This window comes from Comamonas sp. UBA7840 (genome assembly GCF_002501455.1).
Classification (GTDB): Bacteria; Pseudomonadota; Gammaproteobacteria; order Burkholderiales; family Burkholderiaceae_C; genus Comamonas; species Comamonas jiangduensis.
Genome location: NZ_DLTI01000027.1, coordinates 1 through 219,431 on the forward strand (window position 1 = coordinate 1; position 219,431 = coordinate 219,431).

Consider the following 219,431-nt stretch of genomic DNA (forward strand, 5'->3'; position numbering starts at 1 on the left):
GGTTTTACGGGGGGATTACCGGGGGATGCTGTCTTCATCCTTGGCGTCCTCGGGCTGGAGGGTGCTGCCCGCCACCTTGTTCGCCAGCTGCAAAATTTGCCGGGTGTTGCGGTAGTTGATTTTGAGGATGGTGGTGCGCCCGCTGGCTTGTATGCCCACGCTTTTGAGGCTAAAGCCCATCTTGCCGCTGCGCCGGTAAATGCTTTGCGCATCGTCATACAGCAGGAGCAGGCTGTTGGTGTGCGGGTCGACCATCTGGGTGATGAGCTTGAGCCATTCGGGGGCAAAGTCGTGCCCCTCGTCGATCAGGATGGCGTGGTACTGGCCGGCGGGGATGTGGCCTTTGTCCACCCCGCTGATGACACAGCGCACGTATTCCTCCATTTTTTTGCCCACAGGCCAGCGCTCGGCGTAGTCGGGCAACTGGTGGTAGGCGACGAGCTGGCCGCGCACCCATTTGTGGAAGTGGCGCACGTGTACGCGCTCGCTCAGGCCTTTGGTGTCGAGCTGGGCGGCCAGTTTGACGGCCAGCGGCTCGTTGTAGCAGAGCACCAGAATGGGTTTGCTACCGGGGCCTTGGGTCTGTGCCAGGTGTTCGGCGCGGTAGCCCAAAATCATGGTTTTGCCCGAGCCTGCCACGCCGTGGATGACGCGGTGGCCGTCGCCCAGGCTGCGCGCCAGCTGTTCTTGCTGCAAGTCCATCACGCGCATGATGTCGGGCAGGCGCTCTTCGGCAGCGTTTTCTGCGGCGGCTTCGGCGCTGGCATCTTCAAACAGGCTTTGCTGCTGGGGCACGCGCACCTGGGGGAAGAGAATCCAGCGCACACGTTCGAGCTGCGGCACGGTGATTCCCCGCTTGCCAAAGCTGTGCGGAAACATGGCCCACAGGCGCTCTTGGAAGGCCTCGGGCTCGACGTTTTCAAACATTTCGTCTTGGCAGATGACCAAGCGCTCGGGAATGGCGCTGCCCAGTTCCGCCGCTTCAAACTGCGCGCGGGTGATGCGGGTGAACACCACGCCGTAACCCCATGGAAAGATGAGCTGGCCCTTGTGCGGGCCGTCGGGCTGCTGCAGTTGCGGGTCGCGCTGCAGGGCGTTGATGACCTGAATGGCGCAGTGGCGCGCTTGCGCCAGCGGGTTCATCACCACTTTGGGCTGGCCGGTGCTGCTGTCCAGAATTTCAAACCGCTCGCGCGTAGCACTGCGGATGGTGCTGAGGTGCCAGTCTTTGGTTTCCAAAATCAGCGCGCCCCGGTGCGGGTGCAGCACCACAAAGTCGGGGTGGGTTTGCTTGGGGCCAATCGGCACGTCGTACCAAAGCAGGTAGTCGTCTTCCAGTTTCTTTTCCAGCCGCTCGGCCAGGCGTTTTTCGCCCGCAGTCATGCGGTGCAGGCAGGTGCCCAGTGCAGGTATCAGGGTGGCCATGTCTCTGTGTGGTGCGCGGCCCCTCCCCGGCAGGCTGCACCAGTATTTGTAGGTATGGAGGTGGTTATAGGGGCAAAGCGCTGTGGGTGTGCCACATAGTCGACTGCGGTGTGTGCCCGTGTGCGCAGGCTTTTTGAAGGTGTTTTAGGTCTTTTGCGTAGATGCATAAAGCGCGGGCAGCTATGTTTTTGGTGGCGCTGCGTTCAACCTTGTTTGCGATGTGGCGGGCTTGTAGGGCACACCGCCGTGCGCGGCCCACCACCTGGCCGGTGTGCGGCATGCGCTGGCTTGCCTTGATCTTTGGGGCGCTGCCATGCACCATCGTTGGTGAAAGTGGCGCTGGCAGTGGCGTTACGCTTGGGCTTTGCTGGGTTTACTGCGTTTTACAAAAAGGAATAGCCATGTCTGACACCTCCAAACACCTGTCTTTGCCTGTTGCGCATGTGCTGGACCCGCGCCTGTCGCAGGTGCTGGAGTACTGGCTGGGCGCAGAGTTGCCCACCAACGAGAGCGCGCTGGCGCGCAAGACGCTGTGGTTTACCAAGTCGGAGGAGGTGGATGAAGAGATTCGCCACCTGTTTGGCGCGGTGCTGCAAGAGGCGCTGGCTGGCAAGCTGGATGGCGAGGCGCTGGAGTCACCGCTGGGCATGCTGGCGCTGCTGATTGTGCTGGATCAGTTCACGCGCAACGCCTACCGCTGCACGCCCAAGAGTTTTGCGGGCGATGCCAAGGCGCGGCAGCTGGCGCTGAAGGCGATTGACTTGGGCTGGGATATGGATGCCAGCATTCCCGCCATTGCGCGCATCTTTATTTACCTGCCGCTGGAGCATGCCGAAGACATGCTGATGCAAGAGCACAGTGTGGTGGCGTTTGAGCAGCTGTACCAGGAAGCGGAGCCCGCGCTGCGCGAGTTTTTTGAAGGCACGCTGGATTACGCGAACAAGCACCGGGAGGTGATCAAGGAGTTTGGGCGCTTTCCGCACCGCAACCCCATCCTGGGCCGCGAGAGTACGGCGGCAGAGAAGGTGTACCTCAGCAAGCCGGGGGCGGGGTTTTAAGGCCCGCTCACACGAGGCCAGATAACTTGGTTGCTGGGCGTTGCTGGACTGAGCGCGCGGGTACGGCCTGCTTGGCTTTGCGCGCTGTTTCAATCGCCCATCACCAATCACCAATCACCAATCGCCAATCGCCAATCGCTAACTGCCAGCCGCCAACCGCTGGTTGGCTGGGTGGGGGGAGCGGCTGTGTAGCTGGGTAGAGGTGATGTACCCATCTGCCCGATAACGGGCGCATAAAAAAAGCTGCTGAGGCCCATGCCCCGCAGCTTTTTTTATGGTGTTTTTGGCCTCTGGCGCTTGTGGAGCAAGCGCTAGCAGCTATGCATTTTTAGTTCTTGGTGGGGCGGCGGCCCGTGAGCGACCAGCCTGCGTGCATGTTCTTTTTGTCGTTTTCATATTCCCAGTTGGTGCCGCAGCGCTCGCAGACATAACGGGTGATGGTGACGGTGCCGGTTTCACGCTCGCGCTTGTAGTTGTCGCCCTGGGCCAGCTCGACGTGGCCGGGGGCTTTGCGCCAGTTGCGCTGGATACCGGCGCAGGCATCGCACATTTCGATTTTTTTGAGTTCAGAGGCGCGGTCGTTATCTTGGGTCATGGTGTTCTGGGGCGTTCAAGGCGGCGTGCGCGCAAGGCGCGTATGGGGCATGACTGTACCTAAATCAGCCAACAAACGCTGGCACAGGGGTGCTTTGCGGGGCGCGCTCAGCGCTGCAAAACCCACGGCCAGCGGGCGGCATAGCGCACTGGTGTGCGCCACGCGGGGCAACACCTGTTCCAATTGAGGGTTTGCACCATGGTGAGGGCGCCGGTGCACGGGGCGGCGGAGCGTGCCCTCGTTCGGATTCCTTGTGTCGGTGGTATGCGGCAGTGGGGGTGCCCGCGCTGTGGCAGCGCTGGTGAGCGGGGTGGTGACACCGCAGCCATTTACAAGATTGAGGAGGATACGAATGACCGCTAACACCCCAACGCTGGTGATGTTTGCCATCTATCTGTTTGGCATGCTGCTGATCGGATGGCTGGGCTACCGCGCAACCCAGAATTTGTCGGACTACATTTTGGGCGGTCGCAGCCTGGGCAGTGTGGTGACGGCGCTGTCGGCGGGCGCATCGGACATGAGTGGCTGGCTGCTGATGGGCCTGCCCGGCGCGGTGTTTCTCACAGGTTTGTCGGAGGCATGGATTGCCGTGGGCCTGTGCGTGGGTGCCTGGCTGAACTGGCGCTTTGTGGCGGCACGCCTGCGGGTGTACACCGAGAAGGTGGGCAACGCGCTGACGCTGCCCGACTATTTCACCAACCGTTTTGAAGACCAAAGCAGCTTGCTGCGCATCGTCACGGCGGTGGTGATTTTGGTGTTCTTCACCATTTACTGCGCCTCGGGCGTGGTGGCGGGCGCGCGGTTGTTTGAGTCGATGTTTGGCATGGATTACCAGACCGCCCTGTGGGTGGGCGCGGTGGCCACCATGGCCTATGTGTTCATCGGCGGCTTTTTGGCCGTGAGTTGGACGGACACCATTCAGGCGGCCCTGATGATTACGGCGCTGATCCTGGCGCCCTTGATGGTGATTTACGCCGATGGCGGCGTGGCCGCATCGGCTGCGGTGATTGCAACCGCACGCCCCGGCGCGTTTGACATGGTGGCCAATCTGGATGTGATTGCCATCGTCTCGCTGCTGGCCTGGGGCCTGGGCTACTTTGGCCAGCCGCACATCTTGGTGCGCTTCATGGCGGCAGAGTCGGTCAAAACCATTCCCAAGGCCCGCCGCATTGGCATGACCTGGATGGCGCTGTGCCTGGGTGGTGCAGTGGCCGTGGGCTTTTTTGGCATTGCCTTCTTTGGCGCACGCCCCGAGATTGCCGCAGGCGTGAACGCCAACGCGGAAACGGTGTTCCTGGAAGTGACCAAGTTGCTGTTCAACCCCTGGCTGGCGGGCGTGCTGCTGGCAGCGGTGCTGGCGGCGGTGATGTCCACCTTGTCGTGCCAGTTGCTGGTGTGCTCCAGCGCGCTGACGCAAGACATCTACAAAACCTTCTTGAACAAAACCGCCAGCGACCAGCAACTGGTGTGGTTTGGCCGTGCCATGGTGTTTGCGATTGCCGTGGTGGCCATCGTGATTGCGCAAGACCCCAACTCCAAGGTGCTGGGCATGGTGAGCTACGCGTGGGCTGGCTTTGGCGCCGCGTTTGGGCCGATTGTGCTGTTCTCGGTGCTGTGGAAACGCATGACACGCAACGGCGCGCTGGCGGGCATGGTGGTGGGCGCTGTCACCGTGCTGCTGTGGAAGAGCTATGGCGTGCCCATGAAGGACGTTGTTGGCATCTTCCGCCTGTATGAAATCGTGCCCGGTTTTGTGCTGTCGTCGATAGCGATTGTGGTGGTCAGCCTGATGGGCAAAGCACCTTCGGCGCAGATGCAAAAAATTCACGCCGAGGTCGACCAAGAAGTGGCTGCACACGGCCAGTAATGGCGCTGCACCCCCGTTGCGGCCTTGGGGCCTGCGGGTGCAGGGGCCGTAACAGCGGCAGGGTGTTTGAGGGATAAAAATGGCTGCCAGCGCTGATGTAGATTGCGCTGGCAGCTATTTTTTATGCTTTTATGCAGCACATAGCGCTGCCATATCAAGCAAGCGATGCAGCAGTCTTAGAAGCTTATGCGAGCGCCCAGCTTCCAAGTGCGCTCAAAGTTGATGGGGTAGATGGCGTCATCGCGCACCCACATGCCGTTGGAGCGATCAAAAAGATTGCTCACACCCGCATACATTTCCAAGTGTTTGGCCACTTGGTGGCGGTAGCTGACATCGGTGCTTTGGTAAGCACGCTGTTTTTGTTTGTTGTTGTTGTCAAAGTCGCCTGCTGCCCATGTACTGCTGCGCCATGTGTGCGTCAGGTTGAGGTTGCCATGCTCAGTGACGCGCACGTTAAGACCCAGCACCACGCTGTGGCGTGGAACGCCAGGTATTTCTTTGCCGTTGAATGCGCCGGCACCGTCGTTTTCGCGGTCAATGAGCGCGCGTGTCCACGCGTAATTGATCAAGCCGCTGATGCGTGGAGTGATCTGGATGCGGTCTTGTACTTCGATCCCGTATTTGTGCGATTTGTCGATGTTGGTGTTTTTGTAGCCAAACGGCTCTAGGTAGATTTCGTTCTTGAGCTTGGCATAGAAGGCAGAGACTTTGAGGCGGTTGCTTTCTGTCTGGTGGTTGGCTCCGATCGTCAAGGTTTTGGCCTTGGCGGGTTGAATAAAACCATTGAACGATGTGATGCCCGTTGACCAATCGGTCGTAAAGAAACGATCAATGTCTGGAGTGACAAAAGCGTCGCTGTAGTTCGCGAACACGGACAGTTGCTGAGAGACCTTGTGGTTAGCGCCCAATTCCCAAGAATTCAGGTCTTTATCCGACGCAAGCGATTCGCCAGATACCGCGTGGTAGCGGTATTTGACTTGCTCTGTGCGCGCTCCCGCAGAAAGCGTCCAAGCGTCCCACATGTATTGGCCGTGCAGGAAAAAGCCACGATTTTGCTTGCGGGTGCGGCTGGCGGTTTGCGAGACCTTGCCATCAAAGTCTTGCATGCCTGCATTGACGATGAATGCATCGTGCGTGTATTGCAGCGCCAGTTCGTTGGAGATGTAGTCGTAGTCGGTACCTGACGTTGCAGGGCGATAGACCGAAGACTTCTGTTCATTGTGGCGGCGCGCCGTGGCTTTCCACTGTTGGTTGATTTGGTAGTCAGCCCCCACGCTCCAGTGCTCAGTCTCTAATTTCTGGTGCGTGTACTTGCTGCCTTTATTCATGCCGGGGTTGGCATCGAATTGGGTCTGCGTCAGGGAGCCGGGGTAGCGGGTATCAATATTGGATGCGCCTGCTTCCACGTCCAGGCGCAGCCCATTCAGGGGTTGGACGCCTGCGGCAAGGCGCCATGTATTGGCCTCCGAGCTGTCGGTATGGCCTGACGGGTCTTGGTCGCTCAAACCATTGGTCTTGCCGTGGTCCAGCGTTGCAGATAGGTCAAATTTTTCACGCACCACGCCCACAGACGCAATCGCTCCGCGCTGGCCGTAATTGCCTGCGTAAGTCTCCAGCGAAGCACCGTCGCGGGGTTGGGTATAGATCTGAATAGTGCCTGCAGTTGCGCCATCGCCAAACAGCACAGAGCCGCTGCCTTTGGTGATTTCAATGCGCTCAATATCACTCAATGAAATGGAGCCAATGAGCTGGGGCATCATGTCTACATTGTTGAGTCGGCGGCCGTTGACTGTGAGCACAACGTTCTGGTTGCCGTCGTTGCCATAGCCGCGCATACTGATTTGTGGGGTATAGCGATTGCCGTAACTGGGCAATATTTGCAATGAAGTTTGCTGCGCCAGATAGTCGTAGAGCGAAGTGGCTCCCGAGCGATTAATGTCTTGGCGGGTATGAATCTCAGAGGCGTAAGGCGCGTCTTGATCTTGCATGTCAATGCGTGTTGCAGACACGAGAACTGGCGCATTGAGTTTGTCTTGTGCCTGGGTGCTGAAGGTGGCCGCAGACAAAAGCGTACACATGGCAAGTGTGCATGGAGAGAGCTGGAATGGCATGAAATGAGTCCATCAAACCGTTTTGCGTCCCCGCAAATACGGTGTTTGCATATGAATTCGCTGTGCAAATGGGGGCTATTTCAAATTCAAAGTGCTGCAAAGCGCTCGTCGCCGCCACCCCGCAGCAAATCCGCCTGAATACGTTCTGGCCGGTCTCCGGGCTTGTGCGTTGTTGGGTAACAGCTGCATCCCCTTCCCAGAACAGATGTTCCAGTGGTTGCATGATGCAGTTAGTCGCACTTACCGTTGCGGGGGCAGCACAGGTTTTGCCAGTTCCGAAGGACAGGGCGCACCTGTTTCCCGTTTAACCCAAGGCTAGAAAAAGCGCTGGGCACCATAACGAAAAAACTGCTCCTGTATGGAGCAGCGGCGAGATGATAGCTTAGTCGCCTGAATGGGTGTTGCGAAAAAACTCAGCGCGTATGCACCACGCTGGCATCGACTTCCCCGTAGACCGTGATGCCGCTGGGGGTGTTGGCGGTCGTATCAGAAGCGGGGTAGTAATCGCGGTGCGCGCAGCCACCCAGCGTGAGTGCGATGGCGATCCCAAGAAAGTGAAGGTGTTTCATAGCTTGCCCTTTGGGGTCAAGACTAACGGAAACACCCGGGCTGTGGCGTAAGCAGGCGTATCCAGGCGCGTGCCTTGGCATACGCATGTGTATGTGTATGTAGTCGGTGGGGGCATACCTTGCACGCTCTGCAAACCTGGGTGCCCTCGGTTTGCTTGGTTGGGGTGCAGGGGTTTGGCCGGGCGTCTGCGTTACGCGCGCTGTGGGATACAGGCCAAGGCCGCTTGCACCACGTTCATGGTGGCCAGAGGGTCGTCACACGCAATCGGGTGGCGCTGGGGCATGCTGCGCAGCCAGGTGATTTGGCGCTTGGCCAGTTGGCGCGTAGCAGCAATGCCTTTTTCGCGCACCAGGTGCGTATTGATGTCGGGCGTGCCTTTGCGCGCTTGCCAGTCCAGCTCTTCCCAGACTTGGCGGTAGCCCACACAGCGCATGCTGGGCAGGTCAGGGTTCAGGTCGCCGCGGGCGCGCAGGGCTTTCACCTCGTCGATAAAACCTGCTTGCAGCATGGCGTCGTAGCGCTGTGCAATGCGCGCGTGCAGCCAGGCACGGTCATTGGGTTCTAAGGAAAAAAGCGTGCAATCGAAAGCAGGCTCTGCGTCAGCAGCTCTCTTTTTTGTATTGTGAAAACTCGACAGTGGCTGGCCGGACACCTGCCACACTTCTAGCGCACGCTGAATGCGCTGGCTGTCCGCGGGGGCCAGGCGGGCGGCGGTTTCCGGGTCTACCTGGGCCAGCTCGGCGTGCATAGCAGGCCAGCCACGCTCGGCAGCTTGCGCATCAATTTGGGCGCGAACGGTAGGGTCTGCGGCGGGCATTTCGTCAATGCCATCCAGCAGCGCTTTGAAGTACAGCATGGTGCCGCCCACCAGCAGCGGGATGGCGCCGCGCGCGCGGATTTCACCGACCAGACGCTGGGTGTCTTGCACAAATTCTGCGGCGCTGTAGGACTGCAGGGGATCGAGGATGTCGATCAGGTGGTGCGGCACTGCCGCCCGCTCTTGGGCCGTGGGCTTGGCCGTGCCAATGTCCATGCCGCGATAGACCAGGGCCGAGTCCACACTGATGATTTCACAGGCTTGGCCGCGCTGGGACAGCACGGCGGCCAGCGCCAGGGCGGCATTGGTTTTGCCGGATGCGGTGGGGCCGGCGATGGCAATGCAGGGCAGGGGAGAAGTGGAAGCAGTCAAAATGGAAAACGGGGCGAAGTGGCAAACGGTTCAGACCAAGCAGCGCCAGCAAAGCCGGGCTTTAAGGGGCGCTGGGTACGCCGTGGCGGCGCACCAGCGTGCATGATGCCAAGGCTGCTGCCAAACACCAGAATCCCAGCCCGAAAACCAAGGGGTACACAGTGCCATTGAAGCTGCGGCCCAGCAGCTGGCCCGTGGCAAACGCGAACAGCATCATGATGAAGCCGTTGAGTGCCGAAGCCATGCCCGCCGCTTTGGGAAAGGCGCTGACGGCCCCGCTTTGGCCGCACGGTTGCTGGATGCCGTGGGCAATCGGAAACAGTAGGCAAGCGCAGGCGTAGGCCCAAGGGTTGCGTACCTCCAGCAGTGCCAAGCCCAGCAGCAAGGCTGCACACAGCACGGCCAGCCCACCGGCGATGGCCACAGTATTGCGCACGCCCCAGCGTGGCAGCAGGCGGCCGCACAGCATGGTGCCGCCAATATAGATCACCCCATTGGCTGCCAGCAGCCAGCCGACGTGGCTGGCGCTCCAGCCCAGGGCTTGGGTAAAGACAAAGGGGGCGGCGGTTAAAAAGACCACCAGGCCACCATATGAGCTTGTGGTGGTGGCCGAATAGGCCAAAAAGGTAGGGTGGCGCAGAATTTCGCGCCAGCTGCCCAGCAAACGCCGGGGCTGCAAGGCGTGCGGGTTGAAGTGCTGCACGCTTTCCTGAAAACGCAGCCACACCAGCAGCCAGGACGCTACCCCCACCACAGACAGCGCCACCATGGTGGAGCGCCAGCCCATGTACTGCGCCAGCCAGCTACCCATCAAGGGGCTGCAGCAGGCCAGCACGCCCAAGCCGGACAGCGCTTTGGACATGACGTGGGTGCCTTCTACGGGGTTGTACAAATCACGCACGATGGCGCGGGCCGCCATCACCACAGCGCCCAGCGCTGCGCCTTGCACGGTGCGCCAGGCGATCAAGGCATCCATGTGCGGTGCCAGCGCGCAGCCCACGGCGGCCAGCACATACAAGCCAATGCCTGCCAGCAAGATGGGGCGACGGCCCCAGCGGTCGGACGCGGGCCCCCAGGCCAGTTGTGAGCAGCCAAACGCCAGGATCAGGGCGTAAAACGTGCTTTGGGTCTGGGCGACAGAGGCATCGAGCTGCTGCGCCAGCAACGGCATGGCGGGCAGGTACAGATCGGTCGTTAGCGGCTGAAAGCCCAGCAGCAGCGCGAGCAAGCCAATGACAAAAACGGGCGACATGGCCGCAGGCGATGCCACGGCAGAAGAGGAAGAAGCAGACACAAAAACCAATACCAGAGAGCCAATAAAGTGCCACCGATCAGCGGCGTGTGCAGGCTAGCAGAAGCAATTTGGCGTGGTGTCGCTTAGTTCGCACACTTGCCAAAAAAGGCATTGATGCAGATGGGAAAAGCGCTGGCAGCTATGAATTTTTACAGCCCTGCAGGCGCAGTGCAGCTTTCTGGCGTGGGCGGCAGGCTGGGTGCACACGCTGCACCGGGTGACAGCGGCCGTCATTTTTGGGGCCGGTATTTGGGTCTATGCTCTGTGCGCGCGTCAATCACGAACTCACGAACGCGCTGTTGTGAAGGAATATGTGACCATGCTGTTAGGCCTTGCTGCGAACCGTCTCCACCACCAAACCGAAGATGCCGCGCTGTTTGCGCTGCTGCGCGCCTGTGAATCCGGCATGCGCGAGTTGAACCTGGGCCTGCACGCTGTGGGCCGCACCTACGATGCGATTGCCGCCGCCAACATGATGCACCGCTACAGCAACCTGGTGCGCTACCCCTATGGCCGCGAAGGCGGGCTGATGAAGCTGGTGGCTGAGGTGGTGGGCATGGGCGAGGGGCGCACGCTGGATGGCTCCATTTATCTGACCGACCCGGTCGATCCATCCTCCATCTTCCCGGAAGCACTGGCTTTGAAGCGCCAGTGCGTGATCCACGGCAAGCCCTTTATCTCTACCGTGGCCACGGCGCGCGACTGGGTGGAGATGGAGCGCATACACGCAGGTTTGGCGCGCGACCGTAATGCCGATCGCTTTCATGACTTTGAAAACCAGACCGTGGCGCTGATTGCGCACGATGCCATGAAGCCCGCCATGCTGGATTTTGTGGCGCAGAACTTTGACCTGCTCTCGCGCTTTAAGCGCCGGGTGGGCACGGGCACCACAGGTCAAAAACTCAATGAGCTGGCCTGGAGCAAAGGCTGGCCTGCGGACAAAGCCTGGGTGGACCGCTACCACAGCGGCCCCTTGGGGGGCGATGCACAGATTGCCGACCTGGTGCTGGAGCGCCGCTGCCAGCGCGCCATCTTCTTTGAAGACCCGCATGTGGCGCGCCAGCACGAAGCCGACATTCAGCTGCTGGAGCGTGCGGTGACCACCGTCACGCACGAGGCCGTGTGCATCACCACGCCCAAGGTGGCGCAGCGCTGGTGTGATGCGGCAGTGCTGCGCACCCAGCGCTAGCAGCGCCACCGCCTGCGGCGGCGCAGGCAGGTGCAGGCCGCTGCGCGGTGAACCCCGCGTTGCTTGATACGAATCAAGTGTGCGGCGAATGCCGCCCCGCAGCCCTTGAAGGAGTTGCAGCGTCTTGGCATTATGGAAAACCCTAATAACAACTACCAGGTGCTTCCATGACTCCACGTTCTGTCTCTTCCCCCAAGAAATTCCTCATCGGCGCTGGCCTGTTCAACCAGGTGGGTGAATACATTGCTGAGCATGGTGACCATGTGTTCATCATTGCGGATCGCTTCTTCCTGCCCCGCATTCAAACCGACACCGTGGCACAGCTGACCCAGCAGGGCATCCGCAGCCACGTAGAGCAGTTTGGTGGTGAGTGCACCACCGATGAAATTGCCCGTTTGGAAGCAGCCGTCAAAGCCGCTGGCTGCAATGTGGTGCTGGGTGTGGGCGGCGGCAAGGCACTGGATGTGACCAAGGCCGTGGCGCACCACTGCAAGCTGCCGCAGATTTTGGTGCCCACCATTGCTTCCACCGATGCACCCTGCACCGCCTTGGCCGTGATCTACAAGCCCAATGGCGAGTTTGACCACTACCTGTTCATGCCGCACAACCCCGATACTGTGCTGGCAGACACCTCCATCATTGCCCAAGCCCCCGCGCGCTTTTTTGCCGCAGGTGTGGGCGATGCGCTGGCCACCTACTTTGAAGCGCGGGCCTCATGGCGCTGCAATGGCACCAACCTGATCCTCAAGCGCCCCTCGCGCACCGGCTTGGGCTTGGGTGAGATGTGCTATGAAATTCTGCGCAAAAACATCGACGCCGCGATGGATGCCGTGCGCAACAAGGCCGTGACGCCTGCGCTGGAAGAAACCATTGAAGCCACCATCTACCTGAGCGGCGTGGGCGCCGAAGCGGCAGGCGTGGCCGCTGCCCATGCGGTGAACAACGGCATGGCCGTGGTGCCCGCATTGCACAACGCCCAGCACGGCGAGAAGGTGGCCTTTGGCCTGCTGACCCAGCTGGTGCTGGAGAACGCGCCGCTGAACGAGGTGGAAGAGGTGATTCGCATCATCAAGGCGGCGGGCCTGCCCCTTTCGTTGCGCGACTTTGGTGTGACCGAGTGGGTAGAGGCCGAATGGCGCCAAGTGGCCAAGCTGGCCTGTGACAAGAACGACACCATGGGCAATATGGGCCGCCCCATCAGCGAAGAAGAGGTGTATGACGCGATGCTGGCCGCCAACAGCCTGGCAGAGCGCTACCACGATTAAGGCTGAAAACTGCCTCCGGCGCTTATTCCATAAGCGCTAGCAGCTATAAAAAAAGCGATCCATCGGGATCGCTTTTTTGGTGGCAAGCCTGAGAGGGCTTAGAAGTTGTGGCGGATACCCACGGACACCGACTTGCGGTCTTCGTTGGGGCTCAGATCGCCAAAGGCTGCACCGTCCTTGTTTTGCAGCTGGCTGTAGAACGCGTACACCTTGGTGCGCTTGCTCAGGTGGTGGTTGTAGCCCACGGTCCACTGGTTGGCAGCGGCCTGGCCTTCGGCGTTGGCATGGCCAAAGTTGGCGTGCAGTTCACCGGCGCCAATGGCGTAGGCCACGGCAGCGCGGGTCACGTTGGTCTTTTCCTTGATGCCAGCCACCACATCTTCGCTGCGCTGGTGGTAGCCGGACAGCGTCCAGGCACCGGCAGTCCAGGAGGCGCGCAAGGCGTACTGCTTGGCATCGGCCCACTCACCGTAGCCTGCGCCGAACGACCAGTTGCCACGGTCATAGTTGGCGGCCAGGTCGTAGGCGTTCTTGTCCTTGCTGTCAGCGGCGCGCTCGTGGAAGCTCACCGAAGACTCCACGCTCAGGCCGTGGAAGACGGGCGACTTGTAAGCCAGGCGGTTGTTGGCGTTCTCGACACCCACGTACAGCGCGTCTGCAGTGATGCCGTAGTCTTCGTTGTGCAGGCTGGCGCGGTCAGCGATGGCGTAGTACGAAGGGTTGAAGAAACGGCCCATGCGCACGGTACCGAAGTTGCCCGACAGGTTCACTTCGCTGCGGTTGCTAAAAAAGCTGTCCGCTTCGGTGATGCTGCCGTTGTCCGAGTTGATGGCGCTTTCCAGCTGGAAGCCCAGCTTCAGGCCATTGCCCAGGTCTTCCTGGCCTTGGAAGCCAAAGTAAGAGCCGCTGTTGTTCACACCGTTGACGCGGGCGTTGCCGGTCTTCACGGATTCGACGGCGGTGTCGATACGGCCATACACGTTGACGCTGGAGTCAGCGGCAGCAGCGGTGGCGGAAACAGCGATCAGGCCAGCAGCGGCCACAATTTTGTTCAGAGAGAAAGTCACGATCAAAGCGCTTGTACAGCGCATGCAAAAAAGGAAAACAATGCCTGCACAACGGCAGGCTTTACCAGAGGGCGCAGCAAAGTGCGCGCTCGCTGTGGCCTGCGCAATGCAGGCCGGGCGCATTTATAGCGGCCCGGCGAACACCTTTGCTGGTGCTAGGACATTGGGAGCGCTTGGCGCTTGCTGCGCAAGCGCTAGGGGCTGTTTTTAGTATTGCTGTGCGGCAGCTGCTGCGGCCACAAAAAAAGGAACCCGAAGGTTCCTTTTTTCTGTACTTTGGAAGGAAGCGCTGGCGTCGCTTAGATCACGCCTTGTGCCTGCATGGCTTCTGCCACCTTCACAAAGCCGGCCACGTTGGCGCCGTCGATGTAGCTCACGGTGCCGTCGGCGCGCTTGCCGTACTTCAGGCAGGCGGCGTGGATGCCTTGCATGATTTGCAGCAGGCGGGCGTCCACTTCTTCGGCGGTCCAGCTCAGGCGGCCTGCGTTTTGCGACATTTCCAAGCCGGAGGTGGCCACGCCACCCGCATTCGAGGCCTTGCCGGGGGCATACAGCACGCCCGCCGCTTCAAACGCCTTGGCCGCTTCAATGGTGGAGGGCATGTTAGCACCTTCTGCCACGCACAGCACGCCGTTGGCAATCAGGGTCTGTGCATCGGCCAGATCCAGCTCGTTCTGGGTGGCGCAAGGCAGGGCCACGTCGACCTGGATGCCCCATGGGCGCACGCCAGCCAGGAATTCCACGCCGGGCACTTGTGCAGCGTAGTCGTTAACGCGGCCGTACTTGTTGTTCTTGATGTCCATCAGGATGGCCAGCTTCTCGGCGGTGAAACCGTCCTTGTCGTACACGGTGCCGGAAGAGTCGGACACGGTCACCACCTTGGCGCCCAGCTGCATGGCTTTTTCCACGGCGTATTGCGCCACGTTGCCCGAGCCGGACACGGACACGGTCTTGCCGGCCATCGACTGGCCGCGTGTGGCCAGCATTTCTTGGGCGAAGTACACCGTGCCGTAGCCGGTGGCTTCAGGGCGAATCAGCGAGCCGCCGAAAGTCAGTCCCTTGCCGGTGAACACGCAAGCGGCGCTGTTGGACAGCTTTTTGTACATGCCGGCCATAAAGCCCACTTCGCGACCACCCACGCCGATGTCGCCTGCAGGCACGTCGGTGTCAGGGCCCACGTGGCGGTACAGCTCGGTCACAAAGGCTTGGCAAAAGCGCATCACTTCCGCCGAGCTCTTGCCCTTGGGGTCGAAGTCCGAGCCGCCCTTGCCGCCGCCCATGGGCAGTGTGGTCAGCGCATTTTTGAAGGTTTGCTCAAACGCCAGGAACTTCAGCACCGACTGGTTCACCGAGGGGTGGAAGCGAATGCCGCCCTTGAAGGGGCCAATCGCCATGCTGTGTTGAATGCGGAAGCCGCGGTTGACTTGCACCTGGCCCTTGTCGTCCATCCAGCTGACGCGGAACTGGATGATGCGCTCAGGCTCGACCAGGCGCTCCAGCAGGGCGTTGTCGGCGTACTTGGGATTCTTTTCAATGAAGGGCCACAGCGACTCCATCACTTCCGTGACGGCTTGCAGGAATTCAGGTTGACCGGGGTTGCGGGCAGCAACGTCTTGCAGGAATTGGTCGAGGTTGGCGTACTTCATGAGGGTCAGTCTTTCAAGGGCACAAAACAAAAGCGCCGCAGCGCACGTTGAAAATTATGCCAAAAATGTATGCCTATATGCACCATATCGAGCATGACTTGTATAAGTTTGGTGCATAACTGTCTGAATTTGGTGCTTGCCTGCACCAAGTTGAAGAATGTGAAAAGTGTCTTGCTCGTTGATTTATATGAATTTTTTGTGACGACGTGCCTGATGGGGTACAGCCGTCGCGGGGCGGCATCGCGGAATTCGATGCTGGCAGTTTTTTTTGACGATGTGGCGTGGTGTGCGCAGTTGCTCTGTTAATGGAAGCTGCTAGCGCACGTGAATGCTTGGCTTCTAAGAGAAATACATCGCAAAGCACCATTCCATAAGCGCTGGTAGCTATGAATTCATGGTTGCCCGTTCATGCCAAGGCGCAAACCCTGCAGGGGAGGTGGCGTGCCGTGTCTGCAGAAAGGCAGGCGGTATCCAGCGTTGCGCAGGCCTGCTGGGGCGGCGCTGGCTGTGCGTAGTCACACCAAGGAAAAAAGCCTGTTTTCGTAAAAAACAGGCTTGCAGGGGAGACGGGAGCGGGCGCGGCTTAAATCAGCTCGAACGGAATAGCGCCCCACTGGATGGTGTGTGCCGCCAAGCCGTAGGCCAGCGCCTGGGCAGCGCTGGTGTCGCAGAGGTGGCGTACCTCCGCCGCATGGGGAGTGGTGTGGCAGCGCAGCAGCCAGTCTGAGGGCGGTGCGTGGCTGGCGGTGTCGGTAATACAGATCAGCTTGGCGCCCAGCTTGCGCGCGCGCTCGCCCAACTCGGCCATGTCGGCGCGGATGCCGCCCAGCGCAAACAGCACCACCATGTCGCGCGGTGCAATGCGGGCCAGCACGTCTTCAATGGTTTCACCGGCGGCGGGCGCGCCGTAGATGGGTTTGTCCAAACCGCTCATCAGATGCCCGCGCAGCGAACGCGCCAGCATGTGGTTGTGCTGCAGGCCCACGCAGAAGATGGCAGGTGCCTGGTGCAGGGCCGAGGCCATGGCGTCCATGGTGCTGGCCGGGATCTGCGCCAGCGTGGCGGTCAGGTTGTCTTGCAACTGTTGCCACAAGAGTGCGCAGTTGGGTGCGCTGGGAGAGATGTTGACGTCCGCCATAGGCAGCTGCAGGCCGTTGGTGGAGGCCTCCAGACGTGCGGTGCGGCGCGCTTCTTCGTAGCTGTCGTAGCCCAGGCGGCGGATAAAGCGCGTGACGGTAGCATTGGAGACGCCGGTCAGCTGGGCCAGCTCGCTGGCGCTGTAGCCCGCCAAGTTGATGGGGTAGTCCAGCACCACCTGCGCGAGCTTGCGTTCGGTGGGCGAGAAACTATCGAGCGCAGCGCGCACGCGGGCAAAAAAGGGTACGGACATGGGGGCGGTGTGGGGGGCGCAGGCCTTCAAGGCAAAAAGTAAAGCATGCTCAGTGTAGCCGCCGCTCAGCGCCCGCGCAGGAATAGCGCGTCCAGCTCTTTCAGGGTGAGCTGGCGCCAGGTGGGGCGGCCGTGGTTGCACTGGTCGGAGCGCTCGGTGGTTTCCATCTGGCGCAGCAAGGCGTTCATCTCGTCCAGCGTCAACCGGCGGTTGGCCCGCACTGCGCCGTGGCAGGCCATGGTGGCAAGGATTTCATTGCGCGCACGCTGAATCACACCGCTGGCATCTTGCTGCTCCAGCTCCGCCAGCACGCTGCGTGCCAACTCCACCGCATCGCCTTGCGCCAAGGTAGAGGGCACGGCGCGCACGGCCAGGGTTTTGGGCGAGAACGGCGCAATCTCCAGCCCCAGCACGTGCAAGGTGTCCACATGGGCTTCGGCTGTGGCCACTTCCTGCGGCGTGGCGGCAAAGGTGGCGGGAATGAGCAGCGGCTGGCTGGCAATGGGCTGGTGGTTGCCCAGTTGCTCCTTCAAACGCTCATACACAATGCGCTCGTGCGCGGCGTGCATGTCCACAATCACCATGCCCTGGGCGTTCTCAGCCAGGATGTACACGCCATGCACCTGCGCAATCGCACGGCCTAGGGGCCAGGCGGAGGGGTCGTGGGTAGCTGGGGCAGGGCTGGCAGCAGACAAATCAATTTCTGTAGCTGCTTGCGTAGGATTGGCAATCGTTTGTGCGGTATTTGGCGCGAATGTTGATGCGGCGGCAGAAACTGTGAGGGCGGCCTCGCGCATGGGGGCCCACAGGGCCTGCATGTCGTTGACCTTGTGGCCCGCCGTTTCCTGCAGCGGCATGGGGTACTGCAGCTGTGGCTTCATGGCAGGGCGCGGCGCGCTGACGCTGGGTTGCCAAGCCACCGTGCTGGCCGCGGTGGGGCCAGTGCCCGATGCCTCGGGCGCCAGCGCTGCGTGTGTGGAGGCTTCGGCGTGCGCCGCCAGCAAAGCCGCGCGCGGGGCAGCCAGCGCATCTTCCACAGCATGCTTGATGGCTTGGTGCACTTCGCGGCTGTCGCGAAAGCGCACTTCGATCTTGGTGGGGTGTACGTTCACATCCACGCGCGCGGGGTCGATCTCCATGTACAGCGCGTAAATGGGTTGCTTGTGGCCGTGCAGCACGTCTTCGTAGGCGCTTTTGGCGGCATGGGTCAGCACCTTGTCGCGCACAAAACGCTGGTTGACGTAGCAGTATTGCTGGTCGGGGCGGCTGCGCGCGGCATCGGGCAGGCCAGCGCGGCCGTAGACGGTGATGCCGCTGGAGGCCGAAGTGCGCTGTACAGGGATGGAGTTGGCCACAAAGTCATCCCCCAGCACATCGGCCAAGCGGCGTGCCAATGCGTCGTTTTTGTCGACCGAGCCATCCATGGGCACGGCACGCCATTGCTCCACCAGCTTGCCGTCGTGCCAGATGGCAAAGCCCACATCGGGGCGGGCCAAGGCGTGGCGGCGCACGGATTCAATGCAGTGCGCCAGCTCGGTGGCATCGGTCTTTAAAAACTTGCGCCGTGCGGGGGTGCTGAAAAACAGCTCTTTAACTTCCAGCGTGGTGCCGCGGTTGCGGGCGGCGGGGCGCAATTCTCCGCTGCGCGCTTCCAGAAGCCAGGCTTTGTCTTCACCTTCCAGGCGCGAGAGGATGGCGGTTTCCGACACCGAGGCAATGGCGGCCAGCGCTTCGCCGCGAAACCCCATGGTGCCCACATGCTCCAGCTCATTCAAATCGCGGATTTTGCTGGTGGCATGGCGGCGCAGGGCCACGGGCAGCTCTTCACGAGGAATGCCGCAGCCATCGTCTTCCACGCTGATCAGGCGCACGCCACCGGCCAGCAGGCGCACGGTGATTTGGCTGGCACCGGCATCCAAGGCGTTGTCCACCAGTTCGCGCACCACAGAAGCAGGGCGCTCTACCACCTCGCCAGCGGCAATCTGGCTGATGAGTTCATCCGGAAGGTCTTGAATGGCGCGGCGCTGCAGTGCGGGAGCAGAAGAAGTCATCAGCCCATTGTATGCAGCCTCATTGGGGGTGTTAGCGGCTGCTACAGAAAACCAATTCAGCGGTGGCGATGATGGCGGTGACCGCGCGAGCCCCCATAGCCATCACTGTTTTGGCCCATCTGGTTACCAATCAGCGCACCTGCAGCGGCGCCACCCACGGTGCCTAAGGTGCTGCCAAAGACGGCATCGCCAAGCAAGCCACCGGCCACGGCGCCTACGCCGGCGCCAATTTGGGCATTGTTAGGGCGGTGGGCGCAACCACCCAATGTGAAAGCGGCCACAACAGCGGCGATCAAAAATGTGCTGCGAGCTTTAATCATGTGCACCTCCTTGCATGTAGTAATTCAAAAATCAGGCGTCACTGTGCCTGTGGCAGAGACTGGTTTTGATGAACTTGGTGCAAAGTTCTGGCCCGTATTGCAAGTATTTGTAGCTCTGGTTTGCAGGCTGTTGCAGCGGATGTCGGAGTGTGTGCAAAACAGCGCGGCGACAGCCCCTGTTTGGCCTGCATGCCCTGCGCATGGGACTACATTAACGCTTTGTTTGGCTGCCGACCTGCCCCAGGCGCGGGCTGGCATTTGAGGGTGTGGTTGTGGAAATCGTTTCGTTTTTGATCGACTTCATTGTGCATATCGACAAGCACTTGGAGACATTGGTCGTGGCTTATGGCGCATGGGTTTACGCGCTGCTGTTTCTGATTATTTTTGTCGAAACCGGCTTGGTGGTAATGCCGTTTCTGCCGGGCGATTCGCTGCTGTTTATTGTGGGCGCGATGGCTGGCGTGGGCATGCTCAACTTTCCGCTGGCATGCGGCATTTTGCTGGTGGCCGCCATTTTGGGGGACCAGTGCAATTACACGTTAGGGCGGATGGCAGGACCCAAAGTCTTTCAGTGGGAAAACTCGCGCTGGTTCAACCGCGCAGCGTTCGACAAAGCCAATAGTTTTTATGAGCGCTATGGCGGTGTGACGGTTATCTTGGCGCGCTTCATGCCCTTTATTCGCACCTTTGTGCCCTTCGTGGCGGGTGTGGCCCATATGTCGCGCGGCAAGTTCAGCATGTTCAATGTGTCTGGCGCCATTGTGTGGGTGTTGGGCATTGTGTCGGCAGGCTACTTCTTTGGGAACTTGCCGTGGGTGCGGGAGCACCTGGAAACCCTCATCTGGGCGTTGATTCTGATTCCGGGCGTGGTGGCGCTGTATGGCGGCTGGAAGACCGGACGACAGCAGCCACAGGGCTAAGTCTCGGATGAGTGGGCGCAGTCATAAAAAATGCCGACTCAGGTCGGCATTTTTTATGACTCAAAGCGACGGGCCATGAGTCACCGAGGCACGGTTATTTTTTGTCTTGGTTTTTGCCAATCTGGTTGCCGATCACGGCCCCGGCGGCCGCGCCGCCCAAGGTACCCAAGGTACCTCCTATCACCGCATCACCCACAACACCGCCTGCCACGGCACCTACGCCGGTGCCCAACTGCTGGTTGTTGGCACAACCGCTGAGCAAAGCGGTAGTGGCAACCAGGGCAAAAGCGATAGAAGTCAGGGGCTTTTTCATCACACACTCCTTGGAATAAAAACACATTCAGAGTGTGGGGCCAGGAGGCTAAAACATGGCGTCGGGGAGGTGAGCGCAGGGCTGTAGGTCAAAAGACCTCATCCCTGCATGTAGGTGCCAACTAGAGTGCAAGACGGCGCTTATACCGAGCGCGAGCGCGCCAGTGGCGGGTTTTTGGTGAAGTACTGGCGGATGCCGGTCATCATGGCGTCCGCCAGCTTGTTTTGGTAGGCGCTGCTGCGCAGTTTTTGCTCTTCCTCAGGGTTGCTGATGAAGGCAGTTTCAATCAGCACGCTGGGAATGTCAGGGGCTTTGAGCACGGCAAAACCCGCCTGCTCCACGCGTGGCTTGTGCAGCTTGGCAAAGCTGCCAATGTGGGTCAGCAGTGAGGTACCCAGTTTCAGGCTGTCATTGATTTGCGCGGTGGTGCTCATGTCCAGCAGCATCTGCTGCACGGTCTTGTCCTGGCTGCGTACGTTGATGCCGCCCACCAAATCGGCCTGATTTTCTTTGTCAGCCAGCCAGCGTGCGGCCGTGCTGGTGGCGCCTTTTTGGCTGAGTGCAAACACGCTGGCACCGGCGGCCGAGGGGCGGGTGAAGGCATCGGCGTGGATGCTGATGAACAAGTCCGCCTGCACGCGGCGCGCTTTTTGCACGCGCACGCCCAAAGGCACGAAATAGTCACCATCGCGCGTTAAGTAGGCACGCATGGGGCTGCCGTTGATGGTGCTGCCATTGATGCGGTCGCGCAGCAGTTTGGCAATCTTGAGCACCACATCTTTTTCGTAAGTGCCACTGGGGCCGATGGCGCCGGGGTCTTCACCGCCGTGACCGGGGTCGAGTGCCACGATGATGATGCGGTCAGTTTTGCGCGACGTAGGCGCTGGGCTGGCTGTGACTGTGGTTTCGGGCGCTTTGGCGGCAGGCGGGGCTGGCGGCGGGGCAAGGGCGACTTTTTTGTCGCCCGCAGCGGGGGTGGATGGCGTAGATGCACCGGGCGTGGCGCCCGCCCCGCTGTGCTTGGCAATCAAATCCCCCAACGGGTCGTGGGACGCGACATGCTCCGCAGGCGGCGACAAAGCCGGTGGCAAGTTGGAGCTGGAGCCGGCATCGCGCAAGCGCTCTTGAATCAGCGCTTCCAGCGGATCAACGGGTTTGGACGGGTAGAGGTCAAACACCAGCCGGTGCTGGTAGGCGGCCACAGGCTTGAGGGTAAAAACCTGCGGCACGGCCTCTTGCTTGAGGTCGATGACCAGACGCACCACATTCGGTGAGTTTTGCCCCACGCGAATGGCGGCAATATTGGGGTCATCGGTTCGCACTTTGGCGACGAGTTCTTTGAGCGCGCTGTTGAGCTGCAGCCCCTCAATATCAACGGCCAGGCGTGGCGGTGAAGTGATCAGCGTTTGCTTGGCCACCAGTGGCACGTCGGACTCTAGGGTGACGCGCGAGTAATCTTCCGCAGGCCAGACGCGCACCGCCATGATGCTGGCGCCGAAGGCGATTTGGTGTTTGCCCGCCAGCAGCAGTGCCAAGCTACCTGCCTGAAGCAAGGTGCGGCGGTTAGGGCGGTAGGCGGTAAAGATAGAGTGCGCGGCGTCGTCGCTCATTGTGGCCAGTGCTGCAGCAAGCGCCGTCCACACGCTGTGCTGGTGCGCAGTGTGACGCGGCGTTGGGTTTCGTCGATTGCTTCAATATAAATAGCTAAGTCCGCTCGCGGTGTCAGCGAAGCAGCCTTTTCTGGCCATTCTGCCAGTTTCAACCCTTCGCTGGCAAAAATGTCACGAAAACCTGCATCTTCCCATTCACGCGGGTCGTCAAAGCGGTAGAAGTCAAAGTGCCAGATGTGCAGCGCAGGCACTTCGTGTGGCTCAACCACGGCATAGGTAGGGCTTTTGATGCGGCCTTGCACGCCCAAGCTGCGCAGCAAATGGCGCACGAAGGTGGTTTTGCCTGCGCCCAAATCGCCATGCAGGGTGATGAAGGCGTTGCGCACCTCGGGCAAAGCGGCCAGTTGGGCTGCAAAAGCCGCAGTGTCCGCCTCGTCTTGCCAAGTCAGTACGCGCACATCGGCGCTGGCGCTTTCTACAATCGCAGGGTTATGGTTTGCAGCAGTCAATTGGTTCCTTTGATGCAGGACTGGGCCCGCGAATTGGGATTTTCCCAAATTGGCGTGTCCGGCGTGGATTTGTCGTCTTGTGAGGACGGGCTGCTGCAATGGTTGCAAGCAGGCTTTCACGGCAGCATGGACTATATGGCGGCGCACGGCCTCAAGCGCGCACGCCCGGCCGAGCTGGTGCCCGGTACGGTGAGCGTGATTACCGCACGCATGGATTATTTGCCGGCAGCCACCCCTGAAGACTGGCAGGCCGTGGAGTGCGCGCGCCTGGAGCGCCCGCAAGAGGCCATCATTTCAGTCTACGCCCGTGGGCGCGACTATCACAAGGTGCTGCGCAGCCGCCTGCAAAAGCTGGCAGAGCGCATTGCGCAGGAGGTGGGGCCGCTGGGTCACCGCGCCTTCACCGATTCGGCCCCGGTGATGGAGGCCGAGCTGGCCCGTCGCAGCGGCCAGGGCTGGCGGGGCAAGCACACGTTGGTGCTCAACCGTGATGCGGGTTCGACCTTTTTCCTGGGCGAGATTTATCTGGACATGGCGCTGCCAGAGACAGCGCCAGTGACTGCGCATTGCGGCAGTTGCAGCAGCTGCATTGACGCCTGCCCCACGGGCGCCATCGTGGCACCCTACCGCGTGGATGCGCGCCGTTGCATCTCTTACCTGACCATTGAGCACGATGGGCCGATCCCGCTGGAGTTGCGCCCCCTGATGGCCAACCGCATTTATGGCTGTGACGACTGCCAGCTGGCCTGCCCGTGGAACAAGTTTGCCCAGCGCAGCCCGCTGCCAGATTTTGATGTGCGCGGTGCCATGGTGGGCAGCACGCTGGTGCAACTGTTCAGTTGGGACGAGGCCACGTTTTTGCGCTGCACCGAAGGCAGTCCAATCCGTCGGATTGGCCATGTGCGCTGGTTGCGCAATATTGCGGTGGCGCTGGGCAATGCGCTGCATGCTGCAGGGTTGGGTGCGGACGAGCAACACGCCATACGCAGCGCGCTGCAAGCCCGCGCGGCGCATGGCAGCAGCGTGGTGCGCGAGCATGTGCAGTGGGCGTTGGCCCAAGGGAATACTTAAAAAGAGAGCTGCTAGCGCTTAATTTACTGCCACTTCAAGGTGTTATCTATTTGAAGTGCTTGAATAGCCTGCGCCGCTAGCTATTTAATTTGATTTGGCAATCATCCGAGCAGCCGCACCTCAAGGCAGCAAAGACAGTGCAAATGGCAGGCTGAATACGCCCAGCATGGTAGACAGCGTCACCAGCCCCGCAACATACGGGCCGTTATAGCCCATGCGCGTCGCCAGCACATAGCAGGTGGAGGCGGTGGGCAAGGCGGAAAACAGCAGCAGGATCAAGGCTTGGTCACCCTGCAAACCAAACAGGTGAATGGCCCCCAGTGCAACCAAGGGCTGGATGGCATGGCGAATGCCCAGCACCCCCACACTCAGGCGCTTGGCATGGGTCAGCAGGCCCAGCTGCATGCCTGCGCCGGCCGACATCAGGCCCAAGGCAATTGACGCGACGCCGATGCGCGCCACCGGTGGCTCCAGCCACGTGGGCATGCGAAAGCCCAGCAAGTTGGCCGCCAATCCGCACACCGTGGCCACGATCAGCGGATTGCGCACTAGCTGGCCCCAAAAACTGTGCTGGCCCTCACGCGTCATGGGCCACACCGCCGCAATGTTGAACATGGGCACGCAAAAACCAATCAGCACCGAAATAAAGAACAGGCCCTGCGCGCCCGCCAGTCGGTCCGCCAGTGCCAAGCCGATGAAGGAGTTAAAGCGAAACGCCACTTGCGCGGCGCTGGCGTGGTCGCGGGCGCTGATGTGCCTGCGCACCCCGGGCCACCAGGGCAGGCTGTAGGCCAGTGCGATACCGATCAGGCCTGAGGTGAGGCCGGCGGCAATCAGGCTGGAGGTGGCTGCCCAGTCCAGCGGGCTTTTGACAATCGAGTGAAACAGCAGCACCGGGAACAGCAGGTAGTACACCAGTGCTTCGACGCTTTGCCAGACCGGGCGGTTCAGCGGGCTGAAACGGCAAAGCAAGTAGCCCAACACAATCAGGGCAAAGTCTGGAAAAAGGAGCTGGGCGTAGTTCACGGACGCAGAGATTACCCGCTTCTGGGAGGGCGGAGCCCTTGGAGCTTGGTCAATTTGGCGCCGAAGTGACAGCGCCTGCACTACTTGGGTGCTAAGGGAATTTACGGAGAAAAAATCGCTTTGGCGCAGCCCTGTATCAGCAGTCCCTCAACTAGCATTGTTTTCCAAACACAAACTTACAAACACGCAAGGAGATCAGTCACTATGCATCGTCGTACCTGTATTGGGTTGGCACTGGCTTTGGTGGGTACCGCTGCCATGGCGCAGGCTTACCCCACCAAGCCCATCAAGCTGTTGGTGCCTTTTGCGCCAGGTGGCACGACCGACATCATTGCGCGGGTCATAGCAGACCCTTTGAGCCGTGAGCTGGGCCAGCCCGTGATCGTGGAAAACAAGGGCGGCGGCGGCGGTGTGATTGGTGCGCTGGAGACTTCGCGTGCAGCGCCAGATGGCTACAACCTGGGGATTGCCACTGTGTCTTCCACGGCCACCAATCCCGCCATCAACCCCAAAATTCCCTACAACACATTGACGGACTTCACGCCCATCATCAATGTGGCGGCCACGCCGAATGTGCTGGCCATCAACCCCAAATTCAGCAAGCCTGACTACGCCTCCTTTTTGGCCACTTTGAAGGCGGGGCAAGGCAAGTACGCCTATGCCTCATCAGGCACCGGCGGTATTCAGCACATGCTGATGGAGTTGTACAAAAACCTGACGGGCACGTTCATCACCCACATTCCGTACCGTGGCGCGGGCCCCGCGCTGAATGACACGGTGGCAGGGCAAGTGCCCATCATTTTGGACAACTTGCCTTCAGCGCTGCCCTTCATCAAAGACAAACGCTTGGTGGCGATCGCCGTGGCAGCACCCGAGCGTCTGGAGGTGCTGCCGGATGTACCCACTTTCAAGGAAGTTGGGCTGGAGCCTGTGAATCGCATGGCCTTCTACGGCATTTTGGGCCCCAAGGGCATGCAAAAAGACGTGGTGGACAAGATCAATGCAGCCGTGAAAAAGGTGTTACAAGATCCCGCCGTGCGCAAGCGCATTGCGGATACGGGGTCTTTGGTGATTGGGAACTCGCCCGAAGAGTTTGCCCAGCAAATCAAGATAGAGTACGAGATTTACCGCAAAGTGGTGGTGGAGCAAAAGCTCACGCTGGAATAAAGCGGTGTGGTAAATAGCCCAAGGCGCTGCCCCGGAAGGTGCAGCGCTTTTTTTCGCCACAATGCAGCCATGAATGATGCAGCGCTTCAAGCCAGTGTGACGGCGATTGATGACTTTATCGAGGCCTTGTTTTTGGAAGATGGCTTGTCTGCCAATACCTTGCAAGCGTATCGGCGCGATGTGATGGCCTGTGCGCAGTTTTTGGCGCAGTCCCCGGCGGCGTGTTCTTTGCTGCAGGCGCAAGAGCAGGATTTGCAGGCATTTCTTCAGCAGCGCCATGCGCTGGGTGTGAAGGCGGTCTCCAGCAATCGGGGGCTGAGCGTGCTGCGGCGCTTTTTCCATTGGGCTTTGCGTGAAAGTCGGCGCCAGGACGACCCCACCGTACGCTTGCTAGCGGCCAAACGCCCTTTGCGGGTGCCACATACCTTGACCCAGGAGCAGGTAGAGGCGCTGTTGCATGCGCCCGATGACGCCACGCCTTTGGGGCTGCGCGACCGGACAATGCTGGAGCTGATGTATGCCAGTGGTCTGCGCGTGAGTGAGCTGGTGGGGTTGCAGGTGCATCACGTGGACCTGAATGCCGCTGTATTGCAAACGGAAGGCAAGGGGCGCAAAGAGCGGTTGGTGCCGTTTGGGCAGGAGGCGCAGTGGTGGCTGCAACGTTTTTTGCAGCAAGCCCGGCAAGAAATTCTGGGCAGGCGAACCTCGAGTGACTTATTCGTCACTCAGCGTGGCGGTGCCATGACGCGGGTGATGTTTTGGATGCTGGTGAAAAAGTATGCGCAGCTTGCGGGTATCACCGCGCCTTTATCGCCTCATACCTTACGCCATGCTTTTGCAACGCATCTGCTCAATCATGGTGCCGACTTGCGCGTGGTGCAGATGTTGCTGGGGCATGCAGATATTTCCACCACCACCATCTATACCCATGTAGCCAGAGAGCGGCTGCAGCGGCTGCATGCGCAGCACCATCCTCGTGGATAAGAAGTACTGATGCCTATTAAGTGAAATTAATTCTGAGGCAAAATATCTTTTTATTTGTCAACCCGGATTAACGATGATGAATGCCGTGCGGCGAGGTTTGGTGGCTGCTGCGTTGTTATCAACAACAGCGCCTTTGGTTTCTTGGGCAGATACGGCACAGTGGCCGAACAAGCCCATTCGCATAGTGGTGTCCTACCCGGGTGGGGGTGTGAGTGACGTGGTGGCCCGGGCTTTGGGTGAAAAACTCGCGGTGCAACTGGCGACCCCTATCGTGGTGGAAAACAAAGCGGGTGCAGGCGGTGCAATCGGTTTGGATACGGTGGCTAAATCGGCCCCCGATGGCTACACGATCGGTTTTTCGGCCATCAGTCCCGTAGCTTTGAATCCGCATCTGGGTGCAGTGCCTTTTGATCCGCAAAAGGACTTGGTTCCTGTGGTGAGCGTGATGTACTCGCCGGTATTGGTTTTGGCGACCACTGCCGAGCGATCACCAAACTTCAAGGAATTGCTCTCGCAAGCCAAGCGTAGCCCTGGGACTGTGCGCTGGGCGACAGCAGGGTTGGCCTCTTTGGGGCATATCGTTTTGGAGCAAGTGAAGTACACCGCCAAGGTGGATATCACGCACATTCCTTACAAGGGCGGCGGACAGCAGCTTAACGATGCCTTGGGCGCGCAGTATGAGGTGCTCTCCACCAATGCGGGCCCTACGGTCATGCAGCATATTCAGGCTGGCAAGCTCAAGCCGCTTGCTGTGGGAGCGCCTCAACGCTTGGAGTCATTGCCCGAAGTGCCTACGCTGGCAGAGCTGGGCTTCCCAGAAGCGAACTTGACCTCCTTGTTCGGTATTTTTGCGCCAGCGAATGTGCCTGCTGCAGTGCTTCAGCGCTTGAATCAAGAGTTCAACAAGGCGTTGGCCAGCCCCGATATCCAGGCCAAGCTCAAGACTTCGGACAATGTGCCAACGGGCGGCGATGCGAAGTCTTTTGCGCGCCAAATTGCCCAAGAATCAGCAAACAATGCCCGGATTGTGAAGGCTGCGAACTTGCACACCAAGTAAAGCTGGGGTGCATGAGTTCAAAGAAAGCCCCACCAAGGGCTTTCTTTGAACTGGGCGTAGCGCTCTCTAATCGCTGAGGGTGTCTGCCCAAGCCAGAGCTTGCAAGTGTGCCCAGTTCACTTGGTGGTTGGACAGGTGCAAGGCATCCGAGTTGCGCGCAAAAGCTTCTTCGTCCCCGCTTTCGCAGGCAAGCACCAGATCGAGGAAGGGCGCATACACGCCGGTTCTGTGGAGCAGCGCGTCGACCACAGGCTGGGGTAAGGCGATGGAATTGAGGGCTTGGTCCATAGGGATGCCCAAAATGGTGTCCAGCAAAGAAAACACCCCGACAACGAAAGCGTTGTCTGCTTCTTCGGCAGGCAGCAGCTCAGAGGCCAGCAGTTCCATGAGCCTGCCTCGGACCACCGCAGTTTGGCCCACGGCGGGTGCACTGCCGCCTGTGCGCGATGTGGTCATGAGCAAGGCCGCCCAGCGGAACAGCTTCTTGAGGCCAAGGATCATCACCGCATGGCGGAACGAGGTGATTTCGCAGGACAGGCCAAACCCCGAGGAATTGATGAAGCGCAGCAAATTAAAGGACAGGGTGGGGTCCTTTTTCAGTAGATCTTCAATCTCTGCCGTGCTGCTTTGGTTGCGCACCAGATTGATCAACTGCAAGATGATGGCTTGCGATGGGCGCACCGTGCGCGTGTGTACCAAATCTGGTGTGGCGAACCAAAAGCCTTGAAAAAGCTTGACTCCCAGTTCGTGCATATGTTCGAACTGGGCTTGCGTTTCGACTTTTTCTGCCACGATTTGCGCCGTGGTGTGTGTGCGCGCAAATTTGACGAGAGCTTGTGCGTTTTCCAGCGGGAAAGCCAGCATGTCGAGCTTGATAAAGCTCGCCATGGGGAGCCAGTTGACATAAGCGCGACGCAGCAAATTCTGGTCAAAGGCCAAGCGAAAGCCCCGCTGGCGCAGACCTTCAAACAACGGAATGGCGGCGGCGATTTCTGCGGCGCTGGCCTCTTCATCCAGTGTGGGGATTTCTAAAATCACCTTGTCTGGGTGAATTAACTCCAGGTGACCACCGCGCAGGCTTTCGTGGGTGCAGTTGATGAACACCAGTTTGCGCCCGACCAAGGCTTCGTTGCCCGCGTAGGAAAGCGCATTGAACAGCATGGCTGCATCGCTGGCGGCAGTATGGGCATCGACGGCGGTGGAGCGGTCAAACAACTCATAGCCAAAAACTTCACGGCGTTCGTTCACGATGGCTTGGCGGCCAATCATGGACACAGAATCGTCAGTGATGCCAGCGGGCAAGCTGGGCGTTAAGGCAGGTGTGTTGTTCACAGAATTCATAGGGCGTTACACGATACAGGGCAGCTTAGCCTGTAAATGTAGCTCTTTGCATATGAAGCAAGCAAATGTGTTTGCTGACGGACACAGTTAACTGCATGCTGGCAGTGTGCGCATCTGCTGCGCGTACTACTGTGTGATTTGTTCACACCACGCCAGCGCTTGCAGGTGTGCCCAATTGATTTGCTGGCTGGTCAGCTTCAATGCAGAGGCGGCTTGGTCAAACGCTTCGTCATTGCTGCTTTCGCAGGCTTCCGCTAAACGGAGTAATTCACCAAAAACACCTTCATGCGAGAGCAGGGCTTGGCGCACCGCATCCGGCACATTGATCAGATGCAGCGCATCTTGCAGGGGTATGCTGAGCATGACGTCCAGCAAAGAGAAAATGCCCACCACGAAGGCCTGTTCAGCGTCCTCCTCGCTCATGAATTCCAGGGCCAGCAACTCCATCAACCGGCCTCGAATCACCGCTGTGTGGCCAACGATCGGGCTGGTGTTGCCGTATTTGGAGGCGGTAAGCAGCAGCGCTGCCCAGCGGAAGAGCTTTTTCAAGCCCATGATCATCACAGCTTGCCGGAATGAAGTGATCTCTCGTGCATTGCCAAAGCCTGCGGAGTTGATCAGACGCATCAAATTGAAGGCCAAGCCTGCGTCTTTTTTAAGCACTTCTTCAATGGCGTCGGTACTGGCTTGGCGACGCAGCAGGTTGATGAGCTGAATGATGCTCACCTGGTTGGGGGCCAATAACTTGGCTTCCACCACCGCTGGACGAGAGAACCAGTAACCCTGGAACAGCGAAACGCCAATGCTTTTGAGTAAATCAAACTGCTCTTGCGTCTCTACCTTGGTGGCAATCAGCTGTGCTTTGCTCTGGCGTGCCGCGTAGCTAACCAGTACGACCAATTGCTCGGGGCGCAGTACGTTCAAGTCCAGCTTGATGTAGTCGGCCAAGGGCAACCACGCGTTGTAGGCCGATTCGAGAACGGTGTGGTTGAAAGAGAGCTTAAAACCACGCTCGCGCAGGGCGCGCAGGATGGGCAGCCGCGCTACGGTTTCAGACGCCGCCACATGGCCCAGGGGCTCAACCTCGAGGACCACCTTTTCTGGGTTGAGCAATTCCAGGTGCCCACCTGCCAAGCTTTCATGGGTGCTGTTCACAAATAGCAGCTTGGTGCCCACCAGGTCTTCACTGCCTGCGTGCGACAGTGCGGTAAACAGCAAGAGCACGTCGGTCGCAGCGGTGTGTTCGTCCGGTGCGCGAGAGCGGTTGAACAGTTCGTATCCGATGACTGTCTTGTCAATGTCCACGATCGCCTGCCGTGCAATCATGGAAGAGCCACGAGGGGCTGCGACCGGCGGAGTGGTAGGCGAAGAGGCAGAAATAACGGACATGTCTTCAGGAAAAGCGTCAGGGAAATGTGTGCAGCGGATGGCGGCGGTTCAATGTTGTTCTAACCAAGCAATTTCAGCTTCAGTGAATCCGGCAGCTTGACGAGCTTGGGTGTTGAAGGGAGGGCGAGGGCGAGGCGCCTCATACTGTTGCGTAAGCGCAGTGTAGTGCGAATGCGGTTCCAGATTATTGCGCTGGCATAAGAAACGATACCAATGGTTTCCGATTGCGACGTGACCCACTTCCTCGCGCAAGATAATGTCCAGCACATCCACAGCAGCCAAAGCATCGCTGGTGCCTACCTGGCGAAGCTTGGCTTGAATTTGCGGGGTGGCATCCAGTCCACGCGCTTCCATGGTGCGGGGCACCAAAGCCATGCGCGCTGTCACATCTTGTGCGGTTTTCTCACACATGGTCCACAGACCCTGGTGGGCAGGAAAGTCACCATAGTCATGGCCCTGTGCTTGCAGCCAGTTACGAATGAGCAGGAAATGTTTGCCCTCTTCGCCTGCCACTTGCAGCCAGTCCAGGTAGTACGGTGGTGGCATGTCGTCAAAACGCCAGATCGCATCCAGCGCCAGGTTGATGGCGTTGAACTCAATGTGTGCAATTGCATGCATCAAGATGATCCGGCCTTCATGCGTGGCAGGCGAGCGGCGCGCCACTGCGGTGTGGTGCAGCAAGGGGGGGCGCTGTGGGTGGCCGGGTAACACGGTACCAGCGGGCAGCAGCGGTGCGTGGGGCGCAATGCGCCACTGCGCAGCTTGCGCATGCATCTGCATGACGGCGTCGGCTTTTTCAAAAGGGTCGCAAAGGCACAAAACCTCAAGGGCGCGTTGTCGTAGCTCCATACCTACAATTGTATTTTCCTGACAGCACTATAAAGAGGAGACAAGATGGCTGTGTACGCATTGGATGGTGTGGAACCTCAAATCGCCGAAAGCGCCTGGGTGGCGGACAGCGCCCAGGTGATGGGTGAGGTGCATATGGGCGCTGATGCCAGTGTCTGGTTTGGCACCGTGGTGCGTGGCGATACATCGAGCATTACGATTGGTGAGGGCACCAATGTGCAAGATGCCAGTGTGCTGCACGCCGACTTGGGCATGCCTTTGGTTATTGGCCGACACGTGACAGTCGGACATCAAGTCATGCTGCATGGGTGCACGATTGGCGATGAGAGTCTGATTGGCATTGGTGCCATCGTGCTGAACGGGGCGAAAATTGGAAAAAACTGCTTGGTGGGGGCTGGTGCATTGGTGACCGAAGGCAAAGAGTTTCCGGATGGATCCATGATCATCGGAAGCCCTGCCCGGGTTGTCAAACAGCTCACCGCTGAGCAAATGCAGGGTCTGCGCCAAAGCGCGCAGCACTATATTGATAACGCGCGCCGCTTTAGGGTGGGGCTGCGCAAACTGGGCTGATGCCCGGGTTTTAGCAATCACTGATTGGGATACACACAGCGTGTCTGAACTCCATAAATTTCTCTTCGATGGCCTGCCTGTGCGCGGCATGATCGTGCGCCTGACCGATGCCTGGAAAGACATCCTCCAGCGCCGTGCCAGCAATACCGACACAGGGGCTTACCCCGCAGCGGTGCGTGAGCTGCTGGGCGAGATGACGGCGGCCAGCGTGCTGATGCAGTCCAACATCAAGTTCAATGGCGCGCTGGTGTTTCAGATTTTTGGTGAAGGCCCGGTCAAGGTGGTGGTGGCTGAGGTGCAGTCCGACCTGGGTCTGCGCGCCACGGCGTCTGTCCATGGCGATGTGTCTGCTGGCGCCTCGCTGGCAGATCTGGTGAATGTCAATGGCGCAGGCCGCTGTGCCATCACGCTCGACCCCAAAGACCGTCTGCCCGGTCAACAGGCTTACCAAGGCGTGGTACCGCTGAACAATGCAGAGGGCGAGCCCCTGGAGAAGATTTCGCAGGTGCTGCAGCATTACATGCGCCAGTCGGAACAGCTGGACACCTGCATCGTGCTGGCAGCCAATGACGAGGTGGCGGCGGGCCTGATGATTCAGCGCATGCCATTGAAGGGCCAAGACAACCTGGCGGGCGCCACGGAAAGCGCGCAAGACGAGAACGACCGCATGGGCGAGAGCGAGGCGTACAACCGCATTGCTACGCTTGCGTCCAGCCTCAAGCGCGATGAGCTGTTGTCACTGGATGTGGACACCATCTTGCGTCGCCTGTTTTGGGAAGAAAAGCTGCTGCGCTTTGTGCCCCAAGACGGTGACAACGGGCCGCACTTTGCTTGCACCTGCAGCCGTGAGCGTGTGGAAGGCATGCTGCGCAATCTGGGCCAGCAAGAGGTGGAGCAGGTGGTGGCCGAGCAAGGCTGTGTGGAAGTGGGCTGCGATTACTGCGGCGTCCAGTACCGCTTTGATGCGGTGGATGCGGGCCAATTGTTTGCTGATATGCCGAGCCAAGCGCCAGGTTCTTCCTCGGTGCAATAAAGCTGCGCAGGGCCGTGCACCCAGCACGAGCCATTCATATTTGTATTGAAAAAGAGAGCTGTTAGCGCTTGTGCTTGCTAGCATTCAAAGTCTTTAGGCTTTGAATGCCTTGCATAGCCTGCGCTGGAAGCTCTCTTTTTATTGGTTGTGTTGAGGGTTTGGGGGGCGCGGCGCAGCAAATGCTGAAACAGCGTTTGTTCACTGGATGCATCCAGACACTCCCGGCAATCTGCGTGTGAGCTGCTGGCGCCTGCAGCGTCGGCTGGCCGGGGCTCTGTCCAAGGGGCCAATTGCCCGGCCTGCTGCGCCGCGCTGCCGTACAGCATGTGGATGGTCAAGCTGTGGCCGCCTTGCACCATCAGCGCGCGCCAATGCTGCTCGATCGCGGCGGCTTGTTCGGCTTGCGGATGATCGGCGGGAGTGAGGGCCCAGAGCAGCAGTTGGCCGTGGGCATGGCTGCTGGGCCATTGCGTGCTGGGGTGCAGGCCGTGCAGTTGCTCACCGGCCGCAGCGGCGGCATGCAATACCTGTGCGCAGTGGGCAGCACTGGCGCACAAGAGCACACGAGAAGGGGGGGCGGTTGTGGGGCGCATGGCGCATCATGGGCCGCGAAGGGCAGCGAAAACCTTTTATTGAGCGCCTGGATCTGCCATCACGGTGCCACTCTCGCCGTGTTGGGCTGTGGCCACGTGGGCGGCGCGATTGCACATCCGCGGTGCCGTGCGCATGGAAAGCATCAGGGGCGCAAAATTTGCACGTAAATTTCGTTGGGCTTGACCATGCCCAGCTCGCTGCGTGCTTTTTCCTGCACGGTTTCTTTGCCTTCGCGCAGGTCGTTGACCTCGGACGTCAGGCGCTCGTTTTCTTTTCGGGCGGCGTCGTTGGAGGCTTGCAGCTCATTGATCTGTGTACGCAGCTCGGCCACGCGGTCCATGCTGCCCGCACCCCACCACAACTGGGCGTGCGTGATGGCCAGCAGGCAAAGCAAAACAACAGTGACGATGCGAGAAACCATGACAGAAATTTAAAAAAACCGGGGCGGTGTGGCCCCGGTTTTTGTTCAAGGCAGCAGCCTAAAGATTAACGCAGGTTATAGAACGCGTCACGGCCAGGGTACACCGCCACTTCGCCCAGGTCTTCCTCGATGCGCAGCAGCTGGTTGTACTTGGCAATGCGGTCCGAGCGGCTCATGGAGCCGGTCTTGATTTGACCCGCATTCAGGCCCACCGCAATGTCAGCAATGGTACTGTCTTCGGTTTCGCCCGAGCGGTGCGAGATCACGGCGGTGTAACCGGCGCGCTTGGCCATTTCGATGGCGGCAAACGTTTCGGTCAGCGTGCCGATCTGGTTGATCTTGATCAGGATGGAATTGGCAATGCGCTTGTCGATGCCTTCCTTCAGGATCTTGGTGTTGGTTACGAACAGGTCGTCACCCACCAGTTGCACCTTGGCGCCCAGGCGCTCGGTCAGAATCTTCCAGCCGTCCCAGTCGCCTTCGTGCATGCCGTCTTCGATGGAGATGATGGGATACTTGTCGCACCAGCCAGCCAGCATGTCGGTCCACTGGGTGGCGTTCAAGGTCATATTGCCTTCGCCCTTCAGGACATACATGCCTTCTTCATAGAACTCGGAGGCTGCGCAGTCCAGGCCCAGAGCAATCTGCTCGCCCGCCTTGTAGCCCGCAGCTTCAATAGCTTCGAGGATCAGCTGGATGGCCGCTTCGTGGTTTTCCACGGAAGGCGCAAAACCGCCTTCGTCGCCCACGGCGGTGGACATGCCACGGTCGTTGATGATCTTCTTCAGGGCGTGGAACACTTCAGCGCCCCAGCGCACGGCTTCGCGGAAGGTGGGAGCGCCGACGGGGATGATCATGAACTCTTGCAGGTCCAGCGAGTTGTTCGCGTGGGCACCGCCGTTGATCACGTTCATCATGGGCACGGGCAGTTGCACGCCGCCCATGCCGCCAAAGTAGCGGTACAGGGGCAGGCCTGCTTCTTCGGCTGCTGCGCGGGCCACGGCCATCGATACGGCCAGCATGGCGTTGGCACCCAGGCGGCTCTTGTTCTCGGTGCCGTCCAGGTCAATCATGGTCTTGTCCAGGAACGCTTGCTCTGCAGCGTCCAGACCAATCACGGCTTGGGCGATTTCACCGTTGATGTTGTCCACGGCCTTGAGCACGCCCTTGCCCAGGTAGCGGCTCTTGTCGCCGTCACGCAGCTCGATGGCTTCGCGCGAGCCGGTGGACGCACCCGATGGCACGGCCGCTCGGCCCATCACGCCAGATTCCAGCAGTACGTCGCACTCCACAGTGGGGTTGCCGCGGCTGTCCAGGACTTCACGTCCAACGATGTCAACGATTGCACTCATGGTGTTTTCCTTGAAGGTTTTTTAAAACAGGGTGCCGCTCAGACGTTGCATGGTGTTGTGCTTGTTAGGGTGCAATGTCTGGCATGCGAAAAATCGGAGCCTTGCGCTTGCAGATCCAGCCAGATGTGAAAAAAGCACACCCCTGGCGGGAGCGTGCTTTGTCGCTGTCTAAGCTGGTGTAGCAGGCGCGGTGCGCATCTTACGCAAACTTCAGGCAGAAAAGTGGTTTTCCAGGAAACCGTGGCGTTTGGTCACATCGTCCAGCGCCACCAAAGTCTCCAGCAAAGCCTTCATGTGCTTGAGCGGCACGGCATTGGGGCCGTCGCTCAGGGCGTTGCAGGGATCTGGGTGGGTTTCCATGAACAGGCCCGCCACGCCCACGGCCACGGCCGCGCGCGACAGCACGGGCACCATCTCGCGCATGCCGCCGCTGCTGGTGCCGTTGCCGCCGGGCAGCTGCACGCTGTGCGTGGCGTCGAACACCACGGGGGCGCCGGTTTCGCGCATGATGGCCAGCGAGCGCATGTCGCTGACCAGGTTGTTGTAGCCAAAGCTGGCGCCGCGTTCGCAGGCGGTGAACATGTCGGGGTCCTGGCCCACTTCGATGGCGGCGGCGCGCGCCTTGTCGATGACATTCTTCATGTCATGCGGTGCCAGGAACTGGCCTTTCTTGATGTTGACCGGCTTGCCGCACTGGGCCACGGCGCGGATGAAGTCCGTTTGGCGGCACAGGAAGGCAGGGGTTTGCAGCATGTCGACCACGGAGGCGACGTGGGGGATTTCCTCCACGGTGTGCACGTCGGTCAGCACGGGCACGCCGATCTCCTTGCGCACCTTGGCCAGGATCTCCAGGCCCTTTTCCATGCCGGGGCCACGGAAGCTGGTGCCCGAGGAACGGTTGGCCTTGTCGAAGCTGCTCTTGAACAGGAAGTTGATGCCCAGCGCGGAGGTGATTTCCTTGAGCTGGCCTGCCACGTCCATCTGCAGTTGCTCGGACTCGACCACGCAGGGGCCGGCAATCAGGAAAAAGCGCTGGTCCAGACCAATGTCGAAGCCGCAGAGTTTCATGGTGTTTCCTTTGTGCATGCCCAGCATGCTTCAAAAATGAAAGCTGCTAGCGCTGGTTTTTCAATGACCTTAGAGGCATTTGATGCCAAAGTCTTTGTATTGCAAGCGCTGGCAGCTCCTTTTTTTGCTATTTTCCAGTTGGTGGAAATTTAAGCCTTCTTGCCCGACTTCGCCTGGCCGTCCATGGCCGCCTTGATGAAGGCGTTGAACAGCGGGTGGCCATTCCATGGGGTGGACTTGAACTCGGGGTGGAATTGCACGCCGATGTACCAGGGGTGCACTTCCTTGGGCAGTTCCACGATTTCGGTCAGCTGCTCGCGCTGAGTCAGCGCAGAGATCACCAGGCCGGCTGCGCGCAGCTGGTCCAGATATTGCACATTGGCTTCGTAGCGGTGGCGGTGGCGCTCGGTCACCACGTCGCCGTAGATGCTGTGGGCCAGGGTGCCGGGTTGCACGTCGGACGACTGTGCGCCCAGGCGCATGGTGCCGCCCAGATCGGAGTTCTCGTCACGGGTCTTGATCGTGCCGTCCTCGTCCTTCCACTCGTTGATCAAGGCGATCACGGGGTTGGGCGTGTGGGGATCGAACTCGGTGGAGTTTGCGCCTTCCAGGCCGGCCATGTGGCGGGCGTACTCGATGGTCGCTACCTGCATGCCCAGGCAGATGCCCAGGTAAGGCACCTTGTTTTCACGGGCAAACTTGGCGGTCGAGATTTTGCCTTCCACACCGCGCGAGCCAAAGCCGCCGGGCACCAAAATGGCGTCGTACTTGGACAGCTCTTGCTTGGCGTTGTCGTCGGTGATGGTTTCCGAGTCGATGTGGGTGATCTTCACGCGGGTGTGGTTGCGCAGGCCGGCGTGCTTGAGCGCTTCGTTGACCGACTTGTAGGCGTCGGACAGTTCCACGTACTTGCCCACCATGGCCACTTGTACTTCGCCCTGGGGGTGCTCGGTTTCGTAGACCAGATCGTCCCAGCGCTTGAGGTTGGCAGGCGCGGTGTTCAGGCGCAGCTTGTCGCAGATCAGGCCGTCCAGGCCTTGCTCGTGCAGCATGCGGGGCACCTTGTAGATGGTGTCCACATCCCACATGGAGATCACGCCCCACTCTTGCACGTTGGTGAACAGCGAAATCTTCTCGCGTTCTTCGTCGGGCACGGCGTACTGCGCACGGCACAGCAGCGCATCGGGCTGGATGCCGATTTCGCGCAGCTTTTGCACGGTGTGCTGGGTGGGCTTGGTCTTGAGTTCGCCCGCCGCTGCAATGTAGGGCAGGTAGCTCAGGTGCACGAAAGCCGCGTTGTTCTGGCCCAGCTTCAAAGCCAACTGACGAATGGCTTCGAGGAACGGCAGTGATTCAATATCGCCGACGGTACCGCCCACTTCACAAATCGCCACGTCCACCGCGTCATCGGTGCCGATGCCGGCGCCGCGCTTGACGTATTCCTGGATTTCGTTGGTGATGTGGGGGATGACCTGTACGGTCTTGCCCAGGTAGTCGCCGCGACGCTCCTTCTCCAGCACGGTCTGATAGATACGACCGGTGGTGAAGTTGTTGGACTGCTTCATGCGCGTTTCAATGAAACGCTCATAGTGGCCCAGATCCAAGTCGGTTTCGGCGCCGTCGTCCGTCACAAACACTTCGCCGTGCTGGAAGGGGGACATCGTGCCGGGGTCCACGTTGATGTACGGGTCCAGCTTGATGAGGGTGACTTTGAGGCCGCGCGACTCGAGCAGCGCAGCAAGGGAGGCTGAGGCGATTCCCTTGCCCAGGGAAGACACCACACCGCCTGTGACGAAGACGAATTTGGTCATGTCTTGTTCGTTTTTATGGTGGTGGTAAAGCGAGATTATAGGTGCCAGCCAGCAATCGCCGCTTGCCCGACGGGGCAATTGACCTTGCTGCTCTGCTACATTCGCGCCATGCAAGAACTCGTTGGCAAACACATTGTTTTGGGCCTCTCAGGGGGCGTTGCTTGTTACAAGACGGCACATTTATGCCGTCTGCTGACCAAGGCAGGGGCCACCGTGCAGGTGGTGATGACCGAGGCCGCCGAGCAGTTCATCACCCCGGTGACCATGCAGGCGCTGTCGGGCCGCACGGTCTATACCTCGCAGTGGGATGCCCGCGAGGGCAACAACATGCCCCACATTAACTTAAGCCGTGAGGCCGATGCCATCGTTATCGCGCCGTGCAGTGCCGACTTTGTGGGCAAGCTGGCCCAGGGGCGGGCCGATGAGTTGCTCAGCCTGCTGTGCATTGCGCGCCCCATCGAGCGGGTGCCGCTGCTGCTGGCCCCGGCCATGAACCGAGAGATGTGGGCCCACCCCGCCACGCAACGCAACTTTGCCCAAGCTGCCGCGGACGGCGCGCAGGTGCTGGGCGTGGGCGTGGGCGACCAGGCCTGCGGCGAAACCGGCGATGGCCGCATGCTGGAGCCCGAAGAACTGATCGAAGACATTGCCGCCTTTTTTGCCCCCAAGGTGCTGGCCGGGCACCAGTTGCTCATCACCGCTGGCCCTACGTTTGAGGCGATTGATCCGGTGCGCGGCATCACCAATCTGTCCAGCGGCAAGATGGGTTTTGCGATTGCCGCTGCGGCGAAGGCGGCGGGGGCTGAGGTCACGCTGGTCGCTGGGCCAGTGCATTTGCCCACGCCCCGGGGCGTGCAGCGCATCAATGTGCAGTCGGCCCGGCAGATGCTGGATGCCGTGCAAAGCCACGTCGCTCAAGCAAGTATTTTTATAGCGACTGCCGCAGTTGCAGACTGGCGTCCGGCCAGTTTTAACGATCAAAAAATCAAAAAGGATGGCTCAGGCGAAGTGCCTGCGCTGGCCTTTGTGGAGAACCCCGACATCCTCGCCACCGTGGCCCAGTCCGAGCGCGCACAGCGTGGCGATCTTTACTGCGTGGGGTTTGCGGCAGAAAGCCATGATTTGCTGGCGCACGCCACCGCCAAACGTGCGCGCAAGGGCGTGCCGCTGCTGGTGGGCAATATCGGCCCGGCCACCTTCGGGCAAGACGACAACGCCTTGCTGCTTGTGGACGCCCACGGCCACCGTGAGCTGCCACGTGCCAGCAAGGCTGCACTGGGCGTGCAACTGGTGCAGGAGCTGGCGCGGCGCCTGCCGCCGGCACCTCGCCCCTGATGCGTGCTCCACGCCAGTGACTGACCGATACCTGCGAGGCTGAACTCCATGTCAATTTCCAATTACGAAGGCCCCCGCGGTGGTGACTATGCGCGCTATGTCGATGAACTGCTGCGCGCCAGTCCGTTGCACCAGCGTTTGGGGCAGGTGCTGGAAGAAGCCAGTCGCAGCGATTTTTCTGGGGCGGTGCTGTCGCCCGGGGCTCAGTCAGGCTCAGTGCTGACGCGGCTGCGCGAGCGGGCTCAGGCCGCCGTGGCGCAGGCCCAGCAGCAAGCCCAGCAGCAGGCGCAGGCTGCCAGCCCAGGTAAAGCGGGCAAGACGCCCGCCAAGGCGGCAGAGCGCAAGCCCGGTGCCACGCGGCAGACCCTGCCGAAGACAGCTGCGCCCGCCGCAGGCCAGCGCAACTTATGGTTTCGGCTCACGCCGGGGCGCGTGGTGGGCTTGCTGATCCTGGCTGCCCTTAGCGTGGCCTTGCCGGGCTTGGGGGTGCTGGTGCTGCTGTTTGCCATCATCAATGCGGTGCGCCGCGGCATTCGCTCGGCCAGCGAATCGGCCTGACATGCCCGTGCGGGCTGCGCTGGCGCCCTGGGCCCGGCACAATACGCGCCTTCTTAGTTTTGGCCGGGCAGCACGTTGCCGTGGTTGCCGGCACCGAATACGCTTGCTATGAACGTTGACCTGAAGATTCTTGACGCGCGACTGCGCGAAAACATGCCCGCTTACGCCACGCCCGGCAGCGCTGGCCTTGATTTGCGCGCCTGCATTGACGCGCCCGTCACCTTGGAGCCCGGCCAGTGGCAGCTGATTCCGACGGGCATGGCCATCTACCTCAAGGACCCGGGCTACGCCGCGATGATCCTGCCGCGCTCGGGGCTGGGCCACAAGCACGGCATCGTGCTAGGCAATCTGGTGGGACTGATTGATTCGGACTACCAGGGTCAGCTGATGGTCAGCGCCTGGAACCGCTCGCCTACCGCTTTCACCCTGCAGCCTATGGACCGCCTGGCCCAGCTGGTGGTCGTGCCCGTGGTGCAGCCCACGTTCAACCTGGTGGACGAGTTTGAAGCGGTGTCTGAGCGCGGCGAGGGCGGCTACGGTTCGACCGGCAAGCAATAAGCGCTTTGCGTTGTGTGGGGTGGCTGAAGCTGCCCCAGCCTCAACGCCAGCCTGCCTCCTTGTAAGGATGCAGGCTTTTATTTTGATAGCTGTTGGCGCTGGTATTACAAAGCTTTCCGATGCTTTGTGTGTTGAAGTGCTTGCAGATCAAGCGCTATCAGCTCTTGTTTTTGAATGCAGCGTGGTTGCTCAGCAACCCTATTGCAGCGCCGCAGGCAGACACAGCCGCATGCGCAGGCCGCCCAAGGGCGAGGCATCGGCGGCCACGGTGCCGCCGTAGGTGTGGGCCAGCTCACGCACAATGTCCAGCCCCAAACCTGCGCCGGGGCGTTGCTCGTCCAGCCGCTGGCCACGCTCAAAAATTTGCTGGCGCTGGGCCGCCGGAATGCCGGGGCCGTCGTCATCTACCGTAAAGCACAGCAGCGCGCCTTCGCGCGTGACCTGCAGCCGCACATGGTGGCGCGCCCATTTGCCTGCGTTGTCCAGCAAATTGCCCAGCATCTCGAACAGGTCCTGCGCTTCACCGCGAAAAGCCAGGGTATCGGCACTGCCGATTTGTTCAAATTGCACATCGCGTGCCGCATGCAGCCGCTGCATGGTGCGCAGCAGTGCTTGCACGGGGGCTTGCACCGGCGTGCGCAGGCCGGTGGCGCGCACAGCGGCTGCGGCGCGTGCGCGGGCCAAGTGGTAGTCCACCTGGCGCTGGGCGGTGGCGACTTGCTCTTGCACCAGTTGTGCCAGCGGGCTGTTTTCCTGCACAGCCGCATTGCCCAGAATGCTCAGCGGCGTATGCACGGCGTGGGCCAGATTGCCCGCTTGGGTGCGCGCGCGCTGCACGATGTCGGCATTGGCGCTGAGCACGTGGTTGAACTCGTTGATCAGCGGCTGTAGCTCATTGGGGAAATCGCCTTGCAGCTGGGTGGATTGGCCGGTGCGCACGGCACTCAGGCGCTGGCGCAGCCTATCGAGCGGGCGCAAGGCCAGTTGCAGCTGTACGGCCACGGCCAGCGCCAAGCCCGCCGCCAAGGCGCCCAGTGCGGTCAGCAGCATGGTGGTAAAGCGCTGTACAGGCTCTGCAACCAGTGCCTGATCGGCCGCCACGGTCAGGCGCAGCAGCGGGGCGTTGGCGTCGGGCAGCTGCAAGGGGCGGCTGACGGCCAGCAGTTCGTGGCCTTGGGCGTCTTGCAAGGACACCACGGCGTAGCCGTGCGGCGTGGTGCCGGGGAACGCCGTGTCTGCGGGCAAAGGCAGTTGCTGGTCCCACAGCGAGCGTGAGCGCACCACGCCCACATCGGCCGCACCGGTGGGGGGTAAGACATCGACTTGCCAGTACAGGCCCGAGAGCGGCGTGGAAAAGCGGGTGTCGCCTGCAAGGGGCAGGACTTCCACGCTGCTGTCAGCACTCCAATTGACGGAAGCGCTGAGCTGGTTGAGCTGGCGCACCAGCTGGTCTTGCAGTTGCTGGCTGACGTGCTCGTGAAATAAACCTCGCAAGCCCCAGCCGGCTGCAGCAATGGCCAGGGCGATCCAGATCAAGGTGCCCAGCAGCAGGCGCATGCGCAAAGAACCATGGCGCAGTGAGAGCGAGGCGGGCAACTTCATGGTGCAGGGTCAGCGGGGTGCAGGCGATAGCCCAGACCGCGCACGGTTTCAATGCTGCCGGGCGGCAATTTTTTGCGCAGGCGGCCCACAAACACTTCGATGGTGTTGGAGTCGCGCTCGCTGTCTTGAGGGTAGAGGTGCTCGGAGAGTTCGGTGCGTGACAGCACCTCGCCCATGCGTTGCATCAGCAGCGAGAGAATTTTGAATTCATGGCTGGTCAGAATCAGTGGCTGGCCATCGACGGAAACCGTGGCTTGCCGCGTATCAAGGCGAATGCTGCCGCACTGCCATTCGGCGCTGCTGTGGGGTGACAGACGTCGCAGCAAGGCGCGCAGCCGTGCTAGCAACTCTTCCATGTGAAAAGGTTTGGAGAGGTAGTCATCCGCGCCGGCGTCCATGCCGGTGACTTTTTCGTGCCAGGCGCTGCGTGCAGTGAGGATGAGCACCGGCATATGCCGCCCCTGTGCACGCCAGTGGCGCAGCACACTGAGGCCATCGACCACGGGCAGCCCCAGGTCCAGCACCACGGCATCAAAGTTTTCTTCTTCACCCAGATACCGCGCGGTGGCGCCATCGGCGGCCGTTTCTACAGTGTGCCCTGCCGCCGTGATGGCGTGCGCCAGTTGAGCCAGGAGTGTGGGTTCGTCTTCAACGACCAAAATGCGCATCAGTCTTGCCCCTTGCGCCGTACGCTGAGCACGCGCCCATCCACGGCATCCACTTTGAGTTTGGTGATTTGGCCGTTGGCTTGCAACAGGCGCATTTCGTAAATGAAGCGGCCTTCGTCGTGCTCGAACTCTACTTTCAAGACCTGGCCCTGGAACTGGTGCTCGACCTGGTCGAGCACCGTGCGCAGCGGCAGCACCTTGCCGGCTTGCAGTGCTTGGCGTGCGAGTTCGTGGTCGCTTTCATTGGAATGGGCCTGTGGCCAGCCTTGCAAAGCGCCAGTCCACAAAGCCGTGCCCAGCGCCAAGCTGCCCAGCAGGGCCAGCAGATGGCTGCGTCGCAGTGAAGAGGTGTAAAGCATGAAGGGTGGGGGAGTTTTTTGCAGTGCAAACGCTTGGGTTATAGCGGGTGGCGGATGAATGGCAGATGAATCGCCGCTTCAGATTGTGTTCACGGTGGGTTTTGAAAAATAACCACCAGCCAGCGCTTTGCTGGGCATTGTTTACACAACCGGAGGTTTTCACCATGCACGCACATCAGATTTTGTCGTTGTCTACCGCACGCCGTTGGGCAGCAGCCAGCTTGTTGGCCGGGCTTTCGATGGGCGCCATCGCGCAGAGCGCGCCCACAGCCCCCGCAGCCGCCACTGCTGCGACCGCAGCGACCGCAGCAACCGCACCCCAAGCTGCTTCAAAGGTGCAGCAGCCCTCGCTCAATATTCGCCAAATCTATGACCGTTTGGATGCGGCGGGCTACCGCGAGCTGCAAGAGATCGAGTGGTCAGATGGCCGCTATGAAGTCAAAGGCATGAACGCCCAGGGCGAGCGTGTGAAGCTGGAGGTGGATGGCAACACCGGCGAAGTGCTGCGCAGCCGCACCAAACGCTGATAGCCAGCCGGGCTGGGTCGTGGCAGGCCGCTCGCCCGGCAAAAATAGATATAACAAAACAGTAAAAAAAGATTGGGGGGTGTATGCGAGTACCCGTTGCATTCGGAGCTTGGTTGCTGCTGTTGACGGCTGCATGGCTAACCGCAGCCTTGCCTTGGGAGGCACTGGGCAGCGCACAAGGCGCTTCGCTGTGGTGGCAACTGCGCCAGCATGCGCTGTACCTGAGTGGCGTGTGGAGCATTGGCATGATGTCACTGGTCATGCTGCTGTCGCTGCGCCAGCGCTGGATGGAGTGGCCGCTGGGCGGCATGGATCAGGTATACCGCCTGCACAAATGGGTAGGCATTGCTGCCGCCGTGGCCGCTGTGCTGCACTGGGCGGCCGATGAGTCGAGCGATTTCATCAAAGACATCTGGGGCAAAGCCGGTCGCCCTGCGCGCGAAGTCGTGTGGAGCTGGGCAGTGGATTGGCGGGGCAGCGCCAAAGATGTGGGTGAATTTGCGTTTTATGCGCTGCTGGTGATGGTGGTGCTGACGCTGTGGCAGCGCTTGCTGCCGTACCGGCCCTGGCGCTACATCCACCGCGTGATGCCGGTGCTGTACCTGTTGCTGGCGTTTCACACGCTGGCGCTGTTGCCGCTGACTTTCTGGCAAGCGCCGATAGGCCTGCTCATGGCAGCACTGCTGGTGCTGGGCAGTGGTGCGGCACTGTGGTCACTAGCAGGGCGCATTGGCCGGGGTCGCAACAGTTATGCCGCCCAGGTGCAGGCCGTGCAGCTACTGGGCGCAGATGCGGGCACCGACCCTGTGGAAGTGGTGTGCGCCATGCCCACCCGCTGGAAGGGGCACCATCCCGGGCAGTTTGTGTTTGCCAGCTTTGAAGGGCTGGAGGGGCCACACCCCTTCACCATTGCCAGCGCTCCCGATGGCTATGCGCGCACGGACGATGGCCGGCAGCTGCTGCGCCTGGTGATCAAGCCGCTGGGCGACTACACCCAGACCTTGCATGCCCGCTTGCAGCCAGGGCAGACCGTGCGCATTGAAGGCCCTTATGGCCACTTTGATGGCCAAGGTGCAGCCCGCCGGGTGCAGGTCTGGATTGCCGGTGGGGTTGGCATCACCCCGTTCTTGGCCCTGTTGCAAGCGCGCCAGCCGGGTGCGGCCAACGCGGCGGATCTGCACCCCGCGCATATGCACTACTGCACGCGCGATGCCGAGCGTGATGTGCTGCTGCCGCAGTTGCGGGCTTTGTGCGCCCAGGCCCAGCCCCGCGTGACGCTACAGGTGCACGATGCTGCCCAGGGCGACTATCTGACACCCGAGCATTTGGCGCAGTACGGCGCACGGCTGGATATCTGGCTGTGTGGCCCCGCTGGTTTGGGCAAGGCCATGCGCCAAGCTGCCCGCCAACGCTGGGGCTGGCGCATGCACCAGGAAGCGTTCCAGATGCGCTGACCCATAAGAAAAGCCTGCTTGCGCCATGCAAGCAGGCTTTCTTTTTAGGAGCTGTTGGCGCTGGTATTTACTTTCTTTCCAATCTATAAGTATTGCAAAGCAAGTTAATTCAAGCGCAAGCAGCTATCTTTTTTAGTGAATGGTGGTGTTGCCGGGTACGGGGGGCGGAGCGATGCGGAAAAAGCCCGTACCTGCACTGCCGCGGCCAATTTCTTCTTCCGTGGCTTCGCGCACGGCTTCCACCTTGATCTCAATGCGCAGAGCGATGCCAGCCAAGGGGTGGTTGCCGTCCAGCACCACGTGCTCGGGGTAAATATCGGTCACGGTGTACAGCGCGTCTTTGGGTGCGGCGGCATTGCAGCCTTGGGGCAAGGCACTGCCTTCAAAAGTCATGCCTTCTTCCAGCTCCTTGGGGAACAGGGTGCGCTGCTCCAAGAAGATCAGCGTGTCCACATAGTCGCCAAAAGCATCTTCAGGCTCCAGATGCAGTTGCAGCGTGTCGCCCACCGTGTGGCCTTGCAGCGCTTCTTCAATGCGCTTGAGCAAGTCGTCACCGCCGACGAGAAACTCCACGGGTGCGTCCAGCACATCCAGCTCATCGCCCAAAGTGTCTTTGAGGGTCCAGGTCAGTGCGACCACGCATTGGGGGGTGATTTCCATATCCATACCTTTTGATGTGGGGCCAGCCAGCAGTGGCGCTGGTTGCCAAAGAGCGAGAAATTGTACCGGGGCAGCCTTGGCGTGCCGGGGCGCAGGGGTACGCCATTCGGCCCGGCGTACACACAGGCATTGCGGCGGCGCAAATCGCAGCCAGCGGCTTTCAGAGGAAAATACCTGCCATCGTGCACGGGGACGGACTGTCCCAGCGGCTGCATCTCCCCCTCTAACCAAAGAACACGCATATGGACACCAAAGCCCCTTTGACGCTGCTGGGCGGCATTTCGCCCGAGAAATTCATGCGCACGTACTGGCACAAAAAGCCTTTGCTGATTCGCCAGGCCATTCCCGGCTTCAAGCCCATCTTGAACCGTGCGCAACTGCTGGCTTTGGCGGGCGAAGAGGGCGTGGAGGCGCGTTTGATCGAGCAACTGGGCGGTGGCGAATGGAAACTCTCGCACGGGCCTTTCCCGCGTCGCAAGCTGCCTGCGCTGACCAAGCCTGGCTGGACGGCCTTGGTGCAAGGCGTGGACTTGCACAATGAAGACGCCCATGCACTGCTGCAGCAGTTTCGCTTTGTGCCCGATGCGCGCATGGACGATCTGATGATCAGCTTTGCCACCGACCAAGGCGGCGTGGGCCCGCACTTTGACAACTACGACGTGTTCTTGCTGCAAGCCCACGGCAAGCGCCGCTGGCGCATTGGTCGCCAAAAAGACTTCACGCTGCAAGAAGGCGTACCGCTCAAAATCTTGACCAACTTCGAGCCCGAAGAAGAATTTGTGCTGGAGCCTGGTGACATGCTCTACCTGCCCCCCAAGTGGGCGCACGACGGTATCGCTGAAGGCGAGTGCATGACGTACTCCATCGGCTTTCGCTCGCCCAAGCAAGACGAGATGGCGCGTGAAATCTTCCTGCGCATGTCCGATGCGCCCGATGAGTGCCCCAAAGACGTGGTCTACAAGGACCCCAAGCAAGTCGCCGTAGAAAACCCGGGCCTGATTCCGGCAGATATGTACGAGTTTGCCCGCGAAGCCTTGAAGAGGGCGTTGGCCGAACCCCTGGCGCTGGAGCGCGCCTTGGGGGAGTACATGACCGACCCCAAGCCCAATGTCTGGTTTGAGCCCGCCGAGGGCTTTGCCATGATTGAAGGTGTGCGCCTGAACCGCCGCACCCGCATGATGTATGACGCCAAGCACATCTTTATCAACGGCGAGAGCTATCTGGCGGGCGGCAAAGACGCCAAGCTGATGCAGAAACTGGCCGATACCCGCGCTTTGAGCGAGCGCGAGGTGCAGCAGTTCAGCGACGATGCGCTGGAGCTGCTGTCGGAGTGGGTGGATGCCGGGTGGGCCGATAGCGTGAATGCTTGAGATACACAAAGTTACAAACTGCTGTCACTCGCCTTGTAAACCAAACATGTAACGCGGGCGTTGATGAGGGAAAGCTAGCGTGCATACGATGTCCATTTCGGGCACAGCGCTGGCGGCAGATCGGCCGTGCATGGGTACGGCGCTGCACCCTTTCTCAACCCTTAGAGGTATAGATATGAAGAACGCTTTCATCTTGGCAACCGTTATCGCTTCTGCTGCTCTGGTCGCTTGCGGCAAGAAGGAAGAAGCTCCTGTGGCACCTGCAGCTCCTGCTGTGGAAGCACCCGCTCCTGAAGCTGCAGCTCCTGCTGTGGAAGCTCCTGTAGCCGCTCCTGAAGCTGCTGCACCTGCTGCTGAAGCCGTTGCTCCTGCTGCTGAGCAAGCTGTTGACGCCGCCAAGGCTGAAGCTGACAAGGCTGCTGAAGCTGCCAAGTCCGCTATCGAATCCGCTAAGTAATTCAGCGTTGCTCCTGCTTCGGCAGGAGTAAGCCAAGAAAAACCCGCTGTGTGCATACACAGCGGGTTTTTCTTTGTCTTTTGATCTGTCGGTGTGTGTTGCTGCTGGCATGTACGCGCAGCCACATATGCAATGAAGCCGTTGCTGCCTCTGCAGCTTGTGCAATGCAGAGGCATAAAAAAACCGCTTGCATGCGGCAAGCGGTTTTTGGAGCGGTGGCGCTGAAGCCTGTAATTACTTCAGATCATCTGCAATTACGCGCACGATGCGCTGTGCAGCTTGTTTTTCGGGCTGTCCCTTGGAGTCCAGTACGGTCACCTGGGTTTGCTCACCTTCGCTGCGCACCGCAATTTGGTACTGACCTGGCTTGTTTTCGGGCTTGGAGCTGAACCAGCCGCTGAACCAGCCCTTTTTCTTTTCTTGCGTATCTGGGTTGGGTGCTACGTAACGCACGAAGTACACGCCCTTGGAGCGGTCACGGTCTTCCACGGTAAAGCCCGTGCGATCCAAGGCCACACCCACACGGCGCCATGCACGGTCAAAAGGCTCAGCCAGTTGCACGGTGGGTTGGCCGTTGATGGTGCTGACTTTGGCCGAAGGTGCGGCTTGCACGGTGGTTGCCTTGTCGGCGGCGACCAACGCACGCGACTGCTCTTCGGTGGTGCCCAGCTTGATCATCAGGCGGCGCAGGAATTCGGTTTCCAGCTCTGGATCTGAGGGGCGGGGTTGCCAGATGGTGGAGTCCTTGTTGCTGTTGCTGTAGACCTCCTCCATGCCACGGTGGGTGATGTATATCTCGGTCTTGCCGTCCGCACGGCGCTCTAGGCGCGTGCGGAAGCGGTCACGCTCGCTGGTGGAGTACAGCGAGTCAAACACCTTGCCCAGCGTGGAGCGAATGATGTCTTGCGGCAACTTGGCACGGTTTTCGGCCCATTCGGTTTCAATGATGCCCAGATCGGCTTTTTCCTGCGACAGGTTAAAGCCGTGATCCAGCCAGAACTCGCGGGTGGGTTCCCACAGTTGGTCGACGGGGCGGCTTACCACCAGCCAGCGCTTGTCGCCATCGCGCTTGATTTCGACATCACCCACTTGCAGGGGCGCTGCGCGCTCCACCGTGGGCACCTGGGCTTGGCCTGCTTGCAAAGCCACCGCAGAGACGGAGCGGTCAGGCGCTGCGCTGTAGCGGGTGTCTTTGGTCAGCTGTGTCAGGTCTGGAGGGACTTCCAGCGTGCTGGCCTTCTTGGCGCTCTTGTAGTCGATCTTGCTCTCTTCGATGACGGAGCATGCAGACAGTGCGACGGCCAAGCCGATCAGGCTTAAGCGGGCGGTAGTTTGGGTCACTTTCACGCGGAAATTCCTCGGGTGATGCAAAGACGGTTAAAGCAATGCGAATTAAATCAAACCTGCATTGCGCAGCGCGGTTTCTACCACAGGCTGGTACGCGGCCGACAACTCGGTCATGGGCAGGCGCAGTGTGCCGCCACAGTGGCCCATGCGTGCCACGGCCCATTTGACGGGGATGGGGTTGGCTTCGATGAACAAGTGCTTGTGCAAAGGCATGAGCTTGAACTGGATTTCCATGGCGCGCTGGATGTTGCCAGCCAGCGCTGCGGCGCACAGCTCGCTCATCAGGCGCGGCGCGACGTTGGCCGTCACCGAGACGTTGCCGTGGCCGCCGCACAGCATCAGGGCCACGGCGGTCGGGTCGTCACCGGAGTACACGCCAAAGCCCTGGGGCACATCGCGGATCAGCCACTGGGCGCGTTCGATGTTGCCGGTGGCTTCTTTGATGCCGAAGATGGAGTCGATTTGCGCCAAGCGCAGCACGGTGTCGTGCTGCATATCGGCCACGGAGCGGCCGGGCACGTTGTAGAGCATCATGGGCAGGTCGCCCACGGCTTCTGCAATGGCCTTGAAGTGCTGATACTGGCCTTCTTGCGTAGGCTTGTTGTAGTAGGGCACCACTTGCAGCTGGCTGTCGGCACCCACACTCTTGGCAAATTTGGCCAGCTCAATCGCTTCATGCGTGCTGTTGGCACCGCAGCCAGCCATCACGGGCACGCGGCCTGCGGCTTGCTCCACGGACACGCGAATGATTTCGCAGTGTTCCTCCACGTTCACGGTAGGGGATTCACCTGTGGTGCCCACGACGCCGATGCAGTTGGTGCCTTCGGCAACATGCCAGTCAATCAATTTGCGCAGGCTGGGGTAGTCGACGCTACCGTCCTCGTGCATAGGGGTGACAAGGGCGACGATGCTGCCTTTCAAGGCGACTGTAGATGTGGTCATGACCGCAAGAGAAAACGGAAAAAGGGCATTCTAACGACTGCGCAAACGGACATCGCAAGCAATGTATGCGCGTTGACCCTAGGCAACATTCGTGGGTCACGCTAGTCCAAGCAGATGCTTTGAAAAAAGTAGCTGTTAGCGCAAGTTATACAGCGTTTTCAAGGATGAATCTATCGCAAAAGTTGATTCTTCCTGCGCTGGCAGCTCCTGTTTTAGATGTGCGCTGGCCAGGGCGACGCCATCAGCGGTAAAGGGGGCGGTGCGGCATGCCGGGCATGGATGGCCACCATGCGTTGCACCACGCGCTCGGGTGCTGTGCGAAGGCCGTGTTCGTAAGCAACGATGTGCCAGCCTGCGCACACTTGCAGCAATTCGCCGGGGGCGAGCAAGAAATCGGGGCGCGAGGGTCTGCCGTAGGCTTCGTTGCCCTGGGCAAACGTTTCATAAAGCAGTGCGCCACCTTCGCGCACGCTGGCCAGCAGCTGCGGCCACAGGGGGCGCCACAGGTAGTTGGTCACCACCACAGCATCAAACTGCTGGCCCGGCAGCGGCCAAGCAGCATTTTCGATATCGGCTTGCACCGCCTGGATGCCTGCGGGCAGTTGGGCCAGTGCGTCGGGGTTGCGGTCAATCCCTGTCACGCGATGGCCTAAACCTTGCAGATAGGCCGCATGCCTGCCAGTGCCGCAAGCCACGTCCAAAACGTGGGCCTGTGAAGGCAGCAAGTGGGCAAAGCGTTGAATCCATTCAGAGGGCGCAGCCACGCTGGTCGTGGCGGGGGGCGAAGGGAGCAAAGAACTCGGCATAGTGCTGCCAACTATAGGCCAGCGCCGCACAAAGCCTGGGCAAACCACCGTCGCAGTAGCCGCATCCGTGCAGGGTAAGGCTGCTTAACGTGAGAGCGCGTGGCTCAACTCAAAAGCAGGCCCACACCTGGTCGGCCAGCGTGAGCATGAATTCTGGGCGTGTGTACAGCGCAAACACAGCCAGCAAGGCAGTCAGCACGACGGCCCAAATCAGCGCCCGCAGCCACGTGGGCAGCGGTGCAGCGTGGGGAGGGGTGTGGGGTGCGGGCGTCATGCCAGTCATATTAAGCGGCGATGGCGGTTTTGCGCTGTAGGGGGGCTTCACGCACAGGCAGATTCACCAGTGCGGCAAACACGCCCAGGGCAATCGACAAGTACCACACCATGTGGTAGTTGCCATTCACGTCGTACAGGTAGCCGCCCAGCCATACCCCCATAAAGCTGCCGATCTGGTGGCTGAAGAAGACAAAGCCGCCCAGCATGGACAGGTGCTGCACCCCAAAAATTTGGGCAATCGTGGCATTGGTCAGCGGCACGGTCGACAGCCACAGAAAGCCCATGGCCGCAGTAAAGAGGTAGACCGACCAAGGCGTCAGCGGCAGCAGCAAGAACAGGATGGTGACCACGGAGCGCATGCCGTAAATGCCCGACAGCACGTAGCGCTTGTGCATGGGGTATTTTTGGCCCAGATGGCCCGCCAGGTAGGTGCCAAAAATATTGAACAGTCCCACCAGCGCCAGGCCAATACTGGCCACGTGCGGGGGCAGGCCAAAGTCTTTCAGGTAGCTGGGCATGTGCACGCCGATGAACATCACCTGAAAGCCGCAGACAAAGTAACCGCAGAGCAACAACACAAAGCTGGGGTTGGTCCAGGCTTCTTTGAGCGCCTGTCCCACGGTCTGCTCACGCTGTGGCGCAGCGCCTGCGCCAAAGCCGGGCTCGCGCAGGCCAAAGGCCAGCACGGCAATGATGAGGACCATCGCCGCCAAAATCAGCAAGGCATTGCTCCAGCCAAATTGGGCAATCAGCGTGCCTTCGACGGGCACCATAAAAAATTGGCCGAACGAGCCCGCCGCTGCGGTTACCCCCATGGCCCAGCTGCGGCGCTGGGGCGGAATCTGGCGCCCCAGTACGCCGTAGATCACGGCATAGGTGGTACCGGCCTGTGCCGCGCCAATCACCACGCCGGTGGTCAAGGCAAACAACAAGGTATTGGGCGACAAGGCCATGCCCACCAGCCCCAGTGCATACAGCACCGCGCCACACAGCAGCACCTTGAAGGCGCCGATGCGGTCGGCAATCATGCCGACAAAAATGCCAAACACTCCCCACGACAGGTTCTGGATGGCAATTGCCAGCGAAAAGCTCTCGCGCGTCCAGCCCATGTCTTGCGTGATGGGCAGCAGCCACAGGCCAAAGCCGTGGCGTATGCCCATGGCCAGCGTGACGACCATGCCCCCGCACAGCAGGACTTGCAGCATGGGCAAACGCTGCGTGGATGATGGTGGTGTGTTGTGTTGCATATGCCGCAATGTAGCGAAACACGCTGCGCAAAGCTGCAACATACGGGATACGGATTGCGCAAAGCAGCCATCGAATGGCACGATGGTTGTTTTGCGCAAGCCGGAGTTCCCGATTGGTTACTGTGAATTTATCCAGCACCGAGCTGTGGCCGGAACTACAATCCGCCCCCATGGCAGCTAAACCCTCTACTTCTGCATCCGCTTATTCGGAAGGCTCAATCCGCGTCCTCAAGGGCTTGGAGCCCGTCAAGCAGCGCCCCGGTATGTACACCCGCACCGACAACCCCCTGCACATCCTGCAAGAGGTGATCGACAACGCGGCCGACGAAGCCCTGGCCGGATACGGCAAAAAAATCAAAGTCACGTTGCACACTGACGGCTCGGTCAGTGTGGAAGACGATGGCCGTGGCATTCCCTTTGGCCTGCACCCGGAAGAAGGTGCACCGGTGGTGGAGCTGGTCTTCACCCGTCTGCATGCGGGCGGCAAGTTTGACAAAGGCAATGGCGGTGCATACAGCTTCTCGGGCGGTCTGCACGGCGTGGGCGTGTCGGTGACGAATGCGCTGTCCACACGCTTGGAAGTCACGGTGTTCCGTGATGGCCAAGTGGCCAGCTTGACCTTCTCGGGCGGTGATGTGGTGGAGCCCCTCACCACCCGCCCCATCGCCAGCGGTGACCGCAAGCAAGGCACCACGGTGCGCGTGTGGCCCGACGCTAAATACTTTGATAGCGCCAACCTGCCCATGGGCGAGCTGGTACACCTGCTGCGCTCCAAGGCTGTACTCATGCCCGGCGTCAGCGTCACGCTGACCAATGAGAAGAACAAAGACGTTCAGCAGTGGCAGTACAAGGGTGGCCTCAAAGACTATCTGGAGCAATCCCTCACCGCCGACGCCGTCATCCCGCTGTTGGAAGGCGAGGGCTATGCCGACAAGCACAGCGAAGCTTTTAGCGAAGGCGAAGGTGCCGCTTGGTGCTTGGCCTTTACCGAGCTGGGCGCGCCCATGCGCGAGAGCTATGTCAACCTGATTCCCACCACCGCCGGCGGCACGCACGAAAGCGGCCTGCGCGATGGCCTGTTCCAGGCCGTCAAAAGCTTTATCGAGTTGCATGCCCTGCTGCCCAAGGGCGTCAAGCTCATGCCCGACGACGTGTTCGCGCGTGCCAGCTTTGTGCTCTCTGCTAAGGTGCTCGATCCTCAGTTCCAGGGCCAGGTCAAAGAAAAGCTCAACAGCCGCGATGCCGTGCGCCTGGTCTCGGGCTTTGTGAAGCCCGCCATGGAGCTGTGGCTCAACGCCCATGTGGAGCACGGCAAAAAGCTGGCCGAGTTGGCCATCAAGGCCGCGCAAACCCGCCAAAAAGCGGGCCAGAAGGTGGAAAAGCGCAAGGGAAGCGGTGTGGCCGTGCTGCCCGGCAAGCTCACCGATTGCGAAAGCCGGGATATTGCCGACAACGAGGTGTTCCTGGTGGAGGGCGACTCCGCCGGTGGCTCCGCCAAAATGGGCCGCAACAAAGAGACGCAAGCCGTGCTGCCCCTGCGCGGCAAGGTGCTCAACACCTGGGAAGTGGACCGTGACCGCCTGTTTGCCAACAACGAGGTGCATGACATTTCGGTAGCGATTGGTGTCGATCCCCACGGCCCTAATGATGAACCCGACTTGAACGGCCTGCGCTACGGCAAGATTTGCATCTTGAGCGATGCGGACGTGGACGGCTCCCACATCCAGGTGCTGCTGCTCACGCTGTTCTTCAAACACTTCCCCAAGCTGATTGAAACTGGCCATGTGTACATCGCCCTGCCGCCGCTGTTCCGGGTCGATGTACCTGCCCGCGGCAAAAAGCCTGCTGCCAAGGTGTACGCCCTGGATGAGGGCGAGCTCAATGCCATCCTCGACAAAGCCGCCAAGGAAGGCGTGGCGCGTGAGAAGTGCCAGATCAGCCGCTTCAAAGGCTTGGGCGAGATGAATGCCGAGCAACTGTGGGAAACCACGCTCAACCCCGACACACGCCGCTTGCTGCCCGTGCAAGTCAGCGGCTTGGACGCCGCCGCCTCTGCCGAAATTTTTGACCAACTCATGGGCAAGGGCGAAGCCGCCGCGCGCCGCGAGTTGATGGAAGTGCACGGCGACGAAGTGGTGGTGGACATCTAAAGTGCCCGAGCTGCCGTGCCCCCACAGCAGCTGCGCACTTGTCTGACGCCATCTTCAGCATTCGGGTGGAATGGGCCAAATCCCTGCGCGCGTTGAGGGTGTAGGGCTTGGGCAAATCGCCCACCGGGTGCTTAAATGTGAGCAATGACTAACAACAATCCTACCTCCATAGCCATTCGCAATCTTTGCCGCCGTGCCTCGGCGCGGCTGCGTGGTGGGTTGGCGCGCGCCGTGTGCGTGGCGCTGGGGTTGGGTGCGGTGTCGCTCGCCCAGGCGCAGACTTGGTTTTTTGTAGACCCCAGCGGCGTGCTGCATTACGCCAATGAGCGGGTGGACGAGCGTTACCAGCGCTTTTCCATGAGTACGCTGGAGCCGGGCGACGGCCCCCTGTTTGTCGATATCCGCAACGCGGCAGCGCAGTTGGCGGTGGCTTCGGAGAAAGACCGCAACGCCGCCACGCGTTACTTTGCCAGCAGCGTGGGCTACAAGCTGCATGCCAAGCACATCCGTGCTGCAGCCTCCAAAGTGGGGGTGGACGAGCAACTGCTCAAAGCCATCGCCACGGCAGAGTCGGGCTTTAACGCCTCGGCAGTGTCTCCCGCAGGGGCGATTGGGCTGATGCAAGTCATCCCCGATACGGCAGCACGCTTTGGCGTGGCGGGCGATCAAAAACGCTCGATTGCGCAAAAGCTCAAAGACCCGGCCATCAATGTGCCCGTCAGCGCGCGCTATGTGCGCTATCTGCAAAGCTTGTTCCCCGGGCGCACTGACTTGGTCGTGGCCGCCTACAACGCCGGTGAAGGCGCAGTGCAGCGCTATGGCAACAAAATTCCACCGTACAAAGAAACCCAAAACTACGTCAAAACCGTGATGACTCTGTACGCTAGCCTGCAATCCACCCTGGCCACTGACAGCAGCATCAGCCTGTATGGTGGTACTGCACAGCTCACGCGCAGCCCCACGGATGACAGCCGCTTTCGCATGACCTTACCAGCAGGCTCCGCAGTGCAAAACTGACGGGGCCTGCCGCACCCCATGAGCAGGGATGGGCGTTGGAGGAGACGCCCGCCACTGCTGCCAATAACGAAGAAACCATGAGCGATCAACCCGAAGTCGAAGCTATCTCCACTCCCGCCAAGCCCCAGTTGCTGGACTTGGCCACCCAGGCCGCAGGCGACGCGCTAGAGCTGGGCCAGTACGCCCAGCGTGCGTATCTGGAATACGCGCTGAGCGTGGTCAAGGGCCGCGCCCTGCCCGATGTGGCCGACGGCATGAAGCCCGTACAGCGCCGCATTCTGTACGCCATGGACCGTATGGGCCTGAGCTACTCCGGCACCAACAACAACACGGCGGCCAAGCCCGTCAAATCCGCCCGCGTGGTAGGTGATGTGCTGGGCCGCTTTCACCCGCACGGTGACCAGTCCGCGTACGACGCCCTCGTGCGCATGGCGCAAGACTTCAACCAGCGCTACCCGCTGATCGACGGCCAGGGCAACTTTGGCAGCCGTGACGGCGACGGCGCTGCCGCCATGCGCTACACCGAAGCGCGCCTGTCCAAAATCACCACGCTGCTGCTGGATGAAATCGACGAAGGCACGGTCAACTTTGTGCCCAATTACGACGGCAGCACGCAGGAACCCAGCCAGTTGCCTGCACGCCTGCCGTTTTCGCTGCTCAACGGTGCCAGCGGCATTGCGGTGGGCATGGCCACTGAAATCCCCAGCCACAACCTGCGCGAAGTGGCCGATGCCTGCGTGGCATTGGTCAAAAAACCCGCGCTGACCGACGACGAGCTGTACGCCCTGATCCCCGGCCCCGACTACCCCGGTGGCGGCCAGATCATCAGCAGCGCGCAAGACATTCGCCACGCCTACGCCACCGGCCGTGGCAGCCTCAAAGTGCGCGCGCGCTGGACGATTGAGGAAATGGCCCGCGGGCAGTGGCAAATGGTGGTCAATGAGCTGCCGCCCGGCGTATCCGCCCAAAAAATCTTGGAAGAGATCGAAGAACTCTCCAACCCCAAGGTCAAGACCGGTAAAAAGGCGCTGACGCAAGACCAGCAGCAACTCAAAGCCACCATATTGAGCGTGCTGGACGGGGTGCGCGACGAGTCCAGCAAAGACGCGCCCGTGCGTCTGGTGATTGAGCCCAAAACCGGCAAAACGCCCCAGCAAGACCTCATCACCACCTTACTGGCGTATACCAGCCTGGAGAGCAATGCCAGCATCAACCTGACCCTGATCGGGCTGGACGGCAAGCCCGTGCAAAAGTCGCTGCGCCGCATGCTCGAAGAGTGGGTGCAGTTCCGCCAGACCACCATCACCCGCCGCTCGCAGCACCGCCTGGAGAAAGTGCAGGCCCGCATCCACATTCTGGAAGGCCGCCAGATCGTGCTGCTCAACATCGACGAGGTGATTGCCATCATCCGCGAGAGCGACGAGCCCAAGCAGGCGCTGATTGACCGTTTTCAGCTCTCCGACCGCCAGGCCGAAGACATTCTGGAAATCCGCCTGCGCCAACTGGCACGGCTGGAAGCCATCAAGATCGAAAAGGAATTGAACGAGCTGCGCGAAGAAGAAGGCAAGCTGCAAGACATTCTGGCCAACCCCAAGAGCCTGCAGCGCCTGATGATTAAAGAGATTGAGGCCGACGCCAAAACCTTTGCCGACGCGCGCCGCACCCTCATTCAGGAAGAGAAAAAAGTCACCGCCGAGATCAAGGTGCCGGACGAGCCCGTCACCGTCATCATTTCCGACAAAGGCTGGGTGCGTACCCACAAGGGCCACGGCCACGAGGCGGGCAACTTCAGCTTCAAGGCGGGTGACCAGCTGTGGGGCACGTTTGAGTGCCGCACCGTCGATCAGCTCATCGTCTTTGGCAACAACGGCCGTGTCTACAGCGTGGCCGTGGCCACCCTGCCGGGCGGGCGCGGGGATGGCCAGCCCATCAACACCCTGATCGATTTGGAAGCCGGCACCACCATCACCAGCTACTTTGCCGGGCCGGTGACCGCTACCTTGCTCATGAGCGGCAGCGGCGGCTATGGCTTTATCGCCAAGGTCGAATCCATGTGCGCCCGCAACAAGGGCGGCAAGGGCTTTGTCACCATTCAGGAGGGCGAAACCCTGTGCCAGCCCTCCGTCATTGGCGGCACCAACGGCAGCGTGGCCCTGCCCGAAGCCACGCACGTGGCCTGCGTAAGCACCGCCTGCACGGTGCTGACTTATGCGCTGTCGGAACTCAAGGTTGCCAATGGTGGCCGTGGTTTGCAGCTGATGAAGCTGGACGATGGCGAATCGCTGGCCGGTGCTGCCGCCTACACCCGCTCCATCCGCGTGACGGGCGTAGCCAACCGTGGCGGTAAAGAGAAGGAGGAGCAGTTGGAGATTCGTTCGCTGAATGCAGCGGCGGGCAAGCGGGCTTCCAAGGGCAAGACCACGGGGTGGACGTTCAAGCCGTCCGGCGTATTCCGTGTGGAGTGATGCTTTGAATTTTTGATAGCAGGTGGCGCTTGCTGTGTAAGCGCTGGAGGCTGAAAAAGGCTGTTAACTCTTTGTTGAGTTAGCAGCCTTTTGTTTATGTGCTGTGCTTCTTGTTTGTGCTGTACTTGTCGCTTTTCTTGCAGAGGCCGGTTTTTCGCACCGGCGGGCGAGTAACTTTCTTGTCCGCGACAAGAAAGTCACCAAAGAAGCGCGTCTGCCGACGGCTGTCCGGCGGAACTCACTGCGCTCCTTCGTCGCTTCGTTCAAACAGCCGCCGGAAATATGAAGTACTTCCACATGACACGCCAGTTGTAAGCTGGTGTGTTGAGAAAATATTAAATTTTATATTTATCGTATTCTTCTTTGTAAATTTGATTGATTTGATCATTAAACTCATTTCTTCTGTTAAAGAAGGAATTCAGTTTTGTATAAATATTTTTATATATTATATTGTGAGCTTGGTTTTTTAAGCTTTTTTCTTCGAGTGATTCCATTTGACATTCATTTTCATTAATAATTTTATTTATTAGGAATAGCAAATCATCTTTGCCAATCTGATCTAACTCTTTATATGAGTTATCTGAAGATAAATAAAATCCTTTGTCATTTTCAATTTTTAATAAGGTCATAATCTTTATTTCTTTTGTCATATGCAACTAAACCAGCTTCCAATGAATTCAAAATAGATGAGTGACTCTCTATGAATGATCCATCCAATGCATGAAGTTTTTTATCTCCAATATAGCCAGAATAAACTTTGTATATTACGTTGGAAGAGTTTTTCTCCTTGGATGTGTGCAGGATATAGTTTGCTCCTATTGAGGCACCAATAGTACTGTTGTGTGTAACAATAATAACGGGCATTGTCTGAGCAATGCTTTTTATTAGTTGATTTACTTCTGAATTAAGAAAAATATTGTCAAAAGAAGACTCGGGTTCGTCTATTAAAAGTATGTCGTAGTTTTGAGCATCTTTTATTTCTTGTAGTAATCTGAATTCAGATCTCTCTCCGCCAGAGACTGGATAGCCATCTTTGTTAAGAATCTCGTAATTTATTTTTACAAATAACTTGTAAAAATCAGAGCTGGAAATGGAATCAAGCTCTTTGAGAGCATTCAAGTATTCATAAGGGGACTTATACTTGGAGTATGCAGAAGAGAATTGACTTCTTCTTCTAAGCGTATGACCTAACTCTGTAGCATTCTTAAACTCTTCTTTGCTGGCAATTATATTAAATCCTTGTACGCTCTCTGTATGAATGACTGATGTTTTTTGAAGATTTTTTATTATCTCATTAAATTTTTCTATTTTCTTTGATTCAATTGTTAGTTCGTATAAATCGATTTCTAAAATAGATGTGGCAGATGTTTGGAGATTAAGCCCATCTTTGATATCTTTAATAATTTCATTTGTGTAATTTTTCTTTTTTGTTTCTAGATTCTCTAGCCTTGATGTCTCAATTAACTCAATTAATAAGCTCTTTAAATTTTTAATTGAGATATGTTTGCTTATTATTTCAGAATATTCAGTATTTTCAATTATTGTTTTTATGGATTCAATTAGATTTGCAATATTTTTATTTGAACTTATGGCGTAAAGTTCTTCGTCAAAAAGTTTGCATTTAGAGAAAATATCTTGATTTTGAAAATCAATTGCGGACTGTTTAAGTGATTCTAGGTATTCATTAATTGATCTGTTGTTGCTATCTAAGTTAATCTTTGAAACTTCATCAAGCATTTTTTTTATACCTGAAAGGTATTCGTCTACGACGATGCCGCGTTTACTCTCTATTTCAGTCCTAAAAGACTCGTCATCGTCCTTTCCTTGCACCAGCGAGAATTGCGGTATGTACTTTGTACGCTTTATTGTTTTTTTTACATCTTCCAAAAAATGTGTTTTACCACTTGACCTCTGGCCAATAACAATATTTAAGCTTGTTGATATTTTTTGACCATTTTCAAGTATTTGCCAAAGACTGTTTCCATTATCTTTAGATAAAAATACTTTGGTTTTATCTCCTAAACATAACTTAATCGAATCCAAGCTCAAATCGCCACAGTCAACATAAGTTTGCCTAGGTGCAAATGAGCCCATTTCTTTTCTTATTCTAGTGTCACTAAAAAGAACAGGAGTTAGTTTTAAATTATCTTTAATATTTCTTATGAATTTCTTGGCGCTATCAACTTCTCCAGATGATATGAATGGCTTTAATTTTTCGAGTGTACTTCCATATATCTGTGGTTTTTTGTCATAATGTGGAATTATTAGATATTTTTTTAAATCGCCAAAAATTTGTTCTAGTTCCTCAAAGGTTATGCTGTCGGTCGCTTTAATTATTTTTGATCTGACTATATTACTTTTTATTTGAAAGTCATCAACATCATATTCATCGGTAATTATTAGTATATGACCGTACTCAAGATTTATTTCTATACCTGGGAAAACCTTTATCCCAAGTTTTTCTTTAATATCGAGGTACTGTTCTTTGTTAAAAAGATCATGATTTGTTATGGCGACGGCATCTAGTTTGCATGTATCAACATATCTTTTGAAACTATCAATGCAGAATTCAAAAGATTTATCACTAACTGTCGGAATAGTATGTATATGGAAGTCAATTTTTTTCATGAAAAATAAATTCAAAAAATAAAATCCTCAGGCCACAAAAAATAAGGCCCAAACTTGGACTTCGCCACAAACTCAATCCCTGCCTGTTTGGCCGCAGGTGTGAGGTAATGGCGTCCGTTGTCTGCAGTCAGTAATTGCACCGCCACGGCCTTGGCAAGCCATTCGCCGGTTTTCATGCCGTGCTTTTGGGCGATGCGGGAGGTGGAGAGTTTTTGGAGGCCGTTGCCGTTGGGGCGGGCCTCGTCGTCGGTGGCGTCGGCGCTGTCGCTGGCAGCGGTGGCTTCGTCCACGGTGCTGACACGTTCCATGCTGATGCGCACTTCATCGCTGATGCGGATGATGCGTTGCGCTTCTTCGTAGGTGTCTTTGTAGAGTTCGGCGTCGTCCTCACGGCGAATCAGGATGCCCATTTCGTTGTTATTAATTTGGCTGAACTCATACAGGTTCAGGCTGGTGACTATGGCGTCGGACTCGTTCAGGTAGCACTTGGCATGCAGGTTTTTGCAGAAGCTGGTGCGGATATAGCTTTGCGCTTTGAGCCATTCAATTTCCTGCGGCTGCAACTCGCTTTTGCCGTAGACGATGCGAACGTCGATCTTCAGGCGGTTCTTGTCCTCCAGCAGCTCTTTCATGCGGTCATTGAGCTTGAGGAAGGGGCTGATCAGCACCAGCCTGTCCTTGGCGCCTTTGATAAGTTCTTCCAGGAAGTAATTGGTGGCGGAGGTGTTGAGAAACTTTGCCATAGTGCTTTGCAGGATTTTTCTGACAAGGCAGTCTAGAAAGACAAACGGCACTTGCAAAGCAGGGCGTTGTTTTTAAAGGGAAAGCAGCACACCATGCTTGCATTGCCTGGCGAAATCAGCACCTGCGCAAATGCTTGTGCATGAAATTGGCCTCTAGCGCTGATGCAGCAAGCGCTAGCAGCTATTAAAACAATGTGAATCAGTGCCACTTATCGCTGCGAATACCAGCCCGGTGCGGGTGACGGCGCGGTATTTCCTCCGCCAACGTCTAACTGCGCGAAGGCGCACAGGGCGTTGCAGGCCAGCGCTGCTGGCTGGCGGCAGTTGTTGGAGCGAAGCGCTTGCAAAGCGCGCAGTGAGTGCTGCCGCCCGGTGCCAAGGCCGAACACTGCAGGTTGCCACAAGCGCAGCGCAGGGGCGATGGCAGAGTGCTCTCCTTCTTTGGCTTCGTTTGCTTGGGGAAAGCAAGAAAATGAAATCGCCCCGGCGCGATAAGGCGGATGGGAAAGAGAGCGTGCAACGGGCTGGTGCGATAAGAAAATTCCATAGCTGCCAGCGCTTACGCCATAAGCGCTAGAGCCCTAAAAAAATCAAATGCTATCCATAAGCTGAAACCCACCCCATACCCGCCGGCACGCACTGCCAAGCTCAGCGCCGCAGCGGGTTGGATGCGCAATCACTCCAAGCCTAAAAATGGCTGTTAAGGCAGATGGCAACTGTGTAATCAGCTATGCATGGTGGGGGTGGTTCAGCCAGCCGTCATAGGCCAGCGAAGCAGCGGCCAAGTCTTCCAGCGCGCTTCCCACGGATTTGAAGAGGGTGATTTCCTCGGCGCTGCGGCGGCCGGGGTGTTGGCTGCGGCACAGTTGTTCCAAGGTGGCGGCCAGTTGGTCTTTGGCCCAGGCGCCTTCTTCGATGGCGCCCAGCAGGTCGCCCGCTTTCATCAGGGCTTCGGTGGTGTCGGTGAACACGGTGGCGCGGCGCAGGCATTCGCCGTCGCTTTCGCGCATGGCGGGGGTGAAGCTGCCAATCAAATCCAGGTGGGTGCCGGGCTGCAGCCATTCACCCCGAATGAGCGGCGCGGTAGAAAGGGTGGCGCAGCTGACGATGTCGGCACGGCGCACGGCGGCCTCCAGGTCGGGCGCGTGTTGGGCGTTCATGCCTTGGGCGCGCAGGCGCTCGACCAGGGCGTGGGCGCTGGCGGGGTTGCGGTTCCAGACGTCGATGCTTTGAATGTCGCGCACGCAGTGGTAGGCCTCGGGCAGCAGGCTGGCCACGCGGCCGGTGCCCACCACCAGTAGCTTTTGGGCGTCGGGTCGGCTGAGCCAGCGCGCCACCAGCGCTGATGCGGCGGCCGTGCGGCGTGAGGTGATGGCGTCGCCATCCAGCACGGCCAAGGGCTGGCCGGTGGCGGCGTTGTAGAGGATGTAGACCGAGTGCAGCCCGGGCAGGCAGCGCTGGTGGTTGCCGGGGAAGATGGAGACGGTTTTGACGCCCAGATACTGGCTGGGCCGCCACGCCGGCATGATGAGCAAGATGCCGCTGTCATCCGCGTTGGGGCTGGTGATGGCGTGGTTATGGCGCAGCGGCACTTCGCAGCCTTCGATGAACCATTGCTCCAGCGCAGTCAGCAAAGCGGGCAAAGGCAGGTGTTGTTCGGTCTGGGGCGGGGTCAGTATTTGCATGCAAGAAGGTCTGGCAAAGGGGTGCAGCGCCCCGCCTGTGTGCAAGGTGCTGGCAAGACGGGTGCGTTTGGGGGAGGGGGGCGGTGGTGCCCAAGCCGCCATGGTAGGAAAGCGCGCGTGCGCTGGCTATGGGCAGCGTCCCGGTGTAAGTGGACCCACCACGGGCATGCATAGCCATAAAAAATTAGTAAAAATGGCGCTAGTTCTTGTCTGGTAAGCGCTAGTTGCTATCAAAATAAAAAATTACACGCAGCCCACATGCGCCAGCGGGCGGGATTGGCGATGCAGGTGGGCGTGGAGTTAGTGCGCCTGGGCGTAGCGCGCAGCCACGGGGGTGATGGCTGCGTCTGCCGCATTCCATTGCAGCAGCTGCATGACGGATTGCCAGGTGGTGATGTAGTTTTCAATGTACTTGCGCGATTGCGCATGGCTCCAGCGCAAAGGCTGGTGGTGCGCAGCTTCAATGGCCTGCAGCACTGCGGGGGCGGTGGCGGTTTTTTCCAGTGCCTCAATGGCTTTTGCCTGAACGGCTGGCGCCGTGCTTTTGGGCACAAAGGCGGCGAACCAGCTCGGGGCCAGGGGGGGCAGCCTCAGGTCGGTGAAGGTCGGGGTGGGGGGCTGGTCGCTGCGGGTGGGGGCCTGTGCGGTGGCCAGCAACCGCACTTGCTGGCCCAGCGTGGTGGATTGCCAGCAGGGCGCCAGGGCCATGTCTGCGTCATCGCGCCAAACCTGCGCTTGGTTGTGCGCCCCGCGGTATTCCACGGGGACGATGTTGTGCGGGCTTTGCCCATTGCTGTGCGTGGCCTGCGAGAGCACGTACAGCCAGAACATGGATTGCCCGCCGCGTGCGCTGATGCCAATGCGCACGGGGCGTTGCAGGCGTTGCTGGGTCATCCAGTCTTTCACGTTCGATTGCTGTAGCAGCGGCGAGTTGTCTTGCACATACAGGCACCAGGGCATCTCAAAAAACACCTGCAGCGGGGTGAGGTTGTCGAGGTGTTGCAGGCTGTTGGGCGCCTTGCCGACGGCAAAGCTGTTGAATTCACTCAGCAGCACGATCAAAGGCTGGGAGGCAACGCCTTGCAGCGGCTGGGGTGGCTGCGCATTGTCAAAGTACATATCAACAGGCTGGTGCAGGCTTTGTTGCAGCTGTTGCTGAATAGCGGTGTGCAAGGTGCGCGCTTCGGGCACGGGGCTGACCACCAGGCGCCAGCGCTCTACCGTATTTTGGCTGTGGGCCAGCACAGGCGCCGCCAGCAAGGCCGTAGCCAAGGCCGTGCGCCGGATGATGCCTTGGAGGCGCTGCACCGAGGGCGGCAGGTATTCCGCAGATTTTTTATACATAACGATCACACGGCGATTTGGGCGAGATAGAGCGTGGTGAAGATAAAAAAACTGCAATGCTCTATGTGTCAGCGTATTAGATAAAGAATGAATCCACAGTGTCCAGCACAAAAAGGGCAAGCGGTCATGCATGGCAGCGGCTGCGGATGCAGGCGCTCACAACCTCGGCACCCGTGGCACGAAAAAAAGGCCTGCATGGCAGGCCTGAAGGGGGAAACCCCCCGCTGGGGAAAGCGTGGGCGGTGGGGCATTAAGCCGGGGTGCGGCGGTGCACGCTCAAGCCACCAAAGCTTTGCTGCACGGGCATGATTTCAATGCTGTTGACGTTCATGTGCTTGGGCGCCTGGGCCACCCACAGCACGGTGTTGGCAATGTCTTCGGGGGTGATGAAATCCACGCCTTCATACACCTTGGCGGCCTTGTCGGCATCGCCAAAGCGCACGTTGGAGAACTCGGTGCCGCCGCACAGGCCGGGCTCGATGTTGGTCACGCGAAGGGGCGTGCCAAACAAGTCGGTGCGCAGGTTGCGGCTAAATTGCTTCACAAAAGCTTTGCTGGCGCCGTAGACATTGCCGCCGGCATACGGCCAGTTGCCCGCGGTAGAGCCCAGATTGATGACGTGGCCGCGCTGGCGCTCGAGCATGCCCGGCAAGAAGGCGCGGGTGACATGCACCAGGCCCTTGCAGTTGGTGTCGATCATGGTGTCCCATTGGGCCAGGTCTGCCGTTTGCGCAGGGCCCAGGCCCAGTGCCAAGCCTGCGTTGTTGACCAGTACATCGACGGCGGCCCATGCCGCAGGCAGTTGTGCGGGCAAGGCGGCTACGGCGGCGGCATCGGTCACGTCCAGCTCAATGGGCAGGAGCTTGTCGCCCAGCTCTTGGGCCAGGGCATTGAGCTTGTCTTTGCGCCGTGCGGTGGCAATCACGCTGTGGCCCGCTTGTACAAAGCTGCGCGCCATGGCGGCGCCAAAACCTGCAGATGCGCCGGTGATAAGAACGATCATGGAAAAAACCTCTAGAAATGGGAAGGGGACAACAGTGCTGCCCGCATTGTGGCGATAGACGGCATGTGGGGGCAAGCACTTGGGTGTCTTGTGACGGCACCATCGCCCCATCACCCGGTTTCTCCTGTGGCCTTGGTGCCGGGGGATGGAATGTGCAGGGCCTTAGCATGGCCTGGCAAGGCACGGCGTTGGTTGTGCAGCGCAGCGTTGCGAAGTGCTGAAGTGCTGCGCTTATTGCGGCTGCGCCACAAAGATTTCTACGCGGCGGTTTTTGCTGCGGCCCCAGTTGCTGTCATTGGAGGCCACGGGTTCGCGCGCGCCCCGGCCTTCGGTCTGGATGCGGGGGCCACGCACCCCTTGGTTGAAGATGTAGTCGCGCGTGGCATTGGCGCGGTTGAGGGACAGCGGGTCATTGATGTGGGCACCCCCCGTGCTGTCGGTGTGGCCAATGATGATGACGTGCGTGTTGGGGTTGCGCTTCAAGCTGGTGACGAAGCTGTTGAGCACAGGGCGGAACTGGCTCTTGATGTAGGCGCTGTTGCTGTCAAACGAAATATCGGAAGGAATGGCCAGCTTGAGCTGGTTGTCGCTGGTGCGGCTGACCGTCACGCCCGTGCCGCGGGTGGCCGCTTCCAGTTCTTGGCGCTGGCGTTCCATCGTGGCCGACCAGATATAAGTACCCACCCCGCCGACGGCCGCGCCAATCAGTGCGCCTTTGCCGGCTTTGCCACCGGTGGCTTTGGCAACACCTGCACCGGCCAAGGCCCCCACGCCCACGCCAATCGCGGTATTGCGCTGGGTTTCGGTCATGGTCTCGCAGCCTGTCAGGCTCAGTACAGCCGCCAAGGCGACGATGGCACCTGTTTTTATTTGCATGTTTTCTCCCTGTAACAAACATGAAAAATGTATAGCTATTTGTGTAGGCGGGAGAACACTTGCAGTGGTTTTTGGCGGTGCATTGACAGTGCCTGTGTATCAGTTGCTAACAATGGGCGACTGTTTACTTGCACAAGCCTTTGCTAGATTGCACAGCCATAAGAAGAGGGAGGTATCGCATGACAGATGTCCTAGATGCATCGCAACCGTCGTCTGCCGCGCTGATGGCGTGGGCAGATTTGTGGCCCAGCGGCACTGCCGGGTGCACCCATGGGTGGACAGAGCAATTGCCCCCCGGTGTGCATGCGCTGCTGGATGAGACGGGCGACGACGCCGCACGCTGGCTGTCGGTGCTCACCGGGTATGCCGCGCCCAGCCAAGGGCAGGTGGTATGTGCAGGGCTGAACAGCCAGCTTGAGCCATCCGCTTTTCAGGCGCAGGTGTTTTGGCACAACCCGCGCCAGCCTCTGGAGGCGCGTGAGATTGCTGCCCACCAGTGGGCACAAAGCATGGCCCAGCGCTGGCCGCAGTGGAGCGATGAAGCCTGGCAAGCGCATTGCGAAGGCTTTGGCCTGGAGCCGCATTTGCTCAAACCGCTGTGGCACCTGTCTACCGGCACGTTGCGCAAACTGGGGATAGCGGCGGCCTTGGCCAGCGGTGCGCGGGTGACGGTGATTGAAGAGCCGATTGCGGCGCTGGATACCGCCAGCATTCGTTACCTGAGCCAGGCCCTGGATGCGCTGGGCGAGGCGCTGGCCAGCGCGCCCGAAGCGCCGCGCTGGATCATTGTGGCGCACTGGGAGCCCTTGGCGGGGGTGACGTGGGACGAGGTGCTGGCACCCCCTGTGCTGGCCTAGGGCGGGGTCAACCGCTGCGCTCCACCGCCAACTGCACGCTGTTAGAACTTGGGGGGGTGCGCTTGGCGTTTGGGGTGGGGCGTTAGCTGCTGGCAGGCAGTACATAGCCGAGGATGGCGATGTAGTGCATCAAGCTGCCCGCAATCACAAACAGGTGCCAGATGCCGTGAAAGTGGCGTACGCGCGCATCCAGCACAAAAAACACAACACCCACGCTGTAGAGCAAGCCACCAGCGGCCAGCCAGACAAAGCCTGCAGTGCCCAAGGCGTCCAGCAGCGGGCCGGTGGCCACCAGCACGGCCCAGCCCATGACGGCATAAATCACCAAAGACAGCACGCGCGCCTCGCTGCGCGGTTTGATCTCTTGCAGCATGCCAATCAGCGCCAACCCCCAGACCACACCAAACAGACTCCAGCCCCAGGCACCGCGCAGGCTGATGAGGCAAAACGGCGTGTAGCTGCCCGCAATCATCAGGTAGATGCTCAGGTGATCACACTTTTGCCAGATGCGTTTGGCACGCCCCCGCACGCTGTGATAGACGGTGGAGATGGCATACAGCAGCACCAGGGCTGCGCCGTAGATGCTGACGCTGGTGATGGCCTGCGCATCTGCGCGCAAGCTGGTAGTGACGATGAGCCAGGTGGCACCCGTCAGCGCAAGCAGGGCGCCCACCAAGTGCGTCCAAGCGTTAAAGCGTTCGCCGTGATACATGGGCCAGATGGTGGGGCCAAGGTGCTGGATGTGCAAGACGGCACAAGGCAAGCAAAAGTGTCAGCCTAAGTCCGACGCCTTGCCCTTGTGCGCGTGTGGCGGATGTGCATCTGGGATGCATGGAGCCATGAAAAAAGCCCGCAGGCAGCGGGCTTGGCCGTGAATTGCTGGCGCATACGCCAACAGAAATTCATGGATTTTTATAGCTTTGATAGCTGCTAGCGCTTATCTAGAAAGCGCTAGCGCCATATTCGATGCAAATTTTTATTACAAAGCAATCGCAATCAAATCGCTTTCCACGCTCACGCCGTTGTCCAGGCTGGTACGCACCACAAACCCTTCATCCAGCGCCACCAGTTGGGCGCTTTCCACGTGCAAGCCTTCGTTGACATTCGCACCTTTGAACGAGAAATAACCGCGTACCGGCAGCTCGGCGGCGCATTCCATGTCGATGTGGGCATGCTGCTCATTCAGCCACTGGCGGGCCGATTGCAAGGTGGCCGCCACGGGCAGGCAGTCGGTGGGCACATCGATGTGGGCGGTGCGGGTGGTGTCGTCGGCGCTCAGGCCTTCGAATTCGCCGATGGTGAAAAACGCAACTTCAAAGCTTTGTTGGCTCATGGTGGTTCAAATTTTTGCTATCAAAAAAGATGCATTGTGCGCGCTGCCCCTAAGTCTTGGAGCGCCGCTGGTTTTTGGAAAAAACAAGGTTGGGCAGGCACAAAAAAGCCCGGCTTTGCCGGGCTGAGACAAGGAGCGATAAGCAGCGGGGCGTTGCCGCCTACTGGGGCTGTGCGTGGAAGGCCTTGTTGGCAATCTTCCAGCCCTGCTCGGTTTTAAGTAGCACAAAGTAGTCGGTGAAGGTTACGCTGCCATGCACCAGCGTAACTTTAGCCATGGCCGAGGTGCCGGTGATGTCCAGCCAGTCAATGCTGCGGCGGCGGGTGGATTCGTCCGGGGCCGGCGTGTTGTTGAAACGCTGGCAGTAAAAGTCCAGATCCCAGGAGGTCAGCGGGCCTTCGCGCACGCTCTCCAGCCGGGCGGTGGGTAGGAAGGCGGCGCGCATGTGTTCGGCGCTGTCTTCGGCATGGCCGCGCATGTACAGCTCCAGAGGGATGCGTACAGCGTTTTCTTCGGGGTGGTTGGTTAGCATGCGGCGGCTCCTGGTGGTTCTTTGCGGGATGGGCTGCCGCATGCTAGCGGGGGCGGGCGCCAAGATTGCGCATGTTCCAGTCACAGGTGTTTCACAGCGGTGGAGCGCGCGCTGAGGCACCCAAACAAAAGCCCCGGCACAAGGTGCGGGGCTTGAGGTTGCCAGTGTGTGACCACTGGCGGGAAGCAGCAGACGGTTTAAGCGCCCAGCTTCAAGGTGCCCTTCATGATGAAGGAGTGACCGGGGAAGGAGCAGAAGTAGGTGTAGTCGGTGCCTGCCTTGAGCTTGGCCACATCGATCACCACTTGGGTGGATTCACCGCCGCCGATGACTTTGGTGTGTGCCAGCACGCGGGTGTCGCCAGCCTTCACGTAGTCTGCTGCAGCGCCGGCCTTCATGCCGTCAGCTGCCGTAGCGGTTGCGTCTGCAGCGGTGGTCAGCACCAGGTTGTGGCCCATGGAAGACTTGGGCATCTTGCCCACGTGCTTCAGGGTGACGGTGTAGTTCTTGCACGACTTAGGCACTTCAATGCTCTTCACATTGAATTGCATTTGGTCATTACCTTCTACGGTAATCGCGCAGTCAGCAGCCATGGCGGGGGCAGCGAAGCCACCTGCAGCCAACAAAGCGAATGCCATCAGAGTCTTTTTCATAGCGCAAATCCTTCCGAATGAATCGTGGTGAAGAGTAAGAAATGCTGAACTGCGGCCAATTTTAGAATCGGTCTAACTGTTCAGTTGCCGGATATTGTGATCTTGAATTTTCAGTATTTTGTGAAATTCAAATCATCGAAACGCAGCTTACGTATTTTTTGCATCGGGGCATGATGCGGATCAATAAATCACCCGCATGCCCCAATGGATAACACGTGAAATTATGAAATTAATAGCTGTTAGCGCTTATTAATGCTTGGTTTCAATCGTATTAAATGTTGAAAGCCTTGTTTAATGAGCGCAGTTAGCTATATTTTTTAATATCACCTTATGCCAGTGCGGTCTCTGCCCGGGGTGCGGCAACCGGGGCATTGGCGCGCAGCAGTGCCAGTGAATGCACGCGTGCCTGGGCGCGCTGCAGGTCAAAGTGCTTGGCATCAAAGTGGGCCGCTTGTGCCCGCGCCGCTTGGTGATCCGGGTGCGTGGCATCTTGCAGGGCCGCCAGCAAATCGGCAAAGCCTGCGGGGCCGCCACAGTCTTCGGGCGGGCAGGCGTTGCGCCCCCCCATGCACATGGGCAGGCTGTGCAGCGCAGCAGGGCTGGCAATCGGCGCTACCGATTCCAGCTTGATGCGGTGCAGCCACCCGTCCCCAAAGTCGTACAGATAGCGCACAGCCATGGCCTGGCCTTGCAGCAGTTGGCCCAGGGTGTAGCGGCGCGCATCCATGGTGGGGTCGTCGGGCTGGTCGGCATCGGGCTGGCCGTAGCGCTGGCCTGCAATTTCAAACTCGTACAGGTGGCGGTTTTGCCAGCCCATGACGGCCTGGATGGCGCGGTGCAGTTGCGCCAGCGTGATGGATTCAGCCACCACCAAACGGCGCCAGATGGCGGGCTTGGTATCGCACAGTTGAATATGCAACTGGTAGCTGTTGGGGGTTTTCGGCATGGTGTTTCCTCCCGGTGTCAATCACAAATCTGCAGTGCATGCAGTTATTTCATGTCAGGTTGTAGCGCAGTTGCATGCAGTGCATGGCGTACCAGGGTAAGTACTGATTCTGCATGTGCTGGGGTTTAGCCGTGCGGGCTGACACCTTGTGCGATTTGTGCTTGGCATAAAAAAGGCACCCACAGGTGCCTTAAAAAGTAACGCTAGATGCTGTGGCCGCTCAGTCCACGCTGGCGCCAGAGGCCTTGACCACAGGGCCGTATTTGGTGCGCTCGGCCGCCATGAAGTCGTCAAACTGCTTGGACGTGGTGGGCACAGGCTCTGCCATCAAGGTGGCAAAACGCTTTTGGGTTTCTGGATCTTTCAGCGCGTCGGAGAAGGCTTTGCTCAGCTTCTCAACCACATCTGCCGGGGTGCCCGCAGGCGCGACCAGGCCCCACCAGGTATCAATGGCAAAGCCCTTGATCTGCTTGGACAGCGCAGGCACGCCAGGCAGCAGGCTGCTTTCGTCGAGGCTGGTGACGGCCAGCGCCTTGAGCTTGCCCGACTTGATGTTGGCAGAAGCGGCAGCCAGGTTGTCGATGTTGAAGTCCACTTCACCGGCCAGCAAAGCCAGCTGGGCGGGGCTGGCGCCGCGATAGGGGATGTGCACGGCCGTAAATTGCATGCCTTGCTTGAACATTTCGCCAGCCAGGTGGCCCGCGCTGCCGTTGCCGCCACTGCCGTAGCTGAGCTTGCCGGGGTGGGCTTTGCCGTAGGCGACCAAATCGGCCACAGAGTTGATCTTCAGCTCTTTGGCGCGCTCGGCGTTGATGACCAGCACGTTGGGCACGCGCACCATTTGGGTCAGGCCGACAAAGTCTTTGCCCGCATCAAAAGGCAGTTTCTTGTAGAGCCAGGGGTTGACGGCGTGGGTGGCCACGGTGGCCAAGCCAATGGTTTTGCCATCGGGTGCCGCCTTGGCGATGGCATCTACGCCAATATTGCCGCCAGCGCCCGCTTTGTTTTCCACAATCACAGTGCCCAGCGTGTCGCGCACACGCTCGGCCAGCACGCGGGAGGTCACGTCCAGCGGGCCACCGGGGGCAAAGGGCACGATCAGGCGGATGGGTTGCTCAACGGCTTGGGCCAGAGGGGACGCGATGGCAGCAGCAAGTGCCACGGAGGACAGCAGGAGGTTTCGACGGTTCATGGCAGCTATTGTGCAAGATTCGTGTGTGGATACTCTCGCAACTGTTGTGCTTTGGTTTTTTATTGTGCGAATGGCACGGTTGTTGAGGGAATTTGCTGCATCTCTTTACTGTGCGCAGTTTTGGTGCGTGCTACACCCAAGTGGGCTTGCTGTCCAGTCAAGGGTTTTGTAAGTACTCGTAAAAAAGGCCGCATCAGCGGCCTTGGGCAGGTGGAGGGTATGCGCAGGGCAGCCCCTTAAACAGCCTGATGGGTTGTCTTACTTGTCCGCCGCGCTGGTGAATGCGTCGGCAAAGAAGGCTTCTTCGGGCAGGCCGCGCTGGCTGGTGTAGCTGGTGCGTGCGGAGTCCACCACGATGAGGGCGCCGCAGGCATAGACCTCGTGGCCCGACAGGTCGGCAAAGTCGTCCAGCACCGCCTGGTGGACGTAGCCGGTGCGGCCCGTCCAGTTGTCTTCGGGCAGTGCATCCGACACCACGGGCACGTAGGTCAGGTTGGGCATGACGGCAGCCAGCTCTTGCACCCACGCATCTTGGTACAAATCTTCTGGGCGGCGGCCCCCCCAGTACAGGCTGACCGGGCGCGTGATGCCTTGGTGCTGCATGTGGGCCAGCAAGGCCTTGATGGGGGCAAAACCCGTGCCGGAGGCCAGAAACACCATGGGTTTGGCGGAGTCTTCGCGCAGGAAGAAGCTGCCAAATGGGCCTTCGGCACGCAGAATTTCTTTTTCTTTCAGGGTGCCAAACACATGGTCGGTGAAGACGCCGCCGGGCATGTGACGGATGTGCAGCTCAATGCCGGGGGTACTTTCTTGCACGTGGGGGGGCGTGGCAATCGAATACGCACGGCGCGAGCCATCGCGCAAGATGAATTCAATGAACTGTCCCGCAAAGTACTTGAAAACGGTGTTGGCAGGCAATTGCAGTTGCACGCGCATCACGTCGTGCGAGAGCTTGTCAAACGCGGCCACACGCACAGGCATTTTCTTGATGGGGAAGGCGGTGGTGTCGGTCACCTGGCGCGACTCCAGCACCACATCGCTGTGCGCGGTGGCACGGCAAGTCAGCACAAAGCCATCGGCCATCTCTTGCGGCGTGAGGGCTTTGTCGGAGTGGGTGTCGTGCGTGACTTCACCGCTGAGTTTTTTGCACTTGCACGATCCGCAAGCGCCGTCTTTGCAGCCATACGGCAAGCCCACACCCGCCGTGATGGCTGCGGCCAAAATGGTCTCGCTTTCAGTGGCGGCAAACGTGCGTCCGCTGGGCTGAACGGTGATTTGGAAGGCGGAGGCGGTCATCTTCTAGCTATCCTTGGGGTTTTGCAGTGTCCGCACCAGCAGCTTTACAAAGGCAATGGGCCGCGTACAGCGGCCCGGTGCGTAACAGTAAGTATTCAATGGGGATGCCCGATTTTGCCTGTAAACCAATTCCCTCACCGCGCCTTGCCGGCGCGCTTTCGACGCACGCGGGTGCTCATCATCGGTTGTGGTGATGTGGGACAGCGCATTGCCCGTGATCTGCTGCGCGGGCCCAGCACCGTGCGGCAACATGGCCCGCGGGTGCTGGCGCTGACTTCCAGTGCTGAAAAAGCACCGCTGTTGCAGCAGCAAGGCATGACCCCGCTGCGGGGTAATTTGGACGATGTGCGCAGCTTGCGCCGTTTGCGCGGCATTGCCCAGCGTGTGATTTACATGGCGCCACCCCCCAACCATGGTCTGCACGATGTGCGCATGGCCAACGTGGTGCGCGTGCTGCGCCAGGGCAAGTTGCCGTACAGCATGGTGTATGGCTCGACCACCGGGGTGTACGGCGACTGCGGTGGTGCGTGGGTCGATGAAACCCGGCCGGTGCGCCCCAGCACCGACCGCGCCCGACGCCGCGTGGATGCCGAGCAGCGTTTGCTGAACTTTGGAAAAGAGAGCGGCTTACGCTTGCAAATACTGCGTATTCCCGGCATTTATGCCCCAAACCGGGAGGGTGGCACACCGCGCACGCGGCTGCTCAAAGGGCTGCCGGTGCTGCAAGCCGCAGACGATGTGTTTACCAACCACATCCATGCCGATGACTTGGCACGCATCGCACAGGCAGCGCTGTGGCGTGGCAAGCCGCAGCGCATCTACCACGCCAGTGATGACACGCAACTGCGCATGGGGGATTACTTCGACCTGGCTGCAGACCTGTACGGCCTGCCCCGGCCACCGCGTGTGACGCGGCCGCAGGCGCAGCAAACACTGCCGCCCATGATGCTGAGTTTCATGGGGGAATCCCGCCGTTTGCGCAATGCGCGCATCCAGCAAGAGCTGCGTGTGGCGCTGCGCTATCCCACTGTTCGCGAGGGGCTGCAGTCCACCTAAGGCCGCTGCCAGGTATTGCCCTTGCCGTCGTAGCAGCGGAACACGTTGCAGTTGTAGCCTGGTGATGACGCAGGGGGCGGTGGCACCGGGTGTGGAGGCGGGCGCACATGCGGGGGCCGTGGTGGGCGAGGGGGGTACAGCGGCCCATAAATGGGCAGTTCGCTGGATACCGCAGGCGCAGGCGGAACCACGACGATGGGGGCAGGGGGCGGGCGGCGTGCCGCCTCTGCGGCGGCGCGCTGCGCTGCTTCCTGGGCTTGTGCGGCTTGGCGCTCAGCCTGGGCTTGCTGGGCCGCGCGCTTGTTTTCCAAGGCCTGCTGGTACTGCGCGTCTTGTTCGGCACGCTCTTGGGCGCTGAGTTCGGGCACCACCTCGCGGCTTTTCTGGTGCTCGGGGCAGGAGCCCTCGGTGTAGGTGACGCGGCCTTGCGCATCGGTGCAGCGCAACACCTGGGCGTGGGCCGTCGGCAGGGTGAACAACCCGGTGCCCAGCAAAGAAGCGAGTAAACAGCGGTGCAGAAACATGGCAGCAAGCAGTAGCGGTGCAGATAAGGGGATACTGTCCTCGGTTGCGCAGGCGCATGCAAGCGCGATGTGCCACTTCTGTGGTCGGATGCTTGCTCAGCGCCCTGCTGCAGCAATGGTATCTTTGTGTATCTGATTTGTTTTGTTCGCTTGTACCCACCGCGCCACAGGGGTTGCGGTGCCGTGCGGCAAGGAGTTTTCGCGCATGGCTGATAAGCCCACCCCCAGCAGTACCCAAAAGAACGCCCAACGTGCCGACCACGGCAAGCGCAAAGCCCAGGCGGGCGATATCGCAGTGGGGGAGGATGCGCAGTCGATTGAAAAATTTGTCGCCGGGCAAGCCACCCAAGCCGCCCAAAAGCGCCGCGTGGCGGCGGTGATGAGCGTGCTGGACCAGCCCGGCTCAGACAAAGAGCGTGCCAAGGCACTGCGTGCCTTGATTGAAGGCTCTGATCCGGAAGACCAAAAAGCTCTGTTGAAGGCGCTGAGCAAGCTCGATGGTGGCAAAAAAGAATCCAAGCCCAATCCCGATGAGGAACTGTCTAAGGACTGGAAAGACGGCGGCTACCCTTACGCCAATTTGCTGCGCCGCTCGGTCTACGAAAAAGAAAAGTTCCGTCTGCAGGTGGAGTTGCTCAAGCTGCAAGCGTGGGTGAAGGAGACCGGCCAGCGCGTGCTGATCATTTTTGAAGGTCGTGATGCAGCGGGCAAGGGCGGCAGCATCAAGCGCTTTATGGAGCATTTGAACCCGCGCGGCGCGCGCGTGGTGGCGCTGGAAAAGCCCTCGCCGACCGAGCAGGGCCAGTGGTACTTTCAGCGCTATGTGCAGCATTTGCCCACGGCAGGTGAGATCGTACTGTTTGACCGCAGCTGGTACAACCGCGCCGGTGTCGAGCGTGTCATGGGCTTTTGCACGGATGCGCAGTACAAGCAGTTCATGCAGGATGCGCCCCAGTTTGAGCGCATGCTGGTGGACAGCGGCGTGCACGTGATCAAGTTCTGGTTCAGCGTCAGCCGCAAGGAGCAGCGCCGCCGCTTCAAGGAACGCGAGAGTCATCCGCTCAAGCAGTGGAAGCTCTCGCCGATTGACCAGGCCTCGCTGGACAAGTGGGACGACTACACGCGTGCCAAAGAAGCCATGTTTTTTGAGACCGACACGGCCGATGCCCCCTGGACGGTCATCAAGAGCGACTGCAAAAAGCGCGCACGCCTGAACGCCATGCGCTATGTGCTTACCAAGCTGCCCTACAAGAGCCGCGATCTGGAGAAAGTGGGCAAGCTTGACTCGCTGATCGTAGGCCGCGCCTCGGCCATTTACGAGCGCGGCGAGAAGGTGGAAGACAAGGTCTAAGCGGGCCCTCACAACCAGGCAAACCATAAAAATAGGAGCTGCTAGCGCAGGTGAAACAAAGCTTTCAATGTCAAATTGCCCTGAAAACAATGTTTGACAGGCGCTGGTAGCTATCTAACTCATACCTCCTTCATGCTCCTGCGCGCGAAGGTGCCAGCAGAGCGATCGGCCCCAAACACTGTGAAGGCCGCGCAGCGCAGGCGGCCCGGTCTGCCCCTGGTGCCAGCGCATGCATGCAGAAACGGCAACAATACGCACACGCAGCCAACAGGCTGCGTTCTTTTTTGTGTGGTGTATGTCTGTTGCTTCCTCTTCTTCCAGCGCGAACGTGCGTGCCTGGCTCAGCGTTTGTGCATTGGCACTGGGCGCTTTTATTTTCAACACCAGTGAGTTTGTGCCGGTAGGCATGCTCAGTGATATCGGTGCCAGCTTTGACATGCCGGCGGAGCATGTGGGCCTGATGCTGACCATCTACGCCTGGGTGGTGGCGCTGGCTTCGCTGCCATGCATGCTGCTGACCCGCAAGGTGGAGCGGCGCAAGCTGCTGATGGGGGTGTTTGCGCTGTTTATTGCCAGCCACGCCATCTCGGGCATGGCCAGCAGCTTTGAGATGCTGGTGGCCAGCCGACTGGGCGTGGCGCTGTCGCACGCGGTGTTTTGGTCGATCACGGCGGCGTTGGCGGTGCGGATTGCGCCTGCGGGCAAAAAAGCGCAGGCACTGAGCTTGCTGGCCACTGGCACCACGCTGGCGATGGTGATGGGCATTCCCCTGGGGCGCGTGGTGGGTGACTGGCTGGGCTGGCGCACTACGTTTTGGGCGATTGGTGCGTTGGCGGTGGTGGTCATGGTGGCGCTGGCCAAGCTGCTGCCCCTGCTGCCCAGTGAGAACGCGGGCTCGGCTTCCAGCATTCCGCTGCTGCTGCGCCGCCCTGCATTGGTGGCGCTGTATGTGCTGCTGGTGCTGGTGGTGACCGCGCAGTTCACGGTGTACAGCTACATCGAGCCTTTTGTGCAAGTGGTTGCAGGCCTGAGCGCAGATGTGACCACCATCGTGCTGCTGCTGTTTGGGGGCATGGGCATCATGGGCAGCGTGCTGTTCAGCGCCTATGGGGCACGCTTTCCGCAAGGCTTTTTGCTGACATCGATTGCCGCGATGGCCGCCAGCTTGCTGCTGCTTTTGCCCGCCAGTAGCTCTGAAATGGCGCTGTACCTGCAATGCGTGGTGTGGGGCAGCGCCATGATGTGCATGGTGCTGGCGCTGCAGGCCAAGGTGCTGGCGCTGGCCCATGATGCGACGGACGTGGGCATGTCGCTGTTTTCCGGCATTTTCAACATCGGCATTGGTGCAGGCGCCTTGCTGGGCAGCCAGGTCAGCTTGCATACAGACATGCAGCACATTGGCTGGGTGGGCGGTGCTTTGGCCACTTTGGCCTTGCTGTGGTGGGTTTATGCCCAGCGCCGCTGGGGGCCGCGCGCAGCGGCATAAAAGCGCTGGCATTGCCGCAAGCGCGGCGCGGTCGCGAAGACGTGCATAGGGGGGCGATATGGCCTTGTGCAACAGTGGCAATGCTGCATGCATACATAAAGAAATAGCTGCCAGCGCTTACTTATCCAGCGCTAGCAGCTATTTTTTTTGAGAGTTCGTACTGTGTGGCGGGTGCTGAGCCGCGCTTAGGGCAGCTTTTGGAACAAGGCCACGCACAGCGGCATCAGCAAAGCGGTGAGCACGCCATTGAGCCCCATGGCCAGCGCGGCAAAAGCACCGGCCGTGGGGTTGATCTGGATGGAGCGCGCCGTGCCGATGGCGTGGGCGGTCAGGCCTTGTGCAAAGCCTTCCACGGCAGGGTCTTGGCTGCGTACGATGCGCAGCAGCAAGGGGGCCAGCATGCAGCCGCTGATGCCGGTGACGGCCACGGCCACCGCCGCCAGTGAAGGCAAGCCGCCAAAGCGCTCCGCCATCGGCAATGCAATCGGAATGGTGGCCGATTTGGGGGCCAGCGAAATCAGGGTCTCCCAGCTGCCACCCAGTGCCCAGGCAATGCCCATGGCCGACAGCAGAGCCACCACACAACCCACCAGCAAGGCCACGGCAATCGGCTTCCACAGCGCATAAATGCGTGCGCGCTGGGCGTACAGCGGAATGGCCAGGGCCACGGTGGCTGGGCCAATCAGCAGGCTGAGCCAGTGCACGCCTTGCTGGTAGGTGGCGTAGGGCGTGTCGGTGGCCAGCAGCACCCCCACGATGATGACCACCGATGGAAACACCGGAATAAGCAGCGGGTGGCACCGAGCGCGCTTGTACAGCGCCAAGGTGGCCAAATACACCGCCATGGTCAGCACCAGCCACGGCAGGTGGCTGTGGGACAGCTGCTGCAGCACGTCATGCAGGGGGCTCATGGCTGTGACTCCTGCGCGCTTTGCGTAGTGCGGGCCAGCATCCATTTGAACGTCAGCGCGGTGACCAAAAATGTAATGGCGGCACCGGCTACGCCAGCCACCAAAAACGGCTGCCATTCTTTGGCGATGCGATCAAAGTGCAGCATCACCCCCGAGATGGTGGGAATGAACAGCAGCATCATGTTTTGCAGCAGGGTTTGGGAGGTCTGCTCCAGGGCCTGGGGCAGGCGCCCGTAGAGCAGCAAGCCCAGCAGCAGGAGCAAGGCGCCAAGCAGCGCGCCGGGGAAGGGGAGTTGGAAAAACTGAACCAATGCCTCGCCCGCCAACTGAAAGGCGAACAAGGCCACAAGTGCATACAACATGACAACCGTTCATCAAAGCAATGGCTGCGCAGTCTAGGCGGTATCGCAGATTTGGCAATGCCTGTTTTGTTGCGCAGGTGACTAAGTATGTTTTTGGCTGCCAATGCTTATGCAGTAAGCGCTGCTAGCTATGCTTTTAATGAATTTGCCTGCTTTCTGTGCACGTTAATTCAGGGTAAATAAAAACAACGGCTTAGCGTGGGTGGTGTATGGGTTGCGCAGAGTTGTCCACAGGGTTGTCCAGTGGTTTCGTGGAGAAGCAAGGGTTTGTACGTATATTTGTCACGCCCCCGTGCCTCCACGGCGCTGGCGGGCCTGAGACCCAGCGCCCAGCCTGACGAATCAGGCTCCAGCGATCTGCAAGACCTGCTGGCGCCAGAAAGCGGGCAGTAGATCAAACAACGGGGTGGGCAGACGTTGCAGCTGCGGTGTCTGCACCCCGGAGTTCAGCGCAGCCACAGGGGTGCTGACATCGACCTGGGCCAACTGCTGCATCCAGGCCGCGTTCAAACTTCCATCGGGCATGGGCTGGGAGAAGATGAGCTCCAGCATCTTGTGCGCTTGCGTGCTGCCGCGTTGTTCTGCCAGCCGGTAAAAACGCACCGCTTCGGCAAAGTTGGCGGGCACGCCTTGCCCGCGGTGGTACATCTGTGCCATCTCTAGCGCAGCCTGCGCTGCATTGCTGGTGCTGGCTTGGAGCGGGGCGCTGGTCGAGCGGCTGCTCGCCTGCAGCACCTTGAGGTTATGGGCGGCCACGGACGAACGCTGCGCCACGCGGCGAAAGTACGTTTGTGCGCGTTCCACATCTTGGTCGGTAAAGGCGAGGATGCCCAGCTCAATCGTTGCTGGCACGTCGCCCGATGCGGCGGCGCGCTCCAGCAGCGCCACATCCTGTGGGGCGTATGCGCTGCTGTTGCTGCTGCGTGGGTTGGGCGCTGTGATGCGCAGTGGGTGCAGCTGCATTGCCTGCAACCACGCCAGGTAATCAGCGCGGCCGGGGTGCGTGGCACGCAGTTGCTCGATAGCGCGTGTGGCCGCCGCAGGGTTGGCGGGCGCGGCGCAACCATCCATCGTGCACCAAGCCAGTCCTGCATAAGCCCAGCTTTCTCGGCCCTGCCGCGCCGCACGTTCAAACCATTGCTGTGCCAGTGGGCGGTCTACGCGCACACCTGCCCCATGCAGGTAGATCAAGCCCAGTTGCCAGGCGGCCTGCGCTGCAGCGGCGGTGCTGCCATAGCCGCTGGCTGGGGCAGCCATTTTTTGCAATTGCTGCAGTTCGCGCCTCACAGTGCGGGCTGGCGTGTCTTTGGGCTGCAGCGTGGGGGCTGCAATCGGGGGGGCGCTGATCGGGGGTGGTGAGGTGGCTGAAGGCGCATCGATGCGTTGCACTTCGCTCTCCAGGGGGGCTGCACGCTCGCCGGCAGGTGCTGCCTCGATGGGTTGGGGCGCAGCAGGAGCGGGCAGCTCAAACTGCGGCGCAGGGGCCGCACGGGTGCGGGGGGCCGCAGGCCCCGGCAGGACCACGAGCAGGGCTGCCAGCCCCACCGCCAAGGCCGTGCCGGCTGCTCCCCCCAGCCCTTGGTGGTGCCGGTGCAGTTGGCCGCGCATTTCAATTGGCTCCGTTGCTGTCTGCGGGTGCTTTGCGGCCCACTACGCTCCAGCGCATGATTTGCGCGACGTAGCCATCTGCCCCCAGCGCTTGCTGAAAGCGCTGTTGCAGACCGGGGATGCCCTGCACGTCTTTTACCGGGGTCAACGCAGGCCCTTGCAGCTCTGCTGGCAGCTTGGGCATGGCATCTTCTGCGGTAGCCATGCAGATCGCGCCTTCTGTGCCCGGTTTGCCCGCATCCAAAATAAAGCCTGGGTTGGCACTCATCCAGTCCGGAATGCGCACGGCCTGGTTGGCGGAGACCAAGGTGTTGAGCTGCAGCGCGTTGGGCAGCAGCCGGGTGACAGCGCCAGCGGTATCAACGTAGTAGCAATACAGGTGCGAGGTGCGCGACACCGTGGCCGACAGAAAAATTTGATCCCCTTCGCTGAAGGCTGGGCGCATGCCTGCCGGCTGCGGGTTCTCTATCTGCAGGTCGATGCTCCAGGGCACTGTGGCTGCAGGTGTGGGCTCCGCAGCGGCAGTGGTTAAGTGCCCGGTATTGCTCCAGCCAATCCTGGTGAGCGCCCCCTCCGGGCCCAGCGCGACAAAATCGCGCAGCGCCGCTTCATAGGTGGGAAAGTCGATGATGCCCGTTACCACCACGCCGGTATCTGCTTGAAAGCGTGCCAGGGCGGAGCGCATCTCTGGGTGGTTGGCGCCCAGATCACCTTGGCTGCTACTGAGGTAGCCCCGGCTGATGAGCGAGGAGCGCACCAGACGCAGCTGGCCCGAGGTGCCACTTTCATTGAACCAGTCGCGCATCTGGCGCTGGAAATTGGGGTTGGTCTGGTCCAGCATCAGGCATTGCCAGTAAGGCACCCGCGCCCATTTGCCCACAAGTTCAATCATGGCCAGGTCCACCAAAGTGCGCAGCGCGCCCCCGGTGCCCATGGCGTAGTCCCGCCCGACATTGAAGCGCACCCCGTAGTTGTTGCCGATACGGCCTGCCAGATCCAGCCCTTCGCCAGCGCCCCCAATCACGACTTCATTGGCGGAGTCCAGCCCGGGGATGATGGTGCGCGTGCGAAAGTCGCCCAGGTGCACTTCCAGGGCAACGACGGTGGCGGAGTTGCTGTTGCTGTAGCCCAGATCCACCCGGTCGCTGGAAGCGCCGACGGTCTTGCGCTGGCTGGCGACGTTTTGGTCTACAAAAGCGATAGCGCCAGACACATACAGCGCAGGCCTTTGCAACTGCATTTGGTTGTTGTTGAGCAAAATCGTCGTGAGGTTTTGCACCGTATCTTGGCGTGCAATGTCGACCTCGTAGTCCACATAGCGGAAAGCATTGCTCAGGTGTGACATCTGCGAGAGGGAAGTCACCACCATGTCTTTCACTGCCACAGGCACCCTCCCCGAAAAGTCAGGAAATTGCTTGCTGCTGATGAGCGTGGTGGGCAGCTCTGCGGCACGCAGCATGTGATCCATGCAGCTGAGTGAGTCAGAAAAGCTGGAGATGGAGCGAACCGGGCGAACGACCGGGCGGTTCATGGTGGTTACGGGTTCATGGGCACTGATGTGGCGCCGCGCATCCAACTGGCCGCAGCCGCTGGCAAGCACCGCAGTGCCCAGGAGCAGCCAATGTCCAACCCGGCGTAGCGCGCTGTTGTGCGCCGGTGTATCACCACCCCATGCCACAGCCGCTGGTGTTGTGTATTCCATGATGACCTCTTCTTGTGCGACTGTGTGCCAGCCTGTGTTGTCCAGATGCTTGAGGTACAGGCGCGGCTGTGGCCCCGCATGTGATGAAAGGGGAGTCAGTTACAGATGTTGATGAGGTCGCCGCGCAAGACCACCACCTGATCTTTGCCGGTGCTCTTCACACCTTGACCACTGGCTGCAGATACGCTGCCAACCGATTGGTAGCACGTGGTCTGGGTGCCGTTGGTTTGCACGCTTTGCACCACATCTTTTTCGGTCTTGATATCACCCGTATTGGGGGTGTAGGCCTTGGCGGTGTACCGGCTGACCTTGGCTGCCATGTCATCAGGCATGTCTTTGCGATATTCGAGGTTGCCAGAGCGAGCCAGTGGCGAAGTGGGCAGCTGCAAATAGGTGACACGGCCACTGATGGTGACCGGGTCTTCGCCAGGAGCAGCCCAGACAACCAAAGAGGGCAGGCCGCAGAGGCAGGCACCGAGGCAGAGAAAACGAGAGAGACCAGTCATGTCAGCTCCTTTTGCTGAAACCTGGGATGCACGGCGTCAGATCGGTTGACTGATCTGACGCCGTATACCCGCAGCGTCAGCACTGCTGATAGTTTGAAAACTCACACGTTAGCGTGAGGCAAGCAGTCCGCAAGTTGGGCCAACGCAAACAGCGGGAGGTGGATCGCAGGAGTCATTGGAGGCAATGTTCTGGTAAGCCACTGCATTCGCACCGGTAGCCAGGTTGGCCACTGTAGCTCCACCTGCAATGTAGGTGCTTTGGCTGGAGGTGCCAGAGATGTCCACCTTGCCATAGTTAGACGACATGTTTTGCACTGCAACGGTGTTCCTGCCCAGAGCCTTGTTGGACACATTGGTGTTGCCGTCCGTGATGCTCACAAACTGGCTGCTGGTACCGCTGATCGTGATATCCCCCATATTGCTAGCAGCGTTTTGGTATGCAATCGCTGTGTCCGTGCAATTGGAGCCGTAGCAACCGCTGGAGCTGTTGGCTTCATTGGTCAGGGAGGCATTGGTCACATGAACTTCTTGCTCGGATTTACCTTTGACCCAGAAATGCTTGCTTTGCTCCACAGTGACGTCGCCGACATTCGAAGCCAAGTTTTGCACGGCTACATCACCAGCAGACTTTGCTTCGTTGCTGACGTGGGCATTGGTCAGGATGGTGGTTTGTTTCGATGTACCTTCGATGTCAGCGCCTCCTTTATTAGAAGAAACGTTCTGATTCGCATAGGTTTTGGAGTTGGCCGTGTTTTTCAGATAACCACCGTTCACAGATGCAATCTGGGTGGATGAACCACTGATCGATAGGGTGGTTGGCCCTGTCTGTCCGGCAGCCATTGCTGCAGTTGCGATAGCACTCAGGGCAAGAATTGCAAGCGATTTCATGATGTTTCTCCTGGAGGATCGGAAAAATGCCCGAAAAGGATCAATCGAATTCGACCCTTTCTTCGGTCTATGACTTCACCAAACACAGACCTGATTCAGCGGTGCAAAGTTTGGTGGCGTCGGGATCCAGTGTGTGTGCTTGCGTCAACCTGCTCAATTCCCATAACTAGATGCGAATACGAGTTTGTAGTGCCAGAGAAAATGAATTAAAAATGCTCAAATCGCATATCAGATTTGCGCATGTTGCTATTAAAAAAAAATATGCGCAAGCAGAATTGGCGTTGCAACAGAATGCATTTTTTGAAATTGTTTGCACCTATGGTTAAAAGTTGTTCATAGGTTTTTTTTATTTTGTCGTTGCAGCGCGCAAACGCACCTATCCATTGATGCGTTCCAATCAATCGATGGATCAATAGATTCGCTTGTGTTGTCGGAGCACGTGGTGTGCGGATTGACTCACGGGCGGGAGGCTGCTGTATGGCGCATCTCCGATACCCGTGAATGTTTCGATCCTTCGAGGAGGCAGAAGTTCTGCAGTAGCACGCCCATGCGCATAGGTGGGCGGCGGAAGGCTGGTCGCGCTCTACCAGCTCAGGTGCAGGCAGGTGCCACCACCAGCTCGAGGGCTGATTTGCAGCTGGCCTCCGATCGCATGCGCACGCTGGTGCATGTTGGCTAGCCCCATTCCTGCTTGCCCGCAGGTGGGTATGCCGCAGCCGTTGTCTTCTACGCACAGATGACCTCGCTGGTTTGCGTTTTCTGTGCAAGCTAGGTCGTGGAGGTGAAGTGTGATCCAAATTTCACGGGCATGCGCATGCTGCAAGATGTTGCTGATGGCTTCTTGCAGTACGGCGACTATGTTTTGGGCAAGGTGCCCTCGAGGCAGGTGATCGGACGATTGCAGTGTATCGTCGTCACAGACATTCCAATGCAGCAAGATGCCACGGCGATCCAGCACGGGCTGAACCCGATGCCTAAATCTGGCCATGCATATTGGCAATACGTCGTCTTGCCCATCCATGGAGTCGACAATCAGGCGCAAATTCAGCAGGCCTTGCTCCAGGGTTTGTTGCAGCGCGGGGTCTGGTTTGTTGATACATAGCGATAGCGCATACACCAGCTGACTACCAAGCACATCGTGCAGAGATTGGGCGATTCTGCGGCGCTCGGTTCGTATTTCTTGGGATGGGCGCACGCTCTTTCGGCGTCGCCACAGTCTGTGGCGATACGTTTTGGCCAAGTACCAGATGCACATGCATGTGCTGGAGATCACGGAAAGATAAGACACCCAGCGCACAAAAGCGGCAGATGTTGCGGGCATGTACCAGAGCCAGCATAGCTCCAGCACCAGCTGCCATGACCAAGTTGTAAGTCGCCAAAGCATGGTGGACCGCACTAGCAATCAGCCACTCCCCAATTCACAGCAAGCCACGCATCAGCGCAAAACGAACTGCCTGCGCACGCGTGTGGACTTGCAATTTGCAGTAAATACTTTTGATGTGTGCGTTCACCGTGGTGGTGCTGATTTCGAGTTGATGACCGATCTCTGCGCTGGTGTAGCCGTTTGCCACCATCCGAAGTACCTTGCGTTCGCGCGCGGAAATGAGGTCAGCAGCGCAGGAGGGTGAGGCGGATGGAGTAGCTGCAACAATGTTTTTGTCGAAGCGCTGTAACAACCTTCGGGCCAAGCTAGGAGTGATGGATGCTCCGCCGTTTGCCACTTGAAGCACCGCCTGCACGTAGCTGCCAAACCAAGAGTTTTTGACCAGATAGCCTGTGGCCCCCACTTCGAAGGCGCGCAGTACTTGTTCTTCGGTTTCAACAACCGAAACCACGATGGCTTCTGCCGTAGGGCGCAGGCTTTTCATCACATCGATCAGCTCTAAGCCGTCGTCGTTTCCGTTGCCCAAGTTCAGGTCAACCAGCATGACATCGAAATCATGCTGTCGGATGTATTTGCGTGCCTCGCGCAAGCAACTGGCCTGTGCGACGACCACCGTCCGGTGGTCATTCATCACCTCCTGAGCAATGACCATGCGTACATGACTGTCGTCATCTACCACCATCACCCGAATTGGTTTTTCAGCTTGGCCTGCTAGAAAGTCTGGCCATGTGGAGGACAAGCTTCTGTCAGCAGGGTACTTATGCAGCGTCACTGTGTCTTGATGCTGCGTGTTGTTTACATTCACGATGCTCTCCCGCGCCTTGGGCTTGCGTGCAGTGCATGGAAGCACTGGACACAGTTATTTAACAAAAAATCACGTTTCAAGGAGTAGAGTTTTTCGCAAATCGAAACGTTGCGCTTGTCAGTAAAAAGCCCAATCTTGCGTGTGCAGAAAAAATTCAGGTCTGTCGTTGTGGAGGAAAGCAGTCTTTACACGCTGCAGACAGCGATCCTATGTTGAAGGTCATCGATTTTGTTACGCCAAGTTGCTGAACGTAATCAGTTGGATCCGTTTGAACCAAGAGCGCTTACGTTCACGTGTCTTGCAGTCAAAGCCGCTGGGGATGATTCAGCCCTTACGGCTTTTGAGCCTCCACGGAAGTCAATTTATTCAGCAGGAGAGGGAGGTGCCCAGGTGATGCGGTTTTGGGCTGGGTGATTACGTCCGCCAGGGTGTAGCAGTCAAGATGCTGCAAAAAGGCTTTGAGGGCGCCATTCAGAATGCAAGTCAGCGCACAGCCTCCCGTGAGGCGACATTGGTTGTTAGGCCCCAGACATTCGACGATGTTGAAGTCGGGCTCAATGCTGCGAACCACTGCGCCCAGTGGGATCTGGTCAGGGGCTTTGCTGAGGTGCAGTCCCCCGTGCTTGCCACGCACCGTGGTGATCCACCCTTGCTGTGCCAGCAGTTGGGATACTTTCATCAAGTGCGCTTGTGAGATATCAAAGGCGGTGGCAATTTCGCTGATAGTGCACAAGCGCTCTGAGTGGTGGCCGCTGTAGATAAGGACTCGCAGCGCGTAGTCGGTGAGAGTGGTGAGGCGCATCTCGTTTTAGTGGAGTGGTCGCTGAATTGGTATGGGTTTGCCGGAGCGCTGATCAGCGCGGGGGCGTACGAGCCATGGTACAAATCGCCACAAGTACAAGGCGAATGCTAAAATCCAGCATAAGGCGCTGGCATGCAGCCACGGTAGCGGATGGGTGCTGACGCTCAGTGCTGTGAGGCGCAAAACAATGGCGAAAGCGACCAAGCCATAGCTGCACACCATGCTGAAATCTGCAACCAGTGCTCTGCCCGTATGTCCAAGCGCTGTGCGCGTAATCATGCCAATGATGAGTGCGCCAAACCCCGCCATTCCCAGCATATGGATGGGCCATGACAGACGGGATGTCCAACCCATGGCATAAGTTGCGGCAACCCACAAACCCAGACCAAGTCCGATATATCCCAGATAGAGAATCCAGAGTAGAGGAGTGCCCATGACGGACCAGGGCTTCCAGGCGATCACATGCCACAGTGTGATCAGCCCCGCAGCGGCCAAAAACAGGGTTGCCAATTGGTTAAATCCGAATGACCACGTGAGAATTCCCAAAGCGGCTAAGGCGGCTTGCCATTGGCCGCTGCGTGTGTGTCGGTTGAGTGTTAGCTGGGGAAGTGCGCGGCTGGCAAAAAATGGAATAACCCGGCGTGCGATGAGCAAAGCAATCACGGACATGCAGAGCATGCCTGTGAAGAAGTAATGCATGACGATGACGTACTCAAGCTGTTTCCAGCAAGCGTAGAGATAGGCGGCGTTAGCAGCCGCCATACCCAGCAGCAGCACAACTAAGATGTAGTTGTGCCGACTTTGACGGGCAAACAAACATCGACCGATTGCCAGCGCGGCGACACTCAGAAACAGCATGTCGGCGATGCTCGCGATACCGAAGGCTGTGGTTCCGGGGAGCAAAAATCCAATTCGTGCTACCGACCATAGCAAGACGAGACCACCTAGCGCTGGGCCTTGTAATGGATTCAAGCCTGTCCAGTTATTGGTGGCAGTCAGTAGAAAGCCTACGGTAATCGCTGCAATAAAGCCCCAGAACATTTCGTGGGCATGCCAGAAGACGCCGGCGGCTACACCTTGCAGGAGAAAGGGCGCAAACACCCAGAGTGATACCGCCACTATGGCCCAGAGTGCGCCACAGAGGTACAGCGGCCGAAACCCCAGTTCCAGAAAGGCTTTTAGAGACGGGCGGTGCTGCGGCTGCAGCGAGGACGGTTCCTGGATTTTCAGAAGGCTAGTCATTGCAGTCTTTTCAATAAATACAAAACTTTCATGCAGAGTAGATGTTTTTAAAAAAATATTCACGTCAATCAATTAATTTTTGATGCAAATCAATAATTAAGGTGATTTGTTGGTATATGGATTGCAATAATTTTTCGTGTGTAATTTTGCTTGGGAGGTATTTTTTAATAGAGATTGTTGTTGGAGTATTTTTTATTTATTTGGAAAACGAGGTTAAAATATATATTTGATGTGAATCAATTGAGTGGATTGGCAATATCTCTAAAGTGGTTGCAAGTGTTCTGATCGTTGCGGGTTTGAGTGGATTGAAGTTCTGGCAGAGCATCTGTAACGTAAACCGTCATCCAGAAAGGTGGCTATGCTTGAAAAAAATAATCCCACGGCACGCAAAGAAGAGTTGCGCAGCTTTGCTTTTCTAACGGTAGTGATGGCGCCGGTGTTGGCTGGTTTGATCATTGCCGGCTACGGCTTCCTGGTCTGGATCTACCAGATGTTTGCGGGTCCTCCTCATGCCTGAAGCCCTGCATTCGATGGCCGATGAGATGCACATTGCCAGCCTGGTGGTTCATACGATGCCGCAGGCGCTTGATCCTGTAGGGCAGGCGCTGGCCAAAATGGACTCCATCCAAGTGCATGGCACCCATCCAGACGGCAAGCTGGTGGTCACCCTGGAGGGACCCAGCGCCGACTTCATCATGGATCAGGTGGCGCAAATTCGGTTGATCGATGGCGTACTGAACGTCTCTCTGGTGTACCAGCACGCAGAACCCCGGCAATTACTTAACGAGGGAGTCTCCCATGACTAGCACCCGTCGCGATTTCGTTCGTCAAACTGCCGCCGCCGCCGCGGGCGCTGTGGCAGGCATTCCCATCCACGCCATCTCTCAGGAGGGCACGCAAGCGGGTGGTAGCGCTCCCATGAAATGGTCCAAGGCGCCCTGCCGCTTCTGTGGTACCGGCTGCGGCGTGATGGTGGCCGTCAAGGACAACCGGGTGGTTGCGACCCAGGGCGATCCTCAGGCCGAGGTGAATCGGGGCCTCAATTGCGTCAAAGGCTACTTCCTGTCGAAGATCATGTATGGCGAGGATCGTCTGACACAGCCTTTGCTGCGCATGAAAAACGGCAAGTATGCCAAGGATGGGGAATTCCAGCATGTGTCATGGGACACGGCTTTCGACGTGATGGCCCAGCAATTCAAGAAGGCGCTTAAGGAAAAGGGCCCTTCCGGCGTGGGCATGTTCGGCTCGGGCCAGTGGACAGTCTGGGAGGGCTACGCAGCCTCGAAACTTTTTAAGGCCGGCTTCCGCTCCAACAACATTGATCCGAATGCGCGCCACTGCATGGCCTCGGCTGTGGCAGGCTTCATGCGCACCTTCGGCATGGATGAGCCTATGGGCTGCTATGACGACATTGAAGCTACGGACACCTTTGTGCTCTGGGGCTCGAACATGGCAGAAATGCATCCTGTGCTCTGGACGCGCGTGACGGATCGCCGTTTGAGCGCACCGAACGTCAAGGTGGCCGTGTTGTCTACCTTTGAACACCGTTCGTATGAACTGGCAGACATTGAACTGACCTTCAAGCCGCAGACCGACCTGGCGATCTTGAACTACATTGCCAATCACATCATCACCACAGGGCGTGTGAACCAGGAGTTTGTGGCCAAGCACTGCAACTTCAAATTGGGCAATCCGGACATCGGTTATGGCTTGCGTCCAGAGCATCCTCTGCAAAAAGCTGCAAAAAATGCCGGTGACCCGAATGGTGCCAAGCCCATGACCTATGAGGAGTACGCCAAGTTCGTCTCCACTTATACCCTGGAATACACCACCAAACTGACAGGCGTTCCTGCCAACCGACTCAAGGAGTTGGCCGAGTTGTACGCGGACCCCAAGCGCAAGGTGGTGTCGTTCTGGACTATGGGCTTCAACCAGCATACGCGCGGCGTTTGGGCCAACAACCTTGTCTACAACATCCACTTGCTCACTGGCAAGATCGCGACCCCGGGCAACAGTCCTTTCTCGTTAACTGGTCAGCCTTCGGCATGTGGCACGGCGCGCGAAGTGGGTACGTTCTCGCACCGCTTGCCCGCGGATATGGTGGTTACCAATCCCGAGCACCGCAAAACCGCGGAAAAAATCTGGAAGTTGCCAGATGGCACCATTCCCGATAAGCCCGGTTATCACGCAGTGCAACAGCACCGGATGCTCAAGGATGGCAAGCTCAATGCCTACTGGGTCATGGTGACCAACAACATGCAGGCATCCGCCAACATGGTGCAAGAAGGTTATCCGGGCTATCGCAATCCGGATAACTTCATTGTGGTGTCGGATGCCTATCCCACTGTTACGGCGACTTCGGCGGACCTGATCCTGCCGACCGCCATGTGGGTGGAAAAGGAAGGTGCCTACGGCAACGCTGAGCGCCGCACGCACTTCTGGCACCAACTGGTCAAGGCGCCCGGTGAAGCACGTTCGGATTTGTGGCAGCTGATGGAGTTTGCCAAGCGCTTCAAGATCGAGGAGGTGTGGCCTGAGGAACTCCTGGCGAAGGCCCCGGAGTACCGCGGCAAGACCATGTTTGATGTGCTGTACCGCAATGGCCAGGTGGACAAATTCCCGGTGACCGACATGGAGGCGGGATACAACAACCACGAGGCCGAGTTGTTTGGTTTTTACCCCCAGAAGGGGTTGTTCGAAGAGTACGCAGCGTTCGGGCGTGGTCATGGGCACGATCTGGCACCGTTCGATGTCTACCACCAGGTGCGCGGGTTGCGCTGGCCTGTCGTCAACGGGCAAGAAACCAAGTGGCGCTACCGTGAGGGAACCGATCCGTATGTGAAGCCTGGAACTGGTTTCGATTTCTATGGCCACAAGGATGGCAAGGCGGTCATTTTTGGCCTGCCTTATGAACCGGCAGCCGAGGCTCCTGATAAGGAATATCCGTTCTGGCTGTCCACTGGCCGTGTGCTGGAGCACTGGCACTCCGGGTCCATGACCCGCCGTGTGCCCGAGCTGCACCGTGCCATGCCGAATGCGCTGTGCTATATGCACCCTGACGATGCCAAGGCGCTGGGCTTGCGCCGGGGCAGCGAGGTTGAAGTCGCCTCGCGCCGTGGGGCCATCCGCTCCCGCGTGGAGACCCGCGGCCGCAACAAGCCGCCGCGTGGCCTGGTCTATGTGCCATGGTTTGACGCCAGCCAGCTGATCAACAAGGTGACGCTGGACGCGACTGACCCGATCTCGTTGCAAACCGACTTCAAGAAGTGTGCCGTGAGGCTGACCAAGGTCTGAGGACAAGCAGAGGAGCACCCCATGAAACGCATACAGAAACTGGGCATGGCACTGATGCTGTGTATCGGTGTGGTCACCGCGACCGGCACGGCCTCCGCCGAGCCCTTGTACGACAAGGCCCGCGGCACGGCTCCCTTGCTGGAAACCACCAAACCCCCGGTGCTGGGCAATCCCATCAACGATGATATGCGCCGCACGCGCAACTACGCGCAGCAGCCGCCCGTGATTCCGCACCGCATCGATGGCTACCAGGTCGACAAGAACTTCAACAAGTGCATGGATTGCCACTCCCGCACCAAAGCGGAAGTCTCTCAGGCGATCCCGGTCTCCATCACCCACTACCAGGACCGCGATGGCAATACCCTGGCGCAGATCTCGACCCGACGCTACTTTTGCGTGCAGTGCCATGTGGGGCAGGACAATGCGACGCCTTTCGTAAGAAATACATTCCAGGATGTGGACAGCCTGCTCCTGAAAGCATTGCAAAATCCTGCGAACGCATCCAAGAAACCATGAACTGGGGCACAAGCATGCTGCAATTACTCAAGCGCTACTGGGCCGTCATACGGCGCCCTAGCGTCCATTTCAGCCTTGGGTTCCTGACGATTGGCGGGTTCATTGCGGGCATCCTGTTCTGGGGGGCTTTCAATACCGCGATGGAGGTCACGAACACCGAGAAGTTCTGTACGGGTTGCCATGAAATGCGCGACAACGTCTTCGCCGAACTGAAGAGCACCATCCACTACACCAACCGTTCCGGAGTGCGCGCGATCTGCTCAGACTGCCACGTGCCACACAACTGGACCGACAAGATGGCGCGCAAGATGCAGGCGTCCAAGGAGGTGTGGGGCAAGATCTTTGGCACGGTGGATACACCGGAAAAATTTGATGCCAAGCGCCTGGAGCTGGCGCAGCATGAATGGGCGCGCTTGAAAGCCAACGATTCCCTGGAATGCAGAAACTGCCACAACTACGACTCCATGGACTTCACGCGCCAGAGTCAGCGGGCACAGAACATGCATTCCACCTACCTGGCGAACAAGGAAAAAACCTGCATCGATTGCCACAAGGGCATTGCCCACCAGTTGCCACACATCCCTCCGGGGCTAGGCCCCAGTGACAGCCCTGGCCAGGTGGTGCCAGCCCCTGTCGCCATGGCCAAGCCCTGATCGCATGGTGTCTGCGGAGCATGCGCCACGGAGCCTGGACGTTGCTGGCTTTGGCTGCATCCGCAATGGCCGTGTGCTGTTGCGCCAGATCGATTTCAGCCTGCAGGCCGGCCAGGTGCTGCAGCTCAAGGGCAGTAACGGTGCTGGCAAGAGCACCTTGCTGCGCAGTCTGGCCGGGCTGATCCCCTGGCGTGCCGGGGCGCTGGCATGGTGCGGGCAGCGTGTCATCGCATCCAGCCCCGCGTTCCAGCGGCAGCTGTCGTACCTGGGGCACCAGTGCGGCATGAGCGATGCCCTCAGTGGGATTGAGAATCTGCGTTTCGCACTCCAGATGCAGGCCGTGCCCTGGTCCGGTGAACGTGCGGCCCAGGTGCTGCGCGCGCTGGATGTCCTGGATGTGGCTTCGCGTCCTTTTGGCCGCTTGTCCCAGGGGCAGCGACGGAGGGTGGCGATTGCCCGGGTCCTGCTCAGTGAACGCCCGCTGTGGTTGCTCGACGAGCCAGACAATGCGCTGGACGCACAGGGCAGCGCCTTGCTGGTGCAACTGCTGTCCACACACGCCCAGGCGGGAGGGCTGGCGATGGTGGTCAGCCATCGCGGGTTGCTGGTGCCTGGCGTGCCGGCCCCGGTGTTGGATTTGAGTGCCCCCTCTGCGGCTCCGGCGCAGCAGGAGGCGCCATGCTGAGGGCGGTGGTGGTGCGCGAGCTGCGTCTGGCCGTCCGCCGGCCGGCCGATGCCCTGAGTGGTTTGGCGTTTTTCCTGATGGTGGGCAGCCTGTTTCCGCTGGCTTTGGGGCCGGACAGCGCCTTGCTCCGGCAGATCGCGCCCGGCGTTGTTTGGGTGGCGGCCTTGCTGGCGGTCTTGTTGGGCCAGCACCGGCTGTTCGAGGGGGACCATGCAGATGGTTCGCTGGAGCAGTGGTTGTTGGCCCCTGCACCTTTGCCCCTCCTGGTGGGAGTGAAGGTGGGGGCGCAATGGCTGGTGGGCACGCTGCCGCTGCTGCTGGCCACGCCGCTGCTGGGCTGGCAATATGGCCTGGGCGAGGAGGTGATGGGGGTGCTGCTGCTGTCACTGGCCTTGGGCACGCCCAGCCTGTGCGTGCTGGCGGCCCTGGGGGCTGCGCTGACCCTGGGCTTGCGCGGTGCTTTGCTGCTGGTGCTGGTCGTGCTGCCGCTGAGCGTGCCGATCCTGATCTTTGGCAGCCATGCCGTGACCCAGTCCTTGCTGGGGCTGCCTGCGGCCCCAGCGTTGAATTTGCTCGGTGCCTGTTTGTGCCTGGCGCTGCTTGCCGGCCCCTGGGCGATTGCGGCGGCGTTGAGGCTGGCGCTGGAATGATATGAACCCTTCCCCTTTTGCTTCTTCTCCTCGATCGCCGCGTGCTGCGGCCGCAGGCTTTCGCTGGCGCCAACTGGCCTCCCCGCCGGTGTTTGACCACTGGGCACAACGCTTGTGGCCGTGGCTGGCCGTGCTGGCGCTGGCGTTGACTGTGGCCGGGCTGTGGGTGGGTTTTTTCGTGGCACCCACCGATCACCAGCAGGGCGAGGTCTATCGCATCATCTTTTTGCATGTGCCTGCGGCCTGGATGTCGATGTTCATTTACGTGGTGGCGGCAGTGCACGCGGGGCTGGGCCTGGTCTACCGCACCCACCTGTCACCGCTGCTGGCGCGCGCCTTGGCGCCCACCGGGGCCCTGTTCACCGTGATCGCGCTGTGGACCGGCGCAGCCTGGGGCAAGCCCACCTGGGGCGCATGGTGGGTGTGGGACGCGCGGCTGACTTCGGAGCTGATCCTGCTGTTTCTGTACCTGGGCTATCTGGGGGTGGCCTCGGCCATCGAAGACCCCGAGCGTGCTGATGCGGCCGGTGCCATCGTGTTGCTGGCGGGCGTGGTGAATGTGCCCATCATCTATTTCTCGGTGCAGTGGTGGAGCACCCTGCACCAGGGGGCCACGATCCGCATGGATGCGGCCCCCAGCATGACCCACACCATGCTGGCGGGTATGCTGCTGATGACCCTGGCGTGCTGGGCCTATACGCTGGCCGTGTGCTTGCTGCGCACGCGCTGCCTGATTCGAGAACGTGCCGCAGAGGAGCAACTGTGATGGCGACCCATGGTTTTTACATCGCGCTGGCCTATGGCGTCAGCGCAGCGCTCCTGCTGCTTGAAATCCTGGCGCTGCTGTGGCGCTGGCGTCGGCTGCGACAGGGCCCCGCACTGCGCGACCCTGAGGGAGATGCTGCATGAAACCCCGTCGAAAGCGCCTGCTGTGGGTGCTGGCCGGTGTGGCCCTGGTGGGGCTGGCCGTCACCCTGGTGCTGCGCGCACTGGATGCGAATGTCATGTTTTTCTACAGCCCCAGCCAGATCCACGCGGGCGAAGCGCCGCAGGGCGCGGCCTTTCGCATCGGTGGCCTGGTGGAGGTTGGCTCGCTGCAGCGCTCCGCCGATGGCCTGCAGGTGCAGTTCATGGTGACCGATGAGGTGCAGCGCGTGCCGGTGCGCTACCAGGGCCTGTTGCCCGATCTGTTCCGCGAAGGCAAGGGGGTGGTCGCATCCGGCAAGCTGCAGGCGAACGGTGTGTTCGAGGCCGCCGAGGTACTGGCCAAGCACGATGAGAACTACATGCCCCCGGAAGCGGCCAAGGCACTGGAAGACGCCGCTCGGACATCAGGGGGGCAGCCATGATGGCCGAGCTGGGGGTGTTTGCGCTGGTGCTGGCGCTGATCGTGGCGCTGGTGCAGGCCACGCTGCCGTTGCTGGGCGCTCAGTGGGGGATCGCCGCTTGGGTGCGCCTGGCGCGGCCCGCCGCCGCCCTGCAGTGCCTGCTGTCGCTGTTGGCGGCGGGCGTGCTGTTCTGGTGCTTTGGCACGCAGGACTATTCCGTGCTGTACGTCGCGGCCAACTCGCACAGCGATTTGCCCATGATCTACAAGCTGACGGCCTTCTGGGGCGGGCATGAAGGCTCCATGCTGCTGTGGCAGGTGCTGCTGGCCTGCTGGAGCGTGGCGGTCGCCTGGCGCAGCCGCGCATTGCCGGCCGATTTCGTGGCGCGCGTGCTGGCGGTGCTGGGCTGGGTCAGCGTCGGGTTTCTGCTGTTCGTGCTGTTCCTGTCCAACCCGTTCCTGCGTCTGGTGCCGGCCGCGCTCGAAGGCAAGGACCTGAATCCCTTGCTGCAGGACCCGGGCATGGTCTTTCACCCGCCACTGCTGTACATGGGTTATGTGGGTTTTGTGGTGCCGTTCGCGTTTGCGCTGGCGGCCCTTATTTCGGGCGAGCTGGGCGCTGCCTGGGCGCGGTGGTCGCGGTCCTGGACGCTGGCTGCCTGGGGCTTTCTGACGCTGGGCATCCTGCTGGGCAGCGCCTGGGCGTATTACGTGCTGGGCTGGGGGGGCTGGTGGTTCTGGGACCCGGTGGAAAATGCCTCCTTCATGCCCTGGCTGGTGGGCACGGCCTTGCTGCACTCGCTGATCGTCACGGACCAGCGCGGCGCATTCCGCAGCTGGTCAGCATTGCTGGCGATCTGCGCGTTTTCGCTGTGCCTGCTGGGCACGTTCCTGGTGCGCTCCGGGGTGCTGACCTCGGTCCACGCGTTTGCGGTCGATCCAGGGCGCGGCCTGTTTATCCTGTGCTTCATCGTGGCGGTGGTGGGCGTGTCGCTGTGGCTGTACGCCTGGCGGGCGCCGGAGCTGGGCACCGGGGGCGGGCAGTTCGCCTTGCTGTCGCGCGAAACCCTCCTGCTGGTGAACAACGTGCTGTTCTGCGCCGCGGCCCTGGCCGTGCTGATCGGCACGCTGTACCCCCTGGCACTGGATGTGCTGCGCAACGAAAAGATCTCGGTCGGCCCACCGTATTTTGAAGCCGTCTTTCTGCCGCTGGTCCTGCCGGCGCTGGCCTTGATGGGTTGCGGCACGGTGGCCCGCTGGAAGCAGGGCTCGGGCCGCGAGCTGTGGCAGCGGCTGCGCGCGGCCCTGGTGCTGACCGTGGTGGGCGTGGCCGTGCTGGGCTTGACCCAGGCCGGGTCCATCACGCCCGTGACCTTGCTGGGGGTGGCCCTGGGCCTGTGGTGCCTGCTGAGCACGCTGGCGCATGCCGTCCAGCGCCTGCTGCCTGCGGTGCGTCAGGGCGCAGGCTGGCAGCGCGTGGCCCGTCAGCCATGGGGCTGGTGGGGCACGGTGATGGCGCATGCCGGCGTGGGCGTGTTCGTGATGGCCGTGAGCCTGGCCAACGGACTAGAGACCAAGCGCGAAACCCATGTGGCCCAGGGCCAGAGCGTGGAGGCCGGCCATTACCGCTTTACCCTGGTGGGGCTGTCTTCGGTGGAGGGGCCCAACTACGATGCCCAGCGCGCCCACTTTCGCGTCAGCGATGGGGACCGGAGCTGGGACATGTACCCCGAAAAACGCGCCTACCGGGTGCAGACCATGGGGCTGAGCCAGGCGGCCATCGACAGCCGCTGGACGCGCGATGTGTTCATCGCACTGGGCGAGCCGCTGGATGAGACCGGGCAGGCCTGGACTGTGCGTCTGCAGGTCAAACCCTGGATGGAGTGGATCTGGATGGGGACTTTCATGATGGCACTGGGGGCGGGCTTGAGCCTGCTGGACAAGCGTTTTCGCACCGGGCGCCAGAGCGTGACCCGTGCAGCGCGCAGCGCCGTGGCGCACAAGGTGGCGTGATGCGTTTTGTCATTCCTTTGGCGGTTTTCCTGGGGCTGGCGGTCATGCTGGGCCTGGGCTTGCAACGTGATCCGCGGGCGCTGGAATCGGCCCTTTTGCAGCAGCCGGTGCCGGTGTTCGATTTGCCGGTGCTGCAGGGGCCGGAAGGCGCACGGCTGACACCTCAGGCGCTGCAGGGCCAGGTCTGGCTGCTGAACGTCTGGGCCTCCTGGTGCGCGCCCTGCCGCCAGGAGCTGCCAATCCTGGTGGAGATGTCGCGCAAGGACGGTGTGGCCCTCTATGGCCTGAACTACAAGGACCAGCCCGCCAAGGCCCAGGCCCTGCTGCGCGTGGCCGGCAACCCGTATGTGGCTTCTGTGGTGGATGCCGATGGCCGGGTCGGCATGGACTTTGGCATCCATGCCGTGCCGGAGACCTTTGTGATCGATGCCCAGGGCCGGGTCCGCTACCGCCACCTGGGGCCGGTGACGCCCGAGGTGTGGAACGACAAACTGATGCCTGTGGTGAGGGCTGTGCAATGAAACCCTGGTCCCTGGCGCTGTGCGCCGCCCTGCTTACTCCAAGTGTCTTCGCTGCGCAAGACCTGGAACTGGAGGCGCGCGAGGCGGCCCTGGCCGCCCGGCTGCGCTGCGTGGTCTGCCAGAACCAGACCGTGGCCGAATCCCAGGCGCCGATTGCCAAGGACATGCGCAAAGAAATTGCGGCGCAACTGGCGCAGGGCCGCAGCGATGCCGAGGTGGTGGCCTTCTTCGAGCAGCGGTATGGCAGTTTTGTGCGCTATGCACCGCCGTGGAAGCCTTCGACCTGGGTGCTGTGGTGTGCCCCGTTTGTGGTGCTGCTGGGCGGCTTGCTGCTGCTGTGGCGCACGCTGCGCCGGCGCCACCAGAGCGTGGCCCGCCCGGGATTGAGCCCGCAGGAGCGGGCACGGGCCCAGGCGTGGCTGGAGAACCGGCAGGACACACCGACACCGGAGGACCGTCCATGAGCGATATGGTGGGATTGTGGCTGGGGGCGCTGGCCCTGGTGCTGCTGTGCCTGGCGGTGCTGCTGCCCAGCCTGCTGCGGGATGCGGCCCAACCGGTGACCGGCAGCGATGACGCCCTGCGGGCGCTGTACCAGGCCCAGCTGCAGGAGTTGGCGCGGGAGCACCGCGCTGGCAACCTCGATGCGGCCGATCTGGCCCAGGCCGAGGACGAGTTGCAGCGCCGCCTGCTGCAGGAGTTGGCGCAGCGCGCGCAGCCACGGGCCTGGCGCCAACGACCATGGCTGCCACGCGCCAGCGCCCTGGTGCTGGCCGTGCTGTTGCCCGTGGCGGCATGGGGGCTGTATGTGCAGGTGGGCGATCCGCAGGCCGCAGCACGCCTGGCCCAGGCGGATGCCATGGGCCACAGCGCGGGCCAGGCGCAAGTCGAGGCCATGGTGGCCGGCCTGGCGCAGCGTTTGCAGGCGCAGCCCGACAACCTGCCGGGGTGGGTGATGCTGGCGCGCTCCTACGAAACCCTGGAGCGCTATGCCGATGCCGCTCAGGCCTACCAGGGCGCGCTGCAGACGGCGCAAGCCCAGGGCCTGGAGGCTACAGAGCAGGCGCGCCTGTGGGCGGACCTGGCGGACGCCCAGGCCTCCGCGCAGCAGGGGCGCCTGGACGGTGCGGCGGGCGCCGCGATCACCCAGGCGCTGCGCCTGGACGCGCAGCAGCCCAAGGCGCTGGCGCTGGCCGGTGCGGCGGCCTTGCAAGCGGGCAATTCGCGGGCCGCGCGCGACCACTGGCAGGCGCTGCTGGCCTTGCTGGAGCCTGGCTCCGACGTGGCACTGCAGGTGCAGGATGATCTGGTGAAGCTGGAGCTGCTGCTGCGCGAGTCTGACCGTTGAGCGGTTTTGACGTGTGGTGCGTCTGAACATCAGGCCCCACACAGCACCTGCTGTTCAGTCCGCAGGCAGCGCGCCTAAATTTTGCCTGTAGTTAACAAGGCTGGATGATTCTTAAATGTTCGGGATGTGGTTCGTGCAACTAACATTCATCGCATCAAGCAGCACTAAACCGTCTGGTGCTACGAGACTGTTGCGTGAATTGAACCTGGCCAGTCAAGAGTTCGTGTCGCGACTCTCGGGGAAGGTTACCAGAGTTCTTTGAAATAGTGTTGCAGAGTAGGCAGCTGGTGCATACCTAAAAAACTCATTACATAAACACTGCAACTTGCTTGTGCGCGCACAAAACAAAAAAGCCAGCACAAGCTGGCTTTTTTGTTCTGAAAATTTCATTCATCACATTGACGAATAAAGAACTCTCTTACAAAGTTTTTGTCTTTGTAAGTGTGATGGTGCCCAGGGCCGGAATCGAACCGGCACGCCTTGCGGCGGCGGATTTTGAGTCCGCTGCGTCTACCAATTCCACCACCCGGGCTGAAAGGTAAAACGCCAACATAGTTGGCGTTTTGCAAGCGATTAAACTTGGTTGCGAGGGCTGGATTTGAACCAACGACCTTTGGGTTATGAGCCCAACGAGCTACCAGACTGCTCCACCTCGCGATAATTTTTTGCGCTGATTGACGTTGTCACAAATTAATATTTGTGGTGCCCGAGGCCGGAATCGAACCGGCACGCCTTGCGGCGGCGGATTTTGAGTCCGCTGCGTCTACCAATTCCACCACCCGGGCGTCATCAGTGCATGCCCGGAATTATGGCACAGTTATGCCTATGCAAAAAAAATATTCTTCGATTGAATCTGCCATTGGCTCAACCCCGCTCGTTGCCTTGCAGCGCATTGATGCGCAAAGCAATGCCGATCGTGGCAATGTCATTTTGGGGAAGCTTGAAGGCAACAACCCCGCGGGTTCGGTGAAGGATCGCCCCGCCTTGTCAATGATTCAGCACGCGCAGGAGCGTGGAGAAATCAAGCCCGGTGATACGTTGATTGAAGCAACATCGGGCAATACCGGTATTGCTTTGGCCATGGCTGCGGCTATCAAGGGTTACCGCATGGTGCTGATCATGCCGGAGGACCTGTCGATCGAGCGGGCCCAGACGATGAAGGCCTATGGTGCCGAGCTGATTTTGACGCCCAAGAGTGGCGGTATGGAATATGCCCGTGATCTGGCCGATCAGATGGTGGCCCAGGGTAAGGGGGTGGTACTGGATCAGTTTGGTAACGAAGACAATCCACGCGCCCATTACGAAACCACAGGCCCTGAAATTTGGGCGCAGACCGGGGGCGAGGTGACGCACTTTGTAAGCGCCATGGGTACCACCGGCACCATTACGGGTGTGGCCAAGTTTCTGAAAGAAAAGAATCCGAACATCAAGATCATCGGTGCCCAGCCTTCAGAGGGTTCGCGCATTCCCGGTATCCGCAAGTGGCCCGAGGAATACCTGCCCAAAATTTACGATGCATCCCTGGTGGATGAGTTGGTCTATGTGACGCAGGATGATGCTGAAGATATGGCCCGCCGCATGGCGCGTGAAGAAGGTATTTTTGCGGGGATTTCGGCTGCGGGTGCATGCTGGGTCGCGCAGGAGGTAGCCAAGCGAGAGCAAAACGCCACCATTGTCTTTATCGTGTGCGATCGCGGTGATCGTTATTTGTCCACCGGTGTGTTTCCTGCTTAAGGCCCGCGCATTCCTCCCTTGAAACGCTGTTGTGTCCCCTCGGGTCGTGCGCCCGCATGCCAGGGGCTTTGCCCTTCTCTCAACTGCAATTGAAGTTTTGCTGGGCGGTATGCGTGGCTCAAGGCAGGCGCTGCCTGCGAGCAAGGCCGCACTGGGTGCGGCTTTTTTTACGTAATTTGTTGTGAGAGAGCTTGTGCTATGCACCAAGAGATGCGGTTTTGCCCATGTTGTGCCACGCCTTTGCAGTGGATGGCACAGCAAGAAGATAGCGGTTTGAAAGAGCGCCTGCGTTGCCCGTCCTGCGATTGGACGCACTGGGGCAACCCTACGCCGGTGCTGGCGGCGGTGGTGGAAAACGACCAGGGTGAAGTGCTGTTGGCGCGCAATGCGTTATGGCAAGAAGGCGTATTTGGCTTGATTACGGGTTTCATGGAGGCGGGGGAGTCGCCTGAGGCGGGTATCTGCCGTGAGGTGCTGGAGGAAACCGGCCTGCGCACCAAGGCCTTGCGCATGCTGGGAGCCTGGGAGTTTTTGCGCATGAACCAGGTGTTGATTGCTTACCATGTGCGTGTAGAAGGTTCGGTCCAGCTGTCGCCTGAGTTGGTGGAGTTCCGGTGGCAGACTGCACAGCAGGTGCGCTGCTGGCCCTCTGGCACAGGTTATGCGTTGGCGCATTGGGTGCAGAGCAAAGGCATTGAGCCGCAGTTTGGTGCGTTCAGGCCTGGCCAGTCCCCCGAGCCTGACCCCTCGAAATGGCCGTTGCAACCGTGGGCAGAGGATGCTCGCTTTATGGTGGCACCGTCTTTGTAAGCTGTGCTGTATAGACTGGGGCTGGGGTCGATGCGGGGGGCGTGTGCTTTGACAAATGCCTACAATGCGGGCGAGATAAGGAATAAGTGCCATGGACATCCATAAGGAAATCGACACGCGTGGGCTCAATTGCCCTTTGCCTATTTTGAAAGCCAAAAAGGCGCTGGCGGAAATGCTCAGTGGTCAGTTGCTCAAAGTGGTGGCGACGGATACGGGGTCGCTCAAAGACTTTCAAGCGTTTGCCAAGCAAACGGGTAATGAATTGGTGCAACAAGATACGGTGGGTAGCGAATACATCCACATCTTGCGACGTCGCTAAGTACGGATAAATTATTTTTGATAGCTGTTAGCGCAAGAAGGGCCTGCTTTTGCAGGCCCTTCTTGTTTGAATCGCAGTAAATACGTGCGCTAGATGCTCAGGTTTTTGAGGTATTCACGGAAATGCGGGCCCACTTCCGGATGCTGCAGCGCCAGCTCGACCGTCGCCTCCAGAAAACCTTCTTTGCTGCCGCAGTCGTAGCGCTTGCCTGCGTACTGGAAGGCGTACACCGCTTCGTGCTGCATCAGACGTTCAATCGCGTCGGTCAGCTGAATTTCGCCGCCCACGCCTTGCGGCTGGTTGCGGATTTCTTCAAAGATGCGCGGCGTCAGCACATAGCGGCCGGCCACACCCATGCGGGATGGGGCTTTTTCCGGGGCTGGCTTTTCCACGATTTCATCAATGCGCATCAAGGGGCCACCTGCGGCTTCACCCTTGACGATGCCGTAGCGCTTGGTGTGCTCCAGCGGTACTTCTTGCACGGCCAGCAGCGAGCGGCCTTGCTTGGCAAAAGCATCCACCATCTGCTTCATCACGCCGGGGCCGCTTTGATCGCCGCGCATCAGGTCGTCGGCCAAGATCACCGCAAAGGCTTCGTTGCCGACCAAAGGCTCGGCACACAGTACAGCGTGTCCCAGGCCCAGTGAGCGTGGCTGGCGCACGAACAGGCAGTTCATGTCGGCGGGGGCAATGCTGCGCACCAGATCCAGCATGGCGTGCTTGCCAGCGCGCTCCAGTTCGTTTTCCAGCTCGTAGGCCGTGTCGAAGTGGTCTTCAATAGCGCGCTTGCTGCGGCCCGTCACAAACACCATGTCGCGGATGCCAGCTTCGTAGGCTTCTTCGACGGCGTACTGGATCAGGGGTTTGTCCACCACGGGCAGCATCTCTTTGGGAGAGGCTTTGGTGGCGGGCAGAAAACGGGTGCCCAAACCTGCGACGGGGAAGACGGCTTTGCGTACGCGGGTGGAGTTAGACATGGTCAATCCTTCTAGTTCTGGATGGAAAAAAGGCGCAGAACACTGCGCCTTTTGTTCACTCATCGGGCGAGCATATCAGCCCAGACGGGCCAGTTGCTCCTGAATGCGTGCCAGTGTGGCGCCAAAGTCCGCCACGCGCTTGCGCTCTTGCTCCAGCACGGCGGCGGGGGCCTTGGCGCAGAACGCCTCGTTGTTGAGCTTGCCGTTGGCCTTGGCGATTTCGCCTTCCAAACGCTTGGCTTCTTTGCCCAAGCGTGCTTTCTCCGCTTCTACATCGATTTCCACAAACAGCGCCAAGCGAGCATCGCCCACCACTGACACAGGTGCGGACTGCGCTTCGGCCTGCCAGATGGCTTCGTCGCTGAACACTTTGACGTCGCTGAGCTTGGCTAGGTTCTTCAGTACGGCCGCGTTGGCCTGCAGGAACTCGGCAGCTTCGGCGCTGTCGCCCATGGCCAGCAATGGCAGGCGCTGGGCGGGGGACACGCCCATTTCCCCGCGCAGGGTACGGCAGCTGTCCACCATGGCCTTGATGCGGTCTACGTAGGCAATCGCGGCTTCGTCGATCTTCTCGGGCTGGGCTTCGGGGTAGGCGGCAATCGCAATCGATGCGCCTTCGCGGCCTGCCACGGGGGCCACCTTTTGCCACAGTTCTTCCGTCACGAACGGAATCACGGGGTGGGCCAGACGCAAAATGGTTTCCAGCGTGCGAATCAGCGTGCGGCGGGTGGCGCGCTGCTGGGCTTCATTGCCGGTCTGGATCTGCACCTTGGCAATTTCCAGGTACCAGTCACAGAACTCGTTCCAGACAAAGTCGTAGATGGTGTTGGCGACGTTGTCCAGGCGGTACTCGGCAAAGCCCTTGGCGACTTCAGCTTCCACCTTTTGCAGTTGGGAGACGATCCAGCGATCGGGCTGGCTGAATTGCAGGTAGCCGCCGGCAGCGCACTGCTCCTTGCTGTGCATGTCCAGACCGCAGTCAAAGCCTTCGCAGTTCATCAGCACAAAGCGGCTGGCGTTCCACAGCTTGTTGCAGAAGTTGCGATAGCCCTCGCAGCGCTTGCTGTCAAAGTTGATGCTGCGGCCCAGCGATGCCAGTGCGGCAAAGGTAAAGCGCAGTGCGTCCGCACCGTAGGCGGGAATGCCTTCGGGAAACTCTTTTTGCGTGTTCTTGCGCACTTGGGGCGCGGTTTCGGGCTTGCGCAGACCGGTGGTGCGTTTGTCCAGCAGGGGCTCCAGCGCGATGCCGTCGATCAGATCGACGGGGTCCAGCACATTGCCTTCGGACTTGGACATCTTCTTGCCTTGCGCATCGCGCACCAGGCCGTGGATGTACACATGCTTGAACGGCACGCGACCGGTGAAGTGCGTTGTCATCATGATCATGCGCGCCACCCAGAAGAAGATGATGTCGTAGCCCGTCACCAACACCGACGAGGGCAGGTACAGGTTGAAGTCATCATCAGCCGCATCGGTCTGGTTGGGCCAGCCCATAGTGCTGAAAGGCACCAGCGCTGACGAGTACCAGGTGTCTAGCACGTCAGCATCGCGGCGCAGCGTCTTGCCAGGGGCTTGCGCTTGGGCTTCGGCTTCGTTGCGGGCCACGTAGACCTTGCCGTCTTCGTCGTACCACGCAGGAATTTGATGGCCCCACCACAGCTGGCGCGAGATGCACCAGTCTTGGATGTTGTTCATCCATTGGTTGTAGGTGTTGACCCAGTTCTCAGGCACAAACTTCACGTCGCCAGATGCCACGGCGTCGATCGCTTTTTGGGCGATGGACTTGCCAGTGGGGTCTTGCTCGCTGACTTTGTTCATGGCCATAAACCACTGGTCGGTCAGCATGGGCTCGATCACTTGGCCCGTGCGGTCGCAGATCGGCACCATCAGCTTGTGCTTTTTGATTTCGACCATCAAGCCCAGTTCTTCCAAGTCCGCCACGATGGCCTTGCGGGCCACAAAGCGGTCCATGCCGCGGTACTTCTCGGGTGCTTCGTCGTTGATCTTGGCGGTCAGGTCGAGCACCGTGATCATGGGCAGGTTGTGGCGAATACCGACCTGGTAGTCGTTCTGGTCGTGCGCAGGCGTGACCTTGACCACGCCGGTGCCGAATTCCTTGTCCACATACTCGTCGGCAATGATCGGGATCTGGCGGCCCACCAAAGGCAGGGTGACGGTCTGGCCGATCAGGTGCTTATAGCGGTCGTCTTCGGGGTGAACCATCACGGCCACGTCACCCAGCATGGTTTCGGGGCGGGTGGTGGCCACCACCAAGTTGCCTTCACCGCTGGTCAGCGGGTAGGCGATGTGCCACAGGCTGCCGTCTTTTTCTTGGCTTTCCACTTCCAAGTCCGACACAGCCGATTGCAGTACGGGGTCCCAGTTGACCAAGCGTTTGCCGCGGTAGATCAGGCCTTGTTCATACAGCTTCACGAAAGTCTCGGTCACCACCTTGGACAGCTTGTCATCCATGGTGAAGTACTCGCGGCTCCAGTCCACGGTGTCGCCCATGCGGCGCATCTGCGTGGTGATGGTGTTACCGGACTTTTCCTTCCACTCCCAGATCTTTTTGGTGAACTCGTCACGGCCCAGGTCATAGCGGCTCACGCCCTGCGCTTGCAGCTGGCGCTCCACCACGATCTGGGTGGCAATGCCTGCGTGGTCGGTGCCGGGAATCCACGCGGTATTGGCACCCTTCATGCGGTAGTAGCGGGTCAACGAGTCCATGATGGTCTGGTTGAAGGCGTGGCCCATGTGCAGCGTGCCGGTCACATTCGGAGGGGGCAGCTGGATGGCGAAGTTGTGGCCAGCAGCAGCGGCCTCGGCGTTGGGCTTGCCCGTGCCGCGGTAGCCCGCATTGCCGTAGCCGCGCTGTTCCCATTCGGGGCCCCAGTGGGCTTCCAGTGCGGCAGGTTCAAAGGATTTGGACAGGCTGTTCAGGCCTGGCTGGGCAATGTTTTCACTCATGGCGGATTCGCAAATGAAAACGGCATCCTGCTTAGGGGATGCCGTCGGTAGGCTGTTAGCTGAAATGACGGATTGAGAGGGATTTTACCGACCCCGCCTTGGGATAGGGTGGTCGGGGCATTCTTTGAAGCCAAATTGGCCTCTAGCGCTTATGGAGTAAGCGCTGGTAGCTATGGTTATAGAGGGGCTTGCAGCGCTGCCTGGCGCCAGGCGTGGGCAGCGGCAGCGTTGTCTTCACGCTGTTCGGCCAAAACGGCCAAGGCTTTCCATGCGCTGGCACGCAGGGCGTTGTCGCTCAAACGGGGGACTGCTGCTTGCAGCAATTGCTCGCCCTTGCCCCACAGTTGCCGCTGCACGCAGGCCATGCCTGCCAAATATTGCAGGCGGGGCTCTTGCGGGGCTGCACGCTGTGCAGCTTCAATGCGTGCCAGCCACGGGGCATCCAGTTCTTCCATGGCCTGCTGCATGCCCAGAAAAAAGCGCTGTGTCTGCAACGTAGTCAGGGATTGCGGATCGCTTACCAACTGCTCCCAGACAGGCTGCAGCCAGCTGCGCGCAACACTGGCATCGCCTTGCAGCTCGATCAGCTTGCGGGCGGCAGACAGGGCAATGTCGGGCGTATGGCGATCTGCCGCGTGCAACCCTGACCAGACGCGTTGCAGTTGCTCGGCATCGTGCGTGTGCTGCAACTGCTCCAAGATCAAACCGCGCGTAATGCTGCTGGCGGCTTCGGACGACAGGCCGCCGTGTTTGGCCAGCAGGCGGGCGGTATCGAGGGCGGATTGGGTTTCGTGCGCCAAACGGCTGGCTTTGAGCTGAATGCGCAATGCCATGGTGCGGCGCGCCGCGCCGGGTGAGAGCTGGGCCAGGCGGCGCAGTGCTTCTTGCGGGTCGCGGTCATCCAGGGCCCAACGTGCGGCACGCATTTGGGCGCCTTCGCGCACCTCTTGCTGCTGCTGGGTGCCGTTCAGCGGCACATCGTCCAGTGCCTGTGCGTAGTGGGTGTCGCGCGCTTGCACATCGCGCAGGGCGTGCGCGCTGTCGGCCGACAGCATGTGGGCGATGGCGCGCAGGGTGGCATCTTGCGGGATGTTGGCATGTTCGGTGCGCAATGCATCACTGAGTTTGAGCAGATCCAGCGCCGATTTGCGGGCACGCACATAGCGCCCGGCCTGCAGGTGCGACAGGCTTTCGACCAAGGCCTGGTACATCTGCCGCTCTTTTTGCTGCTGACGCCAGTGTTTGGCGTGGTGCGGCAGCATCACCAGGGCAGAAAGCGCCCGCATGGCGGCGTAGCCGATGGCGAAGATCGCCAGCAGCACAAACAGCACCATGTTCAGCGACAAGTCAACCCGATAGGGGGGCCAAAAAAGACTCACCATGCCTTGGTTGTTTCCTGCGAACAAGGCCACGGCAACGGCCAAAGCAAACAACCCGACAAACCAAAGTGCGGCGCGCATCATGCGGTGGTTCCTTTATGCGCTCAAAGACCAGCGGCAGCTGTGGACAGGGCTGCCAAGGTGTCGTCCAGACCGGGCTGCTGAGACGCTTGCATATGGGCTTGCAACTGCGCCAACACGGCTTGGACTTGGTGCGTGCGGCGTGAGCTGTTATCAAAATATTTGCTCAGCGTGGCCTGCGCGGCACCGATGTCGGCGCGGGCCGCATCGTACTGGCGTGCCAATACGGCCAAGCGCGCGTTCAGGAGTTTGAGCTTGAGGTTCTCACGCACAAAAAAGGCTTGCTCAGGGGCCATCAACATCGCGTCGGCGTTTTCAATGCGGCTCACGCGCACCAGATCGCGGGCTTCTTCACGGCTGGCTTGCCAAATCTTGTGCCCCCAGTCGCTCCACCATTGCCACTGGGTGGGAGAGGTAGCGGCGGGTGCCTCCGCGTTGGCCGTGCTGCCTGCGGCTGAGGGTGCTGTGCGCTGCGGCTGGCGCTGCACGTTCGGCACAGGGGCGCTGTTTTGGACATGCATGTCATCCACCAGACGCACCACATCGTCCAGCCGGGCCAGCAGACTGGCGGTATCCGTGACGGCGGATTGCGACAGGCGGACCAGATCGCGCTCCATGGCTTGCTGAACAGGTGCAAGCCGCGGTTGTGCCGTGCGCTCCAGGCGTTTGATGCTGCTTTGCAAGGTGGCAACCAGTGGTTCGGTGCTGCCTGTCAGCTGCACCTGCTGCTGCGCCATGCGAATGGCCGATTCAATGTCGATCACCAGAGTGTCGTCACGGGAGCGGGCCAAGTTCTGCACCAAGGTGTCGAGCTGGCCGCGCTGCAGGCTGACTTCATTGACGCGCACTTCCATGACGGAGAGCTTGGCGCTGGCGTCGCGCACCAAGTCCTGGGATTCACGTGCCAGAGCGCGAGCCTCGGTGGCTTGGGTGGTGGCATCCAGCGCCTGGCGCGCCAGCAGCTCCTTCATTCCATCCACTTTTTGCCACAGCAAAACGCTGCTGCCGAGGCTGGCAGCACCAATGAGGAGCGAGAGCCATGTCCAGCCAGCTGCGGCAGAACGTGGCGCATGCAGCGTCTCAAAAGGAACCGATTGGGAGGAAATGGGGGCGCCGTCAGAGGTGGTCATGCAATGATTTTATCGATGCCGTGATGCCTTGTACGGTAGGCAGCGTCTCTATGACGTTGCCAAACCCTGCTTGGCGTACTTGTTGGGCGATACGGGGGTGGGTAGCCAAGGCAGTGTGGGCTTGCCAAGACCAGGTAGTGTTGCAGCGCACCAAATGTTGCACACATTCCGAGCTACTAAATAGCCACACAGCCTGCTGGCCGCGCAACTCGCTGATGCGCTGCAAGAGGCTGGGTGTGGCCTCCGGGGCTTGACGCTCATAGACTGGCGCAAAGTCCACGTGTACACCGCGTTGCTGCAACTGTGCGGTCAGCCATTGGCGGCCTTGGCCTGTTGCATTGGCGCCATCGCCGCCCCGCACGATCAGGATGCGATCTCCGGCCTGGATGTGGTGCTGGGCCTGCTCCCACAAGGATTCAGAGTCAAATTGAGGAGCGTCTGGCGTAGGCTCTATAACGCTTTGAGGGCCAATTCCCTCTAAAGCAAGTGCCTTGGTGGTTCCGGGGCCGGGCGACCAGTACTGCACCGATGCAGGCAAGAGCGCCGCTGTTTGACGCAGCTGAACAAAAAAGTGGCGCACCGCGTTGCCACTGACAAACATCAGGGCTTGGTAGCTCTGCAGTTGCTGCAGTGCAGTGCGGACCGCAGCTACAGCAGCAGGGCTGCGGCTGGGGCCTATCGCCATCATGGGGAGTGCGCAGGCATTTATTCCTGCGCTTTGAAGCTGCTGCACCCACAGCGCAGCATCGGGCTGCGGGCGTGTGACAACCAGCTGAACCATAGAGGGGCTTAGTCTGGTTTGCAGACCAAGGCGCCGCCTGCCTGCAAACGGGCTGCCACTTCTGCGCCCAGAGCTTCGGCTTGCGCCAAGGTGGTGACGGTAGCCGTTTGCTGCGTTTGCACCAAGGCTTTGATGCCCTCAGGGTCGCCCCAGGCAGCATGCAACTGCATGGTGTCGCCTTGCAAGGTCGCGTGCGCCGCCAAAGGCACCGAGCAACTGCCGCCCATGCCGCGGCTGACAGCACGCTCTGCCGCCACGCGCAGCCAGGTGGGCATGTGCGCCAGCGGCGCCAGTGCATCGGCCAAGTCTTGGCGATCAGTGCGAATCTCGATGCCCAAAGCACCCTGGCCTGCAGCGGGCAGCATGGTGTCGGGCTCAAAAATAGAACGAATGCGCGCTTGCATGCCTAAGCGCTTGAGGCCAGCGGCAGCGAGCACGATTGCGTCGTACTGGCCTTCGTCGAGCTTGCGCAAGCGGGTGTCCAGATTGCCGCGCAAAGGCTCAATTTTCAGGTCGGGGCGCAGGGCCTGCAGCAGCACCTGGCGGCGCAGGCTGGAAGTGCCCACCACGGCGCCCTGCGGCAGTTCAGCCAGGTGCTGGTAGCGGGGCGACACGAAGGCATCACGGGGGTCTTCGCGCTCCATCACGCACGCCAGGCTAAAGCCCTCGGGCATGTCCATGGGCACATCTTTGAGCGAGTGCACAGCAATATGGGCGCGGCCTTCTTCGAGTGCCACTTCCAGTTCTTTGACGAACAGGCCTTTGCCACCTACTTTGGAGAGCGTGCGGTCCAGAATCTGATCGCCCTTGGTGGTCATGCCCAGCAGCTCTACCTTGTGCCCACGCGCTTGCAACAATGCTTTGACGTGCTCGGCTTGCCACAGTGCAAGGCGGCTTTCACGGGTGGCGATGACGATGGAGAGAGGGGATGTTGCTACGGTCATGACTTTCAATACTCAGGCCGGTGGCCTTCCAATCAACGGGCGATGCTAGCATGCTGAGTTGCCATACAACTCGGCTGGAGTATTCGTACAAATGACTGCTGCGACAAAGAAAGAGAAAGATCAAAGGCCGGCTGCTTTGCACAGCAAAGCGGTACGTAAAAACGACAAAGACCAGCCGTTGATGGAAGACATACGTCTGCTGGGGCGCATTTTGGGCGACATCATTCGCGAGCAAGAGGGCGTCGCGGTGTATGCGTTGATTGAACAGGTGCGCCAGTTGTCTGTGGCTTTTCGCCGCGATCATGACCATGAGGCCGATAAGGCGCTCAAGAAGCTGCTCAAGGGGCTGAGCACCGACCAGACCGTGAGTGTGATTCGGGCGTTTACCTATTTTTCGCACCTGGCAAATTTGGCGGAAGACCGCCATCACATTCGCCGCCGTGCAGTGCATGAGCGCTCTGGCAACACGCAGGAAGGCAGCATTGAAGTGGCGCTGTCGCGCTTGCGTTGGGCGGGGATTACACCCGATGAAATTGCCAATACGCTGGCACAGGCGTATGTGTCTCCGGTGTTGACGGCACACCCGACGGAGGTGCAGCGCCAAAGTATTTTGCAGGCGGAGCACGACATTGCACGCTTGCTGGTGGAGCGCGACGACATTGCCGCACGAGCACAGCTTTTTAACAGCGCCAAAGATGCGCTGACGCCGCGAGAGCTGGCGGCCAATGAAGCCTTGTTGCGTGCGCGTGTGGCGCAACTGTGGATGACGCGCTTGCTGCGTTATTCCAAACTGACCGTTGCAGATGAAATTGAAAACGCGCTGAGTTATTACGAATCGACGTTCTTGCGGGAAGTGCCGAAGCTGTATGCCGATTTGGAGGCTGCGCTCGACGGTCAAAGCGTTCACAGCTTCTTGCGCATGGGGCAATGGATTGGTGGCGATCGCGATGGCAATCCGAATGTCACGGCGCCAACTTTGGAGTTGGCGCTGCGCCGCCAAAGTGATGTGGTGCTGCGTCACTATTTGACTGAGGTGCACTACCTGGGTGGCGAGCTGTCCGTTTCTGCGCGTTTGGCCCAGGTGTCGCCTGCAATGCAGGCATTGGCCGATGCCTCTCCCGATCACAACCCGCACCGGCTGGATGAGCCTTATCGACGTGCTTTGACCAGTATTTATGCGCGGCTTGCCGCTACCTTGGAGCATCTGACGGGCGGGCAGGCTGCGCGCCATGCCGTGGCACCTCAAAACCCTTATGCGCAAGCCTCAGAGTTTTTGGCGGATCTGCAGATCATTTTGGATTCCTTGCAAGCCCACCATGGCGAGAGCTTGGCCGCGCAACGTTTGCAGCCGCTGATTCGCGCGGTGAAGGTATTTGGTTTTTGTCTGTCTACGGTGGATTTGCGTCAAAGCTCAGACAAACATGAAGCGGTGATGGCAGAGCTGCTGGCTGTGGCACAGGTCGAGGCGAACTATGTGCAGTTAGATGAAGCCTCCAAGTGCGCCTTGTTGCAGCGGCTGTTGCAAGAAGCGCGGCCATTGCGGGTGGTGGGCGCGCAGTATGGAGAGCTGGCACGCAGCGAACTGGCTATTTTTGAGATGGCCAAAACCATGCGAGCGCGTTACGGCAATGAAGCCATCATTCACTACATCATCAGCCACACAGAAACTGTCAGCGACTTGCTGGAAGTGCTGCTGCTGCAAAAAGAAGTGGGGTTGATGCAGGGCACGCTGGAGCAGCCAGATGCGCGGCTTGATCTGATCGTGGTGCCACTGTTTGAGACGATTGGTGATTTGCGTGCTTCTGCCGACATCATGCGCTTCTACTTTGCGATTCCCGGGGTGGCCGCTTTGTTGCAGCGCTCGGGGGCAGTCCAAGACATCATGCTGGGCTACAGCGACAGCAACAAAGATGGCGGCATCTTCACGAGCAACTGGGAGCTGTACCGGGCAGAGTTGGCACTGGTGGAGTTGTTTGATGCATTGCATCAGCAGTATGGACTGCGCCTGCGCATGTTCCATGGCCGTGGCGGTACGGTCGGGCGTGGAGGAGGCCCCAGCTATCAAGCGATTTTGGCGCAGCCCCCTGGAACGGTGCGAGGGCAGATTCGCTTGACAGAGCAGGGCGAAGTGATTGCGTCCAAGTACGCCAACCCCGATATTGGGCGACGCAATTTGGAGACGTTGGTTGCAGCGACGCTGGAGGCAACGTTGTTGCAACCAACCAAAGCCGCGACCAAAGCCTTTTTGCAGGCTGCAGAGCAGTTGTCGCAAGCCAGCATGTCTGCCTATCGCAAGCTGGTGTATGAGACCGCCGGTTTTGCGGATTACTTTTTCAGCGCTACGCCGATTCGAGAGATTGCCGAGTTGAATATTGGCTCGCGCCCGGCATCGCGCAAAGCGACGCAAGCGATTGAAGATTTGCGAGCTATTCCTTGGGGGTTTAGCTGGGGACAGTGTCGTTTGACGTTGCCTGGTTGGTACGGATTCGGTGCTGCGGTAGAAGCTTTTTTGCATGCGGAGGGCGCAGACTCGAAGCGTCAGCTGGCCTTGTTGCAAAAAATGTACCGTCAGTGGCCTTTCTTTAAGACCTTGCTCTCCAATATGGATATGGTCTTGGCCAAGAGCGACCTGGCACTGGCGTCGCGTTACAGCGAGTTGGTCACTGACAGCCGTTTACGCAAACGTATCTTCTCCAGCATTGAAGCGGAATGGCTGCGTACTGCCGAAGCGTTGGCAAGCATCACCGAGGAGCCGGATCGCTTGGCGAGCAACCCCGCATTGGCGCGCTCGATTCGCCATCGATTCCCGTATATCGATCCTTTGCATCACTTGCAGGTAGAGCTGGTGCGGCGCTGGCGTGCCGGGCAGACGGATGAACGCTTGAAAAACGGCATTCACATCTCGATCAACGGGATTGCTGCCGGTTTGCGCAATACAGGCTAAAACGCAAAGAAAAAGGCCTGCATCAAAGATGCAGGCCTAGCCTCCTCCGCCCTGATGAGTCCCAGGGCATTCCTCATTTGTTTGTTTCGCTTTGGCGATGGATAGATTGTAGGAATGATTCGGAGGTTTGTGTGTCTTTTTGCTGATTTTTATAAATGATGTCTTATATAAAACATCATTTGTTTTTGGTGTTAAAAGACGTTAATTTTTTGGTGAATTTTGTTTTAGTGCATTGTTTTTAATAAATTTTATTAATTTTAGTAATTTTTGAAAATTAAAAAAACATCTTTGTAAATTTGCAATAGCCGACTCGATCAATCAATCTCTCGGGTTTTGAGCAGGGCGCTGGCGCACACGAACGATCAGGTCTAAGCCCACCAATTCCAAGTCATCGTTGATCTGGGGGACGTTAGGCCATTGCAGCATGTCGTGGGGAATGTCTTCCAGCATGCCTGTGTCTTCGTGGTAGATGTGCGAATGCGCATCGGTGCATGAGTCATAGACCGTGCGCTCTCGATCCAGGCGCAGAGCGCGCAGCAGCCCTTTTTCCACAAACAGCGGCAAGGTGTTGTAGACGGTAGCGCGTGACAGGCTTGGTAGATGGCGGCGTGCTTGCAGCAAGACATCGTCAGCGGCTAAATGCACGGGAGCGTGCAGTAGAACTTGGGCAATCGCCATGCGCTGTCTTGTGGGCTGGATGCCTGCATCGCGTAGGCGATTTTCAATGCTGCTGGTGGTCACAGTTTCTGTGGTGGGATGCTGGTGGGCCATGATGACGTTCAAGCGAGCCTGGATAAAACAATATCCGCAAAAGCCGGTATGCAACTTTTGCGGATCGAAGCCTTGAGCCTGCGAAAGCTTGGAGTCGGTAACACGCATCTCTGATGCTTCGTTGCTTGACCGTGGCGTACGTCCGTACTGCCTACGGCTTCAACACTTTCGTCTCTATCGCAAATCTTCGATTTGCTAGGTCGTGTGACCGGCTCTTGGTGGAGCAAGGCGTTTGACAGCCTTGCTGCACGGCTTACTTGGCGAAAGGCTGTGGGCGGGGGGTCTTGTCGCTAGAAGGAGGCAAGATCGGCATGGTCAACTGAGGCTGTTCACCTGTCAGTGTTTTCAGGAAAGCCACGATCTTGGCGTTTTCTTCGCTAGTGAACTTCTTGCCCAACTGAATCCGGCCCATGGTGTCCACGGCTTCGCCCAGCGTATCGGCAGCGCCGTCGTGGAAGTAGGGGTAGGTCAGCTCGACGTTACGCAGCGTTGGTACCTTGAAGTTGAAGCGGTCGGCATCAGCACCGGTGACAGCCACGCGGCCTTCGGCTTCGTTGGTGGTCTTGTAAGGCTCTACAACACCCATGCGCTGGAAGGAGTTGCCTCCCACTGCCGCGCCGTTGTGGCAAGCCACACAGCCGCTGTCACGGAACAACGCGTAACCTTCCAGCTCTGTTTTGGTCATAGCCTTGGCATCGCCCTTGAGCCATTTGTCAAAGCGTGAGTTAGGCGTTACCAGTGTTTCTTCGAAAGCGGCAATCGCATCGGTCACTTGGTCGATGTCGATTTTTTCTTTCTTGAACACTTGCTTGAACTCGGTTTGGTAGCCAGGGATCGAGTTCAACATATCCACAGCCAATTCGTGGGTGAAGGCCATTTCACCCGGGTTGGCAATGGGGCCGCCGGCTTGTTCCTTCAAAGAACCGGCACGGCCATCCCAGAATTGCGCCACATTCAGGCTGGAGTTCAGCACGGTGGGCGAGTTAATGGGGCCTTCTTGCCAGTTGTGACCAATCGAGGTCTTCAGATTGTCGCTACCACCCATGGACAGGTTGTGGCAGGAGTTGCAAGAGATGAAGCCTGACTTGGACAGGCGTGGATCGAACCACAGCTTTTTGCCCAGTTCAGCCATGGCAGGGTTTGCTACCTTGGCCGAAACCAGTGGAGAAATCGGTTCGTTATTGGCTTGCATTGCCCAGCTAGGGGCAGCAAAACCAGCAACAACCATGGCAGCGGCAACGAGAGGACGCAGTTTGAGTTTCATGTGTGGCTCCAGAGCACTTGTCGTTTTGAAATACATGCCCTGCCTTGGCAGGCATTGCATGGCTATCTGCTCCGCCTAAGGGTGATTCCGCTGAGGGCTACTGCTGTAGCTGCGCCTCGGATTGCACTGTTTAGACCCAGTCCAGATAGCGATTTGATTTCACTCGATACTGAAATTGGTGATATTGCGCCGCATCAAAAGAAGCCACCTTGTATAAGGAGTGCAAGCGGGTATTTGCTGATGTTGTGAACATGCTGCGCTGCGTGAAAGTATGGATGTTGAAATGCTTTGAAAACATTACGTACAACACATAGGAGATCAGGGAGATGATCAGTCAATACGACCAGCATTTGGATCGCAATACGGCCAACTTTGCCGCACTCACGCCATTGAGCTTTATTGAGCGCACGGCCTCGGTGTACCCCGACCGCTTGGCTGTAGTGCACGGCAGCTTGCGCCAGACATGGGGGCAAACTTATGCCCGCTGTCGGCAATTGGCGAGTAGCTTGCAGCGCTCGGGTATTGGTAAAAATGACACAGTGGCAGTGATTTTGCCCAACACGCCACCGATGGTGGAGGCGCACTTTGGTGTGCCGATGGCAGGGGCCGTACTCAACACCCTGAATACGCGTTTAGATCCTGAAGCGCTGGCTTTCATGCTCGACCATGGGGAGGCCAAGGCACTGATCGTCGACCCCGAGTTCGCGCCCCTCATCGCCAAGGCATTGCAACTGCGCACGCGCACAGAACCTTTGCTCATCATCCAGGTGGACGACGCCCTGTACGGCGATGCCGCGGTGCAGGTCGGCAGCATCCGCTACGAGGACTTCGTGGCCCAAGGTGATGCGGTATTCGCCTGGGAGCTGCCCGAGGACGAGTGGGATGCGATTGCCCTCAACTACACCAGCGGCACCACCGGCAACCCCAAGGGCGTGGTCTACCACCACCGCGGTGCCGCCATCAACGCCATCAGCAACGTGCTCGAGTGGGACATGCCCAAGCACAGCGTGTACCTGTGGACCTTGCCCATGTTCCACTGCAATGGCTGGTGCTTCCCTTGGACCGTGGCGGCCCGCGCTGGCGTCAACGTCTGCCTGCGCCGGGTCGAGGCCAAGGCCATCTTTGACGCCATGCGCGAGCACGGAGTCACCCACTACTGTGGCGCGCCCATCGTGCAATCCCTGCTGGTGAATGCGCCGGCCGAGCTGAAAGAGGACATCCCTGCCGGGGTGAAGGCCATGGTGGCCGGTGCCGCGCCCCCGGCCTCGATGATCGAAGGCATGGAGGCCATGGGGTTCGATCTGACCCACGTCTATGGCCTGACCGAAACCTACGGCCCCGCCACCGTCTGCGCCAAGCATGCGCGCTGGGACCAGCTCGACATTGGCGAGCGTGCCCGCCTCAATGCCCGCCAGGGCGTGCGCTACCACCTGCAGCGCGAAGTGCGGGTCATGGACCCCGAGACCCTGCAGCCCGTGCCCCTGGATGGCGAGACCATGGGCGAGATCATGTTCCGCGGCAACATCGCCATGAAGGGCTACCTCAAGAACCCCAGCGCCACGGACGATGCCTTCCGCGGCGGCTGGTTCCATAGCGGCGACCTGGCCGTGCAGTACCCCGACGGCTACATCCAGATCAAGGACCGCAGCAAGGACATCATCATCTCTGGCGGGGAAAACATTTCTTCGATTGAAGTCGAGGATGTGCTCTACCGCCATCCTGCTGTGCTGGCGGCTGCCGTGGTGGCCAAGCCCGATGAGAAATGGGGTGAAACACCGTGTGCGTTCTTGGAAATCAAGCCCGGCGCGCAGGTGACGGAGCAGGACATCGTCACCCACTGCAAGCAGCATTTGGCCGGCTACAAGGTGCCGCGCGCTGTGGTGTTTGGCGAACTGCCGAAGACCAGCACGGGCAAGATCCAGAAGTTCGAGCTGCGCAAGCAGGTCGGCTCGGCCAGTGCCATCGTGGTCTGATTTTCAGTATTGATAGCTGCCAGCGTATGTCTGACAAGCGCTGGTGTCGGTTTTGATGCTGAAAGCCTAGGCGTTTGCCCGGTGTCCTGCGCCGGCGCAGATGCGCCTATACTCACGGCTGCTCCGGGGTGTGCGAAAGCGCTGAGATGCGAACCGCTGTGAAAACAGTGGCCAGCGAACCCGACGAACTTGATCCGGTTCATACCGGCGGAAGAAGAGCGGGACCCTGAAGCAGGGCCAGGAATGGACAGGCACATGGGCTTTTGCAAGGCCAGGCAGGTGCCCACCATCCCCAGGCACAGCAAACCCCAGGCGCCTCGCGCACTGGGGTTTTGTCTTTTGGGGATGGAACACAGGGCGTGTCAGCCTTGGTCGGAATCGGTGGATTTCGGTGGAGTCGGTCAGGCATTGTGGGAGCAATGCCAGGGCTGGAGCCAGGTGCAGGCGAAGGTCGGTGGCGCCAGCCATCTCCCACGCCATCAGAGCGGCCCAGCACTCCACGGAGCGTTTGATGAACTTCACACGCTTTTTGGAGACCGCGATGAACGCCCCCGATGCCATCTTTACGCCCGCCGCCGGCAACGCCCCCGATGCCGCCCGTTTCGCCGACCTGCTGGCCCAGTCGCGCCAGCCATTTCCAGCATCCACCAAAAGCTACCTGAGCGGGGCCATCCACCCCGATCTGCGCGTGCCGGTGCGCGACATTGCGCTGACCAATGGTGAGCAGGTCAGCGTCTACGACACCTCGGGCCCCTACACCGACCCCACCGCCCATATCGACGTGCGCCAGGGCCTGGCCAGCGTGCGCGGTGCCTGGATCGAAGCGCGCGGCGACAGCGAGTTCTACGTCGGCCGCCAGCGCGTGGCGCTGGACGACGGCGGCAAGCGTGGCGAGGAAGACACGCGCGTGGCCCAGCTGCGCGCCGAGGCCGCCGCGCTGCAGCGCCAGCCGCGCCGTGCCAAATCCGGCCAGAACGTGACCCAGATGCACTATGCCAAGCGCGGCATCATCACGCCCGAGATGGAATACGTGGCCCTGCGCGAGAACGGCCGCCGTGAATGGATGGCGCAGTACCAGCAGGACGCGGCCCGCGAACTGCGCCTGGCCGGCAACAGCCTGGGCGCCGCCATCCCCAAGATCATCACGCCCGAATTCGTGCGCGACGAAGTGGCCCGCGGCCGCGCCATCATCCCGGCCAACATCAACCACCCCGAGATCGAGCCCATGGCCATTGGGCGCAACTTCAAGGTCAAGATCAACGCCAACATCGGCAATTCGGCCGTGACCTCGAGCATCGAGGAAGAGGTGGAAAAGCTGGTCTGGGCCATCCGTTGGGGCGCGGACAACGTCATGGACCTGTCCACCGGCAAGAACATCCACACCACGCGCGACTGGATCGTGCGCAACTCGCCTGTGCCGATTGGCACCGTGCCCATCTATCAGGCGCTGGAGAAGGTCGGCGGCATTGCCGAAGACCTGACCTGGGAGATCTTCCGCGACACCCTGGTCGAACAGGCCGAGCAGGGCGTGGATTACTTCACCATCCACGCTGGCGTGCGCCTGGCCTACATCCACCTCACGGCGCAGCGCCGCACCGGCATCGTCTCGCGTGGCGGCTCCATCATGGCCAAGTGGTGCATGGCCCACCACCGCGAAAGCTTCCTGTACGAGCACTTCGAGGACATCTGCGACATCATGAAGCAGTACGACGTGTCTTTCAGCCTGGGTGATGGCCTGCGCCCTGGCTGTGCCTCGGACGCCAACGACGAAGCCCAGTTCGCCGAACTCAAGACCCTGGGCGAGCTGACGCAAGTGGCCTGGAAGCACGATGTGCAGACCATGATTGAAGGCCCCGGCCACGTGCCCATGCACATGATCCAGGCCAACATGACCGAGCAGCTCAAGCACTGCCACGAGGCGCCGTTCTACACCCTGGGCCCGCTGACGATCGACATCGCCCCCGGCTACGACCACATCGCGTCGGCCATCGGCGCGGCCATGATCGGCTGGTTCGGCACGGCCATGCTGTGCTACGTGACACCCAAGGAGCACCTGGGCCTGCCCGACCGCGACGACGTCAAGCAGGGCATCATCGCGTACAAGATTGCGGCCCACGCTGCCGATGTGGCCAAGGGCCACCCAGGTGCGCGTTCGCGCGATGATGCCCTGTCGCAAGCGCGTTTCGACTTCCGCTGGGAAGACCAGTTCAACCTGGGCCTGGACCCCGACACGGCGCGCGCCTTCCACGACGAGACCCTGCCCAAGGACAGCGCCAAGGTGGCGCATTTTTGCAGCATGTGCGGGCCCAAGTTCTGCTCCATGAAGATCACGCAGGAGGTGCGTGAATTTGCGGCTGCCAAAGGGATCTCTGAAGAGCAGGGAATTGCTGCGGGCATGCAGGCCAAGGCGGCCGAGTTCAATCAGGCGGGCGGGGATTTCTACATCCCGATTGCTTCGGTATCCAGCGATACCACTGCGCGTTGATTACTTGCAAAAAGTGCTTCTGACGCTTATGTGTAAAGCGCTGGTAGCTATGAAAAGCAAGTAAATAAAAAAACAAAAATAAAAAGGCGCAGGTTATGCCTGCGCCTTTTTATGTGGAACTGAAGCGGCGGTGCTGCCGCTCCAGTGGGCGCCCGCTTCAAGCGCGGGGTGAGAGACTTATTTCCAGTACTGGCACTTGCTCTCTTCCTTGGTGGTCCACACTTCGGCGGCAGGCAGCTTCTTGACAATCTTGTAGTAGTCCCAAGTGCCTTTGGATTCGGCGGGGGATTTCACTTCCATCAGGTACATGTCATGGGCGTAGCGGCCGTCGGGACGGATTACGCCTTCACCAAAGAAGTCTTTGATGGGCTTGGACTTCCACTCCGCCATTACCTTGTCGGCCTCCAGCGTGCCGGCACGCTGCACGGCCTGCAGCCAAGTCATGGTGGCAGAGTAGTCGGCGGCCTGGATTTCGCTGGGGCGGCGCTTGGTCTTGGCCATGAACTTGTCGGCAAAGGCGCGGCTTTCGGCATTCATGTCCCAGTACCAAGGGGCGGTGAACTGCATGCCCTCGGTGTTCTTCACGCCCAGGCTGTGGATGTCGCTGAAGAAGACCAGCAGGCCGGCCAGCTTCATGTTCTTGGTGATGCCGAATTCCTTGGCGGCCTTGATGGAGTTGACGGTGTCACCACCGGCATTGGCCAGGCCCAGAATCTGGGCCTTGGAGTTTTGCGCCTGGAGCATGAAGCTGGAGAAATCGCTGGCGTTCAGCGGTGTCTTGACGGCGCCCAGCACCTTGCCGCCGCTCGCCTGCACGACTTTGGTGGTGTCGGCTTCCAGCGCGTGGCCGAACGCGTAGTCGGCAGTCAGAAAGAACCAGCTTTTGCCGCCCGCTTCCACCACCGCCTTGCCTGTGCCCTTGGCTAGAGCCACGGTGTCGAAGGCGTAGTGCACGGTATAGGGACTGCATTGCTCGTTGGTCAGGGCGGAGCTGCCAGCGCCGTTGTCCACAAAAATGCGTTTCTTTTCTTGTGCCACCTTGGCCATGGCCAGGGCCGTGGCGCTGTTAGTGCCACCAAACACCAGGCTGATGTCCTGTTGGTCGATCCACTCGCGGGCTTTGCCGGCGGCAATGTCGGCCTTGTTCTGGTGGTCGGCTGTCATCAGTTCAATGGGCTTGCCCAGCACCTTGCCGCCAAAGTCATCAATCGCCATCTGGATGGCGGTGGCACCGTGTTTGCCTTCTACGTCGGCATACAGGCTGGACATGTCGGTAATAAAACCGATTTTGACTTTGTCTGGCTCTTTGAATTGGGCCTGGGCGGCACTGCTGAACAGGCCCAAAGTGCACAAAGTGGCGGTCAAAGGCCAAAGACTCCAACGCTGCATACCTATCTCCTTAAATGGGGGAAGGCATAAGCGTGCGCTTGTCACGCGCCCGTGGCTACTAGGAGCATCCCACTGAGGGATTGCGCGCATAGTGCAGGTTTGCCCGCTGTGCGCAGGCCTGCAACTGTGGCTGCAACGCTCAGGGGGCGCTGGTGGTACGGGGCTCGGACGAAGGCGAGGTGAGGGGCACCATGACCGGCAAGGCAATCGCTGGTACGCCGCCGCTGCGTGCTGCGGCCACTTCCTGGCCCAGATCGTGCACAGCGGTGGCGTAGTAACTGGACCAGTTATAGCGGGTGATGGTGTAGAAATTCTGCGTACCAACGATGTAGCTGGGCGGTGCGTCGCCGTTTTTCAGCTCAATCAGGGCCAGCAGGCCGTTGTGCTGGATGCCATCTTCGGGCAGCACCCCCAAGCTGGCCATTTGGGCCGGTGTAAAACTGGGCAGGATATCGGGTGCCAGCAGCGTAGGCAGATCCAGGGTGTCAGTGTTGAACAGCGCGGGGTACCACACGGGCTGGCCTGTCACCCAGCCGTGGGCCTTGAAGTAATTGGCCACGGAACCAATCGCATCCGCTTGGCTGTTGAACAGGTCAATGCGGCCATCGCCATCAAAATCTACCGCCCATTTTGCCCAGCTGCTGGGCATGAACTGGCCCAGCCCCATCGCACCGGCATAGCTGCCGCGCGGGCCTGTGGTGGCGGTGCCTGCCTGGTGCATCATGAGCAGGAACTGCTCAAGCTCGCCGCGAAAGTAGCGCTGGCGCTCGGCAGCGCGGGGATGGGCGGTCGGGAAGTCAAACGCCAGCGTCGCCAAGCTGTCGAGCACGCGCAGGTTGCCCATGTTTTGGCCGTAGATGGTCTCCACCCCGATGATGCCCACGATCATGGCGGCAGGCACGCCAAACTGTGCTTCTGCGCGGGCCAGCGTGTCGGCATGGCTGTCCCAAAAACGTACGCCTGCTTTGATGCGGATGGGGTCAATAAAACGGCGGCGGTAGTCCGCCCAGTCGCGTGCCGTGGTACTTGTTTTGGGGGGCGGTGTCATCAGCCTAGGCACTTGCGCAAGAAACCGGGCCTGTGCCAGCTGGGCTTGTACCCAGCTGAGATCCAAGCCATTGCGCTCCGCCACCTCCTGCGCCCATTGCTGCGCATCGGCGCGCTGGTCGTAGGCTGTAGGCGCTTGCGCCGCACGCTTGGTGGCTGCGGCGGGGGTATTTTGAGCCTGTGCAGGAAGGTGGGTGGCACCAGCAGTAGCCAGGGTCAAAAAAAACAACGGGGAGAGCAGGCGTTTCATGGAGTGCGGGGTCTGGGCCAAATCAAAGCGCGGTAGCTGCGGCGCAAAGCTGCCAGAGACGGGGTCTGGGCGCTATGCGGTGCATAGCGCCATTGTTCCATCTGTAGCAGCCACTGTTGCAGCGGCCGGGATTCATCCCCCCATTGTGCTTGGGCAGCTTGGGCCAGGCCGCGTGGACCCAGATGGCTGGCATGGGTAATGCCAGCTTGCAGCAGCTGTTGGCGCGCTTGGCCCATCAGGCGCAACCAAGGGTCGGCCATGCGTTGTACGCGCCAGCGTTGCACGCTAAAACCTAGCAGCAGCGTGAGGGCAATGGTGCACAGCCAGGCGGCAATGTGGGTGAACTTCCAGTGCTCCAACCCCAGGTTGCTCAGCAGATTGTTTTGGTTGCTGCGCGAGTAGTTGAGAACCCAGTCATTCCAGCGGTGGTTGACTGCTTCCCAGTTGGCACGCAGCCGCTGCAGCACAGCGGGACCAATGACGTTGTCCACGGTGCTTTCTAGCAAAGTGCTGGGTGCTGCCAGGCGCTGCAGCTGCTCGGTGCGGCTGGGGGCGACGGCAGCGGTGGGGTCAATGCGCATCCAGCCTTCGTTGGGTAGCCATACTTCGGTCCAGGCGTGGGCATCGCTTTGGCGTACCGTCCATAGGCCATCTACCGGGTTGCGCTCTCCCCCTTGGTAGCCGGTGACGATGCGGGCCGGAATGCCGGCAGCCCGCATGAGCACCACAAAGGCCGAGGCAATATGCTCGCAAAAGCCTTGTTGGCGATCAAACCAGAATTCATCCGCCGTATGCGCACTGGTGCTGACGCCGGGCTGCAAGGTGTAGGTGTAGCCGCCATTCGCCAGGTGTGCCAGCGCCGCTTGGATGATGGCGGTGTCGTCATCGCCATGCTGCGCGCGCAGCTCCTGTGCCCATGTGGCGGTGCGTGGGTTGAGGGCCTGGGGCAACTGCAGGTGCCGATTGCGTTGGTAGCTCGAGAGCTGTTGCCCATAGGCATAGTGCAGATAGGCTTGCCCCTGGTAGCGCAACACCTCGGTGATGGGGCGTGTGGTGAGCCACTGCAAATCGGTGGTGGGCAGCAGTCGCCGGACGGCCGCTTCGGGCTGGGCCACGGTGGCGTCCAAGGTCAGCAGCCAGCGTTGCTGATGCGGCTCCAGTGTGATTTCGTAGCCCGTGGCATTGCCCAGCCCGCTGGCGGGCAGCGTGCTATTGGGCGCCAGCGTGGTTTGCCAAGCATCGGTGCTGCTGCTCCAGTGGCGGCCATCAAAATGGCTGAGTACGGGCCCCCTAAAGTACAGCAAGCGCTGCGGGGGCGGTTGCTGGCCGGGGGTATCAAAGCGCACACGCAGTGCCACGCTGCGGTTTTGCGCCAACTCAGCCACTTGGCCCACCGTCATATCGTTGGAAAGCCCGGTGCTGCCTTGGTTGGGCTGTACAGGCAGGCCCCACAACGGCGCAAAGCGTGGAAAGCTGAGAAACAACACCAGCATGATGGGGGCGCCCAGCAGCATGAGCAGGCCAGAGGTGCGCAGCAACTGGCGCAGGCTGGGGTAGCCTGCGGGCATGTGTGCGTTGACCAATGCTGCAAGCAGCCCCCACACCGCCAGCAGCATGGCGACGGCCATGGACAGCGATTGAGACTGCAAAAACAAGGTCAGCAGCGTGAAAAATCCCAGAAAGAAAATCACCATGGCATCGCGGCGTGCCCGCATTTCCAGGGTTTTGAGCACCAGCAGCAGCACAACCAGCACCACACCAGCTTCTGGTCCAACAATCGAGCGAAATTGCAGCACTGTGGCACCAATCGCAAGTGCCAGCAGCGCGGCCAGCAGCCATTTGCCGGGCAAGTTTTGACCTTGGCGCGCCATCCACAAACGCCATGCCAGCATGCACAGCGCCAGCGCACTGGCCCATGCCGGTAAATACGCCACTTGGGGCAACAGGACCAAGGCGACGGAGCCCAGTATCAGCAAGGTGTCCCGGGTTTCGCGGGGCAGAACAGGTGCGGTGTTTGCTTGCATATTTAATAGCTGCTAGCGCATATACAGCAAGCGCTAGAGGCATTTTTTACTGATATTGCCAATGTGGTGCTGGGTTTAGTCATGGAACGCGCCTTTTCCATCCACCGCCAGCGCAGCCAGGCAGGCATGCAAATGCGCATCGCCGCTGCTGGGTGCAATCTCTAGGCCGCTGGGCAGTTGCAGCCCCCACTGCCACTGCTGCTCGTGGGCATGCAAAACCCAGGCGGTCAGTCGCGCAATTTGCGCCTCGGTGTCCTGTAAACCGGTGGCCTTGGCTTGCAGCCACAGTCGCTGGTGGTGCTGTGCATAGCTGTTGCGCACCACCAAGTCACCGCTGCCTGCTGCCAGTGCCGTGGCGGCTTTTTTCCAGACCACGCTGCGCAGTGCATCGCCACGCTGGTAGCTGCGCACGCCGTCGTGGTCGGTGCTGTTTGCGCTGCGGGGCAGGGGGGAGCCTGGTTCAGAGGTCTCGTTGTAATGAATGGGCGGCAGCGGCACTTCAGCGGCGGGATACACCAGCACCCGGCCATCGGGCTGCCAATAGCTCCACAGGCGAAAGACGCCAAGCGGAAAACGGCTTTCAATCACCACACGTGGCACGCGATGCCAGCCGCGCAGGTGCGGCACGCTGCCCAGTTCAACGGTAGTGATAGAGCCAGCTTCAACATCGGTATGCACCCATGCCAGCTTGCCTTGCGAGCGGTTCATGGCCAGCGACACGCCGTGGCGGTGGTACAAGCCGTGGGCGGCGTGCAGCAAGACCGGAACCGTAGCCCGCTCCCCTTGGAATGCGGGTTGTAAAGGCCCCAGGCGCAATGCCAGGCCTCGCAGGTTGCGGTGCCCCATCCACAAGCTGGCCAGCGCGCTGCCTGCTATCAAAAATGTGAGGGCATAGCCCAAATTGAGCTGGAAGTTGATACTGGCAATCAGCAGCACCAGCAGAGTGATTGCCAGCACGCACCCGGCTGAGGAGGGCAGTACATAGATATTGCGCTGGCGCAGCAGGTGCTGGGCGCTGGCTTGCTGGCGGCGCGTGACCCAGTTGTGCAGGGCTTGCCGCCACTTGCTGCGGGTAGGGCGGTGGCTATCTGGCATCAGGGAATGGCCACCGCATCCAGCATGGCACGCACTTGCTCCGGGGTGCCGCGGCCAGAGCGTGCCAAAGCATGCAGGCGGTGTGCCATGGTTTGCACAAAAATGGCTTGCACATCGTCTGGCGAGACATAATCGCGCCCCGCTATCAAGGCGTTGGCTTTGGCAGCACGCAGCAAGGCAATGCCTGCGCGCGGAGAGAGCCCTTGTACAAACCACTGCCCGTTGCGCGTGGCTTCCAGCAAGTCCTGGATGTAGTGCAGCAAAGGATCTGCGGCATGAATGTGGAGCACGGCTTGCTGCAGCTCGAAAAGCTCTTGCGCAGAAATTTGGGCCACCAGCGCATCGGCGTGTTCGCGGTGCCCATGGTGGCGCAGCAGTTGCAACTCTGCGTTGCGATCCGGATAGCCCAAGCTGATGCGCATCAAGAAACGGTCAAGTTGGCTTTCTGGCAGCGGGTATGTGCCGAGTTGTTCTTGGGGGTTTTGCGTTGCAATCACAAAAAACGGCTGGGGCAAGGCATGGGTTTTTCCTTCCACCGAGACTTGTTTTTCCTCCATGGCTTCCAGCAAAGCGCTTTGTGTTTTGGGGCTGGCGCGGTTGATTTCGTCGGCCAGCAGCACCTGTGTGAAGACCGGGCCGGGGTGGAATACGAAGTTTTCACTGGAGCGTTCATAAATGGAGACGCCGGTGAGGTCGCTAGGCATCAGGTCGGAAGTGAATTGCACGCGCGAGAACTTCAGGCCAAAACCGTGTGCCAAAGCATGGGCCAACGTGGTTTTGCCCACGCCTGGAACATCCTCAATCAGCAAGTGCCCGCCCGCCAATAGGCAGGCAACGCAGTCTTGTACTTGCTGTTTTTTACCAACGATCACCGTGTTAAGCTGATCCAAAAGAAACCGGATTTTGTGCAAATTCATGTGCAAAACGTATCCGAAAACAAAGAAGTTAGGGGACAGGAAAGTGGGCAAGACTGGCTATTTTTCTCACCGTTCGTGCCGACAGCATGAAATGGGGCCCGGACACCCAGAGTGTCCGCAGCGCTTAGATGCTATTGAAGACCGCTTGCTCATGACAGGGGTCTTGGATGGATTGGAGCGAATTGATGCACCTCAAGCTGCCTTGAGCGATGTCGAGCTAGCCCATGATCGCATGCATGTGGCGGCGTTGCGAGGTTTGACGGATCGCTTGGTGGAAGAACAGGCCGCCGGCGGCCCCGAGTACACCCAGCTGGATACCGACACTTCCATCAACGCCCACACCTTCAATGCGGCGCTGCACGCGGTGGGCGCGGCGGTGGCCGCCACCGATGCTGTGATTGATGGCAGTTTGGAAAATGCTTTTTGTGCGATTCGCCCCCCTGGGCACCACGCAACACGTGACAAAGCCATGGGTTTTTGCTTTTTCAACAATGTAGCGATTGCTGCACTGCATGCTTTGGACAGGCGCAACCTCAAGCGGGTAGCCATCGTTGATTTTGATGTGCACCACGGCAATGGCACCGAAGACATATTGGCTGGCGATGAACGTGTGCTGATGGTGAGCTTTTTTCAACATCCGTTCTACCCATTCAGTGGAGACAAAGAGCCCGCAGCCAATATGCTCAATATTCCGGTAGCGGCCTATACCAAGGGGATGGATATCCGCGAACTGGTGGAGATGATGTGGATTCCGCGCCTGGAAGCATTCAAGCCAGAAATGATTTTTGTCAGTGCAGGTTTTGATGCCCACCGCGATGACGATATGGGACAGCTCAACCTGACGGAAAACGACTACATCTGGTTGACCGAGCGGATCAAAGACGTGGCACGGCGCTTTAGCAAAGGGCGTGTGGTTTCTTGCCTGGAAGGTGGCTACATGATGGGGCCGCTGGCTCGCAGCGTGGAAGCACATTTGCGCGTTTTAGCGGATATCTAAACCATGAGTGATTTGTTGCTGCAAACCCGTGACGCGCGAGGCGTAGTCACGTTGACATTGAATGATGCGCCGCGTTTTAACGCTTTGGGCAGCGCCATGTTGCAGGCCTTGCAAGATGCGCTCGATGACATTGCGCAGGACGCCAGCGTGCGTGTCGTGGTGCTGGCTGCGAATGGCAAAGCATTTTGTGCCGGGCACAACTTGAAAGACATGGCGGCGCAGCCACAGCTGGCCTACTACCAAACGCTGTTTGCACAATGCTCGCGCATGATGCTCAGCATTGCCAAGTTGCCTGTGCCGGTGATTGCGCGGGTGCATGGCATGGCCACTGCAGCAGGCTGTCAGCTGGTGGCGCAGTGTGATTTGGCAGTCGCCAGTACCCAGGCCTGTTTTGCCACCAGCGGCATCAACTACGGCTTGTTTTGTGCAACGCCCAGCGTGCCTTTGGTGCGCAACGTGCCGTTCAAGCAGGCGATGGAAATGCTCCTGACAGGAGACTTTATAGACGCAGCAACGGCACAAGCGCAGGGCCTGGTCAACCGTGCAGTGGCTCCAGAAGCACTAGATATCCATGTCGAGCAGTTGGTGCAATCGATTGTGCAAAAGCCTGCAACCGCCGTGCGCATGGGTAAGGCTTTGCTGTATCGGCAGCGAGAGATGGGCTTGGAGGCAGCGTATGTGCTGGCGGGCGAAACCATGGCTTGCAACATGATGGATGCTGATGCCCAGGAGGGCGCACAAGCCTTTGCGCACAAACGGTCACCATCTTGGCGCAGCTAAGGCGCAGCGGCAAAGTCTTACAGGCTGACAGGTAATGTGCACCGGGGGCATTAGGTGCGATTGCTCAACTAAATATAGGCCATGGATATTTTTGACAAGCTCATCGATGACTTCAACAACTCCAGCGCTTGGCTGGAGTTTGTTATCGTCGTGGGCGGTTTGTTACTGGCCTATGTTGGTGTGCGCTGGTGGGGGGCAAACCTGAAAGATAAGGGGCGTGCATCGGCGATTTGGTTTGGTCATCGTCCTGTGAGCGGTGCCATGTTTCCCTTGCTAGCACTGCTGCTGATCTATAGCGCGCAATTGGTGGTGACCCATTACATGCCTGTTTTTTGGCTGCGGGTGGCGGTGTCGCTGCTGTTTTCTTTGGCAATTATTCGCTTTGTTGCACGGGTCTTGAGCAAGACATTTCCGCAGTCCACCAGCATGCGCTTGCTGGAAAAGGTTTTTTCGTGGGCAGTGTGGGGTGTAGCTGTATTGCAGACATTGGGGCTACTCCCCGCAGTTACGGGGCAGCTTGAGTCCATCAACTTGACCCTTGGAAAAACACAAATCAACTTGCTGAGCCTGATTGAGGGTGTGTTGTCTGCAGGGTTGACGATGGTGTTTGTGCTGTGGATAGCCAGCCTGTTTGAGCAGCATGTCATCAATCGCTGGGTCAGTGATTTGTCGATGCGCAAGGTGGGGATGAACATCACCAAAGTGGTGCTGCTTACCGTGGGCTTGCTGATCTCGCTGTCATGGGTGGGGGTGGACTTGACCGCGCTGTCTGTGATGGGCGGTGCTGTGGGCGTTGGCTTGGGTTTTGGGATGCAAAAAATCGCATCCAACTATGTCAGTGGCTTTCTGGTGTTGCTGGAGCGGGCATTGCGTATTGGCGACAACGTGCGGGTAGACGGCTTTGAAGGTCGCATCACCGATATCAAAACGCGTTTTACCGTGATTCGAGCCAGCAATGGGCGTGAGGCCATTGTTCCCAATGAGACGTTGATCACCCAGCGTGTGGAAAACCTCTCGCAATCCGATCGGCAGTTTTTGCTCAGTACCACCATCGTCGTGGGTATGGACAGCGATGAGGCGTTGGTGAGTGACATTTTGCTGGGCGCAGCGAGTCGCCAGCCCCGTGTGTTGAGCAACCCCGCGCCCTCCGTTCAGTTGGTTGACTTTGTAGAGCATGGTTTGCAATTCACGCTGAGTTACTACATCAATGATCCCCAAAATGGGCAGGGCAATATACGGTCGCAGGTGAATTTGGCATTGCTGCAAAGTTTGCGAGAGGCAGGCGTGAGCTTGCCCGTGCCCAAACAAATCGTGCAATTTCTGCCCCATCCAGATGGCGCTACGGCCTCAGCGGCTGTGCCTGCAGCTGCTTTGAGTTCGCCTAGGGAAAGCACTTAGTTTGTGCAAATTGCATCGCTATCTGGGGCGATGCATGCATAAAATGGAACGATCGTTCTTTTTAGTGCGACTGTCTGCGTAAGGAATGCTGGAAGGCATTGCTGCAACGCCGCATAGAATGCTCGTTGATTTACGTTTACGTCAATTCAAACAATCTGCAATCACACCGATCCAAGGAGCAGCAGCATGAAGGTATTGGTCCCAGTCAAGCGCGTGGTGGACTACAACGTCAAGGTTCGCGTCAAATCCGATGGCACAGGCGTAGACATCGCCAACGTCAAGATGAGCATGAACCCGTTTGACGAAATCGCGGTGGAAGAAGCCGTGCGCCTCAAAGAAAAAGGCGTGGTCACTGAAGTGATCGCCATCTCCTGCGGCGTGACCCAGTGCCAGGAAACCCTGCGCACGGCCATGGCCATTGGCGCCGACCGCGCCATCCTGGTGGAGACCGACGCCGAGCTGCAGCCCCTGGCCGTGGCCAAGCTGCTCAAAGCCTTGGTAGACAAAGAGCAACCTGGTCTGGTGATTCTGGGCAAGCAAGCCATTGACGGCGACAACAACCAGACAGGCCAGATGCTGGCTGCGCTGGCTGATTTGCCCCAAGCCACCTTCGCCTCCAAGGTGGAAGTGGCTGGCGACAAGGTGAATGTGACGCGTGAAGTGGACGGTGGCCTGGAAACTCTGGCCCTGAGCACCCCCGCCATCATCACCACCGACTTGCGCCTGAACGAGCCCCGCTACGTCACCTTGCCCAACATCATGAAGGCCAAGAAAAAGCAGCTGGATGTGGTCAAGCCCGAAGACTTGGGCGTGGATGTCGCTCCCCGTATCAAGACCTTGAAGGTGGCCGAGCCCGCCAAGCGCGGCGCCGGCGTCAAAGTCCCTGACGTTGCCACTTTGGTGGACAAACTGAAGAACGAAGCGAAAGTTATCTAACCCCCTGAGCCGCTGCGCGTCTTCCCCCAAGGGGGACGACAGCCTCGCGTCGGGGCGGCCCTGGCTCGCTGTCTCTAACTTTGAGACGTGCGGGTTTTGAAGGCCGCGCCCCGTGCGCAGACTTCGCAAGAACGTAAAGAATTTTGGAGTTGATATGACTTCTCTCGTAATCGCTGAACACGACAACGCCTCCATCAAGGGCGCCACCCTCAACACCGTAACCGCAGCCAAGGCCTGCGGCGGTGACGTGCACGTGCTCGTCGCTGGTGAGAACGCCGCAGCGGCCGCCCAGGCGGCTGCCCAGATCGCCGGTGTGTCCAAAGTGATCCACGCCGATGGCGCCAGCCTCAAAGACGGTCTGGCCGAGAACATTGCCGCCCAAGTGCTGGCGATTGCTGGCAACTACAGCCACATCCTGTTCCCCGCCACCGCCAGCGGTAAAAACGCGGCTCCTCGCGTGGCTGCCAAGCTGGACGTGGGCCAGATCAGCGATATCACCGCCGTGATCGCCGCCGACACCTTCGAGCGCCCCATCTACGCGGGCAACGCGATTGCCACCGTGCAAAGCGCTGACGCTACCAAGGTCATCACCGTGCGCGGTACCGGCTTTGACGCTGCAGCGGCCACCGGTGGCTCTGCGACAGTGGAAGCTGCAGCCGCTGTGGCCGACTCTGGCAAGAGCGCCTTCGTGGGCCGTGAAGTGACCAAGAGCGACCGCCCCGAGCTGACTGCCGCCAAGATCATCGTCTCTGGTGGCCGAGCCCTGGGCAGCGCCGAGAAGTTCAACGAAGTCATCACCCCCCTGGCCGACAAGCTGGGCGCCGCCATCGGTGCCAGCCGTGCCGCGGTGGATGCGGGCTACGCCCCCAACGACTTGCAGGTGGGCCAGACCGGCAAGATCGTGGCGCCCCAGCTGTACATCGCTGCCGGTATCTCGGGTGCCATCCAGCACTTGGCGGGTATGAAGGACTCCAAGGTGATCGTGGCGATCAACAAGGACCCCGAGGCGCCGATCTTCTCGGTGGCGGACTATGGTCTGGAAGCGGATTTGTTTACCGCGGTGCCTGAGTTGGTGCAAGCGCTGTAAATGGCAGAAGAAAAAGGAGGGGTGTGCCCCTCCTTTTTGCATCCGGGGGGATGCAGGGTGAGAGTGTCTACAACAACAAGCTGTGAGTAGTGAGGGAGCATGACAAACAAGCGAATACGTTCACTCCAGAAACTAGGGTTGGCGCTGTCATTGGCCGTGGGTGCGTGCGCAGCACATGCGGACTGGGTCATTGGGCAGGTTGCGCCATTGACCGGTGCAGCCTCTGTGCAAGGCAAGGCTTATGCGCAAGGCATGAACTTGTACTTTGCCCAAGTCAATCGGGCTGGCGGAGTGCAAGGCGAGCGCGTGCGCCTCGTCAGTCTGGATGACCGGGGCAGCCCTGAAGACACCCTCAAACAGACACAGCGTTTGCTGCAAGAGAGCAAGCCGGTTGCGCTGGCGGGCTACTTCGGCAATCGCAATTTGCAAGCATTGCTGGACAGCAAGCTGCTGGACCAAGCCCAAATCAGTTTGGTGGGTTTTCACAGCACCGACAGCCGGGTGCTGAAAGCGCCGCAGCTCTTTAGCACCCGTGCTGTGCTGATGGATGAAATTGAAAAAATTGCCAAGCATCTGGCAACTTTGGGGCTGACCCGTCTGGCGCTGGTGTACGACGAGCGCCAAGCGCCAGAAGCACAGGCGCTAGAAGATGCGGTGGCACAGGTGGTGGCTGCGCAAGGTGCCAAGCTGCTGACCAGCGGCGTGCTGAAAACAGGCAAGGCGGCCCAAGAGGCCGTGGTGGATCAGCTGCAAAAGACGGCGCCTTCGGTGCAGGCGGTGATTGTGGTCGCCGCAAGCCCCATGACGGCTGCGTTTGTGGAGTCTTATCGCCTAGAGGGCGGTGCTGCGCAGATTTACGCAACCTCCAGTGCTGACATTGAGCAGCTTGCGGTTCGCCTGCACCCCGAAGTGATGCGCGGGGTGTCGATTGCCCAAGTGGTGCCCAATCCCTATCGCGCCAATAACCGCTTGAACAAAGAGTTTCGTGACCTGGTTGCCAAGCAGCCCAAAGCCGAAGACATCACCGTTAGCTACGCGATGATGGAAGGCTATGTGAACGCCAAGGTGCTGGTGGAGGCCATGCGCCGCACACAGCCGCTGAACAGTGAGCGCCTGGCAGACAGCCTGCGTGGTTTGAATGCTTTCGATCTGGGCGGGTATTGGGTGACATTCCGCCCAGGCTCGCAATCGGGCTCCAAGTTTGTGGACTTGAGCATTGTGAATGCGCAAGGCAAGGTTACCCAATAAAGAGATAGCTGCTTACGCAGATTGCATAAGGCTTTAGGCCTGTTTTTATATATAAGAGAGACGATATGAGCTATACCGCACCGATCAAAGACATGTTGTTTGCCATGGAGCACTTGGCCAACCTCGAGCAAGTGGCGCAGATTCCCGGTTTTGAAGATGCTGGTCTGGAAACCGCGCAGGCGGTGCTGGAGGAAAGTGCGAAGCTGTGCGAAAGCGTGGTGGAGCCTTTGAACATTGCGGGCGATACCCAACCCTCTAGCTTTGAAGGCGGCCAAGTCACGACCACGCCCGGTTTTAAAGAGGCTTACCAGCAGTTCATGGAAGGCGGCTGGCAAGGTCTGCAGCATCCGGCCGATTTTGGCGGGCAAGGCTTGCCAAAAACGATTGGCGCGGCGTGTGTCGAGATGCTCAATGCCTCCAACATCAGCTTTGCGCTGTGCCCGCTGCTGACCGATGGCGCCATCGAAGCCCTGCTGACGGCGGGCAGCGATGAACTGAAAGCCACCTACCTGGAGAAGCTGATCACCGGCGAGTGGACAGGCTCTATGAATCTGACTGAGCCCCAAGCGGGCTCCGACCTGGCCTTGGTCCGTACCAAAGCAGAGCCACAGCCTGACGGTACCTACAAGGTGTTTGGCACCAAAATTTTCATCACCTACGGTGAGCACGACATGGCCGACAACATCGTCCACCTGGTGCTGGCCCGTGTGGTGGGCGCGCCTGAGGGCGTCAAGGGCATCAGCCTGTTTGTGGTGCCCAAGTTCCTGGTCAACGCCGATGGCAGCCTGGGCGCGCGCAACGATGTGCATTGCGTCTCCATCGAACACAAGATGGGCATCAAGGCCTCGCCCACGGCGGTGCTGCAGTACGGTGACAACGGCGGTGCCATCGGCTATCTGGTGGGTGAGGAAAACCGTGGTCTGGAATACATGTTCATCATGATGAACGCCGCGCGCTATGGTGTGGGCATGCAAGGTATTGGCGTGTCTGACCGTGCCTACCAGCGTGCCGTGCAGTATGCGCGTGACCGGGTGCAAAGCCGCCCGGTGGACGGCAGCGTGGCGGGCAGTGCAGCCATCATTCACCACCCCGATGTGCGCCGCATGTTGATGACGATGCGCGCCATCACCGAAGGTTGCCGCGCCATGGCCACCACGGCAGCGGCAGCGTACGACGCAGCCCACCACCACCCTGACGCCGAAGTGCGCAAGGCCAATGCCGAGTTTTATGAATTCATGGTGCCACTGGTCAAGGGCTACAGCACCGAGTCCAGCCTGGAAGTGACCAGCCTGGGCGTGCAAGTGCATGGCGGCATGGGCTTTATCGAAGAAACCGGTGCGGCGCAGTACTACCGGGACGCCAAGATTTTGACCATTTACGAAGGTACCACCGCCATTCAGGCCAATGACTTGGTCGGCCGTAAAACGGCGCGTGACGGTGGCAAGAACGCCAAAGACATTGCTGCCCAGATCGCCAAGACCGAAGAACAGCTGCTGGCCAGCGGCACTGCTGCCGCACAAGCCATGGCGCTGCGCCTGAAAAATGCCCGTGAAGCCTTTTTGGACGTGGTGGACTTTGTGGTTGGCAAAGCCAAGGCATCGCCCAACGCGGTGTATGCGGGCAGCGTGCCGTATTTGATGCTCACGGGCAATCTGGTGGCTGGCTGGCAGATGGGCCGTGCCTTGCTGGTGGCGCAAGACAAAGCAGCCAAGGGCGAGGATGTGGCCTTCATGCAGGCCAAAGTGGTGACGGCGCAGTTCTATGCCGAGCACATCCTGACCCGTACCACCAGTTTGCGCGACAGCATTCTGGCGGGCGGGGAAAGCACCTGTGCTTTGGCGCTGGATGCTTTCTGACGCGAAAGTGACTGCTGCCAGCGCCCGTTGCGAAGAACATGGGCGCAGACATTTAAGATAAAAAGGTGAGCTGCTAGCGCTTTATCCTCAAGCGCTAGCAGCCATTTTCTTATGCAAACTGAAAACGGAGACTTCTGCATGTCCAAAATTCCTGCCGTGCTGCAAAACTTGGCTTTGCCGGTGATTGGCTCGCCTTTGTTCATCATCAGCAACCCCAAGCTGGTCATTGCCCAGTGCAAGGCGGGCATTGTGGGCTCGATGCCTGCACTCAATGCACGCCCGGCTGAGTTGCTGGACGACTGGCTGGCAGAAATTACGGAAGCGCTGGCAGCCCACAACCAGGCGCACCCTGAAGCACCGGCGGCGCCTTTTGCCATCAACCAAATCGTGCACAAAAGCAACGATCGCCTGGAGCATGACTTGGAGGTATGCGCCAAGTACAAGGTGCCACTGGTCATCACCAGCCTGGGCGCCCGTGAAGACGTGAACCAGGCGGTGCACAGCTGGGGCGGCGTGGTGATGCACGACATCATCAACAACAAGTTTGCCCACAAGGCGATTGAAAAAGGCGCGGATGGCTTGATCGCCGTGGCCGCAGGCGCTGGCGGGCACGCGGGGGTGAAAAGCCCGTTTGCACTGATTCAGGAAATCCGCCAATGGTTTGACGGCCCGCTGGCGCTGTCGGGCTCCATTGCTTCCGGCGGTGCCATCTTGGCGGCGCAGGCCATGGGAGCAGACTTTGCCTATATCGGTTCCGCCTTCATTGCCACCGACGAAGCACGTGCCGCTGAAGCGTACAAGCAAGCCATCGTGGACTGCAATTCGGACGATGTGGTGTATTCCAACCTGTTCACCGGCGTGCACGGCAACTACCTGGCGCCATCCATTCGTGCCGCCGGCCTGGACCCTGACAACCTGCCGGTGTCGGACCCCAGCGCCATGAACTTTGGCTCGGGCCGCACCAAGGCGTGGAAAGACATCTGGGGCTGTGGTCAAGGCATTGGCAGCATCGACAAAATTCAACCTGCGGCTGAGCTTGTGGCGCGTTTCAAGCGCGAATACCAAGAGGCGCGCCAGCGTCTGCTGCACGCGGCGTAACGGCTGCGCTCCCTGTACGGAACGGCCCTTGTGGCCGTTTTTTTATGCGTGGAAGTCCGGGGTGTGACATCCACGCTTGGAGCATGGATAAGCCAAAACACTGGCTTTCTGAAAGATGCTGGAGTGCAATCACACCACAGTGTTTCACTGGGGTATGAACCATGGTGGCATCTCGACCTTGTCGAAGTGCCTAGCATTTGCACAAATTTCAGTAAATACTGAAAATCAGAAAACATGCAAAGCTTTGATACGCCTCAGACAGTACGTGCTGCCAAACCACATCCGCGGCGCCCCCAGCCCGGAACTTGGTGGCTGGTGCTGTCGTCTTTGCTGTGGCTACCACAGGCGGCAGTGATTGCGTGGGCGGTGCAATGTTTTGCGAATGCTCAGGCTTTGCAGTATCTGTGGCTGCAAGTGCTGGCAGTGGCGGCTTTGGGCGTGCTGCGTGCGGTGTGCGAAGGCTTGGGCACACGCATCACCTACCAGCATGCACGTGCCCAAGTGAGTCAGTTGCGCAGCCAGGCTTTGCAAGCGGTGGTGCAAACCTCACCGCTGGATCGCCAGCGTGCTCCATCGGGTTGGGCTGCCAGCGCCTTGGCCGAGCAGGCCGAAGCCATCGTGCCTTGGCTCTCACGCTATCAGCCGGCCCAGTGGCGCGTGATGGTGGTGGCGCCCGTGATTGCGTTGGCGGTAGCGACCCAGTCGTGGCTGGCTGCGTTGATTCTGGTGTGCGCCGCGCCTTTGATTCCCTTGTTTATGGCGATTGTGGGCTGGCGGGCCCAAGCTGCCAGCGAATCGCAGATGGTGGAGCTAGGGCAGATGAATGCCTTTTTGCTGGACCGGCTGCGGGGCCTGAGTACCCTGCGTGCGCTGCATGCCGTGCCGCAAACGGCGCAGCGCTTGCGCACCCATGCCGAGTCGCTGCGCACACGCACCATGCGTGTGCTGCGCATCGCCTTTCTTTCTTCTGCGGTGCTGGAGCTGTTTTCGGCTTTGGGCGTGGCCATGGTGGCCATGTACATCGGTTTCCATCTGCTGGGCAATCTGCCTTTTGGGGCTTGGGGCAAGCCGCTGAGTTTGGGCCAAGCCCTTTGGGTGCTGATGCTGGCCCCCAGTTTTTTTGACCCGCTGCGTGAGTTGTCTGCCGTGTGGCATGACCGTGCGGCAGGCCAGGCCGCCATGCAAGGTTTGCAGGCTTTGGGGCAGCAACGCCTGCCTTTGCCTGCAGCGTTGGCCACACACGAAGCCGATGTGCCGAATGCGCCTGCTGCGCAAGCGCTCGGGGCGATGGCCGTGCAGGCGCAACAGCTGGAAATCGCGGTCGATGGGCAAGCTGCTTTGGTGCCACTGGATATGCATATCCACGCGGGAGAGCATGTGGCGGTATGGGCACCCAGCGGTGCGGGCAAGTCGGTGCTGCTGGCCCAGCTGGCAGGTTTGCTGCCAGTCGCTGCCGATCAGCTGCAGCTGGATGGGCAGCCGGTTGCTGAAGCCCGTTGGCCTGCATTGCGCGCCCGCATGGCATGGATGGGGCAGCAAGCCCATATCTTTGCCGGCAGCGTGCAGCGCAATGTGGCGCTGGGGCGCGAAGGTGTGCAGCCCCAGGATATTGCGCGGGCTTTGGGGCAAGCGGGCCTCAGTACCGCCTTGGCGCAGCGGCAAGGCAGCAGTTTGGGAGAAGGTGGGCAAGGCCTGTCAGGCGGCGAAGCCGTGCGGCTGGCCTTGGCGCGCATGGCTTTGCACCAGCAGGCCGGCCTGTGGCTGGTGGACGAGCCAACCGCACATCTTGATCCTGCAACCGCACAGCAAGTCATGCACCAGCTGCGCACCTTGGCGCAGGGCAAGACCTTGGTGGTGGCTACCCATGACCCCGCCTTGGCGGCCATGATGGATCGCACCATTCACCTGGCACCTGCAGTGCAGGAGGCATTCGCATGATGCAGCACACCCGTTTGCGCGATATGGCACGCATGCTCCGCCATATGGCTCCGCGGCGCTGGTGGTGGGGCGGAGCGCTGATGGCCGCGCTGACGGTGCTGATGGGCATGGCGCTGCTAGGTTTATCGGGCTGGTTCATTGCAGCCACCGCCATCGCAGGCTTGGTGCCAGCCACGGCGTTGGTGTTCGATGTGTTCATGCCTTCGGCGGGCATTCGCTTGTTGGCCATGGGGCGCACGGCTTCGCGCTACGGCGAGCGGGTAGTGACGCATGAGACCACCTTGGCCGTACTGGCTGCGCTGCGCGAAAAACTGTTTATCGGCTGGGCAGCGCCCGGTGCAGCCCGTTTGCTGCAACTGCGCCCAGCCCGCCTGCTACAGCGCTTGACCGCCGATGTGGATGCGCTCGACAGCCTCTATTTGCGCTTGATGGTTCCCGTGGTGGCCGCAGCAGGGGCCGCCTTGCTGGCGGGCGTGGTACTGGGAGCGTTGCAGTGGTGGCTAGGTTTGGCTGTGCTGGCGTGGTTGTTACTGGCAGGCATGGGCTTGGCCCTGTGGCTGACACGGCGCAGCACACGGCCTGCCGTACAGCGTGCCTTGGCGCTGGAGCGCTTGCGCGCGCAGGCGGTGGATGCCGTGGCTGGCCAAACCGATTTGCTGATGGCCGGGAGGCTGGCCGCGCAATGCACGCACATTGCGCAATCCGATGCCCGCGTGGCACAGGCCGACCACGCGCTCAACCGTTTGGATGCGCAAGCTGCAGCAGGTTTTGCCATCGCTGGCGCTTTGACCTTGGCGGGCGTGCTGGCAGGCGCGGGGTATTTGGTGGATGCCGGTGTCATCGGCGCACCCGGTGCTGCGTTGGCGCTGCTGGTGGCGCTGACTGCCATGGAACCTTTCAATGCCTTGCGCCGTGGTGCCCTGGAAGCAGGCCGTACCCGTTTGGCTGCACGCCGCTTGGGGGCACGCATGGGCAGTGGGCGAGTGGATGCGGCGCTGCCTGCCCCGGCAGGGGATGCCGCTTTTGTGCTGGACAACGCAGCGGTACAGCATGCTGACAGCGCAGTCCCTGCCTTGCAGTCTGTGGATTTGCATATTCAAAAAGCAGAGCGCGTAGCGCTTGTCGGAGCTAGCGGAGCGGGCAAATCGACCGTCATGGCCGTGCTGGCAGGCGAGCAGCCCCTCAGCCATGGCTGCGTGCAGGCGGTGCCCAGCGTGTGGCTGACCCAGCGGGTGGCCTTGTTCCAAGACAGCGTGCGCGACAACTTGCGGCTTGCCGCGCCCCACGTCGACGATAGTGCGCTGTGGGGCGCTTTGGAAGACGCGGGCTTGGCAGCCGATGTGCGCGCCATGCCACAGGGGCTAGACAGCAGTTTGGGCGAGGGCGGTCTGGGCCTGTCGGGCGGGCAGGCACGCCGCTTGGGTCTGGCGCGCTTGCTTTTGGCGCAGCAGCCGGCCTGGTTGCTGGACGAGCCGACCGAAGGGCTGGATGCCGCCACGGCACGCGATGTATTGCAGCGACTGCAGGCTCGGGCACAGCAGCACACGGTGGTGCTGTGTACCCACCTGCAGCGCGAGGCGGCGCTGGCCGACCGTTTGATTTGGCTCAATGGCGGTGTCGTACAAGCCGAGGCACGCCGTGGAGAACCTGCTTTTGCAGCGCTGATTGCGCGCTTGCGACCGGATTGATGCTGTCCGGATCAGTGTTTTTAATTGACGGGCAACCTTGGAAATTGCCCGCACATTCCCCCAGAGGACCTTTGAAAGGATACGACCATGGACCTCGACATCGTCGACTTATCGCGGCTGCAGTTCGCGATAACGGCGCTCTACCACTTCTTGTTTGTGCCGCTGACCATTGGTCTGGCGGTGATCGTGGCCATCATGGAGACCGTGTATGTCATGACCGGTCGCACCATCTGGCGCGATATGACCAAGTTCTGGGGTGTGCTGTTTGGTATCAACTTTGCGATGGGTGTAGCCACCGGTGTGGTGATGGAATTCCAGTTCGGTATGAACTGGAGTTATTACAGCCACTACGTGGGCGATATTTTTGGTGCGCCGCTGGCGATTGAAGGGCTGATGGCCTTCTTCCTGGAAGCGACCTTTGTGGGGCTGTTCTTCTTTGGTTGGGATCGCATGACCAAGGTGCAGCACTTGATTGCTACCTGGCTGGTGGCGATTGGCTCCAACTTCTCGGCACTGTGGATTTTGATTGCCAACGGCTGGATGCAAAACCCCGTGGGTGCGGTGTTCAACCCGCAAACCATGCGCATGGAAGTGAACGACTTCTTTGCGGTGCTGACCAACCCGGTTGCGCAAGCCAAATTTGTGCACACCGTGTCGGCGGGCTACACCGTGGCCGCGATTTTTGTGCTGGGCGTGTCGGCGTGGTATTTGCTCAAGGGGCGTCACACCGCGCTGGCCAAGCGTTCGATGACGGTGGCGGCATCGTTCGGTCTGGCCGCATCCCTGTCGGTGGTGGTGCTGGGGGATGAAAGCGGCTATCTGTCGTCCGAGCACCAGAAGATGAAGCTGGCGGCCATTGAAGCCATGTGGGAAACCGAGCCAGCCCCGGCAGCCTTCACGGCATTTGGCTTTCCCGATACTGCAGCGCGTGAAACCCACTTTGCCGTGCACATTCCATGGGTGATGGGCCTGATCGGCACCCGCTCGCTGGACACTGAAATTCCAGGCATCAATGACTTGGTGGCGCGCGCCGAAGAGCGCATTGAGTCGGGCATCAAGGCGTATGACGCCTTGCAAACGATTCGCAGCTTCAAAAAGCCTTCCGATGTGCCGCCAGAGGTGGTGACCACCTTCGAAGATCACGGTGCCAACATGGGTTATGCGCTGCTGCTGATGCGCTACACCGATGATCCGCGCAAAGCCACCCGGCTGGAGATCCAAAAGGCTGCGGCAGACACCATTCCTCCGGTGGGCCCCTTGTTCTGGAGTTTCCGCGTGATGGTGGGCCTGGGCATGTTCTTTATCGTGCTGACCGCCACGTTCTTTGTGCTGTCGGCACGCCGCAAGCTGGATGCCTACCCTTGGCTGCTGCGTGTGGCGGTGTTCGCCATTCCTTTGCCTTGGATTGCGGCTGAATGCGGCTGGATCGTGGCTGAGGTGGGGCGCCAGCCCTGGATCATTGAAGGGGTGTTGCCCACGGCCATGGCGGTGTCCAACCTGGGGGCGGGCACGCTGCTGCTGACGATTGCCATGTTTGTGGCGATCTACACCGTCATGTTCATCATTGAAATGGTGCTCATGCGCAAGGCCATCTTGAAAGGCCCGCATGAAGAGAGTGAACCTCACCTGCAGGCCTACACGAAGAAGTTCGTGGATGTTTACAGCGCCAAGTAACCGAGGGAGTCAACACCATGATCTTGCATGAACTTTTGAGCTATGACGTGTTGCGCGTCATCTGGTGGTTGCTGCTGGGCATTTTGCTGGTCGGCTTTGCAGTGACCGACGGTTTTGACCTGGGCGCCGCCGCGCTGCTGCGCGCCACGGGCAAAACCGATGTGGAACGCCGCGTGGTGATCAACACCATCGGCCCCGTGTGGGAAGGCAACCAGGTGTGGTTGATTTTGGGCGGCGGCGCCATCTTTGCCGCCTGGCCCCAGCTGTATGCCATCTCGTTCTCGGGCTTTTACCTGGCCATGTTTGCCGTGCTGGTCTGCCTGATCTTGCGCCCCGTGGCGTTCAAGTTCCGCAGCAAGCGCGAAGGCACTGCGTGGCGCAACGGCTGGGACTGGGTGCTGACCCTGTCGGGCTGGGGCGCAGCCCTGGTGTTTGGCGTAGCCATGGGCAATGTGCTGCTGGGCGTGCCTTTCCGTCTGGCGCCCGATATGCGCATTTACTGGGATGGCTCGTTCTTTGACCTGTTCACCCCCTTTGCGCTGCTGTGCGGCCTGGTGTCGCTCACCATGCTGCTCATGCACGGTGCGGCGTGGCTGGTGTTCAAGACCGAAGGTGTGGTGCAAGCGCGTGCCACCCGCTGGGGCATGGTGGCCGCCGTGCTGACCACGCTGCTGTATGTGATCGCGGGTGTGTGGCTGGCCAAACTCAGCGGTTTTGTGCTGACCGAAGCCATGAGCACCACCGGCCCCTCCAACCCCATGCTCAAGTCTGCGGCCGTCGGCCAAGGTGCGTGGCTGGCCAATTACGCCAAGCAGCCAGCGCTGTGGATCGTGCCGGCATTGGGGGTGCTGATGCCTTTGCTGGCCGCCCTGGGCATGAAGCTGCGCCGTGAATGGCTGGGTTTGCTGAGCAGTGGTTTAGCGATTGCCGGGATTGTGCTGAGCGTGGGCGTATCGATGTTCCCCTTCATCTTGCCCTCGTCGGTCAATCCGCAGTTCAGCCTGATGGTGTGGGATGCCTCGTCCAGCCACCTGACGCTGTTCATCATGCTGGTGTCCACCGTGATCTTCCTGCCCATCATCTTGGCCTATACCAGCTGGGTGTATCACATCATGCGCGGCAAGGTCAGCCCTGAAGCCATCAGCGAAGGCAAAGGCCACGCCTACTAAAAAAAGGAGCTGTCAGCGCTTGTTAAATAATCTTTTCATTATCTTTTCATATGGAAGTGTATGAAAAACAAGCGCTGTCAGCTATGAATATTGAATAACTGAAAGGAAGTGACATGTGGTACTTCGCTTGGATTTTGGGCTTGCCCTTGGCCGCAGCGTTTGCGGTACTCAACGCCATGTGGTTTGAGTTGATGGACGATGAAGCCACTCGCAAAAAAATGCTGGAAAAGCCTGCGGAATAAGCAGCTTTCCAGCATGACGGGCGCCAGTCTCTGAACCGCCGTGCCCGCAAGAAACCCGCAGCTGCATATGGCTGCGGGTTTTTTTGTGTACGCATGCACGTTAGGATGAACTCGCGCGCTGGGCAGCCAGCCCGGCGATTGCCGAGAAAGGAGAGCCATGACCGACCGTGATTTGCGCCCCCCACAGCAACGAGCCCGTGAGGACAAAGCGGCCCATATCGGCACCACCAAGTGGTTGCTGATCGTGCTGGGAATTGCCGCTCTGGCGTATGGCGGCTGGTGGGCCAGAGAACACTGGGCGGCCCAAAACCGCTCGCAACCGTCGGCAGCGCCTGCACCGCTGGCAACACCTGCCGCGCCTGCTGCCCCCGTTGAGCTCCCAGCCCCCTCCCTGGCCACCGCAGAACCTGCAGAGGTACCAGCCACGCCCGCGCAGCCTCAGCACCCCTTGGCGCCTGCTGCACAGGCGCTGGCGGCAGACGATGCCCCATCGCTGGACCGCATGGCGCGGGAGTGGCTGGGAGCGCGCGCATTGCAATTTTTGGTGATGCCGGGCTTGGCACACCATCTGGTGGCGACCATCGATAACCTGCCACGGGGCCATGCCGCGCCGCGCTTGTGGCCGCTTTCGCCCGTGGGTGGCAAGCTGCAAACGCAGCCCAGCGCACAGGGCCTGCAGATTGCAGCAGCCAACAGCGCCCGCTATGACGCGGTGGTGGCATTTGTGACCGGCCTCGATCCTGCCACCGTGGTGCAGTGGTACCGGCAGGCCTATCCGGTGCTGCAGCAGACCTATGAGGAGCTGGGCTACCCCGGCCAGTACTTCAATGACCGTCTGGTTGCAGTGATTGACCATTTGCTGCAAACACCCCAGCCGCAAGAACCATTGGACATACGGCTGGTGCAGGTGCAAGGCCAGGTAGCGCCGCAGCAACCTTGGCTGCGCTACGAGTTTGCCGATCCAGATTTGCAAGCACGTTCTGCCGGACAAAAGATCTTGCTGCGCTTAGGTAGCGCACACCGCGCGGCGATGATGGCGTATTTGCAGGCGCTGCGTGCCCAGATCGCCCCATGAAAAAAAGCCTGCGTGAACGCAGGCTTGGAGTGAGTGGGCAAAGATGGGCGTCGCGATTCGCCATCAACCTTCGCTGCTGTCTTTGGCGGGAGGGAGGCCCTTGCCCTTGTCTTTGTCGCCGCCGCCCAGCAGGCGGTCTTTAAAGTCCAGCACCTTGGTCACTGCAGCGCCCATGCCCATGAGTTGCATGGCGGTCTCAGGCTTGAGGCGCTGCACGTCGTCAAACCATGTCATGAGCTTTTCAATCAGCTCATACATATCTTGCATGCGCTGCTGGGCGTAACGCTCATCGTCCGAAGATGCATCTTCCAGCAATGCAGAGCGCAGCATGGACTGCGTGGGTTCAATCTCCCTGCGACGGCGCTCTTCTGCCAAGCGGCGGAAGATTTCCCACACGTCTTGCGGGGCTTCAAAGTACTCACGCCGATCCCCCGCGTGGTGGCGCAAGTTGACCAAGCGCCACGACTGCAACTCCTTCAAACCCATGCTGACGTTGGAGCGTGAGAACTCCAGCGTCTCCGCAATCTCTTCTGCATTGAGGCCGCGTGGCGACAAATACAGTAGTGCGTAGATTTGACCTACGGTGCGGTTGATGCCCCAACGGCTACCCATCTCGCCAAAGTGCGAGACAAATTGCCGATTCAGTGGAGGAAGTGGGGTGTTTTTTGTCATAGCCACATTGTGCCTAGGAATGCAGGTAATTCAGCAATAGCGGAATTTACCGATGCACACCGGCAGGAGCGATTTCGTCCCGGTGTGCACCTGCATCCGAATCTGCGTTCGCGTTTAGCGGTGCAATTCGCCTGCGCTTTCAGGCTGGTAAGTGATGGCGTCCACTTTCACAGTGACGGCCTTACCTGTAGGGCTGGGCAACTCAAAAACGTCGCCTACGCGCAGGCCCAGCAATGCGGTGCCCACGGGCGCAAAAACGGAAACCTTGTCAGGGCTGCCATCAGCTTCTTTGGGGTAGACCAAAGTCAGCGTCTGATCCTTGCCGCTTTCCAGCAACGTAAAACGGACGGTGGAATTCATGGTGACCACATTGGCGGGCATCTCTTGGGGATCCAGCACATCGGCACGATCCAATTCCGCTTCCAGTGCAGCAAAGCCGGGGAAGTTGGCGGGGAGCTTTTCCATCAGGGCTTCAAGGCGGTCCATATCCAAAGAGGACAGGGTGATGGCAGGTTTTTTGTGTTCCATGTGGTGCTTCCTAGCGGATGTGGTGAACAAACCGTGTCTTAAAGCGCAGATGCCTACACGGAGAAAAGCCCGGGCAACGAGTGCTGTCCGGGCCTCAAAAGAACTGCACAACTTTGGTGCAAGCCCTATTGTGCTTGCTTGCCAGATAAAAGCAAGCATTCCGCACGCAATGGGTGCGGAACTTGCATGCGGTTACCCCGCTTTGACAGCATTTGCCAGTTCTTGGGCGTAGCGGCTGGCCAGGGCTGCATCCTGGGCTTCCACCATAACACGCAGCAACGGCTCGGTGCCGCTGGCACGAATCAGCACGCGGCCCGTTTGCCCCAACGCTGCTTCGACTTTCGCCTGGGTTTGTGCCAGCAAGGTATTGCGCTTCCAGTCCTGTCCGGGTGCCAAGCGCACATTGATGAGGGTTTGGGGGAAGAGGGTGAGCTTTGAGAGCTGCTGTGCCAAGGTGCTCTGACTGCGTACGCAGCTTTGCAGCACTTGCAAGGCGCTGACCAGACCGTCGCCGGTGGAGTGTTTGTCCAGCGCCAGCAAGTGGCCGGAGCCTTCCCCGCCAATTTGCCAGCCCTTTTCATGGAGCACTTCCAAAACATAGCGGTCACCCACCTTGGCGCGGATGAACTCCACGCCTTGCTGCTGCAGGGCAACTTCGACAGCCATATTGGTCATCAAGGTACCTACCGCTCCGGGTACGTTTTCGCCGCGTTGCAGGCGCTCTTGCACCATCAAGTACATCAGCTCATCACCGTTGTAAGTGCGGCCCGCAGCGTCCACCATGAGCAAGCGGTCAGCATCACCATCTAAGGCAACACCGTAGTGTGCACGGTTGGCGCGCACGGCCAGCGCCAGGGCTTCAGGGTGGGTGGCACCAACGCCGTCATTGATGTTCAATCCATCAGGCTCGCAGCCAATCGCAATGACTTCGGCCCCCAGTTCATGGAAGACTTTGGGGGCTATGTGATAGGCCGCGCCATGTGCTGCATCGACCACAATGCGCAGGCCGTGCAAAGACAGATTGCTATCAAAAGTGCTTTTGCAAAACTCAATGTAACGACCTGCTGCATCGTCTAAGCGGCGGGTTTTGCCCAGTGCTGCGGAATCAACCCACTGGGGGGCTTGTTCCAAAGCAGCTTCCACGGCTTCTTCCCACGCATCATCCAGCTTCGTGCCTTGGGCGCTGAAGAACTTGATGCCATTGTCATAAAAAGGATTGTGGCTGGCGCTGATCACCACGCCCAAGCTGGCGCGCTGGGTACGCGTCAGATAGGCCACGCCGGGTGTTGGTAGAGGGCCTAGCAAAATGACATCCACACCTGCAGCATTGAATCCCGCCTCCATGGCAGCTTCCAGCATATAACCAGAAATACGGGTGTCCTTGCCAATGACGACAGTTGGGCGTGCTTGATTTTTTTTGAGCACTCGGCCAACGGCGTGTGCCAAGCGCAGCGCAAAGTCAGGGTTGATGACCGATTGACCGACTTTGCCGCGAATGCCGTCTGTGCCGAAATAGGTGCGCGCCATGGTTAGTTCTCTTGTGGTGAATTGGTGGTTGTCTGCTCGTGCATGGCCTGCCAGATCGATAACGCTGCCTTGGTGTCTGCCACGTCGTGCACACGCACAACACGTGCGCCTCGTTCTACTGCTAGCAGGGCGGCAGCCACACTGGGCACCATACGCTCGTTGACTGGCAGACCACTGACTTGACCTAGCGATCCTTTGCGTGACCAGCCAGCCAGCAGCGGAAAGTCTAGTTGCAGCAGCTCGGCTTGGCGTGCAAGTAACGCAAAATTTTGTGCCACGCTTTTGCCAAAGCCAATGCCGTAATCCCAAACAATGCGGTTTTGGGCAACCCCGCGCTGCATCAGCGCTTGGCTTTCTTGCAGCAGAAAGTCGCGCACTTGTGGAACGGCATCCCCATGCATATGGTTCAGGTGCATGTTTTGTGGGGTTTGGTGCATGTGCATGATGCATACCCCACAGCTGGGGTGTGCGGCGACAAGCTGCTGTGCGCCGGACTGGCGAAGCCCCCAGACATCATTGATGATGTCCGCGCCCAAGTCCAAGGCGGCTTGCATGACCTCGGGCTTGTAGGTGTCTACGGAAATGGCGATGTCGAATTTCACTGCTTCTTGCACTACGGGAAGGACGCGTTGCAGCTCTTCGTCCAGCGGTACTGCAGGGGAGCCGGGGCGCGTTGACTCGCCACCAATATCCAAAATATCCGCACCATCTTTCACCAGTTTTTCTGCATGGCGCAGGGCTTGCAGTCCTTGGTGCTTGCCCCCGTCAGAAAAAGAGTCCGGTGTGTTGTTGACAATCCCCATGACCAAGGGGCGTTGGAGGTCTAAAAGAAATCGGGAGGTTTGCCAGTGCGGCATAGGATGCTCCAAAAAGCGTGGCTGCCATGAAAAAACGGGGCACTAGGCCCCGTTGTTTGAGTGTGTAAATTTTACGCAGCGGTGGGCGAAGGATCGGTATCCACTGCCGGGGTACCACCGCCGGACGAATTGCCATCGTCGCTGGACTTGGTAGTACGCGGGACCCAATCCTTGGGGGGGCGAGGCTCTTTGCCTGCAAAGATGTCGTCCAGCTGTTCCATGTCGATGGTTTCCCACTCGAGCATGGCCTTGGCCATGGCGTGCATCTTGTCTTGGTTGTCTTCAATCAGCTTGCGTGCCAGTGCATATTGCTCGTCGATGATGCGACGTACTTCGGTATCCACGGCCTGCATCGTGGCTTCCGACAGATTGGCGCCCTTGCTGAAGGTGCGGCCCAAGAACTGCTCGCCATCTTGCTCGGAATACACCATGGTGCCCAGGGCATCGCTCATGCCATACCGTGTGACCATGTCACGGGCGATTTGCGTTGCGCGCTCAAAGTCGTTCGAAGCACCGGTGGTCATCTGGTTCATGAACACTTCTTCAGCGATGCGACCACCAAACAGCATGGCGATTTGGTTGAGCATGTACTCCTTGTCGTAGGAGTAACGATCCTTCTCCGGCAGGCTCATGGTCACGCCCAGCGCACGGCCACGTGGGATGATGGTGACTTTGTGCACTGGATCGCACTTGGGCAGCAGGCGGCCAATCAGTGCGTGGCCGGCTTCATGGTAGGCGGTGTTACGGCGCTCTTCCTCGGGCATGACCATGGTCTTGCGTTCGGGGCCCATGATGATCTTGTCCTTGGCTTTTTCGAAGTCCTGCATCTCCACGGTGCGAGCGTTGCGGCGCGCAGCCATCAAAGCAGCTTCATTGCACAGGTTGGCCAAATCCGCACCAGACATGCCTGGTGTGCCGCGGGCAATGATGGACGGGTTGACGTCTTGGCCCACGGGAATTTTGCGCATGTGCACATTCAGGATTTGCTCACGGCCACGGATGTCGGGCAGCGTCACATACACCTGACGGTCAAAGCGGCCGGGGCGCAGCAGGGCTGCGTCCAGAATGTCGGGGCGGTTGGTCGCAGCCACGACGATCACTCCGAGGTTGGTTTCAAAACCATCCATCTCAACCAGCATCTGGTTCAGCGTTTGCTCGCGCTCGTCATTGCCACCACCCATGCCGGCACCGCGTTGGCGGCCGACGGCATCGATTTCGTCGATGAAGATGATGCAGGGGGCATTCTTCTTGGCGTTTTCGAACATGTCACGCACGCGGGCCGCGCCTACGCCGACAAACATTTCTACGAAGTCGGAGCCAGAAATCGAGAAGAAAGGCACCTTGGCCTCACCCGCGATGGACTTGGCGAGCAGGGTCTTGCCGGTGCCAGGGGGGCCTACCAGCAGCAGGCCACGGGGAATGCGGCCACCCAGTTTTTGGAACTTGTTGGGGTCTTTCAGGAAGTCCACCACCTCTTTGACTTCTTCCTTGGCTTCGTCGCAACCAGCCACGTCCGCAAAAGTCACCGAGTTGTTGTTCTCGTCCAGCATGCGGGCCTTGCTTTTGCCAAAGCTGAAAGCGCCGCCCTTGCCACCACCTTGCATTTGGCGCATGAAGTAGATCCACACACCAATCAGCAGCAGCATGGGCCCCCAGCTGACCAGCAGGCTCATGAGCAGTGAGCCTTCTTCGCGTGGTTTGACATCAAATTTGACGTCATTGGCGATCAAATCGCCAACCAAGCCACGGTCTAAGTAGGTGGCAGTGGTGCGCACGCGGCGATCATCGGTGGTGATCGCAACGATTTCGGTGCCGCCTTGGCCTTCCTGAATGGTTGCACTTTTGATGCGGTTGTTACGCACCTCGGTCAGGAATTCCGAATAGCCGATTTGGCCTGCACCAGAACTGCCACGGGTATCAAATTGCTTAAATACCGTAAACAGCACCATGGCAATGACCAGCCAGACGGCAATTTTTGAAAACCACTGATTGTTCAAGCGGGGCTCCAAAGGAAAAAAGGAGAAAACATGCGCATGGGAAAGCTGATTCCCATATGCGGTTCATTTTAGGTGTTTCAAGCGAGGGCGCTAAACCTTTATTCCTGTCAAGGCAATGGGGTTCAGGGGTTTTTGGCGTTTTCGCTCACGCAACCTGTGGGTGTCTCGTTTATTTCAGGCCGATGCCAATCAAAAAAGTCTCCGAAGATTTATCGCGTGATGACTTGGGTTTGAGTGGTTTCACCAGTTTGAAGTGGTTGCGAAACAGTTTGACCAAATCGTCATAGCCTGGGCCGTGAAAAACCTTGGCCACGAGTGCACCCTCGGGGCGCAAATGGTGGGTGGCGAAATCCACGGCTAACTCAATCAAATGCTCTACACGCGCTCCATCGGTGGTGCTGTTTCCAGAGAGGTTGGGAGCCATGTCGGAGACCACTAGGTCGACAGGGCGGCCTTGTACAAGCTCTTCCAGTTGTGCGAGTACTGACTCCTCGCGGAAGTCGCCTTGGATGTAATGCACGCCTTCAATGTGCTCCATGGGCAGCAAGTCGAGAGAGATGATGGTGCCGTTGATTTCCCCCACAGAATTTCCTGTGGGCGACAGGCGGCGGCGTAAGTACTGGCTCCATGCGCCGGGTGCACAGCCCAAGTCAACGACCACGTGGCCGGGTTTGATGAGCTTGAAGGTTTCATCAATTTCCTTGAGTTTGTAGGCGGCACGCGCACGGTAACCGTCCTTTTGTGCGGCTTGCACATAAGGGTCGTTCAGGTGCGCATTGAGCCAATTCTTGTTGAGCTTCTTGCTTTTAGGTTTGGTATTCATCGCAAATTTCTTCCAGCCTCGATAATACGGGCATGCCCCAAATTGATTTAACTCCCGCAGAGCGCCGGGAACACCGCGCTGATGCCCACCATCTTGACCCTGTGGTCATGATTGGTGGTGACGGTTTGACACCCGCCGTTCAAAAGGAAATTGACGCCGCCTTGAATGCTCATGGCCTGATCAAGATCCGTGTGTTTGGCGACGACCGCGCCGCACGTGAGCAGATTTATCTGCAACTGTGTGACGAACTCAACGCCGCTCCCATCCAACACATCGGCAAGCTGCTGGTGCTGTGGCGCCCGATCCCTGAAAAGGAAAAGGCGTTTGACGAAGAGCGCAAAGCCGGCCCTCGCGACATCAAGCTGCTGAAGTTTGGCCGCGCCGGCAGCAAGCCCGAAGTCAAGCAAATTCGTGTGCTGGGCAATCAACGCCTGACGCAAGGTGGCTTGATCAAGCGCGCCAAGAAAACCGGCCCTAAGTCGATCAAAAAAGGCCACTAAGCCCTTGGCTTGCTTTGTCTGTCTTGCTGCATGACCACTACAACTTCCACGATGCCTGAACGCCACATCCTTTGCATGAAGTGGGGAACCAAGTACGGGCCAGAGTATGTCAACCGCCTGTATGCCATGGTTCGACGCCATCTCAGCGGTGATTTTCGCTTTGTCTGCCTGACCGACAACGCTGAAGGGATACGTTCTGAGGTGCAGTGCTTGCCCATTCCCTCGCTGGACTTGCCCGCAGGCATTCCTGAGCGTGGGTGGACCAAGCTCACGACCTTCACCAAAGACCTGTACGGACTGAAGGGTACTGCCCTGTTTTTGGATGTGGATGTGGTCATTACGGGTTCGTTGGATGACTTTTTCACCTATCCCGGTGAGTTCCTCATCATTCACGACCACAAGCGCCCCTGGCGTATCACGGGTAACTCTTCCGTGTACCGCTTTGAGCTGGGTGCACATGCGGATGTGCTGGAGTACTTCCGTGGTCACTTTGAAGAAATCCGCAAGCAATTTCGCAATGAGCAGGCTTACCTGTCGGATGTGATTCACAAGCAAGGCAAGCTCAAATACTGGCCGGCTGAATGGTGCCCTAGCTTCAAGTACCACTGCATCCCGACATGGCCGACCAATTTCTGGAAGCCTACTTTCGTTCCCAATAACGCGCGCATTGTGATCTTTCACGGTGAATGCAATCCGCCGGATGCATTGGCGGGGCGTCGCAATCGCCGTTTTCGCTATATCAAGCCCGCTACCTGGGTGGCGCAACACTGGCGCGAATAATTTTTTAATCGGTGGTGCAAGCCCCTCTTGGCCGTGGCCTGAGGGGCTTTTTTGTCCATTCACCTTCGTTTTGTTATGACATCTTCAGAACAGCCGCGTAACCCTTTGCACGGATTAACGCTTGAGCGCATGCTCACAGACTTGGTTGACTACTATGGCTGGGTGGAGTTGGGCGAGCGCATTCCGGTGCGCTGCTTCAACCTTGATCCGAGCATGGCTTCCAGCCTGCGGTTTTTGCGCAAAACGCCTTGGGCGCAAGAGAAGGTGGAGCAGCTGTACCTCTACACCCTGCGTCAGCACCAGCGTGGGCAGCGCTAAGAAACGCTGACCGCGAGAGCCCTGACACTGCTTTATAGCTGCGCTTGGCATTCCAGCCAGCAGCCCTGAAGCCTTGCAGCCAATAGGCGTAGGGCACTCTGCGCTTTATGCAGCCTTGCTAAATGGGGCCATCAAGAGGTGACTGGATGAAGGCGGGCGCTTCTTCCTGCTGCCTCAATTGGTGTCTGTGAGATCCGGGTTTTTACTTGCTTTGTGGGCCCATGCACCGAAGAATTGCGCGCTTTCCCTATTTTCGTGTTTCATGCCTGATGCCAACTTATTCACAGCCAGCCAATACGCAGCGATCTGCGACAGCTTGCCTGATCCTGCTTTTATCCTGACGGAGTCTGGGCGCTACGCGGCTATTTTGGGTGGCAAGGACAAACGTTACTACCACGACGGAAGCAGCCTGATTGGTCAGCGCATTGCGCAAGTGCTGGCGCCCGCAAAAGCGCAGTGGTTTTTACAGCAAATTCACACGGCGCTCTCCAGTCAGCAAATGCTGGTGGTGGAGTACGAGTTGAGTGCCCGCGATGTCTTGGGGTTGCCCGATGAGGGGCCTGAGCATGCTATTTGGTTTGAAGGACGCATCAGCGCGCTGGCACATCTGTATGACGGAGAAAAAGCCGTGCTTTGGGTGGCCAGCAACATCACTGCCAGTAAAAAGTTGCAGCAGTTGCTGCAGCGGCAGGCCATGGGCGATGAACTGACGGGCTTGCACAATCGCCGCAGTTTTATGCAGGCCATGTCACAGGCCCATGCCGCATTCCAGCGCGATGGCACATCGGCATGCTTGGTGAGTTTTGATGTGGATGGCTTCAAAGCCATCAACGATGGTTTGGGCCACCCCATGGGCGATCAGGCCTTGCGTGATTTGGCGCATGCGGCGCAGCAGGTCGCGTCCGCACAAGATATGGTGTGCCGCCTAGGAGGCGATGAATTTGTCATCCTGAGCTTGGGCCGGAGCATGGCCGACACCATGCTGTTTGCCCAGCAATTGCTGCACCGCGGCCGCCAAGCGCTGGCGCCGTATGCCACTGTCGGCTCGGTGCCAACGCTCAGTATCGGGATTGCTCACTTCAGCGAGCATGACACCAGCGTGGAAGACATCATGCGCCGGGTGGATCAAGCGATGTACATCTCCAAAACGCAAGGCGGGCACCAGGTGAGCACGGCCGAGCGCCGGGCCGCATAAATCAAATCGCGTGAGGCGCGGATTGCGATGTTGAGCATGCAGCGCCATGGGCGCTGTGCGGGTTGCGGCTTCGTTTATGCCGCCAGTTGCTGCGCATGGTGGCGCAGGTGGTCGTCGATAAAGCTCTGGATGAAGTAGTAGCCGTGGTCGTAGCCCGCTTGGCGGCGCAAGGTCAGTGGCTGGCCCACTTTCTCGCAGGCTGCTTCCAGCGCTTCGGGCAGCAATTGCTTTTCGTGCAAAAACTTGTCGGCCAAGCCTTGGTCGATCAAGATGCCTGCGGGGTAGGGGGCTTTGCCTTGTTTTTCCATCAGCAAGGTTGCATCGTGCTGTGCCCAGACGGCACGATTGTCGCCCAGATAGCCGGTGAAGGCTTTTTCGCCCCATGCGCAGTTGCTGGGGTTGGCGATGGGCGCAAAGGCCGAGACGCTTTTGAACTTGCCAGGGTGGCGCAGCGCCAGCGTGAGTGCGCCGTGGCCGCCCATGCTGTGGCCAAAGATGCCCAGGCGCTGCATGTCAACCGGCAGGTAGCGGCCCAGCATGGGCAGTAGCTCATCGATGATGTAGCTTTCCATGCGCCAGTGGCGCTCCCAGGGCGATTGCTGGGCATTCAGGTAAAAGCCGGCGCCCACGCCAAAGTCCCAGCTGTCTGCTTCACCGGCCACCTTGGCACCGCGTGGGCTGGTGTCGCAGGTGATGAGGGCCAGGCCCAGCTCGGCCGCCATGCGCTGGGCACCGGCCTTGACCATGAAGGTTTCTTCGGTGCAGGTCAGCCCTGCCAAGAACAGCAGGGCGGGCACCTTCTCACCCATGATGGACTGGGGCGGCAGGTAGACCGAGAACTTCATGGCCAGACCAATCTCGCGCGAGTCGTGCTGGTAGTAGCGCTGGGCACCACCAAAGCAGGCGTGGGCATTGACCAGTTCAAAAGGGGTAGACATGGAGGACTCCTGGAAAAATAGCTGCTAGCCCTTTATTTGGTTGATCTTCAAAGGCTTTTGTCGATGAAGTTCAATAAATACGTGCGCTAGCTGCTCTTGTTTTTATGGGGTGGGCTGAATACCGTCAGTGTAGAGCGTACGGCGCAGATCAAAGGTTGTGGGTGTTTGGCTTGCTGCGCAGTCCTACCCGGGGTGGGCCACATGGCATGGAGGATGGGCGCTTTGGGTTGCCGGAGTTTTGCGCATGAAAGTGGTTCACCAATTGTTTGTCTGCCTGCACGCCGTGATGGCGCTGCTGTTTGCCCTGGTCTCTTTGGGTTTGCTGGGGGTGGCGGCCAGCAAAGGCTGGAGCTTGTGGGCACTTGGCTGGGGTGAAGATGCCACGCTGCATTGGGTGGAAGTGATGGGCGTGCTGGCCGCGGCGGTGGTGGCGCTGCAAATCAGCCAGACCGTGGTGGAAGAAGAGGTGGTGCGCGATGCCAGCATTGCCGGCCCTACGCGTGTGCGCCGGTTTTTGTCGCGCTTTTTGGTGGTTGTGGTGGTGGCGCTGGCGATTGAGGCGTTGATTGCCACCTTCAAGGCACAGGAAACTCCCCAGCACCTGCTGTACGCCGCCGCACTGATGGCGGGCGTGGGCCTCATGCTGCTGGGCTGGGGCATGTTTGTGCACCTGAACCGTTCTGCCGAAGAGCTGGAGCCCGAAGCAATGGAGGCGGCCAAAAGCGAAGATGGCGAGGTCAGTCAAGACCGCTGATGGCAAGCATGTGGTCACGCCTTCAAAAAAAAGCCTCGCAGATTGTGCGAGGCTTTTTGCTGTGTGGGTACGGGTGGGGCGCGGGCTGCGTGGCGGTTGCCAACCCTGTACAGCAGTTAAGGCTGCTTGCCGTTATTGGCCGCCGCCGCAGCGGCACGCAGCTTGTCTTTTTTGCTCATGCGCTTGCCCTTGATGCCGCCGTTGTTGCCGTCTTCGTGCGGTGTGCGCTCTGGCGCTTGCTCGGTCACGGGGTAGGCGGGCAGCGTCTCCAGCGGCAAGTCCAGGTGGTTGCGCTTGGCAATCAGCTGCCAGTGCGCCATGGCCTCTGGCGTGACAAAGCTGATGGCCGTGCCCGACAGGCCTGCGCGGCCCGTGCGGCCCACGCGGTGCGTGTAGTCGTCGGGGGAGCGGGGCAGGTCGTAGTTGATGACCACAGGCAGCGCTTCAATGTGAATGCCGCGTGCGGCCAAATCGGTGGTCACCAGCACCTGCCAGCGGTTGGCTTTGAATTCGCGCAGCACGGTCTCGCGCGCGCCCTGGCTCAACTCGCCATGAAAGGCCGTTGCGTAAATGCCCTTGGCGTACAGCTTGTTGGCAACGTGCTCGGCACTGTAGCGGCTGGCCACAAACACCAGCACGCGCTGGCCGGGGTGTTGCTCCACCAGCTCGCGCAGCAAGGCGCTGCGGCGTGCTGCATCCACATGAATGGCCCGCTGCGCAATCGTGGCGTCTTGCTGGTGCGTGTTCTCCACGCTAATGCTGTGGTGGTTGTCACGCAGCAGTTGGTTGACCAAACTTTCTACCGCAGGGCCGAAGGTGGCAGACAGCAGCAGCGTCTGGCGCTGGCCTTTGGCGGGCAGCAGAGCCAGCACTTGTTCCAGTTCTTCGGCAAAGCCCAAATCCAGCAGGCGGTCGGCTTCGTCCATCACCAAGGTTTGCAGGGTATGGAACTTGAGCTGGCTGTGCGCCACCACATCTAGCAAGCGGCCGGGGGTGGCAATCACCATGTCTACACCGCCGCGCAGGGCCATCAGCTGGGGGTTGATGGAGACACCGCCCGTCAGCACTGCCACCTTGGGGCGGTTGCCCAGTGCTTCTCCCAGGTGGTAAATCAGCTCGGCCACCTGCGCAGCCAGCTCGCGCGTGGGCACCAAGATCAGCGCTTGCGTGGCGCGGGGGCCTTGGCGTTGGGCTGCATCGCTCAGCATCCACGCTTGCAACAGCGGCAGCACATAAGCCGCTGTTTTGCCCGAGCCCGTGGGCGCACAGGCGCGCAAATCCTGTCCCTGCACAATCGCGGGAATGGCTTGGGTCTGAACGGGAGTGGGCGCAATCAGGCCTTGGGAGGCAGCGGCGTGGGCCAGCGAAGGAGCAAGGCCAAGGGCGGTAAAGGGCATAGGCGAGCCAAATCAAACAAAGGCGCTGATTGTCGCGCCTTGCGCGCTGTTGTGTGCGCCAAGGACTTTGCTGTCGCTGCCGCTTTGGGCAATTTGGGCGGAACCTTTGGGGCGCAAGGCGTTCAGACCGCTGAGCGCGCAGCCTGCAATCTGGTCTCGGCTGCGCCTAACGATAGAGATGGAACCCCGTGGAATGAATGTTGTGGTGAAAACAATCGCAGTCCTTGGGCTGGCTTTTTCGGTCGCCCAGGCACAGGCAGAGTTCGTGAGTATTGCTGGCAGCAAGGTGAATGTGCGACAGACTCCCTCAACCAAAGCGGAGCTGGCATGGGAGCTGACCAAAGGCTACCCGATGCAAGTCACGCAGAAAAAAGGCAATTGGCTCAAGGTGAAAGACTTTGAGGGAGAGCTGGGCTGGGTATACCAACCACTGACCAGCAAGCGCGCACACCACATCGTGAAGGCCAAAACAGCGAATGTGCGCTCAGGCCCCGGCACGCAGCATAAGAAAGTGGCCACGATTCACAAGTACGATTTGTTCCAAACCCTGGATAAGCAAAACGGCTGGGTCAAAGGCAAGACCAGCGAAGGTCAGGTGGGCTGGATTTCCAAAAAACTGCTCTGGGGCTGGTAAAGCGCCTGGGCCGTCGGCCATAAAAAAAGCGCTCCCAAGGAGCGCTTTTTGGTTGGGGCAAAGCGGCGGCTTCGTGCTTAGTACTTGATCACCGAGCGGATGGACTTGCCCTCGTGCATCAGGTCAAACGCTTCGTTGATCTGCTCCAGCGGCATGGTGTGGGTCACAAAGGGCTCCAGCTGGATCTTGCCAGCCATGGCGTCTTCCACCATGCCGGGCAGCTCGCTGCGGCCCTTGACGCCGCCAAACGCGGTGCCCATCCACTTGCGGCCGGTGACCAGCTGGAAGGGGCGGGTGGAGATTTCCTGACCCGCACCGGCCACGCCGATGATGACCGACTGGCCCCAGCCACGGTGCGCGCATTCCAGCGCGGCACGCATGACCTGGGTGTTGCCGATGCACTCGAAGCTGTGGTCCACGCCCCAGCCGGTCATCTCTACGATGACTTGCTGAATCGGCTTGTCAAAGTCCTTGGGGTTGATGCAATCCGTGGCGCCAAAGGTTTTGGCCAAGTCGAACTTGGCTGGATTGGTGTCAACGGCAATGATGCGGCCCGCCTTGGCTTGCTTGGCACCTTGAATCACGGCCAGACCAATGCCGCCCAGACCGAACACGGCGACGGTGTCACCCTCTTGCACCTTGGCGGTGTTCTTCACGGCGCCCAGGCCGGTGGTTACGCCGCAGCCCAGCAGGCACACCTGCTCGGGGTTGGCGTCGGGGTTGATTTTGGCCAGCGATACCTCCGCCACCACGGTGTACTCGCTGAACGTGGAGCAGCCCATGTAGTGGTAGATGGGCTGGCCGTTGTAGCTAAAGCGTGTGGTGCCATCGGGCATCACGCCCTTGCCCTGGGTGGCGCGCACGGCGGTACACAGATTGGTTTTGCCGCTCTTGCAAAACAGGCATTCGCCGCATTCGGCGGTGTACAGCGGAATGACGTGGTCACCGGGCTTGACGCTGGTCACGCCTTCGCCCACTTCCACCACGATGCCTGCGCCTTCGTGGCCCAGTACGACGGGGAACAGGCCTTCGGGGTCTTCGCCGCTGAGCGTGAACGCATCGGTGTGGCACACGCCGGTGTCGGTGATCTTGATCAGCACTTCACCCTTCTTGGGAGGGGCGACATCGATTTCCACGATTTGCAGGGGTTCTCCGGCCTTAAAGGCCACGGCGGCGCGGGATTTCATGGTCAAGTCTTTCTCTGGAAGGGGACAACACGGGGTGGTGCACTGTGCAGTCACCCTGGGCGAAAAGTATGAATGTAGGCGATGTCAACAGCCTGTCCAGCCCCGTGGCCGTAGATCACGCTGTGTTGGCCGAATCTGAGGTAGCAGATAGATGTAGCCGGGCACGGTGTGTATGGGGTCAATCGCAGGAAAGGGCGAGCGACCACCAAATTGCGCGCGTCACTGCTGCAGCAAGGGGTCATTCAAAATGCAAAAGTCAAGAAGATGATGCAACGCCGTGCAGATAGAAAAATATAAGTAACCATTAGGACAAATATGCAGATGGCAAGGTGTACAGAGTTTCTCTTCCCCATTATGATGCGCCGCTCGTATCAAATTGAAAATCGAGAGGAAGTCGTTAATGTGTTGGATAAATCGTTTGGTGGTTTTGGCATCGGTAGCTGTTTTGGCTGGTTGTGCAACTAGCCGCAGTGAAGTGAGTATTTCCACACCCCAGGAAAATAATATAAAAGCACGCACAACCGCAGCTGCTGCGCCTGGGCAGAAGCAGGTATATATACGTTCTATTACTGATCAGCGTGTATTTGAAGCAGCGCCCAAGGATCCTAGCATTCCGTCTTTGGGATTTGGAGGCGCTGCCAACGCCACGGATGATGTTAAGGCCCGTGCCATGGGGCGTAAGCGCAATGGGTATGGAGCTGCTTTGGGTGATGTGCTCTTGCCACAAGGGCAGAGCGTCACTTTGCTGGTGAGTCAACAATTGCGCAGTGCGCTGGAAGATGCTGGCTACCATGTGGTGGAGCAAGCCACTACGCAGCCTGATGCCTTGGTGGTGGATGTACAAGTTAAAGAGTTTTGGTCCTGGATTCAAATGGGATTTTGGTCAGTGAAACTGCATAACAAAATTACTACCGAATTGCACATAGAAAATACGGCATCACCTGTGGTGGTGCGATCTGCTGTTACGCAAAGTCGTCAATTAATCACCGATGGTGCCTGGAAGGAAATTGTGGAGCAAGGAATGGCGGATTATCGGAAAAATATTCAAACACAATGGGTTTCTAAATTAAAAAAATAATCTTTTTAATCTGCATATAGATTCTTGTGGAATGGCATTGATTTATATCAATCCTTGATCAGGGGAAAACCCTCTGCGCGTAAGTCATTGAAAGCCTGGCAATGCCAGGCTTTTTTATGCGCCACATACGGATGGATTGACCTATCCGCGTGCATGGATGGCGTTGGAAACTGTGTCTAAAAGGCTATTGATGCTTATGCTCTGCGCTTTGCATGCTCTGTTTTTTTATGGCTCACCACCACACGGGCGCGCACCGCGTCGACATTGTTGTTTACCCCGGTTTCAAGGCGCTGGAGGCCATTGGCCCGATGTCGGTCTTTGAGTATGCGAATGTGCATCTGCGCCAAAAAGGGCTGCCCGATGGCTATGACCTGCGCGTGGTGGCAGCCACCCAGGGTGTGGTGCGCTCTGATACCTTGATGGCGCTGGAGGCCACGCACACCCTGGCCGATGTGGAGCAGGACACGGGCTGCACCGTGCTGCTTGTGGGTGCGCGCCACATTGCCACGGTGCTGCAGGCCAGCGCCCCGCTGGTGGACTGGGTGGGGCGCGTGGCGCCGCAGGTGGCGCGCACGATTGCCTTGTGCAGCGGCAGCTTTTTTTTGGCCGAGGCAGGGCTGCTCAACGGCCGCCGTGCGGCCACGCACTGGAGCGTGGCGCAAGAGCTGCAGCGCCGCCACCCGCAAGTGCGTGTGGATGCGGATGCCATCTATGTGCGCGAGGGGCCGTATTGGACCTCGGCAGGGGTCACTGCCGGGATCGATCTGGCCCTGGCAGTGGTGGAGCAGGACTTTGGCCACGCGCTGGCACTGGAGGTGGCGCGCGATCTGGTCATGTACCTCAAGCGCCCGGGGGGGCAGTCGCAGTTCAGCGTGCAGCTGGCCAGCCAGGCCGTGCAGCACAGCGGCGTGCGGCTGGTGCAGCAGTGGGTGCTGGCGCACCTGGATCAGCCCATGCCGCAGGCGCTGCTGGCCGAAAAAGCCGCCATGAGCGAGCGCCACTTTCGCCGCGTGTTTCAGCAAGAAGCGGGCTGCAGCCCGAGTGCATTTGTGGAAAACGCCCGTCTGGAAGGCGCAAAACAGTTGCTGGAAACGCGCGGTGATCTACCCTTGAAAACGGTGGCGGCCAAGGTGGGACTGGGGTCGGAGCAGGCGCTGCGCCACCTGTTTCAAAAGCGGCTGGGGATTACGCCCGTTGCCTACCGGGAGCGTTTTGGCGATTAAGCGCGGGCCGCGCCCCCCTTGATGCGACGTTGTTTTGTTTGGTGGTGCTGTCCACACTGCTGCCAGCGGCTTCGCGTATGGTCTTCACTACCCATCGAAGATTGGCTGGCTGGTGCAGCCCGCTGCTTGTGGCGGTCTCTCAGTGCAGCGTTCACTGAACGGCGTTGTTCCACTGCGCCAGCAGGCTGGCAAATTCATCGGCCGGGGAATGCAGCGGCTGCGCCATGGCGGCATTGGCGTCTGGGGCGCCGGGCAAGAGGGTATGAGGCGGCGTGCTCAAGGCCGCTGCCGCAGCAGGTGGTGCAGGGCTGTCCAGCAACTGCAGCAAATTGAGCTGGGGGTTGACCAGCCACAGGCACATCACATAGGTGGCGGTGGCAATCGCGGGGTCGCCCCGCTCCAGCCGCGCCATGGTGGGCTGGGAGATGCCCAGTTGCTGCGCCCATTGCGCCTGTGTTTCGCCACGGGCTTTGCGCGCCGCCACGATGCGCTGGGCCATGTGTTCGATCTGCGAGAGGATGAAAGGCGGAAAGTCTGCGGGGCAGGTGTTCTGGCGGGGCATGGCACGGATGGTAGTGCCGTTCGTCGGTATCTTGTGGAAGTCTATGAATATTTTTGTGAGCAAACACGTCTGCCGCAGTGCGCGGTGTGCGGCCAAAGCACACGGCGGTCACTTTCAAAAAAGAAGCTGCTAGCGCTGGTTTTGACTTGGTTTCGATGCGTTTTATGTGTGAAATCAAGGTCGCACATGCGCAAGCAGCTTCTTTTTTGTGAGAGTGATGGGCTACAGCAACCACTCCATAGGCAGCCAACCCAATAAACGCAGTATCCAGCGCTGGTACCAACGGGTGTTGGGTTCGGTGTCGTAAACGGGCGGTGGGTTGCCCACCCCGCTTTGCCAACGCAAGCGCCCGTCTTCGCCCAGTGTGACGTGGTAAGCGCGCAGGGGCACGGTGTTGTCGAAGGTGCGGTGAATGCCTTGCGCCAGTGTGGGGCTGTCAATCAGCAGCCCCATCTCGGTGTTCAGGTGCATGGAGCGTGGGTCAAAGTTGAACGAACCCACAAAGGCGCGCTGCGCATCGACGGCAAAGGTTTTGGAGTGCAGGCTGCTGCCAGAGCTGCCCAGATTGGCGAGGTTGAGTTTGAGGCGCTCTTCCTCGCTGGAGTATTGAGGCACTTGCCCCAGCATTTCATACAGCTCCACGCCCGCTTCCAGCAGCGGCTTGCGGTATTTGGCGTAGCCCGAATGCACGATGGTGACATCGGTGGCTTGTAGTGAATTGGTCAAAATGCGTACCTGCAGGCCCTGGGCGCGCAGCTGGGCAAATGCTTCGACACCTTCTTGGGTTGGCACAAAGTAGGGCGAGACCAAATCCAGCCTTTGCTGGATGGGGCCGGTGGCGCGCAGCAACTGTTGCCCGATCAAGGCTTGGGGCTGGGCCTGGGCCTGAATTTTTTCGGGTGGGTCGCTCACCAGCGTGGCCGTGGCCCACTCCATGTTCAGCCGGGCATCGACCAAATTTTGAACAAAGGGTGTGGCTCCCAACGCTTGCCGGTATTCCTGCGCGGCGGGCGATTGCGCCAGCGCGTTGCCCTGGGCGCGCAGTGCGTCCACGGTGAGTGGGGTGGACTGGGCAATTTGCTCGGCAGGGTAGGCGGCAACGTTGTTCCAGTAACGGTCAAACGCTTGCTCAATGTCTTGCACCACAGGGCCAATGACCAGTACATCCAAATCGGCAAACAGCACGCCGTCGGTGGCACCAAAGTATTCGTTGCCCACATTGCGCCCGCCCACAATGCTGGCCTGCCCGTCGGCGGAGAACGATTTGTTGTGCATGCGCCGGTTGTTGCGGCTGAACTCCGTCACGTAGCCCAGCTTTTTGAACAGGCCACGCAGTACAAAAGGGTTGAAGATGCGCACCTCCGCATTCGGGTGCTGGTGCAGTGCCAGCAGCGCATCGTCCAGCCCGGAGGTGCCACCGTCGTCCAGCAGCAGGCGCACGCGTACCCCGCGGTCGGCGGCCATCAGCAACTCATGCAGCAGCAAGTTGCCCGTTTTGTCATTGCGCCAGATGTAGTACTGCACATCCAGCGTGCGCTCGGTCGCCCGTGCCAGCAAACCGCGTGCCGCAAAGGCTTCTCGCGGGTCTTCCAGCGCATAAAAACCGGAATACGCAGGGTCAGCCTGCGCCTGCGCGCGCAATTGCTGGTGGGCTTGGCCCAAAGTGGTTTGCTCAGACACTTGCGGCGTGATGGCTTGCCGGTTGGCGTCGGGGTGCGAAACCGGCGGGAGGCTGCATGCGCTCAGTAGCAAAGACATGGCAGCTCCCAGCAGGGCATGGCGATAGCGTGGCAGGCACAACAATGGTTGCATGGCGTAGAGCTGGCGTCGTAAAGCGCGTTATCAAGATGGGTGGGATGGCTGCCTGCCGTCTTGCCTTGGCCCAGTTGGGCCAAGGCAGGCAGCGGTGGCTGCATCAGTCGCCCATCACCACGCCTTCACGGCGGGGGTCAGCGCCGCCAAACCAGAAGGTTTTGCCGTGGGCCGTGCCCCGGGTGATGGCTTGCAGGCCACTGGTCAGCTCTTGCTCTTTGACTTCGGCGCCGCGGGTTTTCAATGCCTCTACGGTGGTGGCTGGAAAGCGCTGGGCTTCCAGCAGGCTGGGGCCATTCAAGCTGCTGAAATTGGGTAGATTGATAGCCTGCTGCGGCGTCAGCCCCCAGCCCAGCACGCCTTGCAGGGTTTTGGCGGTGTAGTGAATGATTTGCGCGCCACCGGGGCTGCCAGCACTCATCACCAATTGGCCGGTGGTTTTGTCAAACACCAGCGTGGGGGCCATGGACGAGCGCGGGCGCTTGCCGGGTTGCACGCGGTTGGCAATCGGCTGGCCGTCTGCGGCCTTGGGGGCCATGCTGAAGTCGGTCAGCTCGTTATTGAGCAAAAAGCCTTTGACCATCTGGCGGCTGCCAAACTGGTCTTCGATGGTGGTGGTCATGGCCAGGGCGTTGCCGTGGGCATCAACGATGCTGATGTGGCTGGTGCCGTATTCGATCTGCTCTGGCATGGGCGCGTGGCTGACTTTGTAGGCCGCAGGGTTGCCTGCTTGTGCCACCTTCATGCTTTGCTGACCAATCAACTGGGCGCGCGACTGCAGGTAGCGGTTGTCCAGCAGGTTCAGCCAGTTGCCGCCGGGCGCTTGCACAAAGTCGGGATCTGCCACGTACAGCGCACGGTCGGCAAAGGCCAAGCGCGATGCTTCGGTGTAGAAATGCAGCCAGTCGGCGGTGGGCAGCCCGTCGGGCCCCAGTGCCATGGTGGCGGCGGGCGTGTGGCCCAGAATACCCAGAATTTGCCCTACGGCAATCGCTCCGGAGCTGGGGGGCGGAAAGCCGCAAATTTGATAGCTGCGTGCGGTCATGCCTTGGGCGTTGGCAGGCAAATTCCAGTCATGGCACAGCGCAACACGCTTTTTGGGCTGGTAGCGCGCCAAGTCTTGCGCAGACAGCACGCCCGGGTTGGTGGGGTGGCTGCGCACCTTGTCCACAATGGCCTGGGCCACGGGGCCTTCGTGCAGGGCTTTGCTGCCATCTTTGGCAATGGCGCGCAGCACCTGGGCGTATTCGGGGTTCTTTAGCACGGTGCCCACGGGTAGCGGTTTGCCATCAGCCCCGTAGAAATAGGCGCGCGCCACCGGGTCGGACGACAGGAATTTGTCATTGCCCAGCAAAGTGTGCAGGCGCGGACTGACTTTGAAGCCTTGCTCGGCCAGCTGAATCGCGGGCTCCAGCAAGCTGGCCCAAGGCAGTTTGCCGTGTTCTTGGTGGGCCAGCTCCAGCATGCGCACCGCGCCGGGTGTGCCCACGGAGCGCCCGCCGACCACAGCCTCGTGGAAAGTCATGGGCTTGCCATCGGCTTTTAAAAACAGGGTCTCGGTGGCGGCAGCGGGGGCGGTTTCGCGCCCGTCATAGGCTTCGACCTTGTTACCGGCTGCGTGCAGCAAGAACGCGCCACCGCCAATCCCGCTGGACTGCGGCTCGACCAGGCCTAACACCATCTGCACGGCAATCGCGGCATCAATGGCGGTGCCACCGGCTTTGAGCACCTGGTAGCCTGCATCGGTGGCCAAGGGGTTGGCGGCGGCCACGGCAAACTTTTCGGTAGCCCAGCCCGGTTTTTCGGTGTAGCCGGAGCTGCCCTCTGGTTGTGCAGGGATTTGGTAGGCAAGCGTTGGTGCGCCGTCTTTACTGGGTGCAGTGCACGCGGCCAGCAAGGCTGCAGATACGACAACGCCCAGCACAGAGGCTGGGCGCAGAGATGGGTTGGGGCGGGCAAACGCAGTGGGTTGCATGGGGCAGGCTCCTTGGGTCGTAATGCGCCCAAGTGTGCCCCAAAGCGCAGCCCGCCTGCGTAGGCGGTTTCAAGCAGTTCAGTGAATGAACTTGATGAAAGCCTGGATCAAGAAGGCGTTGACGATGTCAATAAAGAACGCGCCGACCAAAGGGACGATCAGGAACGCCTTGTGCGAAGGCCCGTACTGGTTGGTGATGGCTTGCATGTTGGCCACGGCTGTCGGGGTGGCGCCCATGCCAAAGCCGCAGTGGCCAGCAGCCAGCACGGCGGCGTCGTAGTTTTTGCCCATGATGCGGAAGGTCACAAAGGTGGCGTACAGCGCCATGACCACGGTTTGCACGGCCAGAATCACCATCAGCGGGGCGGCCAGATCGGTCAGTTCCCACAGCTTCAGCGACAGCAGTGCAATTGCCAGGTAAATGGACAGCGCTGCATTGCCGAACACATCGATGGCGCGGTCAAACACCTTGAAGCCAAAGATGTAATCCAGCACGTTGCGAATCACCACACCACCGCCCAGTGCCCAGACAAAGGTGGGCAGCTGGATCACGGTGTCTTTGGTGATTCCAGTCATGAACTCGGCAAAGGCCAAGCAGCCCGCGAACAGTGCCAGCGTCTCAATGGCCGCATCAGCGGTAATCAGGCGCGGGGTTTTGTTGGGCGACTCGAAGTTGGCAACGTCGCTGTATTCAGAGACGGCGGGACCGCCTTCGGTCAGTTGGTCGGCTTCGCTGCGGGCTTTGGCCAGCTTGTGCTTGGTGACCAGGCGTTTGGCCAAAGGGCCGCCCAAGATGCCGCCAATCACCAGTCCAAAGGTGGCGCAGGCCATGCCCAAGGTGGTGGCGCCGGTCAGGCCATACTGGTTTTCCATGACCGAACCCCAGGCACCTGCAGTGCCGTGGCCACCGATCAAGGTTATGGAGCCAGCGATCAGGCCAATCATGGGATCCAGGCCCAGCATGGTAGCTAGGCTGATGCCCACGGTGTTTTGCACCAAGATGAACACGGCAATCACCAGCAAGAACACGATCAAGCCAGTGCCGCCTTGGCGGAGCTTGGCGAAGTTGGCGCTCAAACCAATCGAGGAGAAAAACACCAGCATGAAGGCCGACTGCAAGCTGGACTCAAACTTGAACGACCAGCCCATGGTCAGGTGCAAGGCGTAGATCAGTGCGGCCACCACCAAGCCCCCGGCAACAGGCTCAGGAATGTTGTAGTTGCGCAGGAAGCGAATGCGGTTGACCAGGAGCTTGCCCAGCAGCAGTACCAAGACCGCCAAGATGAGCGTGTAGTACGCACTGAAAGTAACTTGCATGAAAGCTCTCTTTCATAAGAAGCAGCGAACCGACTATCGATGCACAGGCAGTTGCCGGTACATGGATAAAGGCGCTTACGGTTGAAGGTGAAAGACTGATCTGTTCAGATATGAGGAAAGTAAATCCTTGAAGCTATTGAATAAATAGCTTTCGGCGCATGTTGGATTAGCGCTATCTGTCAGAAATCTTTTGTTTGGTGAAAAGTTGTCTTATGACTTTTCTTAATGTGACCAGACTATGCAAATTTGCATAGAGCCATGCGCGCGGACTATGCACCAATGTGGAAATCGGCGTTGGCAGCCATCGCTTTATATAGGAAAAGTCTAGGTATTTGCCCCGGGGTGTCTGTGCAAAATATGCTAGGAATTGGAGCTGGGGGGCAAAAACCTGTGCCGGGTGCGAGGCGCACCTCACCTCACCTCACCTCACCTCACCTCACCTCACCTCACCTCACCTCACCGTCCGTTGCGTGATGGGCCGGGGTGGGTGCGCCGCGCTTAAATCAGGGCCACGCGGCCCAGACCCATGCGCTGGGCTTGCTCGCATGCCTGCAATGCGCGCTGCACGGCTTCGGCTGGGGTGTCCAGGCCACTGAGGGCAATCACCCCTGCACTGAAGCTCAGAGGTGCGGCGCGATCGTCCAGCAGCAGCGGGCGCTGGCTGAGTTCTTGCTGCAGGCGAGCCAATGCCTGAGCAGCCTGGGTGACCACTGTGGCAGGAAAGAGAATGACAAACTGCTGCTCGCGGATGCGCCCGATGGCATCTTGGGGGCGCAAGGTGGCGCGCACCAGCCGGGCCAGGTGTACCAGGGCCGCAGCCTTGGCCTGCGGGCCGTTTTCGGCTTCCAGCGCCGCCAACTGATCAATGTGCAGTGCGGCCAATGTAGTGGGCTGGGCCTGGCGCTGGTTGCGGGCGGCTTCGGTGAGCAGGGCTTCTTGCAGGCCCTGTGCATTGAGCGCGCCGGTCTCCGGGTCGTTGCGGGTGCTGTCTTCCACGCCAAGCAGTGCATGCGAGAGCGCTTCGATTTGCTCTTCCTGGGCTTGCGTTTGCGCCCGCAAATCGGCCAGCTGTGCCTGCACGATGCGGTTTTCTGTGGCCAAAGCGCTGCCCGAGTGCACCACGGCCTGCAGCACGGGGGTCAAGTCTCCCAAATCCTGCGCTTGCTGGATTTGCTGGGCGCAGTTGGTCAGTGCCTGGGCGTGGCTTTCACTGAGCTTGCCCAGGCTGGCCATTTGCTTGGCGTGCTCGGCCAGCAGGGATTTGAGCTGCTCGTGGGCATCGGCGCGGCTGCCTTCAATTTCTAGGTGACGAAACAGCAGGCTCTTGAGGTGGGTTTGTATACGGTCCAGTTGTTGCAGGGTCCACGGCTGTTCCATGGCGGTAGCCAGTGCTTGTGCTTGTTGCTGCAGGGTGGGGTCGTGGGCAGCGAGGGAGGCAATGTGCTCGCCCACCATGCGCAACAGGGCGTGTATGCCCATGCGCCGCTGCGCCTGGTCTTGCGCGGTGAAGGACAGTCGGTAGCTGTAGTTGTGCAGCATTTGCTCTAGCGTTGCCAAGGGCGGCGGTGCCGTGCGCAAAAAATGCACCAGTTGGTCAGAGAGCTCTTGCATACGCTGGTCTTCTTCGCCCAGCGCGGTCACGGTGGTCTCTACCAAGCGTGCCAGCTGTTGTGCCAAGGCATCCGGTAGTGCGTTCACCGTGGCGATGGCGGTGGGCGCCTCTTGGAGCACGGGTGCTTTGGGGGCAACGCCCAGATCCAGCTGCGCGTAGTCGGCAATCACCGCCTGCAAAGCGGTCCAGTCCTGCCCCTCTACTGCGGTCGAAAAAGCGTGGGCTAAACGTTTTTGAATCGGGGTTTGGGTGGGCAGCACGGTGGCAATGCGTCGCAGCGGCGCCAGCGGGAAGCTCACTTGCGGCAGCAAGCCTGCCACCTCTTCGTACACCGCTTGGTAGTTGGCCGGTGTAGGCGCTAAGCGGCGTGTGGCCAGCAGCTTGAGGGTGTCGCGAGCAATATCAGCAGGGGTGCGTGCAGCCACGGGGGAGCCTTACAGAGGGAGACAAAAGATGAAGTTTGGCAGAGTGCTGCACAGTTTGCATGGCGATGGGCGCTGCAATTCGTAGGAGCGCCGAGGTTTGCGCAGGCTGGTGTGGCACCTACAATCGGCGCAATCTGTTGAAAGCCCATGAAGATTCTTATTTCTAACGACGACGGGTATCAGGCACCCGGCATCATCGCGTTACATGATGCCTTGGCTTCCATTGACGGCGTTGCGGTCGAGGTGGTGGCGCCTGAGCACAATAACAGCGCCAAATCTAATGCGCTGACTTTGCATTCGCCTCTGTATGTACACCGCGCAGCGAACGGTTTTCGCTACGTCAACGGCACACCGGCAGACTGTGTGCACATTGCCATGACCGGTTTGCTGGGATACAAGCCAGACTTGGTGGTCTCCGGCATCAATAACGGCGCCAATATGGGCGATGACACCATTTACTCCGGTACGGTGGGTGCCGCCATGGAAGGTTTTTTGTTTGGTGTACCTGCCATTGCTTTCTCGCAAGTGGAGCGCGATTGGGGGGAGTTGGCGTCTGCGGCCCAAAAAGCCAAACACATGGTGCAGCAAATGCGCCAGCAGCATCTGATTGGTAATGCGCCGTGGCTGTTGAATGTGAATATTCCCAATCTCCCTTTGGAGCAGTTGGGCGCGGTGAAGCTGTGCCGCTTGGGGCGCCGTCATTCGGCAGAGCCGGTGATTACCCAGATCAGCCCACGCGGTGAAACCATGTACTGGATTGGCAGCGCAGGCGCGGCCAAGGACGAGTCAGAGGGCACTGACTTTTATGCGACCGCGCGCGGACATGTCGCCATGACGCCGTTGAAGGTGGATTTGACGGACCACGATCATTTGGTCTACTGGGCGCAGACTGCATCCCGTCTGGATGTGGCGGGCCCCTCCAAGGAAGCCGTATGAATCAGCCCAAGCGCTCGGTACCCGGTTGGATTGCAGCCTCGGCAGCCCCCAAGCATGTCAACGGACGTGTGGGAAGCGGCGTTGCACCAACGGTGCGCTCTACGCCTGCGCCCGTAGGTTTGGGCTTGGACTCTGTAGCCGTGCGTATGCGTATGGTGCAGCGACTGGCGGCCTCAGGCATTCAGTCGCCAAGCGTGCTGGGTGCGCTGGGTCGTGTAGAGCGTCATTTGTTTGTCGATAGTGCGTTGGTGAACCAAGCCTATGAAGACACCAGTTTGCCCATAGGCTTGCAGCAAACCATCTCTAAGCCCAGCGTGGTGGCCCGCATGATCGAGCTGCTCGAAGGCGCAGAGTGCGTACGCGCATCCGGTAAATTGGGGCGTGTGCTGGAGGTTGGTACGGGCTGTGGTTATCAGGCCGCCGTACTGGCCTGTGTGGCGCAGCAGGTCTATTCCGTGGAGCGTTTGCGCGGCCTGCATGAAAAAGCGAGGAACAATTTGCGCCCTCTGCGACTCACCAATGTGCATCTTTTGTTTGGGGACGGGATGTTGGGCTACGCGCAAGGTGGTCCTTATGCGGGCATCATTTCGGCCGCAGGGGGAGAGTCAGTTCCTCGGGCTTGGTTAGACCAATTGGCGGTGGGAGGGCGCTTGGTGGCACCCACTGTGAGAAGTACAGGGCAGCAAGCATTGCTGGTGGTTGACAAAACGCCGCATGGATTTACAGAGTCTGTGCTCGAAGCAGTGCACTTTGTCCCTCTAAAATCTGGGATTGCCTGAAAGGGAAATAAATATGTTGTTATCGCGAGGTCTTGGAGCTTTGAGTGCAGTGCTGGTCGCTGGCGGGTTGCTGGCCGGTTGTGCTCAGGTGAACAAGGCGCCCGTCGAAGACCGAGGTGGTTGGGGTTCAGCCTCCACAACTCGTGTAGACCCATCGACGCTGCCCGGCGCAGAAAATGCGGGTAAGCCTGGTTACTACACCGTTCAACCCGGTGACACCTTGATTCGGATTGGCTTGGAGCATGGTCAAAGCTGGAAGGATGTAGCGCGCTGGAGCAATTTGACTAACCCCGATTTGATCGAAGTGGGTCAGGTGGTGCGTGTGGTGCCGCCAGGCGCTGCGGTGGGGGTGCAGTCCCAAGGAACGCGTCCTGTGGCGTCGACAACGGTGCAGCCTGTGACACTGCCACCTGCTGGCAGCACCGCATCAACGCCAGCTGCAGCACCTGTCGCTACAGCACCATCGTCTGCAGAAAGCGCTGCTTCTAGCGCCGGTGGAGATGCCAGTGGGCTGGGTTTTATGTGGCCTGCCTCTGGCGCAGTGATTGCAGGCTTTAATGAGTCGACCAACAAGGGTGTGGACATTGCCGGCAAGGCCGGTGACCCTATTGTGGCTGCAGCAGATGGCCGGGTGGTGTATGCGGGCGCAGGTTTGCGCGGCTATGGCCATCTGGTGATTTTGAAGCACAACAATACCTATTTGACGGCCTATGCCCACAACCAGAAGTTGTTGGTCAAAGAAGACCAGAATGTGAAGAAGGGGCAAAAAATTGCGGAGATGGGCAACACCGATGCGGATCGTGTGAAGCTTCACTTTGAAGTGCGCCGCCAGGGGAAACCTGTTGATCCTTCGCGCTATTTGCCAGCGCGTTAAGCTTCGCTAAGGTTAGGTCTTTGCGCAAAATGCCCGGTGCGATCCGCGTCGGGCATTTTCTTTTGTGTTTTTGTTGAGGAATGTGCGTGAGTTCAAACGCGTTACCTTTGGATCAGGATGTGCTGCTGGAGTCTGAGGATGCGGCAGAGGTGGAGGCGGGCGCTTCTGCAGTAGAGGTGCGTGAGCTCAAAGCAGGCATGGCGCAGCATGGCACGCGCCTGGATAAAACCCTGGTGGATCTGGTGCCGGAGTTTTCTCGCAGTTATTTGCAGCAACTGCTGGAGCAGGGGGCGGTTCAGCTCAATCACAAGTCAGCAACCAAGGCATCTGCCAAGGTAAAGTTGGCAGATGTGATCACCATTGAGATGCGGCCCACCGCACAAAGCCAGTCTTTCAAGCCTGAAGTGATGGCATTGGATGTGGTCTACGAAGATGCGTATTTGCTGGTGGTGAACAAGCCAGCGGGTTTGGTGGTGCATCCGGCGCCGGGGAACTGGCAGGGTACGTTGCTCAATGGCTTGCTGGCCCACCACGCAGGAGCTGCGATGGTGCCCAGGGCAGGGATTGTGCACCGCTTGGACAAGGATACCAGTGGTTTGATGGTGGTAGCCAAAGATCGTTCCACCATGGATGCACTGGTAGCGCTGATTGCGCGACGTGACGTCAGTCGCCGTTATCTGGCATTGGCGCACAAGCCTTGGAAAGGCGCGGAGCTGCAAAAAGTGGATGCGCCGATTGGACGTGATCCACGAAATCGTTTGCGTATGGCCGTGGTGGATTTGGCGCAGCATGCTGGTAAAGAGGCACGTACAGACATTACGTGTTGGGACACCACCTCTGCGCACTGCTTGGTCCATTGCAAGCTGCATACAGGGCGGACACATCAGATCCGGGTGCACATGCTTTCTTTGGGGCATCCCTTGGTCGCAGATGCGTTGTACGGCGGTGCTCCTGCGGGTGATATGCAGCGACAGGCGTTGCATGCATTTCGTCTGTCGTTTGTGCACCCCGTGACAGCTGAGGTGTTGGAGTTGGCTGCTGAGCCACCGGAAGATTTCCTGTGCGCCATCGAAAAATTGGGCCTGCGCTACAATCCGCATTAAATCAAGGCGCTTGAGTATTTGCGCCTTATCGTTGGTGTACTTGCCCGTGAGGGTCCGGTCCATCTGTCTTTACACCTCCCTTCCTTGAGCGAGGCTTGCGTCAAAACCATGAATTCGGTTGATGCCAAACGGGTCCTAGAAACCGCCTTAATTTGTGCGCAGCAGCCTTTGTCGCTGCGGGAATTGCGTGCGTTATTTGACGGTAATCTGGGTGCGGATACGCTGAAGGATTTGCTGCTGGCTTTGCAGCAAGACTGGATGGGGCGTGGCGTTGAACTGGTGCAAGTGGCGTCTGGATGGCGCTTCCAAAGCCGTCCTGAAATGCGTGCCTATCTTGACAAGCTGCATCCAGAAAAACCTCCGCGTTACAGCCGTGCGGTGCTCGAAACTTTGGCCATCATTGCTTATCGCCAACCGGTGACACGTGGTGATATCGAGGATATTCGAGGTGTGACGGTCAATAGTTTGATCATCAAACAACTGGAAGACCGCGGCTGGATTGAGGAAATTGGCCACCGTGAGACAGTCGGGCGTCCGGCCCTGCTTGCCACGACCCGCCAGTTCTTGGATGACTTGGGTTTGAAGTCGCTGGCAGAGCTGCCCATGCTGGACGAGCCGGAAGCGCAAGCCACGCTGTTTAGTGCGTTGGAAGATGCTGCTGATGCCGACGGCGCAACGGCTGCTGAAGATGATGCAAAAGTCGCAGATCAGTTGCCGGAACCGGTAGATGACCTGTTTGCGGAACCTACTTTGCCCATGTATCAAGTCTTTGTGCCAGTGATGGATGTGACGCCAGACGCGGTGTCAACACCTGTTGAAAAGCCGACCCCAGAAATACCCGAAGGCGATAGCACCAAAGCCTAAGTGCTTGGCGTACAGCGCCAATATGAATGAATAAATGAAAGCGTCTTGCCACTATGAATGGGCGGGCGCGGAAACGGAAGAACCATGAACAAAGAAAACAAGCCTGTGCGCCGTGCGCCTGGTAGTGCTGCTCGCAAGCCCCAAGTCGCCCGCACTACAGCGTCCGCCGTGGCTCACGCAACAACGGTGCCTGCGCAAGACATGATGGAGCTACTGGGTGCTGATGAAGGCTACGACTTTGATGCTGTAATTTCTGGCGAGTTGGATGCCGCTGAAGAGCTGCCCCAAGCCGCCCCTGCCAAGCGTGTACTGCAGCCCGAACTGGAATCGCCCAAGTTGCATAAGGTACTGGCGCAAGCCGGTCTGGGCTCGCGTCTAGAGGTGGAACGCTGGATTGGTGAAGGGCGCATCACTGTGAACAACGAGTTGGCTCATGTGGGCCAGCGTATTCAGTTGGGTGACAGCATCAAGGTGGATGGCAAACCGGTGAAGGTGCGCATCGATCCGCCTGCCGTGCGTGTTTTGGCCTACCACAAGCCATCAGGCGAAGTGGTGACGCTGGATGATCCGCAAAACCGACCCACGGTTTTTCGGCGCCTGCCCAAGCTGCACAACGGCAAGTGGCAGTCGGTTGGCCGTCTGGACTTGAACACCGAAGGTTTGCTGCTGTTCACGAGTTCCGGCACGTTGGCTAACAACCTGATGCACCCCCGATTTGGTTTGGAGCGCGAGTACGCCGTGCGTGTATTGGGCGCTTTGACCAAGGAAGAAAAGCAGTTGCTGACCACGGGTGTGCAGCTGGAAGACGGCGAAGCCGCTTTTGGTTCCATCGAAGACGGCGGAGGCGATGGTGCCAACGTGTGGTACCGCGTGACCATCTCTGAAGGGCGTAATCGCGAAGTGCGCCGCATGTTTGAGTCGGTGGGGCGTGCGGTCAGTCGCCTGATTCGTATCCGTTACGGTGCTATGCAACTGCCCCGTGGTTTGCGCCGCGGCGCGTGGATGGAGTTGGATGAGAAGGACGTGCAAGCCTTGATTCAAGCCTCTGGCGTGGCCATGCCCCAGTCCAGGCGTGCTGCGCCGACGCAAAACATGCGCCGTGAATCGGACCGTGCTGGTTCGCGCAACAAGGCACGTGTGAATGCAGCGGAGGAAGAGCGCTTACTGCGCGCGCGTCGCAAGACCAAGGGTGGCCCCAAGCGCACCAGCAACAATGACTATCAACTGCCTAGCGCACAGCCTGATCCCATGAAAACCTCGGTCGGCTATATCGGCAGTGACAGTTTGGCGCGAGTCCGCGCTGAGCAAAAACGCAAGCCAGCGGGGCGCCGCAGCGGGCGTTAAGCAGGCAAGGGCGCTTGGCAAGCAGTTTCAAGGGTTGTCAGCGCCCCGTTAGAATCAAGGGTTTTGCCGGTTTGGCAAAAAATTATTCCCTTTTGACTAGGAAAACCCAATGGCAATCGAACGCACACTCTCCATCATCAAGCCCGACGCAGTTGCAAAGAACGTGATCGGCCAAATCTACAGCCGTTTCGAAAACGCTGGCCTGAAGATCGCTGCTGCCAAGCTGGTGCACCTGTCGCAAGCTGAAGCTGAGCAGTTCTACGCTGTGCACAAAGAGCGTCCTTTCTTCAAGGACCTGGTGAGCTTCATGGTTTCCGGCCCTGTGATGATTCAAGTGCTGGAAGGCGAAGGCGCTATTTTGAAGAATCGCGAGCTGATGGGCGCTACCGATCCTAAGAAGGCAGAAGCTGGCACCATCCGCGCTGACTTCGCTGACAGCATCGACGCGAATGCCGTGCACGGTTCCGACGCTGCTGAAACAGCGGCTGTGGAAATCGCTTTCTTCTTCCCTGGCATGAACGTTTACGCACGTTAATTCCATGAATCCCATGCTGGCCGTGCTTGCTGTAACGGCAGCACCCCCGCATGGGAGTGTTGCCCTGTAAGTGGTCTGGGGTAATACATATGACCACCACCAATCTTTTGAATTTTGACCTTCAGGGGCTGACTGCATATTGCGAGTCGCTGGGGGAAAAGCGTTTTCGCGCTACGCAGCTATACCGCTGGATTCACCAGCGCGGAGCCAGTGATTTTGACCAGATGACCGATTTGGCCAAGTCCCTGCGCGAAAAACTCAAGGGCCAAGCCCAGATCGTGGGTTTGCCCGTGATCAGCCAACATATTTCTCAAGACGGCACGATCAAGTGGCTGTTTGATGTGGGTGATGGCAACGCCGTGGAGTCGGTGTTCATCCCGGAAGACGATCGCGGCACTTTGTGTGTCTCTTCGCAAGCAGGTTGTGCAGTGGGATGCCGCTTTTGTTCCACTGGGCACCAAGGCTTTAGCCGCAACCTGACAACGGGCGAAATTTTGGCGCAGCTGTGGTTTGCGGAGCACTTCTTGCGCAAGCATCTCCATACCGAAGAGCGTGTCATCACCAACGTGGTGATGATGGGCATGGGCGAGCCCCTGCAGAACTACTCCGCCCTAGTGCCCGCGCTGCGCACCATGCTGGATGACCATGCCTATGGGCTCTCTCGCCGTCGCGTGACCGTGTCGACCTCGGGTGTCGTGCCCATGATGGATCGTTTGTCGCAAGACTGTGCTGTGGCGCTGGCTGTCTCGCTGCACGCACCTAACGATCCGCTGCGCGAAAATTTGGTGCCGCTGAATAAAAAATATCCGCTCGATGAGCTGATGCAAGCTTGCATCCGCTATCTGGAGTTTGCACCGCGCGATTTCATTACCTTCGAGTACTGCATGCTCGATGGCGTTAATGACCAGCCTGAGCATGCGCAGCAACTGATTGAGTTGATTCGCAAGCACGGCAAGGGCAAGCCTTGGTGCAAATTGAATTTGATCCCGTTCAACCCATTCCCTGCTTCGGGTTTGTTACGCTCATCGAATGCTGCAGTAGCAGCTTTTGCCAAGGTGCTCAGCGACGCAGGCATTGTGACCACGGTGCGCAAAACCCGTGGAGATGATATTGATGCGGCATGTGGACAGCTGGCCGGTGACGTGAAAGACCGTACCCGTGCAGCAGAACGCATGGCTAAGCAACGTACCATACCGCTGACGCCTATCTCCTAACGGTTTTATCTATAGCAAGGATGTGCATGCCAACACCATTCGGTCCCATGAAGCAGTTATTGAGCAAAGCCCGTTGGGCTATGGGTGGGCTGGTAGCGGCATGCGTGCTGGCAGGTTGTACAGCCACAGGAAGCACTGTGGCGCCAGAAGCTATTCCTGGGTCGGCTGCCGAAGTGGAAGTGCATCGACTGGCCAAAACACGTTTGCAATTGGCAGCCTTGCACTTTGAAGAGGGGCGTGCGGAAGTGGCTTTGGGTGAGGTGGCACAGGCCTTGCAGGCATATCCCCGCTATGTGGATGCCTATAACCTCAAAGGCTGGATTCAGATGAGCCTGCAAGACTACAAAGCTGCCAATGAAAGCTTTGTGCAGGCGCTGGCATTGCGGCCCGGAGACGCAGACACACTGTACAACCTGGGATGGCTGCAGTGCCAACAAAAACAATTCATCTTGGCGGACCGCAATCTGGATGCAGCGCTGGAAGCGCCTCGCACCAGTGGGCAATCGGTCGCGCGGATTTGGCTGGCCAAAGGGGTGTGCTTGCAACAGGCAGGCAAACCAGGGGATGCGCTGCAGGCCTTGGAAAAAGCGCATGAAATAGAGCCGGGTAGCCCGGCAGTTGCCTACAATTTTGCCAATGCATTGCACGCCCGGGGAGATAACGAGCGTGCGCGTTTTTATGTGCGCCGTATCAATAACGGGCAGTGGGCTTCTGCGCCATCGCTTTGGTTGGGAATCAAAGTAGAGCGCAGCCTGGGTGACCGGGTTGCCATGCGGCAGTTGGCAGATCAATTACATAAGCGATTCCCTGATTCCAAGGAATGGCAACGGTTTGAGCAGGGAGCTTTTGATGACTGAGGTGGTAGTGGATAGCGCGGATCAACAAAGCAGTAACAACACAGCAACGCCTCCGGTCATGGGAGGGGCGGGGCTGCTGCTGCGGCAAGCGCGCGAGCAGCAGCAAATGTCGGTGCAGGCGCTGGCATCCACGCTGAAAGTTCCTGTCTACAAGCTGCAGGCTTTGGAAGAAGACCGTTGGGATGTGCTCACGGACTCTGTGTTTACCCGCTCTTTGGCGTTGAGTGTGTGCCGTTTGCTGCACATTCCCGTAGAGCCTGTACTCGCTGGCCTGCCCAAGCACGAGGCTGCCAAGTTGGCGTCCAATCCAGAAGGCATTAACGCGCCTTTCAAAGAAAAGACCTTGCGCTCTTTGATGTCGTCGTCACAAGACAGCGGCTCTAGCAATGCGGTCAAACTGGTGGCTGCGTTGCTGATTGCTGTGGCTGGCGGGGCAGGTTTGTACTTTGTACCCCAATGGCAAGCTGCGGAAGAGGCGCAAGCTGCTGCCGCTCCCGGCGAAGCTGCAACGGACGAACCCCTTTTTATGCCGCAGTTGCAAACAGAGCCTGAGACACCTGTGGCAGAGCCCTCAGAGGCCAAGTCCGAGAGTGCGACGGCGGTAACTGCTGCTTCTGCTGCAGTGGATGCCACTGCGCCCCCACCTGCAGCGGTGACAGCAGCGGCTGAAGCAGCCAAGGCGGTGGCTGCAGTGCCAGAGCCTACGTCCAAACCCGCAGCGACGGCGAATGGCCGCGTGCTGCGTTTTGCAGCCACAGGCGAGTCCTGGGTGCAAGTGCGCGATGCCCAGCAGCAAGTGGTGATGGAAAAAATGTTGAAGGCCGGCGATGTCTACCAAGAGGCAGCCGCTGGTCGATCTCTTCAGATTGTGGTGGGCAATGCCAGTGCCACAACGCTGGAGATTGATGGTGTCGCAACGGATTTGACCGCTTCGGCCAAAAACAATGTGGCCCGATTTGAGGTGAAGTAACAAGTGTCTGACAACACATTCCAAGCGTCGCCCATCGCGATCGCTGCCCCGCTGCCTCGCCGCAGCCGCCAGGCCCGCGTGGTGTGGCGCAACAACGTGGTCACCGTGGGGGGCGATGCCCCTGTGCGCGTGCAGTCCATGACCAACACCGACACGGTGGATGCCATCGGCACAGCCATCCAGGTCAAAGAGCTGGCACAGGCTGGCTCGGAGATGGTGCGCATCACGGTGAACACGCCCGAAGCCGCCGCCGCCGTGCCCTACATCCGTGAGCAGCTGGACCGCATGGGTGAGTACGTGCCGCTGGTGGGCGACTTCCACTACAACGGCCACCGCCTGCTGACCGACTACCCCGCCTGCGCCGAGGCGCTGTCCAAGTACCGCATCAACCCCGGCAACGTGGGCAAGGGCGAGAAGAAGGACAAGCAGTTCGGCCAGATGATCGAGATCGCCGCCAAGTACGACAAGGCGGTGCGCATCGGCGTGAACTGGGGCTCGTTGGACCAGGAAATCATGGCCGAACTGATGGATGCCAACAGCCGGCGCGCCCAGCCCTGGGAAACGCGCCAAGTCATGTACGAGGCGCTGATCACCTCGGCCATCACCTCGGCCGAGCTGGCCCAGAACATCGGCCTGAACCCCGACAACATCATCCTGTCGTGCAAGGTCAGTGGTGTGCAGGATTTGATTGCTGTGTACCGCGAGTTGGCGCGCCGTTGCGACTACGCGCTGCACCTGGGGCTGACCGAAGCCGGTATGGGCACCAAGGGCACGGTGGCATCGACCGCCGCGCTGGCCGTGCTGCTGCAAGAAGGTATTGGCGACACCATCCGCGTCTCGCTGACGCCCCAGCCGGGCGAAGCGCGCACGCAGGAGGTGGTCGTGGCCTCGGAGATTCTGCAAAGCCTGGGCCTGCGCGTGTTTGTGCCCAGCGTGACTGCCTGCCCCGGTTGCGGCCGTACCACCAGCACCACCTTCCAGGAGCTGGCCAAGCAGATTGACGACTACCTGCGCGGTCAGATGCCCGTGTGGCGCATGAAGTACCCGGGCGTGGAGGCCATGAAGGTGGCTGTCATGGGTTGCATCGTGAATGGCCCGGGCGAGAGCAAGCATGCCGACATCGGCATCAGCCTGCCCGGCAACGGCGAGGCGCCAGCGGCGCCGGTGTTCATTGATGGCGAGAAGGCCATGACGCTGCGCGGCGAAGGCATTGCCACCGAGTTCCAAGAGATTGTGGAATCGTATGTGCAGCGCCGTTGGGGTGCGGGTGCTTGAATAAAACAATAGCTTTCAGCGCACGTGTTTAAATACTTTCCAATATAAAAGTGTTTGAAAACCGCGCTGAACCAGCGCAAGCAGCTCTTCTTTTTGAATAGCTGCATTTTTGGTGAGATTTCTGAAGTGGCAAAGACCGACAAACTCTCCGCCGTCAAAGGCATGAACGACATCCTCCCTGGCGAGTCCGCCCGCTGGGAGTGGCTGGAAGCGCAGGTGCGCGACCTGATGGGGCGCTTTGCCTACCGCAACGTGCGCACGCCCATCGTCGAACATACGCAGCTGTTTGTGCGCGGCATCGGCGAGGTGACGGACATTGTCGAGAAGGAGATGTACTCCTTCGAGGACAAGCTCAACGGCGAGCGCCTGACGCTGCGCCCCGAAGGTACGGCCAGCCTGGTGCGCGCCACCATCGAGAACAACCTGCTGTACGACGGCGGCAAGCGCATGTGGTACATCGGCCCCATGTTCCGCCACGAGCGTCCGCAGCGCGGCCGCTACCGCCAGTTTCACCAGATCGGTGCCGAGGCCCTGGGCTTTGCCGGCCCTGACGTGGACGCCGAGCTGATCCTGCTGGCCGTGGCCTTGTGGAAGCGCCTGGGCCTGACCCAGTGGCGCCTGGAAATCAACAGCTTGGGCCAGCCCGAGGAGCGCAAGGCGCACCGCGAGGCGCTGATCGCCTACCTGGAGCAGCACACCGAGGTGATGGACGAAGAGGCCAAGCGCCGCATGTACAGCAACCCGCTGCGCGTGCTGGACACCAAGAACCCGGCGATGCAGGAGATGGTCAACGCCGCGCCCAAGCTGCTGGACTACCTGGGCGAGGCCTCGCTGGCGCACTTTGACGGCCTGAAGGCCATCCTGGACGCCAACGGCGTGCCCTGGACGGTCAACCCCCGTCTGGTGCGCGGCCTGGATTACTACAACCTCAGCGTGTTCGAGTTCGTGACCGACCTGCTTGGCTCGCAAGGCACCATCTGCGCCGGTGGCCGCTACGACTACCTGATCGAACAGGTCGGCGGCAAGCCGGCCCCCGCCGTGGGCTGGGCCCTGGGCGTGGAGCGCGTGCTGGAGCTGGTCAAGGAACTGGGTACGGACATTCCGCAGCCCGTGCTGGATGCCTATGCCATCGTGCCCGATGTGGCCGCCATGCCCGTGGTGCTGCGCACGCTGACCCAATTGCGTGAAGCCGGCGTGTGCGTGCAAATGCACACGGCGGGAGCGGAAGGCATGGGCTCCATGAAGTCGCAGTTCAAGAAAGCGGACGCCTCGGGCGCACACTTTGCGCTGATTTTTGGCGCCGATGAACTTGCTCTGGGCAAGGTGACGGTCAAGTCGCTGCGCGACGGGCAAGGTGGTGCGCAAGTGCTGCAATCGCTGGATGCAGTGGCCGTTTGGGCACACACCCTACAATCGAACGCTTAATTTGTAACGACACCAGATATGGCAACGCATCTCGACCTCGAAGAACAAGAGCAACTTGATCAGATCAAGCACTTCTGGAACAAGTGGGGTACCCCCATCACTGGCGTTGCCGTGGTGGTGATGGCTGGCTTTGCCGGATGGAACGGCTGGCAGTTCTGGCAGCAGCGTCAGGCGCTGCAAGCATCGGCGCTGGCCGATGTGGTGGCCGTGGCTGTGGAAAGCGGCGATCAAGCCCGCGTAGCCCAGGCTTTTGATGCCGTAAAGGCTGATTACAAGGGCACATTGCAGGCGGGGCATGCCGCTTTGTTGGTGGCGCAATCTGCAGTGAATACCGGCAAGCTGGACGAGGCCAAGTCTGCTTTGCAGTGGGCGATAGACAACACCAAGGATGAGGGGTACCAGGCCACGGCCAAGCTGCGGCTTGCCGCTGTGCTGATGGAGGAAAAAGACTTGGATGCCGCGGCGGCGTTGCTGCGCTCCAGCTTTCCTGTGGAATTCAAGGGCTTGGCAGCCGATCGGCTGGGCGATGTGCTGCAGTTGCAAGGTAAAAACAATGAAGCGGTCACTGCCTATCAAGAGGCATGGAAGCTGCTTGATCCCCAAGTGGATTACCGCGCGTTGGTGGGCTTTAAGCTCAACGCATTGGGTGTAGCAACTTCGGAAACTGGCTCGGCGAATTCGACGGAGACAACTAAGTGAATCACAGCGCACAACAACATCAAGGTTCTCGTTTTTGGATGACTGCTCAACGTACCGTGCTGGCTGCAGCTTTGGCGACAGCTTTGGGCGGTTGTGCGTGGTTTGGCTCTAGCAAGGCGCCAAAGCCTGCAGATCTGGGCCCTAATGTGGTGAATTTGCCAGTGCGCCAAGCTTGGCAACTTAGCATTCCTGCGGTCAAAGACGCCAACATCCGCGCCCAAGTGCAGGGTGACAATGTGGTGGTGGCATCTGCAGATGGCACGGTGGTGAGTGTGAATGCTGCCAATGGCCGTGAGAACTGGCGCGCCCAAGCGGGCAAGGGGCTGCAAACCGGTGTAGGCGCAGATGGCCGTATGGCAGCGGTAGTGACAACGGGCAATGAGCTGGTCATGCTGGACGCTGGCAGTAAGTTGTGGAGCAAAACGCTGAGCGCTTCTGCGTTTACAGCCCCCTTGGTCGCTGGGGGGCGTGTATTTGTGCTGACGGCAGACCGTGCTGTGTCTGCCTTTGATGCCCAAAATGGTGCGCATCTGTGGACGCAGCGCCGCGATGGCGAGCCCTTGGTATTGCGCCAGCAAGGGGTGCTGATGCCTTACGGCAATACGCTGCTGGCCGGCTTGTCGGGGCGTCTGGTGGCTTTTAACCCTGATAACGGCAATGTGCAGTGGGAAGCGCCTTTGGCATCGCCACGTGGCACCAATGATGTGGAGCGCTTGGTAGATTTGGTCGGCCCAGCCGCTCGCGTGGGGAATGTGATTTGTGCACGTGCTTTCCAATCTTCGGTGGGCTGTGTGGATGCGAATGCAGGGCGTACCGGTTGGGCGCAAACTGCCAAGGGAGCAGTGGGAATTGCTGCTGATGCAGAGTACGTGTTTGGAGCCGAAAGTAACGGCATCGTCCAAGCTTGGAATATGGCTGATGGTGAGAAGCGTTGGTCGGTAGATCGTTTCCAGCACCGCAAGTTGACCGCACCTTTGGTGCTGGGTCGCGCGGTGGTGACAGCCGACGAGTCGGGTTTGGTGCACCTGCTGTCCAAAAAGGACGGCTCGCACTTGAATCGACTCACAACAGATAGCACTGGTGTAGCTGTGGCACCAGTAGTGGCCGCCGATACCTTGGTGGTCGTGACACGGGGTGGTGGCATTTACGGCTTCCGCCCGGATTGACAAAAAATTTCGAATGAAGCCAGTTATTGCCCTTGTTGGGCGGCCCAATGTGGGCAAATCCACTTTGTTTAACCGACTGACAAAGTCGCGCGACGCGATCGTTGCCGACTTTGCAGGGTTGACGCGTGACCGTCACTATGGTCAAGGCAAGCAAGGTAAGCACGAATACATCGTGATCGACACCGGTGGCTTTGAGCCTGACGCATCCAAGGGCATCTTCAAGGAGATGGCCAAGCAAACGCGCCAAGCCGTCGCTGAAGCCGATGTAGTGCTGTTTGTGGTGGACGCGCGCGATGGCTTGTCGGCACAAGACCATGACATCGGCAACTACCTGCGTCGCTTGGGCAAGCCGTGCGTGCTGGTAGCTAACAAAGCCGAAGGCTTGAAGGCGGGCACGCAACTGGCGGAGTTCTACGAGCTGGGGCTGGGGGATGTTTACCCGGTTTCAGCTGCCCATGGTCAAGGCATACGTGGATTGCTTGATTTGGCGCTGGAGCCATTGAATCTGGCCGATCCCGATGAGGCAAGTATTGAAGATGTAGAAGCTCGTCCTGTGCGCTTGGCAATGGCTGGTCGCCCTAACGCGGGTAAATCGACGTTGATCAATACGTGGCTGGGCGAAGAGCGTTTGGTGGCGTTTGACATGCCCGGCACGACACGTGATGCAATCGCAGTGCCTTTTGAGCGCAATGGCCAAAAGTTTGAGTTGATTGACACAGCGGGTTTGCGTCGCAAAGGCCGGGTGTTTGAAGCGATCGAAAAATTCTCGGTGGTTAAAACCCTGCAAGCGATTGAAGACGCGAATGTGGTGCTGCTGCTGATAGATGCTACCGAAGGCGTGACGGACCAAGATGCGCACATCGCAGGCTATGTGCTGGAAAGCGGTCGTGCCGTGGTGGTTGCGGTCAATAAATGGGATGCTGTGGATGATTACCAGCGCCAGATGGTGGAGCGAGCCATCGAAACCCGTTTGGGCTTCTTGAAGTTTGCTGCCCTGCACTTTATTTCTGCCACCAAGCGCCAAGGTTTGGGGCCGCTGTGGGCATCCATCGTGCAGGCGCACAAGGCGGCTACCTGCAAGATGCCTACACCGGTGCTCACACGCGTGCTGATGGAGGCCGTGCAGTATCAAACACCTAAGAAGGTGGGAGCCTACAGACCCAAACCGCGTTATGCGCACCAAGGTGGTATGAATCCTCCAGTGATTGTGGTGCACGGCAACTCTGTGGAGCATATTACCGACGCCTACAAACGTTTCTTGGAAGGGCGTTTCCGCAAAGAGTTTGACTTGGTGGGAACACCGCTGCGGATCGAGTTCAAGACTTCGCACAATCCCTATACCGACTAAGGTGGGAAGCCATGATCGCGGTGCTGGAGTGACCGAATCCCTCTCGGGATAAGGGCACAAAAGCCACTGTGGTAAGGTGTCGGTTTACAACAACATTTCCGAACACGGAGAATATCGTGAGCAATAAAGGCCAACTCCTGCAAGATCCCTTTCTGAATGCACTGCGTCGCGAGCATGTGCCAGTCTCCATTTATTTGGTGAATGGCATCAAGCTGCAAGGTCAGATCGAGTCTTTTGACCAGTACGTGGTGCTGTTACGCAATACAGTGACGCAAATGGTCTATAAGCATGCCATCTCGACCATCGTTCCCGGACGTGCGGTGAACTTTAATATGGCTGACAGCAACGAGAACGAGGCACCAGCCGCTTGAACTTGTTGACTTACCCATTCCCTGCGCAGCAGCGCAGGGCAGGGGAGGTGCTGGCATGAGCGCAAACGCTACATCTTCCCCTAACACCGCCACCCCTGTGGTTTTAGTTGGTGTTGACTTCGGACTTCCACATTTTGACAGCGAGCTTGAAGAATTAGGCTTGTTGGCACAAACCGCTGGTTTGAATCCCGTTGCGCGAATCACCTGCAAGCGAAAAGCGCCAGACGCTGCTTTGTTTGTGGGCAGTGGCAAAGCAGACGAAATTCGCATGCTTGCGCAAATGCATGGCGCCCAAGAAGTTTTGTTTGACCAGGCTTTAAGTCCTGCGCAGCAACGCAACTTAGAGCGCCATATGGAGATGCCTGTCAACGATCGTACATTGTTGATTTTGGAGATCTTTGCACAGCGCGCGCGCAGCCATGAAGGCAAGTTACAGGTGGAGCTCGCAAGGCTGCAATACGTCAGTAGCCGTTTGGTGCGGCGATGGACACACTTGGAACGCCAAATGGGTGGTATCGGCGGCCGTGGTGGCCCTGGTGAAAAGCAAATTGAGCTAGATCGCCGCATGATTGCGGATGCTATCAAGCGCACCAAAGACAAGCTGCAGAAGGTAAAGAAACAGCGCCAGACACAGCGTCGTCAGCGAGAACGCCGAGATGTTTTCAATATCTCTTTGGTGGGCTACACCAATGCAGGTAAGTCGACATTGTTCAATGCGCTGGTCAAGGCCCGGGCTTATGCTGCAGACCAGTTGTTTGCGACTTTGGATACCACGACACGCCAGCTGTATTTGAGCGAGGCAGGGTTATCCGTCTCACTGTCAGATACGGTAGGGTTTATTCGTGATTTGCCACACGGGTTGGTAGAGGCGTTTCAAGCGACTTTGCAAGAAGCCGTTGATGCGGACTTGTTGCTGCATGTCGTGGATGCCTCGAATGAAACTTTCCCTGAGCAGATGGATCAAGTGCGCAGAGTGTTGGGGGAAATTGATGCCTTGGGTATTCCGCAGGTTTTGGTTTTCAACAAACTTGATGCCTTGCCGCGAGGCCGCATGCCCGCTGCTCTGCAAGATACTTACGAAGTCGATGGGGTAGAAGTGCCTCGTGTATTCGTGAGTGCGCGCAATGGAGAAGGATTGCCGCAGTTGCGCCAAATCTTGGCAGATGCAGCACTGGCTGCACGCAAGACGCCCGCCGAAGGGGGTATACCAGGCGATGAGGATGGATTGCTGTCCGAGTCAATGCCCCCCGAAGACTACGACGATTGAGCAAAGTGTCTACCCTACATTTGGGCACAATGCCAAATGGTTCATAGCAATACCAATTGAGACTTTTCGCATGAATTTCCTGAATCGCGCCCCACGCTGGGCAGTGCTGCCAGAACGCTTGCGGGGAATGTTCAATCTGAATGATCCCCGTTGGGGCCGTGGAGAGGACAACAATGCAGGGGAGGGCGAGCAGCGCCCGGATTCTGATCGTCCAACGCCACCGCCTTCCTCTCATCACCAGCCACCTCGTGGTCAAAACAACCAAGCAGGGCAGCCGCCAGATTTGGATGAGTTGTGGCGCGACCTCAATCGCAAGCTTTCGGGCTTGTTTGGGGGTAAACCGCCGCAAAGCCCTCGTGGTGGTAATGGTGCTCAGCCTCCAGAAATGAAGGGTGCTGGCATTGGGGTGGGAGTCATCGCGGGTATCGCGGTGCTCATCTGGCTAGGTACAGGCTTTTTTATCGTACAAGAAGGCCAGCAAGCTGTGATTACGCAGTTTGGTAAGTACCACTCGACAGTGGGTGCGGGCTTTAATTGGCGCGTGCCTTATCCGATTCAAAATCATGAGTTGGTATACGTTTCGCAAATTCGCTCTGTAGATGTTGGTCGCGACACCATCATCAAAAGCACTGGTTTGCGAGAGTCGGCCATGCTGACCGAAGATGAGAACATCGTTGAGATCAAATTTGCTGTGCAATACCGCTTGAGCGACGCGCGGGCTTGGCTGTTTGAAAGCAAGAGCCCTGATGTCGCAGTGGTTCAAGCTGCCGAGACGGCTGTGCGTGAAGTCGTGGGCAAGATGAAGATGGATACCGCGCTGGCGGAGGAGCGTGACCAGATCGCTCCTCGTGTGCGGGATTTGATGCAGACCATCTTGGATCGCTACAAAGTAGGCGTCGAAGTGGTTGGCATCAACATGCAGCAAGGTGGTGTTCGTCCGCCAGAGCAGGTGCAGGCCGCATTTGACGATGTATTGAAGGCGGGGCAAGAGCGTGAGCGCGCCAAGAACGAGGCGCAAGCGTATGCCAATGACGTGATTCCTCGCGCCACTGGTACTGCATCGCGCCTGAAAGAAGAGGCGGAGGCCTACCGGGAACGCATTGCTGCACAAGCCCAGGGTGATGCACAGCGCTTTAGCTCTTTGTTAGCGGAATATAAGAAGGCGCCGCAAGTCACGCGTGATCGTCTGTATACCGAAACCATGCAAGAGGTTTACAGCAACGTGACCAAGGTACTGGTGGACTCGCGCCAAGGCTCGAATCTCCTGTATTTGCCGTTGGACAAAATTATGCAAAGCGCAGGTGCTGCCCCGCAGGCAGTGACCGATGCTGCTGCGCGTGCACAGTCGCAAAACGCAGTGACTGTGGTCCCTGCAACCCCCGCTGATTCGCGCGCACGTGATGCACGTTCGCGTGAACGTGAGTCCCGCTGAGGAGATCCGTTGTGAACAGAGTTGGATTTATTGCCTCTAGCTTGTTGGTGGTGTTGGCGCTGCTGAGCTCCATGCTTTTTGTGGTAGACCAGCGCCAATTTGGTGTTGTCTACGCTTTGGGTCAGATCAAGACCGTGATTACGGAGCCGGGTCTGAACTTCAAGTTGCCGCCTCCATTTCAAAACGTACGCTATATCGATAAGCGCTTGTTGACGCTCGACAGCACGGATACGGAGCCTATGCTGACGGCTGAGAAACAGCGTGTAGTGATCGACTGGTATGTGCGCTGGCGCATCAGCGACCCATCGGAGTACATCCGTAATGTGGGTTTGGATGAAAGCGCTGGCGCTATGCAGCTCAACCGCGTGGTGCGCAATGCCTTCCAAGAAGAAGTCAATAAGCGCACCGTACGTGAACTGCTCTCCAGCAAACGCGATACCCTTATGGCCGACGTGAAGGATGAAGTCCTGAAAGCCGTGACGGGTGGCTCTGGTGGCAAACACTGGGGCATTGATGTGGTGGATGTGCGTATTACCCGTGTGGACTACGCCGAAACCATTACGGAGTCGGTATATCGCCGTATGGAAGCGGAGCGCAAACGTGTAGCGAATGAGCTGCGTTCTACCGGGGCTGCAGAGGGTGAAAAGATTCGCGCAGAAGCCGACCGCCAGCGTGAAGTGACGGTGGCCAACGCCTACCGTGATGCACAGATCATCAAGGGTGAAGGCGATGCAACTGCTGCAAAAACCTATGCTGAAGCCTTTGGCCAAGATCCGCAGTTTGCGAAGTTTTATCGCAGCTTGGATGCATACAAAGCCAGCTTTGCCAACAAGAGCGACGTGATGCTGGTGGATCCCAGTAGCTCTGATTTCTTTAAGTCCTTCCGCAGTAGTGGGTCAGGCAACTAAGTCGCTGTAGACCTTTTGCAGCCATCAGGCCAAGGTAAGCTCACCGCCATGGAAACAGAAATTTCTTGGTGGGCTGCCTTGGCCTTAGTTTTGGTCCTTGAAGGCCTCTTCCCCTTCATCTCTCCGAAAGGCTGGAGGCACATGTTTGCCCAGCTTCTGGCCCTGCGTGATGGTCAGATACGTTTTATGGGGCTGCTCTGTATCGCAGTCGGTCTGGCTTTGCTCTGGCTGCTCAAATAACGTGCCTTATGTCTAGGCCATAAGCCTTTTGTAGGGCGTGGCTGCGATAGCCGATAGAATCACGTTTTTAACAGCCTCCCCCTTTTTCCATGTCCGCTTGGGTCCTGCCGGATCACATCGCCGATGTGCTGCCTTCTGAGGCACGTCACATCGAAGAGTTGCGTCGAGGTTTGCTCGATACGGCACGCAGCTATGGGTATGAGTTGGTCATGCCTCCGCTCTTGGAGTATCTGGAGTCTTTGCTCACCGGTACCGGTGAAGCACTGAATCTGCAAACTTTCAAGTTGGTTGACCAGATTTCTGGACGCTCTTTGGGACTGCGTGCGGACATGACGCAGCAAGTGGCGCGCATTGATGCGCACTTGCTCAATCGTGAGGGAGTCACGCGCCTGTGCTATTGCGGCCCTGTGTTGCATGCAGCGCCAGACCGTCCGCGGGCTACGCGAGAGCCTTTGCAGTTCGGAGCGGAAATCTATGGACATGCTGGCCCCGAAGCAGATGTGGAAGCATTGAGCTTGGCGCTGGCTTGTGTGCAAGGCGCGGGTCTTGAGGGCTTTACCGTAGATTTGGGGGATGTGCGCATTGCACGCAGCTTGATGGCTGGAGTGATGCTGGATGCCAGTATTTTGCAAAAAGTGCATGCCGCACTGGCTGCGAAGGATGCGACAGAGCTGGCTGGTTTGACTAAAAATTTCCCCCAAGCCTCTCGCGAAGGTTTGCTGGCGTTGCTGCAGCTTTACGGCGATGTCAGTGTGCTGGACGAGGCTGAAAAACTGTTGGCAGGCATTCCTGGGGCGCAGCACGTGCTGCAGCACTTGAAGTGGTTTGCCGCACAGTTTCCTCAAGCGAATGTGACGTTCGATTTGGCGGATGTCCGTGGCTATTCTTACTACAGTGGCACCCGCTTTGCTGTGTACGTCCCTGGAGCCAGCGATGCGCTGGTGCGTGGTGGTCGTTATGACGAAGTGGGTGCTGTTTTTGGACGCAACCGCCCTGCGGCGGGCTTCTCACTGGACATCAAACAGCTGGTGTCGGTGGTGCCATCGCGTCCGCTGCGTGCGGCCATTCGCGCTCCTTGGGGTAGTGATACACAACTGAGTTTTGCGATTGCGCAATTGCGTGCGCAAGGTGAAACAGTGGTGTGTGTGCTTCCCGGGCATGAGAGTGAAGTGGACGAATTCGACTGCGACCGCGTTCTGGTGCATAGCGCCGGGCAATGGGTCGTGCAAGCCATTTAAGGCATTTTTCAATTCATCGGATTTGAGATTATGAAAGCAACCAAAGGTCGCAACGTGGTCGTCGTCGGTACCCAGTGGGGCGACGAAGGCAAGGGTAAATTGGTCGATTGGTTGACCGAAAGCGCCCAAGGCGTAGTGCGCTTCCAAGGCGGCCACAACGCGGGTCACACCCTGGTGATCAATGGCGTGAAGACTGCGCTGCACCTGATTCCCAGCGGCATCATGCGCCCCGGCGTGAAGTGCTACATCGGCAACGGTGTGGTGCTGTCGGTAGGCAAGCTGTTTGAAGAAATTGAAGGCCTGGAGAAGGCAGGCGTTGCTGTGCGCAACCGCCTGCGTGTGTCCGAAGCTTGTCCTTTGATTTTGCCCTTCCACGTAGCGCTGGATGTGTGCCGTGAAGCGGCCCGCGAACAAGGCGGTGTGCAAAAGATTGGTACCACGGGCAAGGGCATTGGCCCAGCGTATGAAGACAAGATTGCGCGCCGTGCACTGCGCGTGCAAGACCTGAAGCACCCCGAGCGTTTTGCGACCAAGCTGCGCGAGCTGCTGAGCCTGCACAACCACATTCTGGTGAACGTGCTGGGGTCGAAAAAGTTTGAGTTTGGTGCCAATTTGGCGCCTTACATGAAGAACGGTGAAGTGCAGTTTGACGCGGTGTACGAAGAAGCCATGCGCCATGCAGAGCTGCTCAAGCCCATGATTGCTGACGTATCGCGCGAGCTGAACGACGCCCATGCTGCCGGTGCCAACCTGCTGTTTGAAGGTGCGCAAGGCACGTTGCTGGACGTAGACCACGGCACTTACCCCTACGTCACCTCGTCCAACTGCGTGGCCGGCAATGCTGCGGCTGGCGCTGGCGTGGGCCCCGGTTTGCTGCACTACATCTTGGGCATTACCAAGGCGTATTGCACCCGCGTAGGCGGTGGCCCATTCCCTACCGAGCTAGAGTGGGAAAAGGAAGGCACACCGGGCTGGATCATGTCCACCGTGGGTGCTGAAAAGGGTGTAACTACTGGCCGTTCGCGCCGCTGTGGTTGGTTTGATGCCGCGCTGCTCAAGCGCTCGGCCCAGATCAACGGTCTGTCTGGCCTGTGCATTACCAAGCTGGACGTGCTGGACGGCATCGAAGAGCTGCAACTGTGCGTGGGCTACGAGCTGGACGGCGAGAAGATCGACATCCTGCCTTTGGGTGCTGACGACATTGAGCGCTGCAAGCCCATCTACGAATCCATTCCCGGCTGGACCGACTCCACCGTGGGTGTGACCGACTACGACAAGCTGCCCGTGAATGCACGCCGCTATCTGGATCGTATTGCGGAAGTGACGGGTGTGCCGATTGCGATGGTCTCCACCAGCCCTGACCGCGATCACACCATCCTGATGCAAAACCCCTACGCAGCTGCGTAAGCGCTTCTGCCTTTATAAACACGCTCCTTTGCGAAGCATTTAGACAGGAACCACACATGTTGACAGAAGACGGTAAGCACCTGTACGTCAGCTACGACGAATACCACGGCTTGATCGAAAAGCTGGCGTTGAAGATTCACCAGTCGGGCTGGGAATTCGACACCATCTTGTGCCTGGCACGCGGTGGTCTGCGCCCCGGTGACATTCTGAGCCGTATTTTTGACAAGCCTTTGGCCATCATGTCGACCAGCTCTTACCGTGCTGAGGCGGGCAAGGTGCAGGGCCACTTGGACATCGGCCGCTTCATCGCGACTCCCAAGGGTGAGATTGCAGGCCGCGTGCTGCTGGTGGACGACCTGGCCGATACCGGCGTGACGCTGAACGCCGTGGTCAAGCGCCTGAAGGAAAACTATGCCCCCATCACAGAGCTGCGCACTGCGGTGATCTGGACCAAGGGTGTGTCGACTTTCCAGGCCGATTACTCGGTGGAAGACTTGCCCACGAATCCTTGGATTCACCAGCCTTTTGAAGGCTATGACAACTTGACTGCTGAAAAGCTGATGGAGAAGTGGAAGCTGTAATTGCAGCTTGCCTTCGCGAAAAAGGAGCCTTCGGGCTCCTTTTTTTGTGTCCATGTGAGACATCAAGGTGCTTTGAATAAAAAAATAAAGGAGCAGCTTGCGCTTTTCGAACAATGCTTTCGCATGAAAAACCATCTGAAATTTATGAACAACAAGCGCTAGCAGCTATGGTTTTTGTGAAACCTGTTGGCTTGCATGTGCCATGCATGCAGCCGCACGGGCAGCTCGCTATGCTGTGCGCATGCAAATGATGTTGGATGCCCTGTGGCGTGCTTTGGCCGATTGCCTGCGGGTGCGGGTGATGGCATGGTCTTTGTTCCCCTTGCTGCTGCTTGTTGTGATGGCAGCACTGTTTGGGTTGTTCTGGTGGGATGCGTCGGTAGGTACGGTGCAGTCTTGGCTGGAGCGCGCCAGCTGGCTGCAATGGCTGTGGAGCTGGATGGGGACAGCTACGGCGGCAGCCAGTGCGGTGGCTGCGGCTGTTACCGTGGTGCTGCTGGTGAGCCCCGTGATGATCATGATCGCTCTGGCTGTGGTGTCGGTGGTGATGACGCCCCAAATGGTCGAGCTGGTCGCCGCACGGCGGTTTGCGCACCTGCAGCGCAAACACGGAGCAGGCTGGGTGGGCAGCACGTGGTGGGCACTGTGCGCAACTGCGCTGGCTTTGCTGGCCTTGTTGCTGTCTCTGCCCCTGTGGCTAGTGCCACCCTTTGTGCTGGTGTTGCCACCGCTGATTGGGGGCTGGCTGACTTACCGGCTCATGACCTTTGATGCCTTGGCCGAGCATGCCAGCAAGGCAGAGCGCCATGCCATTTTGCACACGCACCGCTATCGCTTGATACTGATGGGCGTGGTTTGTGGCTACATCGGTGCTGCACCCAGCTTGGTGTGGGCTTCCGGGGTGGTGTTTGCCGCAGCCTTTTGGGTGTTGATTCCGTTGGCGGTGTGGATGTATGCGCTGGTGCTGGCTTTTGCATCACTGTGGTTTGCGCATTACACGCTGGCAGCTTTGTACAGTTTGCGTGCAGCGCAAGAGCGTGCCCCCGAATGAAATGCCCTGCAAACAGAGGGCCCCAAACAGCTGCTGCGATAGATGCATGTCTTAATTGGTGCAATCCTGCGTATGAAATGCTGAGTGCATCAATGTGGTGCGTACTTACGAACTAAAATGGTGCCAAGAAGACGGGCTCGGAGGGGTTCGTTAGATTTGCACCAAAATGGTGAATTTGATAAGGCCGTGAAGACAAATACTTCATGGCCTTATGCTTGTGAAAGTGTGTTGGCGCAGCTGGCACGGGTTGGCATGCAAACTGCTTTGCTAACTTTGTACTTTCTATGAAGCGCTTTTCCAGGAGAACCTGATGGCTAAGACCGTTGCAGATGTGATGAACCTAGTGAAGGAAAACGAGGTCAAGTTTATTGACCTGCGCTTCACTGATACCCGTGGCAAAGAGCAGCACGTGACTGTGCCGCTGTCGCACTTTGATGAAGACAAGTTCACGTCGGGCCACGCCTTCGACGGTTCATCGGTTGCCGGCTGGAAGGGTATTGAAGCATCGGACATGTTGTTGATGCCCGACCCGAACACCGCCAACATCGACCCCTTCTTTGAAGAAACCACGCTGATCTTGCAGTGTGACGTGATCGAGCCCGGTGACGGTAAGGCCTATGACCGCGATCCCCGCTCGGTGGCCAAACGCGCTGAAGCCTACCTGAAGGCTTCCGGCCTGGGTGACACCGCATACTTCGGTCCCGAACCCGAATTCTTCATCTTTGACGGCGTGCGCTGGGGTACAGAGCCTCACAACCCCTTCTTCGAAATCGAAGAGTACGAGGCACCATGGAATACCGGCACCAAGTTTGAAGGTGGTAACCGTGGTCACCGTCCCCGTACCAAGGGCGGTTACTTCCCCGTGCCTCCCGTCGATAGCACCCAAGACATGCGCGCTGAAATGTCACTGATCTTGGAATCGCTGGGCATCCCGGTCGAAGTGTTCCACCACGAAGTGGCTGGTGCTGGTCAAAACGAGTTGGGCACACGTTTTTCCACCTTGGTGGAGCGTGCTGACTGGACCCAGCTGCAAAAGTACGTGATCTGGAACGTTGCCAACACCTACGGCAAGACGGCCACTTTCATGCCCAAGCCTTACTCTGGCGACAACGGCTCTGGCATGCACGTGCACCAGTCGGTGTGGAAGGACGGCAAGAACCTGTTTGCCGGTGACGGCTATGCCGGTCTGTCTGACTTTGCGCTGTACTACATCGGCGGCATCATCAAGCACGCACGTGCCCTGAACGCCATCACCAATCCCGGTACCAACTCGTATAAGCGTCTGGTGCCCGGCTTTGAAGCGCCTGTGAAGCTGGCTTACTCGGCCAAGAATCGCTCTGCTTCGATCCGCATTCCTTACGTGAGCAACCCCAAGGGTCGCCGCGTGGAAGCCCGCTTCCCCGATCCACTGATGAACCCCTACCTGGGTTTTGCAGCGCTGCTGATGGCTGGTTTGGATGGTGTGGAAAACAAGATTCACCCCGGCGAAGCTGCGACCAAGGACCTGTACCACCTGCCTCCCGAAGAAGACAAGTTGGTGCCTACCGTATGCCACAGCCTGGATCAAGCGCTGGAAGCGCTGGATGCAGACCGCGCCTTCCTGACCAAGGGTGGTGTGTTCAGCGATTCCATGATCGATGCATACATTGAGTTGAAGATGGGTGAAGTCACGCGCTTCCGCCAAGCGGTGCACCCAGTTGAATACGATATGTACTACTCGCTGTAATTGGCTCAGACTGCGCCAATAAGCAACTCAAAAAGGCAGCTTTGTAGCTGCCTTTTTTTGTGGCAAACATGTAGATGCTTATCTGGAAAATCAAGGACAAGTTGTGCCGTGCATAGCACAATGCAGCCATACCGTGAGTCTTGGAGTACACGCGGCTCACTCTTGAATGGAGGCATAACAATGAATCGATGGATGGTGGTGCTTGGCTGTTGCATTGCGGCAGGATCGGCACAAATCAATGCCATAGCGCAAGAGCGTATTTATCGCTGTGGGAACGAGTACACCAACAGCGCAGCAGTGGCCAAGCAGCGCAATTGCCAAGTGGTGGAGGGTGGTCATGTGACGGTGGTTCACACCGGTGGGGGCAGCAGTACAGCGAATAAACCCGCTGAGGGCAGTAAGCCTGCGTCTGCGGGCAACCGTGCTGCGGTGCAAGTAGATGCCAACCAGCAAAAAGCCCGTGACAACGATGCGCGCGCTATTTTGCAAGGTGAGCTCAAGAAGGCGCAGGAAAAGCTCAGCGCGCTGCAAGCCGAATACAACGGTGGCAATCCAACGAAAACTGCACTGGAGTTGCGTAACCCGCAGGTTTTTAACGAACGCTTAGAGGCACTGAAAGCCAACATTGCCAGACAAGAGGCTGATGTGGCGGGTATTCAGCGTGAGCTGGCGCGCCACAATGGTGGCTGATTTTTGGAAAGATAGATTGCATGCCGCTTGATGCTACTGCTGCTGCACAACGTTTTGCCGCCTTGGATTTACTCTCTACGCTGGCGGTGGTGGTAGATGCGCAAGGTTGCATCGTGTTTGCGAATGCGGCGCTTGAAGGCGCGGTGGGTCTGTCTCGGCGGATGCTGGAAGGGGCAGAGTTCGCACCCTATTTGTCGGCGCCTTCTTTGTTGCGAGCGGGCCTGGATACTGCCGATGGGCAGCGCCCCAGCTATGCCGCCATGAGCTTTGATACGGGGTTGCAACGCCCTGCGCAAGACCCCTTATTCGTCCACGTGACGGTAACAGCTGTTGAGCACACCGATTTGCGGTTGATTGAGCTTTGGGTGCTGGAGCAGCAGGCACGCCAAGACCGAGAAGAGCGCTTGGTAGAGCAAGCGCAGGCCAACAAAGAGCTGGTACGCAACTTGGCCCATGAGATTAAAAATCCGCTGGGCGGTATCCGTGGTGCGGCGCAGTTGTTGGAGATGGATCTGGAGAGCAAAGAGCTCAAGGAATACACCCAAGTCATCATTCATGAAGCAGACCGGCTGCAAAGCCTGGTGGATCGTCTCCTGGCCCCACACCGCCATCCCCACCAGCTGGTGGATTTGAATATTCACGAGGTGTGCGAGCGTGTACGTTCGCTGGTGCTGCTGGAATACCCGCAAGGGCTCAAAATTCGCCGTGATTACGATATCTCGATTCCTGAATTCAAAGGGGATAGAGCGCAGCTCATACAGGCCTTGCTCAACATTGTGCAAAACGCTGCCCAAGTGCTGTCGGAGAAGGTGTGTACTGGAGATGCAGAGATTACGTTGCGTACGCGCGTGGTGCGTCAAGTCACAATTGGTCGCCAGCGCCACAGACTGGCACTGGAATTGCATGTCATCGATAACGGCCCCGGCGTGCCAGATCACATCAAGGAACGGATTTTTTATCCGTTGGTGACTGGCAGGGATGGCGGCTCAGGCTTGGGGTTGCCGCTGGCGCAGACATTTATTCAGCGTCACCACGGACTCATTGAATGCGAGAGCATGCCTGGGCGCACGGATTTTCGTATCCTCATCCCGTTGCCTTAAGTCCGAAGTCTTTGAAGCACAAGCAACGGAAGGTAAATACAGCATATGAAGCCGATCTGGATAGTAGATGACGACCCCTCGATCCGCTTCGTCTTAGAAAAGGCGTTGGCTCGCGAAAATTTGGAAACCCGTAGCTTTAGCAATCCCCGTGAGGTGCTCGCTGCATTGGCTGATTTGCCCGATGGTGATCCCGCACAGCAAGGCCCCAGAGTGCTGGTGAGCGATATCCGTATGCCAGGTGGATCGGGGCTGCAACTGTTGGAAGAGGTGCATGCCCAGCAGCCGGATCTGCCTGTCATCATCATGACGGCCTATTCGGATTTGGACAGCGCGGTCTCTGCCTTTCAGCGTGGCGCGTTTGAGTATTTGCCAAAGCCGTTTGATCTGCCCAAGGCAATTGAGCTTATTCGCCGTGCAGTGGAAGAAAGTGAGCGCGAGCAAGTTGCGGAAGAGCGCCAAACAGTCATGCCGGAGATGCTAGGTCAAGCCCCGGCCATGCAGGATGTGTTTCGTGCGATTGGGCGGTTGAGTCAAAGTGCTGTGACGGTACTTATTACGGGCGAGTCTGGTTCGGGCAAAGAGCTGGTTGCCCGTGCTTTGCACAAGCACTCACCAGTATCTGGTGGACCATTTGTCGCCATCAATACGGCTGCTATTCCTAAAGATTTGCTGGAGTCCGAATTGTTCGGGCATGAGCGTGGCGCATTTACAGGGGCGCAAACCCAGCGGCGTGGCCGCTTCGAGCAAGCGGAGGGGGGTACCTTATTTCTTGATGAAATTGGCGACATGCCATTTGATTTGCAAACTCGCTTGCTGCGTGTTTTGTCGGATGGTCAGTTTTACCGCGTGGGTGGGCATACGGCGGTCAAAAGCAATGTGCGTGTGATTGCAGCGACGCACCAAAATTTGGAGCAGCGCGTCAAAGACGGAGTATTTCGCGAAGACTTGTTCCATCGTTTGAATGTGATCCGCTTGCGCCTTCCCTCTTTGCGCGAGCGCGCCGAAGATGTGCCGATGTTGGTCAAGCATTTTTTGCAGCGCAGTGCCAAGCAACTTGGTGTGGAACCCAAGCGCATTTCCGAAGCTGCATTGCAGCGCATGGCGCAGTTCAGCTTTCCCGGTAATGTGCGCCAGCTAGAGAATATTTGCCACTGGCTGACGGTGATGGCCCCTGCGCAGCAAATTTCAGTGCAGGACTTGCCGCCAGAGGTACTGGCAGCTGCGCCGACTGAGATGCTGGCGCAGACAGCAGTGTCGAGTGTGATGTCAAACCCTAGCGAGCCTGGGGTGGCACTGTCTCCGCAGCCAGAGCCTGCAGCGATTCAACAACTTGTGGCATCGCAAGGTTGGGAAGCATTGCTGGAAGTCGAAGCCAAAAAGCTTTTGCAAAGCGATTGCAAAGAAGTTTGGGACGTTTTGAGCCAGCGCTTCGAGTCGAGCTTGATCAATACGGCCTTGGGTCTGACCCATGGCAAGCGCATGGAAGCTGCGCTGCGTTTGGGGATTGGTCGCAACACTATTACCCGAAAAATTCAAGAACTGGGGTTGGATGGGGCTGAGCGAGTAGTTTCAGAAAATTAATAGCTACCTTGCTACCAGCACAAAGGCATATGCACGCATATGCCTTTTTTTTATGCACGAGAGATTCAGAAGGTGTGGTCTATGTGGCCAGTCCTACATCCAGCGCTTGCCTATGCCGACCGTCTGGGGGGCATGCCGGGTCTGACAATTCCATAAAGCTAGTGCTCGCTTTAGTTTTGTGAGTGCTTCACGATTGACCAGCATGCTTACATTCCCTTTTATTCACGCAAAGGTATGTTCAAGTACCCAGTTCGTTACATACATGGTCTTCTGACGGCAGAGCCTGGCGTTGAGGTGTCAGCGATGACCACAGATCGCCAAATGCTCATAGTCTCTGAACAAGAGAATGCGTATTGGCACATACAGTTTGCACAAGAGCCTTATTACGTGGCTGGTAGAGGGTACGACCAATATAAGCCTGCGTATGAACTGGGCTGGATGGCTGCTTTGCAGCATCCGAATGCTGACTTCGCAGAGTTGGTGCAAGCGCTGGAGATACAGTGGGGTGCCCAGACTACAACCAGTTTGCTGCCATGGCGAGAAGTGCGCCAAGCGGTAAAAGATGCCTGGATGCATGCCCGTGCACAAATGCACAATAGGCAAAGCATCTCCCTGACCGTGATACCCGTACGCGATCTGCCCGCCGTACTCTACCCCTTGCATAAAGGGTGCCAAACGCTGCTACGTGATCTTTGGAGTATGCGTTCTGTGCCTGTGAATGATTTTGCACAACAGGTTATTGAGCGGCATATCGATTTGTTGCAACGATTTATTCAGGTGCTGGGCTCCTTATGCCATAGCAATAAAGTCTCCTTAAACAATGTGAGTCATTGGCCGCAACGGCTATATGTGGGATGGATGACATTTAGATCTCGACTCTCAGAATGGACTCCCGCAGAGGCTTTTGAAGTGTGCGAGCGGCGCGAGCGCAGCTTGCTTTTTGCGTACCAGCGTGCGCTACGCAAAAACTTGCCAGTAGATGTGAAAATTTTGTTAACGCAACAGGCAAAAACGCTGCAGTTGAATTTGGAGAAACTGGTTTGGGTGCGGCATAACTGGTCGCTGTAAAGCTTGGCTTGCTAGTGCCGTGGTGATATGGGTTTTATGCCTCACGCAAATTTTTCTCGGGTGATTGCTCGATCTCGGGTTGTATTCCCACAAGGGCTAATCGGGGATGCATTCAACAATCAATTGCGTGACCACTGATGCATGCAGTGGCACTGGAACGAAGGGGCACGCAATGACAATGCATTACACAGGCGCTTTGCTAGGACGAGAGGCGGTGATTCAATTTCCTGAAAGCACCGCGCAGGTAAGCTATTCCGTGCGTGGCGACCTGATTTGGCGTGTGACGGACAAGAATGGCAATGTGACGCAAGGCAACGAGCGTTTGAGTTACTTGCAGCTTTCCGAGACTTTGCATTTCTTGAACTGGATTGAAAAAACAGGCTTCACGGTAAGTCAAATCATTGATACCGAAAATGGCAAAGTCAAAGCTTTTTGGTCATATGCAGATGAGTTGACGGATCGAGGTCATCGCGCATCCATGTTTGTGGATGGGACGTTCCGGTTTGTCTAGAACCTATCTTTGTGGTCGCGACGTCATCGCTGCCCGAATTTTGAGCACACGCTGCAATCCTAAGCGGGGCGCAGGTTGTGGCGATTTTTCATAGAGTTTTCCACAGCCAAACCCACAGAGATTGGGTACAAGTGCATTAGAAAAAAAGCCCTCGCACACTGTGCAAGGGCTTTTGTTATAGCGTCTGAGCAGTGATAGCTCAGCGCACGATCTCGCTTTCAACGGTCATATCCAAAACATCAATGTGTTTGGATGCATCTGCAGGAGCTTGGTCGCGTGTGAAACGCTTGATACGCAGCACATTACGCACCCCATCTTGATGGGTGTAGCCTTCAATCGAGCCGTAGTAGTTTTGCCATTCGCCCGCGCTTTGTTTGATGCCTTGGCTGCTGTACTGGATCTCTCGCACGCGCAAGCATTGCGCATTCGGAATCAGCGGATGGTTGCATGCAACTTTTTGTGGTGCGACTTCTAGAAAAATGCGTTGGCTGTTGCCATAGAGTGTTTCGTGCGTCGGCGTTCCCTTGAACTGCCAGGAAGCGCCGCCTTCGAATTTCAGCTCTAACGTGGGTGTGGGGCCATCCTTGATTTTCCAAGTCTGCGCTTTGGGTAATTGTTGTGCGACGTTTTGCTCCAATTCCATCAATGCGTTGTCATTGCAAGCCATCATGGTGGCCGCCAAACGGCTGATTTGGATGTGTTCGCCTTGGGTGCTGTAACTACCCATGAGGGTGTTGCACAGGCGATCGACGCTGATGCGCTGGTCGGCAGAAAAATTGACACCGATGGTACGTGCCGTCTTGTCGTTGGAGGCAGGAATTTGCCACTGAGGGTCTGGTGTGCTCTGCGAGGTCAGCGCTTGCTGTAATTCCCAGCGGTGGGATTGCAAGGTGGCCGTAGCCTTGCCCGCTTGCGCTGGTTTTTTAAGGTCTGCAGAGTGTGTGGTGCAGCCCACCAGCATCGTAGTTCCCAGTGCGCAAGCCAACCCCAGTGATTTCAAGGACAACATTCAGTAATAACTCCTGTGTACCGTGCGTTGCGCACGGTGATATACAAGCATGCATGAGAAATGCATGATTTGGTGCATGTATGTAGCGTTTTGTAGTGTAAGACTGTGCCTTGATACCGAATGAGACAGTTTATGGTCCGAGCTTTAGGCATACGCAGTGTGCCAATTGCAAGTAGCTATAAAATCGTGAGCGATTTACCGGTGGGTCAAGCAGCAGTTGTGCACCAGACTCACAATCACAGGTTTCTTGGAAACAGTTATGTCCCATTTTTTCTCAGGCAACTCGGCGCGTCGAATCGTTGGTGCATTCTCAGTGCTGGGGATGGCGGCGCTGCTGACGGCTTGCAGCGGCTTGGGCGGGCGCTCTGCGACCGAAGCGATGCCCAAGGTGGAAGAGAAATTTGGTTCAGCTGCCACCTATTCACGCTTGTTTGATGCGACGCCTGCACAAACGTGTGAAGCAGCGCGCCGCGCATTGCTGAGTCAGGGCTACATCGTCAACAAGGCGGATAAGGAGGTGGTAGAGGGCCAAAAAAGCTTTCAGCCCCAGCCGGACCGCCATGTGCAAATGAATATTCGCGTGACCTGCGTGCCAGAAAGCAGCGATGGCGGCTTGAGCATGGGCTTTGTCAGTGCCTTGCAAGACAGTTTTGCGTTGAAGATGGCCAGCAATTCCGCCAGCCTGGGCGTGAGCATGTTGGGTACTGTCTCTGTGCCCGTGGCAGCAGGTCATGACTCCATGATCAAAATTGGCAGTGAAACCGTAACCAGTGACCAGTTTTATGACAGCTTCTTTGATCTGATGCGCCGCTACCTGCTGGTTGAGGCACCGTAAGGTCTGAGCGAGCTTAGCAAGCGCCCCTAGCCAAGTTTAATGCTATTTAAAAAATAGCTTTGAGCGCTTTATTCATAAGGGTTGATGGCCGATTAGGCTAAAAATAGCGCAGGGTCAACCATGGTGCGGTTGAGCATGACCCCCCAGTGCAAGTGCGGGCCAGTGACGCGGCCGCTGGCGCCAACTTGGCAAAAAGTTTGTCCCGGTTGCAGCACATCGCCAACGCTGCATTGCACACCGGACAGGTGGCAGTACATGGTGAGAAGGCCGCCGCCATGGTTCAGCCACACCGTGGTGCCGTTGAAAAAGTAATCCCCAATATCGACGACCTTACCGGGGAGCGGCGCTACAACACTGGTGCCAGTGGGGGCCGCAATGTCCATTCCACTATGGGGATTGCGTGATTGCCCATTAAAAACGCGGCGCAGCCCAAAACTGCTGGAGCGCGGGCCTGAGCAGGGCGGTTGCATGCGCATGGCCGTCAACGTTGGTGCGGGTGCGCTAAAGAGCGCCATGATGGTTTGCTGGTGCGCCCGTTCGCGTTCATGCCGCGCCAAGTCTTGGGGCGCTAAATCTACCGTTTTAGGGGCAACTTTCAGGCGCTGCTCGGCATACTGCTTGTCGCTCACGCTGTAATCGAGCGATTGCATGCCATCGTCGTTGCGCACCGTGACGGTGTGTACGCCGAGCTTGGCCGACAGTGGAATGCCTACCAGCGCTGTCCATTCAATCATGTCCCCCACCACCAGCACGGGGGTACCTTCGGCAGTAGTGACCTTGGGCTGTGCGGAAGAGGGGCCCAGCGAAAGCCGAGCCACACCGCCGGGAACCCGGCTGTCCACCGGGAACAATCCGCTGTCTGATGCAGGCCTGGCCCAAGCTGGGAGTGCGGCGCAGGCGCTGAGATGGGCCAGTGCCACGAGATATTGACGACGCTGCATGAAGAGTTCCGATCCGATTCGCATCTAGGGATTGTCGCGTGCTGCCGCTGCGTTTGTATGTCAGCAAGTGACAGGTGCTGCGGCTGGCGTGTTCTTGACGTGGCGCAGAGTGCGGCCCTGGGGCTGCGCTGACACTGTGAACTTGCCGCGCGCAGGTGGGTTGCGGCGGATTTCTAGAAGGTATTTCTCAATGCAAACATTTCGCATCGTAGTCATTGGCGCTGGTGAAACAGGCACTCCTTTGCTTCAACAGCTGTTGAGTGCCCCGTTTGTCAAACTCATCGGCGTGGCGGATTTGAACTTGGAGCTGCCCGGCATTGCCTTGGCACGCCAGCACCAAATTCCTGTGACGGATAACTTTATGGACTTGGTCAGCCAAGGCACAGAGGTCGACATCATTATTGATGTGACGGGCGCAGCCAAGGTGCGTGAGCAGCTGCGTCAATACATGGTGGATTCGCACAATGCACACACCGTCATCATGCACGAGCGTATTGCGCTGCTGATGATGTCGCTGTCGGCAGGGCACCTGGTCGATGGCAAACACGGCGTGCAGCAGTACGCCTAAAAGCATAGCTGCTGGCGCTTGTGTATAAAGCGCCAGCGCTGGTTTTTGTCAGATATCAAAAAAGGCTGCCTTGGGCAGCCTTTTTGTTTGCGTGTGCGTATGCGTATTTGTATGTGCATGCAGCGAACCCTGTCTTGTTGTATCGGGTGCTGTGTCTTGCAGGTGCCAGCGGGTCTACAAGCCGCTGCCAATACTCAGCAATTGGGGTAAGGTTTGCGGGTGGTTGTTGAGCTTGAACTCACCGTGCGCAAATTCCAAGGCTGCCTCGACGGTATCGCCTTGCTGCAGCACCACCCCTTGGCTCAGCAGCGTCTTCAGGCGTTTGTGCACACCATCTTCCACTGCGGCTTGCAGCTCTTCTGCTTCCAGCGCATGGTTCATCTGCTCCAGCAGTGCAAGGTAATCGTTGCGCACTTTGGCTTCCAGCAGCTGTACCAAGGTCGGCAACGGCAAGGCGGTGCGCAATTGCCCTTCCAGATCGGTGCCCGGGTTAAATGCTCCAGGTTGTGTGCCGGTATACGCAAGGCGTGCGGAGAAGGAGACGGGGCCATCAGCGCTTTGCATGCTCAGGCGGGAAATGGCCAGTTCGGGCTTGCCAGCCAGCAATGCGGGCAAGCTGCTCTGCCAGTCCAGCGCTTGGGCATCACTGCCGGCCTGTAGCCAAACAACGAGTTGGTTGAGCCAGTCTGCGTCCCAGTTTTTGAATTGCATGCTCAGCGCGAAGTCGTTGGCATGCAAGCTGGGCATCTCCAGTTGCTGCAGCTGAACGTCCATGCCGGATTGCACCAGCTTGTCTTGCAGCACGTTGCTGGTGTTGAGCATCAGCCCCTGTAATTTCAATTGGGTGTCGTCTTCGGTGTTCTGGGCCGCCAGCAGGCCAATTTTCAGCGCAGTGGGCCCCAGCCAGAAGCTATAGCCAGCAGGCATGTGCGTATCGAACGTGATTTCAGTGTCTTCCACGTCCAGGCGGCTGCCATCTTCCACCTTGACGCGCAATACCGGCATGCGCACCCAGCCTTGCGTGTCGGTGCGCTCGGGCGAGAGTGTCCATTCGGCTTGCAGTCCTCCCCAGGTCAGCGAAGAGTCGTCTGCAAAGCTGGCTGTAAAGTTGGGAGAAAACAGGGTGTGTGCGGTACCGCCAGACCAATTGGCGGTGGTGACCCACTCCAGTGCTGCACGGTCACGCAAAGCTTCGAGCAGCTGCGGGTCGCTGTCTTCGGGCAGCAAAAACTGTGACACTACTTTGGCAGCTTTGCCCATGGGCCAAGGGCCATGCAGAATGTCGTGGGTGACGGTGATGTCGTAGACATCCTCTTCGCTGGCAAACGACCACAGCGTTTGCGCGCGCGAACTCAGCAGGCCGCGGTCGTATTCCAGCACACGCACGGTAAAGCCATCTTCGGAGCTCCAGACATCGGCGGTTTGCTCCAGTGCTTCTTGAATTTTTCCTCCGATGTAATAGCTGGTGGTCAGCCCGCCAGCAACAGCCAGTGCGCCTGCGCTGAGAACGCCGATGGCCAGTTTTTTCATGATTGCCCCTTGTTGATCGTGCGTGGGTACAAAGCCAAGCTTTGCGCTGAAAGATTTTAGGGACGGCGTTGGCGCTGCTGCCGATGTGGGGGCGTTTGTTGTTTTTTATTCTCAAAATTGCTAGCTGCCCACGTAACAAGCACAAGCGCTAGCCTGCATTTTTCTTACAAATACTTGCGTATAAGCACGCCCTTCACCATGAGCTTGTGTAGCTACACAAGGTTTATGAAACTCTATGAATAAGCCTTGGGTGCTGCGCAGTGCGTTGGCACACGCAAAAAAGGCTGCTTTGCAGCAGCCTTTGGGGTTGAGGGACAAGCGCTTAGTGCTTTATTTGCCCCACGAATCCTTCAAGCCGGTGATCTTGTTGAACACGGGCTTGGCCGCACTGTGGTCTTTGCGGTCTGCCACAAAGTAGCCAAAACGCTCGAACTGGAACTTGTCATCCGCCTGGGCGGTTTTCAGCGACGGTTCAACATAGGCAGTTACTACCTTCAGGCTGTCGGGGTTCAGCAGGGCCAGGAAGTCCTTGCCGCCCGCATCGGGCTGCGCATCGGTGAACAGGCGGTCGTACAGGCGCACTTCGGCTTGCAGGCCGTCGGCCACGCCCACCCAGGTGATGGCCGCCTTGACCTTGACTGCGTCGGCGCCGGGGGTGCCGCTCTTGGTGTCGGGCACCACGGTGGCCAGCACCTTGGTGATGGTGCCGTCGGCATCCTTTGCGCAGCCCGTGCACTCGATCACATAGCCACCCTTCAGGCGCACCTTGTTGCCGGGGAAAAGGCGCTTGTAGCCCTTGGGGGGCACTTCGGCAAAGTCCTCGCGCTCGATCCACACTTCACGGCCCAGGGTGAAGTGGCGCTCAGGCACGGTTGCGCCTTCGGCGTGGTGGGGCAGGGCGGGCAGGCTGCAGGCTTCCAGGTGCGCGGCATCGCCGAACACCTCGGCCCAGTTGGTCAGCTCCAGCTTCACAGGGTCCAGCACTACCATGGCGCGGTGGGCCTGGTTTTCCAAGTCTTCGCGCAGGCAGCCATCCAGCGTGGCGTAGTCGATCCAGCTGTAGTCCTTGGTCACACCGATGCGTTCGCAGAAATTGCGGATGGACGCAGGGGTGTAGCCACGGCGGCGCAGGCCGACGATGGTGGGCATGCGCGGGTCGTCCCAGCCGACCACGAACTGGTTGTCCACCAGGTGCTTGAGCTTGCGCTTGCTGGTGATCACATAAGTGAGGTTCAGGCGCGAGAACTCGTACTGGCGCGGCTGGGGTGCGGCAATCAGGCCACCTTCGCGCAGGTGGTCCAGCAGCCAGTCGTAGAAGGGGCGCTGGTCTTCAAATTCCAGCGTGCAAATGCTGTGGGTGATGTGCTCCAGCGCGTCCTCGATGGGGTGGGCGAAGGTGTACATCGGGTAGATGCACCACTGGTTGCCGGTGTTGTGGTGCTCGGCATGGCGCACGCGGTAGATGGCGGGGTCGCGCAGGTTGATGTTGGGCGCAGCCATGTCGATCTTGGCACGCAGCACGGCGGCACCGTCGGCCAGCTGGCCGTTTTTCATGTCGGCGAAGCGCTGCAGGTTCTCGGCCACGCTGCGGTCGCGGAACGGGCTGTTCACGCCGGGGCGGGTGAAGTCGCCACGGTTGGCCTTCATGTCTTCGGCGGATTGCTCGTCCACATAGGCCAGGCCCTGCTCGATAAGGTACACGGCGGCGCGGTACATGAAGTCGAAGTAGTTGCTGGCGTAATACAGGTGGCTCTCGCCATTCGCACCTTGCCAGTCGAAGCCCAGCCACTGGACGGCATCCTTGATGCTATCCACGTACTCTTGGTCTTCCTTTTCGGGGTTGGTGTCGTCAAAGCGCAGGTGGCACACACCGCCATAGTCCTTGGCCAGGCCGAAGTTCAGGCAGATGGACTTGGCATGGCCCACGTGCAGGTAGCCATTGGGCTCGGGGGGGAAGCGGGTGCGGATCTTGGCTACGTCCACCTGGCCTTGCTGGTGGTGCTGTGCATCTCCAGGTGTACCGCCCCAATGGCGACTGGCGTGGGTGCCTTTGTCCAAGTCGGCTTCAATGATTTGGCGCAGGAAGTTGGTGGGTTTGACCACTTCTGCATTTTCGTTGTGGGTGTTGGCGGGTGTGCTCATATCCCACCGATTGTAGGTCGCCTCGCAACAAAGGGCAGGCACTGCGGGTGTTGCAACCTCTGCCATTCGATACAAGCTTTTACCCTTTGCTTGACATCCTGGGCCTACCCTCAGGCGTTAAGTCAGCAACTACAACGACGAAAGGACACCGCCACATGAACCTTGCCCTGACTTCCATGCGCCAATGGGCGACGCACGGCTTGGCAGCCTTGGGCGTGTTGGCCGCTGTGTCAACAGGCAGTGCACACGCCGGAAATGTGGGGATTTCCGTGGGTATTCATGTACCGGGAGCACCGGTTTACGTGATGCCACCGCCGCCCCCACCGCCCCGTGTGCATTACTACCACCCGGTTCCCCCGCCAGTTGCTTATTACCCGCCTCCGGCCGCGATAGGGTATTGGGGGCCACCGCCGCACCACCATAAAAAGTCCTATAAACAATACCGCAAAGAGTACAAGCGCTATCACAAGCACCACTACCGCGATTACGACGATGATTGATCGCTGGGCGTGGGTGGCCTGAGATCGCCCCTTACAAGAGCCGCATAATCGCGGCTCTTGTTGTTTCTAAGAGTTGCTGCAATGACGAAAACCGTATTTGTCTTGAATGGCCCTAACTTGAACCTGCTGGGTACGCGTGAACCCGCGGTGTATGGCGCGCAAACACTGACGGATGTGCAAAACCTGTGCGCGCAGGCGGCTGCGCGCCACGGTTTGGCGCTGCGGTTTCACCAGAGCAACCATGAGGGGCAACTGATTGACTGGATCCATGAGGCGGGCCAGCTTTATGCCCAAGGCGAATTGGCGGGTCTGATCTTCAACGCCGGCGCCTACACCCACACCAGCATTGCCTTGATGGATGCCGTGAAAGGCACGGGCGTGCCGCTGCTGGAGTTGCACATCAGCAATGTGCATGCGCGCGAGGCATTCCGCCACCACTCTTACCTGTCACTCGTAGCGCGTGCAGTGGTCTGTGGCCTGGGAGTGCCCGGTTATGCGCTGGCGGTGGATGCCGTGGCGCAATGGTGATGCTGCGCCACGCAGCGTGAAACAGGGAGCAAGCAGGTGAGTGACGACGTAGAAACAGTGGCATTGCCGTGGCCTGCCGATGCAGCAGGCGATGCCGAGATGGCTGCAGGGCGGGTGCAAAGCACCGAAGTGTTGGACTGGCAAGCGAGGGCGAAGCGCATCGCGCATGCCCACGCAGGGGGAAGCACAGTGCTGCACCACTGGGTGCCTGCGCAGCCCAATGGCTTGGCACCGCTGGTGCTGTTGCACGGTGGCAGTGGCAGCTGGACGCATTGGGTGCGCAGCATCGGCCCGCAGCTGGAGGCGGGGCATGACGTGTGGGCCGTGGATTTGCCGGGCTTTGGCGCCTCGGACGTGCCGCCGGGCGTGGTGGATGCCGACGGCATGCTGCCCGTGCTGGCCGATATGCTGCAAGCACTTTTCCCGCTGCAAACTGTACGTCTTATAGGTTTTTCATTTGGCGGGATGACAGCATGCATGCTGGCTGCCGCTTATCCGCATCTGGTACAGCAATTAGTGGTGGTGGGTGCCCCGGGGATCGGGCTGACAAACAAGCACCCATTCCGCCTCAAGGGCTGGCGTCATCTGTCTGAGCCACGCGAGCAGTTGCGCAACCATGTGTTCAATTTGGGTGAGCTGATGCTGCATGACCGCACAGCGATTGACCGCAACACCGTCGCGCTGCATGTGGCGAATGTGCAGCGCGATCAGCTGCCGCGCCGCCGCATCTCCAGCACCGATGTGCTGGTGCGCGCACTGGCGCAGGTGGAATGCCCGGTGGCGGCCATTTATGGCGCCTGCGATGCGCTGTACCCCGGTACGTTGGATGAGGTGGAGCGTTTGATGGCTGCCCATGCCCGCCATTGGCAAGGCATGCAGCGCATTGCAGGTGCAGGCCACTGGGTGCAGTACGAAAGTCCTGCCGCATTTCACGCAGCGCTGCTGCCTTTGCTGGCGGCCTAAGCCCCCATGCGCTGGAAACTGGAGCCTGCAGAAGTCACTTGGACGGCGGTGCGCGCCCAAGGTGCGGGCGGGCAAAACGTCAACAAAGTCTCCAGCGCCGTGCATTTGCGTTTCGATGTACCGGCCTCGTCATTGCCCGATGAACTGAAAGCGCAGTTGCTGGCATGCGCTGACCAGCGCATCACCCAAGACGGCGTGGTGGTCATCAAAGCGCAAAGCCACCGCACGCAAGAGCTGAACTTGCAAGACGCCATGCAGCGGCTGCACGCCCTGATTGCGCAAGCTGCCTATGTGCCCAAGGCCCGCAAAGCCACCAAACCCACCAGAGCCTCGCAAAAACGGCGCGTAGAGGGCAAAAAGCGCGCCGGAGTCACCAAGGCGTTGCGCGGTAAAGTGGATTGGTAAGGGGCTTGGAGGGTAGATTGGTTTGATATTTGAGACAGTGAGTGCTTGTCGGGCTAACTAGTTTTCTTGGTGGGACGGCCTAAGATAGCCTGCATGACCCACATTGCTTCATCCTCGCTGCCTGCTTCGTCTGCCTCGTCCAACCCTGCATCTCTGCCGGTGCTGTTTGTGTCGCACGGCTCACCCATGTTTGCCTTGGAAGCCGGTGACACCGGGCCAGCGCTTACCCACTGGGGCCAAGACCTGCGGGCGCGCTATCCGCAGCTGCGCGGGGTGGTCATCATGTCACCGCACTGGATGGCGCGTGGCGTGTGGGTGATGAGCAACCCGCAGCCTGAGACCTGGCACGATTTTGGTGGTTTCCCCCCACAGCTGTACACCTTGCAGTACCCCGCCTCAGGCGCGCCGGCTTTGGCGCAGGATGTGCTGGGGGCTTTGCAGCAAGCAGGTATTGCCGCAGAAGCCGATGTGCGCCGCCCCTTGGATCACGGTGCATGGGTGCCACTGATGCACCTGTTTCCGCAGGCCGATGTGCCTGTGGTGCAGGTGGCGTTGCCCGTGGGCGCTGATGCCCACGCGGTGTACGCCCTGGGCCAGGCCCTGCAGAGCCTGCGCGCGCAAGGCGTGCTCATCATTGGCAGCGGTAGCATGACGCACAACCTGCGCGAATTTTTTGGCGGGCAGCAGCAGGCGGCCGACTACGTGGTGGAATTTAGCCGTTGGGTAGAAATGCAATTGCAAGCGGGCCAGATCGATACGCTGCTGGACTGGCAGCAACGCGCCCCCCATGCGCTGCGTGCCCACCCCACCGATGAGCACTTTTTGCCGCTGTACTTTGCCTTGGGCGCAGGGGGGGCTGGCGCAAAGCCCCACTACCTGAGCCGAGAAGTGATGTACGGCATGCTGGCCATGGATGCATTTGCCCTGCACAACGAATAATTGATAGCTGCTAGCGCTTGCTGCATAAGCGCTAGAGGTACTTTTTATTAAATTGAAATACCTTAAAGCGGTGCAGCAGTCACCTTGGTTGGCTGCAGAAAGATAACGCGATGTTGAAACTTCCCTTGAATGCCTTGTACCGCCCAGCACAGGCGGGCGCGCAGCAACCGTGGCTGCTGGTGCTGATGCACGGTGTGGGCAGCAATGCGCAAGATTTGTTTGGCTTGTCAGACGTTGTACCGCCGCAATACCACGTGCTGAGCTTGCAGGCCCCACACCCCATGGGGCCGAATGCGTTTGCATGGTTCATGTTCTCGGTCGCCGCAGACGGTACGCGCCAGATTGACGAAGGCCAAGAACAGCACAGCCGTGCCTTGGTGGCGCAGACCGTGGCTGCTGCCAGCGCCCAGCTGGGCATTCCCGCCGAGCGGGTGATTGTGGGGGGCTTTAGCCAGGGTGGCATCATGAGCTTGAGTCTGCTGCTGACTCAGCCCGCGTTGCTGCACGGCATTTGCGTGTGGCACAGCCGTTTGCTGCCCGAAGTGCTGCCCTTGCAAGCCCCGGCCACGGCGCTGGAAGATCGCCATGCCTGGATCAGCCACGGCACCCAAGACCAGGTCATCCCACTGGTCAGCGCGCACGCCATTCGCAACCATTTGCAAACGCTGCCGCTGGAGTTGCGCTACCGCGAATACCCTTGTCAGCACACCATTCATCCGCAAGAGCTGCAAGACAGCATGCAGTGGCTGGCCCAGCAGGCCAGTGCGTCTGAAAAATAAGAGCTGCTGGTGCAGGTGGGGCAAGGGTTAGCGTGCTAAATAATGCACTTTTTACATAGCGCAAACTTTGGCCGTATCGTGGGCGCACAATGACTTGGTAGTGCCGCCATTGACTTGTGGCGGTGTCCGGCAGACGATGTCTACCTAGCTTCAGAAAGGATGAGCATGTTTCCTGAGTACCGCGAACAAATCGCCCACCTGCGCGCCACGGACCGGCACTTCAGCCGTCTTTTTGAGGAACACAATCTGCTCGATCACGAAGTGCAGCAACTGGAGTCCAAGCACTCGCCTGCCTTTCAAATTGAAATTGATGCGCTGAAAAAGCAAAAACTGGCCTTGAAAGAGCAGCTCTACAGCCTGCTGCGCCAGGAGGCTGCTGACGCCCCCTGAGCCAGCCTGGAAAAGCACCGATGGGTGCTTTTTTTATTTCTGCGCAAGCACGTAGGGCTGTTACAGCCTTGTGCTTGCACCGCCTTCACAATCAATTTGCCCACCTGGGGGGGCACAGCTGCCCCACCTGTTGTTGACGAAAGGAAGCTTATGTTCACTCAGTACCAGGAACAAATCGAGCAGCTGCGCGCTACCGATAAAAACTTCAGCCGCTTGTGCGAGAAACACAGCGCGCTGGATGCCGAGGTGGAGGCTCTGGTGCAGCGCAAGTCGCCCAGTCTGCAGGTTCAAATTGAGAACCTGAAAAAACAGAAACTGGCCGTCAAAGAAGAGATATACAACATGCTGCAGCAAGCGCAGCCTATATTGGCGCTGAAACAGCAGAAGAACTATATGGATCAGGCCAAGCTGGCCGAAATGTCGGGGGTGCGGCTCAGCGCATAAATCGCTGGTGCATGCACTTGAACTGACAAGGCGCCTTCAGGCGCCTTTTGTTTGGGGAGCAGTGGCACGGGCTGGGCGCTGAAACAGTGCATCCAGCAGGGGAGTGAGGGTGGGCAGTGCATGGGCAAATGCGCTGGGTGCAACCCAATATGCTTCGCAGGCTACGGCAAAAAACTCGGCCGGATCGGTGGCCGCATAGGCGTCAAGCCACGGTGCAGGCTGGCCAAAGCGCTGGTGGGCGGCCAGCGCTTCGCAAAAATCTGCATAGGCCGCCTGCCACGTAGCGGCCCAGTGTTGCCTTGCTTGTGCAGCCGAGTGGTAGCCCAGGAACCCGGCGGGCAGCGGTGGGCAACCATCGACACCGCCATTGGCCATGTCCAGCTTGTGTGCAAACTCATGGATCACCACATTGCTGTTGACGCCCCATTGCGCATGCCCGCCGCGCTGTACGGCAGACCAGCTCAGGGAGATGGGGCCACGCTCCATGGCCTCGCCCATCAGCGTTTCTTGGTAGTGGTGCACCACCCCAGCGGCATCACGTACATGGCGGCGTGCCAGTATGTCTGCGGGGTAGACAATGATGCCGACAAAGTCGTCATACCAGCGCAGCGCCTGAGGGGGCGTGCCCCAGTGAATCAGCAAGACGCAGGCCTGCGCCGCGATAGACAGCGCCATGGCATCGGTAATAACGAGGCCTTGGGCGCCTGTGAATTGCTTGCGCTGCAAAAAATGGGCGCACAGCGCTTTCAATTGCTGTTGCTCGGTAGCCGTCAATTGCTGCAAGAAAGGCAGCGCTTGCAGTGTCGACTGCCACAGCGCCGGGGGGATTTCTGGCGGCGCCCCAAAGGGGCGAAAGCGCCACCTGCGCAGCCAGTCGGAAAGTGCTTTCCACATCGAGGGCACAACCCTATAGCGGCACGCGCTGCCAGCTTTGTGGCGTGATGCGCAATACCTCGGCTCGGCGCGAGTTGCCGTCAATGTGCCAGTCACTCAGCACAATGCGCGCGCGTGCTTGGCCTGCGGCATCAGGCGGCAGAGCGTGGTCTCCGGGGAGGTGGGTGTGGCCATGAATAAGCCATTGCGCCTGGGCTTGTTCGAGCCAGTCGCTGACCATGGCGCTATCGGCGTCGGCATACGGCGCGCCCGATTGCTTGCGCTGCTCGCTTTCAGAGCGCGCCGACTTGCCAATCGCACGGCGTACTGCCAGTGGCTGGCTGAGCAATTGCTGCTGCCAGGCCGCCGAGCGGCTGAGGCTGCGAAATTGCTGGTACTGCACATCGTCTAGGCACAGGGCATCGCCATGGCTTAACACGATGCGGCGCTGGCCCCACGCCAACACGGTGGGGTCGGCCAGCCCGGTCATGCCCGTGGCTTGCAAGAACGCATCACCGGCCAGGAAGTCGCGGTTGCCCACCATGAAAAACAAGGAGCGCTTCGCGCTTGCTGCACTTAGGGTTGCGCCACATTCGGCTTCAAAACTGCCAGGTTCTAGCAAGGCATCGTCACCGACCCAGACTTCAAAAATATCGCCCAGCAAAAAGATGGCATCTGCCGCGCTAGAGGCCAGATAGTCACGCCAGGCCTGCACGGTGGCGGGCTCGCTGGGGTCAAGGTGCAGGTCGGAAATAAATTCGACCGTGTGCCAGTGCGCAGGAGCAATCAGCTCGGGCATGGCAGGCACGGTCGAATTCATGTCCGTTGCTTGCGATGCAAGTTTCAACGGTTGCATGGGGGCAAATTACAGGGCCACGGCCTTGTCGATCACCACGGTGTCAAAAGGCACGTCGTCGTGGAAGCCCTTGCGGGTGGTGCGCACTTTTTTGATGGCATCCACAATGTCTTCACCCTTGACCACCTTGCCAAACACGGCATAGCCCCAGCCTTGGGCGGAGGGTGCAGTGTGGTTCAGGAAGTCGTTGTCCACAGTGTTGATGAAGAACTGTGCTGTGGCGCTGTGTGGGTCGCTGGTGCGAGCCATGGCGATGCTGTACTTGGCGTTCTTCAGGCCGTTCTTGGCTTCGTTTTCGATGGGGTCGTTGGTGGGCTTTTGCTTCATGTCAGCAGTGAAGCCGCCACCTTGGATCATGAAGTTCTTGATCACGCGGTGAAAGATGGTGCCGTTGTAGAAGTCGTTCTTCACGTAATTCAAGAAATTTTCGGTCGACTTGGGGGCATTCACAGCGTCCAGCTCGAGGGTGATCACGCCTTGAGTGGCGGTGTCTGCCACATTGATGGTGACGTGCAGTTCAACTTGAGGGTTGCTCATGGGACAACTTTCTAAAAAAGGGGTGAAAAATAAATAGGCGGCAAGCCGTAATCACTTCAACACGGTGGCAGAAGTAATGGTGACGGCCGAGACCGGAACATTCTGGTGCATGCCGCGGTTGCCTGTAGGCACGGTACGGATTTTGTCAATCACTGCTTGGCCTTGCACCACCTTGCCAAATACGGCGTAGCCGTGGCCGTCGGGGTTGGGGGCGTTCAGCATGTCGTTGTTGGCAACGTTGATGTAGAACTGCGAGGTGGCCGAGTTGGGGTTGCCGGTGCGCGCCATGGCAATGGTGTAGCGGTCGTTCTTCAGGCCATTCTTGGCTTCCAGCGGAATCGGTGCGCGCGTGGGCTTTTGCTGCATGTCGGCAGTGAAGCCACCGCCTTGGATCATGAAGCCATCAATCACGCGGTGAAACACGGTGCCTTCGTAGTGTTTGTCATTCACGTACTGCAAAAAGTTTTCCACGGTTTTGGGGGCCTTGGCAGGCTCCAGCTCCACCACAAACTCGCCTTGACTGGTTGCAAACTTAACGCGCGGATTGGCAGCGCTTTGGGCGCAGGCCCAAGTGCTGACACTGGCCAACACCAAGCTGGCCAGAGAAAGTGAAACGGTTCTGCGGGACAAGGTCATGGCAGGGCTCCTGAGAGATGTAGCAATCCAAAAAAACGAAAGTCAAAGGCCAGCGTGGCTGGCCTTTGCTTGTGGGAGTCTGGGCTGCAGCAGAGGTTCAATCAACGTGCCGCAGGCTGCAGCATTTCAGTCAGCGTGGTCAACTTGAGCCGCAATGGGCGATTGGCGCTATTGAGTTTGAGGGACTGACTGTAGGAGTCATGCGCCAAACGGGCATAAATGTCTCCCAGGTTTTCGTGCGCCACCGCGTAGTTGGGGTTGTTGCGCACTGCCATTTCCAGGGCGCTGCGAGCCTTGTTCAACTGGTTTTGGCTGGCGTAAATGACCGCCAGGTTGTTGTATGGCTCCGGCAGCTCGGGATACTCCTCAATCAGCGCCTGGAAGGTGCTGGTGGCTGCCGCCCAATCACCTGCCTTGGATTGGGCCACGCCCTTGAGGAAACGCATTTGCGGATCGCGCGGATTGCTGGCGAGGTATTGGTCGGCCTTGGCAATCGCTTCGGCGGTGTTGCCCGACTTGGCCAACGTCGCAACATCGCCATACATATCGGCCTGCGCAACACCTGCGATCAAACAACCAGACAGAGCCAGCAGGCGCAACAGGGATCGAGGGCGGAGGGTGATGGGCATGTAGGTGCTTTCCAAGGGCGACAGGAGTCCGCCAGCGTGGCGGGCTTATACTGCGCAAGATTGTAGCTGAGGGGTGTGCTGGCGTTTGGCGTTGGCGCTCCTGTGTGCGCAGGCCTTGTCCCGGCTACATGGAGACTTTGCTGCGCCGTTGATGCAGCTGCAGCTCCACCCAATCTTCCGTTTCTGACACCCCATGAGTTTGCGTATCTACAACACGCTGTCGCGTGCATTGGAAGCGTTTTCGCCGCTAGAACCCGGCCATGTGCGCATGTATGTGTGCGGCATGACCGTGTACGACCTCTGCCATCTGGGCCACGCCCGCTCCATGGTGGCGTTCGACGTGGTGCAGCGCTGGCTGCGCGCCAGCGGCTACCGTGTGACCTATGTGCGCAATATCACGGATATTGACGACAAGATCATCAAGCGCGCCGTGGAAAACGGTGAAACCATCCGCAGCCTGACCGATCGCATGATCGACGCGCTGCACCAGGATGCCGATGCGCTGGGCATTGAGCGCCCCACCCACGAGCCGCGTGCCACCGAATACGTGCCCCAAATGCTGCGCATGATTGGCACGCTGCAGCAAAAAGGCCTGGCCTACCAAGCGGGCAATGGCGATGTGAACTATGCCGTGCGCAAGTTCCCCGGCTACGGCAAGTTGTCGGGCAAATCGCTGGATGAATTGAATGCGGGTGAGCGCGTGGCCGTGGCCGATGGCAAGCACGACCCGCTGGACTTCGTGCTGTGGAAATCGGCCAAGGCCGACGAGCCTGCCGATGTGAAATGGCAAAGCCCGTTTGGTGAAGGCCGCCCTGGCTGGCATATCGAGTGCTCGGCCATGGGCTGCGAAATGCTGGGCGAAAGCTTTGATATTCACGGTGGTGGTGCGGACTTGCAGTTTCCGCACCACGAAAACGAAATCGCACAAAGCGAGGGCGCGACCGGCAAGCCGTTTGCGCAGATGTGGATGCACAACGGCTTTATCAATGTCGATAACGAAAAGATGTCCAAGTCACTGGGCAACTTCTTCACCATCCGCGATGTGCTCGAGGAATACGACGCGGAAACCGTGCGTTTCTTTGTGGTGCGCAGCCACTACCGCAGCCCGCTGAATTATTCAGATGTGCATTTGGACGATGCGCGCAATGCCTTGAAGCGCCTGTACACCGCCTTGAGCTTGGTGCAGCCCGCTGATGTGCAGATTGATTGGAGTAATCCTTACGCCGCTCGCTTTAAGGCGGCGATGGACGAAGACTTTGGCACGCCCGAAGCAGTGGCCGTATTGTTTGATTTGGCTGGTGAAGTCAATCGCACCCAATCGCCCGAAGTGGCGGGCATGCTCAAAGCCTTGGCGGCGTGCTTGGGTTTGCTGCAAGACGATGCGCAAAAGTTTTTGCAAGCCGGTGCGGCAGGCGTTGATGTGGTGGCGATTGAGGCGCAAATTGCTGCCCGTGCTGCGGCCAAAGCCGACAAAAACTGGGCCGAGGCTGATCGCATTCGCAAGGCGCTGCTGGAGCAGGGTATTGTGCTCAAAGACTCGGCTGCAGGCACCACCTGGGAGGCCGCTCAGTAAACACTGAGTGTGCATTGCTTTATGTCTCCCTCTCCCAAAGAGTTGTCTCTGCCACCTGCCCATGCGCCTGCTTACTGGGCTGAAGCATGCAAGCATCTGGTCAAAAAAGACCGGGTCATGCGCCGCCTGATTCCCCAGTTCAGCGCAGAAGCCTTGCAAACGCGGGGCGATCCCTTTATTACACTGGCGCGCTCCATCGTGGGGCAGCAGGTTTCGGTGAAATCTGCGGCTTCCATTTGGAAGCGTTTTAGTGCGCTGCTGCCCGAAATCACACCCTCGCAATTGTTGTTGCTGAAAATCGATGACATGCGTGGCGCCGGCCTGTCGGCGCGCAAGGTGGATTATCTGGTCGATCTGGCGTTGCACTTCACCGAAAACCGTTTGCATGTGCAAAGCTGGGCGCAGATGGACGATGAATCCATCATTGCGGAACTTACCGCCATCCGTGGCATTGGCCGCTGGACGGCGGAGATGTTCTTGATTTTTTACCTGCTGCGGCCCAACGTTTTGCCTTTGGATGACGTGGGTTTGCTCAAGGGCATTAGCCAGAGCTATTTTTCGGACGATCCTGTGAGCCGCAGTGATGCCCGAGAAGTTGCTGAGGCTTGGAAGCCCTGGTGCACCGTGGCAACTTGGTATATTTGGCGCTCGCTCGACCCGCAGCCTGTGGCCTATTGAATAATTCCTAGGCCCCATCGCGCAGGCCGGGACAAGGAGAAATAACTTGGCGAAAAAAACCTTTCTGGACTTTGAACAGCCCATTGCTGAACTCGAAGCCAAAATCGAAGAACTGCGTTATGTGCAGACGGAAAATGCAGTGGATATCTCGGATGAGATCGATCAACTCAGCAAAAAGAGCAACCAGCTCACCAAGGACATCTACAGTGATCTGACCCCCTGGCAGATCACCAAGATTGCGCGCCACCCTGAGCGCCCTTACACGCTGGACTATGTGCGCGAGTGCTTTACCGACTTTGTCGAAATGCACGGTGACCGCCATTTTGCGGACGACAAATCCATTGTCGGCGGCTTGGCGCGCTTCAACGGCCAGCCTTGCATGGTGATTGGCCATCAAAAGGGTCGTGACACCAAGGAGCGCGCGCTGCGCAACTTTGGCATGACCAAGCCCGAAGGCTATCGCAAGGCGCTGCGTCTGATGAAGACGGCCGAAAAGTTCAAGCTGCCCGTGTTCACCTTTGTAGATACGCCGGGCGCTTTCCCAGGCATTGATGCGGAAGAGCGCAGCCAGTCCGAAGCAATTGGCCGCAACATCTACGAAATGGCCCAGTTGCAAACCCCCATTATCACCACCGTGATTGGCGAAGGTGGCTCCGGCGGTGCGCTGGCGATTTCGGTGGCCGACCAGGTATTGATGCTGCAGTACTCCGTGTACTCGGTGATCAGCCCCGAAGGTTGCGCTTCTATCCTGTGGAAGACCGGCGAGAAGGCAGAGTTGGCGGCAGAAGCCATGGGCATCACTGCCCACCGCCTGAAGGCGCTGGGTTTGGTTGACAAAATTGTGAACGAGCCCGTCGGTGGTGCGCACCGCGACCATAAGCACATGGGCAGCTTGCTCAAGCGTGCGCTGAACGATGCATGGCGCCAACTGTCTGACTTGAAGCCCCAGGAGCTGCAAGACCGCCGTTACGAACGTCTGCAAAGCTACGGTCGTTTCACCGACACCAAAGCCAGCTAATGCGTGCGCAGCGCAGTGTGGTTTGCATGACAAACTGCGCTACATCACACTGAAATGGCCCTGCGGGGCCATTTTTGTTGGGCGCTGTGCGCGAGCTGATGGAGAATCCACATTTTTTGATAGCTGTTAGCGCTTGTATTTAAAGATTTTTGATGTTTTTTGATGCTGAGATCTTTATTACATAAGCGCTGCTAGCTCCTAAATTAAAGGTAATCAGGTGACGGTTTCAGTCGATCAGGCGATGCAAGTGTTTGCGCCTGCATTGCCGCTGGCGGTGGCCTACAGCGGTGGCGCAGATTCCACCGTTTTGCTGCATGCCTGCGCGCAGCGCTGGCCGGGGCAGGTCGTCGCCATCCATGTACACCATGGCTTGCAAGCTGCTGCCGATGGGTTCGCGGCGCATTGCCGCGCCAGCTGCGCCGCACTGCATGTACCTTTGGCGGTGGCGCATGTGGATGCGCGGCCCCGTGCAGGACAAAGCCCGGAAGAGGCTGCGCGCCACCACCGTTACAGCGCCTTGGTGGAGCAAGCGCGCAGTGCTTTTGCGCAGCCTGCGGCCAGCATTGCCTTGGCTCAGCATGCCGACGACCAGGTCGAAACCTTGTTGCTGGCGTTGTCGCGTGGGGCAGGGGTGGCAGGCCTGGCAGCCATGTCCGCGCAATGGCAGCGCGATGGCATGGACTGGTGCCGACCACTGCTGCGTGTGAGTGGACCAGACATTCGTTCCTGGCTGAAAGCGCACCACATCGCATGGGTGGAAGACCCCACCAACACCGACCCCAGCTACACCCGCAACCGCATCCGCGCGCAGTTGCTGCCCGTGCTGGAGCAGGTTTTTCCGCAGTTTCGCGACACATTTGCGCGCAGCAGCGCCCATGCCGCGCACGCCAAAAAATTGCAGCAAGATCTGGCGCAGGCCGATCTGCAGGTGGTGGGCGTGCCCCCTAATATCCAAGTCTTGCAGCAACTGAGTACGGAACGCCAAGCCAACGTTTTGCGCCACTGGTTGCTGCACTTTCACCAAACCACTCCCAGTGCGGCACAGTTGCAGGAGTTGCTGAAACTGATCGCCGCCTGCCGCACGCGCGGGCACCACATTCATCTGAAAGTGGGCTACGGGTTTGCCGTAAGAAAAGGTGCAAATCTCGGTTGGTACAATCCCTGAGTTTTGGTCCCAAATTTTTTGAGCACGAAAACCGGCGGCGCGCCAAAACACGCCTTTCATCCAACAGCGCCGTGGCAAGCAGTTTCGTCACCCCATATATCCAATGGCACTGATCGTTCATAAATACGGCGGCACCTCGATGGGCTCACCCGAGCGCATTCGCAATGTTGCCAAGCGTGTGGCCAAGTGGGCTCGGGCAGGACACCAAATGGTGGTTGTGCCCAGCGCCATGAGTGGCGAAACCAACCGTCTGCTGGGTCTTGCCAGCGAGCTGGCTCCCAGCGCTGCCCAGACCTCTTACTACCGCGAGCTGGATATGCTGGCCGCCACCGGCGAGCAAGCATCTTCTGCACTGCTGGCGATTGCCCTGCAGGCAGAGGGTGTCGAGGCGGTGAGTTATGCGGGCTGGCAAGTGCCGGTGCGCACCGACAGCAGCTACACCAAAGCACGCATTGAGTCGATCGATGACGCGCGTGTACGCAAAGACCTGGATGCAGGTCGTGTGGTGGTGATTACGGGCTTTCAAGGTATCAACCCTGAAGGTCACATCACCACGCTGGGTCGAGGTGGCTCGGACACCTCGGCCGTGGCCGTGGCGGCGGCGATGAAGGCCGATGAGTGCCTGATCTATACCGATGTGGATGGCGTGTACACCACCGACCCCCGTGTAGTTCCGGCAGCCAAGCGCCTGAACACCGTGAGCTTTGAAGAAATGCTGGAGATGGCCAGCCTGGGCTCCAAGGTGCTGCAAATCCGCTCGGTGGAATTTGCAGGCAAGTACAAAGTGCCCATGCGCGTGCTCTCCAGCTTCACGCCATGGGACATCGACTTGGCCGAAGAGTCCAAGTCCGGCACCCTGATTACTTTTGAGGAAGACGAAAAAATGGAAAAGGCCGTCGTTTCTGGCATCGCATTCAACCGTGGCGAAGCCAAGATCTCCGTGCTCGGCGTGCCCGACACCCCTGGTATTGCCGCTGGCATCCTGGGTCCTGTGGCGGATGCCAATATTGAAGTTGACGTCATCATTCAAAACATCTCCAAGGATGGCAAGACTGATTTCTCATTCACCGTGAACCAAGGCGACTACCAGCGTGCACTGGAGTTGCTGCGTGACAAGGTGGCTCCTGCTCTGGGTGCTTCGGAAGTTGTGGGCAACCCCAACATCGCCAAGGTCAGCATTGTTGGTATCGGCATGCGCAGCCACGTGGGTGTGGCGTCCACCATGTTCCGTGCGCTGAGCCAAGAAGGCGTGAATATCCAGATGATCTCCACCTCTGAGATCAAGACATCGGTTGTGATCGATGAGAAGTATCTGGAACTGGCTGTGCGCTCGCTGCACACGGCATTTGGCTTGGATAAGAGCGAATAATTTAAAAAAATTCGCGACTTTCCAAAAACAGCCAAAAAAGCTGCTTACAATAACGTCATTGCGGAAACGTGACCGAGTGGCCGAAGGTGCTCCCCTGCTAAGGGAGTATGGGGTGTAGAGCCTCATCGAGGGTTCGAATCCCTCCGTTTCCGCCAGATCAAACAAGGAGTCGTAAAGCTCCTTGTTTTTTGGGTAAAGGCAGCAAGCTTTCCAAATTTTTGGATCGATACCAAGAAATTGGTGCTACAATACAAAGCTTCGCTGATCGCAGCGAGTCAAGTTTGAAAGAGATTTCAGACGGTATTCTTTAACAAGATACAGCCGATAAGCGTGGGCGTTTGAAG

General features: G+C 59.0%; 207 protein-coding genes, 4 tRNA genes, 1 pseudogene and 2 riboswitches. Of the genes and pseudogenes, 116 read left to right on the forward strand and 96 right to left on the reverse strand.

The window, feature by feature from the left end:
* Positions 1-21: 21 nt before the first annotated feature.
* A pseudogene (locus B3R00_RS10530) lies at positions 22-1,425 on the reverse strand (NERD domain-containing protein); the annotation flags it as partial.
* A gap of 401 nt (positions 1,426-1,826) precedes the next feature.
* Here B3R00_RS10530 and B3R00_RS10535 point away from each other — a divergent pair.
* Positions 1,827-2,483: a DUF924 family protein gene (locus B3R00_RS10535; protein ID WP_284214944.1), complete on the forward strand. Its 657-nt coding sequence runs from the start codon at positions 1,827-1,829 to the stop codon at positions 2,481-2,483.
* A gap of 328 nt (positions 2,484-2,811) precedes the next feature.
* Here B3R00_RS10535 and B3R00_RS10540 read toward each other — a convergent pair whose 3' ends face one another.
* Entirely contained in the window at positions 2,812-3,078 is a 267-nt protein-coding gene (locus B3R00_RS10540; RefSeq protein ID WP_286998983.1) for a hypothetical protein, read from the reverse strand.
* 352 nt (positions 3,079-3,430) lie between these two features.
* On the opposite strand from B3R00_RS10540, the gene putP reads away from it, so the two are divergent.
* Positions 3,431-4,945, forward strand: coding sequence for a sodium/proline symporter PutP (gene putP, locus B3R00_RS10545; protein WP_286998984.1), 1,515 nt, complete (start codon positions 3,431-3,433; stop codon positions 4,943-4,945).
* A gap of 176 nt (positions 4,946-5,121) precedes the next feature.
* Here putP and B3R00_RS10550 read toward each other — a convergent pair whose 3' ends face one another.
* From B3R00_RS10550 to B3R00_RS10565, 4 genes are all read right to left on the reverse strand, one after another.
* Complete coding sequence (locus B3R00_RS10550) at positions 5,122-6,933, reverse strand: TonB-dependent receptor (protein WP_286998985.1); 1,812 nt, start codon at positions 6,931-6,933, stop codon at positions 5,122-5,124.
* A 253-nt stretch (positions 6,934-7,186) separates the two neighbouring features.
* A riboswitch (cobalamin riboswitch) is annotated at positions 7,187-7,410 on the reverse strand.
* A gap of 59 nt (positions 7,411-7,469) precedes the next feature.
* Positions 7,470-7,625 (reverse strand): hypothetical protein, encoded by a 156-nt coding sequence (locus B3R00_RS10555; RefSeq protein WP_219164028.1) that lies wholly within the window; start codon positions 7,623-7,625, stop codon positions 7,470-7,472.
* A 191-nt stretch (positions 7,626-7,816) separates the two neighbouring features.
* A complete protein-coding gene (miaA, locus tag B3R00_RS10560) occupies positions 7,817-8,815 on the reverse strand; it encodes a tRNA (adenosine(37)-N6)-dimethylallyltransferase MiaA (RefSeq protein ID WP_286998986.1) in 999 nt (332 codons plus the stop codon).
* A 61-nt stretch (positions 8,816-8,876) separates the two neighbouring features.
* Entirely contained in the window at positions 8,877-10,109 is a 1,233-nt protein-coding gene (locus B3R00_RS10565) for a multidrug effflux MFS transporter (RefSeq protein ID WP_286998987.1), read from the reverse strand.
* A 313-nt stretch (positions 10,110-10,422) separates the two neighbouring features.
* Between B3R00_RS10565 and B3R00_RS10570 the strand changes: the two genes are divergently transcribed.
* Positions 10,423-11,298 (forward strand): methylglyoxal synthase, encoded by an 876-nt coding sequence (locus B3R00_RS10570; protein WP_286998988.1) that lies wholly within the window; start codon positions 10,423-10,425, stop codon positions 11,296-11,298.
* 167 nt (positions 11,299-11,465) lie between these two features.
* On the forward strand, positions 11,466-12,563 hold the full coding sequence (locus B3R00_RS10575; protein WP_286998989.1) for a glycerol dehydrogenase: 1,098 nt from the start codon (positions 11,466-11,468) through the stop codon (positions 12,561-12,563).
* Between the two features lie 98 nt (positions 12,564-12,661).
* Here B3R00_RS10575 and B3R00_RS10580 read toward each other — a convergent pair whose 3' ends face one another.
* The 5 genes from B3R00_RS10580 to B3R00_RS10600 form a co-directional block, all read right to left on the reverse strand.
* Positions 12,662-13,630: a porin gene (locus B3R00_RS10580; protein ID WP_286998990.1), complete on the reverse strand. Its 969-nt coding sequence runs from the start codon at positions 13,628-13,630 to the stop codon at positions 12,662-12,664.
* Positions 13,631-13,929: 299 nt separating this feature from the next.
* Complete coding sequence (gene gdhA / locus B3R00_RS10585; RefSeq protein WP_286998991.1) at positions 13,930-15,276, reverse strand: NADP-specific glutamate dehydrogenase; 1,347 nt, start codon at positions 15,274-15,276, stop codon at positions 13,930-13,932.
* Between the two features lie 583 nt (positions 15,277-15,859).
* Positions 15,860-16,666 carry a MurR/RpiR family transcriptional regulator gene (locus B3R00_RS10590; protein WP_219164036.1) on the reverse strand — a complete coding sequence of 269 codons (807 nt, stop codon included), beginning with the start codon at positions 16,664-16,666 and terminating at the stop codon, positions 15,860-15,862.
* A 65-nt stretch (positions 16,667-16,731) separates the two neighbouring features.
* Positions 16,732-18,717, reverse strand: coding sequence for a DNA mismatch repair endonuclease MutL (mutL, locus tag B3R00_RS10595; protein ID WP_286998992.1), 1,986 nt, complete (start codon positions 18,715-18,717; stop codon positions 16,732-16,734).
* 56 nt (positions 18,718-18,773) lie between these two features.
* Positions 18,774-19,037 carry a glycine zipper 2TM domain-containing protein gene (locus B3R00_RS10600; RefSeq protein ID WP_286998993.1) on the reverse strand — a complete coding sequence of 88 codons (264 nt, stop codon included), beginning with the start codon at positions 19,035-19,037 and terminating at the stop codon, positions 18,774-18,776.
* 272 nt (positions 19,038-19,309) lie between these two features.
* Here B3R00_RS10600 and B3R00_RS10605 point away from each other — a divergent pair, with 272 nt between their 5' ends.
* Positions 19,310-19,957: a DedA family protein gene (locus B3R00_RS10605; protein WP_286998994.1), complete on the forward strand. Its 648-nt coding sequence runs from the start codon at positions 19,310-19,312 to the stop codon at positions 19,955-19,957.
* A 94-nt stretch (positions 19,958-20,051) separates the two neighbouring features.
* Here the strand turns inward: B3R00_RS10605 and B3R00_RS10610 are convergent, their stop codons facing one another.
* The 3 genes from B3R00_RS10610 to tsaE all read right to left on the reverse strand — a co-directional run bounded on the left by B3R00_RS10610 (position 20,052) and on the right by tsaE (position 22,389).
* Positions 20,052-20,270 (reverse strand): glycine zipper domain-containing protein, encoded by a 219-nt coding sequence (locus B3R00_RS10610; protein ID WP_219164040.1) that lies wholly within the window; start codon positions 20,268-20,270, stop codon positions 20,052-20,054.
* A 140-nt stretch (positions 20,271-20,410) separates the two neighbouring features.
* Positions 20,411-21,880 carry an N-acetylmuramoyl-L-alanine amidase gene (locus B3R00_RS10615; protein WP_286998995.1) on the reverse strand — a complete coding sequence of 490 codons (1,470 nt, stop codon included), beginning with the start codon at positions 21,878-21,880 and terminating at the stop codon, positions 20,411-20,413.
* Positions 21,877-22,389, reverse strand: coding sequence for a tRNA (adenosine(37)-N6)-threonylcarbamoyltransferase complex ATPase subunit type 1 TsaE (tsaE, locus tag B3R00_RS10620; protein WP_286998996.1), 513 nt, complete (start codon positions 22,387-22,389; stop codon positions 21,877-21,879). Before tsaE ends, B3R00_RS10615 begins: the two co-directional genes overlap by 4 nt.
* A gap of 12 nt (positions 22,390-22,401) precedes the next feature.
* On the opposite strand from tsaE, the gene queG reads away from it, so the two are divergent.
* Complete coding sequence (gene queG, locus B3R00_RS10625; RefSeq protein WP_286998997.1) at positions 22,402-23,460, forward strand: tRNA epoxyqueuosine(34) reductase QueG; 1,059 nt, start codon at positions 22,402-22,404, stop codon at positions 23,458-23,460.
* 120 nt (positions 23,461-23,580) lie between these two features.
* Here queG and B3R00_RS10630 read toward each other — a convergent pair whose 3' ends face one another.
* A complete protein-coding gene (locus B3R00_RS10630) occupies positions 23,581-24,540 on the reverse strand; it encodes an AEC family transporter (RefSeq protein ID WP_286999133.1) in 960 nt (319 codons plus the stop codon).
* 150 nt (positions 24,541-24,690) lie between these two features.
* Here B3R00_RS10630 and B3R00_RS10635 point away from each other — a divergent pair, with 150 nt between their 5' ends.
* From B3R00_RS10635 to B3R00_RS10645, 3 genes are all read left to right on the forward strand, one after another.
* Positions 24,691-25,653: a tripartite tricarboxylate transporter substrate binding protein BugE gene (locus tag B3R00_RS10635; RefSeq protein ID WP_286998998.1), complete on the forward strand. Its 963-nt coding sequence runs from the start codon at positions 24,691-24,693 to the stop codon at positions 25,651-25,653.
* Between the two features lie 69 nt (positions 25,654-25,722).
* Positions 25,723-26,637: a site-specific tyrosine recombinase XerD gene (gene xerD, locus B3R00_RS10640; protein WP_286998999.1), complete on the forward strand. Its 915-nt coding sequence runs from the start codon at positions 25,723-25,725 to the stop codon at positions 26,635-26,637.
* 73 nt (positions 26,638-26,710) lie between these two features.
* Positions 26,711-27,694, forward strand: a complete 984-nt coding sequence (locus B3R00_RS10645) for a Bug family tripartite tricarboxylate transporter substrate binding protein (protein WP_286999000.1) — start codon at positions 26,711-26,713, stop codon at positions 27,692-27,694.
* Positions 27,695-27,760: 66 nt separating this feature from the next.
* On the opposite strand, the gene B3R00_RS10650 is transcribed toward B3R00_RS10645, so the two are convergent.
* From B3R00_RS10650 to B3R00_RS10660, 3 genes are all read right to left on the reverse strand, one after another.
* Entirely contained in the window at positions 27,761-28,963 is a 1,203-nt protein-coding gene (locus tag B3R00_RS10650; RefSeq protein ID WP_376747677.1) for an EAL and HDOD domain-containing protein, read from the reverse strand.
* 198 nt (positions 28,964-29,161) lie between these two features.
* Entirely contained in the window at positions 29,162-30,424 is a 1,263-nt protein-coding gene (locus B3R00_RS10655) for an EAL and HDOD domain-containing protein (RefSeq protein ID WP_286999002.1), read from the reverse strand.
* A 48-nt stretch (positions 30,425-30,472) separates the two neighbouring features.
* Positions 30,473-31,273 carry a ferritin-like domain-containing protein gene (locus tag B3R00_RS10660; protein WP_286999003.1) on the reverse strand — a complete coding sequence of 267 codons (801 nt, stop codon included), beginning with the start codon at positions 31,271-31,273 and terminating at the stop codon, positions 30,473-30,475.
* Between the two features lie 45 nt (positions 31,274-31,318).
* On the opposite strand from B3R00_RS10660, the gene B3R00_RS10665 reads away from it, so the two are divergent.
* Together B3R00_RS10665 and B3R00_RS10670 are read left to right on the forward strand one after the other, a co-directional pair.
* On the forward strand, positions 31,319-31,843 hold the full coding sequence (locus tag B3R00_RS10665) for a gamma carbonic anhydrase family protein (RefSeq protein WP_219164051.1): 525 nt from the start codon (positions 31,319-31,321) through the stop codon (positions 31,841-31,843).
* A gap of 40 nt (positions 31,844-31,883) precedes the next feature.
* Positions 31,884-32,876: an Hsp33 family molecular chaperone HslO gene (locus tag B3R00_RS10670; protein WP_286999004.1), complete on the forward strand. Its 993-nt coding sequence runs from the start codon at positions 31,884-31,886 to the stop codon at positions 32,874-32,876.
* 77 nt (positions 32,877-32,953) lie between these two features.
* Here B3R00_RS10670 and B3R00_RS10675 read toward each other — a convergent pair whose 3' ends face one another.
* The 4 genes from B3R00_RS10675 to kdsA form a co-directional block, all read right to left on the reverse strand.
* Positions 32,954-33,469 carry a hypothetical protein gene (locus tag B3R00_RS10675; RefSeq protein ID WP_286999005.1) on the reverse strand — a complete coding sequence of 172 codons (516 nt, stop codon included), beginning with the start codon at positions 33,467-33,469 and terminating at the stop codon, positions 32,954-32,956.
* Between the two features lie 143 nt (positions 33,470-33,612).
* Complete coding sequence (locus tag B3R00_RS10680) at positions 33,613-33,891, reverse strand: FtsB family cell division protein (RefSeq protein WP_219164054.1); 279 nt, start codon at positions 33,889-33,891, stop codon at positions 33,613-33,615.
* Between the two features lie 65 nt (positions 33,892-33,956).
* The gene (gene eno, locus B3R00_RS10685; protein ID WP_174862493.1) at positions 33,957-35,243 is read right to left on the reverse strand and encodes a phosphopyruvate hydratase; all 1,287 of its coding nucleotides are present in this window, start codon (positions 35,241-35,243) and stop codon (positions 33,957-33,959) included.
* Between the two features lie 210 nt (positions 35,244-35,453).
* Complete coding sequence (gene kdsA, locus B3R00_RS10690) at positions 35,454-36,311, reverse strand: 3-deoxy-8-phosphooctulonate synthase (protein ID WP_042415380.1); 858 nt, start codon at positions 36,309-36,311, stop codon at positions 35,454-35,456.
* Positions 36,312-36,323: 12 nt separating this feature from the next.
* On the opposite strand from kdsA, the gene B3R00_RS10695 reads away from it, so the two are divergent.
* Positions 36,324-36,464 (forward strand): hypothetical protein, encoded by a 141-nt coding sequence (locus B3R00_RS10695; protein ID WP_286999006.1) that lies wholly within the window; start codon positions 36,324-36,326, stop codon positions 36,462-36,464.
* Here B3R00_RS10695 and B3R00_RS10700 read toward each other — a convergent pair.
* Positions 36,461-38,122, reverse strand: a complete 1,662-nt coding sequence (locus B3R00_RS10700) for a CTP synthase (RefSeq protein WP_286999007.1) — start codon at positions 38,120-38,122, stop codon at positions 36,461-36,463. The genes B3R00_RS10695 and B3R00_RS10700 overlap by 4 nt on opposite strands.
* A gap of 108 nt (positions 38,123-38,230) precedes the next feature.
* Between B3R00_RS10700 and coaBC the strand changes: the two genes are divergently transcribed.
* The 3 genes from coaBC to dut all read left to right on the forward strand — a co-directional run bounded on the left by coaBC (position 38,231) and on the right by dut (position 40,573).
* A complete protein-coding gene (gene coaBC, locus B3R00_RS10705) occupies positions 38,231-39,457 on the forward strand; it encodes a bifunctional phosphopantothenoylcysteine decarboxylase/phosphopantothenate--cysteine ligase CoaBC (protein WP_286999008.1) in 1,227 nt (408 codons plus the stop codon).
* A gap of 48 nt (positions 39,458-39,505) precedes the next feature.
* On the forward strand, positions 39,506-40,015 hold the full coding sequence (locus tag B3R00_RS10710) for a hypothetical protein (RefSeq protein ID WP_286999009.1): 510 nt from the start codon (positions 39,506-39,508) through the stop codon (positions 40,013-40,015).
* Positions 40,016-40,123: 108 nt separating this feature from the next.
* Positions 40,124-40,573: a dUTP diphosphatase gene (gene dut / locus B3R00_RS10715; protein ID WP_219164059.1), complete on the forward strand. Its 450-nt coding sequence runs from the start codon at positions 40,124-40,126 to the stop codon at positions 40,571-40,573.
* Positions 40,574-40,771: 198 nt separating this feature from the next.
* On the opposite strand, the gene B3R00_RS10720 is transcribed toward dut, so the two are convergent.
* From B3R00_RS10720 to B3R00_RS10730, 3 genes are read right to left on the reverse strand one after another with little or no spacing between them, the layout of a single operon-like run.
* On the reverse strand, positions 40,772-42,175 hold the full coding sequence (locus B3R00_RS10720; protein WP_286999010.1) for a sensor histidine kinase: 1,404 nt from the start codon (positions 42,173-42,175) through the stop codon (positions 40,772-40,774).
* Positions 42,172-42,843 (reverse strand): response regulator transcription factor, encoded by a 672-nt coding sequence (locus tag B3R00_RS10725; protein ID WP_286999011.1) that lies wholly within the window; start codon positions 42,841-42,843, stop codon positions 42,172-42,174. The genes B3R00_RS10720 and B3R00_RS10725 overlap by 4 nt, the downstream gene beginning before the upstream one ends.
* Positions 42,843-43,202 (reverse strand): PepSY domain-containing protein, encoded by a 360-nt coding sequence (locus tag B3R00_RS10730; protein ID WP_286999012.1) that lies wholly within the window; start codon positions 43,200-43,202, stop codon positions 42,843-42,845. Before B3R00_RS10730 ends, B3R00_RS10725 begins: the two co-directional genes overlap by 1 nt.
* Before the next feature lie 164 nt (positions 43,203-43,366).
* On the opposite strand from B3R00_RS10730, the gene B3R00_RS10735 reads away from it, so the two are divergent.
* Positions 43,367-43,729 carry a PepSY domain-containing protein gene (locus B3R00_RS10735; RefSeq protein WP_286999013.1) on the forward strand — a complete coding sequence of 121 codons (363 nt, stop codon included), beginning with the start codon at positions 43,367-43,369 and terminating at the stop codon, positions 43,727-43,729.
* An 83-nt stretch (positions 43,730-43,812) separates the two neighbouring features.
* Positions 43,813-45,183, forward strand: a complete 1,371-nt coding sequence (locus tag B3R00_RS10740) for a ferredoxin reductase family protein (protein WP_286999014.1) — start codon at positions 43,813-43,815, stop codon at positions 45,181-45,183.
* A gap of 132 nt (positions 45,184-45,315) precedes the next feature.
* On the opposite strand, the gene B3R00_RS10745 is transcribed toward B3R00_RS10740, so the two are convergent.
* A complete protein-coding gene (locus B3R00_RS10745) occupies positions 45,316-45,843 on the reverse strand; it encodes an FKBP-type peptidyl-prolyl cis-trans isomerase (protein WP_286999015.1) in 528 nt (175 codons plus the stop codon).
* A gap of 242 nt (positions 45,844-46,085) precedes the next feature.
* Here B3R00_RS10745 and B3R00_RS10750 point away from each other — a divergent pair, with 242 nt between their 5' ends.
* Complete coding sequence (locus B3R00_RS10750; RefSeq protein ID WP_286999016.1) at positions 46,086-47,213, forward strand: cupin domain-containing protein; 1,128 nt, start codon at positions 46,086-46,088, stop codon at positions 47,211-47,213.
* 175 nt (positions 47,214-47,388) lie between these two features.
* Complete coding sequence (locus B3R00_RS10755) at positions 47,389-47,670, forward strand: hypothetical protein (protein ID WP_219164066.1); 282 nt, start codon at positions 47,389-47,391, stop codon at positions 47,668-47,670.
* Positions 47,671-47,904: 234 nt separating this feature from the next.
* On the opposite strand, the gene bamC is transcribed toward B3R00_RS10755, so the two are convergent.
* From bamC to B3R00_RS10780, 5 genes are all read right to left on the reverse strand, one after another.
* Positions 47,905-49,011 carry an outer membrane protein assembly factor BamC gene (gene bamC, locus B3R00_RS10760; RefSeq protein WP_286999134.1) on the reverse strand — a complete coding sequence of 369 codons (1,107 nt, stop codon included), beginning with the start codon at positions 49,009-49,011 and terminating at the stop codon, positions 47,905-47,907.
* Positions 49,012-49,062: 51 nt separating this feature from the next.
* Positions 49,063-49,959 carry a 4-hydroxy-tetrahydrodipicolinate synthase gene (gene dapA / locus B3R00_RS10765; RefSeq protein ID WP_174862509.1) on the reverse strand — a complete coding sequence of 299 codons (897 nt, stop codon included), beginning with the start codon at positions 49,957-49,959 and terminating at the stop codon, positions 49,063-49,065.
* Positions 49,960-50,171: 212 nt separating this feature from the next.
* Positions 50,172-50,765 carry a class I SAM-dependent methyltransferase gene (locus tag B3R00_RS10770; protein WP_286999017.1) on the reverse strand — a complete coding sequence of 198 codons (594 nt, stop codon included), beginning with the start codon at positions 50,763-50,765 and terminating at the stop codon, positions 50,172-50,174.
* 109 nt (positions 50,766-50,874) lie between these two features.
* A complete protein-coding gene (locus tag B3R00_RS10775) occupies positions 50,875-51,039 on the reverse strand; it encodes a hypothetical protein (protein ID WP_286999145.1) in 165 nt (54 codons plus the stop codon).
* A gap of 10 nt (positions 51,040-51,049) precedes the next feature.
* Positions 51,050-52,246, reverse strand: a complete 1,197-nt coding sequence (locus tag B3R00_RS10780) for an MFS transporter (protein WP_219164709.1) — start codon at positions 52,244-52,246, stop codon at positions 51,050-51,052.
* A gap of 212 nt (positions 52,247-52,458) precedes the next feature.
* Between B3R00_RS10780 and B3R00_RS10785 the strand changes: the two genes are divergently transcribed.
* The 3 genes from B3R00_RS10785 (at position 52,459) to parC (ending at position 57,920) form a co-directional block, all read left to right on the forward strand.
* Positions 52,459-54,438 carry a DNA topoisomerase IV subunit B gene (locus B3R00_RS10785; RefSeq protein WP_286999018.1) on the forward strand — a complete coding sequence of 660 codons (1,980 nt, stop codon included), beginning with the start codon at positions 52,459-52,461 and terminating at the stop codon, positions 54,436-54,438.
* 144 nt (positions 54,439-54,582) lie between these two features.
* Positions 54,583-55,455, forward strand: coding sequence for a lytic transglycosylase domain-containing protein (locus B3R00_RS10790; protein WP_219164069.1), 873 nt, complete (start codon positions 54,583-54,585; stop codon positions 55,453-55,455).
* 77 nt (positions 55,456-55,532) lie between these two features.
* Positions 55,533-57,920, forward strand: a complete 2,388-nt coding sequence (gene parC / locus B3R00_RS10795; RefSeq protein WP_286999019.1) for a DNA topoisomerase IV subunit A — start codon at positions 55,533-55,535, stop codon at positions 57,918-57,920.
* Between the two features lie 335 nt (positions 57,921-58,255).
* Here parC and B3R00_RS10800 read toward each other — a convergent pair whose 3' ends face one another.
* From B3R00_RS10800 to B3R00_RS10830, 7 genes are all read right to left on the reverse strand, one after another.
* Positions 58,256-58,549, reverse strand: a complete 294-nt coding sequence (locus B3R00_RS10800) for a hypothetical protein (protein WP_286999020.1) — start codon at positions 58,547-58,549, stop codon at positions 58,256-58,258.
* Positions 58,530-60,548: a hypothetical protein gene (locus tag B3R00_RS10805; protein WP_286999021.1), complete on the reverse strand. Its 2,019-nt coding sequence runs from the start codon at positions 60,546-60,548 to the stop codon at positions 58,530-58,532. Before B3R00_RS10805 ends, B3R00_RS10800 begins: the two co-directional genes overlap by 20 nt.
* Before the next feature lie 11 nt (positions 60,549-60,559).
* A complete protein-coding gene (locus B3R00_RS10810; RefSeq protein WP_286999022.1) occupies positions 60,560-61,291 on the reverse strand; it encodes a phospholipase D family protein in 732 nt (243 codons plus the stop codon).
* Positions 61,292-62,019: 728 nt separating this feature from the next.
* Positions 62,020-62,976: an ornithine cyclodeaminase family protein gene (locus B3R00_RS10815; RefSeq protein ID WP_286999023.1), complete on the reverse strand. Its 957-nt coding sequence runs from the start codon at positions 62,974-62,976 to the stop codon at positions 62,020-62,022.
* A gap of 300 nt (positions 62,977-63,276) precedes the next feature.
* Positions 63,277-64,320: a tripartite tricarboxylate transporter substrate-binding protein gene (locus B3R00_RS10820; protein WP_286999024.1), complete on the reverse strand. Its 1,044-nt coding sequence runs from the start codon at positions 64,318-64,320 to the stop codon at positions 63,277-63,279.
* Positions 64,321-64,570: 250 nt separating this feature from the next.
* On the reverse strand, positions 64,571-65,323 hold the full coding sequence (locus B3R00_RS10825; RefSeq protein WP_286999025.1) for an SDR family NAD(P)-dependent oxidoreductase: 753 nt from the start codon (positions 65,321-65,323) through the stop codon (positions 64,571-64,573).
* A 231-nt stretch (positions 65,324-65,554) separates the two neighbouring features.
* On the reverse strand, positions 65,555-66,199 hold the full coding sequence (locus B3R00_RS10830) for an OmpA family protein (RefSeq protein ID WP_286999026.1): 645 nt from the start codon (positions 66,197-66,199) through the stop codon (positions 65,555-65,557).
* Positions 66,200-66,378: 179 nt separating this feature from the next.
* Here B3R00_RS10830 and B3R00_RS10835 point away from each other — a divergent pair, with 179 nt between their 5' ends.
* Positions 66,379-67,056 carry an ABC transporter gene (locus B3R00_RS10835; RefSeq protein WP_286999027.1) on the forward strand — a complete coding sequence of 226 codons (678 nt, stop codon included), beginning with the start codon at positions 66,379-66,381 and terminating at the stop codon, positions 67,054-67,056.
* 82 nt (positions 67,057-67,138) lie between these two features.
* On the opposite strand, the gene trhA is transcribed toward B3R00_RS10835, so the two are convergent.
* Positions 67,139-67,768, reverse strand: a complete 630-nt coding sequence (trhA, locus tag B3R00_RS10840; RefSeq protein ID WP_286999135.1) for a PAQR family membrane homeostasis protein TrhA — start codon at positions 67,766-67,768, stop codon at positions 67,139-67,141.
* 267 nt (positions 67,769-68,035) lie between these two features.
* A complete protein-coding gene (locus tag B3R00_RS10845; RefSeq protein WP_286999028.1) occupies positions 68,036-68,389 on the reverse strand; it encodes a hypothetical protein in 354 nt (117 codons plus the stop codon).
* Here B3R00_RS10845 and B3R00_RS10850 point away from each other — a divergent pair.
* Positions 68,388-68,516: a hypothetical protein gene (locus B3R00_RS10850; RefSeq protein WP_286999029.1), complete on the forward strand. Its 129-nt coding sequence runs from the start codon at positions 68,388-68,390 to the stop codon at positions 68,514-68,516. The genes B3R00_RS10845 and B3R00_RS10850 overlap by 2 nt on opposite strands.
* A 33-nt stretch (positions 68,517-68,549) precedes the next feature.
* Here B3R00_RS10850 and B3R00_RS10855 read toward each other — a convergent pair whose 3' ends face one another.
* The 5 genes from B3R00_RS10855 to B3R00_RS10875 form a co-directional block, all read right to left on the reverse strand.
* Positions 68,550-68,921, reverse strand: a complete 372-nt coding sequence (locus B3R00_RS10855; RefSeq protein WP_284214031.1) for a nuclear transport factor 2 family protein — start codon at positions 68,919-68,921, stop codon at positions 68,550-68,552.
* A 197-nt stretch (positions 68,922-69,118) separates the two neighbouring features.
* Positions 69,119-69,574 carry an azurin gene (gene azu / locus B3R00_RS10860; RefSeq protein WP_284214030.1) on the reverse strand — a complete coding sequence of 152 codons (456 nt, stop codon included), beginning with the start codon at positions 69,572-69,574 and terminating at the stop codon, positions 69,119-69,121.
* A 328-nt stretch (positions 69,575-69,902) separates the two neighbouring features.
* Positions 69,903-70,520 carry a plasmid pRiA4b ORF-3 family protein gene (locus B3R00_RS10865; RefSeq protein WP_286999030.1) on the reverse strand — a complete coding sequence of 206 codons (618 nt, stop codon included), beginning with the start codon at positions 70,518-70,520 and terminating at the stop codon, positions 69,903-69,905.
* 220 nt (positions 70,521-70,740) lie between these two features.
* Positions 70,741-71,712 carry a Bug family tripartite tricarboxylate transporter substrate binding protein gene (locus tag B3R00_RS10870; protein WP_174863131.1) on the reverse strand — a complete coding sequence of 324 codons (972 nt, stop codon included), beginning with the start codon at positions 71,710-71,712 and terminating at the stop codon, positions 70,741-70,743.
* 258 nt (positions 71,713-71,970) lie between these two features.
* A complete protein-coding gene (locus B3R00_RS10875) occupies positions 71,971-73,008 on the reverse strand; it encodes a CDP-6-deoxy-delta-3,4-glucoseen reductase (protein ID WP_286999031.1) in 1,038 nt (345 codons plus the stop codon).
* Between the two features lie 114 nt (positions 73,009-73,122).
* On the opposite strand from B3R00_RS10875, the gene B3R00_RS10880 reads away from it, so the two are divergent.
* Positions 73,123-74,064 (forward strand): SDR family oxidoreductase, encoded by a 942-nt coding sequence (locus B3R00_RS10880; RefSeq protein ID WP_286999032.1) that lies wholly within the window; start codon positions 73,123-73,125, stop codon positions 74,062-74,064.
* Here the strand turns inward: B3R00_RS10880 and B3R00_RS10885 are convergent.
* Positions 74,061-74,588 carry a DUF4124 domain-containing protein gene (locus B3R00_RS10885; RefSeq protein WP_286999033.1) on the reverse strand — a complete coding sequence of 176 codons (528 nt, stop codon included), beginning with the start codon at positions 74,586-74,588 and terminating at the stop codon, positions 74,061-74,063. The genes B3R00_RS10880 and B3R00_RS10885 overlap by 4 nt on opposite strands.
* 205 nt (positions 74,589-74,793) lie before the next feature.
* Here B3R00_RS10885 and ppk2 point away from each other — a divergent pair, with 205 nt between their 5' ends.
* Both ppk2 and B3R00_RS10895 read left to right on the forward strand, forming a co-directional pair.
* Positions 74,794-75,939, forward strand: a complete 1,146-nt coding sequence (ppk2, locus tag B3R00_RS10890; protein WP_286999034.1) for a polyphosphate kinase 2 — start codon at positions 74,794-74,796, stop codon at positions 75,937-75,939.
* 295 nt (positions 75,940-76,234) lie between these two features.
* Positions 76,235-77,425 (forward strand): sugar transporter, encoded by a 1,191-nt coding sequence (locus B3R00_RS10895; RefSeq protein ID WP_286999035.1) that lies wholly within the window; start codon positions 76,235-76,237, stop codon positions 77,423-77,425.
* 185 nt (positions 77,426-77,610) lie between these two features.
* Here the strand turns inward: B3R00_RS10895 and B3R00_RS10900 are convergent, their stop codons facing one another.
* The 7 genes from B3R00_RS10900 to B3R00_RS16350 form a co-directional block, all read right to left on the reverse strand.
* Positions 77,611-78,336: an LrgB family protein gene (locus tag B3R00_RS10900; protein ID WP_286999036.1), complete on the reverse strand. Its 726-nt coding sequence runs from the start codon at positions 78,334-78,336 to the stop codon at positions 77,611-77,613.
* Positions 78,333-78,698, reverse strand: a complete 366-nt coding sequence (locus B3R00_RS10905) for a CidA/LrgA family protein (protein WP_286999037.1) — start codon at positions 78,696-78,698, stop codon at positions 78,333-78,335. The genes B3R00_RS10900 and B3R00_RS10905 overlap by 4 nt, the downstream gene beginning before the upstream one ends.
* A 342-nt stretch (positions 78,699-79,040) precedes the next feature.
* The gene (locus tag B3R00_RS10910; protein WP_286999038.1) at positions 79,041-80,306 is read right to left on the reverse strand and encodes a tetratricopeptide repeat protein; all 1,266 of its coding nucleotides are present in this window, start codon (positions 80,304-80,306) and stop codon (positions 79,041-79,043) included.
* Position 80,307: 1 nt separating this feature from the next.
* On the reverse strand, positions 80,308-82,008 hold the full coding sequence (locus B3R00_RS10915) for a DUF4384 domain-containing protein (RefSeq protein ID WP_286999039.1): 1,701 nt from the start codon (positions 82,006-82,008) through the stop codon (positions 80,308-80,310).
* 95 nt (positions 82,009-82,103) lie between these two features.
* Positions 82,104-82,514: a hypothetical protein gene (locus tag B3R00_RS10920; RefSeq protein WP_286999040.1), complete on the reverse strand. Its 411-nt coding sequence runs from the start codon at positions 82,512-82,514 to the stop codon at positions 82,104-82,106.
* A 108-nt stretch (positions 82,515-82,622) separates the two neighbouring features.
* The gene (locus B3R00_RS10925) at positions 82,623-83,402 is read right to left on the reverse strand and encodes a hypothetical protein (protein WP_286999041.1); all 780 of its coding nucleotides are present in this window, start codon (positions 83,400-83,402) and stop codon (positions 82,623-82,625) included.
* Positions 83,403-83,985: 583 nt separating this feature from the next.
* Positions 83,986-84,225, reverse strand: coding sequence for a sensor histidine kinase (locus tag B3R00_RS16350; protein WP_376747676.1), 240 nt, complete (start codon positions 84,223-84,225; stop codon positions 83,986-83,988).
* Between B3R00_RS16350 and B3R00_RS10930 the strand changes: the two genes are divergently transcribed.
* The gene (locus B3R00_RS10930) at positions 84,211-84,504 is read left to right on the forward strand and encodes a hypothetical protein (RefSeq protein ID WP_286999042.1); all 294 of its coding nucleotides are present in this window, start codon (positions 84,211-84,213) and stop codon (positions 84,502-84,504) included. The two genes, B3R00_RS16350 and B3R00_RS10930, sit on opposite strands and share 15 nt — an antisense overlap.
* 316 nt (positions 84,505-84,820) lie before the next feature.
* Here B3R00_RS10930 and B3R00_RS10935 read toward each other — a convergent pair whose 3' ends face one another.
* The 3 genes from B3R00_RS10935 to B3R00_RS10945 all read right to left on the reverse strand — a co-directional run bounded on the left by B3R00_RS10935 (position 84,821) and on the right by B3R00_RS10945 (position 87,635).
* Complete coding sequence (locus B3R00_RS10935) at positions 84,821-85,468, reverse strand: LuxR C-terminal-related transcriptional regulator (protein ID WP_376747675.1); 648 nt, start codon at positions 85,466-85,468, stop codon at positions 84,821-84,823.
* A 454-nt stretch (positions 85,469-85,922) separates the two neighbouring features.
* On the reverse strand, positions 85,923-86,393 hold the full coding sequence (locus B3R00_RS10940; protein ID WP_286999043.1) for an RrF2 family transcriptional regulator: 471 nt from the start codon (positions 86,391-86,393) through the stop codon (positions 85,923-85,925).
* Positions 86,394-86,399: 6 nt separating this feature from the next.
* Positions 86,400-87,635, reverse strand: coding sequence for an NnrS family protein (locus B3R00_RS10945; RefSeq protein ID WP_286999137.1), 1,236 nt, complete (start codon positions 87,633-87,635; stop codon positions 86,400-86,402).
* A gap of 358 nt (positions 87,636-87,993) precedes the next feature.
* Here B3R00_RS10945 and napE point away from each other — a divergent pair, with 358 nt between their 5' ends.
* From napE to ccmI, 14 genes are read left to right on the forward strand one after another with little or no spacing between them, the layout of a single operon-like run.
* A complete protein-coding gene (gene napE / locus B3R00_RS10950) occupies positions 87,994-88,152 on the forward strand; it encodes a periplasmic nitrate reductase, NapE protein (protein ID WP_174862718.1) in 159 nt (52 codons plus the stop codon).
* Positions 88,130-88,441 carry a chaperone NapD gene (locus B3R00_RS10955; RefSeq protein ID WP_286999044.1) on the forward strand — a complete coding sequence of 104 codons (312 nt, stop codon included), beginning with the start codon at positions 88,130-88,132 and terminating at the stop codon, positions 88,439-88,441. Before napE ends, B3R00_RS10955 begins: the two co-directional genes overlap by 23 nt.
* On the forward strand, positions 88,434-90,929 hold the full coding sequence (gene napA / locus B3R00_RS10960) for a periplasmic nitrate reductase subunit alpha (RefSeq protein WP_286999045.1): 2,496 nt from the start codon (positions 88,434-88,436) through the stop codon (positions 90,927-90,929). The genes B3R00_RS10955 and napA overlap by 8 nt, the downstream gene beginning before the upstream one ends.
* A gap of 21 nt (positions 90,930-90,950) precedes the next feature.
* Positions 90,951-91,445 carry a nitrate reductase cytochrome c-type subunit gene (locus B3R00_RS10965; RefSeq protein WP_286999046.1) on the forward strand — a complete coding sequence of 165 codons (495 nt, stop codon included), beginning with the start codon at positions 90,951-90,953 and terminating at the stop codon, positions 91,443-91,445.
* 14 nt (positions 91,446-91,459) lie between these two features.
* Positions 91,460-92,098 carry a cytochrome c3 family protein gene (locus B3R00_RS10970; RefSeq protein WP_234688487.1) on the forward strand — a complete coding sequence of 213 codons (639 nt, stop codon included), beginning with the start codon at positions 91,460-91,462 and terminating at the stop codon, positions 92,096-92,098.
* Between the two features lie 4 nt (positions 92,099-92,102).
* Positions 92,103-92,783 carry a heme ABC exporter ATP-binding protein CcmA gene (ccmA, locus tag B3R00_RS10975; RefSeq protein WP_286999047.1) on the forward strand — a complete coding sequence of 227 codons (681 nt, stop codon included), beginning with the start codon at positions 92,103-92,105 and terminating at the stop codon, positions 92,781-92,783.
* Positions 92,777-93,433, forward strand: a complete 657-nt coding sequence (gene ccmB / locus B3R00_RS10980; protein ID WP_183303761.1) for a heme exporter protein CcmB — start codon at positions 92,777-92,779, stop codon at positions 93,431-93,433. Before ccmA ends, ccmB begins: the two co-directional genes overlap by 7 nt.
* 1 nt (position 93,434) lies before the next feature.
* Positions 93,435-94,199 (forward strand): heme ABC transporter permease CcmC, encoded by a 765-nt coding sequence (ccmC, locus tag B3R00_RS10985; RefSeq protein ID WP_286999048.1) that lies wholly within the window; start codon positions 93,435-93,437, stop codon positions 94,197-94,199.
* A complete protein-coding gene (ccmD, locus tag B3R00_RS10990) occupies positions 94,199-94,342 on the forward strand; it encodes a heme exporter protein CcmD (protein WP_070356664.1) in 144 nt (47 codons plus the stop codon). The genes ccmC and ccmD overlap by 1 nt, the downstream gene beginning before the upstream one ends.
* Positions 94,339-94,782: a cytochrome c maturation protein CcmE gene (gene ccmE, locus B3R00_RS10995; protein ID WP_286999049.1), complete on the forward strand. Its 444-nt coding sequence runs from the start codon at positions 94,339-94,341 to the stop codon at positions 94,780-94,782. Before ccmD ends, ccmE begins: the two co-directional genes overlap by 4 nt.
* Positions 94,779-96,773, forward strand: coding sequence for a heme lyase CcmF/NrfE family subunit (locus tag B3R00_RS11000; RefSeq protein ID WP_286999050.1), 1,995 nt, complete (start codon positions 94,779-94,781; stop codon positions 96,771-96,773). The genes ccmE and B3R00_RS11000 overlap by 4 nt, the downstream gene beginning before the upstream one ends.
* Positions 96,773-97,294, forward strand: coding sequence for a DsbE family thiol:disulfide interchange protein (locus B3R00_RS11005; RefSeq protein WP_274754271.1), 522 nt, complete (start codon positions 96,773-96,775; stop codon positions 97,292-97,294). Before B3R00_RS11000 ends, B3R00_RS11005 begins: the two co-directional genes overlap by 1 nt.
* Positions 97,291-97,758 carry a cytochrome c-type biogenesis protein gene (locus B3R00_RS11010; protein WP_286999051.1) on the forward strand — a complete coding sequence of 156 codons (468 nt, stop codon included), beginning with the start codon at positions 97,291-97,293 and terminating at the stop codon, positions 97,756-97,758. The genes B3R00_RS11005 and B3R00_RS11010 overlap by 4 nt, the downstream gene beginning before the upstream one ends.
* A complete protein-coding gene (ccmI, locus tag B3R00_RS11015) occupies positions 97,755-98,642 on the forward strand; it encodes a c-type cytochrome biogenesis protein CcmI (RefSeq protein WP_286999052.1) in 888 nt (295 codons plus the stop codon). The genes B3R00_RS11010 and ccmI overlap by 4 nt, the downstream gene beginning before the upstream one ends.
* Before the next feature lie 447 nt (positions 98,643-99,089).
* Here the strand turns inward: ccmI and B3R00_RS11020 are convergent.
* The 3 genes from B3R00_RS11020 to B3R00_RS11030 form a co-directional block, all read right to left on the reverse strand.
* Positions 99,090-99,174: transfer RNA gene (locus B3R00_RS11020), tRNA-Leu, on the reverse strand.
* 48 nt (positions 99,175-99,222) lie between these two features.
* Positions 99,223-99,299: transfer RNA gene (locus B3R00_RS11025), tRNA-Met, on the reverse strand.
* 43 nt (positions 99,300-99,342) lie between these two features.
* Positions 99,343-99,427 (reverse strand) — tRNA-Leu (locus B3R00_RS11030).
* Between the two features lie 40 nt (positions 99,428-99,467).
* Between B3R00_RS11030 and cysM the strand changes: the two genes are divergently transcribed.
* The 3 genes from cysM (at position 99,468) to B3R00_RS11045 (ending at position 101,505) form a co-directional block, all read left to right on the forward strand.
* Positions 99,468-100,376 carry a cysteine synthase CysM gene (gene cysM, locus B3R00_RS11035; protein WP_286999053.1) on the forward strand — a complete coding sequence of 303 codons (909 nt, stop codon included), beginning with the start codon at positions 99,468-99,470 and terminating at the stop codon, positions 100,374-100,376.
* A gap of 198 nt (positions 100,377-100,574) precedes the next feature.
* Positions 100,575-101,186, forward strand: a complete 612-nt coding sequence (locus tag B3R00_RS11040; protein ID WP_286999054.1) for an NUDIX domain-containing protein — start codon at positions 100,575-100,577, stop codon at positions 101,184-101,186.
* A 91-nt stretch (positions 101,187-101,277) separates the two neighbouring features.
* On the forward strand, positions 101,278-101,505 hold the full coding sequence (locus B3R00_RS11045; protein WP_174863535.1) for a sulfurtransferase TusA family protein: 228 nt from the start codon (positions 101,278-101,280) through the stop codon (positions 101,503-101,505).
* 89 nt (positions 101,506-101,594) lie between these two features.
* Here the strand turns inward: B3R00_RS11045 and galU are convergent, their stop codons facing one another.
* The 6 genes from galU to hemC form a co-directional block, all read right to left on the reverse strand.
* Positions 101,595-102,482 carry a UTP--glucose-1-phosphate uridylyltransferase GalU gene (gene galU, locus B3R00_RS11050; protein WP_286999055.1) on the reverse strand — a complete coding sequence of 296 codons (888 nt, stop codon included), beginning with the start codon at positions 102,480-102,482 and terminating at the stop codon, positions 101,595-101,597.
* Between the two features lie 75 nt (positions 102,483-102,557).
* The gene (locus tag B3R00_RS11055) at positions 102,558-105,449 is read right to left on the reverse strand and encodes a valine--tRNA ligase (RefSeq protein WP_286999056.1); all 2,892 of its coding nucleotides are present in this window, start codon (positions 105,447-105,449) and stop codon (positions 102,558-102,560) included.
* A 176-nt stretch (positions 105,450-105,625) separates the two neighbouring features.
* Positions 105,626-106,909 (reverse strand): heme biosynthesis HemY N-terminal domain-containing protein, encoded by a 1,284-nt coding sequence (locus B3R00_RS11060; RefSeq protein ID WP_286999057.1) that lies wholly within the window; start codon positions 106,907-106,909, stop codon positions 105,626-105,628.
* 23 nt (positions 106,910-106,932) lie between these two features.
* Positions 106,933-108,039: a uroporphyrinogen-III C-methyltransferase gene (locus B3R00_RS11065; RefSeq protein ID WP_286999058.1), complete on the reverse strand. Its 1,107-nt coding sequence runs from the start codon at positions 108,037-108,039 to the stop codon at positions 106,933-106,935.
* Entirely contained in the window at positions 108,026-108,820 is a 795-nt protein-coding gene (locus tag B3R00_RS11070) for a uroporphyrinogen-III synthase (protein ID WP_286999059.1), read from the reverse strand. The genes B3R00_RS11065 and B3R00_RS11070 overlap by 14 nt, the downstream gene beginning before the upstream one ends.
* An 8-nt stretch (positions 108,821-108,828) precedes the next feature.
* Positions 108,829-109,764: a hydroxymethylbilane synthase gene (gene hemC / locus B3R00_RS11075; protein WP_286999060.1), complete on the reverse strand. Its 936-nt coding sequence runs from the start codon at positions 109,762-109,764 to the stop codon at positions 108,829-108,831.
* A gap of 91 nt (positions 109,765-109,855) precedes the next feature.
* On the opposite strand from hemC, the gene ppc reads away from it, so the two are divergent.
* The gene (gene ppc, locus B3R00_RS11080) at positions 109,856-112,708 is read left to right on the forward strand and encodes a phosphoenolpyruvate carboxylase (protein ID WP_376747665.1); all 2,853 of its coding nucleotides are present in this window, start codon (positions 109,856-109,858) and stop codon (positions 112,706-112,708) included.
* 318 nt (positions 112,709-113,026) lie between these two features.
* On the opposite strand, the gene B3R00_RS11085 is transcribed toward ppc, so the two are convergent.
* Complete coding sequence (locus tag B3R00_RS11085) at positions 113,027-113,479, reverse strand: Fur family transcriptional regulator (RefSeq protein WP_286999061.1); 453 nt, start codon at positions 113,477-113,479, stop codon at positions 113,027-113,029.
* A 253-nt stretch (positions 113,480-113,732) separates the two neighbouring features.
* Positions 113,733-114,743, reverse strand: coding sequence for a cytochrome-c peroxidase (locus B3R00_RS11090; RefSeq protein WP_376747664.1), 1,011 nt, complete (start codon positions 114,741-114,743; stop codon positions 113,733-113,735).
* A gap of 326 nt (positions 114,744-115,069) precedes the next feature.
* On the opposite strand from B3R00_RS11090, the gene B3R00_RS11095 reads away from it, so the two are divergent.
* Together B3R00_RS11095 and thiC are read left to right on the forward strand one after the other, a co-directional pair.
* A complete protein-coding gene (locus tag B3R00_RS11095; RefSeq protein ID WP_286999062.1) occupies positions 115,070-116,716 on the forward strand; it encodes an acyl-CoA synthetase in 1,647 nt (548 codons plus the stop codon).
* A gap of 114 nt (positions 116,717-116,830) precedes the next feature.
* Positions 116,831-116,949, forward strand: a riboswitch (TPP riboswitch).
* A 308-nt stretch (positions 116,950-117,257) separates the two neighbouring features.
* Entirely contained in the window at positions 117,258-119,201 is a 1,944-nt protein-coding gene (thiC, locus tag B3R00_RS11100; protein ID WP_286999140.1) for a phosphomethylpyrimidine synthase ThiC, read from the forward strand.
* A gap of 177 nt (positions 119,202-119,378) precedes the next feature.
* On the opposite strand, the gene B3R00_RS11105 is transcribed toward thiC, so the two are convergent.
* The 5 genes from B3R00_RS11105 to B3R00_RS11125 all read right to left on the reverse strand — a co-directional run bounded on the left by B3R00_RS11105 (position 119,379) and on the right by B3R00_RS11125 (position 125,923).
* On the reverse strand, positions 119,379-120,590 hold the full coding sequence (locus tag B3R00_RS11105) for an ABC transporter substrate-binding protein (protein WP_286999063.1): 1,212 nt from the start codon (positions 120,588-120,590) through the stop codon (positions 119,379-119,381).
* Positions 120,591-120,729: 139 nt separating this feature from the next.
* Entirely contained in the window at positions 120,730-121,887 is a 1,158-nt protein-coding gene (gene mltB, locus B3R00_RS11110; RefSeq protein ID WP_286999064.1) for a lytic murein transglycosylase B, read from the reverse strand.
* On the reverse strand, positions 121,884-123,911 hold the full coding sequence (locus B3R00_RS11115) for a transglutaminase TgpA family protein (RefSeq protein ID WP_286999065.1): 2,028 nt from the start codon (positions 123,909-123,911) through the stop codon (positions 121,884-121,886). The genes mltB and B3R00_RS11115 overlap by 4 nt, the downstream gene beginning before the upstream one ends.
* A gap of 75 nt (positions 123,912-123,986) precedes the next feature.
* Positions 123,987-125,006, reverse strand: a complete 1,020-nt coding sequence (locus tag B3R00_RS11120; RefSeq protein ID WP_286999066.1) for a DUF58 domain-containing protein — start codon at positions 125,004-125,006, stop codon at positions 123,987-123,989.
* The gene (locus tag B3R00_RS11125) at positions 125,006-125,923 is read right to left on the reverse strand and encodes an AAA family ATPase (RefSeq protein WP_286999067.1); all 918 of its coding nucleotides are present in this window, start codon (positions 125,921-125,923) and stop codon (positions 125,006-125,008) included. Before B3R00_RS11125 ends, B3R00_RS11120 begins: the two co-directional genes overlap by 1 nt.
* A 43-nt stretch (positions 125,924-125,966) precedes the next feature.
* Here B3R00_RS11125 and B3R00_RS11130 point away from each other — a divergent pair, with 43 nt between their 5' ends.
* The 14 genes from B3R00_RS11130 to B3R00_RS11195 all read left to right on the forward strand — a co-directional run bounded on the left by B3R00_RS11130 (position 125,967) and on the right by B3R00_RS11195 (position 143,109).
* Positions 125,967-126,920, forward strand: a complete 954-nt coding sequence (locus B3R00_RS11130) for a histone deacetylase family protein (RefSeq protein ID WP_257469217.1) — start codon at positions 125,967-125,969, stop codon at positions 126,918-126,920.
* 3 nt (positions 126,921-126,923) lie between these two features.
* The gene (locus tag B3R00_RS11135) at positions 126,924-127,700 is read left to right on the forward strand and encodes an enoyl-CoA hydratase (protein ID WP_286999068.1); all 777 of its coding nucleotides are present in this window, start codon (positions 126,924-126,926) and stop codon (positions 127,698-127,700) included.
* An 81-nt stretch (positions 127,701-127,781) separates the two neighbouring features.
* Positions 127,782-129,098, forward strand: a complete 1,317-nt coding sequence (locus B3R00_RS11140; protein ID WP_286999069.1) for a mechanosensitive ion channel family protein — start codon at positions 127,782-127,784, stop codon at positions 129,096-129,098.
* A gap of 186 nt (positions 129,099-129,284) precedes the next feature.
* Positions 129,285-130,034 carry an electron transfer flavoprotein subunit beta/FixA family protein gene (locus tag B3R00_RS11145; protein WP_286999070.1) on the forward strand — a complete coding sequence of 250 codons (750 nt, stop codon included), beginning with the start codon at positions 129,285-129,287 and terminating at the stop codon, positions 130,032-130,034.
* Between the two features lie 154 nt (positions 130,035-130,188).
* Entirely contained in the window at positions 130,189-131,121 is a 933-nt protein-coding gene (locus B3R00_RS11150) for an electron transfer flavoprotein subunit alpha/FixB family protein (protein WP_286999071.1), read from the forward strand.
* Positions 131,122-131,220: 99 nt separating this feature from the next.
* Positions 131,221-132,369 carry an ABC transporter substrate-binding protein gene (locus B3R00_RS11155; protein ID WP_286999072.1) on the forward strand — a complete coding sequence of 383 codons (1,149 nt, stop codon included), beginning with the start codon at positions 131,221-131,223 and terminating at the stop codon, positions 132,367-132,369.
* Between the two features lie 65 nt (positions 132,370-132,434).
* Complete coding sequence (locus tag B3R00_RS11160; RefSeq protein ID WP_286999073.1) at positions 132,435-134,225, forward strand: acyl-CoA dehydrogenase C-terminal domain-containing protein; 1,791 nt, start codon at positions 132,435-132,437, stop codon at positions 134,223-134,225.
* 138 nt (positions 134,226-134,363) lie between these two features.
* Positions 134,364-135,323 carry an NAD(P)H-dependent flavin oxidoreductase gene (locus B3R00_RS11165; RefSeq protein ID WP_286999074.1) on the forward strand — a complete coding sequence of 320 codons (960 nt, stop codon included), beginning with the start codon at positions 134,364-134,366 and terminating at the stop codon, positions 135,321-135,323.
* Between the two features lie 234 nt (positions 135,324-135,557).
* A complete protein-coding gene (gene cydD, locus B3R00_RS11170) occupies positions 135,558-137,261 on the forward strand; it encodes a thiol reductant ABC exporter subunit CydD (protein WP_286999075.1) in 1,704 nt (567 codons plus the stop codon).
* Positions 137,258-138,949 (forward strand): amino acid ABC transporter ATP-binding/permease protein, encoded by a 1,692-nt coding sequence (locus B3R00_RS11175; RefSeq protein WP_286999076.1) that lies wholly within the window; start codon positions 137,258-137,260, stop codon positions 138,947-138,949. The genes cydD and B3R00_RS11175 overlap by 4 nt, the downstream gene beginning before the upstream one ends.
* 87 nt (positions 138,950-139,036) lie before the next feature.
* The gene (locus tag B3R00_RS11180) at positions 139,037-140,623 is read left to right on the forward strand and encodes a cytochrome ubiquinol oxidase subunit I (protein WP_286999077.1); all 1,587 of its coding nucleotides are present in this window, start codon (positions 139,037-139,039) and stop codon (positions 140,621-140,623) included.
* 17 nt (positions 140,624-140,640) lie between these two features.
* Positions 140,641-141,792 carry a cytochrome d ubiquinol oxidase subunit II gene (gene cydB, locus B3R00_RS11185; protein WP_286999078.1) on the forward strand — a complete coding sequence of 384 codons (1,152 nt, stop codon included), beginning with the start codon at positions 140,641-140,643 and terminating at the stop codon, positions 141,790-141,792.
* 113 nt (positions 141,793-141,905) lie between these two features.
* Positions 141,906-142,034 (forward strand): cytochrome bd-I oxidase subunit CydX, encoded by a 129-nt coding sequence (cydX, locus tag B3R00_RS11190; RefSeq protein WP_219164126.1) that lies wholly within the window; start codon positions 141,906-141,908, stop codon positions 142,032-142,034.
* Between the two features lie 157 nt (positions 142,035-142,191).
* On the forward strand, positions 142,192-143,109 hold the full coding sequence (locus B3R00_RS11195) for a DUF3014 domain-containing protein (protein WP_286999079.1): 918 nt from the start codon (positions 142,192-142,194) through the stop codon (positions 143,107-143,109).
* Positions 143,110-143,172: 63 nt separating this feature from the next.
* On the opposite strand, the gene B3R00_RS11200 is transcribed toward B3R00_RS11195, so the two are convergent.
* From B3R00_RS11200 to B3R00_RS11225, 6 genes are all read right to left on the reverse strand, one after another.
* Positions 143,173-143,781, reverse strand: a complete 609-nt coding sequence (locus B3R00_RS11200) for a GbsR/MarR family transcriptional regulator (protein ID WP_219164128.1) — start codon at positions 143,779-143,781, stop codon at positions 143,173-143,175.
* A gap of 114 nt (positions 143,782-143,895) precedes the next feature.
* Positions 143,896-144,309, reverse strand: coding sequence for a nucleoside diphosphate kinase regulator (gene rnk / locus B3R00_RS11205; RefSeq protein ID WP_219164129.1), 414 nt, complete (start codon positions 144,307-144,309; stop codon positions 143,896-143,898).
* A 192-nt stretch (positions 144,310-144,501) separates the two neighbouring features.
* The gene (glmM, locus tag B3R00_RS11210) at positions 144,502-145,836 is read right to left on the reverse strand and encodes a phosphoglucosamine mutase (protein ID WP_286999080.1); all 1,335 of its coding nucleotides are present in this window, start codon (positions 145,834-145,836) and stop codon (positions 144,502-144,504) included.
* Positions 145,837-145,838: 2 nt separating this feature from the next.
* Positions 145,839-146,693, reverse strand: coding sequence for a dihydropteroate synthase (gene folP, locus B3R00_RS11215; RefSeq protein WP_286999081.1), 855 nt, complete (start codon positions 146,691-146,693; stop codon positions 145,839-145,841).
* 71 nt (positions 146,694-146,764) lie between these two features.
* A complete protein-coding gene (gene ftsH / locus B3R00_RS11220) occupies positions 146,765-148,690 on the reverse strand; it encodes an ATP-dependent zinc metalloprotease FtsH (protein ID WP_219164132.1) in 1,926 nt (641 codons plus the stop codon).
* Between the two features lie 169 nt (positions 148,691-148,859).
* The gene (locus B3R00_RS11225) at positions 148,860-149,513 is read right to left on the reverse strand and encodes an RlmE family RNA methyltransferase (protein WP_284214868.1); all 654 of its coding nucleotides are present in this window, start codon (positions 149,511-149,513) and stop codon (positions 148,860-148,862) included.
* Positions 149,514-149,545: 32 nt separating this feature from the next.
* Between B3R00_RS11225 and B3R00_RS11230 the strand changes: the two genes are divergently transcribed.
* The 4 genes from B3R00_RS11230 (at position 149,546) to B3R00_RS11245 (ending at position 152,306) form a co-directional block, all read left to right on the forward strand.
* Positions 149,546-150,013: a YhbY family RNA-binding protein gene (locus B3R00_RS11230; protein ID WP_219164134.1), complete on the forward strand. Its 468-nt coding sequence runs from the start codon at positions 149,546-149,548 to the stop codon at positions 150,011-150,013.
* A gap of 51 nt (positions 150,014-150,064) precedes the next feature.
* Positions 150,065-150,793, forward strand: a complete 729-nt coding sequence (locus B3R00_RS11235; protein ID WP_286999082.1) for a glycosyltransferase — start codon at positions 150,065-150,067, stop codon at positions 150,791-150,793.
* Positions 150,794-150,868: 75 nt separating this feature from the next.
* Entirely contained in the window at positions 150,869-151,111 is a 243-nt protein-coding gene (locus B3R00_RS11240) for a VF530 family protein (protein WP_286999083.1), read from the forward strand.
* 262 nt (positions 151,112-151,373) lie between these two features.
* Positions 151,374-152,306 (forward strand): GGDEF domain-containing protein, encoded by a 933-nt coding sequence (locus B3R00_RS11245; protein ID WP_286999084.1) that lies wholly within the window; start codon positions 151,374-151,376, stop codon positions 152,304-152,306.
* A gap of 74 nt (positions 152,307-152,380) precedes the next feature.
* Here B3R00_RS11245 and fghA read toward each other — a convergent pair whose 3' ends face one another.
* Complete coding sequence (gene fghA, locus B3R00_RS11250; RefSeq protein WP_286999085.1) at positions 152,381-153,244, reverse strand: S-formylglutathione hydrolase; 864 nt, start codon at positions 153,242-153,244, stop codon at positions 152,381-152,383.
* 244 nt (positions 153,245-153,488) lie between these two features.
* Between fghA and B3R00_RS11255 the strand changes: the two genes are divergently transcribed.
* Positions 153,489-153,998, forward strand: a complete 510-nt coding sequence (locus tag B3R00_RS11255; protein ID WP_286999086.1) for a hypothetical protein — start codon at positions 153,489-153,491, stop codon at positions 153,996-153,998.
* Positions 153,999-154,114: 116 nt separating this feature from the next.
* Here the strand turns inward: B3R00_RS11255 and B3R00_RS11260 are convergent, their stop codons facing one another.
* A complete protein-coding gene (locus B3R00_RS11260) occupies positions 154,115-155,395 on the reverse strand; it encodes a DEAD/DEAH box helicase (RefSeq protein WP_286999087.1) in 1,281 nt (426 codons plus the stop codon).
* A 202-nt stretch (positions 155,396-155,597) separates the two neighbouring features.
* On the opposite strand from B3R00_RS11260, the gene B3R00_RS11265 reads away from it, so the two are divergent.
* Positions 155,598-156,029, forward strand: a complete 432-nt coding sequence (locus B3R00_RS11265) for an SH3 domain-containing protein (RefSeq protein WP_286999088.1) — start codon at positions 155,598-155,600, stop codon at positions 156,027-156,029.
* A 77-nt stretch (positions 156,030-156,106) separates the two neighbouring features.
* Here B3R00_RS11265 and B3R00_RS11270 read toward each other — a convergent pair whose 3' ends face one another.
* Entirely contained in the window at positions 156,107-157,216 is a 1,110-nt protein-coding gene (locus B3R00_RS11270) for an S-(hydroxymethyl)glutathione dehydrogenase/class III alcohol dehydrogenase (protein WP_286999089.1), read from the reverse strand.
* Positions 157,217-157,637: 421 nt separating this feature from the next.
* On the opposite strand from B3R00_RS11270, the gene B3R00_RS11275 reads away from it, so the two are divergent.
* The gene (locus tag B3R00_RS11275; RefSeq protein WP_286999141.1) at positions 157,638-158,294 is read left to right on the forward strand and encodes a YajG family lipoprotein; all 657 of its coding nucleotides are present in this window, start codon (positions 157,638-157,640) and stop codon (positions 158,292-158,294) included.
* Between the two features lie 227 nt (positions 158,295-158,521).
* Positions 158,522-159,517 (forward strand): GlxA family transcriptional regulator, encoded by a 996-nt coding sequence (locus B3R00_RS11280; protein ID WP_286999090.1) that lies wholly within the window; start codon positions 158,522-158,524, stop codon positions 159,515-159,517.
* 151 nt (positions 159,518-159,668) lie between these two features.
* On the opposite strand, the gene B3R00_RS11285 is transcribed toward B3R00_RS11280, so the two are convergent.
* The 5 genes from B3R00_RS11285 to B3R00_RS11305 all read right to left on the reverse strand — a co-directional run bounded on the left by B3R00_RS11285 (position 159,669) and on the right by B3R00_RS11305 (position 167,220).
* On the reverse strand, positions 159,669-160,079 hold the full coding sequence (locus B3R00_RS11285; protein WP_286999091.1) for a helix-turn-helix transcriptional regulator: 411 nt from the start codon (positions 160,077-160,079) through the stop codon (positions 159,669-159,671).
* Positions 160,080-160,301: 222 nt separating this feature from the next.
* Positions 160,302-161,837 (reverse strand): phospholipase D family protein, encoded by a 1,536-nt coding sequence (locus tag B3R00_RS11290; RefSeq protein ID WP_286999092.1) that lies wholly within the window; start codon positions 161,835-161,837, stop codon positions 160,302-160,304.
* A 157-nt stretch (positions 161,838-161,994) separates the two neighbouring features.
* The gene (locus B3R00_RS11295; RefSeq protein WP_286999093.1) at positions 161,995-163,866 is read right to left on the reverse strand and encodes a gamma-glutamyltransferase family protein; all 1,872 of its coding nucleotides are present in this window, start codon (positions 163,864-163,866) and stop codon (positions 161,995-161,997) included.
* A gap of 78 nt (positions 163,867-163,944) precedes the next feature.
* Positions 163,945-165,183: a sodium/glutamate symporter gene (gene gltS, locus B3R00_RS11300; protein WP_286999094.1), complete on the reverse strand. Its 1,239-nt coding sequence runs from the start codon at positions 165,181-165,183 to the stop codon at positions 163,945-163,947.
* Between the two features lie 498 nt (positions 165,184-165,681).
* Positions 165,682-167,220 carry a diguanylate cyclase domain-containing protein gene (locus B3R00_RS11305; RefSeq protein ID WP_286999095.1) on the reverse strand — a complete coding sequence of 513 codons (1,539 nt, stop codon included), beginning with the start codon at positions 167,218-167,220 and terminating at the stop codon, positions 165,682-165,684.
* Between the two features lie 147 nt (positions 167,221-167,367).
* Between B3R00_RS11305 and surE the strand changes: the two genes are divergently transcribed.
* The 30 genes from surE to B3R00_RS11455 all read left to right on the forward strand — a co-directional run bounded on the left by surE (position 167,368) and on the right by B3R00_RS11455 (position 197,780).
* Positions 167,368-168,156 (forward strand): 5'/3'-nucleotidase SurE, encoded by a 789-nt coding sequence (gene surE, locus B3R00_RS11310; protein ID WP_219164147.1) that lies wholly within the window; start codon positions 167,368-167,370, stop codon positions 168,154-168,156.
* Complete coding sequence (locus B3R00_RS11315; RefSeq protein ID WP_286999096.1) at positions 168,153-168,935, forward strand: protein-L-isoaspartate(D-aspartate) O-methyltransferase; 783 nt, start codon at positions 168,153-168,155, stop codon at positions 168,933-168,935. The genes surE and B3R00_RS11315 overlap by 4 nt, the downstream gene beginning before the upstream one ends.
* 13 nt (positions 168,936-168,948) lie before the next feature.
* Positions 168,949-169,809 (forward strand): peptidoglycan DD-metalloendopeptidase family protein, encoded by an 861-nt coding sequence (locus tag B3R00_RS11320; protein ID WP_286999097.1) that lies wholly within the window; start codon positions 168,949-168,951, stop codon positions 169,807-169,809.
* An 80-nt stretch (positions 169,810-169,889) separates the two neighbouring features.
* Positions 169,890-170,912, forward strand: a complete 1,023-nt coding sequence (locus tag B3R00_RS11325) for an RluA family pseudouridine synthase (RefSeq protein ID WP_376747663.1) — start codon at positions 169,890-169,892, stop codon at positions 170,910-170,912.
* A 108-nt stretch (positions 170,913-171,020) separates the two neighbouring features.
* Positions 171,021-171,776, forward strand: coding sequence for an SMC-Scp complex subunit ScpB (gene scpB / locus B3R00_RS11330; protein ID WP_286999098.1), 756 nt, complete (start codon positions 171,021-171,023; stop codon positions 171,774-171,776).
* Between the two features lie 84 nt (positions 171,777-171,860).
* On the forward strand, positions 171,861-173,120 hold the full coding sequence (gene rluB, locus B3R00_RS11335) for a 23S rRNA pseudouridine(2605) synthase RluB (RefSeq protein ID WP_286999099.1): 1,260 nt from the start codon (positions 171,861-171,863) through the stop codon (positions 173,118-173,120).
* A gap of 109 nt (positions 173,121-173,229) precedes the next feature.
* Positions 173,230-173,655, forward strand: a complete 426-nt coding sequence (gene ndk, locus B3R00_RS11340; RefSeq protein ID WP_174862607.1) for a nucleoside-diphosphate kinase — start codon at positions 173,230-173,232, stop codon at positions 173,653-173,655.
* 89 nt (positions 173,656-173,744) lie between these two features.
* On the forward strand, positions 173,745-174,869 hold the full coding sequence (rlmN, locus tag B3R00_RS11345; protein WP_286999100.1) for a 23S rRNA (adenine(2503)-C(2))-methyltransferase RlmN: 1,125 nt from the start codon (positions 173,745-173,747) through the stop codon (positions 174,867-174,869).
* 137 nt (positions 174,870-175,006) lie between these two features.
* On the forward strand, positions 175,007-175,726 hold the full coding sequence (locus tag B3R00_RS11350; RefSeq protein WP_286999101.1) for a tetratricopeptide repeat protein: 720 nt from the start codon (positions 175,007-175,009) through the stop codon (positions 175,724-175,726).
* Positions 175,719-176,696: a helix-turn-helix domain-containing protein gene (locus B3R00_RS11355; protein ID WP_286999102.1), complete on the forward strand. Its 978-nt coding sequence runs from the start codon at positions 175,719-175,721 to the stop codon at positions 176,694-176,696. Before B3R00_RS11350 ends, B3R00_RS11355 begins: the two co-directional genes overlap by 8 nt.
* Positions 176,697-176,699: 3 nt before the next feature.
* Positions 176,700-177,971 carry a flavodoxin-dependent (E)-4-hydroxy-3-methylbut-2-enyl-diphosphate synthase gene (gene ispG / locus B3R00_RS11360; RefSeq protein WP_286999103.1) on the forward strand — a complete coding sequence of 424 codons (1,272 nt, stop codon included), beginning with the start codon at positions 176,700-176,702 and terminating at the stop codon, positions 177,969-177,971.
* A gap of 126 nt (positions 177,972-178,097) precedes the next feature.
* Complete coding sequence (gene hisS / locus B3R00_RS11365; protein WP_286999104.1) at positions 178,098-179,396, forward strand: histidine--tRNA ligase; 1,299 nt, start codon at positions 178,098-178,100, stop codon at positions 179,394-179,396.
* Positions 179,397-179,414: 18 nt separating this feature from the next.
* Entirely contained in the window at positions 179,415-180,095 is a 681-nt protein-coding gene (locus tag B3R00_RS11370; RefSeq protein WP_284214893.1) for a YfgM family protein, read from the forward strand.
* 38 nt (positions 180,096-180,133) lie between these two features.
* On the forward strand, positions 180,134-181,261 hold the full coding sequence (gene bamB, locus B3R00_RS11375; protein WP_174862603.1) for an outer membrane protein assembly factor BamB: 1,128 nt from the start codon (positions 180,134-180,136) through the stop codon (positions 181,259-181,261).
* 13 nt (positions 181,262-181,274) lie between these two features.
* Complete coding sequence (gene der / locus B3R00_RS11380) at positions 181,275-182,609, forward strand: ribosome biogenesis GTPase Der (protein ID WP_284214894.1); 1,335 nt, start codon at positions 181,275-181,277, stop codon at positions 182,607-182,609.
* A 116-nt stretch (positions 182,610-182,725) separates the two neighbouring features.
* Complete coding sequence (gene hfq, locus B3R00_RS11385; protein WP_174862600.1) at positions 182,726-182,980, forward strand: RNA chaperone Hfq; 255 nt, start codon at positions 182,726-182,728, stop codon at positions 182,978-182,980.
* 55 nt (positions 182,981-183,035) lie between these two features.
* Complete coding sequence (gene hflX, locus B3R00_RS11390) at positions 183,036-184,247, forward strand: GTPase HflX (RefSeq protein ID WP_286999105.1); 1,212 nt, start codon at positions 183,036-183,038, stop codon at positions 184,245-184,247.
* Positions 184,248-184,317: 70 nt separating this feature from the next.
* A complete protein-coding gene (gene hflK, locus B3R00_RS11395; RefSeq protein WP_286999106.1) occupies positions 184,318-185,679 on the forward strand; it encodes an FtsH protease activity modulator HflK in 1,362 nt (453 codons plus the stop codon).
* An 11-nt stretch (positions 185,680-185,690) separates the two neighbouring features.
* A complete protein-coding gene (gene hflC / locus B3R00_RS11400) occupies positions 185,691-186,587 on the forward strand; it encodes a protease modulator HflC (protein ID WP_174862597.1) in 897 nt (298 codons plus the stop codon).
* A 48-nt stretch (positions 186,588-186,635) separates the two neighbouring features.
* Entirely contained in the window at positions 186,636-186,827 is a 192-nt protein-coding gene (locus tag B3R00_RS11405; RefSeq protein WP_286999107.1) for a DUF2065 domain-containing protein, read from the forward strand.
* 89 nt (positions 186,828-186,916) lie between these two features.
* Entirely contained in the window at positions 186,917-188,065 is a 1,149-nt protein-coding gene (locus B3R00_RS11410) for an ATP phosphoribosyltransferase regulatory subunit (RefSeq protein WP_286999108.1), read from the forward strand.
* A 30-nt stretch (positions 188,066-188,095) separates the two neighbouring features.
* Entirely contained in the window at positions 188,096-189,472 is a 1,377-nt protein-coding gene (locus B3R00_RS11415; RefSeq protein ID WP_286999109.1) for an adenylosuccinate synthase, read from the forward strand.
* A gap of 56 nt (positions 189,473-189,528) precedes the next feature.
* On the forward strand, positions 189,529-190,053 hold the full coding sequence (locus B3R00_RS11420; RefSeq protein WP_219164165.1) for a phosphoribosyltransferase: 525 nt from the start codon (positions 189,529-189,531) through the stop codon (positions 190,051-190,053).
* A 241-nt stretch (positions 190,054-190,294) separates the two neighbouring features.
* Positions 190,295-191,104 (forward strand): EI24 domain-containing protein, encoded by an 810-nt coding sequence (locus B3R00_RS11425; RefSeq protein WP_286999110.1) that lies wholly within the window; start codon positions 190,295-190,297, stop codon positions 191,102-191,104.
* A gap of 310 nt (positions 191,105-191,414) precedes the next feature.
* Entirely contained in the window at positions 191,415-192,830 is a 1,416-nt protein-coding gene (gene glnA / locus B3R00_RS11430; RefSeq protein WP_284214898.1) for a type I glutamate--ammonia ligase, read from the forward strand.
* Positions 192,831-193,010: 180 nt separating this feature from the next.
* Positions 193,011-193,520, forward strand: a complete 510-nt coding sequence (locus tag B3R00_RS11435) for a hypothetical protein (protein ID WP_286999111.1) — start codon at positions 193,011-193,013, stop codon at positions 193,518-193,520.
* Between the two features lie 20 nt (positions 193,521-193,540).
* A complete protein-coding gene (glnL, locus tag B3R00_RS11440; protein ID WP_284214900.1) occupies positions 193,541-194,620 on the forward strand; it encodes a nitrogen regulation protein NR(II) in 1,080 nt (359 codons plus the stop codon).
* Between the two features lie 45 nt (positions 194,621-194,665).
* A complete protein-coding gene (gene ntrC, locus B3R00_RS11445; protein ID WP_286999112.1) occupies positions 194,666-196,201 on the forward strand; it encodes a nitrogen regulation protein NR(I) in 1,536 nt (511 codons plus the stop codon).
* A gap of 303 nt (positions 196,202-196,504) precedes the next feature.
* The gene (locus tag B3R00_RS11450; RefSeq protein WP_286999113.1) at positions 196,505-197,269 is read left to right on the forward strand and encodes a hypothetical protein; all 765 of its coding nucleotides are present in this window, start codon (positions 196,505-196,507) and stop codon (positions 197,267-197,269) included.
* 172 nt (positions 197,270-197,441) lie between these two features.
* Positions 197,442-197,780: a MoaF-related domain-containing protein gene (locus tag B3R00_RS11455; RefSeq protein WP_219164171.1), complete on the forward strand. Its 339-nt coding sequence runs from the start codon at positions 197,442-197,444 to the stop codon at positions 197,778-197,780.
* A gap of 199 nt (positions 197,781-197,979) precedes the next feature.
* Here the strand turns inward: B3R00_RS11455 and B3R00_RS11460 are convergent, their stop codons facing one another.
* Positions 197,980-198,789: an META and DUF4377 domain-containing protein gene (locus B3R00_RS11460; RefSeq protein WP_286999114.1), complete on the reverse strand. Its 810-nt coding sequence runs from the start codon at positions 198,787-198,789 to the stop codon at positions 197,980-197,982.
* A 259-nt stretch (positions 198,790-199,048) separates the two neighbouring features.
* Here B3R00_RS11460 and B3R00_RS11465 point away from each other — a divergent pair, with 259 nt between their 5' ends.
* Complete coding sequence (locus tag B3R00_RS11465; RefSeq protein ID WP_376747662.1) at positions 199,049-199,624, forward strand: DUF2242 domain-containing protein; 576 nt, start codon at positions 199,049-199,051, stop codon at positions 199,622-199,624.
* Between the two features lie 92 nt (positions 199,625-199,716).
* Here the strand turns inward: B3R00_RS11465 and B3R00_RS11470 are convergent, their stop codons facing one another.
* Positions 199,717-200,565, reverse strand: coding sequence for a M23 family metallopeptidase (locus B3R00_RS11470; protein WP_286999115.1), 849 nt, complete (start codon positions 200,563-200,565; stop codon positions 199,717-199,719).
* Positions 200,566-200,755: 190 nt separating this feature from the next.
* Here B3R00_RS11470 and B3R00_RS11475 point away from each other — a divergent pair, with 190 nt between their 5' ends.
* Positions 200,756-201,133 (forward strand): oxidoreductase, encoded by a 378-nt coding sequence (locus tag B3R00_RS11475; RefSeq protein ID WP_286999116.1) that lies wholly within the window; start codon positions 200,756-200,758, stop codon positions 201,131-201,133.
* A gap of 174 nt (positions 201,134-201,307) precedes the next feature.
* On the opposite strand, the gene B3R00_RS11480 is transcribed toward B3R00_RS11475, so the two are convergent.
* Positions 201,308-202,663: a DUF945 family protein gene (locus tag B3R00_RS11480; protein ID WP_286999117.1), complete on the reverse strand. Its 1,356-nt coding sequence runs from the start codon at positions 202,661-202,663 to the stop codon at positions 201,308-201,310.
* A gap of 330 nt (positions 202,664-202,993) precedes the next feature.
* A complete protein-coding gene (locus B3R00_RS11485) occupies positions 202,994-204,805 on the reverse strand; it encodes a glutamine--tRNA ligase/YqeY domain fusion protein (RefSeq protein ID WP_286999118.1) in 1,812 nt (603 codons plus the stop codon).
* A gap of 155 nt (positions 204,806-204,960) precedes the next feature.
* On the opposite strand from B3R00_RS11485, the gene B3R00_RS11490 reads away from it, so the two are divergent.
* The 8 genes from B3R00_RS11490 to B3R00_RS11525 all read left to right on the forward strand — a co-directional run bounded on the left by B3R00_RS11490 (position 204,961) and on the right by B3R00_RS11525 (position 209,753).
* Positions 204,961-205,305 (forward strand): hypothetical protein, encoded by a 345-nt coding sequence (locus tag B3R00_RS11490; protein ID WP_286999119.1) that lies wholly within the window; start codon positions 204,961-204,963, stop codon positions 205,303-205,305.
* Between the two features lie 81 nt (positions 205,306-205,386).
* Positions 205,387-205,833 carry a type II 3-dehydroquinate dehydratase gene (gene aroQ, locus B3R00_RS11495; RefSeq protein WP_286999120.1) on the forward strand — a complete coding sequence of 149 codons (447 nt, stop codon included), beginning with the start codon at positions 205,387-205,389 and terminating at the stop codon, positions 205,831-205,833.
* Between the two features lie 36 nt (positions 205,834-205,869).
* On the forward strand, positions 205,870-206,796 hold the full coding sequence (locus B3R00_RS11500; RefSeq protein WP_286999121.1) for an alpha/beta fold hydrolase: 927 nt from the start codon (positions 205,870-205,872) through the stop codon (positions 206,794-206,796).
* Between the two features lie 6 nt (positions 206,797-206,802).
* Complete coding sequence (gene arfB, locus B3R00_RS11505; protein ID WP_286999122.1) at positions 206,803-207,201, forward strand: alternative ribosome rescue aminoacyl-tRNA hydrolase ArfB; 399 nt, start codon at positions 206,803-206,805, stop codon at positions 207,199-207,201.
* 93 nt (positions 207,202-207,294) lie between these two features.
* Positions 207,295-208,140 (forward strand): DODA-type extradiol aromatic ring-opening family dioxygenase, encoded by an 846-nt coding sequence (locus B3R00_RS11510; protein ID WP_286999123.1) that lies wholly within the window; start codon positions 207,295-207,297, stop codon positions 208,138-208,140.
* A gap of 110 nt (positions 208,141-208,250) precedes the next feature.
* On the forward strand, positions 208,251-208,919 hold the full coding sequence (locus B3R00_RS11515) for an alpha/beta hydrolase (protein WP_286999124.1): 669 nt from the start codon (positions 208,251-208,253) through the stop codon (positions 208,917-208,919).
* Between the two features lie 159 nt (positions 208,920-209,078).
* Complete coding sequence (locus B3R00_RS11520; protein WP_312425927.1) at positions 209,079-209,309, forward strand: YdcH family protein; 231 nt, start codon at positions 209,079-209,081, stop codon at positions 209,307-209,309.
* A 150-nt stretch (positions 209,310-209,459) separates the two neighbouring features.
* Complete coding sequence (locus tag B3R00_RS11525; protein WP_286999125.1) at positions 209,460-209,753, forward strand: YdcH family protein; 294 nt, start codon at positions 209,460-209,462, stop codon at positions 209,751-209,753.
* Between the two features lie 36 nt (positions 209,754-209,789).
* Here B3R00_RS11525 and B3R00_RS11530 read toward each other — a convergent pair whose 3' ends face one another.
* The 5 genes from B3R00_RS11530 to B3R00_RS11550 form a co-directional block, all read right to left on the reverse strand.
* Positions 209,790-210,647 (reverse strand): zinc-dependent peptidase, encoded by an 858-nt coding sequence (locus tag B3R00_RS11530; RefSeq protein ID WP_286999126.1) that lies wholly within the window; start codon positions 210,645-210,647, stop codon positions 209,790-209,792.
* Between the two features lie 13 nt (positions 210,648-210,660).
* A complete protein-coding gene (locus B3R00_RS11535; protein WP_286999144.1) occupies positions 210,661-211,446 on the reverse strand; it encodes a UDP-2,3-diacylglucosamine diphosphatase in 786 nt (261 codons plus the stop codon).
* A gap of 45 nt (positions 211,447-211,491) precedes the next feature.
* Positions 211,492-212,019 carry a peptidylprolyl isomerase gene (locus B3R00_RS11540; RefSeq protein WP_174862559.1) on the reverse strand — a complete coding sequence of 176 codons (528 nt, stop codon included), beginning with the start codon at positions 212,017-212,019 and terminating at the stop codon, positions 211,492-211,494.
* 51 nt (positions 212,020-212,070) lie between these two features.
* Positions 212,071-212,655 (reverse strand): peptidylprolyl isomerase, encoded by a 585-nt coding sequence (locus tag B3R00_RS11545; protein WP_286999127.1) that lies wholly within the window; start codon positions 212,653-212,655, stop codon positions 212,071-212,073.
* Positions 212,656-212,756: 101 nt separating this feature from the next.
* Positions 212,757-213,284, reverse strand: a complete 528-nt coding sequence (locus B3R00_RS11550) for a tetratricopeptide repeat protein (protein ID WP_286999128.1) — start codon at positions 213,282-213,284, stop codon at positions 212,757-212,759.
* Between the two features lie 193 nt (positions 213,285-213,477).
* Between B3R00_RS11550 and cysS the strand changes: the two genes are divergently transcribed.
* The 6 genes from cysS (at position 213,478) to B3R00_RS11580 (ending at position 219,242) form a co-directional block, all read left to right on the forward strand.
* Positions 213,478-214,857, forward strand: a complete 1,380-nt coding sequence (gene cysS, locus B3R00_RS11555; protein ID WP_286999129.1) for a cysteine--tRNA ligase — start codon at positions 213,478-213,480, stop codon at positions 214,855-214,857.
* A gap of 21 nt (positions 214,858-214,878) precedes the next feature.
* Positions 214,879-215,535, forward strand: a complete 657-nt coding sequence (locus tag B3R00_RS11560) for a DNA-3-methyladenine glycosylase family protein (protein ID WP_286999130.1) — start codon at positions 214,879-214,881, stop codon at positions 215,533-215,535.
* Between the two features lie 46 nt (positions 215,536-215,581).
* The gene (locus B3R00_RS11565) at positions 215,582-216,553 is read left to right on the forward strand and encodes an acetyl-CoA carboxylase carboxyltransferase subunit alpha (RefSeq protein WP_219164188.1); all 972 of its coding nucleotides are present in this window, start codon (positions 215,582-215,584) and stop codon (positions 216,551-216,553) included.
* Between the two features lie 217 nt (positions 216,554-216,770).
* On the forward strand, positions 216,771-217,718 hold the full coding sequence (gene tilS, locus B3R00_RS11570) for a tRNA lysidine(34) synthetase TilS (RefSeq protein ID WP_286999131.1): 948 nt from the start codon (positions 216,771-216,773) through the stop codon (positions 217,716-217,718).
* Positions 217,719-217,821: 103 nt separating this feature from the next.
* Positions 217,822-219,087 carry an aspartate kinase gene (locus tag B3R00_RS11575; protein ID WP_286999132.1) on the forward strand — a complete coding sequence of 422 codons (1,266 nt, stop codon included), beginning with the start codon at positions 217,822-217,824 and terminating at the stop codon, positions 219,085-219,087.
* Between the two features lie 62 nt (positions 219,088-219,149).
* Positions 219,150-219,242 (forward strand) — tRNA-Ser (locus tag B3R00_RS11580).
* Positions 219,243-219,431 lie beyond the last annotated feature (189 nt).

Excerpts from the sequence above, each read along its gene's own strand:
- B3R00_RS10835 (WP_286999027.1), top strand. The coding sequence starts at position 66,379 with ATGACAGATGTCCTAGATGCATCGCAACCGTCGTCTGCCGCGCTGATG.
- B3R00_RS10905 (WP_286999037.1), bottom strand. The coding sequence starts at position 78,698 with ATGTTGTATGCACTTGTGGCCTTGTTCGCCTTTCAGTTGGCGGGCGAG.
- hemC (WP_286999060.1), bottom strand. The coding sequence starts at position 109,764 with ATGACCGTAGCAACATCCCCTCTCTCCATCGTCATCGCCACCCGTGAA.
- B3R00_RS10790 (WP_219164069.1), top strand. The coding sequence starts at position 54,583 with ATGACTAACAACAATCCTACCTCCATAGCCATTCGCAATCTTTGCCGC.
- cysM (WP_286999053.1), top strand. The coding sequence starts at position 99,468 with ATGCAAAAAAAATATTCTTCGATTGAATCTGCCATTGGCTCAACCCCG.
- B3R00_RS11085 (WP_286999061.1), bottom strand. The coding sequence starts at position 113,479 with ATGGCCCACCAGCATCCCACCACAGAAACTGTGACCACCAGCAGCATT.
- B3R00_RS10895 (WP_286999035.1), top strand. The coding sequence starts at position 76,235 with ATGTCTGTTGCTTCCTCTTCTTCCAGCGCGAACGTGCGTGCCTGGCTC.
- B3R00_RS11155 (WP_286999072.1), top strand. The coding sequence starts at position 131,221 with ATGACAAACAAGCGAATACGTTCACTCCAGAAACTAGGGTTGGCGCTG.
- B3R00_RS10870 (WP_174863131.1), bottom strand. The coding sequence starts at position 71,712 with ATGAACCGTCGAAACCTCCTGCTGTCCTCCGTGGCACTTGCTGCTGCC.
- B3R00_RS11480 (WP_286999117.1), bottom strand. The coding sequence starts at position 202,663 with ATGAAAAAACTGGCCATCGGCGTTCTCAGCGCAGGCGCACTGGCTGTT.
- der (WP_284214894.1), top strand. The coding sequence starts at position 181,275 with ATGAAGCCAGTTATTGCCCTTGTTGGGCGGCCCAATGTGGGCAAATCC.
- B3R00_RS10720 (WP_286999010.1), bottom strand. The coding sequence starts at position 42,175 with ATGAAGTTGCCCGCCTCGCTCTCACTGCGCCATGGTTCTTTGCGCATG.
- B3R00_RS11525 (WP_286999125.1), top strand. The coding sequence starts at position 209,460 with ATGTTCACTCAGTACCAGGAACAAATCGAGCAGCTGCGCGCTACCGAT.
- B3R00_RS11410 (WP_286999108.1), top strand. The coding sequence starts at position 186,917 with ATGTCCGCTTGGGTCCTGCCGGATCACATCGCCGATGTGCTGCCTTCT.
- B3R00_RS11490 (WP_286999119.1), top strand. The coding sequence starts at position 204,961 with ATGAACCTTGCCCTGACTTCCATGCGCCAATGGGCGACGCACGGCTTG.
- B3R00_RS10865 (WP_286999030.1), bottom strand. The coding sequence starts at position 70,520 with ATGCCGAAAACCCCCAACAGCTACCAGTTGCATATTCAACTGTGCGAT.
- B3R00_RS10770 (WP_286999017.1), bottom strand. The coding sequence starts at position 50,765 with ATGCCGAGTTCTTTGCTCCCTTCGCCCCCCGCCACGACCAGCGTGGCT.
- hflX (WP_286999105.1), top strand. The coding sequence starts at position 183,036 with ATGAGCGCAAACGCTACATCTTCCCCTAACACCGCCACCCCTGTGGTT.
- queG (WP_286998997.1), top strand. The coding sequence starts at position 22,402 with ATGCAGGACTGGGCCCGCGAATTGGGATTTTCCCAAATTGGCGTGTCC.
- ndk (WP_174862607.1), top strand. The coding sequence starts at position 173,230 with ATGGCAATCGAACGCACACTCTCCATCATCAAGCCCGACGCAGTTGCA.
- glmM (WP_286999080.1), bottom strand. The coding sequence starts at position 145,836 with ATGGCGCGCACCTATTTCGGCACAGACGGCATTCGCGGCAAAGTCGGT.
- gltS (WP_286999094.1), bottom strand. The coding sequence starts at position 165,183 with ATGCAAGTTACTTTCAGTGCGTACTACACGCTCATCTTGGCGGTCTTG.
- B3R00_RS11435 (WP_286999111.1), top strand. The coding sequence starts at position 193,011 with ATGAATCGATGGATGGTGGTGCTTGGCTGTTGCATTGCGGCAGGATCG.
- B3R00_RS11040 (WP_286999054.1), top strand. The coding sequence starts at position 100,575 with ATGCACCAAGAGATGCGGTTTTGCCCATGTTGTGCCACGCCTTTGCAG.
- B3R00_RS11315 (WP_286999096.1), top strand. The coding sequence starts at position 168,153 with ATGAATCAGCCCAAGCGCTCGGTACCCGGTTGGATTGCAGCCTCGGCA.
- B3R00_RS11540 (WP_174862559.1), bottom strand. The coding sequence starts at position 212,019 with ATGAGCAACCCTCAAGTTGAACTGCACGTCACCATCAATGTGGCAGAC.
- B3R00_RS11060 (WP_286999057.1), bottom strand. The coding sequence starts at position 106,909 with ATGCGCGCCGCACTTTGGTTTGTCGGGTTGTTTGCTTTGGCCGTTGCC.
- ccmD (WP_070356664.1), top strand. The coding sequence starts at position 94,199 with ATGGCGACCCATGGTTTTTACATCGCGCTGGCCTATGGCGTCAGCGCA.
- B3R00_RS11245 (WP_286999084.1), top strand. The coding sequence starts at position 151,374 with ATGCCTGATGCCAACTTATTCACAGCCAGCCAATACGCAGCGATCTGC.
- azu (WP_284214030.1), bottom strand. The coding sequence starts at position 69,574 with ATGAAAAAGACTCTGATGGCATTCGCTTTGTTGGCTGCAGGTGGCTTC.
- B3R00_RS10655 (WP_286999002.1), bottom strand. The coding sequence starts at position 30,424 with ATGTCCGTTATTTCTGCCTCTTCGCCTACCACTCCGCCGGTCGCAGCC.
- B3R00_RS11470 (WP_286999115.1), bottom strand. The coding sequence starts at position 200,565 with ATGCAGCGTCGTCAATATCTCGTGGCACTGGCCCATCTCAGCGCCTGC.
- B3R00_RS10635 (WP_286998998.1), top strand. The coding sequence starts at position 24,691 with ATGCATCGTCGTACCTGTATTGGGTTGGCACTGGCTTTGGTGGGTACC.
- rluB (WP_286999099.1), top strand. The coding sequence starts at position 171,861 with ATGAACAAAGAAAACAAGCCTGTGCGCCGTGCGCCTGGTAGTGCTGCT.
- B3R00_RS10920 (WP_286999040.1), bottom strand. The coding sequence starts at position 82,514 with ATGACTGGTCTCTCTCGTTTTCTCTGCCTCGGTGCCTGCCTCTGCGGC.
- B3R00_RS11230 (WP_219164134.1), top strand. The coding sequence starts at position 149,546 with ATGCCCCAAATTGATTTAACTCCCGCAGAGCGCCGGGAACACCGCGCT.
- B3R00_RS10935 (WP_376747675.1), bottom strand. The coding sequence starts at position 85,468 with ATGGTGGTAGATGACGACAGTCATGTACGCATGGTCATTGCTCAGGAG.
- B3R00_RS11320 (WP_286999097.1), top strand. The coding sequence starts at position 168,949 with ATGTTGTTATCGCGAGGTCTTGGAGCTTTGAGTGCAGTGCTGGTCGCT.
- B3R00_RS10965 (WP_286999046.1), top strand. The coding sequence starts at position 90,951 with ATGAAACGCATACAGAAACTGGGCATGGCACTGATGCTGTGTATCGGT.
- B3R00_RS10745 (WP_286999015.1), bottom strand. The coding sequence starts at position 45,843 with ATGGAAATCACCCCCCAATGCGTGGTCGCACTGACCTGGACCCTCAAA.
- B3R00_RS11405 (WP_286999107.1), top strand. The coding sequence starts at position 186,636 with ATGGAAACAGAAATTTCTTGGTGGGCTGCCTTGGCCTTAGTTTTGGTC.
- B3R00_RS11255 (WP_286999086.1), top strand. The coding sequence starts at position 153,489 with ATGAAAGTGGTTCACCAATTGTTTGTCTGCCTGCACGCCGTGATGGCG.
- B3R00_RS10555 (WP_219164028.1), bottom strand. The coding sequence starts at position 7,625 with ATGAAACACCTTCACTTTCTTGGGATCGCCATCGCACTCACGCTGGGT.
- B3R00_RS11415 (WP_286999109.1), top strand. The coding sequence starts at position 188,096 with ATGAAAGCAACCAAAGGTCGCAACGTGGTCGTCGTCGGTACCCAGTGG.
- B3R00_RS11325 (WP_376747663.1), top strand. The coding sequence starts at position 169,890 with ATGTGCGTGAGTTCAAACGCGTTACCTTTGGATCAGGATGTGCTGCTG.
- B3R00_RS10535 (WP_284214944.1), top strand. The coding sequence starts at position 1,827 with ATGTCTGACACCTCCAAACACCTGTCTTTGCCTGTTGCGCATGTGCTG.
- B3R00_RS11115 (WP_286999065.1), bottom strand. The coding sequence starts at position 123,911 with ATGCAAGCAAACACCGCACCTGTTCTGCCCCGCGAAACCCGGGACACC.
- dut (WP_219164059.1), top strand. The coding sequence starts at position 40,124 with ATGAACGTTGACCTGAAGATTCTTGACGCGCGACTGCGCGAAAACATG.
- ppk2 (WP_286999034.1), top strand. The coding sequence starts at position 74,794 with ATGGCTGATAAGCCCACCCCCAGCAGTACCCAAAAGAACGCCCAACGT.
- glnL (WP_284214900.1), top strand. The coding sequence starts at position 193,541 with ATGCCGCTTGATGCTACTGCTGCTGCACAACGTTTTGCCGCCTTGGAT.
- B3R00_RS10615 (WP_286998995.1), bottom strand. The coding sequence starts at position 21,880 with ATGAGCGACGACGCCGCGCACTCTATCTTTACCGCCTACCGCCCTAAC.
- B3R00_RS11370 (WP_284214893.1), top strand. The coding sequence starts at position 179,415 with ATGGCAACGCATCTCGACCTCGAAGAACAAGAGCAACTTGATCAGATC.
- B3R00_RS10915 (WP_286999039.1), bottom strand. The coding sequence starts at position 82,008 with ATGGAATACACAACACCAGCGGCTGTGGCATGGGGTGGTGATACACCG.
- B3R00_RS11175 (WP_286999076.1), top strand. The coding sequence starts at position 137,258 with ATGATGCAGCACACCCGTTTGCGCGATATGGCACGCATGCTCCGCCAT.
- B3R00_RS11425 (WP_286999110.1), top strand. The coding sequence starts at position 190,295 with ATGCAAATGATGTTGGATGCCCTGTGGCGTGCTTTGGCCGATTGCCTG.
- cydX (WP_219164126.1), top strand. The coding sequence starts at position 141,906 with ATGTGGTACTTCGCTTGGATTTTGGGCTTGCCCTTGGCCGCAGCGTTT.
- parC (WP_286999019.1), top strand. The coding sequence starts at position 55,533 with ATGAGCGATCAACCCGAAGTCGAAGCTATCTCCACTCCCGCCAAGCCC.
- dapA (WP_174862509.1), bottom strand. The coding sequence starts at position 49,959 with ATGACCACATCTACAGTCGCCTTGAAAGGCAGCATCGTCGCCCTTGTC.
- B3R00_RS11200 (WP_219164128.1), bottom strand. The coding sequence starts at position 143,781 with ATGACAAAAAACACCCCACTTCCTCCACTGAATCGGCAATTTGTCTCG.
- B3R00_RS10945 (WP_286999137.1), bottom strand. The coding sequence starts at position 87,635 with ATGACTAGCCTTCTGAAAATCCAGGAACCGTCCTCGCTGCAGCCGCAG.
- B3R00_RS10775 (WP_286999145.1), bottom strand. The coding sequence starts at position 51,039 with ATGACGCCCGCACCCCACACCCCTCCCCACGCTGCACCGCTGCCCACG.
- B3R00_RS10925 (WP_286999041.1), bottom strand. The coding sequence starts at position 83,402 with ATGAAATCGCTTGCAATTCTTGCCCTGAGTGCTATCGCAACTGCAGCA.
- B3R00_RS10750 (WP_286999016.1), top strand. The coding sequence starts at position 46,086 with ATGGACACCAAAGCCCCTTTGACGCTGCTGGGCGGCATTTCGCCCGAG.
- B3R00_RS11545 (WP_286999127.1), bottom strand. The coding sequence starts at position 212,655 with ATGACCTTGTCCCGCAGAACCGTTTCACTTTCTCTGGCCAGCTTGGTG.
- B3R00_RS10910 (WP_286999038.1), bottom strand. The coding sequence starts at position 80,306 with ATGCGCGGCCAACTGCACCGGCACCACCAAGGGCTGGGGGGAGCAGCC.
- B3R00_RS11005 (WP_274754271.1), top strand. The coding sequence starts at position 96,773 with ATGCGTTTTGTCATTCCTTTGGCGGTTTTCCTGGGGCTGGCGGTCATG.
- galU (WP_286999055.1), bottom strand. The coding sequence starts at position 102,482 with ATGTCTAACTCCACCCGCGTACGCAAAGCCGTCTTCCCCGTCGCAGGT.
- B3R00_RS10850 (WP_286999029.1), top strand. The coding sequence starts at position 68,388 with ATGGTGGTTCAAATTTTTGCTATCAAAAAAGATGCATTGTGCGCGCTG.
- B3R00_RS11140 (WP_286999069.1), top strand. The coding sequence starts at position 127,782 with ATGGATATTTTTGACAAGCTCATCGATGACTTCAACAACTCCAGCGCT.
- napA (WP_286999045.1), top strand. The coding sequence starts at position 88,434 with ATGACTAGCACCCGTCGCGATTTCGTTCGTCAAACTGCCGCCGCCGCC.
- arfB (WP_286999122.1), top strand. The coding sequence starts at position 206,803 with ATGCGCTGGAAACTGGAGCCTGCAGAAGTCACTTGGACGGCGGTGCGC.
- cydD (WP_286999075.1), top strand. The coding sequence starts at position 135,558 with ATGCAAAGCTTTGATACGCCTCAGACAGTACGTGCTGCCAAACCACAT.
- eno (WP_174862493.1), bottom strand. The coding sequence starts at position 35,243 with ATGAGTGCAATCGTTGACATCGTTGGACGTGAAGTCCTGGACAGCCGC.
- B3R00_RS11515 (WP_286999124.1), top strand. The coding sequence starts at position 208,251 with ATGTTGAAACTTCCCTTGAATGCCTTGTACCGCCCAGCACAGGCGGGC.
- rlmN (WP_286999100.1), top strand. The coding sequence starts at position 173,745 with ATGACCACCACCAATCTTTTGAATTTTGACCTTCAGGGGCTGACTGCA.
- B3R00_RS10940 (WP_286999043.1), bottom strand. The coding sequence starts at position 86,393 with ATGCGCCTCACCACTCTCACCGACTACGCGCTGCGAGTCCTTATCTAC.
- B3R00_RS11090 (WP_376747664.1), bottom strand. The coding sequence starts at position 114,743 with ATGAAACTCAAACTGCGTCCTCTCGTTGCCGCTGCCATGGTTGTTGCT.
- rnk (WP_219164129.1), bottom strand. The coding sequence starts at position 144,309 with ATGGAACACAAAAAACCTGCCATCACCCTGTCCTCTTTGGATATGGAC.
- B3R00_RS11270 (WP_286999089.1), bottom strand. The coding sequence starts at position 157,216 with ATGAAATCCCGCGCCGCCGTGGCCTTTAAGGCCGGAGAACCCCTGCAA.
- B3R00_RS10845 (WP_286999028.1), bottom strand. The coding sequence starts at position 68,389 with ATGAGCCAACAAAGCTTTGAAGTTGCGTTTTTCACCATCGGCGAATTC.
- B3R00_RS10780 (WP_219164709.1), bottom strand. The coding sequence starts at position 52,246 with ATGCTGCAAGTCCTGCTGTGCGGGGGCATGGTCGTCACGCTGGCCATG.
- coaBC (WP_286999008.1), top strand. The coding sequence starts at position 38,231 with ATGCAAGAACTCGTTGGCAAACACATTGTTTTGGGCCTCTCAGGGGGC.
- B3R00_RS10575 (WP_286998989.1), top strand. The coding sequence starts at position 11,466 with ATGACTCCACGTTCTGTCTCTTCCCCCAAGAAATTCCTCATCGGCGCT.
- B3R00_RS11510 (WP_286999123.1), top strand. The coding sequence starts at position 207,295 with ATGACCCACATTGCTTCATCCTCGCTGCCTGCTTCGTCTGCCTCGTCC.
- B3R00_RS10700 (WP_286999007.1), bottom strand. The coding sequence starts at position 38,122 with ATGACCAAATTCGTCTTCGTCACAGGCGGTGTGGTGTCTTCCCTGGGC.
- B3R00_RS11235 (WP_286999082.1), top strand. The coding sequence starts at position 150,065 with ATGCCTGAACGCCACATCCTTTGCATGAAGTGGGGAACCAAGTACGGG.
- B3R00_RS11150 (WP_286999071.1), top strand. The coding sequence starts at position 130,189 with ATGACTTCTCTCGTAATCGCTGAACACGACAACGCCTCCATCAAGGGC.
- B3R00_RS11000 (WP_286999050.1), top strand. The coding sequence starts at position 94,779 with ATGATGGCCGAGCTGGGGGTGTTTGCGCTGGTGCTGGCGCTGATCGTG.
- ccmA (WP_286999047.1), top strand. The coding sequence starts at position 92,103 with ATGGTGTCTGCGGAGCATGCGCCACGGAGCCTGGACGTTGCTGGCTTT.
- B3R00_RS10725 (WP_286999011.1), bottom strand. The coding sequence starts at position 42,843 with ATGCGCATTTTGGTCGTTGAAGACGAACCCACACTCCTGGCTCAACTG.
- B3R00_RS10540 (WP_286998983.1), bottom strand. The coding sequence starts at position 3,078 with ATGACCCAAGATAACGACCGCGCCTCTGAACTCAAAAAAATCGAAATG.
- B3R00_RS11455 (WP_219164171.1), top strand. The coding sequence starts at position 197,442 with ATGACAATGCATTACACAGGCGCTTTGCTAGGACGAGAGGCGGTGATT.
- B3R00_RS11280 (WP_286999090.1), top strand. The coding sequence starts at position 158,522 with ATGGCTCACCACCACACGGGCGCGCACCGCGTCGACATTGTTGTTTAC.
- B3R00_RS11260 (WP_286999087.1), bottom strand. The coding sequence starts at position 155,395 with ATGCCCTTTACCGCCCTTGGCCTTGCTCCTTCGCTGGCCCACGCCGCT.
- B3R00_RS10810 (WP_286999022.1), bottom strand. The coding sequence starts at position 61,291 with ATGGCAAAGTTTCTCAACACCTCCGCCACCAATTACTTCCTGGAAGAA.
- B3R00_RS10900 (WP_286999036.1), bottom strand. The coding sequence starts at position 78,336 with ATGAGCCCCCTGCATGACGTGCTGCAGCAGCTGTCCCACAGCCACCTG.
- B3R00_RS10710 (WP_286999009.1), top strand. The coding sequence starts at position 39,506 with ATGTCAATTTCCAATTACGAAGGCCCCCGCGGTGGTGACTATGCGCGC.
- B3R00_RS11135 (WP_286999068.1), top strand. The coding sequence starts at position 126,924 with ATGAGTGATTTGTTGCTGCAAACCCGTGACGCGCGAGGCGTAGTCACG.
- B3R00_RS11475 (WP_286999116.1), top strand. The coding sequence starts at position 200,756 with ATGCAAACATTTCGCATCGTAGTCATTGGCGCTGGTGAAACAGGCACT.
- surE (WP_219164147.1), top strand. The coding sequence starts at position 167,368 with ATGAAGATTCTTATTTCTAACGACGACGGGTATCAGGCACCCGGCATC.
- B3R00_RS10855 (WP_284214031.1), bottom strand. The coding sequence starts at position 68,921 with ATGCTAACCAACCACCCCGAAGAAAACGCTGTACGCATCCCTCTGGAG.
- B3R00_RS10755 (WP_219164066.1), top strand. The coding sequence starts at position 47,389 with ATGAAGAACGCTTTCATCTTGGCAACCGTTATCGCTTCTGCTGCTCTG.
- mltB (WP_286999064.1), bottom strand. The coding sequence starts at position 121,887 with ATGAAACGCCTGCTCTCCCCGTTGTTTTTTTTGACCCTGGCTACTGCT.
- ccmE (WP_286999049.1), top strand. The coding sequence starts at position 94,339 with ATGAAACCCCGTCGAAAGCGCCTGCTGTGGGTGCTGGCCGGTGTGGCC.
- B3R00_RS11125 (WP_286999067.1), bottom strand. The coding sequence starts at position 125,923 with ATGAATTTGCACAAAATCCGGTTTCTTTTGGATCAGCTTAACACGGTG.
- mutL (WP_286998992.1), bottom strand. The coding sequence starts at position 18,717 with ATGACTTCTTCTGCTCCCGCACTGCAGCGCCGCGCCATTCAAGACCTT.
- xerD (WP_286998999.1), top strand. The coding sequence starts at position 25,723 with ATGAATGATGCAGCGCTTCAAGCCAGTGTGACGGCGATTGATGACTTT.
- B3R00_RS11145 (WP_286999070.1), top strand. The coding sequence starts at position 129,285 with ATGAAGGTATTGGTCCCAGTCAAGCGCGTGGTGGACTACAACGTCAAG.
- kdsA (WP_042415380.1), bottom strand. The coding sequence starts at position 36,311 with ATGAAACTCTGCGGCTTCGACATTGGTCTGGACCAGCGCTTTTTCCTG.
- bamB (WP_174862603.1), top strand. The coding sequence starts at position 180,134 with ATGACTGCTCAACGTACCGTGCTGGCTGCAGCTTTGGCGACAGCTTTG.
- ccmC (WP_286999048.1), top strand. The coding sequence starts at position 93,435 with ATGAACCCTTCCCCTTTTGCTTCTTCTCCTCGATCGCCGCGTGCTGCG.
- B3R00_RS10675 (WP_286999005.1), bottom strand. The coding sequence starts at position 33,469 with ATGCGCCCCACAACCGCCCCCCCTTCTCGTGTGCTCTTGTGCGCCAGT.
- B3R00_RS10665 (WP_219164051.1), top strand. The coding sequence starts at position 31,319 with ATGGCTGTGTACGCATTGGATGGTGTGGAACCTCAAATCGCCGAAAGC.
- putP (WP_286998984.1), top strand. The coding sequence starts at position 3,431 with ATGACCGCTAACACCCCAACGCTGGTGATGTTTGCCATCTATCTGTTT.
- B3R00_RS10660 (WP_286999003.1), bottom strand. The coding sequence starts at position 31,273 with ATGGAGCTACGACAACGCGCCCTTGAGGTTTTGTGCCTTTGCGACCCT.
- B3R00_RS10610 (WP_219164040.1), bottom strand. The coding sequence starts at position 20,270 with ATGAAAAAGCCCCTGACTTCTATCGCTTTTGCCCTGGTTGCCACTACC.
- B3R00_RS10735 (WP_286999013.1), top strand. The coding sequence starts at position 43,367 with ATGCACGCACATCAGATTTTGTCGTTGTCTACCGCACGCCGTTGGGCA.
- B3R00_RS10815 (WP_286999023.1), bottom strand. The coding sequence starts at position 62,976 with ATGCAAATACTGACCCCGCCCCAGACCGAACAACACCTGCCTTTGCCC.
- B3R00_RS11450 (WP_286999113.1), top strand. The coding sequence starts at position 196,505 with ATGACCACAGATCGCCAAATGCTCATAGTCTCTGAACAAGAGAATGCG.
- scpB (WP_286999098.1), top strand. The coding sequence starts at position 171,021 with ATGAATTCGGTTGATGCCAAACGGGTCCTAGAAACCGCCTTAATTTGT.
- aroQ (WP_286999120.1), top strand. The coding sequence starts at position 205,387 with ATGACGAAAACCGTATTTGTCTTGAATGGCCCTAACTTGAACCTGCTG.
- B3R00_RS11295 (WP_286999093.1), bottom strand. The coding sequence starts at position 163,866 with ATGCAACCCACTGCGTTTGCCCGCCCCAACCCATCTCTGCGCCCAGCC.
- B3R00_RS10590 (WP_219164036.1), bottom strand. The coding sequence starts at position 16,666 with ATGTCCGTACCCTTTTTTGCCCGCGTGCGCGCTGCGCTCGATAGTTTC.
- trhA (WP_286999135.1), bottom strand. The coding sequence starts at position 67,768 with ATGTATCACGGCGAACGCTTTAACGCTTGGACGCACTTGGTGGGCGCC.
- B3R00_RS10825 (WP_286999025.1), bottom strand. The coding sequence starts at position 65,323 with ATGATCGTTCTTATCACCGGCGCATCTGCAGGTTTTGGCGCCGCCATG.
- B3R00_RS10785 (WP_286999018.1), top strand. The coding sequence starts at position 52,459 with ATGGCAGCTAAACCCTCTACTTCTGCATCCGCTTATTCGGAAGGCTCA.
- B3R00_RS11225 (WP_284214868.1), bottom strand. The coding sequence starts at position 149,513 with ATGAATACCAAACCTAAAAGCAAGAAGCTCAACAAGAATTGGCTCAAT.
- B3R00_RS11575 (WP_286999132.1), top strand. The coding sequence starts at position 217,822 with ATGGCACTGATCGTTCATAAATACGGCGGCACCTCGATGGGCTCACCC.
- B3R00_RS11120 (WP_286999066.1), bottom strand. The coding sequence starts at position 125,006 with ATGCCAGATAGCCACCGCCCTACCCGCAGCAAGTGGCGGCAAGCCCTG.
- B3R00_RS10930 (WP_286999042.1), top strand. The coding sequence starts at position 84,211 with ATGCGCATGCTGCAAGATGTTGCTGATGGCTTCTTGCAGTACGGCGAC.
- B3R00_RS11070 (WP_286999059.1), bottom strand. The coding sequence starts at position 108,820 with ATGGTTCAGCTGGTTGTCACACGCCCGCAGCCCGATGCTGCGCTGTGG.
- B3R00_RS10650 (WP_376747677.1), bottom strand. The coding sequence starts at position 28,963 with ATGATTGGCCGCCAAGCCATCGTGAACGAACGCCGTGAAGTTTTTGGC.
- B3R00_RS11180 (WP_286999077.1), top strand. The coding sequence starts at position 139,037 with ATGGACCTCGACATCGTCGACTTATCGCGGCTGCAGTTCGCGATAACG.
- B3R00_RS10645 (WP_286999000.1), top strand. The coding sequence starts at position 26,711 with ATGATGAATGCCGTGCGGCGAGGTTTGGTGGCTGCTGCGTTGTTATCA.
- fghA (WP_286999085.1), bottom strand. The coding sequence starts at position 153,244 with ATGTCTACCCCTTTTGAACTGGTCAATGCCCACGCCTGCTTTGGTGGT.
- ppc (WP_376747665.1), top strand. The coding sequence starts at position 109,856 with ATGACTGCTGCGACAAAGAAAGAGAAAGATCAAAGGCCGGCTGCTTTG.
- B3R00_RS11550 (WP_286999128.1), bottom strand. The coding sequence starts at position 213,284 with ATGCCCATCACCCTCCGCCCTCGATCCCTGTTGCGCCTGCTGGCTCTG.
- B3R00_RS11240 (WP_286999083.1), top strand. The coding sequence starts at position 150,869 with ATGACATCTTCAGAACAGCCGCGTAACCCTTTGCACGGATTAACGCTT.
- B3R00_RS11355 (WP_286999102.1), top strand. The coding sequence starts at position 175,719 with ATGACTGAGGTGGTAGTGGATAGCGCGGATCAACAAAGCAGTAACAAC.
- napE (WP_174862718.1), top strand. The coding sequence starts at position 87,994 with ATGCTTGAAAAAAATAATCCCACGGCACGCAAAGAAGAGTTGCGCAGC.
- B3R00_RS11290 (WP_286999092.1), bottom strand. The coding sequence starts at position 161,837 with ATGTCTTTGCTACTGAGCGCATGCAGCCTCCCGCCGGTTTCGCACCCC.
- B3R00_RS10830 (WP_286999026.1), bottom strand. The coding sequence starts at position 66,199 with ATGCAAATAAAAACAGGTGCCATCGTCGCCTTGGCGGCTGTACTGAGC.
- B3R00_RS10820 (WP_286999024.1), bottom strand. The coding sequence starts at position 64,320 with ATGTATAAAAAATCTGCGGAATACCTGCCGCCCTCGGTGCAGCGCCTC.
- B3R00_RS10970 (WP_234688487.1), top strand. The coding sequence starts at position 91,460 with ATGCTGCAATTACTCAAGCGCTACTGGGCCGTCATACGGCGCCCTAGC.
- B3R00_RS11530 (WP_286999126.1), bottom strand. The coding sequence starts at position 210,647 with ATGTGGAAAGCACTTTCCGACTGGCTGCGCAGGTGGCGCTTTCGCCCC.
- B3R00_RS10550 (WP_286998985.1), bottom strand. The coding sequence starts at position 6,933 with ATGCAAGATCAAGACGCGCCTTACGCCTCTGAGATTCATACCCGCCAA.
- B3R00_RS11055 (WP_286999056.1), bottom strand. The coding sequence starts at position 105,449 with ATGAGTGAAAACATTGCCCAGCCAGGCCTGAACAGCCTGTCCAAATCC.
- thiC (WP_286999140.1), top strand. The coding sequence starts at position 117,258 with ATGAACGCCCCCGATGCCATCTTTACGCCCGCCGCCGGCAACGCCCCC.
- hflK (WP_286999106.1), top strand. The coding sequence starts at position 184,318 with ATGAATTTCCTGAATCGCGCCCCACGCTGGGCAGTGCTGCCAGAACGC.
- B3R00_RS11420 (WP_219164165.1), top strand. The coding sequence starts at position 189,529 with ATGTTGACAGAAGACGGTAAGCACCTGTACGTCAGCTACGACGAATAC.
- B3R00_RS11535 (WP_286999144.1), bottom strand. The coding sequence starts at position 211,446 with ATGAATTCGACCGTGCCTGCCATGCCCGAGCTGATTGCTCCTGCGCAC.
- folP (WP_286999081.1), bottom strand. The coding sequence starts at position 146,693 with ATGCCGCACTGGCAAACCTCCCGATTTCTTTTAGACCTCCAACGCCCC.
- gdhA (WP_286998991.1), bottom strand. The coding sequence starts at position 15,276 with ATGAAGTACGCCAACCTCGACCAATTCCTGCAAGACGTTGCTGCCCGC.
- B3R00_RS10730 (WP_286999012.1), bottom strand. The coding sequence starts at position 43,202 with ATGCTTTACACCTCTTCACTGCGACGCAGCCATCTGCTGGCCCTGCTG.
- B3R00_RS11095 (WP_286999062.1), top strand. The coding sequence starts at position 115,070 with ATGATCAGTCAATACGACCAGCATTTGGATCGCAATACGGCCAACTTT.
- ccmI (WP_286999052.1), top strand. The coding sequence starts at position 97,755 with ATGAGCGATATGGTGGGATTGTGGCTGGGGGCGCTGGCCCTGGTGCTG.
- glnA (WP_284214898.1), top strand. The coding sequence starts at position 191,415 with ATGGCTAAGACCGTTGCAGATGTGATGAACCTAGTGAAGGAAAACGAG.
- B3R00_RS11165 (WP_286999074.1), top strand. The coding sequence starts at position 134,364 with ATGTCCAAAATTCCTGCCGTGCTGCAAAACTTGGCTTTGCCGGTGATT.
- B3R00_RS11065 (WP_286999058.1), bottom strand. The coding sequence starts at position 108,039 with ATGACCACCTCTGACGGCGCCCCCATTTCCTCCCAATCGGTTCCTTTT.
- B3R00_RS11105 (WP_286999063.1), bottom strand. The coding sequence starts at position 120,590 with ATGCAGCGTTGGAGTCTTTGGCCTTTGACCGCCACTTTGTGCACTTTG.
- B3R00_RS11520 (WP_312425927.1), top strand. The coding sequence starts at position 209,079 with ATGAGCATGTTTCCTGAGTACCGCGAACAAATCGCCCACCTGCGCGCC.
- B3R00_RS10805 (WP_286999021.1), bottom strand. The coding sequence starts at position 60,548 with ATGAAAAAAATTGACTTCCATATACATACTATTCCGACAGTTAGTGAT.
- ntrC (WP_286999112.1), top strand. The coding sequence starts at position 194,666 with ATGAAGCCGATCTGGATAGTAGATGACGACCCCTCGATCCGCTTCGTC.
- B3R00_RS10885 (WP_286999033.1), bottom strand. The coding sequence starts at position 74,588 with ATGTTTCTGCACCGCTGTTTACTCGCTTCTTTGCTGGGCACCGGGTTG.
- cysS (WP_286999129.1), top strand. The coding sequence starts at position 213,478 with ATGAGTTTGCGTATCTACAACACGCTGTCGCGTGCATTGGAAGCGTTT.
- B3R00_RS10800 (WP_286999020.1), bottom strand. The coding sequence starts at position 58,549 with ATGACCTTATTAAAAATTGAAAATGACAAAGGATTTTATTTATCTTCA.
- B3R00_RS10740 (WP_286999014.1), top strand. The coding sequence starts at position 43,813 with ATGCGAGTACCCGTTGCATTCGGAGCTTGGTTGCTGCTGTTGACGGCT.
- B3R00_RS11195 (WP_286999079.1), top strand. The coding sequence starts at position 142,192 with ATGACCGACCGTGATTTGCGCCCCCCACAGCAACGAGCCCGTGAGGAC.
- B3R00_RS11285 (WP_286999091.1), bottom strand. The coding sequence starts at position 160,079 with ATGCCCCGCCAGAACACCTGCCCCGCAGACTTTCCGCCTTTCATCCTC.
- B3R00_RS11560 (WP_286999130.1), top strand. The coding sequence starts at position 214,879 with ATGTCTCCCTCTCCCAAAGAGTTGTCTCTGCCACCTGCCCATGCGCCT.
- B3R00_RS11045 (WP_174863535.1), top strand. The coding sequence starts at position 101,278 with ATGGACATCCATAAGGAAATCGACACGCGTGGGCTCAATTGCCCTTTG.
- B3R00_RS11465 (WP_376747662.1), top strand. The coding sequence starts at position 199,049 with ATGTCCCATTTTTTCTCAGGCAACTCGGCGCGTCGAATCGTTGGTGCA.
- B3R00_RS11485 (WP_286999118.1), bottom strand. The coding sequence starts at position 204,805 with ATGAGCACACCCGCCAACACCCACAACGAAAATGCAGAAGTGGTCAAA.
- B3R00_RS10680 (WP_219164054.1), bottom strand. The coding sequence starts at position 33,891 with ATGGTTTCTCGCATCGTCACTGTTGTTTTGCTTTGCCTGCTGGCCATC.
- cydB (WP_286999078.1), top strand. The coding sequence starts at position 140,641 with ATGATCTTGCATGAACTTTTGAGCTATGACGTGTTGCGCGTCATCTGG.
- ccmB (WP_183303761.1), top strand. The coding sequence starts at position 92,777 with ATGCTGAGGGCGGTGGTGGTGCGCGAGCTGCGTCTGGCCGTCCGCCGG.
- B3R00_RS11460 (WP_286999114.1), bottom strand. The coding sequence starts at position 198,789 with ATGTTGTCCTTGAAATCACTGGGGTTGGCTTGCGCACTGGGAACTACG.
- B3R00_RS11010 (WP_286999051.1), top strand. The coding sequence starts at position 97,291 with ATGAAACCCTGGTCCCTGGCGCTGTGCGCCGCCCTGCTTACTCCAAGT.
- B3R00_RS10600 (WP_286998993.1), bottom strand. The coding sequence starts at position 19,037 with ATGATTAAAGCTCGCAGCACATTTTTGATCGCCGCTGTTGTGGCCGCT.
- B3R00_RS10875 (WP_286999031.1), bottom strand. The coding sequence starts at position 73,008 with ATGACCGCCTCCGCCTTCCAAATCACCGTTCAGCCCAGCGGACGCACG.
- B3R00_RS11160 (WP_286999073.1), top strand. The coding sequence starts at position 132,435 with ATGAGCTATACCGCACCGATCAAAGACATGTTGTTTGCCATGGAGCAC.